This is a genomic window from Henriciella mobilis, assembly GCF_003576285.1.
Classification (GTDB): Bacteria; Pseudomonadota; Alphaproteobacteria; order Caulobacterales; family Hyphomonadaceae; genus Henriciella; species Henriciella mobilis.
Window position 1 is genome coordinate 331135 of sequence record NZ_QWFX01000006.1, and the last position, 220351, is coordinate 551485.

Below are 220351 nucleotides of genomic sequence, written 5' to 3' on the forward strand. Positions count from 1 at the left end.
GTCGAAGATCGCCCACATCCCGCAGCCCAAGCGCAAGGGTGCCCGTTACACCCCGGTGGCGCGCCGCCAGGACAAGCCCGATGCGATCGCCTGGTTCATCCGCAACCACCCGGAAGTGACCGATGCGCAGATCTCCAAGCTGATCGGCACCACCAAGGCGACGATCACCAATGTGCGCGACAAGACGCACTGGAACTCGCAGAACATCAAACCGGTCGACCCGGTGACGCTGGGCCTGTGCTCGCAGATCGAACTCGACGAAGTGATCGCCAAGGCCGCCGACAAGCGCCGCAAGATGGACGCTCAGAAGCAGTCGGAAGTTTCGGGCCCGGGCCTCGCGCCCGCCGAGGATACCGACGCGCAGGCGGCCTCAGAGGACCGGAACAAGGAAGAGCCGAACGCCGACGATATCTTCTCGGCCTTCAAGAACTAGCCGCGTTCCGCATCCGGACGTTAAAGAGCCCGCCGCGACTCTCGTGGCGGGCTTTTTCTTTGCTTGTCGGGCTGAGGGGGCCAGGAACAGACGGCAGCCATACCGGAATCAGACTGAAAATGTACTGGAATCGTACTGTTTTAAGACCGTCCGTCCCACAATCGCTCCTCAATCCTTCCGCGGGAAGTTCTTGACCGCATCCGCCAGGCTATGGCGCGCGCTTCCCGGGCGCAGGGGCTTGGGCTGGCCCTCATGCGGGGCCCAGCCGGACAGCCAGACAATGTTGAAGGTCGCCCTCAGGCGGCCATCCGGATCGCTGTAGCGCTCGGCATAGAGCTCGCTCATCCGCATCAGCACGGCCGGTGACAGCGGCCGCCGCGGCCCCTTTTCGCCGGTCAGGAAGGCGGCCTGCTCACCCATTCCCTTGATATCACGCATCAATTTGAGCGGGTCGTCATAGCGTACCGTCACCGTGTCAATGTCCGCGACGGGCAGGGCAAAGCCAGCCCGCTGCATCAGGGCTGCCATGTCCTGCAGGCCCGGCAGCGGCGAAAGCCGCGCCGACGCGCCGCCATGGATCTCCGACTCAGCTTCGATCAGGCAGGCCCTGAGCTCGGCCAGCGTCCCGCCTGCGAACAGGCAGCCAAGGAACAGCCCGTCCGGCTTCAGCCCCTGCCGTATCCGCACCAGCATCCCCGGCAGGTCATTCACCCAGTGCAGGCTGAGCACCGACGTCACAAGGTCATACCGCCCTGTTTCAAAAGCATCTTCTTCCTCGTCGAGCTGGAACGCCTCAAGGCCGTCGGCTTTCATCCTGGCGACAAATTCCGCCGAAGCATCCGCCGCGTCCACGGCTCCGACCCGGCCGGAGGCCCGCAGCTTCTGCGCGGCCCGGCCATCATGGGCGCCAAGGTCCAACGCGCGCTCGAACGTCTTGGTCGTGTCCATCAGCCGTTCGACAAGCTGACTCGACTCCCGCTCCTTCAGGAAGGCATAGTCATCATAACGGGCAGCCGCCCGGTCGCGGTGCAGACGCACCAGGTTTCGGTCGAATAGCTTGGGTGGGGCAGTGGCCATGGGGCTCGATATGGACCGGCTGAGCCGTTCAGCAAAGGCCGGATTGCGCTCACTCGGTGATTTCATCTGGCCACCGCGCTCGCTGCTGACCGGCCAGAGCCATGTCGGGCCGGGCCTGATCCCGCCGGAAGACTTCGCGAAGCTCAGCTTCCTGAATGGCAGCGGCTGCCGCCTCTGCGCGATGCCAGCCGAGAGCGATCTCGGTGATGCGACACTGTGCGGCGCCTGCGCGGCCAAGCCGCCACCGTGGCAGGCGGCCCGCGCGGCCCTCGAATATGACGATGCCTCACGCAAGGCCGTGCTGGACCTGAAGCGCGCGGGCCGGCGTGACGGCCTGCCTGTCTATGCCGCCTGGATGGCACTTTCGGCCGCCGACATCCTCCCGGCGGCCGACCTGATTGTGCCGGTACCGCTACACTACAGGCGCCTGGCCAGCCGCGGTTTCAACCAGTCCGGCTGGCTGGCGGCCGCCCTCTCACAGCGCACCGGCAAGCCCTTCGCAGCCGATGCGCTTGTCCGGCGCAGGCCAACCCCGACCCAAGGCGGTCTCACCGCCCGTGAGCGGCGCCGGAACGTGCGGGGCGCCTTCGCGGTCCGCCCGTCGCGCGCCGACCGGATCGAAGGAGCGCATGTGCTGCTGGTGGACGATGTCTACACAACCGGCGCGACCCTTTCGGCATGCACGCGTGCCCTGAAAAAGGGCAAGGCGGCCTCAGTCAGCGTGCTGGTGCTGGCGCGCGTTGTCAGGCCGACGGATGTCACCATATAGAAGGCTCAACAGGATATTTTCCGGAGCAGACATGCAAAAGGTCACCATCTACACACGCGCCTTCTGCCCCTTTTGCACAAGGGCCGTCAGCCTACTGAAGCAGAAGGGCGTTGATTTTAAAGAGATTGATGCCGGTATGGACCCCGACAAGAAGCAGGAAATGGTTTCGCGGGCGAATGGCGCGCGGACCTTCCCGCAGATCTTCGTCGGTGACACCCATATTGGCGGCTGCGACGAGATGATGGCCCTCGAACGCGCTGGCAAGCTCGATCCGATGATCGAGGCCGTCTGACGGGGAGCATAATCGATGATCCGCTATGCACTGGAATGCAGGGATTGCGAGGCCGGTTTCGAGGGCTGGTTTGCGTCTTCTGATGCCTTCGAGACACAGCGTGACAGGCATCTTATCACATGCCCGAACTGCGGCGGCGCCGACGTGCGCAAGCAGATCATGGCACCATCGGTGCGCCCTTCGGAAAAGTCTGGCGCCTCCGACCCGGAACGGGTGTTCGGCAAGCTCGCGGCAAAGGCGCGCCAGCACATCGCCGAAAATTATGACTATGTGGGCGACGGCTTCGCCGAGGAAGCACGCAGCATGTATTATGGCGAGCGCGACCACCGGCCGATCTGGGGCGAGACGACCGCGGAAGAACGCGAGGCGCTGCAGGAAGAAGGCGTGCCGGCCGCGCCCCTACCGCCTGCTTTCGTGCCGCCGCGCCAGGACGACAAGTCAAAACTCAACTAGGAACTGTCCAAACCGGACAGATGCGACGGCTTGGCCGCTTGACGGCGCGCGCATGCTCAATAAAAACGGCTTCGATTCAGGTACGGAGAGCGCCAGATGGCTTCGAGCGAATACACGCACGGCGAAATGAAGATCGACGCCCAGTCGAAAATGTATGACGGCTTCATGAAGGCCAGCGCCTGGGGCGCGCTGATCCTGCTGATTTCCGTCGGCTACATGGTCTTTACCCTGTCGATGGGCATCAACTGGCTGGTCTCGCTGGTTCTCTGCGCCGGCGCAGGTATCGCGATTGGCATGATCATGGGGATGGGCGGCGCCTGGATCGCAACCGTGGTTGCGCTGGCCGGCCTTGCCATCTTCATCCAGCTGCTGATCTTCCTGATCGGGCTGGTCGTCTAGCAAGCCCCCTCAAAGTGGCCGCGCCCACTTTCTGAGATCATCGACAAACAGGTCTGGCACTTCCATCGCTGCGAAGTGACCGCCTTTTGGCATGTCCGCCCAATGCTGGACATTGTAGGCCCGCTCGCACCAGCTGCGCGGCGGCATCAGCATGTAAGTGTCGCCGGGATAATTGGCGAAACCGGTCGGCACCTCGATGCGCTGGCCCTCAGGCAGTGTCCCGCCGCCCTCCAGGAAGAACGCCGCGTAGTACCAGACCGATGTCGCGATCGCATCATTCACCAGGTAGATCATCGCATTGGTGATGAGCTGGTCTTTCGAATAGACGCTGAAGAGATTGCCGTCGGGCACGTCCGACCAGCCGTGGAACTTCTCGATGATCCAGGCGGCGGTGCCGAGCGGTGAATCCATCAGCGCCATCGCCAGTGTCTGGGGCTTGGTCGCCTGCTCCATGAGGTAAGCGCCCTCGGCCTGCATGCTGGCCTGGCTTTTGGCGATCCATTCCTTCTCTGCGTCCGATTGCGGTGAGGCAGCGGCCGGGCGCAGGCCCATCATGTTGAGATGGATTGCCCGGCAGCCGCCTTGCGGCGCACTCGCCGGATGCTCGAATCCGAGCCATGAGGTGACCAGGCTGCCCCAGTCGCCGCCCTGCGCGAGATAGGTCTCGTAGCCCAGCACCTCACGCATCAGCGTGTTGAACAGGTTCGCCGTCTTTCGCTGGCCGATGGGTGCTGTGGGCTTTCCGGAAAAGCCGTAGCCCGGCAATGAAGGGATGACGAGGTCGAAAGCATCGGCGACGGAGCCGCCATGCTGCGAGGGGAAAGCGAGCGGGCCGATGGCGTCATAGAATTCGAAGAAGGAACCCGGCCAGCCATGGGTCATCAGGAGCGGCCGCTTGCCTTCAGCTTCGCCCACAATATGCAGGAAGTGGATGTCGAGGCCGTCAATCTCGGCCTTGAAATGTGGGTAGCGGTTAAGTTCGGCTTCGGCCGCCCGCCAGTCGTAGCGGTCCAGCCAGTGCGCCTGGATATCCTTCATCACATCGGCTGACATACCGAATTGCCATGGACCGCCCGCCGCCGGCGCGGGAAACCAGCGATAGGTAGCAATCCGCTCGCGGATGCGCTTGAGCGTCTCGTCTGCAATGTCGATTTTGAAAGGCCGTGCTTCGCCCATCCTGTCCTCCCGGTGTCTTGCTACCGGCAGAAAGGCAGGCCCGTCTCAGGGCGTCAATGTCGCGTTGGGGAAAGTCCCGACCGAATCCTAGGCGTCAGGGAAACCTTCATTCACAGAATTGAAGTGTCCGGAAGTCGTGTCACCAATGGCCGCAATGCCGCCGACAACCGCGAGCGCGAGAAGGCCGATCAGCAGCGTGTACTCAACGGCGCTTGCGCCGCTGTCGCTCCGCCGGAACTTGCTGATGAGACGCTGGACCATGCCGCCCCCTAAAAACGCTCTGACAAAGCCTCGAAAAGCGGGATGTCCGCTGGCGGGGCCGGATAAGTCTTCAGGTCGGTGGGCTTGACCCACTCAATGGCCTGGCCTTCGAGCGGAACAGGTTCGCCTTTCCAAACCCTGAGTATATACAATGGCATGAACAGGTGAAATTTCGGATAATCGAAACTGGCAAAGTTGAAGGATTGCAGATCACCCGGCGCTGCCTCAACCTGTAGCTCTTCCTTCAGTTCGCGGCAGAGCGCCGCTTCCGGCGTTTCGCCGGATTCCACCTTTCCACCAGGAAACTCCCAAAGACCGGCCATCGACTTACCCTCGGGGCGACGGGCCAGCAGGACCCGGTCCTGCGCATCCATGAGCGCTGCAGCCACGACGAAAACCAGAGGTTTTGTCATGTCCGGTAGGCGCCGTTTATGTCGACATAGGCGTGTGTGAGATCGCACGTCCAGACCGTCCAGGCGGCATCCCCGGCGGCGACATCGACGCGGACCGATATGTGGTCTCCGGCAAAGTGCGCGCTGGCCCTGGCCTCGTCATAGCCGGGCGAGCGCATGCCGCCCTCGGCGACCAGATGGTCCCCGAACCAGATACGCATCTCATCCTTGGAGATCGGCTCCAGCGACTTGCCGACCGCCATGACGATCCGGCCCCAATTGGCATCGCCCGCTGCCATCGCGGTCTTGATCAGCGGCGAGTTCGCGATGTGCATCCCGATCGTCTTTGCGGACGCCTCGCTGACAGCACCTTCGATACGGATCTCGACGAATTTCGAGGCCCCCTCCCCGTCCTTCACCAGTTGGTGGGCAAGGTCGCGGAACGTCTCGTCGATCAGCGCGCGAAAGGCTTCCAGCCGCGGATCGTCGGCCGATTCGATGAGCGGCGCGCCGGACCCGCCTGTCGCAAATAGCATGCAGCTGTCCGATGTCGATGTATCGCCATCGACCGTGACCGAATTGAGCGACCGGTCCACAGAGCCGCGCAACAGCGTATCTAGCACTTCGGGCGTCAAGGCGGCGTCGGTGAAGACGTAGCAGAGCATCGTCGCCATGTTCGGCATGATCATGCCCGAGCCCTTGAGAATGCCGGCAACAGACACCTCGACCCCGTCGATCTCGCAACTGCCGCCGGAGGCTTTCGGGAATGTGTCGGTGGTCATGAAGGCGCGGGTGCACGCTTCCCAGTCCGGCGGCGCCAGCCGGCCCGACAGGTCCGGCAGCATCTGGCCCACATAGTTCGGGTCCGGCAGCGGCTCGCCGATCACGCCCGTCGCTGCCAGGAAGCACTCCTCGCGCGGAACACCCAGGGTCTCGACCATCGCCTTCAGCGTCGCATCGTTCTTGAGCACGCCGGCCTTGCCAGTGAAGGCGTTGGAATTGCCGGCATTCACGACGAGCGCCCTCGCCTTCCCCTTTCCCGCCTTGAGCGCCATACGGCACCAGTCAACGTCCGCCGAAGCCGTGTGCGAGCGCGTGAATACCCCGGCCGTGCTTGTGCCGTCCGGCAGGACGAACAGGAAGACATCGTCGCGCTCGACACCGCGCCTGGCGTAAAATCCCCGGGACGCGGTCGCCGCGAGCACGCCTTTGACGGCCGGCAGCGTGGGAAACGCCGCCGGGGCGAAGGGAGACGGTTTCAGCTTCATTGAATCGGTTCGTCCTCGGCACTTTCAGATGGGGCTGGGTCTTCGCTGCTGGCGTCCGGCTCGTCCAGCAGCTCGGTTGGGTCCGGCTCTTCCAGATAGGACAGGTCCGGCGGGCCGCCATCACGCTGCTGGATCGATGCGTCCGCGCGCAGCTGGCGCAGGATCTTGCTGATCTCCGTGAAGGTCAGATAGGTCACGATTTCCGGGCGCATCTCGTCCTTCGTCTTGGGCGGGCGCGTGCGCCGCTCCTCGACTTTCAGGATGTGCCAGCCCTGTTCGGACTCGAAAGGTTCGGAAATCTCGCCGACGGGCGTGTCGGCGATCACCGATGGAAACGGATCGATCATCTCGTTCGGGGCGACCCAGCCAAAAGAGCCGCCATCGAGGCGCGTGCGGGTGTCCTTGGAGTTTTCGAACGCGAGCGTCGTGAAATCGGCGCCGCCACGGGCCTTGCGAAGCACCTCTTCGGCCGCTTCCTGCGTCTCGACGAGGATATGGCGGATGCGCACCTCGTCATCGAGCTGCTGCAGCTTCACCTGCTCGTCATACATCTTGTCGATGGCCGCCTCGGTGACTTCGGTCGAAACGAGGTTCTCCATCAGGAAATTGCCCAGCAGGCGCTCGCGGGCCGTCTCCAGCCGGCGCTGGGCCTGTGGGGACCGGTCGAGACCGCGGCGCACGGCTTCCTGGGCCAGCAGGCGCTGGTCGATCAGTTGCTCAAGCACGGTCTGGTATTCGGTATGGTCAGGGCCGAAGGACTCGCCGGCTTCGATGCGCCCCTGGGCGACGGCTTCAAGCTCAACGTCCGAGATATAGATCGGCTCTCCGTTCACGACAGCTGCCGTTGAGGCGTCGAAACCGACCTGCCTGTCGCGGACTGGCGTGCCGACAGGATCGCATCCGGTCAGAGCCAGCATGCCGCTGAGCGCGGCGCCCAGAATGAAGTAACGGGAGGATTTCATGCAAATTCCCAATGTTGATGCTGCAGCCGCCTGCATTGACACCCCCTGAGCGGCTTCTTAAGTCTCCGACGGCGACTGGTCGAGAGGTTAGTTTGCCCGGCGCGCACGCGAAGCTAGTGTGCACCTTCTGTCAATCACTTGAAGGCAGGAGGGCCTAACCAAGTCAACAGCGCAGTTTGGTACCCGGTTCAATGCTTTCAGTTGCCCGTAAACTCTTCGGTTCTTCCAATGACAGGAAAATCAAGCCGATGCGCAAGCGTGTTGAGAAGATCAACGCGCTTGAGCCACAAATGGAGGCGCTTTCCGACGAGGAATTAAGGGCCAAAACCACAGAATTTCGAGAGCGTCTCGAGCAGGGCGCGAAGCTCGACGACTTGCTTGAGGAAGCCTTTGCAGTGGTCCGCGAGGGCTCAAAACGCTCGCTCGGCATGCGACATTTCGACGTCCAGCTGATCGGCGGCATGGTCTTGCACGAGGGCGCGATTGCGGAAATGCGCACCGGTGAGGGCAAGACGCTGGTGGCCACGCTCGCTGTTTACCTCAATGCGCTCGCCGGCAAGGGCGTCCACGTCATCACCGTCAACGATTACCTCGCCAGCCGCGACGCGGAATGGATGGGCAAGCTGTACGGTTTCCTTGGCCTGACGACCGGTACGATCGTGCACGGCCTCGACGACCAGCAGCGCAAGGCGGCCTATGCCTGCGATATCACCTACGGCACGAATAACGAGTTCGGCTTCGACTATCTGCGCGACAATATGAAATATTCGATCGAGCAGATGGCGCAGCGCGGCCATGCTTATGCGATTGTCGACGAGGTCGACTCGATCCTGATCGATGAAGCGCGCACCCCTCTGATCATTTCCGGTCCGACCGACGACCGCTCCGACCTCTACCGGACCATCGACAAGTTGATCCCGCAGCTCGACGACGAGACTGATATCGAACTCGACGAAAAGCAGCGCTCGGTGATGTACACCGAGGACGGCATGGAGAAGATGGAGCGGATGCTCGAGGAAGCGGGCCTGCTGGAAGGCTCGCTCTGGGATCCGCACAACATCACCATCGTTCACCACGCCAACCAGGCGCTCCGGGCCCACAAGCTCTTCTTCAAGGACAAGCACTACCTGATGAAGGATGACCAGGTGATGCTGGTCGACGAGTTTACAGGCCGCATGATGGAAGGCCGCCGCCTGTCGGAAGGTCTTCACCAGGCGATCGAGGCCAAGGAAGGCGTCGATATCAAGCCCGAAAACCAGACGCTCGCCTCGATTACGTTCCAGAACTATTTCCGCCTCTATGAAAAGCTGGCCGGAATGACCGGTACGGCCATTACAGAGGCTGACGAATTTGCCGACATCTACAAACTGGAAGTCTTCCAGCTGCCGACCAACAAGCCGGTCCAGCGGATCGACGAGGACGATGTCGTCTACCGGATCGCCAAGGCGAAGTACCAGGAAATCATCAAGGAAGTCCGCGATGCGCGCGCCAAGGGCCAGCCGGTCCTGCTCGGCACCGCCTCGATCGAGAAATCCGAGATCATCTCGACGCTGCTGACCCAGGCCAAGATTCCGCACAATGTGCTGAACGCCCGCCACCACGAGCACGAAGCCGAGATCATCGCAGAAGCTGGCCTGCCCGGCGCTGTCACGGTGGCCACCAACATGGCTGGCCGCGGCACCGACATCCAGCTTGGCGGCAACTTCGAAATGCGCATGTGGAAGGCCGAGGACGAATTCCAGTCCAAGCACGGCCGCGAGCCGACCGAGGAAGAGCGCGCGCAGATGGAAGCCGAGATCAAGGCGTCCATTGAAATCGGCAAGAAGGAAGCGCTCGCCGCAGGCGGCCTCTTCGTCATCGGCACCGAGCGCCACGAAAGCCGGCGCATCGACAACCAGCTTCGTGGCCGGACAGGCCGTCAAGGGGACCCGGGCAAGTCGAAATTCTTCATCTCCGTTGAAGACGACCTTATGCGGGTTTTCGCTGCTGACCGCCTGAACTCGATCATGAAGAGTCTCGGCATCAAGGAAGACGAGGGCATCACGCACCCCTGGATGAACAAGGCGATCGAGACGTCCCAGAAGAAGATCGAGCAGCGCAACTTCGAAATCCGCAAGAACGTCCTTAAGTATGACGATGTCATCAATGACCAGCGCAAGGCGATGTTCGAGCAGCGCCGCGACTTCATGGTGGCCGAGAACGTCACCGACGTTGTCACCGACATGCGCCACGATGTGATTGATGGCTGGGTCGCCCGCGCCATGCCGCCCAAGGCCTTTGCCGAGCAATGGGACGTCGACGGGCTCACCGAGACGCTGAAGAACGAACTCGACCTCGACCTGCCGATCGCGAAATGGGCCGCCGAGGAAGGCGTTGCCAATGAAGAGATCGCCGAGCGTATCCGCGTCGCCTCCGACCAGCATTTCGAACAGAAGGTCGAACAGGCCGGCGCCAAGCAGATCAAGATGGTGGAAAAGCAGGTCCTGCTCCAGGTCCTCGACCAGCGCTGGCGCCAGCACCTGCAACAGATCGACCAGCTGCGGTCTGTCATCCACCTGCGCTCCTACGGCCAGCGCGACCCGCTGAACGAGTTCAAGGAAGAAGCCTTCAAGCTGTTCAACGACCTGCTCGACACGATGCGTGTCGAAGTGTCCCGCATCCTGATGAATATCCGCATTGCTCCGCCGCCGACTGACGAGCAGCGCGCGCAGCTGGCTGCCGCCCGAGAGCAGCTCCTGAATCGCGAAGGCGTGCGGGAAACCCACCTCGATCCCGACACCGGCGACAATGAGATGACCCCGGATGTCGTGGAAGGGCCGAACGACCCGCATGCTGGCCCACCGCTGCACCAGGCCGAGGCCGACTGGTCGAAAACGCCGCGCAATGCGCCCTGTCCTTGCGGTTCAGGCAAAAAGTACAAGCATTGCCATGGCTCGCTTACAGGCGCCGACCAGCAGCGCCTCTAGGCTGGCGGTACGGCTGTCGCAGCCGGGCGCGTGGGCATAAAGTCCAGGTCTGGCGTCTCCCCCAGCGCATAAGCGACGTGCTCCTGCAGAAGTTCCGTCACGATGGTGGCATCACCGGATAGACGCTCGGGCGGGATGATGGGGCCGAACGCCATGTCGAATTCGGCGCGTTTCTTGTTCAGCAATTCATGGAAGAGCGTAATGTCGCGCAGCTCGCCATTGATCTGGCTGAGCTTGTAGAACAGCCAGGAATTGGCCGCCTCGATATGCAGCGGCAGAATCGGCGCCTTCTGCTTGCGCGCCAAGCTCACCACGGTCGGGAACCATTCCTGCTCGGTCAGCTCTCCATCAATCTTCTTGGCGAGCTTGCCCGAAGGAAAGATGACGATGCATTTTTCCTGCTCGAAGGCTTCGGCCGCCATGCGCAGCGTCTCGCGCGTCTTGGCCGGTGTGCGCTTGCTCGCAACCCATTCGATCGGGATCATGACGTCGGTGAAAGCCGGATTGACGCGCAGCGCATCGGCATTGGCGAAGAACACGACGTCCTCGCGCTTGCGCACAATCGCATCCCAGACAGCGACCCCGTCGGCCAGGCCCGTGGGGTGATTCGCTGCAATGACGACGCGGCCTTTTTCCGGGAGCCGGTCGAGATGGCGCAGATCGAGGCTGACATTCAGCTGCTGCGACAGGTATTCAAACGATTGGCGCCCGGACAGCGTCATCAGCGTATCGGCCATGCGCCGCGCTTTTCGGTAGCCGAGCGCCGAATACAGGACCGGCCGCACGATGGGCCAGCTCCAGTGGCCGGCAAAGCTCGGGCAGCGCTCCTCGATCAGCGTATCGACAATATGCTGATCAGGCTCGTCCAGGTCTTTCAGGAAAGCCGACGCGGTGGAATTTTTTTTGAGAATTTCTTCCGTCATCTCACGTGCTCAGCGGGCTGCAAAACCACGCCACATCTCCCTCAAACCCTTACTCTAACACAGTTTCCGGGCCCTGCACCGTCCCTCTGGCGGTCATGCAAGACTTTGAATTGTAAACATTTCAGCAAGTTTCGCTTTACCAACCCGTAATGCGTAGCTGCCAGTCTGTTCACAACTGAGGGGGAGCGCTGATGGTGCTCCGGAGTTGCTTGAACAGGGTAGAGTCAATGAAAGTTCTTTGGATTGAAGATCAGGAGCCGGTCCGGGACATGCTGAACATCGCGGCTGACAAGGCTGCGCGGGCGCGTGTCCAGATCGACCTGGTCCTGGCTCACACCCTGATGGAGGCCGAGCGCCGCCTGAGGCTTGAGCGATTCGATCTGGTGATCACCGAATTGACGCTGCCGGACAGCTATGATGGCGACATGACCATTGCGCGTATCGCGAATATGGGCGGTCACCGGATCGCTGTCTCCACAGCCAACCCCGACCGCGACAAGATTGTCGAGACGGCTGTGCGCTGCGGCTGCAATATCGCCCCGCAACCGGTCTTCAAGGCGGGTCTGCCCTATAACCGGTTCATCCAGCGCCCGGAAGCGATGCTCGATTTCATGTTCGACCTGATGGAGAATGCAGGCGCGCAATCCTCGCGCACGGCCGCCTGAGACAGCGCACCACACAAAAACTCCATGCGTTTCAGGACTGCTTGAGCTAGGCAGAAGACATGGAGTCCTTATCGCTATTTCCGGCAACGCTGACGCTTGTCGCGGCGAATGTGCTGGCCAGCCTCTATGCGTGGCTGAACCCGGCCTTCCTGATGTCGAATGTGTTCGATATCGCGGCGATCCGTGAGAAGCGCGAATGGCACCGGCTTGTGACATCCGGCTTCCTGCACCTGAACACATTCCACCTCTTCATCAACATGTTCGTGCTGTTCCAGTTCGGCGCTGTTGTTGAAACCACGATCGGGACGGCGGGCTTCCTCATCGTCTACGCCGCCTCGCTGCTGGGCGGGAATCTCTGGGCGCTGCTGGAGAATTTCCGGACGCCCACCTATCGGGCCCTCGGCGCCTCGGGCGCGGTATCAGGTGTCGTTTTCTCTTTCTGCCTGTTTGCGCCGCTGACCCTGCTCTGGATCTTTTTCATCCTGCCTCTTCCGGCATTCGTCTTCGCCGTCCTGTTCATCGTGATCAGCACCATACTGGCGCAGCGCGAGAACCGCATGTTCGGGCATGAAGCGCATATTGGCGGCGCGCTGGCCGGCGTCCTCGCAACCATCGCCGTCGAGCCGGCATCGCTGTCCTATTTCGCCAGCCAGGTCTCGTCTTTCTTCGGAGGGGGCTGAGCCATGAGTGTTGAAGACGCCTATCGCCAGCGCGTGAAGGCCGGGCAGCTCAGCGAAGACCCGGCCCAGCTCGCCGCTGCCCGCCAGCTGGACGGCGTGCTCGACCGCATCCGCAATGCGCCATCCGGCGGCCTTTTCCGCAAGCCGCCGCACATTCGCGGCCTTTACCTCTGGGGTGGTGTGGGCCGCGGAAAATCAATGCTGATGGACCTGTTCCATGAACTGGCCCCCGTTGCATCCAAGCGCGTCCACTTCCACGAATTCATGGGCCGGGTGCATGACGAGATGAACGCCTGGCGGGAAATGGACGAGGGTGAGCGCCGCCGAGCCGCTCACCGGGTGAAAGGTGCCGGCAGCGACCCGATCCCGCCAGTGGCGAAATTGATCGCGTCCGAGGCGAAACTGCTCTGCTTCGACGAGTTCCAGGTCACCCAGATTGCCGATGCCATGATCCTCGGGCGCCTGTTCGAGCACCTGTTCGAGGACCGCGTCACCGTCGTCGCGACCTCGAACCGCCATCCGGACGATCTCTACAAGGATGGGCTCAACCGCCAGCTCTTCCTGCCCTTCATCGAGATGATCAAGGCACAGTGCGAAGTCTTCGAGCTGTCGTCGGAACGCGACTACCGACTTGAACGCCTCACCGAGGCGCCTGTCTGGCACGTCCTGACGGGTGCCGATGGCGAAGCCCGGCTCGATGAGGCCTTTGACCGGCTGACGCTGGGCGCGCATCCAAACCAGTGCTTCCTGCATGTGAAGGGGCGCAAGATCCTGGTGCCCAAGGAAGCGGCCGGCGTCGCGCGCTTCACCTTCTCAGAGCTGTGCGAGAAGCCACTCGGCGCGCGTGACTATCTCGCCATCGCGGCCAATTTCCACACTGTCCTGCTGGGCGGCGTGCCCACGCTGTCACCGGACAAGCGCAATGAGGCCGCCCGCTTCGTCGCCCTGATCGATGCGCTTTATGAGGCCCGCGTCAAACTTGTTGCCACGGCAGCGGCAGAGCCCGACGATCTCTACCCATCCGGCGATGGCAGTTTCGAATTCCAGCGCACGGCCAGCCGCCTGCATGAAATGCGCTCGGAGGAATATCTGGCGCTCGAACATCGCGTGCCCCCGCGCGCGGAAGACCTGGAGCGAGACGCCAAATAAAAACCCCCGCCGGCTGGCAGGGGTTTTCAGAAACACAGTGTGTTCAGCAGGCGCGCGACTAGACGCCGAAGCCCTTGAACTTGTCCTTGAAGCGCGACACGCGGCCACCGCGGTCGATGTTCTGCTGGCCGCCGGTCCAGGCCGGGTGGACCTTCGGGTCGATGTCCAGCACGAGGCGGTCACCTTCCTTGCCGTAGGTCGAACGGGTCTGGTACTCGGTTCCATCAGTCATGACGACAGTGATGAAGTGATAGTCGGGATGGCCTTCGGCTTTCATCGTCTCTAGTCCTTCGCGTCAGCGGCCAATCGCGTTACCTGCGCGCATTGGCCTCTGTGAAATTCGGAAAGCGGCGTCATAAGGGAAAGTCGCCACGCCTGCAAGGGGCTGACGGCAAGCAAGGTGCAATGGAATGAGCGAGACGAGCGACAGCGTAACCGAAGACCGCCGGGAAACGGCGTCCGATGACGCGATCAAGAACCGCCCGAAGGCCCGCAGCATCAAGCCGCTGGCCCTGCTCTGGCCATATGTAAAGCGCCATATCGGACTGGTCCTCATTGCCCTGGTCTTCCTGGTCGTGGCGACCATGGCATCGCTCGCCATCCCCTTCCTGTTCGGTGAAGCTGTCGATGCAGGCCAGGGCGGCGCAAGCGGCGCAGAACTGCTGGCGACGATCGACCGCTATTTTCTCTATGTCCTCGCCGCGGCGGTAGCGATGGGCGTGCTGAGCGCGCTGCGCTTCTACTTCGTTTCCCGTTTCGGCGAACGGGTTGCCGCCGACCTGCGGACCGATCTCTATGCCAAGTTGCTCAGCCTGTCGCCGCGCTTTCATTCATCGATCCGCTCGGGCGAGGCAGTCTCGCGGCTGACGGCGGACGTCTCCCTGATCGAGACCTTCCTTGGCTCATCGGCCTCGCTGGCCTCGCGCACGCTGCTGTCGACGACCGGTGCCATCATCATGATGCTGGTCACCAACTGGCAGCTCGGTGGCACGCTGCTCCTGATGATCCCGCTGGCCATGCTGCCTGTCCTCGTGATCGGGCGCATCATCCGGGGCGCCTCGAGCAAGGCGCAGTCGCGGCTGGCCGAAGCCGGGGCCGATGCGAGCGAAGCGCTGGATGCGATCGAACTGGTTCAGGCCTATGGGCAGGAAGAACGCCGGCGGCTGTCCTTCACGGCCGCCGCAGAAGCCGTCTTCAAGGCCGGGCTGAAGCGCATCACCGCGCGCGCCTTCATGATCCTGGCGGTCTCGATCATGCTGCTGGGCGGTATGGTGGGCATCCTCTGGCTCGGCGCCCGCGCTGTGGCGAATGAGACCATGACACCGGGTGAGCTGACGCAGATGATCCTCTACGCCTTCTATGCCGGTTCGGGTTTCGGCATGCTGGCCGAGGTCTGGGGCGAGGTGATGCGCGCAGCCGGCGCCTCGGACAGGGCAAGCGAAATCCTGAAGGAAACGCCCGACATCCGCGCCCCGGAACAGTCTGCCCCGCTCGCCAGCCCGTCCACAGGCCATCTCGTCTTCGACCAGGTCGGCTTTGCCTATGACACGGGCGACCTGCCGGCGCTGAAAGACTTCTCGCTAGACATTGAGCCCGGTGAATTCGTGGCGCTGGTCGGCCCGTCGGGCGCTGGCAAGTCGACGGTCTTCCGGCTGGCCCTGCGCCTGTTCGACCCGCAGTCGGGGCGTATCCTTGTCGATGGCGTCGCCGCTGCCAGCATCGACCCCGCCCTCTGGCGGAGCCTCTTTGCCTACGCCCCACAGGAATCGGCCCTCTTCACCGGTACGGCGCGTGAGAACATCGCCTTCGGGTCGGTCGGCCCGGTCAGCGACGAAAAGCTGGTCAAGGCTGCGAAGATGGCTGAGGCGTGGAGCTTCCTGGAGGAGAAAGGCGGCCTCGACGCACATATCGGCCAGAAAGGGCGCTCCTTGTCGGGCGGCCAGCGCCAGCGCATCGCGCTTGCCCGCGCGCTGGTCCGCGAAGCGCCGATCCTGCTGCTGGATGAGGCCACCTCCGCCCTCGACAGCGAAAGCGAACGGCTGGTGCAGAAGGCCATCTCCACGGCAGCCGAAGGGCGCACGACGCTCGTCATCGCGCACCGCCTGTCGACTATCCGCCGGGCCGACCGGATCGTTGTCATGGACAAGGGCGCGATCGTCGAACAGGGCACACACGATGCGCTCGTCGCACAAGGCGGGCTCTATGCGCGGCTGGCCGAGATGCAGTTCGCCGCTCAGGCGGCGGAGTAGGCCTTAGTCCTCACCGAAAGCCTTGGCCTTGCGCAGGCGCTCCTTGAGCTTCGGCAGGATCGCTTCGTTCGCGGCGATGATATTGCCCGTCGTCTGGACGTCGCCGCCATCGATTTCCTCGACCTGGCCATAGGCCTCGCGCACCAGCACGATGCCAGCGGCGATATCCCACGGCTTCAGGCCGCGCTCCCAGAAGCCGTCGAACCGTCCGGCCGCGACATAGGCAAGATCCAGCGCCGCCGACCCATAGCGGCGAATGCCGGCCGTGACGGGGGTGACAGACGCGATTTCCTGGGAAAATAGGCGGTGGGCATGCTCGCCCTTGCCGACCCAGGGCGTCCCTGTCGCAAAGACGCCTTCCTCAAGGCGCTTGCGGCCCGCAACGATCAGCTTGCGCTGGTCGAGCCAGGCGCCGCGGCCCGTCTCGGCCCAGAAGATCTCATTCTTGGCGACATCATAGACGACACCGCAGAACAGATTGCCCTCGCGTTCCAGCGCGATGGAGACCGCATAGTGCGGCTGGCCGTGCAGGAAGTTCAGCGTACCATCGAGCGGATCGACGATGAAGCGGTTGGACTTGTCCGTACCCTCGACCACGCCACGCTCTTCCATGACGAAGCCATAGCCGGGGCGCGCCTTGGAGAGGCTGTCATAGATGATGTCCTCGGCGCGATGGTCCGCGTTCGAGACAAAGTCCGCCGGTCCTTTCTTGGAGATCTGCAAATTCTCCACCTCGCCAAAGTCGCGCGCAAGCGAGCGACCGGCCAGGCGGGCAGCATTGATCATCACGGTTCCGACGGGTGAGGGTTTGGACATATCAGACCTTAGTCAGCGCGTTTGAGATAGGTCGTGTCGGAGGTCTGCACGACAATGCGCTCGCCCACGCCCACGAATGGCGGGACCATCACACGGATGCCGTTCTCGCAGACCGCCGGCTTGAAGCTGTTGGCCGCTGTCTGGCCTTTCACGACCGGCTCGGTTTCCTCGATGGTCAGGATCACCTGGTCGGGCAGGGAAATGCCGATCGGCTTTTCCTCGTAGAATTCGATGACCACAGTCATGCCATCCTGCAGGAAGTCGCCCTGGTCGCCGATGAAATCCTTCTGGATCTCGATCTGCTCGAAGGTCTCCTGATCCATGAAGGCATAAGCCTCACCGGCATCGAACAGGAACTGGTAGTCGCGCTGCTCGAGGCGGACCTTCTCCACGGTCTCGGAGGAACGAAACCGCTCATTGAGCTTCGATCCGTTGATCAGGTTGCGCAGCTCGACCTGGTTGAACGCGCCGCCCTTGCCGGGCTTCACAGAGTTCGTTTTCACGGCGCGCCAGACGCTGCCCTGATGCTCGATCACGTTCCCCGGCTTGATTTCATTGCCATTGATCTTGGCCATCTTCGTAGAGACTCCTGCTGGTCCTAGTGGGCGCGAGGTAGCCGCGTGGCCCGCACTGGTCAAGAAGCGGTTGGCTGCTTGTATGGACACTCACTGAATTTTCAGCTTTCTTCTGAATGACTTGCAGCAGGCCAGCGCAACGGGGAAACACATGGATATGCTGTCGAATTTCCTGAGCTTCGAGAAACCAATGGGCGAGGTGCTGACCAAGTTCCTCTTCTATGTCGGGATCATATTCATCGTGCTCTGGGGCCTGCGCACCGAGTGGCATTGGATCATGTATTTCGACAATGACTGGGACCGCGCGCTCTGGGGCGTCATCTGGACACCGATTGCCACCATCCTGCGTCTGCTGGCCCTGCGGGTCGGTGCAGAGCTCGTCCTGTCGGTCCTGCGGCTAGACAAGACGAAGGCCTAGAACGCGGCCTCGGCCTCATCCAGCGCGGCATTGAAAGCGGCCACGGCGGCGGCCGGACCATCGGCGTGCGACCAGACGGCTGCGCTCACCGCCACGAAATCAGCCCCCGCCAGCGATATCTTTTTTGCGGTGTCCGGCGTGATCCCGCCGATGGCGACGCACGGAATTTCCATCACGGCCTGCCACCAGGAGAGCAGCTCCGGCTCGGCGGGCACGGTGTCGGCCTTGGTCTGGCTTGGGAAGAACGCCCCGAAGGCAACATAGTCGGCGCCCTGCTCACCAGCTTCCATGGCCACATGACGTGAGTTCTTCGCCGTTGCACCAATGATCGGTGCCTTACCGAGGCGCTTGCGTGCATCCTTCACCCGCATGTCGAGATGGCCGAGGTGAACACCGTCCGCCCCGATTTCGGCGCAGACACCGACGCTGTCATTGATGATGAGCGCGATGTCGCGGTCCCGGCAAAGCGGCAGCAGCGCCTCAGCCACGGCCTTCGTCTTCGCCTCGTCCACCTGCCCGTCCGGCTTGATGCGCACCTGCAGGCAGGCCACGTCGCCGCCTTCCAGCGCAGTCTCGAACAGGCGCACGAACCCCGCCACATCCTCGATGTCCGGCGGGGTGATCAGGTAAAGGCGCGTGCGCTGGCGTTTCGGCTCTGTCATGGCGCCCTGACTAGACCGCCGGGCGCGAAGAGGAAAGCCCGCTCAGCTGAAGTCCGGCGTGAAGCGGATATTGTCTTTCTCCAGCCCTTTCAGGACGACGTCGAGCCCGCCTGACTTGATCATCCCTTCGAGGCGATGGTCGCGGTATTCGCGCTTGAACAGGCCCGCTTCGACAGCGCCGCTGACATCCTGCATGCCGGAGATGGAGTCCAGGGCTTCCTGCGCGGCCGTCGAAACGCTTGGGCGGGCCATGGCCCGGGCCTGCCAGGCGGCCAGCGCGCTGCCTTCAGGCGGGGTGAGGCCGAACCCAGCCGAACCGTTCACATAAGGAATAACCGAGAGATCGCCCCAGCCGAAGGTCTCACCATTGAACCAGTCGCGCCGGCCCAGTTCGCGCTCCAGCCAGGCATGCAGCCCGGCCACCTGCTGGGCGGCGCGGGCCTCGATCTTTTCCTTCAGCGCACCTGTTGCACGCTTGAAGTGGTTGAGCTCGCCCAGCCCCCAATTGATCGGCTCGTAATGGCAGTCCATCACATCCTCGATGATGCGCACCCGCGCACGGTCGGCAGGGGCGGCCGGCAGCATGGGCGGGGTCGGCCATTTGTCTTCGATATATTCAAGGATCACCGTCGAATCGAAGATCGCGGTATCGCCATCGCGCAGCAACGGGACCTCGCCGCGCGGATTGCCGTTCATGAACTCGTCCGGCGTATCACCTGTCCCGATACCGCTGGGCAGGCGGGTTTCGAAATCGATGCCTTTCTCCCGGAGCGAGATCTTCACTTTCTGGGCATAGGGCGAAAGTGGGTGTTCGTAGACGATCAGCATAAGGTGTCCTTCCTTTTCGCGAAGGACTGGGCCTCTCGTCGCCTTGCGGAAAGCAAGCCTATTTCGGTTTGTGAATCCGTTTTGTGCTGGCGGGGTATTTCTCCAGCGCTTCGCCCTTACGGCGCGGCCGGGGCGAGAACCCGCCGCCGCAATTGGGGCATTCGCCCTTGTGGACGTCGCGCACGCACGCCTGGCAGAAGGTGCATTCGAACGAGCAGATCATCGCGCCGGTCTGGTCGGCCGGCAGGTCCTTGTCGCACGTCTCACAGGAAGGGCGCATTTCGAGCATGCCGACAGCCTAAGCGAGACACGAAAAAAGGCAGCCCCGAAAGACTGCCTTTTCGCTTAAACATTTGTCAGGCTTGGATCAGCCCGCTTTCGAGGCCTGGTAGATGCTGTCGATCGATTCGCCGAGTGTCTTGTTGAAGTCTTCATCGCTTTGCTGGGCCGAGAGGCCTTCGGTCAGGGCGCGCGAGAAGCTGGCAATCATGCCAGTATTCTTCGACAGGCGCTCGCACGCCTCTTCGCGCGAATAGCCGCCGGACAGGGCCACGACGCGCATCACGCGCGGATGGTCGACCAGCGGCTTGTAGAGGTTTGCCTTTTCCGGAAGCGTCAGCTTCAGCATGACCTGCTGGTCGGCGCCCAGGGCATCGAGCTGCTGCTTGATCTCGGCAAGCAGGATCTCTTCGGCTTCGGCCTTGTCTGCGATGGAGATCGTTACTTCCGGCTCGATGATCGGGACCAGGCCGTGCTGCAGGATCTGGCGGCCGATATCGAATTGCTGGTGGACGACGGCTGCAATGCCGTCCTTGTTCGCCGCGTCGATGACGGAGCGCATCTTGGTGCCGAAAATGCCCTTGGCGACGGCCCGCTCAAGCAGCGCGTCGAGATCCGGCATCGGCTTCATGACCTTCACGCCGTTCTTTTCATCCGCCAGGCCCTTGTCGACCTTCAGGAACGGCACGACGCTGCAGGTTTCCCAGAGATACTTCGCGGTCGGCACACCATCGATATCGCCGTCCATGGTACGCTCGAACAGGATCGCTCCCATGACCTTGTCGCCATTAAAGGCCGGCGACTTGATGATCCGCGCGCGCATCTCGTGGATCAGGCCGAACATCTCCTCATCATTCGAATAGGCGTCTTCCTCGATGCCATAGAGGCGAAGCGCCTTCGGCGTCGAACCGCCCGACTGGTCGAGCGCGGCAATAAAGCCGTCTTTTTCCGCTGCCTGCTTTGTCATTTTTTCGTTTTGCATGGGTCCGTCTCTTGTTGTCCCGGGAGTTAAGTCATTGAGTTGCGCCAAAACGAAACGCCCCGCGATTCCAACGGGAATCGCGGGGCATCTGACCTGGCTTGTCTGAAATTGGTTGGTAGCGCTACCAGCATGTTGGCTCCGGCCCCCGCTTCAAGATCTACCTGAAACGGCGGCTTTCGAACCGTCATGTCTATCCCTTTAGCGCCTCAACACCTGGCAGTGCCTTGCCTTCCATCCATTCAAGAAATGCGCCACCGGCGGTGGAGACAAAAGTGAAATCGTCGGCCACACCGGCATGGTTGAGGGCCGCGACCGTATCGCCGCCACCAGCGACCGCGACCAGCTTGCCCGCCTTGGCGCGCTCGCCAGCGGCACGGGCAGCTGCGACCGTCGCCTTGTCGAAGGGCTCGATCTCGAATGCCCCGAGCGGGCCATTCCAGACCAGCGTCTTGGCCGCATCCATGGCGATCGTGATGATGCCTACCGTCTGCTGGCCGGCGTCGAGGATCATTTCGTCGTCCGCCACGTCGCCGACCGGGCAGGTGCGATGCGGGGCGTTGGCAGCAAATTCCTTCGCCACGACGACATCCTGCGGCAGGATGATGTCACAGCCCGCTGCCTTGGCATTGGCTTCGATCTCGCGGCACGTACCGGCAAGGTCATGCTCGCACAGCGACTTGCCAACGGGCTGGCCGCGCGCAGCGAGGAAGGTGTTGGCCATGCCGCCGCCAATCGCCAGAGCGTCGACCTTGCTGACAAGGTTCTTCAGGAGGTCGATCTTGGTCGACACCTTGGCGCCGCCAACAACGGCCAGCACGGGACGCTCAGGATTGCCGAGTGCGGCTTCCAGCGCGTCGAGCTCCCGCTCCATCGCCCGTCCGGCATAGGCCGGAAGCTTGCGGGCCAGCGCCTCTGTCGTGACGTGGGCGCGGTGGGCCGCCGAGAAGGCATCATTGACGTAGAGGTCGCCCAGCTTCGCCATTTCCGTGGCGAGCGCCTCGTCATTCTTCTCTTCGCCCGGCTTGAAGCGCGTATTCTCCAGCAGGACGACGCCGCCGCCCTGGATGGAGTCGATCGCGTGCTGGGCCACTTCGCCGACACAGTCAGCAGCAAACGCGACCGGCGCCCCGAGCACGCCCGCAAACGCTTCGGCAACCGGCTTGAGGCTGAGCTCCGGCTTCACTTCACCCTTCGGCCGCCCGAAATGGGCGAGCAAAGCGACTTTCGCGCCCTTGCCTGACAGGGCATTCACCGTGTCCAGCGCGGCGCGGAGCCGGGTGTCGTCGGTCACCTTGCCATTGGCGACCGGCACGTTGAAGTCCACGCGGACCAGCGCCGTCTTGCCGGCCAGATGGTCCGCGTCGTCGATGCGTTTGAAGTCAGTCATTAAGACGCTCCGGGGTGTCAGCTAGATGAGTTTCGCCATGGCGATGGCGGTGTCGCTCATCCGGGTCGAGAAGCCCCACTCATTGTCGTACCAGGACAGGACCGAGACGAGCGTGCCGTCCATCACCTTGGTCTGGTCGGTATGGAAGACCGAGGAATGCGGGTTGTGATTGAAGTCGATGGAGACGTTCTTCACATCCGTATAACCGAGGATGCCCTTGAGCGGTCCATCGGCGGCGGCGCGGATCGCGTCGTTGATTTCCTCGACCGTCGTGGCGCGCTTGGCGATGAACTTCAGGTCGACCACCGAAACGTTCGGGGTCGGTACGCGGATGGCAAAGCCGTCCAGCTTGCCATTCAGCTCCGGCAGGACGAGGCCGACAGCCTTTGCGGCGCCGGTCGAAGTCGGGATCATCGAGGTCGCTGCCGCGCGGCCGCGATAAAGATCCTTGTGCATCGTGTCGAGCGTCGGCTGGTCACCCGTATAGGAGTGAATGGTCGTCATCATCCCCTTCTCGATACCGATGACGTCATTCAGCACCTTGGCGACCGGCGAGAGGCAGTTCGTCGTGCACGATGCGTTGGAGACGACCATGTCATCCTTGGTCAGCACGTCATGGTTCACGCCATAGACGATCGTCTTGTCAGCGCCCGAGGCGGGGGCCGAGACGAGAACGCGCTTGGCGCCCGCCTCAAGGTGCATCGACGCTTTCTCCTTGTCGGTGAAGATGCCGGTGCATTCCATCGCGATATCGACATTGTTGGCTGCGTGCGGCAGCTCTTTCGGGTCGCGGATCGCCGTCACCTTGAAGGACTGGCCACCGACCTTGATCGTGTCGCCATCGACCGTGACGTCCATTGGCAGCGTGCCGTGGACGGAGTCGTATTTCAGCAGGTGCGCATTGGTTTCGACAGGGCCGAGATCGTTGATCGAAACGACCTCGATATCCGTGCGCCCATGCTCGAGGATCGACCGCAATACATTCCGGCCAATCCGGCCAAATCCGTTGATGGCTACACGAACCGCCATGTTTTCCTCTCCATTCAAGATAAATGTCGCGTCCGCAGAATTGCGGCTTTGCGCCGGGGTTTAGACGCCTCGCGCGCGCACGTCCAGCATTGCCCTAGAGAAGGGGGCCTTGTGTCGCGCTTTCTGCCGCATTTTTTGACGCTCGGCGGATGCATCCGGACAATCTGTAGCTAACCTGCGCCTCTGGATTCCCGGCGGCCGGTCAACATTTCCGGGCAAATACTGTCAGCTCACCTCTGCAGTTCAAGCTACAGAATAGACCACCTTTCGACAGTAAAGTTAAACCTAAATTTCAGAAATTCTTGCCAGGGTAACAGACAATCGGATTCGCAGTTCCGGAAGATCGTTGGGAGGGGCGTCCCGAATTGTTGAAGTTCATATCAGAACGGGTCGGCAGTCTCCTGGCTGTTCCGAAGAACAAACCGGAACTCGTCAAGGCACAGTTCCAGGTCTTCTCGCGTCAGGTCCCGATGATGTACGGCGTCGTCCTCGTAAATGCCTGGGCGCTGACCGTGGTCTCCTGGGGCTCCGCGCCCCGATGGCTCACGCTTTATGTACCCGCGGCCTTTTCGCTGATTTGCGTGATCCGTCTGCTGAGCTGGTGGAAATCCAGACATGAATGCCCGCCAGCCGAGGTTGCCCGCAGAGCGCTGGTTCGGACCAATATTCTCGCTGCGGTGATGGCACTGTCAATCACGGCTTGGGCGCTGACCCTGTCGCAATTTTCGTCGCGGGAAATCGACAGTATCATCGCCTTCTTTCTCGGCATCACCGGCGTCAGCGTCGTCATTTGCCTCCTGCATATGAGATCGGCCGCCTTCATCGTGGCGATTGGCGCGAACATTCCCTTCGTCGCAATGTATAGCCTGTCCGATTCACCATCTCATGTTGCCATGGCGTTCATCATGCTTGTCGTGGTGATCTCTCTGGTAGTGGTTGTATTCGTGCAGTCCGGACACTTCGCCAGTTCGGTCGAGGCACAAACCAAGCTTGAGGCTGCAAACCGGGAGAATTTCCGGCTGGCCAATCTCGACAGCCTGACAGACCTCAGCAATCGCCGGCAGTTCTTTGCCCACCTGGAGGAAAAGTTTGCAGAAGCGCAGGCCAATGGAACGCGCCTTGCCGTGGGCGTGCTCGACCTGGATGGGTTCAAGCCGGTCAACGATGTCTACGGTCACGCTGTCGGCGATACCTTGCTGACCGATGTCGGCAAGCGCCTTGAGGCCTTTTCTGGCGAAAGAATGCTGGTCGCCCGGCTGGGCGGGGACGAATTTGCGCTGATCTTTCCCGATTGCGGCAGCAATCAAGACGTCCTGGCCCAGGGCGAGCGTATCTGCGCGCAGTTACGCGCCCCCTTCGTGATGCCCGAAGCGACGATCCGCATCACGGGGTCGCTTGGTCTCGCGATTTTTCCGGACACCGGGACGAGCGCGCAGGATCTGTACGAAAAGGCCGATTACGCGCTCTACAGCAGCAAGCGCGAGAGCAGGAGCCGCGCGATGCTGTTCTCATCCAGGCATGTCCTGCAGATCGAACAGAGCACCCGCATCGAACGGGTCCTGCGCGAGGCGGACCTTACCAGGGAACTGGCGGTCTACTTCCAGCCTATCGTCGACAGCCGTACAGGAAAGGCGGTGGCCTTCGAAGCGCTGGCACGATGGACCAGTCCCGTTCTCGGCCGTGTATCGCCGGCACTGTTCATACCCGTCGCTGAACGCGCCGGCCTTGTCCAGAAACTGACGCGGGTCCTGCTGGAGAAGGCGCTCGCCGCCGCAGAACAGTGGCCCGACGAGATGCGCCTGTCCTTCAACCTTTCGACGCATGATATCAGTTCGTCCGAGGGGATCGTGAGGATTCTGGGGATCATCAGCGCCAGCGCGATCGACCCCAAACGCATTGATCTTGAAATCACTGAAACTGCGATGATGTACGATTTCGATCAGGCCAAGGCCGCCGTCGAGCTTTTGCGGCAACTTGGATGCGGCATTGCACTCGATGATTTCGGCACCGGCTTTTCCAGTCTCAGCCAGCTGCACGCTCTGCCGCTGACCAAGATCAAGATCGACCGCAGTTTCGTTTCCTGCATCGACAAGACCCCGGCAAGCCACAAGATCGTGAAGTCGCTGCTCACCCTTAGCCGCGACATGGGCCTGGACTGTGTGATTGAGGGCGTCGAGAAGAAGGAAGAGCTGGCGGTTCTGGAAAAACTGGGCGGCCGGCTGATCCAGGGCTATTTCTACGCGCCACCTGTCCCGGAAGCCGAGGTCGCCCGCTTCTTTCCAGAGCCTCGCCTCAAACAATCAGCGGTCTGACCAGGCGTCGAATCGCGGTGCTCAGTCAGCCTTGACCTTGACTGCCCCGGCTGCTTTCCGCGCCCGCTCGCGGGCCGTTTCGACACTGTCAGCACCCGCAACTGCCACGCCCATGCGCCGGCGCACGAAACTCTCCGGCTTTCCGAAGAGGCGCAGCTGCGACTGCGGGACCGAAAGCGCCGTGTCGAGGCCCTCGAACGTCACGCCTTCTGCATCAACGCCGCCATAGATAACCGCGCTGGCACCGGGCGTTGAAAGGCTCGCATCAACCGGCAAGCCGAGGATCGCACGCGCATGCAGGGCAAACTCGCTCTGGGCTTGCGTAGCCAATGTGACAAGACCGGTATCGTGGGGCCGGGGGCTGACCTCCGAGAACCACACCTCGTCTTCCTTCACGAACATCTCCACCCCGAACAGGCCGAGCCCGCCCAGCGCGTCGGTGACCTTGCTGGCCATGTCCTTTGCGGCCCTCAGCGCCGCCTCGCTCATCGGCTGAGGCTGCCAGCTCTCGACATAATCGCCGCTTTCCTGGCGGTGGCCGATGGGCTCGCAGAAGACCGTGCCATTGGCGGCGCGCACCGTCAGCAGCGTGATCTCGAAGTCGAAATCGACCTCGCCTTCCACGATGACGCGCGTTTCGCGCTTGCGCCCGGCCTCCAGAGCATAGACCCAGGCATGGTCGATCTCCGCCGGGTGCTTCACATGCGACTGGCCCTTGCCGGAGGACGACATGACCGGCTTCACGAACACCGGATAGCCGATCTTGTCTGCCGCTTCGGCAAGCTCATCGCCGGATGATGCAAAGGCGTACGGGCTGGTCGGCAGGCCAAGCTCCTCGGCTGCCAGGCGGCGGATGCCTTCGCGGTTCATGGTCAGCTGCGTTGCCCGGGCCGTCGGCACGACCGTCGCGACGGCCTCCATCTCGATCTTTGCCAGCTCATTTGTGGCAATGGCCTCGATCTCGGGCACGATCAGGTGAGGGCGCTCCTGTTCGACCAGGGCGCGCAGGGCCGCCGGATCGGTCATGTCGATGACATGCGAGCGATGGGCGACCTGCATGGCGGGCGCGTTCGGATAGCGGTCGACCGCGATCACTTCGGCGCCATAGCGCTGCAGTTCGATGACGACTTCCTTGCCAAGCTCGCCCGACCCCAGCAGCATGACCCGCGTGGCGGACGCGGTTAGCGGCGTACCGATCGAAATCATGTCAGCGCTCGTCCTGGCCGGTTTCAAACAGGCTGATGCCCTGCCCACGGCTGAAGCGTACGAGCATGTAGGCCAGCAGGCCGACCGGCCCGAAGATGAAGGTGGCGATCAGGCAGGGCGCCACAGCCAGGTGCGGCAGGCCGCGGCGCATGGCATCCCGGCCGATCCACGCGCCGACGAAGAGGTCAAAGACGAGGTAATGGGACCAGCCGATGATCACACCGTTCGGGTGGTCGAACAGGGCCGAAACACCGGCGATCGAGGTGAAACCAACGCCGTCTGAGGACACGCCGAAAAAGAGCGACGCGATCAGGCAGATGGCGTAGATTGAGCCGAGTGCGAGCGGATAGATGCCGGAATGCACGACGATCTGCGTCGTGCGCCAAGTCGGCCCCAGAAAAAGCAGCAGCCATGCGGGCACCACCACGGCATTGATCAGTGTGAACAGTAATTCCCAGGTCATCAGCGAGCTCGCCCCTTCCTTCAGCCTGATGCGGGCCAAGAGCCACAAATCACGCCCGGATGGAAGGGGCGAAAGCAAATGACGCGTCAGGCGTATTCCGGGACCGGGCCGCGATACACAGATTTGGGGCGGACAATCCGCTTTTCGCCAATCTGCTCGCTCGCATGAGCGATCCAGCCGAGTACACGCCCGGTCGCGAAGATGGCGGTGAAAGCTTCACGCGGAATGTCGAGCGCTTCGAGCAGGACGGCAGTGTAGAACTCGACATTCGTTTCCAGCCGTCGGTTGGGATACTTCCGCGCCAGGCGTTGCAGCACGACTGTCTCGATATGCTCGGCGAAGGCGATCCGCCCGGCCGTGCCCGGCAGTTTCGAGACGGCTGCCTTGAGGGCGTCGGCTCGCGGGTCACGGACCCGGTAGACGCGGTGGCCAAACCCCATCAGGCGCTCGCCGCGCGCCAGCGCTGCATCGATCCATCTCTCGGCCGCATCCGGCGTTCCGATATCGTCCACCATGTCGAGAACCGGGCCGGGCGCACCGCCATGCAGCGGGCCTTTCAGGGCCGAGATACCGCCAAGCACCGCTGAGCCAAGCCCGGCGCGTGTCGAGGCGATCACCCGGGCCGCAAAGGTCGAGGCGTTGAGGCCGTGGTCGCTGACCGTCGCGAGATAGGCATCCAGCGCCCTCGCCTCCGCATCGCTGGCGGGTGTGCCCCGCATCATCCGGAGCAGGTCCTGCGCCTGCGACAGGGCGGGGTCAGGCGCGATGAGCGGCAGGCCCTGGCCATGACGCACAGCCGCCGCCGTGAAGACCGCCGCCGCAGCCGGAAAAGCGATGGCGTCATCAAAAGCCTCGCTATCGTTCAGCAGCGACCATCCGGTGCGCAGCGCCTCGACCACGCCGCTCTCCATCGGAAAGGTGCCGACAAGCGCGAAGGCTGCCGCGCGCGCTCGGCCAAGCTGCGCCTGGATCTCTGCATCGTCACCGAGTTCGGGAAAGAATCCGTCCCAGAGCAGGCCGAGGACGGCCGCATACGGCTTGTCTGCTGCGAGTGTTTCCACGGGCCAGCCCCGGATGATCAGGCGTCCAGCCTGCCCGTCGACATCCGACAGGACGGTTTCGGCGGCGACGATGTTCTCAAGTCCACTATCCATGACTTTTCTCCTTCTCTGCGGCGAGAAATGGCTATGGAGTCTGGTCAACGTCAATCTTGATCAATATAATCAATGTATGAGCTGGCTGACCCGCGATGCTGCCCTTGCCCGTCTCGGCGTGAAGCCGCAGACGCTCTACGCCTATGTCAGCCGCGGGCTGATCAGGTCGCAGCCCGCTGAAGACGATCCGCGATCGAGCGTCTATTCCGGGTCCGATATCGACGCCTTCCTGAAACGGCGGCGCACAGGCCGGGCGCGTAGCGCGATTGCAGAGGGCACCATCGCCTGGGGCGATCCGGTCATGCAGACCGCGATTACGACCGTGCGCGACGGCCAGCTCATCTATCGCGGAACGGACGCGGTAACGCTCGCTGAAACTGCCACGCTGGAAGAAGCCGCCGCCCTGCTCTGGCAAGCCGATAGCCTTGATACGACCTCGACGCTGCAATCACCGGCGCGCGGCGAGACGGGCAAGGCGCGCTTACTGTCATGGCTGGCGACCCGGGCCGCAAGGGATCTGCCGGGTCATGGCCGCAGCCCGGCCGCACTCACACGGGACGGCGCGGTCATTCTCAATGGCGCCGCCGAAGCGATCACCCGGTCATCCGGCCCGGACGCCTTTCACAGCCGGCTTGCAAGCTACTGGCTGGTCCGGGACGAAGCGGGCGACCTCATCCGCAGGGCGCTCGTACTGGTTGCCGATCACGAACTCAACCCGTCCACCTTTGCCGCGCGCGTGGCTGCCTCGACGGGCAGCTCGCTGGCCGCGGCCGCGCTGGCTGGATGCGCCACACTGACCGGCCCAAGACATGGTGAAGCGTCGGCCCGTGCGCTCGCCTATCTGAAAGCCGCGTGCCGCGACGGCCCTGAGGCGGCGCTCGGCGCAATCGCGGCGCGGGGAGAATATATGGCTGCTGTCGGGCACGCGCTTTATCCCGATGGCGACCCCAGGGCGCGAGCACTGCTCGACTGGATGGGTCTAGGGGACCCGCTCAAGGCCGCCATCGAGGCCGCGCAAGATGCCTCAGGCAAGCTGGCCAATGTCGACATGGCGCTCGCGGCGCTCACCCTGAAGCTTGGCCTTCCAGATGATGCGCCTTTCCTGCTGTTCGCGAGCGGCCGGATTGTCGGCTGGCTGGCGCACGCCATGGAACAGCTGACCTCGGGCCAGCTGATCCGTCCGCGCGCAACCTATACCGGTGACTAGACGAGTGCCTCGGCGGCGGCCACGACACCGTCGGTGGTGATGCCGAACTTGTTGTAGAGGTCCTTGTAAGGGGCGCTGGCACCGAAGCTGTCCATGCCGACAAAGCCGCCATCATGCCCGATCCAGCGGTCCCAGCCGAAGCGGACACCGGCCTCGACGGCCACCTTGGGCAGCTCACCACCCAGCGTCCGGCTTTGATAGGCAGCATCCTGGGCTTCGAACAGCTCCATGCAGGGCATGGAGACGACGCGCGCACCGATCCCCTTGGCTTCAAGCGCGGCTTGCGCTTCGACGGCAATGCCGACTTCCGATCCGGTTGCGATCAGCACGACTTTCTCGTCGCCCTTCGCCGGTGAGAGGACATAGCCGCCACGGGCCGAGAGGTTCTCTTCGACATGCTCGGTCCGCACGCTGGCAACACCTTGGCGCGTCAGCGCGATGGTCGACGGGCCGGTCTGGTTCTTCAGCGCCAATTCCCAGCATTCCGCCGTCTCGACACCGTCCGCCGGGCGGAAGACCAGCATGTTCGGCATCGCGCGCAGGCTTGCGACCTGCTCGACCGGCTGGTGGGTCGGGCCGTCTTCGCCGAGGCCGATGGAGTCATGGGTCATGACATGCACGACCTGCGCGCCCATCAGCGCGCCGAGCCGGATGGCCGCGCGGGAATAGTCCGCGAAGACAAGGAAGGTGCCGGAATAGGGGATGATCCCCTTGTGCAGCGACATGCCGTTCATCGCGGCCGCCATGCCATGTTCGCGAACGCCATAATGGATGTAGCGGCCGCCCCAGTTCGCCGGTGTCATCGGCTCAGTGGCTTTTGTCTTGGTGTTGTTCGAACCGGTGAGGTCCGCCGAACCGCCGACCATTTCCGGGACAGCCTTGGTCAGCTCTTCCAGCACAGCGCCGGACCATTGCCGGGTCGCCTTGCTCTCGCCGCCTTCGACAACCGCTTTCTTGTGCGCGCTCACGACGGCGGAGATGTCACCGATCTCGCCGGCAATCGCCTTCTCAAACGCGGCCTTGTCCTTGGACGCGGCAAGCCGGGACGACCACTCGGCATGCAGCGGCTGGGCGTGCGCCCCTTCGCGCTTCCAGGCATGCTCGATGTCTTCCGGAATCTCGAAGGGCGGATGGTCCCAGCCGATATTCTTGCGAATACCAGCCACTTCGTCGGCGCCGTACGGGCCGCCATGCGCCTTGCCCGTGCCGGCAAGGGTCGGCGCGCCATAGCCGATGATCGTCTTGCACGCGACCATGACGGGCTTGTCCTGCTTCTGCGCCCATTCCAGCGCTTCGTAGATCTCTTCGGTGTTGTGGCCGTCAATCTTCTTCGTCGCCCAGCCAGCCGCTTCGAAGCGCTTGCACTGGTCGGTATTGTCGGAAAGGTCGGTCGAGCCGTCGATGGTGACCGCGTTGTCGTCGAACAGCACGATCAGCTTGTTGAGCTTCATATGCCCGGCGAGCGTGATCGCTTCCTGGCTGACGCCCTCCATGAGACAGCCATCGCCCGCGACGACCCAGGTCTTGTGATCAACGAGATCGTCCCCGAAGCGCGCATTCAGGTGGCGTTCGGCAATCGCCATGCCGACGGCCGTCGCTATGCCTTGCCCGAGCGGTCCGGTCGTCGTCTCGACACCGGGAGTCACGAAGTTCTCAGGGTGGCCGGGCGTCTTGCTCCCGAGCTGGCGGAAATTGCGGATGTCTTCCCGGCTGACGCTGTCATAGCCTGTCAGGTGAAGCAGCGAATAGATCAGCATCGAGCCATGGCCAGCCGACAGGACGAACCGGTCGCGGTCTGGCCAGGCTGGATCGGCCGGGTCATGCTTCAGGTAATGCGTCCATAGGATGGTAGCGATATCAGCCATGCCCAGCGGTAGACCGACATGTCCTGATTTGGCCTGTTCGACCGCGTCCATGGAAAGAGCTCGGATGGCGTTCGCCATGTCCTTGTGTTCGACTGACATGATCATTCCCCGTTGTTTGTTTCGCTTTGGACGGGTGCAGGCTTTGCTGTCAACCTGCTTGGCGATTTGGCCTGCATCCTGCTATCGGAAAATGTCATGGACAAAGTCAACGCTGCTGCAGATCGCCTCGATTCCGCGCTGTCCCGTTTGGAGGGCGCACTCGAAAGCCTTTTCGAGAGGGCTGGCGACCCCGGCGTTGTGCGCCGGGAGCTTGAAGCCATGGTCGCCGATCGTGCACGTCTGGCCGACGAACTGGATGCTTCGCTCGCCCGCGAACGCCAGCTGCAGGCTCTCGCCGACGAAGCCTCCGAAGCGCTCGGCGCGGCCATTGAGGAAGTGCGTGCGGCCCTGAACCGGGAAGGATCAAGCTGATGGCCAAGGCGGACATCACGATTCGCGGACGCGACTACTCGGTCGCCTGTGCGCCGGGACAGGAACAACGCCTGGTCGCCCTGTCGAAAAATCTCGACAAGCGTGTGCGCCAGATTGCCGAAGCGGTCGGAGACATAGGCGAAGCGCGCCTGCTTCTGGTTGCAGCGCTGTCGCTGCTCGATGAGCTGGAAGCGGCCCATCGTGGCACACCGGCAGACCTGTCGCAGCAAAAAGCGGCTTCGGCGCTGGCCGACGCGGCCGCCCGGATCGAGGCGCTCGCCGAACGCATCGAGGCCGGCCAGTGACGCGCCAGCGCGATCTCAGCGTCCTCATCCCCTTCTACAATGAAGCCGGAAACGTCCTTCCCCTGATCGACGAGGTTCACGCAGCCCTCGACGGGCTCGACTATGAAATCGTCTGCGTCAATGACTGTTCGGATGATTCGACTGGCGACGAACTCGCCGAAGCGCAGGCCGCCGCGCCTGAGCGAATTATCGTGCGCACCCATGTCCAGCGGGCGGGCAAGTCCGCTGCCCTGATGACAGGCCTAAGGGCTGTCAGCGGCCGCTGGACGCAGCTGCTCGACGGCGACGGACAGAATGACATCGCCGATACGCGCCGCCTCTGGGACGAGATCGTCGCGCCTGGCGGGACCGGCAAGCTCGGCCTGATCGCGGGCAAGCGAAAGAGCCGCAACGATTCCGGCTTCAAGTGGCTGCAGTCTCGCGTCGCCAATGGCATTCGCCGGTTCATGCTGCGTGACGATGCGACCGATACCGGCTGCGGCTGGAAGCTGATGCGCACCGATGCCTTCCGGGAGCTGCCCTATTTCGCCTCCATGCACCGCTTCCTGCCGGCGCTGATGAAACGTGCAGGCTGGGAGGTCCGGGAGGAGCTGGTAAATGACCGCCGGCGCTGGCATGGCGCGTCAAAATACGGCTTCCTGGGCCGGCTCGGCGCCGGAATTTTCGACCTGTTCGGAGTCTTCTGGCTGGTGCGGCGCGGCCAACCCGGCATTGCCGCCGAATGGGATGATCCGCGCGCAGGCGATCAGGCAAGCGAGGCGAAGAAGTCCTCATAAAGAGCGGCCGCTTCGGCTTCGCAAAGGCCCGTCTCGACGCTGATTCCGGCCGCCTCGATCGCGGCCTTGCCGCCGGAGCCCTTGGGGTGCTTGTCCATCACCGCAATCACGACGCGCGACACGCCTGCCTCGATCAGGCGCTTCGAGCAGGCCGATTCGCCATTGGTGCGTTCACGGCAGGGCTCGAGCGTGACATAGGCGATCGCGCCCTTGGCACCGCGGCCCTGCAGCGGGCCGAGCGCCATCTCTTCGGCATGCGGGCGCCCGCCATCAGCGGTCGCGCCTTCCGATATCCTGCGGCCATCGGGCCCGACAATGACACAGCCGACGGAAGGGTTCTGGCCGGTCCGGCCATGTTGTGCACGCGCCAGCTCGATCGCCCGTCGCATATGCCCTTCATCCTGTGTCTTCATTCGAACACCACCGTTCTTATGCCATTCAGAAACACTCGGCCTTCCGCGTGTGCCGTAACAGCACGCGAAAGGACACGCGCCTCGATGTCGCGGCCAATCTCCGCCATGCGCTGCGGCGTGAGACGATGATCCACGGGCGAGACATCCTGCGCAATGATCGGACCTTCATCGAGGTCGGCTGTGACGTAATGTGCTGAAGCGCCGATCAGCTTGACCCCGCGCTTGTGCGCCTGGTGGTAGGGTTTGGCGCCCTTGAAGCTCGGAAGGAAGGAATGGTGAATATTGATGCACCGGCCTTCCAGCTCCCGGCACAGGCCATCCGAAAGCACCTGCATGTAGCGCGCAAGCACAACGAAATCGCTTTGCGTCTCTCTGATCAGCTGGCGCAGCCTGTCCTCGGCCTCCAGCTTTGTGTCCCGCGTGACCGGAACATAATGAAAGGGCAGCTCATGGCGCTCAGCCAGCCAGCGGCCATCCTCATGATTGGATACGATCGCCGTGATCTCCGCGCCGAGCTGGCCGCGCCGGTGGCGATAGAGCAGGTCGTTCAGGCAGTGATCGCCCTTCGACACCATGATCAGTGCACGCGGCCGGTCCGCCTTGCGGCGCAGCGACCAGGTCATGGAGCGCTTCTCGGCCAGCGCATTGAATCCGGCCTCGAAGGTCGCGCGGTCGAAGCCATCCGGCGATTCGAACTCCACCCAGATAAAGAAGCGGGCGGTGTCGCTGTCGCCGAAATCCTGGCTCTCGATCACGTTCAGGCCGGCGCGTGCGATATAGCCCGCCACATCGGCGAGAATGCCGATCGCGTCGGGCGCAGCCGCGCGCAGGATGTAGCGTGAATTCGGCAAGGCCTGTTCGTCCTCAGCCCGGAATGGCTGGCAGCTCGGTCGCCCGCGAGGCATCAAGGTAGCGCGCGCTGATCGGCTTCAGATTGTCATCGAGCTCGATCAGGAGCGGGTTGCCGGTCGGGATCTCAACGCCGGTGATCGTCTCATCAGGGACCTCGAACAGATGTTTGACCAGCGCGCGCAGCGAATTGCCGTGGGCCGCGATCACCGTATCGGTGCCCGATTTAAGGACGGGTGCGATCGATTCGTGCCAGAATGGCAGGACGCGCTCGAGGGTGAGCTTAAGGCTTTCAGTGTCCGGCACATCGACCCCGTCATAACGCGGGTCACCGGACAGATCATACTTCGAGCCCTTCTCCAGCGGCGGCGGCGGGGTGTCATAGGAGCGGCGCCAGATATGGACCTGTTCATCGCCATGCTTCTCGGCGGTCTCTTTCTTGTCGAGGCCCGTCAGCCCGCCATAGTGACGCTCATTCAGGCGCCAGTTCTTTTCGACCGGAAGCCAGACCAGGCCCATTTCCGTCAGTGCCAGCCAGAGCGTGCGGATCGCGCGGGTCTGGACACTGGAAAAGGCCTGACGCGGCGCAAATCCGGCCTCGCGCAGCAGCTCTCCCGCATGCCGGGCTTCGGCTTCGCCCTTCTCGGTCAGGTCTGCATCCCACCAGCCGGTGAAGCGGTTCTCAAGGTTCCACTGGCTCTGGCCATGGCGGATCAAGGCAAGCGTTGGCATCGGTCTTCCTGTCTCAAATTCTGCAAGTTGCCGCCGTTTAGAGCATGATCATGCCGAATCCAAGCGACTGGCGCCCATGCAAAGCAAGAAACGTGCGGCTTGCTCGCCAGATACCCGGCGCATCCATTAGGCTGCACTCGCCTCGACAAACTGGCGATACATGCTCTCATGCACGCTCGACGGGCCTTGCTGGGCAAGGATAAGATCGGGCGCCTCGTCGAGCTTGATCAGGAAATCGAGCAGGTGCTGGGCCGCCTCTGTCGGATCGCCATGCCGGCGGGAGGCTTCGATGCTGGTCTCAACCGACCGGATGAGGTTCACCGGCTCGTCGGGGCTGGCTGGCACGCCCCCGAAGTCCGGCATATGCGACTGGAACTCCGCGCCGCGCGCCCGCAGGAGCATCATGTCCATAATGAAGGGATAACCGGCTTCCGTGAGCTGATCGGCAAGCTTGTCAATGTCTCGCGGCGTGATGTTCTGAAGGTCGTAATTCTCGAGGATTTCGCCAAATTTTCCGGTCGCGGCCTTGCCGAAATCCTGCTCGCTGATCCCGGCTGTGTGCACGGGCTGATTTGGTTGCGCCGCGATCGAGGCGACAATCGAGGAGGTATTTGTAACTTGCATGGCAATCCTAGCACTGCAGTTGATGTCCGCCGAATCTTGCCGCCTGAACTTAAAAAACCGTAAGCCGGAAGGCGTACCGCGCTTCCCTGGCAGTCCCGCGCCACGGGAAACTGTGCAGCCCTTCACCAGAATCCGGCAACCGCAGTATTCACTACAGCTTTGCGAAATCTAGACGCCGGTGATCCTGATCAGCTCATCAAAGGCAAGGACGACGTGATAGCCGGTCGAGGCAGGCATGGATTCAGTTGCGACATGGCCGTCTTCATCGAATTTGTCGATCCACCCGCCTTCGGGCGTCAGATACTCGTCCATCAGCACGTCGAAACACTGGACGGCCCGGCGGTCATGCGCCTCATCATCGCGGTCGAGTTCCAGCATGGCGAGGTGAGCTTTCAGCGCCTCGGTCTGCATCCATGTCCGTCGTGAATGGTCACAGACAGAACCGTCACGCTTCGCACCCGTGAAGGCGCGTCCTTCCTCATCGAGGGTCCGGAGCCCGAAATCGTAGAGGTGGACCATGGCCGGGTTGAGGTCCTCCCCCGTCAACGCCGCATGCCGCTGCAACAGCCAGACCCATTCGAACTGGTGCCCGGGCTCAACGACATCATGCGCCTCACCCGTTTCAGCAGACCAGTCCGGGCGGAAATATTCGCCCAGCGTGTGGGTGTCCGTATCGAGCATTTTCGAGGCAAACAGGTCGACGATCGCACTGGCGCGCTTCAGGTGGGCGCCCTCCGGCTCGGCGGCGTGCAGCGCATGGCAGGCCTCCAGCAGGTGCATGTGCGGGTTCTGCAGGCGCTGGCTGCCGCGCGGCAGCATCTCGGCGTAGCCGCCATGCGCCGTATCAGCCAGCATCGTATCGACCGATTTCAGGATGGCGTGCGCCGCTGGCAGGGCTGCCTCCTGTCCGCGGCGCGCGGCGTTGGCGAGCGCATACAGTACGAAAGCGGTGTCGTAGAGGTCGGCGCGCGCATCGGTCAGGCCCGACCCGTCCGTCGCCAGGATGCGCCCGGCCAGGCCATCGGAGCGCAGGCACGCACCCTTCAGCGCATTCACGCCCATCTGCACCAGCCGGTCGGCGCGGTCGCGGTCCCAGCCATAATCCTGGGCCAGGCAGAAGAGATAGGTCTGGCGTGCCTGGACGCGTACCCGGGTCGAGTCGGCCTCGACAGGTCGGTGCGTCATGTCCAGGGCTTCGCGGAAGAGGCCGTGGCCGGCCGAGCCTTCCTTGCCCCAGAGCGGAAAGCAGGACTCGATCATCCAGTCACGGGCTTCTCTGGCCCGGCGCTTCAGCGCAGATGATGTCATTCGCGATTCCCCTCACATTTCATGGGTTTTCGGCTCGCCTCTTGGTGCCGCCATTGCTATCAAGCCGTCAACATTGTTTCACCCACGACCGCCCTCGCAAAGCCGGGACCACACCGAACGCATGTCTGACAGGGTCTTTTTCATCGCAGCCTTCATGGTCGCCGTCTTCATGGTTGTCCTTGGCCTGGCGCCCGGGCTTGGCGAGGATCCGAGCGGCCCGGTCAGCGGTGGCGGGACGGACTATTCACGCATTGAAGTGTCTGGGCCGCAGCTCAGCCGCATTGTCGCCGGCGGCGATGTCGACATCGACCTGATGCGCGCAGACGGACGCGATGTCGTCAGGATCGGTGCGCTGGCCGATACGCTGAGCGAAGATCCGCTGCAGGGTCCGCATTTCGTCCTCGCGCCGGATCTCGAAGTCGCCTTCGCCGGCCGTCCCGTCCGCGTGACCGTGACCGCCCGGGCCGCAGACAAGTATGGCGCCTCGGAGATGCGCCTGCATTACTGGGCCGGCAGCGGCGAAGGCTCCGGTTGGCAGACCTTCAACCTGACCCGTACCCTGCAGGACTATTCCTTCGTCTACGAACCACCCGCCCGCAATCAGGGCACCGACCCGGGCTACGATTATATCGCCATTCGTCCGGTCGTGCCCGAAAAGGAGCGCGCCCTCTTCGTGTCGGCTGTCACGCTGCAGCCGCTTGAGCCAGGCGCGAATTCAGAATGATGAAACCTGTCACCAGCCTCTTCCTGCTTACCGGCCTGGCACTCCTGCCCGGCTGCATCAATCGGACCGTGACAATTGTCCCCGCCACCACGGGTAAGGTTGTCTACCTGGCATCAGGCGAGCCGGCGACAGGCGCCCGCGTTTCAGCGCCGGGCACCGATATTTCCGCCGAAACCGGCCCGCTGGGCGAATTCCAGCTTGCCGCCCTTACCCGGAAACGGAGCGAGGTGGTGCTGCCCGCGAGCGGGGTCTATGTCGACGGGGCCGCGCTCATGGCCGAAGCTGGCGAGGCGCGCGCCTATGGCTGGGCGCAATTTATCTCCACGTCAGACATGGCCATGACGGATGTGACGCTGTTTCTCATTCCGCGCGGAGCAGCCTTCGATGGCAGCGGCATACCGGAAGACTGCACACTCGAAGACGATGAAACCTATGCGCTGCAGATGCTTGCCGCGGCGCCCTCCGGTGCGCTTCAGGCCTGGCTTGATAGCGGCATTGAACATGGCGACCAGCTCGACCAGCTGCTTGGCGTAGCCCTTGTCGGGAACCTCTCCAGACGCTGCGACGTCCCGACGGTGCAGACGCGGGACTGGTCCGCGCAGATCGATGCGTTGACCGGCGAGGAATAGACCGCCCGGCAAACCACAGGATACTGCTGATTGCGCCGCCCTGATTAATGTTGCGGTCATTCACTTTGTGGCATTCTCAACGGAATGTCATTCAGACTGCGCCTTCTCATGCTGTCGATGGCCGGCCTGCTGCTGGCGGCGACCCCGCGCGAATTCACGCGTGAGGAGCTGAAGGCGCTTGAGGCCGAACGCGATGCGGCCCTGCGGCAGCTGAAAGCGCTGGAAGAGGCCGAGAACACCGCCGTTCGCAGTGTCGCCGACCTCGAATCCAGCCTGATCGCTGCCGCCATGGAGAGCCGCCGCCGGGAGGAACAGGCCGCCGCATCCGAACGCAAGCTGATCGACCTTTCCGTGCGCATGCGGGCCGCGCGCGAGGAACTGATCGCCAGCGATGAGCATCTCGAAGACATCATGGCCAGCCTTGCCATCTCCGGACGCCACCATCCCCCTGCCCTCATCGCCTCACCGCATGAAGCCAATGACGCCATCCGGGCAGCCATTGTCATGGGTGCCACAGCCCCCGTGCTGAAAGAGCGCACTGACAGACTGACCACCGAGATCACCGAGCTGAAGGTTCTCGAATCGCAGGTCCGGCGGGAAAAAGCCCGGCTTGAGACCAATGAAGCCCGCCTGTCATTGAAGAAGGCGGAGATCGAACAACTCGTCGCAACCAAGCGCGCCCAGTTCGAAAGCGTCAGCAACGAGGCTGAACTGCTGCGCATGCGGGTCGACAAGATCGGCGCCGAAGCCAAGACGCTGCGCCAGCTGCTGGTCGCCCTCGAAGACAGCGCACCAAGCGCCCCCGGCATGAAACCGGACGGACGGATCATGCTCGCGGCCAACCGGACGAGTTCCGGCATCCGGTCCGATGCCCCGCGTGCGTCAACGGCGGCCGCAAACCTCGCGCCGCTTGGCCAGGACAAGATTGGCGGACTGCTGCGCCCCGTCAGCGGGCTGGTCTCGCGAAGCTGGGGCCAGAAATTGCCGGACGGGGAGTCCTCGAAAGGGCTCTACATACAGCCGCGTCCGGATTCGGGCGTTGTCGCCCCCGTGGACGGGACGATCGAGTATGCTGGCATGTTCCGCACTTACGGCCAGCTCTTGATCATTTCCACAAGTGATGGCTACCATATTCTACTGAGCGGGATGAGCCGTATTTACGGCACGCCCGGACAGACGGTGAAGGCCGGTGAGCCGGTTGGTCGCATGCCAAACCGTGAAATTCCGCCGCCTGAACTCTATCTAGAAGTCAGGAAGGCGGGCGAACCAATGAATCCAGCGCGCTGGATGAAGGGCGGCTAGAGCCGCTGAAAGGGAGAAACAGACAATGCGGGCAATGCTTACAGGTGCAGCCATTGGGGTGGTGCTGGGTGGATTGGCCGTCGGTGTTTCAGCCTTCGCCTGGCCGGAATCGAAACCGGCAGACAGCCGTGCGGAAACCTACAGACAGCTCGACCTCTTTGCCGAAGTCCTGGCGCGCGCCCGCGCCGACTATGTTACCGAGATCGACGAAGCAGAAGCCATGGAAGCGGCCATCAATGGCATGCTCGGCTCGCTCGACCCGCACTCCTCCTACATGTCCGCTGACGATTTCGAGGCGATGCAGGTGCAGACCTCCGGCGAATATGGCGGCCTCGGCATCGAGGTCACCATGGAAGACGGCTTCGTGAAGGTCGTCACCCCGATGGACGACACGCCCGCCAGCCGCGCCGGACTGGAAAGCGGTGACCTGCTCACCGCGATTAACGGCCAGCCAATCGTCGGCCTCAACATCGACGATGCGGTGCGCGACATGCGCGGCCCGCCCGGCTCTGAAATCATCGTCACAGTGCTGCGCGAAGGCGAGGACGCGTTCGATGTCACGCTGAAACGCGAAGTGATCCGTCCGAAATCCGTGACCTGGGAAGTCAAGGATGGCGATATCGCCTATTTCCGCATCTCGACCTTCAATGAGCGCACAACCGACCTGCTCGAGGACGCCATAGAGGAATCGAGCCGCGCGATCGACGGACGCCCGAAAGGCATCATTCTCGACCTTCGCAACAATGGCGGCGGCCTGCTCGACCAGGCCATCTCGATCAGCGACAAGTTCCTGTCGGGCGGCGAAGTCGTCTCCACGATCGGCCGCCGGCCGGGCGACATCGCCCGCTACAATGCCCGCAGCGGCGAAGTGTTCAAGAACGTGCCCATGGTCGTCCTGATCAATAACGGCTCCGCCTCGGCCTCCGAAATCGTCGCCGGCGCCCTGCAGGATCGTGGTCGCGCCACCATTCTCGGCACGACCAGCTTCGGCAAGGGCTCGGTCCAGACCGTCATTCCGCTTGGCTCGGACCGCGGTGCCATCCGGCTGACGACATCGCGCTATTACACGCCGTCCGGGCGCTCCATCCAGGCGACCGGCATCGAGCCGGACCTGGAAGTCGCCCAGTCGCGCATCTCCGAAGACCAGCTGGACAAGATCCGCCGGTATTCCGAGGCCGACCTTCCCAACGCCCTCTCCAATGAGGAAGGCGCCCAGCGTCGTATTCCGCATCTGCCGGACGACCAGCCGCCGGAAGACTATGACGGCAAGGATTACCAGCTCGACCGAGCGCTCGAAGTCCTGCATGGTGGACAGCTGACAGCCGCGCGCAATCCTAACGCCGGTTAAGAAGTCTTTGCGACTTCTTAACCAATCGGCTGCAATCTGAACGTTCGCTGTCAGATTTCTGTCGAGTTGCAAGAGGCGTTTCATGAGTAATCGTGCGGCCAGGGACCCGTCGCCGTTTCGCAGCGGAGTCGCCCACACAGCTTTGAGTTTCCTGGCGTTTTCAGCGCTTGCCCTGTCTGTTGGCGGCATCATCCATGTCACTGGCGACGCCAGCGAGGCGAGCCCGGCCCGCCAGATCGCCCTGTTCGAACCGGCCGGCCCAGACCGGCCACGGCTGAAGACACGCTTTGCATCGAGCGACGGCGATATGCGCCCGATCGTGACGGCCAGCGCGAGCGAGACCGACGGTACGTCGGATGATTCTGGCGACGAATCAGGGCCGAGTCTCGGCGTTTCCTATTCCGGTGACAGCGCCCCTGTGGTGAAGGCTTCGGCCAGCGCCGGCGATGCCGAAACCGTCCGCATCAACGGCGTGTCGGTTTCCGCCGGGCGGTCCTGGCAGGAAACCCGCGAACTGAAGTCTTTGTCCCGCGCACCGATCTCAGCGGTGACGGAACGCACCTCGCTCGGCTACCTGCCGAAAATCGCAGACGATGGCCGCACGCCGGCCGGCGCCTACGCCCGTCCATTCGCCAATCCTGAAAACCGCCCCACGGTTTCAATCGTGGTCGGCGGCCTCGGCATCAACTGGCGCCACACCCAGTCGGCGATCGAGGAATTGCCGCCCGAGGTCACCCTGTCCTTCGCACCGACCGCCCGCAACCTGCAGGGCTGGATCGACCAGGCCCGGGCCGCTGGCCATGAAGTGCTACTCGAAGTGCCGATGGAGCCTTACGAGTTTGGACGCGAACGCCCGCACCCGCAGACGCTTTACGGCAGCCACAGCGAGAGCCAGCTGACCAGCAATCTGAATTATCTGATGTCCCGCGCGACCGGCTATTTCGGCGTCATCAACTATCAGGGCAGCAAGTTTGCGACGGAAGCGGAAGCGACCGCCCAACTCGCCGGCCTGCTCAAAGCGCGTGGCATTGCCTTCGTCGAGGATGGCAGCCTGTCGCGCTCAACCTTCCCGGACGCCGCGAGCGAAACCGGCCTGCGCTTTCGCACTGCCAATACGCCCATCGATGCCCGCCCAGATGGCGAGGACATCGAGACCAAGCTGCTGGAACTCGAAGCGTTGGCCATGGAAGACGGCAGCGCACTCGGCACCGGCTTTGCCTATCCCATCACCATCGACATCCTGAAAGCCTGGACGGCACGTCTTGACGAAAAGGGTATCGCCCTCGCCCCGGTCTCGGCGGCCACACGGACGATCAAGAGCGAAACCCCGGTCATCGACACTGCTGGAATTGATACAGCGCAGGGTGGGCAAACCGGCGGATAAGGGCTACCTAATCTAAGGTGACACAGACCGCTCTCGACCCGAAACTCTACCGCCCGAATGTCGGACTCGCGCTGTTCTCGGCAGCCGGTCATGTTTTCCTTGGGCGCCGTATCAACGGACGCGGGGCTTTCCAGTGGCAGATGCCGCAAGGCGGTATCGACGAAGGTGAAGACCCGGCCGACGCCGCGCTGCGCGAGCTGGAAGAAGAAATCGGCGTTTCGGAAAAACTCGTCGATGTTCTCGAAGAGACCGAGGACTGGCTGCATTATGAGTTTCCGGCCGAAATCCGCCGGCGGATGCCGGGGCCTTTTATCGGCCAGCGCCAGAAATGGTTCGCCCTGCGATTCAAGGGCTCCGACAGCGACATCCGCCTCGACAAGCACACGCCGGAATTCGACGCCTGGCGCTGGGCCCGGTTGAACGAAGCTCCCGGCCTGATCGTCCCGTTCAAGCGGCCGGTCTATGAAGCCGTTGCCGAGCGGTTCCGCCAGTGGACGGATGTTGCCTAGCGCAGCCGCGCCAGCCTAGCCGCGCCGCACGCCCATCTCCCAGGCCGCTTCATCATCATCGCCCTTCCAGGCCGCATAGGCGACCGAACCGTCCAGTTCGGCGGTCTTCAGGAGGGTGACGGGCCAGTCGCCCGCCTCGATGTTTGCGACATGGATCGGATGCACGCCCCAGAGCAGCTGCGCCTTGCGCAGGCGTGCCTCATCGGCAGACCCGTAAAGGATCATGTACCGCCCGCGATGCTTGGAGAACTGGGCAAGACGGAGCGCCGAGCCGGTCCGTAGCGCGAGGGCTGTTGCCTTTTCCGCATAGGCGAGCGACTGGGCGGCCCGTGCGATGACGTCCACCGTCAGTTCCACACTCCGGTCGCCCATGAACTGTTTAAGCGAGTCGCGATAGTCCTCGGCATGCTCGGTCGCCTGGATGATCTTGCCCATGATGGCGACGGCGGTGGCCGGATGACGCCCAACCGCTGTTTCCGCCGACAGCATCACAGCATCGACGCCCTGATAAACGGCGGTAGCCACGTCGCCGGTCTCCGCGCGCGTCGGGGCGGCATTGTCGATCATGGATTCCAGCATCTGGGTCGCGACGATGACGGGCTTCCCCTTGGAGCGCGCGGTTCGCACGATACGGCGCTGGATGATCGGCACTTCTTCGGCGGGGAACTCGACGCCGAGATCGCCGCGCGCAACCATCACGCCATCGGCCGCCGCGACGACGGCATCAAGATCGGCAATAGCGGCCGGCTTTTCCAGCTTGGCGATGAGCGGTGCGCGCCCCTGTATGATCGCATGGGCCTCGTTGAGGTCGGCCACGGACTGCACGAAGCTGAGCGCGATCAGGTCGGCGCCAATCTCCAGCGCATAGTCGAGATCCTCACGGTCCTTTTCCGTCAGCGCGGAGACAGGCAGTGCCTTGCCCTGGACGGTGAACCCCTTGCGATTGCCAAGTTCTCCCGGCAGGTCGGATTTCACGACCGGATGCTTCCCCGCCTTGATGACCTCAAGGATGATCATGCCGTCATTGCAGAGAATCCGGTCGCCGACGTCCAGCGCGCCGAGAATTTCCGGGTGGGGAACCGGAATGGTTTCCGGCTGGTCTGTCTCGCTCGCAGCAATGAGCGCGTAGGTGCCGCCAAATGTCAGCTTCAGCTTGCCGTCAGGAAAGTCCCCGACGCGGACCTTCGGGCCCTGCAGGTCCGCCAGCACCGCAAGCGGGCGGCCGATGGCCTTTTCCGCCATGCGCACCGCCTCAAGCGAGCGGCGATGGTCTTCATGGCTGCCATGGCTGAAGTTCAGCCGGAAAATATCCGCACCCGCTTCAGCCAGGAGCTGTACGGTTCGCGCGCCCCGGCTGCCGGGTCCGAGCGTGGCGACGATCTTCGCATTTCGTCCACGAAGACGCGGCAATCCTGACGCCATGGGAGCCTCCTCCAGCTGTTCCGAAAGACCTAACCGCATTCTCGGCGTTTAAAAAGGGAGCGCTACCATAAATTCTGTCAGTCCGGATAGCCCAGCCATGGCGGGCTATCTGGCAGCGCAGTCCCGAAACCCGTGTTGGCGACCGGAACACCGGCGGCGAGCTCTCCGTTAATCAAGTGAGCAGAAAGCTATAAGGAGACATGCCATGAAACGGACATTGCTGAGCGCAACAACCGCCCTCGCCTTTGCCATGACACCGGCTGCCGCGCAGGTTGTCGGCGGAGAGGCGGAAATCGATACCGACACCAGTATCGAAACCGATTTTGCCAATGATGGCGCCGAAACCCGCACGGGTGTTAGTGCGGACATCAAGGTCGATCCGGGCCAGTACAACATGCCAGACAGCAAGACCGGTGCTGATACTCGCGCACAAAATCAGGCTGGCGTGACCGTAGAGGACCGCACCGGCCAGAGCGCCGCGCTCGACGGCAAAGCCAGAATGGATGCCAGGTCATCGGCAAGGATCGAAGGCGATATCCCTGACGCACTGACCAAATATGAGATCGGGCAGATCCGGAAGGCTGGGCCTGAGGCCGTCGCCGATATCGATACAATCTCAAAAGGTGACCTGACCTACGAATAATACCGGCCAGACAGACGAAAGCCCCGCGCCTTCCCGGCGGCGGGGCTTTTTTTCGACGACCCAGGGCGGCTTACGGCTCCAGCTCGACGTCCCAATAGAGATAATCCATCCAGGTCTCATGCAGGTGGTTGGGCGGGAAGCGCCGGCCGATCTCCTGCAGCTGGTAATTCGACGGCCGGACCGGTTTGCGCGTGATGTGCATGCCCGATTCCGACAGCATCCGCCCGCCCTTCTTCAGGTTACAGGGCGAACAGGCCGTCGCGATATTGGTCCAGCTCGTACGCCCGCCCTTGGAGCGCGGGACGACGTGATCGAAGGTCAGCTCCTCGCGTGAGCCGCAATAGACGCACTGGAAGCCGTCGCGCAGGAAGACGTTGAACCGTGTGAAGGCTGGCGAACGGTCCTGGCGCACAAATTCGCGCAGAGCGATGACCGATGGCAGGCGCATCTCGAAACTGGGGGAGCGCACGACCGTATCGTATTCAGCGATGATATCGACCCGGTCGAGGAAGACGGCCTTTACGACGTCCTGCCAGGGCCAGAGCGATAGCGGATAATAGGAGAGTGGGCGGTAGTCCGCGTTCAATACAAGGGCTGGCCGGCCCTGGGGCGGGCTCGTCAGGACCTCAGGCATGTCTCAGCCCTCCAATTGTCCTGCTCAATGGTTTTCGCACCTGGCTAGTGAACACGCACCTCCATTGATTTGAAAGGATCAATAATGATTCCTGACGAAGAGTTTATGACAGTTTCGGACTTTGGCTAGAGCTGGAGGGCATAAATCCCCGAACCTGTTGCCACTGCTGGGATCAGCCACCACCGTCAGCAGCATAATTCTTCGCCCGCTCGGCATTGATCCACGCCCAGAGCAGGTGCGCCGCGACACCGCGATAGGGCCGCCACGAATCAGCCAGCGTAGTGAAGGCCTTCGACTCCATGCGCTCATCGTGGTCACGCAACAGGCGATAGGCCTCCATCAGGCCGACATCGCCCGCCGGAAAAGCATCCAGCCGTCCGCACGCCATCAGGAACAAGTCCGCCGTCCACGGTCCGATCCCTTTCACCGCAACGAGTTCAGCACGCGCCTCGTCCATTTCGGCGGCGTGGACCCGTTCAAGGTCGAGGGCGCCGCTTTCGACGGCCTCTGCAATCGAGCGCAAATGCCGGATTTTCGGGCGTGACAGGCCGCAGGCGCGCAGGGCGTCTTCATCCTCGCCGAGCACAGCCTCGGTGCAGACCGTGCCAAGCTGCGCTTCGACCCGGTCCCAGATGGTCCGCGCGGCCTTGGTCGTGATCTGCTGGAAGGCAATCATGCGGGCAATGGTGGCGTAGGCAGGCTCTGCCGTACGCCATGCAGGCACGCCATAGTCAGCAAAAGCACGCGCCAGCGCCGCATCGCGGGCAGACAGGTGTTCGCAGGCTTCAATCAGGGTCTCGCTGCTGGGTCCGGTCATGTCGAAGGGCAGATCCCGTGTCATGGAGATTGAACAAGTTGCCAGAGACGGTATCCTGCCCGGCAGAACAGATAAACCGGAGGAAACCATGGCTGACGGACACGCAGCAGGCGGGCGCGCCCAGTTTCGCGAAATGCTGGAAGGCACGAAGGAAGACTGGGAAATTATCGCGGAGCACTCGCGCATCTTCAACAAGGGGCTCGCCAAGCGCGTCCTCGACCACCTGCGCCTGCTCGATGGCGACTTTGGCGGCTTTCCGGTCGATCGGCTGGAGCATTCGCTGCAGACCGCAACCCGCGCCCATCGCGACGGCCGGGATGAAGAATATGTCGTCTGCGCCCTGCTGCACGATATCGGCGACACGCTCGGCAGCATGAACCATCCCGACGTCGCCGCCGCGATCCTGAAGCCCTTCGTTTCGGAGGAAAACCTCTGGATGGTCGCCAATCATGGCGTGTTCCAGGGCTATTACTTCTTCGAATATCTCGGCCTCGACAAGAATATGCGCGAGCAGTTCAAGGACCACCCCTATTACCAGCGCTGCGCCGAGTTCTGCCACAAATACGACCAGGCCGCCTTTGACCCGGAATATGAAAGCGAACCGCTGGAATTCTTCGAACCGATGGTGGAGCGCGTCTTTTCCAAGCCGAAGAACTCGATCTACCTGCGCAACAAGGACTGAACGGCGGGCTTATCCAGCCAGGTCGTCCCGGGTGCGCCCCTGAACGGCCAGCCCCTCATCGATCAGCGTGTTAGACGCCACCTCAAGCTCATCCTGCAAACGGGCGAACATGGTCTTGCGGTCGAGACCGGCTTCGAGCGGCGGCAGGGCTTCATAGACGATGAGGCCCGGGCGCCGGGTCAGGCCGCGCGCCTTCCAGCAGAGGCCTGAATTGGTTGCAAGCGGCAGGACGGGCACATTCATACGGTTGTAGAGCGCGGTGAGGCCAGCCGACTTGTAGTCCGGCGCATCGCCCGGCTTCGTGCGCGTACCTTCCGGATAGATGAGCAGCTGGCGGCCGGCTTTGGCGCAGGCCTCGCCCTGTTTCAGCATCATTTTCAGCGTCTTCGACGTACCCGCCCGGTCAATTGCGACCATCCGTGTCTTCAGCGCATACCAGCCGAGCGCCGGGTACCAGAGCAGTTCGCGCTTCATGATCACGGCCGGGTCACAGAACAGGATGAAGGGAATGAAGACGTCCAGCATGGACTGGTGCTTGCCGGCGACGAGGAGCGGCCCGTCCGGAATGTTCTCCCGCCCGCGCAGCTCGACACGGATGCCGCAGATGATCCGCAGGCCGACGCGAATATATTGCGCGTACAAGGCGATCGCACCCAGGGCGAACCGGCGCGGCAGCAGCATGGTCGGCAGCGCGCCGATGCCGATTACGGCCATACCGGCATACAGCCAGACAACGAAAACAATAGACCGGAGCGTGTTCACAACACCGCCTTTAGCGCGTGATTGACCGTTCCGCCAGCCGCCAGCCGCGCCGCGAGTCCCGCAGCAATCGGTGTGACGGCGAGAATGACGAGATCCCAGAAATCGAGCGATAATTGCGGCAGGAGCTGGTTCTGCGAAGCGCTGCTCTGGGCTGAGAAGATGATCAAGGCCGTCGCCGCGAGCGCCGCCACCGATCCGGCCGCGCCGGCCTTGAGGCCGAGCGTCCAGAACCGCCGCTCGAAGAGCTGGGCGATGAACCGGTCTTCCGCGCCCGCCAGGTGCAGCACGTCGACAATATCCTTACGCGCCAGCAGGGCGGCATGGGTTGCAAAGGCAATGACTGCAATGGCGGTGGCGGTAAGCAGGACGACGATGCCGATGGCCGCGACCCGGAGTGTGCCCAAGGCACTCCTTGCTTCAGCGGCGTAGTCGGCGTGCGATTCGGCGACGGCGTTGAAGCCCTGCGCCGTCAGCGCATTGGTGATGGCGAGCGCGGTCGTGACGCTGTTGGGCGCGGTCTCGACGGCGATCAGCAAGGGCATCGGCACGCCGGCCGGGATGCCGCCCGGCCCGAAGCTCGGCTCCAGCAGCCGCTCCAGATCCTCCTGCGAGAGCACGTCGGCCGAGCGGACCCCGCTCATCCCGCGAATGATAGTCGCCGCTTCTTCGGCCCCGCGCCGGTCAGTGTCGCTCAGGCGCACCGTCATCTCGCCCTCGACCTGCGCCGACCAGGCCCGCGCGGCCGTATAGGTCCCACGAGCCGTCAGCGTGGCGAGCACCGCCAGGAAGCAAAGCGCGGCCACGACAAAAAACAGCGCCGCTTCCCGGGCATCGCTTTCCGGCAGGAGGGGTGTGGGCTTGGGCATCAGGCTGGCTGGTGTTCCACGTCTTGAACGATAAGGCCATGCTGCAGGCGAAGGACCGGGGCTTCAAACTCCCGGATCAGTCCGAGATCATGGGTCGCAATGATGACCGTCGTGTTGAGACGCCGGTTAAGTTCGACGAACAGGCGGAAGATGCGTTTGCCCATTTCCGGGTCGACATTGCCGGTCGGCTCGTCGGCGACCAGCAGGTTGGGCTTGTTGATCAGGGCCCGCGCAATCGACAGGCGCTGCTGCTCCCCGCCAGAGAGGGACTGCGGCAGCGCATGCATCCGTTCCCCGAGGCCGACCCAGCGCAACAGGTCGGCGACCTCGTCGCGGTACTGCTCCGGCTTCTGGCCGAGCACGCGCAGCGGCAGGGCGACATTCTCGAAACTCGTCAGGTGCTCCAGCAGGCGGAAGTCCTGAAAGACAACGCCGATCCGGCGCCGCAGCGCGGACAGCTGTCGGCGCTTCAGCATGCCGGTGGACTGGCCGAACAGGCGTACTTCCCCGCGCGTCGGCGCATGCGCAAGGTAGATCAGCTTCAGCAGAGAGGACTTGCCGGCCCCCGATGCACCGGTCAGGAAGGTGAATGAGCCTGGCCGCAAGCGGATATTCACGTCACTGAGCACTTCGTCCGCCGTGTCGTAGCGAAGCGACACCGCATTGAGTTCGACCGCCGGCTCTCCGGTCATATCCGGGTTGAAACGGTTCATTAACGACCTTTCAATCCTGCAAGGTTGTAATCGACTATTCCAGCGAATTGCGCGAATGTCCAAGCCATGATCCTCACCTGCCCGAACTGCGAGACACAGTATTTCGCCGATGAATCGACAATTGGTGAATCGGGCCGCACGGTGAAGTGCGCTGCCTGCGATCACTCATGGTTTGTCGGGCCGGAAGGACAGGCCGAGGGCGAAAAGGGCCCGATTGCCGGGGCGCATGAGGCGTATCGTGAGAAAGTCCGCCAGCGGCGCCTTCGTGCCAGCCGCTCGGCCGCGGTCATGGCCTGGCTGATTGTTGGCAGCCTGTTCGGTGCAACGCTGGCCGGCGGTATCGTCTTCCGCGACCGGGTCGTGGAGGCTTGGCCGCAATCGGCGGCGACCTTCAAGGCCATTGGCCTCGACGTGAACCGGTTCGGACTGGAATTCCTCGAAACCGAAGCCGAGCGCTATTTCGACGGCACGACGCCGATCCTCGAAATCACCGGCCAGGTCGAGAACACGTCGGGCCGCGAGCGCCGGGCGCCCTTTGTGCGCGTGCTGCTTCTGGACGAGAACGGCGCGATGATCGGCGAATCCTTTGCTCCGATCACGCCGGGCCAGATCCCCGCCGGACGCACCGCCAGCTTCTCGACCCGGGTCGAAAACCCGCCTTTCGAGGCATTCGAACTTGAATTGCAGTTCGCAACAGAGGATGAAGCGAGCGGCGGCCCGCAGTCTGTGGCGGACGCCGGGACTTCAGACGACGAGTTGCAAGCCGGAGTGGACGATTGACTGCCAAGACCCTGCCGAAAATCGACGTTGTCCTGCCCGAAGACGAATTGATGGCGCGGGTGGACGACCTGGCCGAGCGGCTTGCGCCGCGCCTTCAGGGTGACTGGACGGCGATCAACATCCTGGTCGGGGCCACCCCGTTCACCAGCGACCTGATGAAGGCGCTCGCCCGGCGCGATATCCATCCGATGCTCGACGCGCTGTGGCTGGAAAGCTATCGGGACGAGCGGGAAAGCTCCGGCCGGGTGCTGGTGCGCGCTGATATTGTCCGGCCCGTCAAGGATCGCGGCGTCCTCCTGATCGACGATGTCTTCGATACCGGCCGCACACTCGCCTTTGCCCGCTCGCACCTCATGACGAAGGGCGCGCGCGAGGTGATCACGGTTGCCCTGGCGCGCAAGCCATGGGCCCCCAAAGGCGAGGACGATGTCGACTTCCACGCCTTCGATGCGCCGGGCCGGTTCCTTGTCGGCTATGGTATGGACGATGCCGGGCTATATCGCGGCCTGCCCTATGTCGGCGCGCTGGACTAGGCGCCCCGGCAAACTTTCGATACCGGCAAAGAAAACGTCCCCACGGCCGGGCCGAGGGGACGCATTTCAAAGACGTTGGTCTGACAGCGCCTAGACGTCGAGCACCATACGCTCGGGATCTTCAAGCGCTTCCTTGACGCGGACCAGGAAGGTCACCGCTTCCTTGCCGTCCACGATCCGGTGGTCATAGGAGAGCGCGAGATACATCATCGGGCGGATCTCGACCTTGCCATTGATCGCTACCGGACGCTGCTCGATGCGGTGCATCCCGAGCACACCCGATTGCGGCGGGTTGAGGATCGGCGTCGACATCAGCGAGCCATAGACGCCGCCATTGGTGATGGTGAAGGTGCCGCCCTGCATGTCGCCAATCGAGAGCGAGCCGTCGCGGGCCTTCTTGCCAAGCTCGCCGATCGCCTTCTCGACACCGGCCAGCGAGAGCTCGTCACAGTCGCGCACGACGGGCACAACAAGGCCTTTGTCGGTGCCGACCGCGATGCCCATGTCGTAGAAGTTCTTGTAGATGATGTCAGAGCCGTCGATCTCGGCATTGACCGCCGGGATTTCCTTCAGCGCATTGACGCAGGCCTTCACGAAAAAGCCCATGAAGCCGAGCTTCACACCGTGCTTTTCGAGGAAGACATCCTTGTAGCGCGAGCGCAGGTCCATCACGGCAGACATGTCCACATCGTTGAATGTGGTCAGCATGGCGGCGGTGTCCTGCGCCTCTTTCAGGCGCCGGGCGATGGTCTGGCGAAGGCGCGTCATCTTCACGCGCTCCTCGCGCGGTCCAATCTCGCGCGGGGCTTTCGACTGCTGCGGCTGGGACCCGCCCGACTGGGCCGCCTTGTTCACGAATTCCAGCGCATCGGCCTTGGTCGCGCGGCCGTCGCGGCCGGAGCCGGGGATGTTCTGCGGATCGACACCGGCTTCGGATGAAATCCGGCGCACGGACGGGGAAACCGGGCGGTCATCGGCGGTCGACTGTGCCGGCTTTGCCGATTCGGCAGCCGCGGCGGGCTTCGACCCGGAGGATGCGGCAGCTGCACCGCCCGCCCCGGCGCTGATCCGCGCAATGACGGAGCCCGGCGACACGGTGTCGCCTGCGCTGACGAGGATTTCGGCAATCGTGCCATCGGCGCTGGCCGGGACTTCAAGCGCGACCTTGTCGGTCTCGATCTCGGCGATGGTCTCATCCTTGGAGACGCTGTCGCCGACCTTCTTCAGGAACTCGCCGATCGTGCCTTCGGTCACGCTTTCGCCCATGGCCGGCACGGCCACGTCGACCAGGTCACCACCGCCAGAGGCCTTGGCCGGTTCGGCTTTCGGCTTGGCCGCTTCTTCCTTGGTCTCTTCGCTTTTCTTGTCGTCGCTCTTGGCGGACTTTGCGGCGCCATTGCCGCTGCCAAGGCGGCCGAGGACAGCGCCAATCTCGACCGTGTCGCCTTCCTTGGCGACGATTTCCGACAGGGTGCCGTCTGCCGTTGCGGCAACCTCTACAGACACCTTGTCGGTTTCAAGCTCGACCAGGACTTCGTCCTTGGATACCGAATCGCCTGCCTTTTTGAGCCACTGGCCGACGGTCGCCTCGGTGACGCTTTCGCCGAGCTGCGGCACGATAATGTCAGTCATGTCTAGTCCGTTTCGTATCTTGTTCTGGTCAGGCGGAGACGATGCTGTCTTCCACCGGCTGGTCACCCAGCGCAGCAGCGATGAGAGCATCTTTTTCCTTGTTATGTTGGGCGAGCAGGCCGGTCGCTGTTGCCGCCGATGGCGGGCGGCCCGCATATTTCGGGCGCGGATGCTTGCAGCCGGCCTGATTGCTGGTCCACTCGATCTCATCGCGCATGAACGTCCAGCCGCCCATATTGCGCGGCTCTTCCTGGCACCAGACCATCTCGGCGCCCTTGAACCGCTTCAGCTCCTGGATCAGCGACTTGCGCGGCACGGGGTAGAATTGCTCGACGCGTAGCAGGTAGATGTCGTCGGTGCCCTTTTCCTCGCGCGCCTCGAACAGGTCGTAATAGACCTTGCCCGAACACAGCACGACGCGGCGGATCTTCTCATCCTTGACGAGTTTCACCTTGCCCTCGCGGCCCGGCGTCTCGGCATCGTCCCAGAGAACGCGGTGGAAGGAGGATTTGGTGTTCAGGTCGTCCAGCGAGGACACTGCCAGCTTGTGACGCAAAAGCGATTTCGGCGTCATGATGATCAGCGGCTTGCGGAAATCGCGGTGGATCTGGCGGCGCAGGGCGTGGAAATAGTTCGCCGGCGTCGTGAGATTGACCACCTGCATATTGTCTTCGGCACACATCTGCAGGAACCGCTCGAGCCGGGCAGACGAGTGCTCCGGACCCTGGCCCTCATAGCCATGCGGCAGCAGGCAGACCAGGCCGCTCATCCGCAGCCATTTGCGCTCGGCCGAGGAGATGAACTGGTCGAAGAAGACCTGCGCGCCATTCGCGAAGTCGCCGAACTGCGCCTCCCAGAGGACAAGGCAGTTCGGATCGGCCAGCGAATACCCATACTCATAGCCCAGCACCGCCTCCTCGGAGAGGAGCGAGTCGATCACTTCATAGTGCGCGGCGTCCGGTCCGAGATTGTTCAACGGCGTGTAGCGGTCGCCGCTATGCTGGTCGACGAAGTGGCTGTGGCGCTGGGAGAAGGTGCCGCGGCCGGAATCCTGGCCCGACAGGCGAACCGGGAAACCCTCATCGAGCAGCGTGGCGAAGGCCAGGTGCTCGGCCGTGGCCCAGTCGAGGCCATTGCCGGAGGTGATCGCCTCGCGGCGCGCATCGATCACCCGGCGCAGCGTCTTGTGGACATCGACATTGTCCGGGATCGTGGTGATCTTTTCACCGACTTCCTGGAGCTTCTTCTTCGCAACGCCGGTCTTGCCACGGCGCTCGTCATCCTCAGGCAGGCCGAGGCCGGACCATTCACCGTCCAGCCAGTCGGCCTTCTCGGTCTTCAGTCCCTTGCCTTCCTCGAACGCCTTGTCGAGGAAATCCTCGAAATCCTTGATCTGCTGTTCGACTTCGTCAGCCGTGACCAGGCCCTCTTCAACAAGGCGCTTGGCATAGATCTCGCGGGTCGATTCATGGCCCTTGATCTTGGTGTACATGACCGGCTGGGTGAACATCGGTTCGTCACCCTCATTGTGGCCGAACCGGCGGTAGCAGAACATGTCGATGACGACGTCCTTGCCGAATTTCTGCCGGTACTCGGTCGCAACCTTGGCGACATAGGTCACCGCTTCGGGATCATCGCCATTCACGTGGAAGATCGGCGCCTGCACCATCAGCGCAACGTCCGAGGGATAGGGCGAGGAGCGCGAATACATCGGGCTCGTCGTGAAGCCGATCTGGTTGTTGACGATAAAGTGGATCGTCCCGCCGGTGCGATAGCCTGCCAGGCCCGACAGCGCGAAGCATTCCGACACGACGCCCTGCCCGGCAAAGGCCGCATCGCCGTGCAGCAGCAATGGCAGCTTGTGCGAACGGTCCAGCGTGCCGGTCTCTTCGGCTTCCATCGCCTGCTTGGCGCGCGCGCGTCCGAGAACGACCGGATTCACCGCCTCGAGGTGCGAGGGGTTGGCGTTCATGGTCAGGTGGACGTCATTGCCGTCGAAGGCGCGGTCGGAGGACGCGCCGAGGTGGTATTTCACATCACCCGAGCCGAAGCCTTCAGCGCCCTGCGTTGAGCCGCCCTGGAATTCGTGGAAGATCTTCTCATACGGCTTGCCCATCACGGCGGCCAGCATGTTGAGGCGTCCGCGGTGCGGCATGCCGATGACGATCTCGTTCACACCGAGCGCACCGCCGCGCTTGATGATCTGCTCCAGCGCCGGGACGGCTGCTTCGCCGCCATCAAGGCCGAAGCGCTTGGTGCCGGGATAGCGCCGGTGGAGGAAGCGCTCGAAGGTTTCCGCCTCGATCAGCTTGGCGAGGATCGCCTTCTTGCCTTCCGGCGTGAACGCGACGCCCTTGTCCGGGCCCTCGATCCGCTCCTGCAGCCAGGCCTTCTCGACCGGGTTGGAGATGTGCTGGAACTCGACACCGATGGTCGAGCAATAGGTCCGCTTCAGGATGTCGACCATTTCCGGGATGGTCGCATAGTCGAGGCCGAGATAGCCGTCGATGAAGATGCGCCGGTCCATATCGGCCGCAGTGAAGCCATAGCTTGCCGGATCCAGCTCGGGCTGGGTGTCCTTGTTCTCCATGGCCAGCGGGTCGAGCTGGGCAGCCAGATGGCCGCGCACACGGTAGGCGCGAATCATCTGCACGGCACGGATCGAATCCTTCACCGCGATCTCGAGATCGGCCTCCGTGGCGCCCGGCTTGTCAGCCTTGATCTTGTCGCGAAGCTTCGGCTCAAGCGCGGCCCAGTTGCCGTCAAAGGCTGCGACCTGGTCGGCATCGGCCGGGGCCGGCCAGCGCTCACGCTTCCAGCTTGCGCCATCGGCATTGCGCTCGGCTGCATCGCCGCCATCGCCGAGCTCGCGGAAGAAATCCCGCCAGCTTTCCGGCACCGAACCGGGATCACGGGCATAAGCGGCCTGCATCTTCTCGATCCAGACCGCGCTGCCGCCATAAAGGAATGCCGTATCAAGCATGGCGCTGTTACGCGCGCTGCGCTTTCCGGTTACCGGTGATCCGTCATCTGCCATCTCAACACCGTCCTGTTACTTGTGTGGACGGCCCGGCGGGGTCTTTTGGGCCTCGTCTGGCCGCCATCCGAACCTGATATAGTCCGGGACTAACCTTTAAGAACCTCTACCATGGTATCGCCGAGGCGCGCAGGGCTCGGTGACACCTTGATACCGGCTTCTTCCATTGCTGCGATCTTGGACGGGGCATCGCCCTTGCCGCCCGAAACAATGGCACCGGCATGGCCCATGGTGCGGCCCGGAGGCGCCGTGCGGCCAGCGATGAAGCCGACCATCGGCTTCTTGCGGCCCTTCTTCGCCTCGTCCTTCAGGAATTGTGCAGCTTCCTCTTCAGCCGAGCCGCCAATCTCACCGATCATGATGATCGATTCGGTGGCGTCATCGGCGAGGAACAGTTCCAGCACGTCGATGAAGTTTGTGCCGTTGACCGGGTCACCGCCAATGCCGACCGCCGTCGTCTGGCCGAGGCCGACATTCGAGGTTTGGAAGACGGCTTCATAGGTCAGCGTGCCGGAACGCGAGACGACGCCCACAGAGCCTTTCTGGAAGATCTTGCCCGGCATGATGCCGATCTTGCACTCTTCCGGGGTGAGCACACCCGGGCAGTTCGGGCCGATGAGGCGCGACTTCGACTTTTCGAGTTTGGCCTTCACGCGCACCATGTCGAGAACCGGGACGCCTTCGGTGATGCAGACGATCAGCGGGATTTCCGCGTCAATGGCTTCCTCGATGGCGGCGGCTGCGCCGACCGGCGGCACATAGATGACCGACGCCGTGGCGCCGGTGGCTTCCTTGGCCTCGCCGGCATTGGCGTAGATCGGCAGCTCGACGCCTTTGTCGGACACCCATTTCTGTCCGGCCTTCTTGGGGTGCGTACCGGCGACCATCTTGGTGCCGTAATACTCAAGTGCCTGGTTGGTGTGGAACGAGCCGGTATTGCCGGTCAGGCCCTGCACGATGACTTTAGTGGATGAGTCGATAAGGATGGACATTGAATTTCCTGACTATTCCTCGGCGCTAAGCGCCGCTTGTTTCGTTGAAACGATAAGCTGCTGAATATCGGCCGAGCCGAGCTGTTTGAGTTCCTCAAAAGCTGCCTCGGTATAGGTCTTGTCGCCATTGCCCTCGCCATGCAGGCGGTACTTCCCGTCCTTCGGAAAGAACATGAAGTAGAAGGGCATTGCCGGGTTTCCCTCGGCTGAAATGATCACGAGCGACACCTCATCCTGACAGCTATAGACAATCCAGTCGGTGTTTCCGAATTGCCGCTCCAGCGGGCCAGTTTCGCAACTCATTGGCGAACGGCCCTCCTCCGCTGAGCTTTCAGCAGCGACCAAAGCACCGAGCAAACACGCACTTAAGATGAGGGCGTCTCGTAGCAAAAACTCTACCCTTTGATCGCTTCGGTGATCTTCTTCGCCGCATCGTCGAGGTCGTCGGCGGGGATCACGTTGAGGCCGGAATTGGCGATGATGGCCTTGCCCTCATCGACATTCGTGCCTTCGAGGCGAACAACCAGCGGCACGGCGAGGTTGGTTTCCTTCACCGCGGCGATCACACCCTCGGCAATGACGTCACACTTCATGATGCCGCCGAAGATGTTGACCAGGATGCCCTTCACATTCGGGTCCTTCATGATGATCTTGAAGGCCGCTGCGACCTTCTCCTTGCCGGCGCCGCCGCCGACATCGCAGAAGTTCGCCGGCTCTTCGCCGTAGAGCTTGATGATGTCCATGGTCGCCATGGCCAGGCCCGCACCGTTGACCATGCAGCCAATCGTGCCGTCGAGGGCGATGTAGGCGAGGTCCCATTCGGAGGCCTCGATTTCCTTCTCGTCTTCCTCGGTCTTGTCGCGCAGCTCCTGGATGTCCGGGTGGCGGAACAGGGCATTGCCGTCGAACGATACCTTGGCGTCGAGGACGCGCAGATGGCCGTCCTCCATGACGATGAGCGGATTGATCTCCAGCATCGACATGTCCTTCTCGGTGAAGGCCTTGTAGAGGATCGGGAAGAGCTTCATGCCGTCTTCGCGCGCCGAGCCTTCAAGCTTCAGCGCATCGCAGAGCTGGGCGCTGTCCTTGTCGGTGACGCCCGCCATCGGGTCGATCGGCAGGGTGAGGATCTTTTCCGGCGTGTCGTGCGCGACTTCCTCGATGTCCATGCCACCCTCGGTCGAGGCGACGAAGGCCGGCTTGCCGGTCGCGCGGTCGATCAGCAGGGAGAGATAAAGCTCGCGGTCGATGTCGGCGCCGTCTTCAATATAGAGGCGGTTGACCTGCTTGCCGTCCTGGCCGGTCTGCGCGGTGACGAGGTGCTTGCCCAGCATCTGCTCGGCGAACTTGAAGACGTCTTCCTTGTTGAAGGCGAGGCGGACACCGCCCTTTTCGCCGGCTTCAGCCTCCACGAACTTGCCCTTGCCGCGTCCGCCTGCATGGATCTGGCTTTTGACGACCCAGAGCGGCCCCGGCAGCGTATCGACTGCCTTCTGGACATCGTCGAGCGAAAGGACCGGCACACCGGCAGCAACGGGCGCGCCATAGGATTTCAGGACGGCTTTGGCCTGATATTCGTGAATGTTCATGAGTGGAAATCGCCTCTTGGATCAATGGGCATTGCGGGCCCGGATGGCCCTGTAAAACTCGTCGCCTTATATCACCGCAAACTGCTGGTGCAACCGAATGGGTCCGTTAGATGAACCCAGCCTCCGTTTATTCCGTACGCGGGTCGATTTCGGCGACTTCTGCGGTGGACGGAAGCGCAATATTCCACGGTTCCTGATCTTCCTGGGGCACATCCTTGCGTGAGGCCCGTCGCCACAGCATTGAAAAGCTCAGCAGGGCGGACAGAATTGCGGCCAGCAGGAAGAGGCCTCCCTGCGTAAAGGGCAGGTTGAAGGCGAAACCGGACAGCGGCGGACCGATCACCGAGCCGAAGGCCCAGACAAAGAGCAGTCCCGCCATCACGCGCGCAATCTGCGGCGCCTCGGCCCGGTCGATCGCATGCGCGACACCGATGCCGTAGAAGGACAGCGACCCGGCGCCCCAGACCGCCAGTGCGACGAGAATGATGTTCGAGGGCAGGCCCGGCATCAGGCCCAGCACCAGGGCGGCGAGGCTTGCAATAGCGCCCATGGCAGCGATGACGACCCTACGGTCGAAATGGTCCGATATACGTCCGGCCGGCCACTGACTGATCAGGCCGCCGATCCACGCCGCAGCGGCTGCCAGGGCGGCTGCCCCGGTCGCGCCGCCCGCCACATCCGGCAACGCGACGCCAGCATAGATAGGCAGGAGGGCCATGGTGCCGCTATTGATGACACCCGCCAGGAACACCGAAATCACGGCAGCCGGCGCGAGCTTGAACAGGCGCGTCAGCCGGAAGGCTTCGGTGCCAGGCGGCGGCGGTTCGCCCCGGCGCGTCAGGCAGACCGGCAGCAGCGACAGGACCAGGAAGATCGCACACCACAGGTATGGCCGGAAATCGATGGGCGCGAGACCGGCGACGAAGAACGGGCCGAGCACGAGCGAGACCTTGGCGATCAGGTGGTAGAACCCGCTGACACTGCCCCGGCTCTTGGCCGACACCGTCGCGCCAAGCCAGGACTCGATGGAGGAAAACATCCAGGCAAACGCAGCGCCCTGGATAATGCGGACAATGGTCCAGCCGATCGGGTCGAGCGCCAGCTGCATTGCGAGGACACTGGCCCCGCAGACGGCAGCCGCCGCCGAGAAGACGCGGATATTGCCGAACAGGATAATGGCCGTGGAGGAGTACCAGGCCCCGACCATGAAGCCGACCGCATGACCCGCCGCGATCGCGCCGATCAGCCCCGGCGAGACGCCCAGCGTCTCCAGGCCAAGCGGGGTCACCACGCCAAGGATGCCGCCGCCCAGCTGCAGGAACGCCGCTGCCGCGATCAGCGCCCAGACATTGCGATAGTCAGCCATGGCCGTTCCTCAACGCTACGCGGCGCGAATCGGCGCCGGTTTTCCTGCGGTCTAGTCTACCCCAATGTCCGAAAAGGCAATGTCGTTGCGCCGTGCCGTTTCACCGTCGCCGTCCTTGAGGATGAGCGAGACGGTCTTGCCGGCCCAGTCGATCTCGACGGCGCCATAATTCTCCGGCGGGAAGGCCGCGCCGATCTGGCGCGCATCGCGCTCATCGCTTTCGGTTGCAAAGGAAAGGTTCAGCGAGGAGGCTGTCAGCTCATTGGCCGAATAGGGCAGCGCGCCGCGCTCTTCATAGACGAAGCCGCTATGTCGGTCACCGGACAGGAAAACGACGCCGCCGGCCTCGGTGGACTTCACCAGGTCGAACAAGCGCTGGCGCTCGACCGGCATGGTCGACCAGGCCTCCCAGCCGTGCACGGTCGGCATCACCTGGATGGATGAGACGATGAAGCGGATATCAGCCGGGTCCTGCAGCCGGTTTTCCAGCCAGGTCCACTGCTCGGTGCCGAGCATGTCCTGCGGCTCATCGGCTGGGGTGGGGATGTAGCGCTCCTTGCCGGGCGCACCGTACTCGTCGGTCGGCGTCAGGTCGGAGCGGAAGAAGCGCGTGTCGAGCACGATGACCTGCACGCGCTGACCCTCGGGGCCGAAGCTGCGCGCATAATAGGTGCCGGGCCACTGACCGACATCCTCGCCGTCGAGGCCCCAGAAGGTCTCGTGAATGCGTTCGGCGAAAGCCTTGAAAGGAAAGTTCTTGCCGGAATCATTGGCGCCATAGTCATGGTCGTCCCAGGCCACCATCATCGGGAATTTCTCGCGTGCGGCGATGAATTCCTTGCGGGTGGCCAGCTCCGCGAAGCTTTCGCGCAATTCGTCCAGCTCCGGCTCATTGACCGAATAGGCGCGCCCGTCGCGGTCGCCATAGACGTTGTCGCCAATCATCAGGAAAAGGTCGGCCTCTTCGCTGGCGAGCTGCGCCAGGGTCGGGCTTTCCAGCTCCTCATCATTGCAGGAGGCCACGAGAATGCGGCTGATGACGGCATCCTCGCCCGGCAGCGCCACGCCCTCCGGCGCGCGCGGCAGGCTTGAGGCGGGGACATCATCATAATAGCGGTTCAGCGCCTCGACGGCGGATTTCGGGGCCGGTTCGAAAATGTTGGGCAGGACGGACCCGCCTTCCTGCGTCACACAGGCCGACAGCATCAGTGCGCCCGCCAATAGTCCCGTTACCGCCCTGACCGCCATGAATGCCTCCCTCGAAAATGACAACGCCCGGCCTTTATGCCGGGCGTCGCCGATGTCCGAAAGGGTCCAACTGGCTCAGGTGGTAAAGAAAACCTCCCACATCAGCCGGCCGGGGAGCATCGAAAACAGGCCGGCAATCAGCATCGCGCCGACGAACATGCCCGTCATCTCCTTGCGGTGCTTGGCGACATCGCGCCGGCGGATGGCGGCGATGCCCATGGGCAGACCGATCATCGTCCAGGCCGAGAGCGCATGGATCGGGCTGAAATGGGTCTCGAAGATCATGGTGATGAAGAAGGACGAGCCGGCCGTTACGGCCATGGCGACGACCCAGGTCCAGCCGAGCGTACGGTGCAGGCGGAAGCCCTTCGGCGCGAACATCAGCACCGTGCCGACCAGCAGCGTCGTTACCGCGGCTGCCACGTGGATCTGGACCGCCGTCTCCGAGCGCAGCAGTGGCGACAGGTCGATCCGGAAGCGCGGCACCGCCTGGAAATGCATCAGGATCGCGATGCTCAGCACGGCGTAGACCACCAGCGCGATCGAGATCATCCACGTATTCTTTGATATCCGGCCAAGGCGGGATTTAAGCGTGGGTTGGGAGGAAACGTCTGTGAGGCTCATGATTTTATCTCCGCAAGAGGGTGGCGCGGCTGCGGCCTAGCGCAGCTTGATCGTGTGGGTGTTGGCGCCGTCGCCGAGCGTGAACTTCGCCTTCTTCCAGCCGGGCGGGCCGAAACGCACCGGCGCGTCATTGGAAAAGCCATAGGGCTCTGACGGTATGCCGAAGCTGCGCGTGTCGAGGTCTCCGTCGCCATCGACATCGTGATAGAGCTTGATGCCGATCTCGCCGGGCGCGAGGCCATCGATTGTCAGCGTGACGCTGCCGGTCGCGGCATCGACGACGGCACCTTCGACCGCGCTGTTGGACTTCCAGCCATTCTGGCTGTCGAACACGGCCACATGAACCGCGCCATCGGCGGTTTCGACATTGGTGACGGTCAGCTCAAGACTGGCGCCCCAAGCGGCCGGTGAGAGGCAGGCCGCAAGGCCGAGGACAGTCGCGATACGTTTCATGGGGATCTCCCTAGATCTGTTGAACAGGCGGCAGGTCGCTGCCGACAGGGAGAGACTGGCGCGGCCCTCTGGACGCTTCGAGCCGGAATGCGCCAAATGGCTGGAATCCTTCGCCAAATGACGTCAATGTCATTCGCGAAGCGTGAATGGAAAAGGGAGTTCCGCTTGCGTATCGCGATTGACTGGAAGAAGCGGCTGCGCGAACTCGCCATTCTGAGCGGCATTGCCCTGTTCCTGGCTTTCCTGCGGCCATTCGGCACCAGCCTGAACGCGCCGCTCTGGGTCATATTCGGTTTCTGGTGGTTGCTGATCATTGCCGGCTCGATCTTCGGCGAGACGACTGTCTGGGCCTATTACAAGCTGAAGCCGAATGGGCCGGCCTGGCTGATGATCATCATCACATCGCTGGTCACGGCCGCTGGCGTCACGCTGGTCATGCTGGGCATGCAATACGTGTCGGGTGGCTATATCAGCGTGACAGCCGGTCCGATCTTCATCCTCTACGGCTACGTACTGGTGATTTCCACCGCGATGACCCTGCTCGGCTATACGCTGTCAAAGGCCTTCAACATGGCCGGGCCGGACTTCGCACACCGGGTGAACGATCGCGACGCGATGGCTGCCTTCCTTGAGCGCATGCCGGTGAAGTTCCGCACAGCCGAACTCTGGGCGATCTCCTCGGAAGACCATTACCTGCGCGTCCACACCAATCTTGGCAGCGACCTCATCCTGATGCGGCTGTCAGACGCCGAACGGGAGCTTGAGAGCGTCGACGGCCTGCGTGTCCACCGGTCCTGGTGGGTGTCCCGAAGCGGGATCAAATCGGCACGCCGGGAGGGCGCAAAAGTCTTGCTTCAGTTGAAGTCGGGCGAAGATGTTCCCGTCTCACGATCCTATCAGGGCGCGGTCAAAGATGCCGGACTTGCTCCGTAAGGCATCCGGTCATTTACTTATTGTTAACTGCCCGGAAACGGCCTCATTCTCGCCTGACATGGAACCTATTCCGAACTGAGCATGTTGCTTGCAGGACAAGTTCCTATCTGAAGGGCCGCAACAAGAATGGCCCCCGGAAGGGTTCAGACACGCAGGAAGCGACAATAAAATGACAACGCACATCACACAGCTCCTCGCAAAGGGTTTCAGTCTCGCCGTCCTCGGCTTTCTCGCCGCAGTGACCATGATCATGGCCTTTGCACCGGCAGGTTCGATCTATAACGGCTAGGCCCGGCGCTCCGCTGTAGGCGGGCCGGGGAATTTTCAGGACAATCAGGTCAGGCGCAACGCCTTCGGGCGAACGCTTGGCCTGTGCCTCTATTCCAAGGCAATCACGGCATCGCGATCATCGGCTTTCAAACGGGCAAGGTGCGCCTGCACGCGCGCACCGCCGATCTCAAGGTTCGGCCCGATCTCGGCCAGCGGCACCAGGACGAAGGCCCGCTCGGTCAGGCGCGGATGCGGCAGGGAGAGGGTGGCGGTATCGCGCGTCTCGCCCGCCATCCAGAGCACGTCCACATCGATGAGGCGCGGGCCCCAGCGCGTGGCCTCCTCGCGGCCAAGCGCCTTTTCGAGATCCTTGCAGGCCGCCAGCAGCGCTTCTGGCGAGTAGCTCGTCTCGACCAGCGCGCAGGCATTGATGAAATCCGGCTGGTCGTCGACGCCCCAGGGCGGCGTTCGGTAAAAGCTGGAAACCCGCGTTACACGAACCGCCGCCATTTCGCCGAGCACGGCGATGGCCCGCTCGATCATGGCGCGGCTGTCGCCCAGATTGGAGCCGAAGGCGAGGGCGGCTTCCTTCATCCCGGTGAGGGGGCATCCCGCTCCAGCGTGATCTCGACACCGACATTGTCGAGGAAGTGCCGGATCGGCGCCTTCGGCTTGCGGATGCGTACCCGCACGCTTTTCACCAGCGGGAAGTTTTCCATCACGCCATGGCCGATGCGTTCGGCCAGCGTCTCGACCAGGTTGAACGGTCCGCTGGCGGAAATGTCATGAGCGAGGTCACACAGCTTGCCGTAATCGACCGCATCCTTCATCGCATCCGATGGCGGTTCGGTCCGCGCGATCAGGCATTCGATGTCGGCATAGAATTTCTGGCCGAGGGTCTTTTCCTCGCTGAAAAGGCCGTGAAAGCCGTGAATGCCGAGATTTTCGACAAAGACCCGCTCAGTGCGCCGCATTTTCGATTGCCTCCCACATCTGGATCGCCTGTCTGTGCTGGGCGACATCATGGACGCGCAGCATATGGGCGCCCCGGCGCACGCTGTCGAGCCCGGCGGCCAGCGAGCCGGTCAGCCGGTCGCCGACATCCGCGCCATAGAGCTTGCCGATAAAGGATTTGCGCGACACGCCGATGAGGACCGGAAGACCGGTGCGCACAAGGCCATCGACCGCGCCGAGCACCTGGAAGTTCTGCTCATAGGTCTTCGCAAAACCGACGCCCGGATCGAGGATGATATGATCGCGCGGCAGGCCGTCGGCCTCGCATTGGGCGATGGCTTTCTCGAAGAAGGTGAGCATGTCCCTGGCCGCATTGACCTCAGGATCCGTTGCTCCGCGATGATAGGTCAGCACATAGGCGGCGCCGGCCTCTGCAGCCGCATGGACGATGCCAGGATCCGAGGCGCCGGTCACATCATTGACGATGACCGCGCCCGCTTCGCAGGCTGCGCGCGCGACACCCGCCTTGTAGGTATCGATGGAGACGGGCGCGCGGTCTGCCCCGGCAATCGCTTCGATGACCCGGATCGTGCGGGCGAGCTCTTCTTCCTCGCTGACCTTTTCAGCGCCCGGCCGGGTCGATTCCCCGCCGACATCGATGATGTCAGCGCCCTCGCTCGCCATCAGGCAGGCATGGGCGAGCGCCTCCTCGAAGCCATCATGCTGCCCGCCATCGGAGAAGCTGTCCGGCGTCACATTCAGGATGCCCATGATGAGCGTCCGCCGTTTGGCTTCGGCCAATAGTTCGTCTCTCAGGCGGATGCGGTCTTCGCGTCTGATGGCGCTAGTCCTCCTTCGGCCCACCGGGCATGACGGGGCGGTCGCGGAAACTGCCCATGGACAGCGCCCGGTCATACATGACAAGCGCCCCGGCGAGGCTGACATTGATGCAGAACTTGGTCGGGATCTTCACGACATGGTCGCACCTGGCGAGCATCTCCGGGCTGAGGTCTCCCCGCTCGCGCCCCAGCACATAGGCCGCCGCCTTGGGGTGGCGGAACTCCGGCAGCTCCACCGCGTCATCGGTCAGCTCGATGCCGACCAGCTGACAGCCCTTGGGCAGCGCCATGTCGGAGATCGCATCCCACTGATAATAGGGCACGCTCTCGAACGTCTTCGATGTGTCGGCCTTGTAGGCGACTTTCAGCTTCGGCTCGGCGCCGACCGAGAAGACGAAGCTCGCCCCGAAGGCATTCGCCGTGCGCATCAGCGCACCGAGGTTCATGGGCTTCGAAATCCCCTCCGCCCCGATTGCGAAATAACCACGCATCGCCATCAGTCCGCGCCTCCCGTAAACCGCCAGGCGGCAATCACGCCGATCAGCAGCACCGCAAAGATCGCCGTGCCCTTGCGCGCCAGCCTTATATGCCGGATCGCCATCGGAAACGTCTCTCCCAGATAGCTCGCCGGCCCGTCATCGACCAGTCCGCCCACAGCGCCCGCAACGGCGAGCCGCGCGTCGCGCTCGTCCAGCCCATCAAACTTCGCCTTCGCCGCCCGCTTCAGCGCGATCCCGGCCAGCAACCGCATCTGCACACACAGCGCAAAGACGAATGCGACCAGAAGCCCTGCGATGAAGAAGATCACATCATGCCCGCTCATCGCATCGTCGCCACTTCAAACCGCCCGGCACTGGTCACCACACCGCGCTTCATCGTCTCGGCATTGAACACGACCTCGACATGGCCGAGCACGTCGATGCCGATCATGCCGCCATCCCCGCCGAGCAGGTTCAGGTCTTCCAGCGATCCGGAAATCGCCTCGCTCAGCCCCTGACGGGCATAGCGCACACGCGAGGAGACGTCAGCGGCGGCGTTGGTCCGCAGGAAGTACTCGCCCTGGCCGGTACAGCACACCGCAACGCGCTCGTCGGCCCAGAGGCCCGCGCCAATGATCGGCGTGTCGCCGACCCGGCCCGGCGTCTTGCCGAGCAGGCCGCCCGTGGAGGTGGCCGCCGCCAGCCGTCCGTGCTGGTCAAGCGCCACCGCGCCGACCGTGCCATGCGCCAGCTCGCCCTTCTTGACCGGCCGCGTGATGACGGGCGTGTAGTATTGCTTGGGGCTATGGACGCGCTCCAGCTTGTGCTCACGCGCAATGGCGGCTGCACCCTTGCCGACGATCAGCACGTGCGGGGTCTTTTCCATGACCAGTCGCGCTGCGGTGATCGGGCTCTTGTAGCCGCGCAGCGAGGCAACCGCCCCGGCATTGCGTGAGCGCCCGTCCATGATCGCGGCATCCAGCTCCCACTGGCCGATGGCATTCGGTGACGAGCCCTTGCCCGCAATGTGCAGGCCGCAGGCTTCCAGCGCCTCGACCAGCCGGTGCACCACTTCCAGCGCCGCCTCGCCGCGCGCCAGGCGCGTTTCGCCCTCGCGCAGCAGGCCGGCCATATGCCGCTCGGCGCGCGCATGGTCGAGGTTGCGAAGCGGCCCCGCCCCACCATGCAATGCCAGCGCCCAGTTCTTCGCCATTCTACATCCTTGTACTAGCGCGATTGTTTTCGCCGCGTCATGCTTCACAGCGCGCGGTGCCATGGATAGGTTTGCGCCGTCAAATACAAGTCCCACACGACAGTGCCAAGAGACACCAGCAAGAGGAACACGCTCATGAAAGCCCTTCTATCCAAGACCCCCGGCGGCCCCGATAGCCTCGTGCTTGAAGATGTGCCCAGCCCGACCCCCGGCGCGGACGATGTCGTCATCGATGTAAAGGCGATCGGCGTGAACTATCCCGACGTGCTGATCATCCAGGACAAGTACCAGTTCAAGCCCGAGCGGCCCTTCTCACCCGGTGGGGAAATCTCCGGCATCGTGAAGGCTGTCGGCGACAAGGTGACCAAGGTCAAGGTCGGCGACCGGGTGATGGGCTCGATCGGCTGGGGCGGCATGGCCGAGGAGGTCGTCACCGACCAGAACCGCGTGCGCCCCTTCCCGGAAAGCATGTCCTTCGAGGAGGGCGCGGCCCTGCTGATGACCTACGGCACCTCCTATTACGCGCTGAAGGATCGCGGTCAGTGCAAGCCCGGCGAGACGCTGCTCGTTCTCGGCGCGGCCGGCGGCGTGGGCCTTGCGGCTGTCGAACTCGGCAAGGCGATGGGCATGGAAGTCATCGCGGCCGCCTCCAGCCAGGACAAGGTCGACCTCGCCAAGGAAAAGGGCGCGGCCCATGGCATCGTCTATCCGCGCGGCCCGCTCGACCGGGACCAGCAGAAAGCCTTCTCCGACAAGATCAAGGAACTTGGCGGCGGCGGCGTAGATGTCATCTATGACGGGGTGGGCGGCGACTATGCCGAGCCGGCCCTGCGCGCAATGAACTGGGACGGCCGCTTCCTCGTCATCGGGTTCCCGGCCGGTATTCCGAAGATGCCGCTGAACCTGACGCTGCTGAAGTCCTGCAACATTGTCGGCGTTTTCTGGGGCGCGGCTGTGGCGCGCGATCCGAAGGCCAATGAAGAGAACATCAAGGAACTCTTCGCGATGTACGAGGCCGGCAAGATCAAGCCGCACGTCTCCAACACCTACCCGCTCGAAAAGGCCCCCGACGCCATCACCGAACTGATGGAACGCAAGGCCAAGGGCAAGGTGGTCGTGACGGTTTAGGTACCCACTTACCCAAATCAATTTCACTTTGTCGCGATTCCGACCGACTCGCCGTAGAGTTGGTCGGAATCGCCTAAATTGAGCATTGCACAATTTTGGAACATAGCATACACTTAAAGGGTACCTAAAGAGAACAGATTCGTGGCTTTGACAGAAGACCTAGAGATCTATCGCCAGCGTTATGAGGCATTCCGCCATTTGGACAAGCTCCGTTGGCAAATGTTCCAGATCGCAGTGGCAGGCGGACCTGCTGTTCTTGCTTTCGGACTAAGCGAGGGGGGAGCGCCCAATTCTCTTGTGATGACTGTGTCAGGAGTATTGGTCGCAACGTTCGCTGTAGTGATGCTTCGGATCGGGCAGGGTATTTTTGCAAACGGAAAAGCACTTAAGTCCGTCGGCGACCGAATAGGGGATAGAGACATTCCGAGTCCTTCGAAATGGTATTCGAGCGTTTCGTCTTGGATCGCGATCACGTTGTTTGTTGTTGGCGTTTCTCTTTTTTTTGCAGGCTGTGTGGGAGGCTCAATTTGAGAAAGGTTTTTGTCAGTTATCACCACCGGCTCGACCAGTATTACAAAAATGCTCTAGTCGAGTTGGCAACCCAGCAGGATATTTTTATCGATAGAAGCGTGGGTGTCGGCGACATTCCCGATGACTGGGAAAACCAGAAAATTCGCAGGGTTATTCGCGATAGCTATCTCCGAGACAGCACGGTAACAATTCTACTTGTTGGCTCGGAAACAAAGCATCGGAAGCACGTGGACTGGGAGCTTAAATCCAGCATGATTGATGGAGCCGTCAATAAGCGCTCCGGCATCCTGGTGATTAACCTTCCAACCGTCAGCGACACCTACTACACAGCCTGCAGTCCCGAAGAAAAAGCATTCTATCCTTTTGAAACAAAATGGATCAGCATTGATTCTCGAGCAGAATACGAGCGTAGGTATCCTAAAATGCCGGCGCGAATAATTGACAATTTGCTCGCTCCCAATGTGAAGATTTCAGTGGTCGGGTGGAACAAGATCATGCAGAATCCGAATATGCTAAGAACAGTCGTCGAATCGGCTGGGGAAAGCCGGCTGCGCAACCAATACGATCTATCCCGCACCATGCGCCGTAACGACTTCAATCCAGAGTTAAGTTTCGGATTTGGTTCAGTTGGCAATTGATCAAGTCGCGAATTGAGGGCGCCTAGAGTGATCGGGCTCTCGTGTGGGCGCCTCTCCCCCTCCCCAAAATATCCTACACCCAGCCCATAAATGTACTCTTGCGAGACCATGACGGGACTCGACAGACACCTTCAGGGCGCCATGGCGCAGGCGTGGCCGCTCTTGCGGCGGATGGTGCTGGTCATGGCCGGCATGCTGGGCATGGATGAGGACAGCGCGCCCGAGCGCGTCAGCCGCGGCGTGCGCATCGCCGTCCTTCGCATCCTGCGCCCGGCCGAAGCGTTGACCCGGCGCCTCATCGTGCTGATGGCGCGGGAGATGGACGTCACCGAAGCCCTGAACAAACCCTGTCGCGATGCTGCGCGCAGCGGCGGCCAGACCTTGGGCACAGCCCTGAACCCGATTCATCGCAAGGCCCAGCCTTGCGGGGATCATCCCAAGAACCACTTCATCCTCTTCGAGCCGCTGCGCATCCCCCGCTCCATCTTCGCTGACACCGCCCCGCCCGCGCGCGCGAAACCCAAAGGCCCCGGCCCGCGCATCCTGTCTTTCGACCGGCCCTTTCCTGTAACACCTGCGCCAGCACCGGACGTCAGTGCCGCGTCTCTGACGGGCCGCATCCGGGCGCTCGAAAAAGCGCTCGCGGCACCGGACAAGATCGCCAGGCGCCACGCCATTTTCCTTGAGCGCGATCGCCGCTCCAACCAGCTGCCCGGGCGGATCAACCCGATCCGTCCCGGCCCGGCGCCGGGGATGCGCAGCCGCCATACCCCGCCGGACCTGAAGGAACTGCTGCTGTTTATCGGCATCGAAGCCCAGCGCGGACCGCCGAGGCCCACGCCTGCCCGGTTCACACTATCCTGACGACAGGCTTGCCCGCCCCATGTGCGGGGAAGTACGGATAGGCTGTGGGGATGAAACGGTTAGAGGTGGGTGAAAAGGGCAAAGCGCATGACAGAAGTCGCCTCTTATTCAGGCCATGAAGAACATCACAACGTGCACCGCGTCGGCTGGCTGCGCGCCGCCGTGCTGGGCGCCAATGACGGGATCGTCTCGACCGCGAGCCTCGTCGTCGGTTTTGCCTCGGCCTCGGCCGGGCGGGCCGACATCATGCTCGCCGGGTTTGCCGGTCTTGCGGCGGGCGCCATGTCCATGGCTGCCGGCGAATATGTCTCCGTCAGCTCGCAGAGCGACACCGAAAAGGCCGACCTCGCCAAGGAAGCCAAGGCGCTGCGCGAAATGCCGGAAGAGGAGCTGGAAGAACTCACTAACATCTATGTCGCCCGCGGCGTGCGCCGGGACACTGCGCGCGAGGTCGCCGAACAGCTGATGGAGAAAGATCCGCTGAAGGCCCATGCGCGCGACGAACTCGGCCTGTCGGAGATCGTCGAGGCGAGACCCGTGCAAGCGGCCGTCTCGTCGGCGGCGAGCTTTTCCGTCGGCGCGGCCCTGCCGCTCGTGGCCGCCGCGTTTGCCCCGCTGGCCTATGTGGCGCCATCCGTGGTCGCTGCATCGCTGGCCAGCCTCGCCCTGCTCGGTGCTGTGTCCGCACGGGCGGGCGGGGCGAAAAAGACCCGTTCGGTGATCCGGGTTGTCGTATGGGGTGCTGCGGCCATGGCGCTGACAGCCGGTGTCGGGCGGCTCTTCGGCGGTGTCGTATGAGCGGGCCCGGCGAGACCATTACCTTCTATTTCGATTGCTCCAGCCCGTGGACCTGGCTCGGCTTTCACAACATCCAGCCGCTGGCGGAGGAGCTGGATGTGGATGTGGACTGGCGGCCCATCCTGGTTGGCGGCGTCTTCAATGCGGTGAACCAGAGCGTGTACGAGGCCCGCAAGGCCGGGCCGAACCCCAAGGCGCGCTATCACGGCAAGGATTTGCAGGACTGGGCACGCTATTCAGGCCTTGAGATCAAGATGCCGCCAAGCGTCTTCCCGGTGAACAGCGTGAAAGTGATGCGCGCCTGTATCCTGTTGAAACCACAAGGGAAACTGGTCGATTTCGCCACGGCCGCCTTCATGGCCTACTGGACCGATGATCTCGACATTTCGCAGGACGAAGTCGTCCGCGAGGTCTGCGCGCGGGCCGGCGTCGATGCTGACGCCGTGATGGCCGGGATACAGGACCCGGGGATCAAGGACGCCCTGCGCGCCAACACAGATGAACTGATCGCGCGTGGCGGCTTCGGCTCGCCGACCATGTTTGTCGGCGACGACATGTATTTCGGGAATGACCGGCTGGTCCTGGTCGCCGACGCTGTGAAGCGGGCGCGGGCCCAGTAAAAAAGCCGGGCTCTGGGGCCCGGCTTTTCTGATGTCTGGTTTGTACGGCGCCGATCAGGCGACCCGCTCGACCATCATGTGCTTGATCTTGGCGATGGCCTTGGCCGGGTTCAGCCCCTTCGGACAGACCTGGGCGCAGTTCATGATGGTGTGGCAGCGATAGAGCTTGAAGGGGTCTTCAAGATCGTCGAGCCGCTCACCGGTCGCCTCGTCGCGCGAGTCGATCAGCCAGCGATAGGCCTGCAACAGCGCGGCCGGGCCGAGATACTTGTCGCCGTTCCACCAGTAGGACGGGCAGGAGGTCGAGCAGCAGGCGCACAGGATGCACTCATAGAGGCCGTTCAGCTCGTTGCGCTGGTCCTCGGATTGCTTCCACTCCTTCTCAGGCTCCGGCGTGTCGGTCTTGAGGAAGGGCTGCACATAGGCGTGCTGGGCGTAGAAATTGGTAAGGTCCGGGATCAGGTCCTTCACCACCGGCAGGTGCGGCAGCGGGGCGATAGTGATAGTGCGTCCGGCCACCTCGTCCCAGCCCTTGGTGCAGGCGATGGAGTTCTGGCCGCCAATGTTCATCGAGCAGGACCCGCAGACGCCTTCGCGGCAGGAGCGGCGGAAGGCGAGGGTCGGGTCGACATTGTTCTTGATCCAGATGAGGACGTCGAGAACCATCGGACCGCAGCGGTCCATGTCGACATGATAGGTGTCCCAGCGCGGGTTGCCGCCCTCTTCGGGCGAGTAGCGGTAGACCTTGAACGCGCGGGTGTTCTTGGCGCCTTCGGGCTTCGGCCACTCCTTGCCCTTCTTGGGCGCGGAACCTTTCGGGAGGGTGAGCTGTACCATGATGAGTTCCTAGTAAACGCGGGCCTTGGGCTCGATGTACTCGATGTCGTTGGACATGGTGTACTCGTGCACCGGACGGTAATCGATGGTGACCTTGCCGGCCTCGTCGACCCAGGCAAGCGTGTGCTTCATCCATTCCTTGTCGTCGCGGTCGGAGAAGTCCTCGCGGGCGTGCGCGCCGCGGCTTTCCTTGCGGTTGGCCGCACTGTTCACGGTCACGGCGGCCTGGCCGATCAGGTTGTCGAACTCCAGCGCCTCGATCAGGTCGGTGTTCCAGATCATGCCGCGATCCTTCACATCGATCCCGCCAAGCTTGGAGTAGACATCCTCGATCTTCTTGACGCCTTCCTCCAGGACTTCGCCGGTGCGGAAGACGGCGCAGTTGGTCTGCATCGACCGCTGCATCTCCAGGCGAAGCTTTGCGACCGGCTGGTCGCCCGAGGCGTTGCGGATACGGTCGAAGCGGGCGAGGTGCGAATCGGTCTGCGCATCGCGAACCTCCGGCTGGCTCGCGCCGGCATCGACTGTATCGCCGCAGCGCAGGCCGGCAGCACGGCCGAAGACAACCAGGTCGATCAGCGAGTTGGACCCGAGACGGTTGGCGCCATGCACCGACACACAGGCCGCTTCGCCGACGGCCATCAGGCCCGGCACGACGCTGTCCGGATCGGCGCCCTTCTTGGTCAGCACCTCGCCATGATAATTGGTCGGGATGCCGCCCATATTGTAGTGGACGGTCGGCAGCACCGGGATCGGCTCCTTGGTAACGTCGACGCCCGAGAAGACGCGTGCGGTCTCGGAGATGCCCGGCAGGCGCTCGGCAAGCGTCTCTGGCGGCAGGTGTTCGAGGTGAAGGTGAATATGGTCGCTCTCCTCGCCGACGCCGCGGCCTTCGCGGATCTCCACAGTCATGGCGCGGGAGACCACGTCGCGCGATGCGAGGTCCTTGGCCGATGGCGCATAGCGCTCCATGAAGCGCTCGCCTTCGGAATTGGTGAGATAGCCGCCTTCCCCGCGTGCGCCCTCGGTGATCAGGCAGCCCGCGCCATAGATGCCGGTCGGGTGGAACTGGACGAACTCCATGTCCTGCAGCGGCAGGCCGGCGCGCAGCACCATGGCGTTGCCATCGCCCGTACAGGTGTGGGCGGACGTACAGGAGAAGAAGGCCCGGCCATAGCCGCCGGTCGCCAGGATGGTGCGCTGGGCGCGGAACCGGTGAAGCGTGCCGTCATCGAGCTTCCACGCGGTCACGCCGCGGCAGGCGCCTTCCTCATCCATGATGAGATCGAGCGCGAAATACTCGATGAAGAACTCGGTATCGTTCTTGAGCGCCTGACCATACAGCGTGTGCAGCATGGCGTGGCCGGTCCGGTCGGCCGCGGCACAGGTCCGCTGGACCGGACCTTCGCCGAAATTCTTGGTCATGCCGCCAAAGGCGCGCTGATAGATCTTGCCCTCCTCGGTGCGCGAGAAAGGCATGCCCCAGTGCTCAAGCTCGTAAACGGCCTGAGGGGCGTTGCGGCAGAGATATTCGATGGAGTCCTGGTCGCCGAGCCAGTCAGAGCCCTTCACCGTGTCGTACATGTGCCAGCGCCAGTCGTCCTGGGACATGTTGCCGAGCGAGGCGGCGATACCCCCCTGGGCGGCAACTGTGTGCGAGCGGGTCGGGAAAACCTTGGTGATGCAAGCGGTCCGAAGGCCGGCCTGGGCCGCGCCGAGCGCCGCACGAAGGCCGGAGCCGCCGGCGCCGACAACGACAACGTCATAAGTGTGATCGACGAATTTGTAGTCAGACATGATGCCTTACCTTTCGGGGGCCGCGCCTCAAACGCTGGCCGTAATCCAGATCTTCAGGACCGAGAGCGCCGTAGCGGCGAACAGCCCGACACAGACAAATGTGTTCAGGATGAGCAGGCCCTGCTTCATCCCTGCCTTACCGATATAGTCCTCGACGACGACCTGCATACCGAGGCGCATATGATAGAACGCCGCACCCAGTGTCAGGATCATCAGGATGGCGTTCCATGGTTGTGCGAAAAAGGCCGTTGCGCCGTCGAAACCGGACCGGCTGGCCGCGATGACAGCGTAAAGGAACCAGGGAACCAGCAAGGCAAGCGCGATAGCGGAGACGCGCTGGCGGATATGATGCTCCGTACCAGACTTGGCCGATCCGAGGCCCCGGGCGGCGGCGGTGGGTGTCTTGAAGTCAGTGCTCATCCTCGCCCCCTAGAAAAGATTGGTCGCGAGCGACCAGATCGTTGCGGCCGCCACAATGGCAAAGGCGAAGTTGAAAACCGACCAGGCACTCGCCGTCTTGGGGTTGAACCCGGCCTTCGGGCCGTCCCAGATCATGTGCCGTATGCCATTTGCAAAATGAAAGAGAAGCGAGGTCAGCCAGAAGAAGAGGAGAATTTGCCCGACCGGCGAGAGCATGATGCCCTCGACGACACCGTAGGCTTCCGGGCCTGCGGCGATCGATATGACCCACACGCTGATAAGGAAGGCGCCAAGATAATTGCCGACGCCCGTCACCCGATGAAAAATCGATGCGGCCATCGTCCAGTGCCACTTCCAGATCTGGAGGTGGGGTGACATTGGACGGGGATCCGTCCACTCTGAGCCTGACATTAAGCCTCTCCCGAATCCTGCTGGTTTGCTATGCGGGTTCTAGAATTGTGCGCCGCCGTGTCAACGCGACAAGAAGGGCCTTCATGCGATGAAGCCAGTCATTTCAGCGCTTCTGGGCATATTTGCCCTTACGTCAGCTGCGTCCGCACAGGATTTCCGTCCTTCGTCCGCCGGAGAACAGGCCAATGCCGAGGAGGCCGCGCCGCTCGCCTCCATCATTGCTGAATACGAAGCCATGGTCTCGGCCGTCAGCCCGGGCGAGCGCGCCGAGATGGAAGATCGCGCGCCGAGGCGCTGGCCTGATGTCTCGCGCACGCGAGTAGCTCAGCTTGCCAATCACGCCCGCCTCCTCAAGGGGCGGCTTGCGGCGCTGGGGCAACCGGATTCCATCGACACGAAAATCCTCGACGCCCTGCTCGACGAACTGATCATGCAGGATACTTTCGATACCGCCCGCATCCCGTTCACCGGAGATTGGGGCTTCCATGCTGAGCCCTTCTTTGCGGCCAGCAGTCTGCGGCTGAATACTGTCGAAGATGCGGAGGCGTGGATTGCCAGGCTCAATGACCTGCCGCGCTATTTCGACCAGAACATCCATAATATGCGCCGCGGCCTTCGGACGGGATGGGTATCGCATACTGACCCACTTGAAACCGTGATGGAGCAAGTCGCTGCGCAGATTGTCGACAACCCCGAGGACAGCGGCCTCTGGGCGCCATTCGAGACGCTGCCTCCCGGACTGGACGGATCGACCAAGGAAGGGCTGCGCGCGGCTGGCCGCACGGCCGTGACCCGCGCCGTCGAGGCGACCCGGAGGCTTCAAAGCTTCTTGGAAGACGAATACGCCGGGCAGGCTCGTCCCGAACCCGGTATCGGCAGCCTGCCGAATGGCAAGGCCTACTACGTCGCCGCCATCGCCCATCACACGGCCGGGGCCGGGTATACACCAGAAGCGATCCATGCGCTCGGCGAGGCCGAAGTCGCCCGCATCCGGGCGGAGATGCACGACGTCATGGAAGCTGTGAATTATCCGGGAACGTTCGAGGAGTTCCTGGTCTTCCTGCGTAGCGATCCTCAGTTCTACGCGAAGTCGCCGGAAGACCTGCTAGAGAAGGCGGCCCTCATTGCAAAACGGCTGGACGCGATCCTGCCTGCCTATTTTGGAAAGCTGCCCCGCCTGACCTATGGCGTCGAACCCGTGCCGGCATCGATAGCGCCGGGCTATACCACAGGGCGTTATTCAGGCGGTGATCCGGCGCGGGGAATTCCGGGCACTTATCTCGTCAACACCTATGCTCTGGACCAGCGGCCGCTCTACGAGCTTCCAGCGCTGTCAGCCCATGAGGCCGTGCCCGGCCATCACCTGCAGATCGCGCTTGCTCAGGAGATGGAGGACATGCCCCGGTTCCGCCGTAGCTATTACGCAACAGCCTTCGGGGAGGGCTGGGGGCTGTATGCCGAGACGCTGGCTGGAGAAGCTGGCATCTATCGCACGCCCTACGAAAAATTCGGGGCGCTCTCCTACGAGATGTGGCGCGCCTGCCGGCTCGTCGCAGATACCGGCATGCACTGGTATGGATGGTCGCGCGAGGAGGCCGAAGCCTGCTTCAAGGAAAACTCAGCGCTCGCGCCGCTGAACATCCAGACGGAAGTCACCCGGTATATCGGCTGGCCCGGCCAGGCGACGGCCTACAAGGTGGGCGAGCTGAAGATTTTAGAGCTGCGCGCCCGCGCGAAAGACGCGCTAGGTGAGGACTTCGACATTCGCGCCTTTCACGACGTGCTCCTTGGAGCCGGCTCCATGCCGCTCGATGCGCTTGAGGACAGGATCGATACGTGGATCGAGCAAACGCCGGATGGCCAGTCACCGCTGGCAGGAAATAGCGCCCCCTGACCGGCGACAATCTTCGCCGCTTTTACAGCTTCCGGAATTCGGCTAACGCAAGCGCCATGAAGCTAACCATCATTGAAACAGGCCTTCCGCCGCAGGCGATCCGGGCTGACTGGCCTCGTTATCCGGCCATGTTCGAGAGCCTGATTGGCCCGCACTTGCCGGACATCACCTTTGAGAGCGCCCCGGTTGTCGAAGGCGCGCCCTTTCCGTCGCTCGACACCGTCGAAGCCGTGCTCGTCACCGGGTCCGCGGCGGGGGTCTATGAAGACCATGAGTGGATGGCGCCGCTCTTCGACTTCATTCGCCGGGCGGGCGATGCGAAGATCCCGCAGATTGGCGTCTGCTTCGGACACCAGGCCATCGCCGCCGCCATGGGTGCGCGGGTTGAGAAATCTGACAAGGGCTGGGGCCTTGGACGGCACATCTATGATGTTTGCCACCAGCCGGACTGGATGACCGGTCTTAATGGCAAGACTTTCTCGCTCGGGGTCAGCCACCAGGACCAGGTGCTGAGCCTGCCTGACGGTGCGAAAGTCGTCGCACGCTCTGAATTTACCCCCTTCGCCGCGCTCGACTATGGTGACACGCCCGCGATCAGCTTTCAGGGCCACCCGGAATTCTCTTCAGGCTTTTGCTGCGCGCTCTACAATGTCCGCCGGGGCACCGCGTTCAGCGCTGAGCGCGTCGATGAGGCGTGTGACAGTTTGGAAGTGCCGGTGGACAATGCCCTGGTCGGCCGTTGGATGGCACAATTCCTGTCGCAATCGGCTCGCTGACGGAAATAAGTCCCGCCGGGGCTGGAAATTGTTCACGCTTCCGTGCAAATCCACACGCACAGGATTAAAGGAGCTGACCGCCCATGATGCCGAAACCGCGCGCCGACATCGCCCCGAACACAATCGAGTTCGAGACCTTGCCGCTCGTCAAACCGACCGGTTTTCGCGAATATGATGCGCGCTGGTGGTTCGGCATCCCCGATAACCCCAAGGCACCTGATCTGAACCTGCTTGGCGCCGAAGCGCTCGGCCTGGGCATGGCAACGCTGTTTCACGAGCTGGGCGTCACGCCGAAAGTGGTGACCGGCCACGACTTCCGGTCCATTTCCCTGCCAATCAAGAACGCGCTGAAGCTCGGCCTCGTCGCGGGCGGGTGTGAGGTCCTGGATGTTGGCCTTGCGCTTAGCCCGATGGTCTACTGGTCGCAATTTGAGCTCGACGCCGACTGCTGCGCGATGGTCACCGCAAGCCACAATGAGAATGGCTGGACCGGCGTGAAGATGGGGGCCAACAAACCGCTTACATTCGGGCCGGACGAGATGGGCCGCCTCAAGGAAATCGTCCTGAACGGTGACTTCCAGCCCCGCGCAGGCGGCGGTACGTTTCGCGTGGACGGACTGCGAGAGAAGTACATCGCCTCGGTGGCCGAAGGCATCAGCCTGAAGCGGAAGATCAAGGTCATCGCGGCCTGCGGCAACGGGACGGCCGGGGCGTTTGCGCCGGACGCGCTGCGGGCCATGGGCGCCGAAGTGATCGAGATGGATTGCGACCTCGACAATACCTTCCCGAAGTACAACCCCAACCCCGAAGACAGCGAGATGCTGCACGCCATGGCAAAGGCCGTGAAGGAACACGGCGCGGACGTTGCGCTCGGCTTCGATGGCGATGGCGACCGCTGCGGCGTGGTCGACAATACGGGCGAGGAAATCTTCGCCGACAAGATTGGCCTGATGCTCGCGCGTGACCTCTCACGCGTTCATCCCGGCGCGAACTTCGTCGTCGACGTGAAGTCGACAGGCCTCTACAAGACCGATCCCGTTCTCAAAGAAAACGGATCGACGGTCGACTATTACAAGACCGGCCACTCCTATATCAAACGCCGCACGACCGATCTTGGCGCCCTGGCCGGCTTCGAGAAATCGGGCCACTTCTTCTTCCGCCCCCCGATCGGGCTAGGCTACGATGATGGCCTGGTCGCGGCGGGTGCGATCCTGCAGATGCTCGACCGCAATCCGGACAAGACGATGGCTGACCTGCGCGACGAACTCGGAACAGCCTATACCTCGCTCACCATGTCGCCGCATTGCGATGACGAGCTCAAGTATGGCGTGATCGACAAGATGGTTGCCGAATATGAAGGCATGGCCGGCGGCGAAATTCTTGGCCGCAAGGTTGTCGATGTGAACACGGTCAACGGTGCCCGTGTAACGCTGGATGACGGCTCATGGGTGCTGGTGCGCGCGTCTTCGAACAAGCCGGAGCTGGTCGTGGTCGTAGAAAGCCTGCAGTCGGCCGATGACATGCGTGACCTCTTCCACAAGGAGGTCAAACCGCGCCTAGGCAAGCACAAGGAAGTCGGCGCCTACAATCAGGAAATCTGATCGCGCCCGGCGTCCGCATCGCCTGACGTAGGGCGACTGCAGTAATCACAGGAAGGAAGCGTCGATGCGCCTGAAAGTCCTCGCCCTCTCCAGCTTTGCCGGCCTTGCAACCGCCTGTGGCGGTGGAGGCGAAACCGAAACTTCCGTCTGCCAGCGTACCGAACAGGAACCGCGATCAACGCTTCAGGAAGTGGAGATTTCGCAGTCCTGTGCCACAACGCCCGGTGACGGCCTGACGATCAGGTTTGCCGCTCTTCCAGGCGACGACAGCGCGCGCTGCACTGTCGCAGCGGTATTCGTCGCACCCCTTGGCTTCGAGAGGCCGCGCATAACCTTTGGCGCCGTGACGGATGACGGCCGTCTTGTCAGTTCCAGCGCGTCTGTCCGGGATTTCCTGTTCGTCGACCGCCTGACCAATGCCACAGAGCTTCGCCTCTCTCCGGATACCAATTGCGCGGAGGTTTCACTGCGCGTTCAGGACCTGCGCTGCCAAGCTTCGGCCGAGACCGGTGCGGAGGACCAGGATTGCGGCAGTGTCGCCTTTGAAGGTACTGGCCTGTTTGCCAGTTTCGAGCCACTTGCCAACTGAGCAGGAAACCGCTCCGGCCTAGCGGCGGCGCCGGCATCTTGATATGACCCGCCACTGAAATTTCGAGGAGCCTGACATGAAATTCTTCGTCGACACCGCCGACACCAGTGAAATCAAGGAGCTGGCTGAAGCCGGTCTGATCGATGGTGTGACCACAAACCCGTCACTGGTGGCCAAGTCGGGCCGCAAATTTTCCGACGTCATTGCCGAAATCTGTGAGCTGACACCCGGGCATGTCAGCGCCGAAGTTGTTGCGACAGAGTATGACGCCATGGTCAACGAGGGCCGGACGCTGCAGAAGATCGCGCCCAATGTCGCGGTCAAGCTGCCCCTCACCATGGATGGGCTGAAAGCCTGCCGGACGCTGACGAATGAAGGCACTGCCGTGAATGTCACCTTGTGCTTTTCAGCCAACCAGGCGCTGCTCGCTGCCAAGGCCGGCGCTACCTACATCTCGCCGTTCATTGGCCGGCTCGACGATCTCAACATCGATGGCATGGAGCTGATAGAGGATATTCGAACCATCTACGATAATTACATGTTCGAAACACAGATCCTCGCCGCCTCGATCCGCAATGCCAACCACGTGAAAGACTCCGCGCTCGCGGGCGCAGACGTCGCAACCGTGCCGCCTAGCGTACTTCGCGGGCTGATCAACCACCCGCTGACGGACAAGGGGCTTGCCGCCTTCCTGGCCGACGCGGAAAAGGCCGGCATTTCGGTCTAGAGTCGCTTCATCAGGGCGTCGGCGATCATTCGCCCGACGCCCGGGCCCTCCTGCGGATAGAGATAAGGCTCGATGAGTTCGAGCTCCATCAGCAGGAGTTTCCCGTCATTGCCGCGGAGCATGTCGACCCGTGCGTAAAGCGGCAACTGATCCAGGGTTTCGAGTATTCCGCGGGCTGCGTTCACATCGGCATTGTTGGCTTCGATCGCCGTCTCCGTGCCGCCATAGAGCGACTGGATTCGATAATCGCCCGGTGCAGCCCGCTTGAGAAGCGCATGGGAGAGCTGCCCATCTATGAAAATGAAGCTGAGCTCGCCCTCGCGTTCAATGGTCTGCAGATAGGGCTGGACCATCATGGGTTGGGTCATTTGGGGAAGCGCCTCGCCGCGCCTCAGCCTGAATTGGCCATGTGCACCGCCTCCGGTCTGCCGCTTGAAAACCAGCCTGTCGGTGTCGAGCGCATCAAACAGTCCTGCCGCATCAACGCCGGACGGGTCGTCCAGCCAAACCGTCGGTATCAGATCCGCCCCGCGCTCTTCCAGTGTCCTCAGATAAGTCTTTCGGCAGTTCCAGCGAATAATTTCAGCTGAATTGAAAAGCGGGATTGCTGCCCCGATCCAGTCGAGCGCGTTGAGAAATTCGTTGACCCGGTCCCAGTAATCCCAGGCCGTCCCGACAAGCGCGGCATCGTAAGCCTTCCATTGGGAAATCGGCCCATCCCAAGCAACCGCTGTGATCTCAGCACCATGGCCGCCAAACCCCTCCCTCATTCGCGCCACGATCAGGTCATGCTCGAACGCATCAGCCCGTCGGTCGGGAGAGCCGGGTAAAGTGTCCCGGGAGCAAAGATAGGCGATCTTCATCGCGAAGGGCGATATATGACGACTTGGCTTGCGTCCATGGTCTATGTTTGCGAAGCCAGCGAGGGTTTAAACTAGCGAAGCGAGGCATGTGTGTCTGATACCGAGTTCGACGTTGTTGGTCTGGGAAATGCGATCGTTGATGTCATCGCCCCCGTGGAAGAGACATTTCTGACGGAGTATGAGATTCGCAAGGAAGGTATGACCCTGGTCGATGAACCGCGTGCCGACGAGCTGACTCGCGCGGTTTCCAATGCCCATCAAACGTCGGGCGGGTCCGGCGCGAACACGATTGCCGGGCTCGCAAGCTTCGGCGCACGCGCTGGCTATATTGGCAAGGTCGCTGATGACGCCCTTGGACAGGTATTCCGCAAGGACATGAGCGATAGCGGCATTCCGTTCACCACGTCACCGCTTGTCGACGGTCCAGCCACCGCTCGGTCGATCATCTTCGTGACGCCTGATGGCGCTCGCAGCATGAACACTTTTCTCGGAGCGTCAGTCATGTTCTCGCCTGAAGACGTTCAGGAAGACATGGTCCGCAAGGCGTCGATCCTTTACCTGGAAGGCTACCTTTTCGATCAGGAGCCGGCCAAGGCGGCCTTTGTCCACGCCTCGGAGATCTCGAAGGCTGCGGGGAGGCGTGTTGCGCTGACCCTGTCAGACAGTTTCTGCGTTGAACGTCACCGCGACAGCTTTCTCCACCTCATCCGCAATCACGTGGATATCCTGTTCGCCAACGAAGACGAGCTCCTCTTCCTGTACGAGACAGAAGACTTTGACGACGCGGTGTCCCGGCTTCGCGGCGATATCGCGCTCGCGGCGGTGACTCGGTCCGAGAAAGGATCTGTGGTGATTGGCGACGGCGATCCAGTATCCGTCGCCGCCGAGCCCGTCGACAAAGTCGTCGATACGACGGGTGCTGGTGACCAGTACGCGGCTGGCTTCCTGTTCGGACTGTCAAAGGGCCTTCCGCTGACCATATGCGCAAAGCTGGGTCACATCGCCGCCGCCGAGGTTATCTCCCACTACGGACCAAGACCTGAAACGCCATATGCTGAGCTTGCCCGGAAAGCGGCGATTTCGGTTTGAGCCCGTGCCTGGCCCGATAGGCCGCGACGGCAGATGATTTCGCGGTCCAGCTGCAATTTCATGACCACACACTGCGTACAAAACGCAGACTTTGCTGGCGACTGAGCCTATATCTTTTTCGGTTCCCTCGCCTCCGGCAAAGTAGACAAGAGAAGTGTTGTGAAACACGCAGACTACATCGATTCAGAGCTTCCCGGTCTGAGGCGCTACGCCAGGGCCGCCACGGGGTGCCAAGAAACCGGCGATGCAATCGTCAAGGAAGCACTGAAACCGTTCGAAGCCGACGATGCCCCCTCTTCTCTTGAACGACTCGATCTGTTTCGATCCATCGAGCAAGTGCTGGCTCGTTCGGGAAACAGCGGACCGTTCGAAGGGGTGGCGCCGCTACCCAGCCGCGCGCAACTCCTGACGAGTATTGCCGGACTTTCAGCCTCGGACGCCGCCAGCCTTTCCGGTATGACAGAAAGCGAAATCCGGAATTTGCTGGAAACCTCTCGCTCTGGCGATGCAAGCTCCGATCCCGCGGACATTTTCATTATTGAAGACGAACCGATGATCGCTGCTCATTTAGCGGAAATTGCGCGGGAGATGGGCCACAATGTGATAGGGACGACAGGTATTGCCAGCGACGCGATACGCGCATGCCGGGAGCGCCGGCCAGACCTACTTCTGTCGGATGTTATGCTCGGCGACGAAAGGCGGGGCGCTGACGCTGCCCATGACATTGCCAGCATGTACGGTATTCCTGTGATTTTCATCACGGCCTTTCCCCAGTCACTGCTTCGGGGCGAGAAGGGTGAACCGGCTTACCTTATTGAAAAGCCGTTCCGGGCAGATTCGGTGCGCGTCATGATCTCCAGGGCGCTGGGCAAAAGCCGAAGCCGGCCCGGGGCCTAGGCGGAAACCGCAGCCTCGACCGCATAGTCCAGCCGGTCGTGACCAAAGAACAGCTCGTCACCAACGAACATGCTCGGCGCCCCGAAAGCGCCGCGCGCGATCGCTTGATCGGTATTTTGTACCAGTAGCGCCTTCGCCTCAGCGCCATCAGCAAGCGAAACCAATCTCTCAGCATCCAGTCCGGCCGCGCGGCAGGCAGCACCAATCTGCTCGAGATCGTCGGTTTCGAGCGGTTCGGGCGCCGCCCACACACCGTGGAACACAGCCCGGATGAAGTCTGACTGATCCGACGGAGAGCCGGCCAGAGCGCAGGCTATGCGTAACGCCGGTCGGGTATTCATCATGGGAAAGCTGGGATGCATACGAAATCCAATTCCATAGCGCCGGCAGCTCCGCTGAATATCTGTCTGCATGTACGCATTCTTCGCTGGCACGAAACCGGGAGGACGGTTGTCTGTGCCCCTCATGATCGCGCCTAGAAAGACGGGTTTGTATACCACGTCGATGTCTTTTCCTTCGACAAAGCGCGGAAGTGCATGCAACGCGATGTAGGAGTATGGGCTTATGAAGTCGAAGCAGAATTCGAGCGGTCGTGACATGATGCAGACCCTTTCAGTTTCGTTTTAGAACTTTTCTATCCACGGGCGCAGGTCAAGCTCATGGGTCCAGGCGGACCGGGGTTGATTGTGTAGAACCCAGTAATTCTCGGCGATGGCTTCGGGATCAAGAATGCCGTCTTTTTCCTTGAGGGCATAGCGGTCAGGAAAATTGTCCCTGATGAAGGCTGTATCAATCGCGCCATCAATGACGGTATGCGCCACATGGATGCCCTGAGGCCCAAGCTCCCGGGCCATGGACTGGGCAAGCGCACGCAGGGCAAACTTAGCGCCAGCAAACGCCGAGAAGCCCGCCCCGCCGCGCAGCGACGCCGTCGCACCGGTAAAAATTATCGTTCCCGCCTGGCGTGGTAGCATCACTCGTGCAGCTTCCCGACCCGTCAGAAAGCCCGCAAACGCCGCCATCTCCCAGACCTTCCGATAAGTCCTGCTTGTCATTTCAGAGATCGGGTAGTTCACATTGGCGCCAATATTGAAGACAACCGCCTGAACCGCTCCGATGTCAGCCTCTACCTTGTCGAACAGGGCGATCACCTCTTCTTCGGAGCGGGCATCGCACCCAAATCCTTCGGCCTCACGGCCTGCGTTTCGGATCTCTTCGACCAGAGGCTGGACCATCTCTTTGGTCCGGCGAACGCAAACTGCGGTCAATCCGCCGCGCGCAAACCGCCTTGCAATTGCCCCGCCTGTCGCGTCTCCTGCGCCAATGATAACTGCTGCCTGCTTCATGCCAATTTCCATTCCATTTTGGAACTTTACCAAATCAGTATATGGTTTGTCATCATGAAATGGTCCGAGCTTGACGAAAACTGGTGCCCTGTCGCCCGCACGCTGACCCTGGTCGGCGATCGGTGGACACTGCTTATCCTGAGGGACTGCTTCCTTGGCAGTTCCAAGTTTGAAGAGTTTGCCGCCAGCACCGGTGCAACCCGGCACATCATCTCAAGCCGGCTCAAGCGGCTGGTGGACGCCGGAATCCTCGAGCGCAAGCTCTATGTCGAACGCCCCAAGCGCTATGAGTATCTTCTGACCGAGAAGGGCAGAGAGTTTGCGCCGGCCCTGGTCACCTTCCGGGACTGGGGAAAGAAGCACCTGCCGGTTCGCCGTTCTGTCATCGCCGCTAAAGGATGAATTTCGAGAGATCCGTATTGCCGGCAAGATCGGAAAGCTGGGCTTCGACATAATCCTGTGTGATCGTCACCGTCTCGCCTGAACGATCGGGCGCGGTGAAACTGATCTCGTCAAGCAACCGCTCAAGGACGGTCTGCAGACGCCGCGCGCCGATATTCTCAACCGTATCATTCACGCGCACGGCAATATCGGCCAGCGCATCGATCGCAGCATCCTCGAATTTCAGTTCGATGCCCTCGGAACTCATCAACGCCTCATGCTGGCGAATGAGCGAGGCCTCGGGTTCGACCAGGATCCGCCGCATGTCGTCGCGCGTCAGGGCCTTCAGTTCGACACGAATTGGCAAGCGACCCTGCAACTCCGGCAGCAGGTCCGATGGCTTGGCAACATGGAAGGCCCCGGACGCGATAAACAGGATGTGGTCGGTCCGGACCGGTCCGCGCCGTGTCGACACGGTCGTTCCTTCGATCAGGGGCAACAGGTCGCGCTGGACACCCTCGCGGCTAACATCTGCGCCACTTCTCTGGTTCGCGCCGGCGACCTTGTCGATCTCATCAAGGAAAACAATGCCATCGGATTCGACAAGCCGTATCGCCTCACGCGTGACACTCTCCTCATCGATCAGCTTGTCAGCCTCCTCGCCGATAAGTGGCTTGTAGGCGTCGCGGACAGTTGTCCGTACCCTTTTGGTACGTCCGCCCATGGCCTTTCCAAGGAGGTCGCCGAGATTGACCATGCCCATCGAACCGTTGCCGCCAGGAAGGTCCATCATCGGCATCGACCCGCCTGTATCAGCGAGTTCGATGTCAATATCCTTGTCGTCCAGCTCCCCGTCGCGGAGTTTGCGTCGGAAAACTTCACGGGTGGAGCTCTGGGCCGTTTCCCCAACGAGAGAGTCCAGTAGCCGGTCCTCGGCTGCTTCGCGGGCCTGGTCTTCAACCGCCTTTCGGCGCTGCGACTTGACCATGCTCACAGCTGACTCAACGAGGTCACGAACGATTTGCTCGACATCGCGCCCAACATAACCAACCTCAGTGAACTTCGTCGCTTCAACTTTCAGGAAAGGTGCGTTGGCAAGTTTTGCCAGACGGCGCGAGACCTCCGTCTTCCCGACGCCCGTAGGGCCGATCATCAAGATGTTCTTCGGCGTTATCTCATCGCGCAGCTCTTCCGGCGCCTGCTTGCGCCGCCAGCGATTGCGCAGCGCCAGAGCCACGGCCCGTTTGGCATCGGCCTGACCGACAATGTGGCGATCCAGCTCGGCAACGATTTCCTTTGGGGTCAGCATGTCCATCAGGCTTTCAGGTCCAATGTCTCAATCGTGAAATTCGAGTTTGTGTAGACGCAGATGTCGGCAGCTATTTCCATTGCCTGCCGACCAAGCGTCTCAGCATCCTTTTCATAAGGATAAAGGGCTCGCGCTGCCGCCAAGGCATAATTTCCGCCCGATCCGACCGCGACGACATTATGCTCCGGTTCTAGCACATCGCCTGCGCCTGTAATGACGAGTGTCACGTCCTTGTCGGCAACAATCAGAAGCGCCTCTAGCTTTTGCAGGTACTTCTCGGTGCGCCAGTCCTTGGCCAGCTCAACGGCGGCACGCTGGAGTTGGCCAGGGTGACGCTCGAGCTTCTGTTCGAGGCGTTCGAACAAGGTGAAAGCATCGGCGGTTGCACCTGCAAAGCCGGCCAGGATTGCGTTGTCGCTGCCAAGGCGGCGCACCTTGCGGGCATTTCCTTTCATGACGGTCTGGCCCATGGAGACCTGACCATCACTCAGGATGACAACTTTATCTTCGGTGCGCACGGCGAGAATCGTCGTGCCATGCCAAAGCGGGGAGCGGGAAGTTTCGTTATCTGTCACGGCAGGTGATGTGGCGCACGCGGCGCCAAATCGCAAGGGCCGTGCGGCCTTTAGCCAGCCTGGCTTGCAGCACCTGCCCGGTCTGCCGCCAGCATCTGGATGAATTTTTCAAGCGAGACCGGAGGACTGTAATAAAAGCCCTGATACTGGTCGCAGCCCCTCTGGCGCAGGAAGGATTCCTGCGCTTCGGTCTCAACGCCTTCGGCAACCGTCTCCATGCCCAGGGTTTCAGCCATGCCGAGAATCATCTCGACAATGGCGGGTGCCTGCTTGTCTGTATACAGACTGGAAATGAAGGCACGGTCGATCTTGAAGACGTCGAATGGCAAACGGCCCAGCATGGACAGGTTGGAATGACCCGTGCCGAAATCGTCGATGGCCAGTCGAACACCCATCGTCTTTAGAGGTCCGATGACGTCCTTGAGACGTTCCGGGTCGGACACTGCAACGCTTTCCGTGATCTCGAGCTGCAGCAGACGAGGCGGAAGGCCCGCTTCGCTCATCGCACGAATGAGCATTGCACCGAGATCATCATCCTCGAACTGCAGGGGCGAGACGTTCACCGCAACCGATACGTCGCGAAAACCGCGGCTGTGCCACATGGCGGCCGCTCGACAAGCTTGTTCGGTAATCTGCATACCGATTTCACCGATCAGACCCGTTGACTCGGCGACCGGGATGAACACGCCCGGAGAGACAATGCGGCCGCTTTCGAGTTTCCAGCGCGCCAGGGCTTCAGCGCCCGCAATGCGACCTGTTCGCAGGTCGACCTTGGGCTGGAAGACCGGGATGAACCGGCGCTGCTCAACGGCGGCGCGCACTTCAGACTCGAGGCGCTTTCGCGCAGCCGTCTGGCGATCAAGCTTGGGAGAGTAGAACTGAATATCGAGGTCATCCGCGCGCCTTGACTGGTAAAGCGCCGACTCGGCCCGCTTCCTGATCTCTTGCGGCGCCTGACCATCCTCGGGGATGATCACGATCCCGGCGCGCGCCGGAAGCCGGATGCTCTGTCCTGCGATCTCGTATGGCTGACGGAGCGCATCGAGAACGGCGCGCACAAAACGCATGACTTCGGCACGCCCACCGATACGATCGACCAGAATTGCGAATTCATCAGACTGGAGCGAAAACACCGGCCAGCTGCCGAGCGGCATGGAGTAGTCTTTTTCCTGTGCTGACACGAAATGGGTCAGCCGCTTGGCGATGGCGGTATGGACCTCGTTAGGAAGCAGGGTACCATGGCCCTCGGAAAACTGTTGAAGCCCCTCGGCTTCAAGCAAGACATAGGCTGCCGGTTCCTCGAAGGAGCTCGCGGCGATCGTTTCCGTCAATTCCTGCGTCAGTCTCGCGGAATTGCCGAGCCCGGTGCGCTCATCGGTGAAAGCGGCCTGCAGCAAACGCTCATTGTCTGCCCGCAGCTTGCGGATAGTTCGGACGATCACGACCTGGAGCCTACGGAACTCCTCGAAAACAATATTCGGGGAACTCGTCCGCGAGAGGCGCCCATCCGCCGTCTGGCGCAGCGTCTCTGCCAGACCTTCCACTTGCCCACTCGTGGTGCGTGAAAAATAACTGGCCAACCAATAGGCGATTCCCACAACAATCAGTGTTGTACTGAGCATGATTGGCAGCGGTATGAGCAGACCGCGCGGTACAATGTTGCCCGCATACAAGGTCGCGATGCGTTCACCATTCGGGCCGAGCACAGGAAATGCATCTCCGCGCCGGATCAACTTTTCGGGGGCACTTCCTGCAAGAACATTACCGCCAGCATCAGCAACGAGCGCCGCGTCCGGCGCCATTTGCGCCATGATCCGGGTCGCTTCTTCCATATCGCCCGTGGCGATTTCCGGCCCTACCAGCTTCGCAAGCCGCTCTGCAACCTGCGCATTCTGTGCATCCATCCGCGAACCGGATGCAGACAGATAGGCAAGGTCGAACAGCATCGACAACCCCAAAGCCGCAATGGCGGCGCTGGCGGGCAAAAGGATTGCAAATCGGGCCTTGGAAAGCAGGCGGGAGAGATTTACGAGTCCTCGCAGGGTCGGCCTCAATGGTTCTGAAACTAAAACTAAAGTATCTCGACCTCATCCGTCCCACTGAAACTTTAGAATTCCGTGAATGAATCTGTTGTAGCTGAATACTTCTCGACACCTTATTTGGGACGACATGACTGATCATCGAACCGCCACCGTTACGCGCACAACGCGCGAAACAGACATCGCTGTGACCGTCGATCTCGACGGAACCGGAAAGTCCGACATCGAAACTGGTGTGGGCTTTTTCGATCACATGCTGGACTCGCTGTCGCGCCACAGCTTCATCGACCTAACCGTCAAGGCCAAAGGCGACCTGCACATCGACTTCCACCACACCGTCGAGGATACGGGGATTGTGATTGGCCAGGCGATCAAGAAGGCGCTTGGCGATTTTGCCGGCATCAATCGGTTCGGGCACGCCTACATTCCTATGGATGAGACTCTTAGCCGGGCCTCGATCGACCTCTGCAAGCGTCCGTACTTGATCTGGAAGGTAGATTTCCTGCGCGACAAGATCGGTGAAATGGATACCGAACTCTTCAAGGAGTTCTTCCATGCCCTGGCCGGCAATGGCGGCATGTGCCTTCACGTTGAAAATCTTTACGGTGAGAACAATCACCACATCGCCGAAAGCTGCTTCAAGGCGACGGCCCGTGCCCTCCGGATGGCAGTCGCCCCCGACCCGCGCCTCCAGGGTAAGCCCGCCAGCACCAAAGGAAGCCTTTAAATTCGGCACAAGAACCATCGTCGACTGGCCGATCATCGGACATCTCGGCGCCGAAGCCTCTTTGTCGTGCACGCGGCAGTCTACTGGCGGACCGGTGACGCCTGTCTGACGTGGTCCTGGCAGGGTTTTCGAGCCACTCTCGGCCCGCACAATAGATTAATGCCGAGGAGAAGCAGGGCATGCGACTGAACCCGGATGCAGCGAAAATAAGAAGGTGGCGGGATGAACGCCACTGGTCCCAGGAACATCTGGCGGACCTGGCCGGGATTGGCGTGAGGACAATCCAGCGCATCGAGAATGGAGAGGCCGCCTCGAGGGAATCGCTGATGGCTTTGGCTGCCGCTTTTAATGTCGATGTGTATGTGCTGACGGCAGACACGAAGGCCGACGCCGCCCGGAAACGAAAAGAAAAACAGAGGAAGGGGCTCGCCGCGCTCCGGCTTTCTTTCTGGATCAGTCTCGCGAGTTACGTGTTCGGCATGATCCTGTTTGCCGGGATCAGCATAGGTGCTGGCGGCGGGACGTATCTAATGCTTTGGCCCTCGATCTGGTGGACCGTGGGCGTGGCGGGCCACGCCCTCACCCTTGTCATTGTCGAGCTTGTGACACGCTACCAGCAGACCGAAAGCGTGTGACAAAGCTTCGTTGCAAAGCCCGCAATCGCCAGGCTTATTTTCGATAATCAAGGGGTGGGTCGCGATCACCCAGGAGGGACTTGTACTCATAGTCCGGTCCGCGCTTGTCTTCGAACTCCGTCCAGGCAGATTCGATAAGGTCCTCGTTTTGGTAAAGCTCGATCGCTGCTGCTGTCAGGGTTTCGGCGGCGAGCTGAGCACCCTTGTGGCCAATGGACATCCCACTCGCGGCCACCGCCTGCCAGCTGTGGGCCGATGTTCCGGGTACCCAGGTTGCGGTCCTCAGGCCCACCGTCGGCACTGCCCAGGAAACATCACCAACATCAGTCGAGCCATAACCAAGCGAGATCTCGAATGGTTGGATTTCTTCCTGTGAGCCAAGGCTGAGGTCAGGCTTGTCAAAGCTCGCTGCGATCTGTTCGGCATAGGCCTGTTCTTCGGCAGTGTAGGATATCCCGCCCATTTCGCGCAGTTTTCTGTCCATCATGCGGGCCAGCGTCTCGTTCACGAGAAGCGGGTTGTTGCCATGGATGACCTCCCAGTCGACGGTCGTGCCCGTGCCCATCGCTGCGCCTTCAGCGGCCTTTTCGAGGCGGGCCCAGATTTCGTCCACGCCATCTGCCTCGGGGTGACGCACATAGTAAAACACTTCGGCAAAATCCGGCACCACATTGGGGGCATTGCCGCCGGCCGTGATGACATAATGCATCCGCGCATCCTGCGGCATGTGCTCATGCATCATGTTGGCCATCATGTTGAACGCCTCGACGCCATCCAGTGCTGAGCGGCCACGCTCTGGCGCGCCGGCTGCATGAGCCGAAATGCCGTTAAACCGGAATTTGGCAGAGCGGTTGGCAAGCGATGTGTTCGCCGCAGCGGAGTTCTGATCGTCCGGATGCCAGTGCATCGCGATATCGACATCGTCGAAAAGACCGGCGCGCGTCATATAGACCTTGCCGCTTCCGCCTTCCTCTGCCGGTGTACCGTAGACGCGGATCGTGCCCTCGGTGCCCGTGCTCTCCAACCAGTGGCGGACTGCGATGGCGGCAGAAACAGATCCGGCGCCAAAGAGATTATGGCCACAGGCTTGCCCGGCATGTTTTCCTTCAACGGGGTCACGCGTAGGCGCGCTACTCTGATTGATACCGGGCAGGGCATCAAATTCTGCGAGTATGGCGATAACGGGTTCGCCCGATCCGTATTCAGCCACGAATGCTGTCGGAATTCCGGCTACGCCGGCTTCCACGTCAAAACCCTCACCCGCAAGCGTATCTTGAAGCAATCCAGAGGATTTCGTTTCCTGGTAGCCAACTTCCGCCCAGTCCCAGAGTTTGCTCGCGACATTGGCTGTGAGGCCTGAACGTTGTTCGACCAGACTTGTCGCCTGGTTCGTGGATGGGTCGGCCGTTGCACAAGCGGGCAAAAGGGCAACGCACGTAGCTAGGCATACTGAGGGAAAGGCACGCATGAGGGGGCTCCTGAGGGTCTTTTATTGCGGCAGCTTGCTGCAGTGAAATCATCTGATCAAGGTAGCAGCCTCTTTCCACGCGTCGCCGCCGCCGCTATGAGCGCGCGTGATGACCACGCTTGCCCTTATCGATTACGGCTCCGGTAACTTGCACTCTGCCGAACGTGCACTGCGCGCAGCCGCGTCGCTTGCCGGTTCAGATATCGTGATTGATGTGACCAGCAATGCCGGCCGGGTCGCACGAGCAGACCGCATCGTCCTTCCCGGCGTCGGACACTTTGCCGATTGCGCTGCAGGTTTGCGGGCTGTCGATGGCATGACGGATACCTTGGAAGCTGCTGTAATATCGGGGGGCAAACCGTTTCTCGGGATTTGTGTCGGCATGCAGCTCATGGCCGAGTGGGGCCTAGAGGACGGCAAAACGCCCGGGCTTGGCTGGATTGCGGGCGACGTTCGACGAATAGAGCCAGACAAAGGCCTTGCGGTTCCGCATATGGGATGGAACGGCCTTGTGCTGCAACAGGATCATCCGGTTTTGAAGAATCTTGGCGATGACCCTCACGTCTATTTCACGCATTCCTATGCGATGGTCCCTGCCAATCAGGCAGACATTGCTGCCACGGCAGACTACGGCGGACCCATCACGGCAGCCGTTGCGCGAGATAATCTTTTTGGCACTCAGTTTCACCCGGAAAAGAGCCAGCGGGTCGGCTTGCGGCTGCTTGCAAATTTCCTGAACTGGGACCCGTCATGAATACCGCGTTTAATCTCTATCCTGCGATCGACCTGAAGGACGGCCAGTGTGTCCGCTTGCTGCGAGGCGAGATGGATAAAGCGACGGCGTTCAATCCGGACCCGGCAGACCAGGCGTCCCGCTTCAAGGAAATCGGGTTTGACCGCCTCCATGTGGTTGATCTCAATGGCGCTTTCGCGGGTAACAGCGCCAATGGAGAGGCCGTCCGCGACATCCTCAGGGCGACCGATGTCCCGGTCCAGCTGGGAGGAGGCATCCGCACGCGCGATCAGATCGACGCTTGGCTGGAAGCCGGCATCTCGCGGGTGATCCTCGGCACGGCCGCGCTGCGCGATCCGGATCTCGTGAAGTCGTCAGCGCGTGAATTGCCAGGACGCATTGTCGTCGGCATCGACGCGAAAGACGGCTATGTCGCCGTTGAGGGCTGGGCCGAAACATCGGATATGAAAGCCGTTGAGCTCGCCAGGGTCTTTGAGGGATGCGGCGTTGCCGGTCTCGTCGTCACAGATATTTCTCGGGACGGGATGAAAACCGGGGTTAACGTCGCTTTCACCAGTGAGATAGCCGACGCTGTTTCGATTCCCGTGATCGCGTCCGGCGGCGTTGCCAGCGTAAAAGATATAGAATCGTTGCGTCGCGCTGGCGGAAAACGCCCAATTGCCGGCACGATACTGGGGCGCGCACTTTATGACGGAGACATCCTGCCCGCCGAAGCCATTGCGGCGGCGAAGGCCTGACGTGCCATGCTGAAAACCCGCATCATTCCCTGCCTCGATGTGAAAGACGGACGCACCGTCAAAGGCATCAACTTTGTGGACTTGCGCGATGCGGGAGACCCGGTTGCGCTTGCAAAGGCTTACGACGCGCAGGGCGCTGACGAGCTCTGCTTTCTGGATATCACCGCCAGTCACGAAGGCCGCGGAACAATGCTGGACGTTGTGCGGCGAACCGCTGAGCAGTGCTTCATGCCGCTGACCGTGGGCGGCGGAGTGCGATCGGCGGCAGACCTTGTTCAACTGCTCCGGTCCGGCGCCGACAAGGTCGCGATCAATTCCGCGGCAGTTGCAAACCCGGCGGTTATTACCGAATGCGCCGCCAAAGGCGGCAGCCAGGCGGTTGTGGTGGCGATCGATGCCCGCAAATCCGGCGATACCTGGGAAATCTTCACGCATGGCGGTCGCCAGCCAACCGGTATCGATGCGGTAGAGTTTGCAGCAGAAGCCGAGCGGCGCGGTGCCGGCGAAATCCTGCTTACCAGCATGGACAAAGACGGGACGAAGTCGGGCTACGACATACCCTTGCTCAAGGCGATCACAGAGACAGTGTCCATTCCGGTTGTGGCCTCGGGCGGCGCTGGCTCAGCGCAGGATCTTGCACCAGCCGTGCTTGAAGGCGGCGCGAATGCTGTTCTTGCGGCCTCGATTTTCCACTTCGGAGAGGTGACACTTGCTGAAGCACGCCAAGCGCTCGCAGATGCGGGCGCTCCGGTCAGACCTTTCGAGACTTGAGGCAGACAAACATGGCTAAACAACCACTTGGCTCCGCCGACCGCCTGACAGGCCTTGTCGCCAAACTGGCTGAGACCGTCGACAGCCGTGCTGGCGGGAACCCCGAAAAGTCATATACGGCCAAACTGCTCAACAGCGGTGAACTACGTTGCGGCAAAAAAATCGCCGAAGAAGCAGCCGAAGTTGCGCTCGCAATTGCTGCAGAGGGGCGCAAGGAAACGGCGTCTGAAGCGGCCGATCTGATCTTCCACCTGCTTGTCGGATTGAGGGCGAAGGGCGTACCGCTCGACATGGTGGCCGACGCCCTGGCCGAACGGCGCGGCGTGTCGGGCCTGGCCGAGAAGGCTGCCCGGCAAACGAAAGCCTAACGTCGGCGGATGAACACGTAGAACGCTCCTTTTCCTCCATGGCGCGGATGCGCCTGCGCATAGCCAGAAACAAGGCGCCTCGCTTCTGGCATGTCCAGCCAATGCAGGAAGTTCCGGCGTAGAACGCCCTCGCCGAGCTTTCCCTTGCCCGTAATAACGATAACGCAGCGCGAACCGCGCGCTTGCTCCCGGATGAGGAATGCCGGGAGGGCAGACCAGGCCGATTCCTGAGTATGACCATGAAGGTCGAAGCTTGCTGATACTTCCATTTTGCCGCGTCGGATCTTTTTCTCTGAGCCACGGTCTTGAGGCACTGGAGCGCTTCGCTTCGGTTCAGTCGGCCCCGTGGAACCTTCCCTCGTCGATGAAAGTGCCGCTGGCGCAGAGCGGGACCGCTTCAGCAAGCCGGGATCTCCCGGGTCCTGAATGGCTTTGGCTGGCCGGCCGGGTTTTAGCGGGCGAACGGATTTTCGGACCCGGTCCCAGACCTTCTGTTCTTCCTCGGAAAGTCGCCGCTTGCTCATTCGTGCGATTTAAGGCGCGCTGGTCTTCGGACCAAGGCCGGCTTGTGCACTGGGCCCGGCCAAGCGGGCTGCGACAGCCCGTGGAAGCAAGACCCAAAGCCGGCCGGGCGCATTCATGGTACCAGCCCGGTCACCTGCAGCGGGGCCAGTACCAAAATAGATATCACCGCGAACAGCACCCTTGATCGCGCCGCCGGTGTCCTGCGCGTTCAGCAGCCCCGACCACTCGCCGCCAAGACCCGGTGCTTTCGTCTTCACAAAGACAGGGACTCCGAGCGGGTGGTGCGAGCGATCAACCGCCATGGATCCCAGCGGGGTCAAAGGAACGCTCATCGCGCCTTTCGGCCCACTGGCATTGTTGTCAGCCGGTTCCAGTTTGAAAAACACAAAGCGCGGATTGGCATTCATCGCCTGGCGGACGCGCTCCGGACTCGACCGGTCCATCCAGGCGCGTATGCCTTGCATTGAACGTTCTCCGCTCGAGATCCAGCCGCGCTCAAAAAGCCAATTGGCCGTGGACTTGAACGGCTGCCCGTTGTGGGCGGCATAGGCGGCTTTCACTGTGCGCCCATCGGGAAATACCAGTTTCCCCGACCCTTGGATCTGCAGAAAAAAGACGTCCGCCGGGTGCGCATAGGCCAGCGGGGTGACGCCGCGCTGCGTAATCTCCTTGCGCGCCGGATACGGCCTGCGCCCGCCTCTGGAAAGCTTTTGATATACGCGGTTTCCGCCCTCGGAGACGAGGTCGCCAGGAAGCGCTGGCACCGGTTCGGTAAATGGATATTGCGGGCTGTAGCGGGCCTCATAGACCGGTTCGAAGTAGCCTGTGAAACGCGACTCGCCATTCGCACTCCGAATTTCCACCGGTTGAAACAATGCCTGCATCACGGCACGGGCACTCTCCGAATCCATTGCGACATCCAAGGTCGCGCAAGCAGGCAACCAATCCTCTACGCGGCCAGCCCATTGTGCGGAATCTGATAGATAGGAAGCACTGTTTCTCCCTTCGAACTGCTCGCAGCTTTTGCGGAAAGCGGACAGGCCCGGCATCAGGTCAGCAGACTGCCAGCCGGGAAGGGCAGCAAATGCCGCCGGCACTGGCGCCCGCATGGGAGTATAGGTTTCATCCGCAGGGCCTCTTCCATTCGGTCCTGACGGCAAGGAAGATGGTTCAGGCGCGGATGCGCAAGCCGATACAAGAAGCAGCGATGCGAGAAAGACGAGGGTAGCACGCATGAGCAGAGAGTGCCCAGCTTCTGCGACGCCGACAACCGCAAATCGCGGTCCGCTTTTTCTTAGTTCAGAGGGTCAGTTCGGAACCAGTGCGTCATCGAGTTCATCGGCGCGAACCTTTGCCGGCCGGGAACTCAACCGATCCCAATAGTCGATGAAGGCCTGTCGCTTTTCGAGCGTCCCGAACTGCAGGCCCCATCCGATCTGGGATCCCGCATAAACATCGACTGCCGAGAAGTCGCTTCCTGCAAGGTACGGTGTATCCTTTACCGCCGTCTCAAGCGTATCAAGCACGGTTTCAAGACGATCATAACCGACCATCCTGCGCTGTTCATCCGCCGGAACGACACCCAGAGTCTTGTTCATTGTGGCGGCTTCGACAGGCCCCGCAGCGAAAAAGAACCAGCGATAATAAGCCGCCCTTCTATCGATCGGGGGCGCAAGCCCTGCATTGGGGAAAATGTCGGCCAGATACGCACATATAGCTGCACACTCTGTGACAATCGAACTCTTGTGCCGAATTGCGGGCACTTTGCCCATCGGGTTGATTCGTAAAAAGTCCGGCGCCTTCATCGCATCACCATACTCAACCACGATGGTTTCGTATGGTACGCCGACCTCCTCGAGCATCCATCGGACGATCCGGCCACGCGACATGGGATTGGTGTAGAATTTGAGATCCGAGCTCATCGGGCGCCTCCAAGGTAGCGCGCCGCAGAATGCGCTGATTGCGGCCCCGAGTCACCGCAATTCCGGATCAGCCCGCAATATCAACGTCGTCGAGCAACCAGTTTGGGTCATCGGAAGAAATATTGCGCATGAAGGTCCAGTACTCCTCGGACTTTCGCGTCAGGTCCCCATCACCGAGTTCAGCTTCAAAACGGACCGTGACGCGCGCAATGTCTCCATCAAGACGGGCTTCCTCGATTTCACTGTGGCGAATACGCAGGAGCTGAGGCGCTTCGGCCCCGGTTTTTTCGCGCTCCGAGATCGCTCCATCCCATGCTTCGTACACATCGGTATCAAGCCATGGCTTCAGCGTATCACGGTCCCCGCGAGCAAAGGCGCCAGCCAGCATTTCGTATGCACCGCGGGCGCCCTGGATGAATTCATTCGGGTCGAAAGAGGGGTCGGCAGCATGAATGGCCTCAAGCCCGGCGGCTGCCGGTCCCGTGAAGGCCGGGCGAAGCGGGCTATCCGCTGGGCGGCGCGGCGTTTCGTTGACCGGACGCGGCGATGGTGCCTCAGAGCGCGCACGCCCGTCGGGTGCGCCATTGTCGCTGCCAAGCGTCGTATACAGGCGCCAGCCTACAAATGCAGCAATCGCAGCCAAAAGGACCAGTTCTATGATCGAGGACGACATGCAGTCTCCGAAAGCGTTATGTTACTCTTCCCATATAGGGGACTTTTCCGCTGTGCCACCCAGTGTTGCGCAAGTATTGGGCACATGGTAGGCGCCACACCCAGATTGTAGAGGAAAATCTGCTCATGAGCGACACGTCGGACGCAGCACCACAACCGCAGCAGCCAACAGGACCCAGCCTGCGGGTTCTCAATCAGTATATCAAGGACCTGTCCTTCGAAAATCCTGGCGTCCGCGTCAACGAGCAGCCGAATGTCGACCTCGGGATCGATGTCCAGGCGATACCGCAGAATCAACAGGATGGCGTCTTCGAGGTCATCCTCAAACTGAATGCTCGCGCTGGAACGCAGGACCATGCCCTTTTCCTGATCGAGCTTCAGTATGCCGGTATGTTCCAGGTGCGCGGCGCTTCCCAGGCTGACATGGAGGCGATGCTCCTGATTGAATGCCCGCGGCTTTTGTTCCCCTTTGCGCGGCGAATTGTTGCAGACCTCACGCAAGAGGGCGGATTCCCGGCCCTTCGTATCGATCCAGTCGACTTCACTGCTCTTTATCGTCAGCAGCGTCAGCAGGGTACCGCCGCCCAGGCTGCTGGCCAGCCTCAGCCGACTGAGCCGCAGCCGCAATCAGGTCCGGCCGAGACGCTGCCGGAAAACGGCGGCGGAAACCAGTTCTGATCGGTTAGCGATTGTAGCGCGACCAGATCGCGCTTTCGCCAAGCTCGGAAACGAACGCAGCGTGCTTTTCGGCCTCTGCTGAGGTGATCAAAGAGGCGAGCGGCTGCGGACGCTGTCGTGCCGATCGGAAACGCGCACGCTCGCCGTCGGACATACCATCAGAGAAATCGAAACTGCGCGCCCTTCCTCCGCGAAGCTCAAGGTAGACTTCGGCCAGAAGTTGGCTGTCGAGCAGAGCGCCATGGAGTGAGCGCGCTTCAAGGCCAATATCAAACCGTTTGCAGAGCGCATCCAGAGAAGCAGGCGCGCCGGGATAGCGCTTCTTGGCAATATCGAGCGTGTCGACCCACTGCTCATCTGGAAAGACGGGCCTTTCGCAGCGGGTCAGCTCGGCATTGAGAAACCCGCGGTCGAAGGCCGCGTTGTGCGCGACGATGAGCGAATCTCCGATGAATTCGATCAGCGCATCAGCGATTCGGGGGTCTTCAAAGTAGGGTTTGTCCACCAGCATGTCGTCGGTGATACCGGTAATCTCAATCGTCTTCGCCGAAACGGACCGGCGCGGATTGATCCGCTCATGGAACGTCCGGCCCGTCGGGACATGGTTGATGAGTTCCACCGCACCGACCTCAATGATGCGGTCTTCACCCGCCCAGTCCAAGCCAGTTGTTTCCGTATCAAAGGCGATTTCGCGCAGAAGAGTCGTCATCGCTCGTCATGCTCCATCCGGGTCAGCAATTCTATGATCGCGTGTACATGGGTTCGCGTGAATTCGAAACCGAAGGCTGTAGAGATAACGAAATCCGCTCGGGCCCGCTTTTCAGCATCGGGTACCTGCTTGCCGACAATCTTCTCGAAATCCGACTCACTCATTTCGTTCCGCGCCATCACACGCGCCCTCTGCACTTCGGGCGGGGCGGTCACGACGGCTACATAGTCGCAACGCTGGTCGCCGCCCGTCTCAAAAAGAAGCGGGATATCCAGAACCGCCAGAGCGGCTCCCGAATGAACCGCATCCCTTCGAAAGCGCGCCTGAGTTTCGCCAACAAGAGGATGAACGATGGCTTCAAGTGCCTTCATTGCCTCCGGATCTTCCATGACGATGTCCCGCAGGCGCTGACGATTGATCGCCCCGTCGACGACGACTCCGGGAAAGCGCTCGCCGAGCGGTTCGACCGCAAGTCCGCCCTTCTGGTAAATCGAGTGGACCGCCGCGTCCGCATCATAAACAGGTATGCCGGCCTCAGCGAACATGGCCGCTGTAGCGCTTTTCCCCATGCCTATGGATCCGGTCAGACCGAGAATGATCATTCGTTCAGTTTCAGCGTTTCACGACAAGCTTCAAGGGCGATTTCGACATCTGGCAATGCGCAATCGAACCAGATAGCGAAGCTTTCTGCGGCCTGGCAAACCAGCATGCCCAGCCCATCTTCCGCAATCCAATCCATACGTCTGGCTTGCGCGAGCTGAGCTTTCGCTGGCGCGCCGTAACTCATTTCGAAAAATAGACGGCCTTTTCCTTCAGGTAGATCGAGAAACTCCCCGCCGTGACCGGCGCTCGTGGTATTGATTATGAAGTCAGCTTTGACTGCATGTAGCGCGAGGTCCTCTAATGGACCGAAACGATGGGACCGACGGCAACATGCTACAATCACCTTGCCTGCCTTTTCAACCGTCCGGTTAAGGACGATCAGGTTTGCCCCACCCCGGTCGAGCGCATAGAGCGCCGCGCGCGCAGCCCCGCCCGCGCCAAGAACAAGAACGGTCTTGTCTGACACGTCGCCAATGCCCGCGCGCCGCAGTGCCGCCATTAGTCCGGGTGCGTCGGTATTGTCAGCCCGCCAGCTTCCGTCCGTGTTCCTGGTCAAGGTATTGGCGGCGCCGATGGCCGCAACGGCCGGCGAAGTGTCGATAACGGTTTCCAGTACGGCTTCCTTGTGCGGCAAGGTGACGTTCAGACCGCGGAATTTCTTTCGGGAAAAATCCGCGAGTGCTGCCGCAGTTTCGCCCCTTGGTACACGGATGGATTCGTACGAGGCCTTGCGTCTTTGCGCGTCAATCCAGGTCATATGGATTTGCGGCGACAAGGAGTGCCCGACAGGATCTCCGATGACGGCTAAACGCTGCATCATGCTGCTATTACGCCTCGAACACGCAAATAATCCAGTAGGGGCAGCAGGGGCAGCCCAAGGATCGAAAAATAGTCACCTTCGATTCTGCTGAACAGTTGTGCTCCCACGCCTTCCAGCTGGTAGGCACCGACCGTGTTCAGGATATCCGGTCCTGCAGCCTTGAGATAGTGATTGATGAAGGTGTCATCCAGCGGGCGAACCGTCAGTTTTGGAGACGTCAGATGCCGCCAGACGGGCTCGCCGTTCTCTGCAATAACAATTGCCGTTTCCAACCGATGAACCTTGCCCGAGAACTGCCGAAGATGACGGGCCGCCTCGGCCATGTCGGCAGGCTTGTCGAGCGGCTCGCCGTCCAAGTTCAGCATCTGGTCGCCGCCAATGACGAGACCTGAATGATTGCGGGACACCTTTATGGCCTTTAGCTCGGCCAGGCGCATCGCCTGGTCAGCGACACGCATGCCCTCCGCCCGAAAAGCCGCTTTGGCGGCGTCTTCGTCGACATTGGGTTTAATGCCTGTTGCTTCGACACCCGCATTTGCGAGCAGGCTTCGTCGACTGGTGCTGCCAGACGCCAGAATCACAGAAAGTTTGTTCATCCCTGTCCCCGGCGCTCATTGAGTTTGTTCAGAATGGCGGCGGCCGTTTCTTCGACGCTTCGCCGGGAAACGTCGATCATCGTCCATTTCTTGCGCTGGAAAAGGCGGCTCGCTTCGGTCACTTCGGACCTGACGGCTTCTTCGTCCGTGTAATCGGTTGTTGAAGTCTCATTGAGGGCGATAAGCCGCTGGCTACGAATCTGGACGAGGCGCTCAACGCCAATCTTGAGACCGATCACTAGCGGTCCATTCGCTGGATCAATCTGATCGAGAACAGCAGGCGGCGGCACGCCCGGCACAAGCGGAATATTTCCGGCCTTTACACCCCGATTGGCGAGATAGACGCAGGTTGGGGTTTTTGACGTACGACTGACACCTACAAGAATCACGTCAGCATGGATGAGGCCCTGCAGGTTTTGGCCATCATCGTGTGCGAGTGCGAAGTTGATAGCCTCGATACGCTCAAAGTATTCCTGATTCAGCGCGTGTTGACCCGCCACCCGGTCGGTTGCCGCAACACCGAGATGTCGGCTCAGCAGATGGATCGAAGCGTCGAGTACGGCCAGGACTGGTACCTGCTTGGCCCGGCAGAATTGCTCCAGCTTCATTCGAAGCGCCTCGTCCGAAATGGTGAACCAGACGACCCCCGGTGCCGCTTCGATGTCACGCATGACCCTTTCCAGCTGGCGCTCGGAACGAACCAGGTAGTAATTGTGTTCAAGCGGAATAACATTTTCAAACTGCGCAGCAGCCGCACGCATGACTGCGTTCAGCGTTTCGCCAGTTGAATCCGAAACAAGGTGGACATTGAAGTATATGCTCGGGCGCATTGATTCTCCGGACCATGAGGTTCGCGCGAAACTGCCGGGAAGCGATGAAATCGACAACCCCTGTGGACACGTTGTGGGAGAATCATTTTGCCCACTATTGTTCACCGGCAATCCACATGCAGCTGATTCCAACAGGCTGGAGTCTCATCCTGTTCCAAGCGGTGGACCGCGCCTAAATGGTTAAGCAAAAATTAACGGCGATTCCAAAGGTTTAATGAAAGGTAAATTTCTAGCACCGCCGTTGGACTCGCTGTGGAATTCATGCTGACAACACCGCCTGAGACGGTTTGTCCACGATTTCCAGTGGCTAAGAATGATAAGAGCCGAATCTAATGGAAAGTTTGAAGGGAGCCAGATGGCTAACGACGTGACAAAACCTCTGCTGGACGTACTGCTTGGCAACAGACATGACCCCGTTCCCGTCTGGATGATGAGGCAGGCGGGCCGACATCTTCCAGAATATCTAGAGCTAAGATCACGCGCGAAGAATTTTCTTGATTTCTGTTACACGCCATCGCTGGCGACTGAAGCTACCCTTCAGCCGATTGAACGCTATGACATGGATGGTGCAATTCTGTTCGCGGACATTCTTTTGGTGCTCGACGCGCTCGGACAGGGCGTGCGGTTTGAAAAAGGTGTGGGACCAATCGTTGAACCTGTTGAGCCTGGCGGCCGGCTCAACAAGGTTCCTGTACAGACAGCCAAAGAAAGGTTGTCCCCTGTCTATGAAACGGTGTCGCGTGTGCGGGACAAGCTCGATCAGTCAAAGACGTTGATTGGCTTTGCCGGTGCGCCGTGGACCGTCGGGCTATATGCAATTGAAGGAAGAGGCGGGACCGACAAGAATACGGCTCGGCTCTGGGCACATGAAAACCCGGCAGGGCTCGATCTTCTACTGGACGACCTCGTCGAAGTGACCGCTCATTACATGGCTGCGCAGGCGGAAGCTGGCGTTGATGCCTTGATGATGTTCGAATCCTGGGCGGAGGGTCTAGCGAATGACGTATTCGAACAGATTGTTGTACAACCCAATCGCAAGCTTGTATCGCGCCTGCGTGAGCTTGGTGTCGACGTGCCCATCATTGGCTTTCCGCGTGGGGCAGGGACGATGTTGCCCGCCTATGTCGATGCGACCGCCGTCAATGCCGTTGGCTTGGACACGGCGATTTCTCCTGGCTTTGTAAATCGGGAACTGCCGGACAGATTTCCTGTTCAAGGTCATCTCGATCCTCTGCTGCTCCTCGCAGGCGGGGAAAAGATGGATCGGCGCGTCATTGAGTTGATCGAGGCCTATCGTGACCGGCCCCATATATTTAATCTGGGCCACGGTGTCCTGCCAGAAACCCCGATCAAGAATGTTGAAAGGGTGCTGGAGATAATCCGAAACCGGGCGAAATGAACGTCATTCAGTATACGGATTAAATTAATGACATACCTCTGGCTGAAGGCATTCCACATTATTTTTGTGATCGCTTTTATGGCGGGCATGTTGATTTATCCGCGTTACAAGTTGCATCAGCTGACAGCGAAGCCCGGAGATCCGCTTTTCGAGACGATGAAGTCTGCTTCCAACAAGTTGCGGATAATTATTCTGAATCCGTCCGTGATCCTCGTCTGGGTCCTGGGAATTGCGATGGTGGCTATGAATCACGGGTTGCTATCGCAAGGATGGTTTCACGTGAAACTCCTCCTTGTCCTGATCCTGACTGGATTGCACGGCTACTTTATCTCGATGGGAAAGAAGATCGACAACGGCGAGACGCTGCCGGCAAAGCAACTGAAATTGCTGAATGAAGTCCCGTTTCTGTTAATGATTGTCATCGTTGTTATGGTGATCGTCCGGCCGTTCTGAGGACGGGCATGCTGCTGGCGATGACGTCTTGACGCGGCGGTTGTCAGAGATCATAAGCAGGCAGATAAAGTCCCTGCCCGTCCTGGGCCCTTGCGACTTATGATTTCCCTGTTCCAGCCTATCGGCCGGTATCCCCATACAGAGTGTCCATGTCCGACATCGTCATTGAATCTGAAACCGACTCCCAACGCCACGTTTATCTTCGCGATCTCAAAGCAAAGAGCCCGACTGAGCTACTCGCTTATGCCGAGAGTCTTGAAGTGGAAAATGCGTCGTCACTGCGAACGCAAGACATGCTCTATGCGATCTTGCGCGAGCTCGCTGAGCGCGACATTGTTATCATCGGGCGGGGTGTCCTTGAGGTTCTGATTGATGGGTTTGGCTTCCTGCGGTCGCCAGAGTCCAACTATCTTCCCGGCCCGGACGACATCTATGTAAATCCGAAGCTTTTGAAGCAGGCCGGTCTAAAAACCGGTGATACGGTTGAGGGCCCGATCAAGGAGCCGGGTGATGGCGAGCGCTATTTCGCGCTGATGAGTGTTAACTCGGTGAACTTTGAGGAACCCGAAAAGGCTCGCCAGAAAGTTCACTTTGACAATCTCGTGCCTCTTTATCCAGAAGAGCGCCTTCAGATGGAGAGCCAGGATCCGACCAAGAAGGACCGGACCGGACGTGTAATCGATATCGTTGCTCCGATTGGCAAGGGTCAGCGCGCACTGATCGTTGCTCCGCCGCGTACCGGTAAGACTGTTATCCTCCAGAACGTGGCTGCGTCGATCGAGGAGAACCATCCGGAATGTTATCTCATCGTTCTTCTGATTGATGAGCGTCCGGAAGAAGTGACTGACATGAAGCGGTCGGTGAAGGGCGAGGTTATCTCGTCAACCTTCGACGAACCCGCAACACGTCACGTGGCAGTCGCGGAAATGGTGATCGAGAAAGCCAAACGTCTTGTCGAGCATGGACGTGATGTCGTCATCCTGCTCGATTCGATTACGCGTCTTGGTCGCGCCTATAACACAACGGTGCCAAGTTCAGGGAAAGTCCTGACAGGTGGTGTAGACGCCAATGCGCTCCAGCGTCCGAAACGGTTTTTCGGTGCAGCTCGGAATGTCGAACACGGTGGCTCACTAACCATCATTGCGACAGCGCTGATCGAAACCGGCTCGCGCATGGACGAGGTTATCTTCGAAGAATTCAAGGGTACGGGTAACTCTGAAATTGTTCTAGACCGGAAGATTGCCGACAAACGGACTTTCCCGGCCATGGATATCATGAAGTCGGGTACCCGGAAGGAAGAGCTCATTACGCCGAAGGAGCAGCTGCAGAAAGTCTATATCTTGCGCCGCATCCTCAATCCCATGGGGACGTCAGATGCTATGGACTTCCTGCTCGACAAGCTTCGTCAGACCAAGACGAACGACGAATTCTTCGAGGCAATGAAGAACTAGGCGATGACGGCTGCGCGCGACACGATCTGCGCGCTCGCTTCCGGGCCGCCGCCATCCGCGATCGCGATCATTCGCATCAGTGGTCCTGGCGTTCGTGTCATATGCAACCAATTACTTGTGCCTGGATGGACTGCGCCGCGAAAGGCAGTCTATGGCCGTATTCGGGACAGATCCGGTGAAGTGATCGATGAAGGACTGGCGGTCTTCATGCCCGGGCCTGCGTCGTACACCGGAGAAGATACCGCGGAACTCTATCTACATGGCGGCGCTGCGGTTATTGAACATGCGCTCGACGCTATTTGCAGTTTCGAGGATACCCGGCTTGCGGAAGCTGGCGAGTTCACCCGGCGTGCGTTTGAGAATGGAAGGCTTGACCTGGTAGAAGCTGAAGGCGTTGCGGACCTGATCGATGCGGAGACCCGCGCGCAAAAGCACTTAGCCCTCGATCAACTCGATGGCCGATTGTCCAGGCAATATGAGGTCTGGCGATCGTCGCTTCTAAACGCTCTAGCGTTGCTGGAAGTGAGCATCGATTTTCCCGACGAAGACGATGCGCCCGATGAAACCAGAGAACCAGTTGCGCGGACACTTCGCGAGATGGAGGCGAGTCTCGAGAAGGCGTTGGCCGATGACTCGGTCGGTGAACGAATTCGGGATGGCTTTCATATCGCGATCGTTGGTCCGCCGAATGCAGGAAAATCGTCATTATTGAACAAGCTCGCGCGCCGGGAGGCAGCCATTGTCTCCGATATTCCGGGGACGACTCGGGATGTGGTTGAGGTTCGGTTGAAAATCGGTGGTCAGATCGCCTGGGTTGCGGATACCGCAGGCCTAAGGGAGGCTGCCGACGTGATTGAAGCCGAGGGCGTTCGGAGAGCACAGCAAAGGGCGACCTCCGCAGATCTCCGGATCCAGGTTCGCGCCGCTGACGATCGCACGGACTTTTCCGAGTGTGGAGAAGACGATCTTCTCGTGGTCAACAAAATTGATCTGGCGGGTGAAAACGCTAAGTGGCCCGATAGTGTCATGGTGATCTCCGCGATAACAGGAGATGGGATCCGTGAATTGGAGCGCAGAATTGCAGACATAATCCGCGCAAAGGCTGGATCAGTTGGGGCGCCCCTTATTACACGGCGCCGACATAGGCTGGCTCTGGAATCCGCACTGTTTCACGTGAAACAGGCAAGCGACCTGATAACGCGCGGGGGTGGGGCAGAATTGGTGGCGGAAGATGTGCGGCTAGCATCCCGGCAGCTTTCCGGGCTTATTGGAGAAATCGGCGTAGAAGAGATTCTTGGCGCCGTATTCTCGTCTTTCTGTATTGGGAAATGAGTCGCGCCCCTGTGTTTCGACGATTAGATGTTGTATAGCGGCCCGCTCTTCGATCTTTGCAATTTAGCGGAGCCGCGAATGCCAGGCGCATTTGATTTTGATGTTATTGTAGTGGGGGGCGGGCATGCCGGGTGTGAAGCTGCGGCTGCGGCTGCGCGTACCGGGGCGAACACGGCACTCATCACTCACAAGCTTTCGACGATTGGAGAGATGTCCTGCAATCCGGCGATTGGCGGTCTTGGTAAAGGCCATCTCGTTCGCGAGATCGATGCACTCGACGGTCTCATGGGACGAATGGCGGACCAGTCGGGTATACAGTTTCGACTGCTGAATCGTTCGAAGGGCCCAGCGGTATGGGGACCAAGAGCTCAAATTGACCGGAAACTCTATCGAGAGGCCATGCAGTCAGAGCTGGCTGATTACGGGAATCTCACTCTTGTCGAAGATGGCGTGGAAGATCTGATCGTTGAGGGCGGTAAGACGGGTGGAGTGGTTGGACAGACCGGCAAGCGCTACCGGGCCTCTGCTGTTGTGATTACGACAGGAACCTTCCTTAAGGGAGTAATCCACCGGGGCGAGGAGAGAATCGAGGCCGGAAGGATTGGCGAGAAGCCCGCAATTGGTTTGTCCGACCGGCTTTACGCGATGGACCTACCCATGGGTCGCCTCAAGACCGGCACGCCTGCCCGCCTGGACGGAAAGACGATCGACTGGAGCCAGCTTGAGTTACAGCGGGCTGATGATGAGCCAACACCGTTTTCCTTCGCTAGCCAGCGTATCGGTGTTCCTCAGATTTCGTGCGGCATTACGTTTACCAACCCCGAAACGCACAAGGTCATTGCGGACAACATCCATCGTTCTGCTGTTTATTCTGGCGCTATCGCTGGTCGAGGACCGCGGTATTGCCCTTCGATTGAGGACAAGGTGCACAGGTTCGCCAATAAGGACCGTCATCAGGTTTTTCTCGAACCCGAAGGACTGGATGACGACACAGTTTATCCGAACGGAATTTCAACGTCCCTGCCGACCGAGATCCAGGAAGCTTTTATCCGTACAATTGTTGGACTCGAGAACGTGCGCATCATCCAGCCGGGTTACGCAATTGAATATGATTATGTGGATCCGCGCGCTCTGACCCCCGGCCTTCAGGTCAAATCCTTGCCGGGCTTATTTCTCGCGGGCCAGATTAACGGGACAACGGGGTATGAAGAAGCTGGTGCACAGGGTCTCGTTGCCGGACTGAATGCGGGGCGTCTTGTTCGCGGAGAGCCTGCCGCTGTATTTGATCGGGCGGAAGCATACATCGGAGTTCTTATCGACGATCTGGTTACTCATGGCGTCAGCGAGCCGTATCGTATGTTTACATCGCGTGCGGAGTACCGATTGGCTTTAAGGGCCGACAATGCGGACCAGCGACTGACGAACAAGGGAATCGACCTGGGCGTTGTGGGGGGTGCCCGCGCGAAGATGTTTCACGTGAAACACCAGAGTCTCGAAAGCGGACGGCAACTTCTGAAATCGCTCGCGCTCACGCCAAACGAGGCTTCGAAGTACGGCTGGAAGGTCAATCAGGATGGCCAGCGACGCAGCGCCTGGGATTATCTGGCCTATCCTGATATCTCTTTTGAGCAGATCATCGCCGCTTTTCCCGAGGCAGGGGGTCTTACGGAAGGGGTTCGCCGGCAGCTCGCAATAGAAGCGACGTATGCTGGTTATCTGGAGCGTCAGAATGCCGATGTCGAGCAATTGAGACGCGACGAAAATCTGCAGATTCCGGAAGACCTAAACTATTCTGCCGTCGGGGGGCTGTCGAACGAGGTTCGATCGAAACTTGAAGCGGTTCGCCCGGCCACCCTTGGACACGCCGCCCGGATTGAGGGGGTCACGCCGGGCGCACTCGTGTCACTGCTTGCCCATGTCAAGCGTCGCCAGCCAGAACGCGCGGTAGGTTAGGTATGACTGAGCTCGAGGCGAAACGAGCGTTAAACGCGCTCGGTGTTTCACGTGAAACAAAGGTCAAACTGGAGCGCTATGTGGGGCTGCTGGAGCAATGGCGGCAGCGTATGAATCTTATCGGGCCCAGGGAGATGGATCACATCTGGGCCCGCCACGTCTTCGATTGCGCCCAACTTATTCCTGTGGTGGGGCTGGATTCGCAGGTGCTGGATATCGGTTCAGGCGCAGGTTTTCCCGGTCTGGTATTGGCTTGCGCAGCAGCCGATGGCGAGGGACATGTCACCATGGTCGAATCGGTGGGGAAGAAGTGCGCTTTTCTGTCTGCGGTCATCTCGGACCTGGGCCTGTCGGCAAGTGTATCGAACAACCGTGTCGAGGCGCTCGAAGTCAAACCCGTTGATTTTGTTACAGCTCGCGCTCTGGCGCCGCTGCCTCGGCTGATTGAATACGCTTCGGCTTGGATCGGCAAAGGTGCAACAGCTCTCTTCTTTAAAGGCGAGCACTGGCGAGAAGAATTGACGCAAGCACAGGAATGCTGGAATCTCGCCTACGAGGCGATTCCGAGTCGTACAAATGAGACCGGGGTCATTTTAAAGATAATGGAGGCGACACGTGTCTGATACCGGCACCCGTATTCTGGCAATAGCCAATCAGAAAGGGGGCGTCGGCAAGACGACTACCTCCATTAATCTCGGAACGGCGCTGGCTGCTGTCGGCAGGCGGGTCCTGGTTGTGGACTTTGATGCCCAGGGCAATGCATCGACGGGGCTCGGAATTATGCGTGCCGACCGCAGGCTGACGAGCTATGATGTCGTTGTAGATCGGACTCCTCTTGAGGAGGCGATCCTGACCACGCTTGTTCCGCGTCTGGAAATTGTCCCGGGCGACGAAAACCTTTCAGGGGTTGAAACGGAGCTTGCTGAAGATCCGCGCCGGTCCTACCGCCTTCGAGAAGCCATACGGGACCACGTGGCGAAGGTCGCCCATGATCCGGACAAGCGGTATGACTTTATATTGATCGATTGCCCACCATCCCTATCGTCACTAACGATTAATGCGATGACCGCCGCGGACGCCTTGCTGGTTCCGTTGCAGTGCGAGTTTCTGGCGCTGGAGGGCCTGAGCCAGTTGCTTCGGACAGTGGAAGTGGTCCGCTCCGGTCTCAACCCCCAGCTTGATATACAGGGTGTGGTTCTGACGATGTACGACAAGCGCAACAATCTCTCTGACCAGGTCGCGGATGAGGTGCGCGAAGTCCTTGGGAACAAGGTTTACAAGACGGTGATTCCTCGCAATGTCCGGCTTTCCGAGGCGCCAAGCTTTGGCAAGCCTGCGTTGCTGTATGACTATCGTTGCCCGGGCAGCGAGGCCTATATCCGCCTGGCGTCCGAGATGTTGCAACGGGAACGGATGAGGGCGGCTGCGTAATGGCTGCAGAACCCAAACCAAAAGCCAAACGGCTTGGACGTGGCCTGTCGGCCCTGATCGGTGAGGTCGAGGGGGTTGGTTCCTACTCGGGTGAAGAGGGTGAGGCGCCGCCGATCACCGACGCGTCCACGATCGCCATCCGCGACATTCGGCCAAACCCGCAACAGCCGCGACGCTATTTTGGCGAGACAGAGCTTACGGAGTTGGCCGAATCCATCCGGGCAAAGGGTGTGCTGCAAGCAATACTTGTCCGGCCGGATCCGAAGGAGACCGGGAAATACCAGATTATCGCCGGGGAGCGCCGGTGGCGCGCTGCTAAGCAGGCGGGTCTGACCGAAATACCAGCTATGATTCGGAATCTCGATGAACTCGAATTGCTCGAGATCGGGATTATTGAAAACGTTCAACGGACCGACCTTAATCCGATTGAGGAAGCCGAAGCCTACGGCGCACTGATGAAGCGGTTTGGTCGCACGCAGGAAGGACTGGCCGAAAGCGTCGGCAAGAGCCGGGCCCATATCGCTAACACGATACGCTTGCTCAACCTGTCAGAAACAGCCCGCAATCACCTGCGAGAAGGCCGTATTACAGCCGGTCACGCGAGAGCCGCTTTGGGTGCGCCCGATCCGGATGCCGTAATCGCAATGACGGTCCAGAAGAATCTGAGCGTTCGCGACGTGGAGGGCCTGGTCAAGCGCGCGAAGGATGACGGGTCTCTGGATGCGATCGCTCGGAAGGTTGGAACAAGCGAAAAGGATGTCGATACAGAAGCGCTTGAAGCGGATTTGTCGCGCGCGCTCGGCCTGGACGTTGATATTCGCCACAAAGCGACGGGTGGTGAATTACGTATAAAATACAGGGACTTGGAGCAACTGGACGATCTTTGCCGGAAGCTTACCGCGAAGCGCTCATCTTAGCGCGTCCCGCCGCAGACTTAACGATATTCAAGAGCAGGATCCGGATTGCAGCGTCTGCCGCTGGTCCGCTTTCCTTTGCCTGGAGTTCGTGATCGTTGAGCGAGGCGAGAAGCCTTGTCAGCGCGGCTGCTGACCACCGATCCAATCTCGAACGGAAGGCGGCCCATTCCGATTGCCACACCGGGGGTTTCAGCTTCATGCCGATATTTCCTCCTGTGCCTAACAGGCTGCGGGCCTGTAGCAGGCGTTTGGCCTCCATATCAATGAGGCGCAGAATGGAAATCGCTGACGTACCCGCTTCCATGACGCGCTCGTACTCCAACAGGCAAGCCGGACCGTTTCCGTCAAAGGCGTGCTGAATCATGTCACGAAGACTTGAGTCGGCGTCGGTGAGGGAAAGGCGCCGGATGTCATCCACCGAAATCGCTCGACCAAGATTGCGACCATAGAGGGCGAGCTTTTCGGTTTCCTGGTTGGCCAGGCCGCGGTGACCCGGCAACTGTGCTGTGAACCGGTCTAGTGCATCTGTTTCAATTGCTACAGCATCCGCCTCAAGCCGGGAGGCTACCAAATCCCGCATGGATTGTTCGCTATCAGCAAAAACGTGAATAGCTGCAGCTGACTTAGCTGATTCCAGTCCTGATCGGAGTTTCGACCGTTTGTTCAGGGTGCCGTTTAGCACAATGAGCTTGTTGGTGAATGGTGCTCCGGCAGCATCGGCCTGCTCAACCAGGTCCAGGATCGGTTTGGCGACCTTTTCTCCCGAGGTCCGGATTCGAACGATGTCGACTTCCCCCAGCAAAGAGGATGTCTCGACTTTATTGAACAGTAGCGCTGGATCCCGACGAACGTCGTCGTCGTCGAGCGTCAGGACATTTGCCTGTCCGCCTGCAGATTTCGACCAGCCCGCAGCAATCTGATCTGCCGTGTCACTTACAACGCCGTCATCGTCGCCAAAAACGAGGACGCACCAGATGGCGGGATCAGGGCTTCGGATCTGGCCAGACAGCGCAGAACCCTTGATGATCATTGCTCGGACTGTACCTGGATGCGAAGGCGGTCGACAATGGTTCTCGCCAACTCTTCCATCGCGCGCTCGGCTGCGTAGCTTTGCGCTGAAACATCGGTGTATGGAGACTGGGTGGCTGCAAACGGGACCTGGGATTCGGCATTGCCGATAATCGGTCCGTCAATTGTCTGGAGCACGTAATCACCCGTAGCCGTGTAGTACGACCGTGATACCGCACCGTCTGGAAGCAGGGTTGCGCGCTCTACGCGCTCGTCAAGCGTAACGGTTAGGACCGCGCCGCTTTCAATTCCGGGCAATCCGATCGCCAGGTCGCGCAACAGGGCCTGCCGTAACATGTAGCCCGAGCGGCCGGGTATATTGTCAACGGCTATAGACTGGCCCGAAATAGAACCTCCGGAACCATGACCTGCATACAAGGGACGAAATCCGCACGCGGAGACCGCAAGAGTGGCGACGAGAAGGACGGATATGAGCCGTTTCATGCTGCTACGATATTCACGATCCGGCCCGGGACGACAATCACTTTCTTGATTACCTTTCCATCAAGGAAGTTTTCGATGTCGGGGCTCGCAAGTGCGATTCTCTCGATCTCGTCCTTGGCCGCTGACTTTTCAATCGTAATCTCGCCCCGGCGCTTGCCGTTGACCTGAATGGGAAGTGTAACGGTTGTTTCTTCCATCAGGGCCGGGTCCGACATTGGCCATGCGGCATCCGAAACGAAACCTTTCTCGCCCAGCGCTATCCAGCATTCTTCCGCCAGGTGCGGCATGAAGGGGGTCAGGCAGACGGCTAGCATCCGGGCGCTTAGTTTGCGGGTTGCGATTGTTTCTTCTGCAGCGCTCTCGGCTTTCTTGAGCGTGTTGACCCAATCATGGCAGGCCGCGATCGCGGCATTGAAACGAAACTCGAGAATTGCCTTGTCGATTGCTGCTGCCGTGCGATGGGAGTACTTGACCAATGGCGTGGCGTTTGCGGTTTCGTCTGCCGGGCCTGCCTCGCAAAGACGATCAAATATGGTCCAGACACGCTGGACGAAACGTGCCGCACCTTCCGCGCCTGACTGGGTCCACTCTACATCACGCTCCGGTGGGCTGTCGGAAAGAACGAACCAGCGGGCCGTATCGGCGCCAAAAGTCGCGATGATTTCGTCTGGATCGACGACGTTCTTCTTCGACTTGGACATCTTCTCGATGGGCCCAACGGTCACAGGTTCACCAGTGCCCGCAAGCACAAATGCTTCGCCGCGTTTCTCAACCTCGGACGGCTCCACCCATTTTCCATCGGGGCCTTTGTAGGTCTCGTGGGTCACCATGCCCTGGGTGAAGAGACCGGAAAAAGGCTCGCCGGACGGCAAGTCGAGTTCGCCGACATCCCGAAGGGCGCGCGCGATGAAGCGCGAATAAAGCAAGTGCAGCACCGCATGTTCAACGCCGCCGACATACTGGTCAACGGGGAGCCAATAGTCTCGTTCTTCACGGTTCTCGGGGCTGGCAAAGCGCGCATAGTACCAAGAAGAGTCGACAAAGGTGTCGAGTGTATCGGTCTCGCGCTCGGCTTTTTTGCCGCATTTCGGACAGGCTACGTGTTTCCAGGAGGGGTGGTGGGCCAGCGGATTGCCCGGTTTGTCGAAGCTAACATCCTTTGGCAGGACAACCGGCAATTCGGCCTCGGGCACCGGAATGATGCCGCAGTCCCCGCAATGGATGACCGGTATCGGACAGCCCCAATAGCGCTGACGAGACACGCCCCAGTCCCGAAGCCGATAGTTTACGGTGCCGTGACCCCGGCCCATGGATTCGATGCGCTTGGTCGCCTCAGACTTAGCGTCCTCAATGCTAAGACCGTTCAGGAAGTCCGAATTGAAAATTGTCCCGGGGCCGACATAAGCCTCGCTGTCGACATCGAAGCTCGTCGCATCTGCCTCGGGCGGAAGGACGACCGGTCTGACCGGCAGGTCGTACTTGCGCGCGAAATCAAGGTCGCGCTGGTCGTGTGCAGGGCATGCAAAAATTGCTCCGGTTCCGTAACCCATGAGCACGAAATTGGCGACCCACACGGGTAACGTCACAGCTGGGTCGAACGGGTGGGCCACCCGAAGACCTGTATCGATGCCGACTTTCTCCGCTTTCTCGATTGCTTCTTCGCTGGTGCCGATCCGGGCGGCATCCTTCCGGAAGCTTTCGATGCGAGAATCGTTGGTGGCGAGTTGCAGGGTCAGAGGGTGATCTGGTGACAGGGCGACAAAGCTTGCGCCGAACAGCGTGTCCGGCCGCGTCGTAAAGATTTCAATTCCCTCGTCAAAGCCATCGGGCGCGCCGCCTTCGAAAAGGAAGCGCATCTGGAGGCCTTCGGACCGGCCGATCCAGTTTGCCTGCATTGTCCGGACTTTCTCCGGCCAATTCGTAAGGGTCGAGATGCCGCTCAACAGCTCTTCCGCATAGTCCGTTATTTTGAAGAACCACTGCGTCAGCTCACGTTGCTCAACCGGCGCGCCGCTTCGCCAGCCTTTACCGTCGATAACCTGTTCGTTGGCGAGCACGGTATTGTCTATTGGATCCCAGTTGACCTTGCTGGCTTTACGATAGATCAGCCCGGCTTCAAGGAGTTTGAGAAAAATCCTCTGTTGTTCGCCATAGTAGGCTTCGTCGCACGTTGCGAACTCCCGGCTCCAGTCCAGAGTGAGGCCCAGCTTGTCGAACTGGGCCCGCATGGCGGCGATATTCTTGTAAGTCCAGTCACCGGGATGAATGCCGCGCTCTATTGCGGCATTCTCGGCAGGAAGCCCGAATGCATCCCAGCCCATTGGGTGGAGCACATTGTAGCCATGCGCCCGCTTGTGCCTGGCAACGACGTCGCCCATCGCATAATTTCGCACGTGGCCCATATGGATGCGTCCCGATGGATAAGGGAACATTTCAAGGACGTAGCACTTCGGCTTATCGCCGGCTTCGCTGGGCGATTTCGCGCGAAACAGGTCGGCTTCTTTCCAGGCCTGACGCCAATGGGCTTCTGCAGCCTGCGGATCGTAACGAGACGGCACTCTCGGCCCCTCCCGACAAATGATTTTCTTCAGTGTGGACTGGTTAGCTGAGCTCAGAAGATTTCAGAACGCGTGCGCGCGTCAAAATCGCATTCTCAAGCTGGATTCCGGTTTCCGGATCAACTTCCGCGTCGCGCCATTCGCCATTGTCATTGACCTGGCGGAAAACCGAAACCTTGACGCCGTCGGCGCGAAGCCGGGAATCTAGGATGTAGACTGTTGCCTTGATCCGCTCGCCTTCCGCACCCGGATAGGATTTCCAGTCATAGTTGATGATGCCGCCAACGGGATCGGCGCCATCGAGCGGCAATGTGCTCAGCGTATCGAGGCTGGCGCGCCAGAGATAGGGGTTCACCCCGCCGCGGAGGTCCTGGACGACGCTGGATTGCTGGTCACCGCTCCCGCCTCCGAATAGGCAGCCGGAGAGGGCAAAGGCGCTGGCGACTGCAACAAACGTCTGGATTGTACGCTTCATGACACGGATCCTGTCGGCAATATCTTTATCATTCCGGGTCTGTATAGCATTTGGGACTTCACGGACCAGAGCCGTTCTGCGGTCGGCGGCAGAAACTATTGGAGACCAAGGCATGAGGATTACGGTATTGGGCGGCGCAATGCTTGCTGGAGCGGCGCTTTCTCCATTGGCCATGGCGCAATCGGCGCCGATCGAGTTCGAGTCCGATCTTGAAGCCGTAACCGTCATTGCGGCGTTCCATGACACCAGGGCGGGGACCGATAGCGAGGACGTTCTTTATGAAGTCACGCTGGACAACCGGTTTGAAAAGGTTCTCCAGAATGGGCTTCAGATCGGCGGCAGGCTTACACTTCGTGGACAGCGTGATCATCCGGCGCGGCCCGGTTTCCTCGGTCGGTTTGGTGGAGCGCCCGGGCCTAGTGGTGCTTATTCCGGCCTTTCAGGAGAGGGATCGACGAGAGATACGGGTGCGCGCGGCCAGCTTGAGGCGGCGTATCTTGAGTTCGATGGCGGTTATGGCGAGTTGCGCATTGGCCGCGATCGTGGAGCCGCAGCGCGGTTCTTCGAGGGCGCTCCGAGCGCTCTGACTCACGCGTCGATTAGCAACGCGTATCTCGATCCAGACGGCATCAAGATTATCCGGACCAATCATGACCTGACCGGCCCATCAGCAAAAATTAGCTATGCTACGCCCCGAATTTTGGGCCTCCGCGCGGGCGCATCCTTTACCCCGGACGCAGAGGCGGCGGGGTTGGATCGGAATGTACGGGACATGTCTGCCGACCTCTCCGATGCGGTAGAATTAGCGCTGAACTTGTCGCGGCGGCTGCGTGACTCTGGCGTCCGAATCGATGCGGGATTAGCCTGGTCCAGCGCCGGAATTGACTTTGCTGGTTCCAGCGCGCGCGACCGTGTTGGAACATGGTCGGCGGGCGCCAATCTCGAATTCGACAGCTTCGAGGTCGGTGGATCCTGGATCAAAAGCGACAATGGCTTTGCTGGCGCCGACTACACGGCTTGGGAGATTGGCGTCGCAACAGAACTGGCCGATACGGAGATTTCGCTCAACTATGGTGAGGCAGAGGATGATCTTGCGGGCCTGTTGGGTGATGGCATAAGCCTTGCCGCGCGTCGTGACATTGCAAATGGTCTGGAGCTTGCAGTTGCGTACCAGGATGAGGCCCTCTCATCTGCGGGCGGAGACTTTGGGGGCCGGGGTGTTGTGGTAGAAATCACACTGAAGGGCGATTTCTTGAGGATAAACAGCAATTAATCTTCTCTTAACGCGTTTTACTGCTTAATTGGGGACGAGAAGGTGAGTCATGCGACTGAGAATAGCAACAGTTTCAGCGATTGCGCTTTGCGCTGCGGGCCATGCGGTCGCGCAGGCCGAGCCCGTTGAGCTGGGTGCTCCCACGGCTGCAGAGACTGACGAGGCTGAGCCCGACTGGTATCGCCAGTTCACTTTGAGTTCGCCGTCAAGCGAAATGCCAATCTGGCAGACGAGCCCGAGCAAGGAAGTGCGGCTTGCCTGGGTCAAGGGCGACAAGTGGCAACTTAGCGTCGACCTAACGTCTCGCCCAGACGATTCGCCGCTGGCCCGTGAGGAAATGCGCGCCGGTGCAGAGTTTCGTATTACGCCGCGCATAAGTGTTGGCGGTTCCGTCAGTGTTGGCGCGAACGAGCTCAACGGAGCTTTCGACCAGTTGCAGGATGAGGCGGTTGAAACTGGCATCCGTCTGCGGTCTGCTTTTAAGTTCTAAGCTTCCGGCCTGTAGACTTCGCCCAGTCCTGATACCGAGGCGAAGCCCGACAGTTTGCTGACACGCTCGGCATTTTCTGATGTGACCCCTCCCAGCGCGTAGACGGCCATTCCGGCGTTGCGCCCGAATGAGGCAAGCCGTGAAAGCCCGATTGGCGTTCCTGCGCTTGGGCTGTCAGATCGGAAAATCGCAGATACCAGAATCGCGTCCATCCCCAGGCATCGCGCGCGGCGCAACTCTTCGACTGAGTGGACGCTCATTGTCTGTATGCCAAGCTTCTGGGAGCGCAGGACTTTGGTGGCGGCAAGTGTAAGCCGGGCAGGCCAGTGAACACCGCCCGCACCAATACGGATAGCAAGAAGCGGATCCGCGCTCACGATAAGCTGCCGAAACTGTGCGCGACAAAGTTTGCCCAGCTGCGGCGCGAGTTTTAATTGGTCAGGCCGGCCGAAATGCCTGAACAAGACGCCAATTCCATCGGGCAGCGCCTCAATCGTTTCAAGCAGGTCAGGCGTTCGTTCGGGATCGGTGACGAAAAGCCCGGCCGGCAAAGATGGCTGCAGGTGGCCTTGCGCGATACGCACGGCATTCCTGAACTTGCGGTCGGCCGCAGCTTCATGCTTCATCGCGCTCATGCCTAGCACTGCCCTTGCCGATACGATAGCCGCCAACCGCGCCTCCATCCAGTCTTCGATCGGGGCGGTCGCCGATCATCCTGTCGAACTGATCGCCGTATCCAAGCGCCAGCCCGATGAGCGAATTGAAGCAGCGCTTGAATGCGGGCACCGGATTTTTGGTGAGAACCGTGTTCAGGAAGCTCAGGAGCATTGGGGCGGTCGTCGTGATATCGAGGGATTGACGCTCCACCTCATTGGGCCGTTGCAAAGCAACAAATCCGAGGATGCGGTCGCATTGTTCGATGTTATCCAGACAGTCGACCGGCCGAAGATTGTGCGAACACTTGCGCAGGCTGCAGAGAAGATCGGTCGCACACCGGATGTGTTTATCCAGGTCAACACCGGCCAGGAGCCGCAGAAGGCCGGCGTGTTGCCGTCCGGCCTGGCTGACCTCGTCGCCCTCACGCGAGACACCTATCCTGGGCGACTGGTTGGTTTGATGTGCATTCCGCCGGTCGATGAGCCGGCCGGGCCGCATTTTGCGTTGCTGTCGAAGCTGGCGGCGCGGCATGGACTTGAGAAGCTCTCAATGGGAATGAGCGCCGATTACGCTTTGGCAGCATCATTCGGTGCGACTCATGTTCGTGTGGGCAGCGCTTTCTTCGGCGAGCGGGAATCCGACTAGTCAGCAATTTCAAGGATGCTGCCCGGACCGCAGCGCGACAGCACTTCCAGCATGTCGGACTTTGAGACCGCAATGCAGCCCTCGGTGCTGCGATAGTCGTCATGAGCCAGATGGAAGAAGATGGCGCTGCCGGCGCCGGGGATAACGGGCGCAGAATTGTGGTCGAGTTCGACGATGACGTCGTAGACCGGATCCTCGCGCCACAGACGTTCGCAACTCGCAGGGTAAGGCAGGCGGACTGGCCTGTTGTACATGGGATCGTTCGGTGCATCGCACCACCCATCATGGGGCCGCAGCGGGACGGTCGTCAGGCCGGTTTGGGGCCGAGCCAGCCGGTCGGGCCGCCAGAACACTCGTTTCATTGCCCAGAGTCCAACGGGCGAAGCGCCGTCACCTTCAGCCTTCACGCTCGCATCGATCATGCCGCTCTTGCCATAGGCGCAATTCATGGCAAGGCCCTCGCCCACGAGATTGCCATTTCCAGATGCCCTAAAGTGTGCCGTCACGAGATCGCTCCCAAAAATGTGATATGACCGTCATCTAAAGATTTGCTGATAGCGTGCATCCGGTTTGCAACGCAGTTTCATTCACTACCCAGCCTTGGAGATGGCCAATGATGAGCAAGAAGACAATCCTGCTTGTCGATGACGACGAAGACCTGCGCGCTGCTCTCGCCGAACAGTTCGGGGTACACGACAGTTTCGAAACTGTAGAAGCGGCAACAGCATCCGAGGCTCTGTCCCGAGCGGAAAGTGACCGCCTCGACCTCATTCTCCTTGATGTCGAACTGCCTGACATGGATGGTCGCGAGGCCTGCAAATTGATGAGGGCCCGCGGTGTGCGTGCCCCGATCCTGATGCTGACGGGCCAGGATACAGACGCCGATGCCATCCTCGGCCTCGACTCTGGTGCGAATGACTATGTAACCAAACCCTTCCGCTTTTCAGTTCTGCTCGCGCGCGTGCGAGCTCACCTTCGCAGTTTCGAGCAGAGCGAAGATGCGACTTTCATGCTCGGCCCGTACGAGTTTCATCCGGCGATGAAGCTGTTGGTGCGCGAGGATGAACGCAAGATCCGGCTGACGGAGAAGGAAACCAACATCCTGAAATATCTCTATCGAGCGGGTGGAAAGTCAGTGCCGCGCGATGAGCTTCTTTCAGAGGTCTGGGGTTACAATGCTGCGGTCACCACTCACACGCTGGAAACGCATGTTTACCGGCTGCGCCAGAAGATTGAACCCGATCCCGCCAACGCCAGACTTCTTCTCACGGAAACCGGCGGCTACCGCCTGCACGCCGGTTAGGGGCGCTGAAAGCTCGAACTGACGGGCGCGTGGTCGGATGGCTTCCAGCCGCCGCGCCAAGCCAGGTGGATCGAATAGCTGTCGAGGTCGGCCAGGCCCATGGCCGCATCATTGGCCCAGATGTGATCGAGCCGGCGCCCGCGATTGGATGCTGCCCAGTCCTTGGCGCGGTAAGACCACCAAGTGTAGAGTTTCTGGCCGTCGTCATGAAGTTCCCGCGCGATGTCAAAAAAACCTCCCGCCTCGCGCGCCTTTTCAAGGGCTTCTGTTTCCGCCGGTGTATGCGAGACGATCTTCAGCAGCTGCTTGTGCGACCAGACGTCATTCTCGTGAGGCGCGACATTCAGGTCGCCAACCAGGATTCGGGGGGAGGCGTCTGACGCCAGCGCTGAGTAGTCACGCGCCATGCTGGCCAGGAAGTCCAGCTTGTGTGCAAATTTGTCGTTCTCGTCCGGATCCGGTACGTCGCCGCCAGCCGGCAGATAGATATTGTGAATCTCGAAGCCCTCAATCCGCGCTGCTTGTACCCGGGCATGTCCCTCCCGGCAAAGCGGCTGTGGTTCAAGGGTTTCGATCGGGTGGCGCGAAACGATTGCGACGCCGTGATGTCCGCCGCCCTGCCCCAGAACCTGGTGATGAGTGTATCCAACCTCATTAAAGGCCTTCGCCGGAAACTCGCCGGTCTGGCACTTGATCTCCTGAAGGCAGAGAACGTCTGGTGCTTCAGCTTTGAGGAATTGCTGGACATTCGGCGCGCGCAGGCGGACCGAATTGATGTTCCAAGTGCTTATCTTGAAGGGGTGGAGAGCCATAACAGTGCCCTTAGCCCGCGCCGCCACTTCTGGTCAACGCGGGCGCGCAGGGCCGCCGGGCGCCTCGAGACTAGTTCGACCCTGCGGCGACTTCCGTTTCCAGCGGCTCGAATTTCAGCTTCGAAACCTGCAGCGTCACGGTACCAATCTTGTCGGTGTCCGCTTGGATCTTGACGGGCATGATTGTGCCGTTCGGCAAGGGCGCCATCCACATCCGGAGCGGGCCATCGATACCGGTGAGCGTATCCTTGTTGGCTTCGCCCTTCTTGTATCCGGCGATCTTGTCCATGGAGACGTGGCACTCATAGGCCTCACCCTTGAAACCGTCCGTCTTCACCTTCTTCAGGCCGTGGTTCTCGAAGTGAAGCCAGGTCAGCTGGCGCCCGTCGAAGATTTTCATCGGTCCGCCGCATGGGTCGTCGCCCGCGGCGCGCGGAATGAAGCCATGTCCGAGAAAGGCGGTCAGCGGGTCGCGCGCATCGAGCTTTTGCTCGGGCGTCGCCGGCGGTTCGCCAAGATTGCCGAACGCTGGGGTTGCTGTCATTGCAACATCGCTTTGCCCATAGGTCATCTCGACCCGACGGTTTTTCTTGCCGTCATTGTTCTGTGAGACATAGGCGTAGGTCTGAAGTTCATCGTCACGAACGTAGCCACTTGCAGCGAGATCCATGTCGTAATTGACGAGGATGTCAGCGAGACCGGTCGTCTTCACCTTGCCCTTGATGGCGTAGGTGTTTGGCTTCATGTCCAGCCGGAAATTGGCTTTGCCCGTAATCGGTATGATCAGCGCCCATGCTGATGCCTTGACCTCGTAGGTCATGCGAATGGGCTCACCAGACTTGATGGCGGTAAGCGGGGATGCGTCTGGCACCGTGTCGGCCATGACGGCTCCGGCCGAGACAAGGGCAACGAGACTGGTTGCAGCGATCAGTTTTTTCATGGTCGCGAATGTCCTTCATTATCTCCTATCGACCGATAGACCCTATATGTGCCTTCCAGAATGAGACCTGAACAGGGGGGCCTTCCATTTGCCGCAAATAAATCACTGTTGCGCCATGCCGCTGATGCTGAGCCTGGCGGTTGACGGATGCCGCCGCGCCGCGTATGAGCGCCGCTTCAGATTTACTCCTATCACATAGATTGAGCGAGCGCCCCATGGCACGCGAATGCGAACTTTCTGGCGTCAAGCCGATTATCGGCCACAATGTCAGCCACTCGAACATCAAGACCAAACGCCGGTTCCTGCCGAATCTGGTGAGAGTTACCTTGCGCTCCGAAGCGCTGGACCGTGCCTTTCCGATGCGGATCGCGGCCAAGACCCTGCGCACCGTCGACAAGTTGGGCGGGCTGGACGCTTACCTCGCAAAAGCGAAGGACGAAAAGCTTTCCGAGAAGGCACTGAAGATCAAGCGCGATATCGCGAAGAAGGCAGAGGGTGTCGAAGCCTAATTGCCTTCGGCTCACGAAATAAAAATGCGTCCCTTGGGGCGCATTTTTTTTGGCCGATCACCAGCGCGGAGCCAGGTTGCGAGATTGTCCTGGGTCATTTTTCACTGCGAGCTGCAGATCCTGTCCTTTGATGGGGTTCCTCTTCCAGGCCCTTTAGTGACAGTCGCTCTCGCCAAAGTCGTCTGGAAATCGGGTAATTGATCTTTACGCTGCGTCGCACTAGTCGCATTCCATTCGCGTGTTAGAACCCCATCTCACAGACGAGAAGTGATGTTCGGAGAAAAGATGCTATGAGCCTGACCAGCGACACGGATGCTCTGACCGGCCTTGAGCCAACAGAAGAAATCAAGGTCCGAGACGTTTTTGGCATCGAAACGGACATGGTCGTTCATGGCTTCAAGGAGAAGACGGAGTACGTTCCGGAAATCGATGAAGCTTACCGGTTCGATCCCCAGACGACGATGGCGATCCTTGCCGGGTTCGAACACAATCGCCGAGTGATGGTTCAGGGCTATCACGGTACCGGCAAGTCGACCCATATCGAGCAGGTCGCCGCGCGGCTGAACTGGCCGATGATCCGGATCAACCTCGACAGCCATGTCAGCCGGATCGACATGGTCGGCAAGGACGCGATTGTCCTGCGCGACGGCAAGCAGGTGACCGAATTCCGTGAGGGCATCCTTCCTTGGGCGCTGCAGCGTCCGGTTGCGATCACTTTTGACGAGTATGATGCCGGCCGGCCTGATGTGATGTTCGTTATCCAGCGCGTGCTGGAGGCCTCGGGCCGCCTCACCCTACTCGACCAGAACCGCGTCATCTCGCCAAACCCCTATTTCCGGCTGTTTGCAACCACAAACACGGTCGGCCTTGGCGATACGACGGGTCTTTACCACGGTACCCAGCAGCTCAATCAGGGCCAGATGGACCGCTGGAGCATTGTGACCACCCTGAACTATCTCGAGCACGATGCCGAGGTGGAGATCGTTGCGACCAAAGCACCAGACCTCGACAAGGAACTGCTGTCAAAGATGGTGCGGCTGGCAGATCTCACACGGAACGCTTTCATGAACGGCGATATTTCGACCGTGATGAGCCCGCGGACGGTGATCACTTGGGCGGAGAACTACAAGATCTTTGGAGACCTCGGTCACTCATTCCGGATGACCTTCCTCAACAAGTGCGACGAACTTGAGCGGCCACTGGTCGCAGAGATGTACCAGCGTTGCTTCAATGAGGAGCTGCCGGAAAGCGCGTTGATGGTGCGTGTCGCCTGACGCCCGTCAGTCCTCGCCTCGTTCCTCGCGAGGTCTGAAATCCTGCCGGACCAACCTGAACGGCTGATCGTCCCAGCCCCGGTCGACCTCCTGCAGGACCGAGCAGGACTGGAATTCCATCTTCATCGGTTGCCACTCCGGATACCGTAGCGGTTCGTTTTCTACGACGAGGTTGAAAGGTATCGCTTCGCCATTGATGAAGATTTCATGCGGGCCGGTTGTTGCTTTTGGCCAGACGTTCAAATTCACCTGAATGCCGCGAACGCCGCCCTGGTTAATGCAGACGCCCCAATTGGGGTGGCTTTCATAGCCGGTTTCGCCGTCCCATTCGCAGACATAGCGCATTCCGCTCACTTCGATGTCTCGATAACGCGGCATGAAAACGCGCTGCACGCCCCACAGGTTTGGCCCGAAGAATCGGATGCTGAAGCCTGAGCGATTGCCGCGCATGTGATAGGTCGTGTTGCGCCACTGGGTGCGCACTGTGACAGGCTCGCCAACCGGCTTTCTTTCGATCTCGTCGCCATGGCGCACTTCGACCTCGTTGATCGCGCTGTTGATCCTGACCCAGTGTTCCTCACCATTATCCTCGTCGCTGTATCGCCATGAGCCACGAATCGAATTGTCTGAGGCCTGAAGCGTGGATTTGCCGCCCCAGTTCCCAAGGTGGGAATAAGACCAGTCAACAGTCATTGCGCCGCCGGCAGACATGGTAATCTCGTCAGACGAGCTGCTTGAGCCGTCGGGCTGGAAAAGGATGGCCTTCCATGCGGCATCAGGCTCGCGCTTCCAGTGGTACCAGCAGCCATCTTCGTAGTCCCAGCACTTGCGAGACCCGCCCTTGGTCAGAGCAACCAACGCGGGCGTTTCGTCAGAATTGCTCCAGGTAACGAACCAGTTGCCTTCCAGTTTGATTTGTGGATCGTCAGCTGTATCGGCGTAATTGGGCATGCGATCGAGCGGCCGAGAGTCGGGGTCGTATTCCATCGGACGGTGTTCCGGCGGAGGCCTGATAAAGCGCTCGCCGATGATCACACCATCCTCAAAGCGGCCGCGGAAGGTCTGGCCCTCTTCGCCATCTTCCTCATTAATGCACTCGTCGCCTTCCGCATCGATCTTGCGGGCGATGATATCGCGTGGCGTGTCGTCTTCCTTCAGGTCGATTTCGACACGGACATAGGGTAGTTCGCCCCCGCACTGGAACTTGTTGGAATGCCACTTGCCTTCAAGCACTGCCTTCGCGCTTGGGGCTTCGGCTTCCAGGCTCAGAATCGGATCGACGCCGGCGGCCGCGAAATCGGTCAGTTGGCTCCAGTCGAGGACATAGGCCTCGCTGGTTTCGTCGCCGTCAATTTCGCCGACCTGGGTGCGCGCCAGAACTGGCCCGGCGAGTGGATGAGCGCTGCGGTGGAATGCGTAGGCCTCAATGGAGTCGACAACCCAGTCCTCTGCGATCGACCGGCCGAGCGCATCCGTGAACTCGGAGGCCGGGCGCTGTGTTGCCTCATCCATGCCGGTGACGAATTCGGCCATGAGTGTTCGGCGGTCACCGATGGTTTCGTCATCGCTTTCGTAGACGGCGGTCGATAAAACCAGGATTCCTTCGGGCGGAATCTTGATGGTTCGACGGGTCTTGTCATTGGACGGGAACGGTTCCTCTTCATCATCGTCCATGTCTTCGAAGGGCGCAGACAAATACGTGTAAGACTGGTTCTGCAGGCCGTTCAGTGGGGCGATATGAAAAATGACGAATGGCTCGTCGGAATCCGAACCGCGGTCGACCTCAGATTCCTCGATTGTATGGAGCTTGACGAGCCTCACCTCCGCGGCGACCCAGCCATCTTCGCGTTCGTCTTCCGTCAGCGTGGATGAACGGTCACGGATGGTGAAGTGAACAGCATGGTGGCCTTCATCGCCACCATCGACATCCAGCGAGTCTGAAAACTGACCGCCACTCATGCGCTTCTTCAGTGTTTCGGCGGTATAATTTCTGTTCCGCGAACCGACGAAGTCGGGTTTGCCGCCAATCAGGCTGATCAGCGCCTGCCGTGCATCTGTCAGTGTTTCGCTGACGCCGTTCGTAAAATCAGTAGCCAAGGCATCGAGGACATCTGTGAAACCGGCTGATTCGTTGTGTAAGGCGATCGAAACCGGACGGGATTGAAAAGGGCCGATAGTGTAGACGTCATCGTCCCCGCGTTCGAAGTCATTGTAGACTAGCAACCGGTTTGTTGTCCTGCCGTCCTTGTCGTCGGTGGGCAGGTAGTCCAGCAGGACATCTTGCGTGCCGCTCTCTGTGGTGACGCGGGCATAGATATCCGCATCGGTGCCCGCGCCGATTTCGTCGGCGGTGCGAATTCGCAGGCGCAGGAACCATCCGCGAGCCGCAGATGCCGGCTGATCAAGATCCCGGCGCGGATTGCCAATCGGGTAATCGCCAGCGGCCAGGAACTGGTAGGGCAGCTTGGAGAAGTCCTCGAACTGAGCGTAACGGGCGGCATCTGCTGAGCCGCGGGTCTTGAGCTTGTTCCAGAAGGCACCCTTGCCGAGCTTGTTCATCTGGGTTTCGAGATAGTCGGCCCATTCCTGCGTTGCGCGGATCGCGACGTCCTTGCCGGCCGCGAACACAAGGTCGGCATCTTCGTGGCCACCCGCCTGGCAGACCGAGCCGCCCTCCGATGCGATGATGGTGGTGCAACGCTCCTTCGGAAAATGGATACCGTCCTTGCCATCGAGAAACTGCCCGTCTGCGCCGATCAGCCCCCGATTGGGAGCCTGTGCGCGGGTGAGGGCGGTATTATCGATGGCAATGCCCGGAGGGTTGGTCCAGATTGTCGTCTGGCCGTCTGAGACTGGGTCTTCCAGGCGGGCGATCACCTGCTCTGCACCGCTGCAGGCGCGAAACTTGTCGCAAATGCTCGTATTCTGGAGTGGGGACAGACCACCACACAGCGTGCCGAGGGCCGAATCCATGTCGTCGCCCCGCAGGATGCTGCACGAGAGCGAGTATGACCCGTGATGAGCCGGTGCGCCGGAGGACGCCTTTTCATAAGCGCCCGAGTATAGATTCAGGCGGTCGCGCTGGTCCTTGGGTGTCTGAAAGTAGGTCAGGCATCGATAACGCGTGTCGGATTCCCAACTTGAATGGGAATAGAAGTCCTGCACGGAATGAAATGAGACACCGAGAATGTTGTGGCCGGCCGCGATCCCTTCATTCTCCGGAAGCTCCGATGCCCAGACCAGGCCAATGAGCGTGCCCATCGCATAGCGCTCCCAATTGGCCTGCAAACCGCTATTGGTAAACGTGTCGTCGAAGTGGAGCTTCGCGAGATCCTTAAATCCAACCAGGGCCGCTTTGGTGCGCTGGATCGCAGCGCTTTGATACGCGCCTTGGGCCCAAAAGACTGGATTATAGAGATAGGAATCGATGAAATCCGCGTGCCAGGCAATCGATGCGGCGGCGCTTGCCGTAAACTCGACGGGCGGATCAGCGTACAATGCGTCTGCCCCGGTCAGGGCACGTTCGGTGATATCTTCATGATGCCAAGGGTGTCCCTGAGCGACATCCTCACCCCCAAACCCCCAGCTGGCCATAGAAAAAACGGTCGCGCCCGCCGCCAGCGGAATCCACTTTCTTGCTCTCATTTTTGCGTCCCCTCCTGACACGCGAAGTTTTTATCATAATTCCCCTGAAGGGCATAACGCTGCGGAGGGCGGATTCCTGTCTGCTTTTCCCAGCGTTGCGTCTTCGCAACGGCGTCATGGCACGCTATGTGATTGCTATGGCCAAGACCGACGATACGCCGTTCGAACTCTTCAAGCAGGCGCTTGCTGCAACAGCCAAGGCGATGAGCCAGACGCGTGACGTCGAGGCATCGTTCAGTGCGGAGGCCGGACGAGCCGAAGGCGATCGGCTGGTCCTTCAAACCCCGCCTCGTGAACTGACTGAACAGCAGGCTGCCCGCGCGCGCGGCGAGGCCGACGCGTTGTCGCTTCGCATGGCGCACCATGACCCCGTTGCCCATAATGCTGATCGGCCTCAAGGTGAGATGGCGCGCCAGGTTTATGATGCGGCAGAACGCGCCCGGATCGAGTCGATCGGCTCTCGGGCCATGGACGGCACGGCCCGCAACCTCGATGCGGCGCTCGCTGCACGGTGCGAGAAGGCTGGCTACACGCGTATGGAAGACCGCACCGAAGCGCCCATCGCGCCGGCTGTCGAATTCCTGTTGCGCGAAAAACTAACAGGTCGCCCGCTACCGCCTGAAGCTGAGGGCATTGCCTCGATCTGGCGCGACGAGATCAATGAGCGCGGTGGCGAGTCGCTCGAAACGCTGGTCAATCAGCTCGATGACCAGCGAGCTTTTGCGAAAACCATTCAGAAGCTCATCAAGGATCTGACCGAGGGCGACGAGTCCGGTGAAGACTCTGAAGACGAAAGCGAGACGGAAGACGAGGCCGAAACCGAAGAGCAGAACACCTCAAGCGACGAACCCGATTCCGGCGAAGACACCGAGGGCACCTCCACCGAGGAAATGGAGGCTGGCGACAGCGACGAAGTCGAAGGCGAAGAAAGCAATGTCGAAGTTGATGCTGACGCCGAGGCCGAAGGTGACGAGGACGTCGACGAAACCGATGACGGGTCGAAGCCGCTGCGGCCGAATTTCCGCGACGGCGATGAAAAGCAGTCCTTCGTCTACCGGGTTTATACGAAGGCCCACGATGAAGTCGCCAATGCGCCGGATCTTTGCGATGCAGAGGAGCTGACGCGCCTGCGCGCCTATTTGGACCATCAGTTGCAGTCGCTTCAGGGCGCCGTTTCGAAGTTGGCAAACCGGCTGCAACGCCGGCTGATGGCGCAGCAGAACCGGTCCTGGTCCTTCGACCTTGAGGAAGGTGTTCTGGATACAGCGCGCCTGACCCGGGTGATCACCGATCCAACTGTCCCGCTTTCGTTCAAACAGGAAGATGATAGCGAGTTCCGCGATACCGTTGTCACGCTATTGCTGGACAATTCCGGTTCCATGCGCGGCCGCCCGATCATGGTTGCGGCACTCTGCGCCGACATATTGGCCCGCACGCTGGAGCGTTGCGGCGTCAAGGTGGAGATTCTGGGCTTTACAACCAAGGCCTGGAAAGGCGGCCTGTCCCGGGAGGACTGGGTCAAGGCGAACAAGCCGGCTGGCCCGGGGCGCCTGAATGACCTGCGCCACATCATTTACAAGTCGGCGGATGCTCCATGGCGCCGGGCGCGGAAGAATCTCGGCCTGATGATGCGTGAGGGGCTTCTGAAGGAAAATATCGACGGCGAAGCGCTGCTCTGGGCACATGACCGACTGCTCGGCCGCCCGGAACAGCGCAAGATACTGATGGTGATTTCGGACGGGGCGCCAGTCGACGATTCCACGCTGAGCGTGAATGTCGGAAACTATCTTGAGCGCCATCTCAGACAGGTCATTGCCGAGATAGAAAACCGCAGTCCGGTCGAGCTCATCGCGATCGGTATCGGCCATGATGTGACAAGGTACTATCGCCGGGCCGTGACCATCGTTGACGCCGAACAGCTCGGTGGCGCGATGACGGAGCAGCTCGCCAGCCTCTTCGATGAGAAAGGTAACGCGCCAGACCCGACGGCGATGTCCGTGCCGCCTCTGCGTGGTGAGACGCGAAGCTTTTCAAGCGGCGTGTCCGGTTCAGGTGCGGGCGGACCGCGCTATGGCTCGAAAGTCGGGTCCGGACGCGATGTGCGTACGACAAGTTTCCAGGAGATTGCCCGGAAGGCATCCAAGTCCTAGGCCGCTTAGCCCGGCCGTCGCTTGCAGGGAGCGTGAGCCATGAGGGTGTCGGCGTGTATGGGTCTGGCTCTGTCGGCGTTGATGGCATGCAGCTGCCGAGGAGCTGCGCCTGAACAGTTCGCGCCGCTTCCTGATGAAAATGTGTGGCGTCTTGCCGATCATCGCCAGGACATCATTCGCCAGTCATGCCCCAATGGTCCGGACGACGGCTTTGAACTGTCGTTTCTTTTGTCGGCTGAGCCCGTTTCGTTGGGCGAGCCGGACGCGGTAGCCAAGGCCTTTCCCGGTATGGACTTTCTTGGCGGCTGGACCTTGTCGGCCTCGCCCAGCTCGTTCGGCGGCTTGTCGGGACTGAAAGTCATGACGAGCGGCAACCTGCTGGCAATTTCTGATGGGGGCGCGTTCGTCGAAATCGGCTTTGATCAGGATGCGCTTGCTCCCACAGAGCGGGCTGACCTCGCTTTTCTGCGGGATGAGAGCGGCGAAATCCTGACGGGAAAGCTGGCGGCCGATGCCGAGGGCCTCGAACTCTCGGGTGATATCGCGCTTGTCAGTTTTGAGCGGCATCACCGCGTCATCGCCTTTGCACGCGATATCTGCGGGAGCAATGCGCGGGCCGTCCCTGTCGCCGAGATCCCCGACGCGCCACCCTCGCTTGGATCGTCAATCCGTAACAATTCCGGCGCCGAGGCGCTTTCCATGCAATCAGGCCGGCTCATGATCGGACTGGAAAGCGTGATCGACCAGCTCGGACCTGTTGCAGTCGTCGATGCTGGCGGCGAGGTTCAATTTGCCGCCCGGCCCTGGCTGGACGGCGAAGGCTTGCCGCTCGTCGGCCTTGATGCGCTGGATGGCACGCTCTTCAGCCTGCACAGGGCTTATAACCCTCTGACGGGCAATTCGATTTTGGTTTCAGAGACTGCAGACGATGGCACAATGCGCGTGCTTGGGAGGCTGTCCAAACCGCTGACCGTCGATAATTTTGAGGGGATTGCTGTCGTGGATCGACCAGATGGTGAGCGCCGGCTCTTCATCATCGCTGATGACAATTTCAGCGACCGCCAGCAGACGCTTCTATTCGCATTCCGGCTTCGACCGCGCGGCAGTTAATCCGCCCACATCCTTGTGAGATTGGATATCGACTTGTCGAGCAAAAGCCGCTGGTCGGCATGGGCCGCCTTCAGGCTTGAGCGGACGGTTTCGAGGTCGAACAGGAGTTCGCGCTGATCGGCCCGCTGGATCCGGCTTTCGATCCAGCCAATGCAGGCAAGCCTCGATCCCGACGTGACAGGCCGGACCTGGTGAATGGCGCCGGAGGGGTAGAGGATCAGTGTCCCGGCTTCTGGTTTAACGTCGATGTCGCCGGCAGACATGGCAAGGTTCAGCTCTCCGCCGGAATAGGAGCCAGGATCCGATAAGAACAGTGTGAAGGACAGATCGGTCCGCAACTGGTGCCCATCCCTGCCCATGATGGCATTATCGACGTGAAAGCCGTAATGCCCGCCATTCTCCGTTCGGCTGAGTATGAGACGAGAGAATCGTTTTGGCCGGGCGAGCCGCTTGACCAGGCTGCTTCCCGAAATGGCGCGCATAAGGAAATCGTGGACGCCCAGACCCAGCTCGTTGTTCATGTCGGCTTGAAGGTTCGATTTTACCGTCTTTGCTGTGCGCCCTGCAGTCGAGCGCCCATCGGCCCAGTCGAGCTGGCCGGCTTTCTCCCCAACCCTTGCGACATCTTCCGCAGTCAGAAGGCCGGGCACTGAAAAATACATGGAACCGCCGTTGAGCTTGAGAATGAATTGCATTAAACGAACGTTACTATAGAGACATCCCAGACATTCTTGGAGCCCGCAATGACATTTACGCCCCGTGACATGGTTCGCTTCGGTCTCACGGCGGCCCTTCTCGGGTCGACGTCCCTCGCCGCCTGCGGCGGCCAGGGAGATGATGCCGCAACACAGGTCAACAGTTCCAGTGAGGCATCCAGCGATACGAGCCAGCCCGGCGATGCCGGCGAGGCGGGTTATGCCGGAGAAGGTGGCGAGAGCGGTGAGGGCGGTGAAGGCGAAGGCGGCGAGAATGGCGCGCACGGCATGGATACGCTGCCTATCGAGAATCGCCTGGCCTTCATGCGCGGCCATGTTGCGGCAGGTCTTGCGCTCTATCGTGCCGGTGCGCCCGACCAGGCCGCCAAGCATCTGCTCCATCCTGTTTCGGAAACCCATGCTGAGGAGCGCGCCGGTCTCGATGAGCGCGGGTTCAAGGCTGACCTCTTCGTAGAAATATCGAACGCCCTCGAGGCGGGAACAGCGTCCGAAGAGATCGAGGACAAACTCGCAGAAGCAGAAGACAATCTTTCCGTGCTGGCCGACGAGGTTGGCGGTTCCAGCAAGGACATCCTCAATTTTCTGCTCGACACCACGCTTGAAGAGTATCGCATCGGCGTGACAGATGGCGAGATTGTCAATGCGGGGGAATTTGCGGACGCTTACGGTTTCGTGACAGTCGCAGAGGACTATGCGGGCGATCTTGAGGGGCCCGCGGGCGACTCAGTCCGTCAGGAACTGGGCGTGCTCAAAGCGATGTGGCCGAAAGCGCCCCTGGCCAACTCTGCGCCAGCCCCTGTCGACCAGGTCGCGGCACAGATTTCCCGAGTTCAGCTTGAGCTGTCCGGCGTAAACTAGTCGGTGATGGCGTCGATCAGGGCGGCCGCTTCATAGGAATTCCAATTGGCCTCTCCGGCCAGCCGCGCAATTTCCTTGCCGTTGGCATCGTAGATTACGGTAGTTGGAAATCCTTTGGCGCCACTCTCATAGACAATGTCCCAGTTTTCGGGCGGCGCGAAATAGAAATCGAGTACGCCACTGGTAAGTTCGCCCAGGCGTTCGCGGGCATAATCCTTGTCCTCGGCGGCATCGACACTGATTGCGATAACCTGGAACTTTTCGCTGCCCTTTTCCCGTTCCAGTGCAGCAAGGGACGGCATCTCCCGTTCGCAAGGCCCACACCAGGTCGCCCAGAAATTGACCAGCGTCACCTTGCCGCCGAAATCCGCCAACGTCATCGATTCTCCGTCCGGACCCTCAAAAGTTGCGCCTGAAATCGCCCTGCCGCGGTCGCTAACATCGAGCTTCGAAAGCGTGCCTGTGGCAAGTTTTGCGACCGGATCGGAACTTCCCCCCTTGGATGTCGCGCTCAGCAGTGCAAAAGACACCGCGAGAACGAGTCCGAGGATCATGGCCGGTATGGCGTATTTCGCTATGCGGGTCATTGGTCGCTCCGAGTTTCAGGACAGAGATATGAGCAATAAGGACAGTAAAGGCCAGCAGATGTGGGGGGGACGCTTTGCCGCGCAACCGTCCGATATCATGCAGTCCATCAACGCCTCGATCGACATTGACCGCCGCATGGCCGTCCAGGACATAGCTGGCAGCCGGGCCCATGCGGACATGCTCGCAGAATGCGCGATCATCACTGAAGAAGACAATGAAGCGATCCAGGCCGGTCTCGACCAGGTTCTGGAAGAAGTGAAGTCGGGAGCCTTCCCCTATCGCGTCGAACTGGAAGACATTCACATGAATGTCGAGGCGCGGCTGAAGGAGATCATTGGCGAGCCCGCAGGCAGGCTGCACACAGCCCGCTCGCGCAACGACCAGGTGGTCACGGATTTCCGACTTTGGACGCGGGGTGCGCTAACCGAAGCGCAATCAGGCCTGCTGGAGCTGCAGAAGACCCTTATCAGCCGAGCAGGTGAGCACACCGACACCGTCATGCCAGGCTTCACGCACCTGCAGACCGCCCAGCCTGTTACGCTGGGCCACCATTTGCTGGCCTATGTCGAGATGGCCGAGCGCGACAGAGGACGGATGCGCGACGCGGCCGTTCGGCTCAATGAATCCCCGCTTGGCGCAGCGGCGCTTGCAGGTACAGGCTTCCCGGTCGATCGAGACATGACAGCCGAGGCGCTTGGCTTCGACCGGCCGATGGCGAATTCGCTCGACGCAGTCTCGGCGCGTGACTTTGCGCTTGAAGCGCTGGCGGCGCTGTCGATTGCGGCGACCCATTTGTCGCGGCTGGCTGAAGAGCTGGTTCTCTGGACCAGCGCCCAGTTTGGCTTTGCGACCCTGTCTGATGCCTGGTCCACAGGATCTTCGATCATGCCGCAGAAACGCAATCCGGATGCGGCCGAGCTTATAAGGGCAAAGGCAGCCCTGATCGCCGGACAGTTTGCTAGCCTTCAGGGCGCGGTGAAGGCGCTGCCGCTTGCCTACGCGAAGGACCTCCAGGACGACAAACGGCTGACGTTTGAAGCCTTCGACACGTTTGGACTCTGCGTGAAGGCCATGGCGGGGATGATCGACACCGTTGCCTTCAACAAGGACCGGATGCGCGACGCCGCTGCCAAGGGTTTTTCTACTGCGACCGACCTTGCCGACTATCTCGTCCGCGAGCTTAAAATGCCTTTTCGTGACGCCCACCATGTTACCGGCAGAATCGTTGCCATGGCAGAATCCGAAGGCAAGGACCTGTCAGAGTTGCCATTACAATCAATGCAGACAGTCGAACCACGCCTTACGGAAGACGTATTCTCCGTGCTAAGCGTTGAAGCCTCGGCCGCCAGCCGTCAGAGCTATGGCGGTACTTCACCTGTCCGCGTCAGCGAGCAGGTGCAATCGTGGAAGACCAGACTGGGCCTGGAGGCCGGAACACCCGAATGAAACGAACACCTATCAAGCTGACCCTCGCACTGGGCGCGGCAGCCCTTCTGACAGCCTGCGGCATTCGCGGTGACCTTCAGCGGCCACCACCAATCTTTTCCGACCCGCCGACTGAAGAGGCCCAGACGCCGGTCGCGGCACCTGTCGAATTCGCGCTCGCGCCGGAAAAGCCGCAGGATGAAGCGTATTACAATTCTATAGGCGGCGAGACGCCCAAGCCGGATCCGACAGTGGATGTGGACGAAGGCGGCCTCGGCGAGATCGAACCCGGCTGAGCCAGAACGTACGTGCACCATTTTCATTACAGGAACGGACGCCTCCATTGTGAAGACGTCTCGCTCGATGCGATTGCCGACGAGGTCGGAACGCCGGTCTATGTCTATTCATCTGCGACGCTAAGGCGGCATGCCCGGGTGATTGGTGAGGCGTTTGATGGAATGTCCTGCCTGATTGCCTATTCGGTCAAGGCCAATGGCAATCTCGGCGTCCTGAAGACGCTGGCCGCGGAAGGCTGCGGAGCGGATGTTGTTAGCGGCGGAGAGCTGAAGCGCGCGCGGGCCGCCGGCATACCTCCTTCACGGATTGTCTTTTCAGGTGTTGGCAAGACACGGGAGGAAATGCGGCTCGGTCTCGAAGAAGGAATCCATCAGTTCAATGTTGAAAGTGCAGCCGAAGTGGAAGTGCTATCGGATGTTGCTTCGTTACTAGGCAAGACTGCCAAGATTGCCGTTCGCGTCAATCCGGACGTGGCTGCTGGCGGTCACCCGAATATCTCCACGGGCAAGGCGGGCGACAAGTTTGGTGTGCCATGGGAAGCGGCCGACGCGCTGTATGCCAGGATTGCAGAGCTCGACGGCGTCGAGGCAGTGGGGGTCGACGTGCATATCGGCTCCCAGATCGATGCCATCGCGCCCATGCGGGCAGCCTTTGAGCGTGTTGTTACGCTGGTTCGCCGCCTGCGCGAGGCCGGGCACGCCATCACGCGGCTCGACCTTGGGGGCGGCCTGGGAATCCCTTACAAGCCTGGCGACGACCTTCCACCGCCGTCCGAATATGCAAACATGATCCGCCAAGTAACCGAGGGGCTTGGCGTTGAGGTCATTTTGGAGCCTGGCCGCGTTATTGCGGGGAATGCAGGCGTCCTGATCGCGGAAGCCCTGTTCACAAAGCCAGCGCCCAAGCGCACCTTCCTGATTGTCGATGCTGGTATGAACGACCTTATGCGGCCCGCGCTTTATCAGGCGCATCACGATATTCTGCCATTGGAAGAGCGTCCAGACAGCACGGAGCAGATCAACTATGATGTTGTCGGCCCGATATGCGAGTCGACTGACAAGTTTGCGACCGAGCGGCCCTTGCCAGTCATCCGTCCGGGCGAGCGCCTCGCTTTCATGTCTGCGGGTGCATACGGCGCCGTTCTTTCGTCGCAATACAATGCGAGACCATTGGTCGCTGAGGTGCTTGTGGATGGCGACAAGTATGCCATTGTCCGCAGGCGGCCTACCTTTGACGAGATGATTGCCCTGGAGACGACACCTGATTGGCTGACCTGAAGCGTATCCCCGGCGTTGAACCAAAGATCGCGCGAACACGCGGCAATCTCTGGCGTCTGGCCGCCGCGCGCGCATTCTGGCCATTCGCGATTCTGGTCGGCCTTTTCCTGATCTTTGCGCTGACCGGCGTCTTCGACGCGGCAAGCGAGAAATTCGCTTCGCTTTCGTTGATCGTCTTCGTGACAGGCCTGGTCGTACTCGGCGGACTTGGCTGGGCACGTTATGCCGGTCCGACGCGTAAGCAGGCCGTTGATGCGCTGGATCGTCAGTCAGACTTGCGACCACTCACAACGCTGTCAGACCGGCCCTCGCGGCCGGATGCGGACGGGGTGTCACTATGGCGGGCGCACGAGACGCGCCTCACGGATGCGGCGCGACGCCTGAACGTTCCGAGCTTTGCTGCCGAATGGAAGGCCTTTGACCCACTTTACCTCCGCTACATTGTGCCGGGCCTCGTCGCCGTCGCCCTTCTGATGGCATGGAATTCCGCCGGTGAACGCATGCAGCGCGCTTTTTCACCGGATATCGGCAGCCTCTTTGGCGCGGATTCGATACGCATCGAAGCCTGGATAACTCCGCCGCGGCATACCGGGCGTCCGCCAATCTTCCTTCGCGATGCCCAGGAGCCGGTTCGTGTCCCTGCCGGATCGGAAATTACGGTCCGGGCCCAGGCTCCGTCTGCGCCTAAGCTGCTTGTCGATTCAGCCGGCAACGACCAGCGTATGCGTTTCGATGTTACGCCTGAAGGCGCTTATGAGGCCCGAGCCACCATCGACGCGGATAGCGAGATTCGCGTCACCTGGTGGGGCAAGCGGGCGTCCTGGGTGATCAGGGCGTCACCCGATGCGCCGCCGAGCGTCGAATGGGTGTCCGCGCCCGAGTTGTTGCCAAACGACAAGACAGAGTTCGGTTGGAAGGTTTCCGACGATTACGGGGTTGAGCGCCTTGAGCTTGTTTTTTCCCGAACAGATGCCGGCGGGAACGGAGAGCCCGATTCCGTCGCGGTCCAGATGCCGGCGATTTCGCCGAAGGAGGCCGAAGATACAACCGCAATCGACCTGACCCGTCACCGCTGGGCGGGTCTTGAGACCGAAATGCGCCTTCGTGCAACCGATGGCGCTGGCCAGGTAGGTCTTAGTGAACCGGTCGATTTCGTCATCCCGGAGAAGCTGCTCCTGCAACCACTCGCTCGCGCGATCCAGGATATCCGCGTAACCATCCTGCGCGAAGACGCACCCTATGATGCGATTCCGGTAAATGACGAGGCGCTGACTGCGGGCGCCGTCTACACCGCGGCCACGCAGCGTATCGGTTATGCGCCTCACGGTATCCAGCGCGCGGCCCGCATGATCGAGGCGGTGACCTATAAGCCGGCTTATTATTTCGAGGATGTGAGCATTTATCTCGGTCTGCGGCATGTGGAGTCGATGCTTCAGGTCGCGGACTCCACTGATGAAGCGGACACGACCGAGCCCATTCTCTGGTCGCTGGCCCTCCGCGCGGAATACGGCAGTGCCGCCGATGCGCTTCGCGCTCTGCAGGCGGCGCGCGAGGCGCTGGAAGAAGCGCTCCGGGACGGCGCCTCTGAAGCCGAGATCAATCGCCGGCTCGAGGCCTTCAAGCAGGCGGCGCAGAATTATCTGGCCGCCCGGATGGCTGAGGCCCTCGCCAATGGACTCGAGGCGCCGCCCAATGACACTGACAGTGCCCAGCAAGGTGGGGGACAAGGCCTTGGCGGGTCTGACTTTGCCGACATGCTTGATGCCTTGTCCGATTTGACGGAAACAGGCGCGACGGATCAGGCGCGACAATTGCTCGCCGACATCACCAACATGCTGGAGAACCTTCAATTCCAGCAGGGTAGCGGCAGTGGCGACGGCCTACCTGGCATGCCGGGCCAGCAGCAGGGCGAAAACCAGGAAGACGTTCCGCAGGAAGAACAGGACCTGTCGGAAACGCTGCGGGAGTTGTCGGATCTGCTGCGCGAACAGCGCGAATTGAACGACGACACTCTGGCCGAACAGCGTGGCGAAGGTCCAAGATCCGGAAACCAGCCCGGTCAATCACCGTTCGGTGAGGGAGGCGAGGATCCCGGCTCGGAAGGAAGCAATCTGGCCAATCGCCAGGATGGGCTCGGTGACCGGGTCGAAGAATTTGCTGAACGTCTCGGGCGCGGCAGCGCCGAGGATGAAGATGGCGAAGGCCTCGGCGGTCTTGCTGGCGAGCTGGATGAGGAGACGATTGAAGCCATTGAACGCGCCCAGCGCCGTGCGGCCGACGCGCTTCGGGACGGCAATACGATGCGTGCTCAGCGCAACCAGGATGAAGCTACCGAATCGCTGCTCGATCTCGCCCAGGGGCTGGCCGGTCAGCTAGACGACTTGCGCCGTGAGCGCCTTGGTGACGAGTATGGTGGCGGGTCAAACGAAACCGATCCCTTCGGGCGACCGCTTGGTGGCGTGTCTGACGGGCGCGATGTGAACATCCCCGACGAGGCAGAACGCCAGCGCGCCAAGGACATCCTTGAAGAGCTTCGCCGGCGCTATGGCGAGACACCCGATGAGGAAGAGCGCGACTATCTGGAGCGTCTGCTCGACCGGTTCTAGCGGCGTCTGGATCAGGCGGCGCTGGGGCCGTTTCCGCCGGTGCCGCCACTATCGTCGTTGTTGCCGAAATTGCGCATCATGAAGATTGGGACGGATCCGCGCTCAGTTACAGCCCAGTCGAGCGGTTGGTCATGCGGTTCGGCTGGCAGTTCGTCCATCATCTGGCCGTGAAAGCCGAGGCCGCATGCGAAGATCCGCCCATCGGCCCGGAGTGATGCAAGCGCGCGGTCATAGTGACCTTTTCCGTAGCCGATCCGGTTGCCGACCTTGTCGAAGGCAAGAAGCGGCATGAGGATGAGCGTGGGCTGGACGCGGGGGGCTGAATGCGGCGGCTCATTCAGTCCAAATGCCCCCGGTTCCAACGGATCCTTCTCGTGCCAGAGACGGAAGGACATGGTGCCATCCTCATCGATGCGCGGCAGCGCCAGTTTCGCTCCAGCCTGTGCAAGCTTCTGCATAAGCGGGCGCGGGTCGATCTCGCTGCTGATTGGCCAGTAGCCGGACACGATCGGCCCATACCGCTCCAGCAATTTCAGGGGAAACTTCGCCGCAAGCGTCTCTCCAGCATCCGGATCGCGGGCATGAAGCTCTTCGCGCAGCGTTTTCAGGTCTGCGCGGAGCGTGGATTTGCCGTCCGCGGTCACGCCGGCTCCTTTTCGTCCATTCCGACAAGGGCTTTCGCAAATGCGGCTGCACTGAAAGGCTGCAGGTCTTCGGCTTTTTCTCCAACCCCGACGAAATGGATAGGCAGGTCGTGTGCTTCTGCGATCGCGACGAGCACGCCGCCTTTCGCCGTGCCGTCGAGCTTGGTCATGACGATCCCGGAAACCTCTGCTGTGTGCCGGAAAGCCTCCACCTGCGAGAGGGCGTTCTGGCCGACAGTTGCGTCCAGAACGAGGATCACATCGTGCGGGGCTTCAGGGTCGAGCTTGCGCGCTACGCGCACAATCTTCGCCAGTTCCGACATCAGCTCCGCCTTGTTCTGCAGGCGGCCTGCCGTGTCGACAAGGACCAAGTCCAGGTTGTCGGCCTTTGCCTTTTCAATGGCCTCGTAGACCAGTCCGGCGGCATCCGCGCCGGTTGGCTTTGACATGACAGGGATTCCGGCCCGCTCACCCCAGACCGTAAGTTGTTCGATAGCGGCCGCCCGGAACGTGTCGCCGGCGACGAGAACGGCTTTGGCGCCCTGCTCTTTGAGTTTCGACGCAATCTTGCCGATTGTGGTGGTCTTGCCCGAACCGTTCACGCCGACGAACAGAACGACGCGAGGTGTTGGGCCATCCGAGAAGTCGACGACTTGCTCGCGTGGCGCCATGATGGCCTCGATTTCTTCAGCGAGCGCTTCCTTGATTTCCTGATCAGTGACGTCCTTGTCGAAACGGGTCTTCGCAAGGTTGGACGTGATTTTTGCCGCCACCCGCGCACCCATATCGGATGTGATCAGAAGGTCTTCCAGCTCCTCCAGGGCGTCATCGTCCAGCTTGCGCTTGTTAAACGCGCCCGTCAGGCTGGCACCAAGCTTGGATGAGGATTTCGAAAGCCCGGTGGTAAGCTTGCTGAAGAAGCCGGGTGATTTGACCTCGGTATATGGGTCTGGTTCGGCAGCCGCAGCTGCCGCCTTGCGGCGCGCTTCCTCTTCGCGTGCTGCTTCGGCGCGGCGGCGTTCTTCCAGGAGTTTGAGTTCAGCTTCGGCCTTCTGCTGGGCTGCGACACGCTCGGCTTCCTCTTGGCGAACCTTTTCGGCTTCTTCCTCAAGCCGCCGGGCCTCCGCTTCAGCTTCTTCGGCCGCTTGGCGGGCTGCCTCATCAGCCTCAGCTTTCTGGCGGGCCTCTTCCGCAGCTTTTCGGGCCGCTTCGCGCGCCTCTTCAGTTTTTCGGGCCTCGTCGGCAAGTCGCCGGCGTTCAGCTTCTGCGGCCTCTCGCTCGCGCTGCTGACGCTCTTCCCATGCACGATTGGCTTCGGCGACCTTTCGTTCAATCTCGGCCTGTTCGGCGGCCTTTCGTTCAGCCTCTTCCTTCTCAGCAGCTTCGCGAGCTGCGAGTTCGTCGGCCGACAGTTCCGGCGCCTGCATCTCTGTGCCGGCTTCTTCCAGTTCCTTCTTTTTCTTCTTTTTTCCGAACCAGAGGATCATGCGGGCTCACCGATCAGTTTTTGTCCATCGTGCTCGACTATCCTTGCCTCAACCGGACGTCCAGCTTCAAGCGGGTCGAAGCCCTGCAGCCAGACCTGAGAAAAATCACCCAGCCGGCCACTGGCTTCCTGCTCCACCAGGACGCTGCGAAGCTGACCGACATGACGATCGAGATGGCGGTGAAGCGCTGCTGCGCCCGCCGCTCGAAGCCGGGATGCGCGCGCTTTTATCACGGCCTTTTCCAGCTGAGGCATCCGGGCGGCCGGTGTGCCGGGCCGCGGGCTGTATGGAAAGACATGAAGGAAGGCGAGACCGCACTCATCAACAAGCTTGAGGGAGTTCTCGAACGCAGTTTCGGTCTCGGTCGGAAATCCGGCAATGATATCCGCACCGAGGGCGATGTCGGGCCGAATTCCCCGTAGCTTCTGGGCCAGCTCAATCGCCTGCTCGCGCGAGTGCCGGCGCTTCATTCGCTTCAGTATGAGATTGTCGCCATGCTGAAGGGAAAGGTGCATGAAAGGCGCCATGCGCGGATCGGCCATCGCTTCGAACAGGGCGTCATCCATCTCGATCGCGTCGATTGACGAAATCCGCAGCTGCTTGAGGTCCGGAACCAGTTTCAGGACGCGGCGCACCAGGTTTCCAAGCTGGGGCTTTCCGGGCAGGTCGCCTCCCCAACTGGTCAGGTCGACCCCGGTCAGCACGACTTCATAGTGGCCAGTGTCGACAAGACGCTGGATCATCTGGACGACGTCTCCGGCCGGGACTGAGCGCGAATTCCCCCGGCCGAACGGGATGATGCAGAAAGTGCAGCGATGGTCGCAGCCGTTCTGGACCTGGACATAGGCCCGGGCGCGCCCCTCCATGCCGTCGATCAGGTGGCCCGCGGTTTCTTTGACCGACATGATGTCGTTGACGAGCACTTTCGTATCGCCATGGCGCAGTGCTGGCGAGGACCAGGTCCCGGCCTGCATTTTCTCCTGGTTGCCGATCACGCGGCTGACCTCTGGCATGTTGGCAAATTCATCCGGATTGATCTGCGCGGCGCAGCCGGTCACGATGATCTGCGCATCCGGATTGTCCTTCCGGGCCCGCCGGATCGTCTGGCGCGCCGAACGGACGGCTTCGGCGGTCACGGCGCACGTATTGACGATGATCGCGTCTTCGAGCCCGGCTTTTTCGGCATGCCCCTTCATCACCTCGGACTCATAGGAGTTCAGGCGGCAGCCCAGTGTGATTACCTGGGGCTGGGCAAGGGAGGGGGTCTTCGTCGTCATGGCCAAGCCGCTCAGATCGCGCGTCTGGCCCGCTTATTCAAGACTTATCAGCTGCGGGCGGAGGATCGGGGGTCAGCGAATTCGGTCTTCAGGGCCCGCCGTCAGACCTCGAACGTCATCTCCAGCTCGACCGGGCCGGTCATGAAGACATGATCGTCGCTTTCCCGCCAGTCGATGGTCAACTCTCCGCCATCAAGGATGAGCTTGGCCTTGCGGTCAGTCTTGCCAGCGCGTGCGGCGCAGACCAACGCCGCACAGGCCCCGGTCCCACAAGCCTTGGTGAGGCCTGCCCCGCGTTCCCAGACGCGCAGGCGGATGGTCTGCCGGTCGATCACCTGTGCAAAGCCGACATTCGTGCCTTCTGGAAAAAGCGGATGCCACTCGACGAGTGGTCCGATCTGGGGGATGTCATAGGCATCGACATCGTCGACGAAGAACACCGCGTGCGGATTTCCCATGGAAACAACGGCGGGCTTGGAAAGATAGGGCTTGTCCATCGGGCCGATGCGGACGTCCACGCCGCGTACATCCATCTTTTCTGACAACGGGATGTCTTCCCACGCCATGAGTGGAGAGCCCATGTCGATGGTGACGAGGTTTTCGCCCGCGCGCCGACCTTTCAGTACATCGGCCTGGGTGCGAATTTTCACTTCCGGTTTTCCGGACTCTTCCAGAAGCAGGTGCGCGACAGCACGCGTGCCGTTCCCGCAGGCGCTCACTTCTTCGCCCGAAGAATTCCAGATGCGCAGAAAGGCATCGACGGTCGCGTCACGCTCGATCGACATGACCTGGTCGGCCTTCATTTGTTCCGCTATAGCGCGGATGCGATTTTCATCGGGCGCGAATTTCCTGTCCCGCGCGTCAAAGACCGCGAAAGCATTGCCTGCGCCATTCATTTTCCAGACCTTCATGGATAGGTCATGTAGGGTGCGAATGAGAACAGAGAAAGCCGGAATCTACTTCGGCAGCTTCGATGCGATCACCCAGCCGGCAATCTGTGACACCGCAGCAACGATCAGCAACAGGTCCGCAACGGGGTGCCGCCAGAAAAGAGCGAGGAACGCTACGCCGATCGAGATCCAGTCAACGCGGTCGTCACTGACGAGATAGCCGGCTGGCCGGCGCTCACGTTCGATATCGGCCAGTGTCAGCCCATGCCAGACGCGGTTCATGGTCGGTGGGCCAAAGACATCCTGCAATTCGCGCGGATCGGTGATGCCTGTCAGGTTGCAAAGAATGCGTGCATCGACATGGCCCAGCTCGACGACCTGCTTCAGGGTCATTGTGCCAAGCAGGCTGGCAATGGCCATCAGCATGGTGGCGATCGCCACGCCAAACAGGGAAAGGCCTTCGAGGAGATTGATCATTCTGTGCGACTAGATAGGGATGGCAGCCCAGTAATCGAAGTCGAGAATGACATTGCCCGCATACTTTCCGTCTTCGCCGCGTAGCGGGAAATCGGTGCACGGGTGGTTCTTCGCCGCCACCAGGCGCAGGCGAAGGGCGCCGGTCGTGTCATTCAGCGTGGCCTTGTCGAGGACTTCCGACCAGGCGTAGATCGTGTCGCCTGAGAAGAGCGGTCCGGCATGGGTGCCCGCATTGATGGCCAGCATCTGTGCAGCGCTTTCCAGTCCGTTGAATGACAGGGCGCGGGCGATCGAGATGACGACGCCGCCGTAGATCAATCTCTTGCCGAACCGGCTTTCTTTCTGCGCGTGGGCGTCAAAGTGAACCTTCGCTGTATTCTGGTAGAGGCGCGTGGCGATCTGGTGCTCTGCTTCCTCTACGGTCATGCCGTCGACATGGTCGATTTTCTCGCCGATTTCATAGTCGCCATAACGCCATTTCGATCCCGCCAGTGCATCGTCCCAATCGTCATAGGCCGGGACGGTGAGCGCGGACGCGTGAACGGCATCCGGTAGATCCGGCACGACAGGGTCGAGCGCCGGACTGGAAGGATCCTTCTTGTTCACCATCACCCAGCGGACATAGGAGAGTACCGTTTCGCCTTTCTGGTTCTCGCCGCGCGTGCGGACCCAGACGACACCGGTCTTGCCGTTGGAGTTCTCCTTGATTCCGATCACCTCGGAGATCGCCGTCAGCGTATCACCCGGATAAACGTCCTTCAGGAATTGCCCGTCCGCATAACCGAGATTGGCAACCGCATTCAGCGAGATGTCCGGTACCGTCTTGCCGAAGACCACGTGGAAGGCGAGCAGCGGGTCGACCGGCAGGGCAGGAAAGCCGTTGGCGGCGGCGAACGTTTCGGCTGAGTACAGCGCATGGCGCGCACCGGTCAGGGCGCGATACAACGAAATGTCGCCCGCCGACACTGTGAGCGGCGTTGCATGGACAAGCTCCATGCCTGGCTTGAAGTCTTCGAAATAATGGCCCGGATTGGATTTTGTCATGGCTTGCCCTCGGAAGATTTTCTGGGGCGAGCGTCGGCAATCAGCCAAGCAATAGCCCCGTCAGAGTTGTTGCGACCACCTGCCCTGTCTCTCCGTCTGAAATCAAGCCGGAACCAACGAGCGGGGCAAAAAGCAGCAGGGCCATGGCCGTGACGAGACCGCTGGCAATGATCTTCGCTTCGGACCGGTCAAGCGCATCGCGCAAGCCGGCCTTGCCATAGGCGACGATTTGCGGCCCAAAAAAGAGCAGCAGCGACAAGCCAAACAGAGCGGCGGCGATGAACAGGGCGATTGTCATGCGTGCCTTATGGCAAACAGACTTTTCCGCCGCTCTTACGAGATGTGTTGAATTTTACGGATCGGTGCGGAGTCAGGCAATTTCCAGCAGCTTGTCGATGGGGCGGCCGAGAACCGCCTTGCCGTCCTTTATGCCGATCGGACGCTGAATGAGCCGAGGGTTTTGGACCATAGCCTCAAAGAGCTCTTCATCGCCCAGCGTGTCGGAGATCTCGAATTTCTTCGCATCCTTTTCCCTCAGGAAGGCGCGCGGCGACACATCGCCCATCTTCTTTGCGATGTCCTTGAGGTCGTCGACCGTAAGGGCATCACCAGCGTTCATGTACTTGCGAATTTCGGGCTTGATGCCGTTCTCCTCCAGCAGGGCGAGGCCATTGCGCGAAGTGCTGCAGCCTGTGTGGTGAAGCAGGGTGTAGGTCATCTATGCGGACTCCATTGCCTTTATAGCCTCATCAACCGCGACGATGCGTTTTGCTTCTTCGAGGTGGAGGAGCTCGGTCATTTTTCCGTTTACTTTCAGAACACCCTTGCCCTTGTTGACCGGATCCGCAAAGGCAGCGATGACGTCGCGGGCCTGCTGAACATCGGCTTCTTCGGGGGCGAAAATGCGGTTGGTGGTTTCGATCTGTGAAGGGTGGATCAGGGTCTTGCCATCAAAACCCAGCATGCGGCCCTGACGGACTTCGTTTTCCAGGCCTTCGGCGTTCGAGATATCGTTGTAGACGCCGTCGATTGCGACAATGTCAAAGGCCCGGGCGGCCGCCATAGTCAGGCCGAGCGATGTCTGGAAGGCGCTGCGGGCAGGATCGTTGACGGCGCGCAGTTCCTTGGCGAGGTCGTTCGTACCCATGACGAAGGCTGAAAGGCGCGTACGGCCGGCGGCTTCGGCGATATCCATGATGTTGAGGATGGCCTTGGGCATCTCGATCATGACCCAGAGACCCATCTCTTTCGGCGCGCCTGCGCGGCTCATGGCATCATCGAGCCGGTCGATGTCTCCCCCGTCGATCACTTTTGGGGCAAGGATCGCGTCTGGGCCAGCCGCAACGGCAGCTTTCATGTCGTCGAGGCCCCATTCCGTGTCGAGTCCATTAACGCGGATGACCACTTCGCGCTTGCCGTATCCGCCCGCTTTTACTGCAGAACACACCGTCTCGCGCGCTTCTTCCTTGGCGTCTGGTGCAACCGCGTCTTCCAGGTCGAGGATAACGGTGTCGGCGGGGAGTGATTTTGCCTTCTCCAGGGCGCGTGGATTGGCGCCGGGCATGTAGAGGCAGGATCGGCGGGGGCGGTGGGTGGTCTGTGTGGTCATTCGGTTTTCATCCCTCGAACGCTTTGGCGCTTTCGATGCCTTTTCCGCCGCAATCTGTCCAGTGCGGCGGAATGTGCAGGGGTTTTCTTCCCGGCGTGCTCGTGTATCGCTCCCGGGAACGTTTTAAGGAGTTGGTTCATGAGCGAGATCCGCGGAACCGTGGCCCCGGGCTTCGAGCCTGTGCGGGAAGTCTTCGAGGAAAATTTCGCCGCCGGCGAAGAGCTCGGCGCCGGATTTGCGGCCATACTCGATGGGGAGATCGTGGTGGACCTCATGGGCGGATATGCCGACCGCAAGAAGGATGCGCCGTGGGATGAAAACACAATCGTCCCGGTCTATTCCACGACAAAAGGTATCGCTGCGCTGGTCATCGCCTCTGCTATCGGCGCGCTGGAGGACGGGTATGAGACAAGGGTCAGCGCCATCTGGCCAGAGTTTTCCGCCGGAGGGAAAGGCGATGTCACCATTGCGGAGATGCTCTCTCACCAGGCTGGCCTCTGCGGGTTCAAGGACCCGATCGATCCGGCGCTCTGGCTCGATCCGCCCGCCCTTGCTGCAGCGCTGGCCGAACTGGAGCCGCTCTGGGAGCCGGGGACGGCGCACGGGTACCACCCGCTGAGCTGGGGCTACCTTGCCGGGGAAACTGTCCAGCGCATCAGCGGCCGCAGCCTTGGCACCATCCTCCGCGAGGATTTCTGTGCGCCGAACGGAATCGATTTTCAGATCGGCCTGCCGACTGAGGATCATGAGCGGGTCGCTGAGATCATGCGGCCGAGAGAGATGCCGCAGCTCGGTGACATCAATGAATTCAAGAAAGTAGCCTTCCTCACCAAGTGGGCCTCGCCGGACCGTGGCGGCGCGATCTGGCGTGAGATCGAGATTCCGTCCGCCAATGGACATGGTAGCGCGAAGTCGGTCGCCCAGCTCTACGGCATTTATGCCAATCAGGGGAAGCTCGGCGGCAAGACGTTGATTCCAGAGGAGTCGTTCTCTGCCTTGACCCGGCGCCGTGTGATGGGCGAGGATCTCGTCCTGCCCTTCGTGACTGAATTTGCCGCCGGCGTCATGCGGAACAATCTGGGTATTTACGGCCCCAATCCCGAGACGCTGGCTCATTCTGGCTGGGGAGGATCGCTTGCCCTCGGCGATCCCGACCGGCACCTGTCGGCGGCGTATGTGATGAATCGACAGTCGAGTTTCCTGCAGGGTGACCCCCGCGCCCGGCGGCTGGTCGATGCGCTTTACGGTTGTCTCTGACCCGGTACCAAAACAGTCCAGAAACGGTCTGAATCCAGTATAATTCCAGTCTGATTCCGGAGACCAACGTGCCTTGCAACATTGACTGGCTTGCATTCCTTGTCGCGATGGCTGTCGTTGAGCTGACGCCCGGCCCGAACATGGGTTGGCTGACCGCGCTCTCGGCTCAGAAGGGCCGGCGGACGGGGTTCATGGCCGTGCTGGGGATCACGCTCGGTCTCGCGGTACAGCTGGTCGCAGCGGCCACGGGGATTTCCGCCATCGTATCGGCCAATCCGGCCATCTACCACACGCTGCGCTGGGGTGGGGTGGCCTTCATGCTCTACCTCGCCTGGGAGGCGTTTGCCGATGGTGGCGAGAAAGCCGTCGGCGAGGCCGATCACATGGCCGGATTCCGGCGCGGTTTCATTGCCAACCTCCTCAATCCCAAGGCGCTCGTTTTCTACGTTGCTGTGGTGGGTCAATTCGCAACATGCGAGCAGTGGCCTGTTGCGGGACAGGTTCTCATTCTGGGAAGCCTGCACATCGCCGTGGCGATTGCCGTTCACGTTTTGCTGGTCCTGCTCGGCTCAGGCCTCGGCGAGAAAATTTCGCAGTGGAGACAGGCGCTTGGCGTTCGGATCGGCTTTGCCGCCGCGCTGGCATCCATCGCCCTATGGATAGCGATTTCTACACACCCGGGATGAAATTTTTCCGAAAATTGAAATTCCCCTGTGGGGAGAATTTGGCACGGGACTTGCTTCTTTTCGGGGGAATTTGGACTTCCCATCTTCACCATCATACACTGCCCCGGCTTCGTGTCCCCCATGGAGCCGGGGTTTCCCTTTTTTGGCCCCCCTACTCCGCCAGCCGCGCTGCCCGCGCGAGGCGCCGTGCCTTGCGTTCACCGATTACGCTGTCGGTGGTGAAAACAATCAGCGCCGTCCAGATCAGACCGAAAGCGATAGCCTCCACGCTGCTGAAAGGCTCGCGGAAGACGAGCACGGCGATGAGAAACTGCAAGGAGGGCGTCATGTATTGCATCATGCCGATCGTCGCAAGTTTCAGCCGCTTGGCGGCGAGGGCAAACAGGATCAGCGGGACGGCGGTGATCGGCCCGGCCAGCGGCAGGGTGAGCCAGTCCCAGCCATAATCACCGACCCAGCCGCCCTGCCCCGTTGTCTGGAACCAGGTCAGCCAGGCGAAGGCCAGCGGTGCGAGAATGGCCGTTTCGATAGTGAAACCGGCCCGGCTGTCGATCGCGACCTTCTTGCGGACCGCGCCATAGGAGGCGAAGCTGAAGCAGAGGCAGAGCGAGACCCAGGGCAGGCGGCCGAGTTCCCATGTCATCACGCTGACGCCGGCAACGGCAATGGCAATGGCGACCCACTGGGCCCGGCGCAGGCTCTCGGAGAAGAACACCATTCCCATCAGGACGCTGACCAGCGGATTGATGAAATAGCCCAGACTGGCCTCGGTCACCCGCTCGGCGGAAACGGCCCAGATATAAATCAGCCAGTTCGTCGCAATGAGTATGGCCGATAGGGCAAGCCAGGTCAGGTTTGACCGCGTGAGCGCGCCGCGAAACGCTTTCCAGCGATGCGCAATGATGATGAAGACCAGCCCGGTCGGCAGGCCCCACAGGATGCGGTGGGCCAGCATTTCCTGCGGCCCGATGTGGTCGAGCGCGCGAAAATAGAGCGGCAACCCGCCCCAGAGCAGGTACGCGCCCAGGGCGCATAGAAAACCAAGGCGAAGCTCGCGCGTCATGCGCTGGCAAGTAGTACCACGCCAAGCTGATGGCTACCTGTTTCTTGCGGCCAATGCTGCTCTTCGAAAGTGCCGGCCGCCAAAAGAAAAAGCGCTGCCCGGACAGGCAGCGCTTTCAGTCTTTTGAGGTTTGGCGGGTGCGCCCGCCCCTGCCCTTTTTCTAGGCGTTCACGCTCTCAGGCTTCAGCACGCCGCGCTTGATCAGCTCCTCGGCGATCTGGACAGCGTTCAGCGCTGCGCCCTTGCGAAGATTGTCGGCCACGACCCAGAGCGACAGGCCGTGCTCGACCGTGTCATCCTTGCGGATGCGCGAAACGAAGGTTGCCCATTCACCGGCGCATTCGACCGGGGTGATGTACTGGTCTTCTTCCGGATTATCGATCACTTGCACGCCATCGAAATTGCGCAGGGCCTCACGCGCCTCTTCCGGCGTGATCGCCTTGTTGAATTCGATGTTCACCGATTCCGAGTGCCCGACGAAGACCGGAACACGCACACAGGTGACCGTCAGCTTGATGGCCGGGTCGATCATCTTGTGGGTCTCGTTCCACATCTTGGCCTCCTCGTCTGTGAAGCCATTGTCGAGGAAGGAACCGATCATCGGGATCGCATTGAAGGCGATCTGGCGCGGATACTCCTGCGGTTCGGGCTGGTCGTTGACGAAGATGCCCTTGGTCTGGTTCCAGAGCTCGTCCATGCCCGCCTTGCCTGAGCCGGACACCGACTGGTAGGTCGAGACAACGACGCGCTTGATGCTGGCGGCATCGTGCAGGGGCTTCAGCGCCATGACGAGCTGCGCTGTCGAGCAGTTCGGATTGGCGATGATATTCTTCTTGGAATAGCCGAGCACATCCTCGCCATTCACCTCCGGCACGACCAGCGGGACGTCCGGGTCCATGCGCCAGGCTGAGGAATTGTCGATGACGATAGCGCCGGTCTTGCCGATTTTCTCTGCCCACTGGCGCGATGTGCTGCCGCCAGCTGACATGAGGACGACATCGACCTTTGAGAAGTCGAAGTCATCGAGGACCTGGCATTTCAGCTTGCGGTCACCATAGCTGACTTCACGGCCGACCGAACGGCGTGAGGCGACAGCGAAGACGTCATCTGCGGGAAAATCGCGCTCTTCCATGATATTGAGGAGCTCGCGACCCACATTTCCGGTTGCGCCGACGATTGCGACTTTGAGTGCCATATTGTCTGTCCTTTTCCGAAGCGCCCCCAATAGCCGAGAAAAGGCCGCTTCTCAATCAATTGTCAGTCTTTTGCGTCAGCGGCCCGAATGGCCGCGCCGCAGTCTCAGGCTTGATTTCACCTGCATGTAATGCACTTTCGGCAAATGTTGAGTGCGCCACCTGTAACGCATCACCGATGGAGACGATCCTGATCGAAGACGTGATCTCGAAATATATCAAATCCTACAACTCCCGCGATATCGAGGGCATGCTCGATTGCGTGACCGAGGATGTCGTCTTCGAGAACATCTCGAACTCCGGCCAGACCATGACGCTTGAGGGGCGGGACAAGATGGGCGAGGTCGCCGAATTATCCGGAAACGCCTTCTCATACCGGCGCCAGAAGCTGGTCAGCCTGGTGATCGGCCAGGGCAAGGCCGCCGCCGAGATCGAGTTCGAGGGCAAGGCAGCTGTCGACCTGCCGAATGGCGTGAAGGCTGGCGAGACGATCAAGGTGCGCGGGGCGAGCTTCTTCGAATTCCGCGGCCAGCTGATGAGCCGGATTGCCGATTACAGCTAGGATCAGGTCGCCTTTTCGCGTTTCTACAGACAGTCGATAATCGCGTCCGTCATGGCGGTGGTGGACATGTCGCCGCCAAGGTCACGTGTCTTCGCGCCGGATTTCAGCGCGTCGGCGACGGCTTTCATCACCCGGTCGGCGGCGTCCGGGCGACCGAGCGACCAGCGTAGCGCCATCTCCAGCGACAGGATCGCCGCGCACGGATTGGCAAGGCCCTGCCCTGCAATGTCCGGCGCCGAGCCGTGAACCGGCTCGAACAGGCCGGGCGTGCCTTCAATGCCGAGGCTCGCTGATGGCAGCATGCCGATCGACCCCGTCAGCATGGCCGCCTCGTCCGACAGGAGATCCCCGAACAAATTGTCGGCGAGGATCACGTCGAACTGCTTGGGGTTGCGCACCAGCTCCATCGCGCAGGCATCGGCCAGCATGTGGCTGAGCTCGACACCCTCGCCGAAAGTCTTGTGGAGCGCGGTCACTTCCTGGCGCCAGAATAGGCCGCTTTCCATGACGTTTGATTTCTCGACCGAGCAGACCCGGCCATCGCGGCCACGGGCGATTTCGAAGGCGACACGGGTGACGCGCTCGATTTCCGGCGCGGTGTAGACCGATGTGTCATAGCCGCGGCGCACGCCGTTCTCGTCAGTGTCGATGCCGCGCGGCTGACCGAAATAGACCCCCGATGTCAGCTCGCGCACGATCATCAGGTCGAGCCCCTCAATGCGCTCGCGCTTCAGGCTGGAGGCGTCGACCAGCGCTTCGAAACAATAGGCAGGGCGCAGGTTTGCAAAGACATCGAGTCCTTTGCGAAGGCCCAGCAGGCCCATTTCCGGGCGCTTGTCGCGGTCAACGTCGGCCCATTTGGGTCCGCCAACCGCACCCAGAAGGACCGCGTCAGCCCGCTTAGCCCTGTCCAGCGTCTCATCGGTGAGCGGCACGTCCGAGGCGTCGATGGCCGCGCCGCCCACAAGGGCACTTTCAATCGTGACGTCCGGAGCAACAAGTTCGGCGATGCGCTGAGCAGCCGCGGTCACTTCAGGACCAATGCCGTCACCGGGGAGGAGGAGGAGTGTCTGTGTCATGTCGGATGTCGCTTTAGGCGGGGATGGTGCGCAATGTCCAGACCGGACTTGCGATCAGATATCTTCCGGGTCGGCTTCATAGAGGCGCAGGGACCGGTCGGTCAGTCCGAGACCGGCTATCACACTGCGCCAGTGGGCCATATGGGGGCTGGCGAAATGCGCCTTGAGCGCATCACGGCTTTCCCACCGTTCAGCGACCCGCACCAAGCCTGGGTCCAGCATGTCGATGGCGTAGGCATAGTCGATACAGCCAGGCTCGGCGCGGCTCGCCTTGACCATCGCTTCCATTTCGGGACGGGCATCCTCGATGCGGGCGGGATCGATGCGCACGGTGCCCTCGATGACGATCATTCCGGTTCCTCGGGCGGATAAGTCGGGTTGCCGACCTTGTCAGGGTCGATATCGACCTCCGGCTCGGTCGACAGAACATCCGTCGCGCAGGCTGCTGTGAAGAGCAGGCTGGCGATCAGGGCAAGAACGGTCTGGCGTTTCATGGCGGTCGAACGGCCCTAGCTGGCCTCGGCAGAAAGCCAGGGCATGGCCGACTTCCGGCGGGTTTCGAAATCCTCAATGGCGCTCGCGGCATTCAGCGTGTGGCCGATCTCGTCCAGGCCCTCCAGCAGGTTTGCCTTGCGCCCGGGGTCGACTTCGAAGCTGATCTCCTGGCCATCCGGTGTCGTGATGAGCTGGTGCTCCAGGTCGACCGTGAATTTATGGTTCGCTCCGCCGGCCTGACCAGCGAGCTGCTCGCAGATCTCGAAGGGCAGCTGGATCGGCAGGATGCCGTTCTTGTAGCAGTTATTGTGAAAGATATCGGCGAAGGAGGGGGCGATCACGCAAGTGATGCCCTGGTCCAGCAACGCCCATGGCGCATGTTCGCGCGAGGAGCCGCAGCCGAAATTCTCCCCCGCAATCAGGATGCCCGCCTTGGCATAGGCCTGCTTGTTCAGCACGAAGTCCGGGTCCGGGCTGCCATCAGCCTTGGTCTTCAGCTCATAGAACAGACCCTCCGACAGGCCCTCGCGCTCCGTCGTCTTCAGGAACTGCTTGGGGATGATCATGTCGGTATCGACATTGGCCATAAGCCGGCCATGATGGGTCAGCGCGGCGGCGGTGGAGGTCAGGGTCGTGAAGGCTTTCATGCAGGCTCTTTATCGCGGCGAATGTGAAATGAACAGGGTCGGCACACCAAGCGTGCCATTCCGGACGGTGAAGACCGAGGTACCGGGCTTCCGGCCGGTCCGGATGTCCGATATGTCGAGACCGGTTTCACTGAGGCGGGCATGGGCAGCGGCGAGATCATCAACCGCCCAGGTCAGGCCCCAGATCGTGTCTGGCCCGGCCGGATCGTGCGCCTCGCCAAGCCGGTGAATAACCTCGAAGGTCAGCCCGCCGGTCCTGAAAAAGAGGAAGCGCGTTTTCCACTGTTCGGCCGTCCGATCCAGTCTCAGATCAAGACCCAGCTTGGCGCCATAGAGGCCGAGTGCCCGGTCAGGATTCGGCGTGTTGATCACGATATGGTCGAGTGACTGCACCGCGCCAGACGCTGGCCCGGCGACCTTGGGTGCGGATTCCGGCTGCAGGATGAAGGTCTTGATTCCGGCCATGGCTTCATCGCTGCAACGGAAGCGCTTCCAGCGTCGGACGGAGGAATCGCCGAGATTCGTGCTTTCGCCATCCGTAATATCGCCGGGTATAAGGCCCCGGCGGGCGAGTTTGTGGTGCGTTTCGGCAATATCGCCGGTCCGAAAGGCAAGACTGGTCAGCCCGGGACCGCGCTCCGCGATGATTTCGCGCAATCTGTCAGCAACCGGCCCCGTCCCGTCCGGCGCCATCAGTTCTAAGGCTGTATTCTGGACGCTGAACAGCGCTGTGGCGGCGCCGTCAGCCTTGGCCCGCCAGCTGGGTTCCCGTCCAAGAAGTGAACTGTAGACGGCCGCACCGGCCTCGATCTCCGGGCAGACAAGGACGATATGGTCGAGTGCGTCTATCATTCGGGCGTCGCCTCAGATGCCCTCGAACAAGGCCGTCGAAACATAGCGCTCAGCAAAGCTCGGCAGGATCGCGACGAACGTCTTGCCCGCAAATTCCTCACGCGCCCCCACCTTTGCCGCGACTGCAGCGGCCGCACCGGACGATATACCGCCCGGAATCCCTTCGAGGCGCGCAAGCTCCCTTGCCGTGGCGAAGGCTTCCTCATTGGTCACAGTGACGACTTCATCAATGAGGCTGGTGTCGGCGTTTTCAGGAATGAAGCCGGCGCCTATACCCTGGATCATGTGCGGCCCGGGCTCATGGCCAGACAGGACGGCGCTGTCTTCCGGTTCGATGGCGATCATTTGCAGCGATGGCTTCCTTGCTTTCAGGACACGGCCGCAACCGGTCAACGTGCCGCCGGTTCCGATCCCGGCAATAACGGCATCGACCGCCCCGCCTGTATCTTCCCAGATTTCCAGCGCGGTTGTTTTCTCATGTATCGCCGGATTGGCCGGGTTGTCGAACTGGCTCGGCATGGCGGCGCCGGGCGTTGTCTCGATAATCTCCTGAGCCTTGGCGATAGCGCCCTTCATGCCCTTTTCCTTGGGCGTCAAGACAAGCTCCGCGCCGAGATAGGCGAGCATCTTGCGCCGCTCGATGGACATGGATTCCGGCATGGTCAGGATCAGCCTGTAGCCACGGCGGGCCGCGACGAAGGCGAGGCCGATACCGGTATTGCCGGACGTCGGCTCGACCAGGGTCGACTTGCCGGGGTTGATCGTGCCCGCCGCTTCCATCTCGAGGATCATGTTGAGACCGATCCGGTCCTTCACGCTGGCGAGCGGATTGAAGAACTCGCACTTGAAGTAAAGATCGGCCTTTATCGTCTTTGCGGCAGCGAATTTCGGCGCAGCGACCAGCGGCGTTGCGCCAATGGTTTCAAGAATGGAGCCATAGGTGCGCCCGCGCGGTCCATCCAGCTTCACCCCTCCAGTCAGGTCGATTGTCTTGGTCATGTCGTCTCTCCCTCTGAGACCTATATGTCAGGCGGGAGCGAAATAGGCCAGCTGAACCGGACCGGATGGACGCGGCCCTCACGTCTGACTGGCCTGCCGGTCCTAGCCGATCACCCCATTGATTGCCGCGCGGGCTGCCAGAGTCGGGCTCATCAAATGCGTGCGTCCGCCCCGGCCCTGCCGGCCTTCGAAATTGCGGTTGGATGTCGAGGCGCAGCGCTCGCCTGGTGCAAGGATATCGGGATTCATGCCGAGACACATGGAGCAGCCCGGCTCGCGCCATTCGAACCCGGCCTCGATGAAGACCTTGTCGAGCCCTTCGGCTTCGGCCTGCGCGCGCACAAGGCCCGAGCCCGGCACGACCATGGCGCGAACGCCGTCAGCGACCCTTGAATTTTCGGCAACTTTTGCCGCCGCGCGCAAATCCTCGATACGGGAATTGGTGCAGGATCCAATAAACACACGCTGCACCGGCGTGCCTGTAATCGGGGCGCCGGGCTCAAGGCCCATATAGTCGAGCGCGCGCTCGGCAGCGGCTTTCTTGACGGGGTCGCGCATGGTCGCCGGGTCTGGCACCTTGGCTGAAAGTGGGATCGCCTGTTCCGGACTCGTCCCCCAGGTGACGGTGGGCTCGACCTCTTCGCCGCGGATTTCGATGACGCGGTCCCACGCGGCGTCCGGATCGGATTTCAGCGTGCGCCAGTGATTGAGCGCCATGTCCCAGGCCGCACCCTTCGGCGCCGAAGGCCGGCCTTTCATGTATTCGAAGGTCTTTTCGTCCGGCGCCACGATCCCGGCGCGGGCGCCGCCCTCGATGGAGAGGTTGCAGAGGGTCATCCGCCCTTCCATGGACAGCGCTTCGACGGCGCTGCCGCGGTATTCCATGACATGACCGGTGCCGCCAGCGGTGCCGATGACGGAAATCAGGTGCAGGGCGAGGTCCTTGGCGGTCACGCCCTCGCGCAGCTCGCCGCTGACCTCGATCGCCATGTTCTTCGACTTGCGGGCCCGCAGCGTCTGCGTTGCAAGGACGTGCTCGACCTCGGAGGTGCCGATGCCGTGGGCCAGTGCGCCGAACGCGCCATGGGTGGAGGTGTGACTGTCGCCGCAGACAATGGTCATGCCGGGCTGGGTACGGCCCTGTTCGGGGCCGACGACGTGGACAATGCCATTGTTGATGTCGCCCATCGGGAAGAATTCGATGCCGTACTCAGCGACATTGCGGGTGAGGGCTGCCAGCTGGTTGCGGGCGGCTTCGTCCTTGACGCCGGCGAGGCCAGCCGCCTGGTTTTCGGTTGGCGTATTATGGTCGGCAACGGCGAGTGTGAGTTCGGGGCGGCGCACACCGCGCGCATTGGCCTTCAGGCCTGCAAAGGCCTGCGGCGTCGTCACCTCATGGATGAGGTGCAGGTCGATATAGATGATCGCTTCGCCGGTGTCCGGATCGGTCCGCACCACGTGCGCGTCCCAGATCTTGTCGTAGAGTGTCTTGCCTGCCATGGGGGTCCGTTTCTTGTTGCGGCGCAAAACATCATGTCTCATCCAAATAGGCAAGATATGCCTCGCGGTGCGTTACACCAGACGCTAAAAAGGGCCAGCCTTGCGGGCTGGCCCTTGTTTCAAGGATGAGTCTTGCGATGGCGGTCTAGTTGCAGCCGCAGCTCTCGCCGACCTGCAGTACAACCAGTGAAGCGCGGCGTGTTTCATAGCGCGTCGGGGCCGTGACTGTCTCTGTCACCGGGTTCGGATAGCGGTACTCGACCGGCTGGATGATGCGGCGCGTGACCGGCTGAATCACGTGGCGTTCGGTCACCGCGTCGAAATAGGTCTCGCTGACCTCTTCGCGGTATTCCTCGGTCACCTGCTCATGATAGTTTTCGCGGGTTTCGGGGATAGGCTGCATTTCCATGCGGACCGCGCGGCGCTCTTCCTCATAGCGGGTCGGGGCCGTGATGGTCTCGGTCTGCGGACGCAGGATGCGGCGCTCGACCGGCTGGACATTGGTGATGACAACCGGCTGGATCACGGTGCGGCGGATCTGGTCGACATATTCGTCCTGCACTTCAAGGACGGTGCGCTCGGTGACTTTCGGGATGATCTTTTCCTGGACAGGCGCGGCCTGTTTGGTCTCCACGCGCTTGGCCAGACGCTCTTCCTCGTAGCGGACCGGATTGGTCACCGTTTCCGATTGCGGGCGCAGGATGTGGCGCTCGATTGGTTGCACCTGCGTGCGAATGACTGGCTGGTAGATGTTACGCTCGGAGACGGCGTCGACAACGGTTTCGTTGACGTCCTCACGATAGGTTTCATTGACCTGCTCGGTAATTGTTTCCTTCACCGGCGGGACATCGTCGGCTTCGATGATGAGCGGCGCGCGGCGGGTCTCGTAGCGGGTGTCGTTGACGATTGTTTCGGTGACGGGGCGCAGGATGCGGCGCTTGACCGGCACGATGGTGGTGCGCTCGATCGGCTGGATCACGTCACGGCGGGTGACGACATCGTAATAGGACTCGGTGACGTCCTCGACTTCCTCAACGGTCACGTCCTCGGTAACGGTTTCGCGGACAGGCGGGACCGGGTCCTTCTCATAGCGGACCGGCAGGCGCTCTTCCTCATAGCGGGTCGGCTCGGTGATATCCTCGACGCGTTCATTGACGATGCGGCGCTCGACCGGCTGGATGATGGTGCGTTCGACCGGCTGAATGATGTCGCGCCGGGTGACGGCGTCGAAATAGGTGGTCGTTTCCTCGATTTCAGTTTCTTCGGTGACCTGCTCCTCGACGGTCTCGCAGCAAAGCTCGCTGTCGACGGCCTTTTCCGGTCCGCCGAGATATCGCACGTCGGCGGGGCCCTCATTGCCGCTGCGCCTGACAATGTCGCGGACCTGTTCTTCTGTCAGGATGCGCTCGTCGGTGTCGGAGCCGGCAGGCACATAGCGCTGTCCGACCGCTTCCTTGTCCCAGGCGCCCTTTTCGCCATCGGCCTGGGCGGTCAACGGAAGCGCTGCAATCAGGGCGGCACTCAACAGAAGTTTCGAGTTCAACGTCATTCTACTTTCCCCGTTGCGAGAGGGCCGGCTCTGCGGCCATCGCGTTCAACTCTTTGTTTCGTATACGAAACGAATGCCCAGAATCGAAGGCAATTCGCGTCGCAGGCGAGCTGGCAAACCTGCCGGGCCTGTCCGATTCCGGGAAAAGCCTGCCGTAATGCCTGTTCTGAGGACCGGACTGCAAGCGCTGTGCCGAGGTAAACTCGGCGTTAAGCATGCCGGGCTGCTGCTCGGGAACTGGCCAAGAAAAAACCCCGCCGGTTGAGGGCGGGGTTCGATCTTTCTTGCGAAGAGAGGTGCAGCCTATTCCTCGGCGCCGCCTTCTTCTTCAGCGGCCTTGGCTTCGGCCTCAGCAGCGGCTGCGGCGGCTGCTTCTTCCTTGCGCTTGGCTTCCTCGCGCTCGGCGCGGTCCTTGGCAGCCTGCTCCTTGCGGGCGGCTTTCTGCTCGGCGCGCTGGCGCTGACGCTCGGTCTTGGAAACGGTGATTTCCTGGGTCTCAACGCCATGGCCGGTGGTCCGCTCTGCGATACGGGCCGACTTGCCGCGCAGGTTGCGCAGGTAATAGAGCTTGGCGCGGCGGACATGGCCCTTGCGCTTGACTTCGATGCTTTCGATCATCGGCGAGACGACCGGGAAGACACGCTCGACGCCTTCGCCGAACGAAATCTTGCGAACCGTGAAGTTCTCGTTGATGCCGGCACCGGCGCGGGCAATGCAGACGCCTTCAAAACGCTGCACGCGCTCACGGTCGCCTTCGCGAATACGCACGTTCACGGAGACCGTGTCGCCGGGTGAAAACTCCGGAATATTCTTGCCGGAAGTGACGCGGGCCACTTCTTCAGCTTCGAGCTGCTCAATCATGTTCATCGTCCGTCTCCGACGCTCGCAAATCTTGCCCGTTGAGGTAAGCGGCCCATAAATCGACACGGCGGGCTTCTGTCAACAGTTTACTGCGGTTGAGCCGCCATTCGGCGATCTTCCCATGGTCTCCGGAGAGCAGCACCTCCGGCGTGCCCTCATTTTCCCATACGCGGGGCAGGGTATATTGCGGGTATTCGAGCAGCCCGTTCGAGAAGCTTTCATCCTCGAGCGAGGCCTTGTTGCCCGCCACGCCCGGAAGAAGCCGCACCGTGCTTTCGATCACCGCCTGCGCAGCGGCCTCGCCCCCCGCGAGCACAAAATCGCCGAGCGAGACCTCGATCATGTCCCGTTTTTCGATCACGCGCTCGTCGAGGCCCTCGAACCGCCCGCAAAAGCAGATCAGGCCCGGCCCGGCGGCGAATTCGCGCGCCATGGCCTGGTCGAACCGCTTTCCGCGCGGGCTGAGATAGATGAGGGGGCGGTCATTGCGCTCCAGGCTGTCGATTGCGGCGGCAGCCACATCCGGGCGAAGCACCAGGCCGGCCCCGCCGCCTGCGGGGGCTTCATCGACCTGGCGATGCTTGCCGAGGCCGAACGTCCTGAGATCGGTCACATCCAGCGACCAGATGCCCTCGGCCCGGGCGCGCCCAAGGATGGACACGTCCAGCAAGCCGGGAAAGGCCTCCGGAAAGAGGCTGATGATCGAGACGTCGAAGGACATGGGCGCTTTGTGCAGGAAAAAGCCGGCTTGAAAAGCCTAGCCCTTCATCATCCCCGCCGCCTTGAGCGTTTTGCCGGCGCGCAGGACACGGGCCAGCATATGCTCGGTCGAGCGGTCCCCGCCATTCGAGTCCGGGTGGAACTTGCGGATATATTCGCTGTAGCGCGTGCGGATTTCGACGGCTGTTGCCCCCGGTTCGAGGTCGAGCTCCTGCAGGGCGCGGCTGGTAACGCCGGCCGACTGCTGTTCCTTGCGCCGCGCCTTGCGGGCGGCGGAATTCTCTTCGAAGAATTCCCGGCCCCGCCAGTGGCGAGGGTCGTGCGCTTGGGCGGCCTTGTCCTTGCCCATCGGACCGGTGCCGAACTTCCAGGTCTTGCGGAAGCCGTGGCGCGCCATTTCATTGAATTGCGCGAGTTCAGCCTCTGACATGCCGGCAAAGAAGTCGTAATTGCGATTGTATTCACCGGCATGGGCCTGGCAGAACCAGTAGACACCTTCGAGCCCGCGCGGCTTGGGCGCCGGATGCGAGCCGGCGAGGTCGCAGCCTTCCCGGTGACACTCGCGTGTCTCGGCTGCTTTCTGCCGCTCGGTATCCTCCTTGGGCGGTTTGACCCTTATATCGGTGAACTTCACACGGTATGAGAATGCGTCAGCCATGGCGCAGGAACATAGTGCGTAGTCGTTAATGAGGCTAGAATTGACAAGCAGATCAGAACGGATTCGGACCCGGTTAATGCAGGTTTTTTCCCCGTCATCGCTGGAAGTGATCGATGACAGTGCGAAACATGCAGGCCATGCCGGTGCCAGCCCGGAAGGCGAAACCCACTATACAGTGAAGATCGTTTCCAGCCAGTTTGACGGCATGAACCGCGTCGCCATCCAGCGTGCGGTGAACAAGGCGCTGGCCGAGGAATTCGAAACCGGGCTGCATGCGCTATCGATAAAGGCGCGGTCGGAAACGGCTTAAACGAAGCTTACCGGGCAATTGGAAAATTCCATTTGTTTCGCCGAACAAGCGTTAAGGGCTTTGGGTTACAGTGGGATCCAAGAAGAGGTCCTGTCCCATGTTCCTGAGAACAGCTCCGAATCCCCATGACCAGGGCCGCCCGGCCCGGGTGGTCCGCTTCCAGCAGGAAGAGGACCGCGTATTTGCGATCGACGCCGACGAGCTGCACCGCAATCCGAAACTTCTGAACACGTTCAGCCGGCACCACGAATTCACCGCCCGGGCGCTCGATGCGGTGGCCTATGCGATCCTGATTGCGTCAGTCATTGCAGCCTTCGCGATAGCCTGGTGGATCGTCATTCCAGGCCTGGTGGCCTGCGTCCTGATGATTGCGGTCAATCGCAAGCGTGCCGGTGAAGTCGCGATGCGCGCCGCCCGCCGCTCGACCGAGGCATTCCTCTACCTGCATACAATCGGTGTGCTCTGGCTGGTCCAGCAGTAGCTAGATCCGGGCGATGGCCAGTGCCGTCGCGATCACGGCCACCAGCGTAAAGATAAGCGTCAGCGAGACGGCGACGACGCGCTTTGTCTTGTCGCGGGCGCGAATGCCCTTTGGCGCCTTCTCGGCCTTGGTGCGCGGGGCGAGCGTCCAGCGGTTGGAGAAGAAGCCGCCAGCGGCCAGCGCGCCAACAATGCCCGCACCGACGGCTCCAGACAGAAAAGCCAGCGCAGACGCGGCCAGCAGAACAAAGGCAACATGTCCGGACGCATTGACCAGAAGCAGCCGGACATGGCCGTCGGCGCGGCTGTAGTCCAGCCGGTCATATGAAGTGTTCGGCGCCACGATGGCGGCAATCCAGGCACAGCCGCTGGAAAATCCGAACAGCGCGATCGACAGCGCCTGAGCCAAATCCCGCAATCCGTCCAGCATCCTCGATGTGTCCCTTACTTCTCGGTGAAGAGCCCTGGCTGGCTCTTGATGTCTGGTGCGGAGAGGCCCATTCGCTCATAGGCGAGCGGGGCGGCAATCCGTCCGCGCGGCGTTCGTGCGACATAGCCCTTCTGCATCAGGAAGGGTTCTATCACGTCTTCCACAGCGTCGCGCGCTTCAGACAGCGCGGCCGCCAGGGTGTCGGCGCCGACAGGCCCGCCGGCATAGGTCATTACCAGGGCGGCGAGGTAGCGCCGGTCCAGTGCGTCGAGGCCGTCTTCGTCGATCTCAAGGCGTGAAAGGGCCCGGCCAGCCGCCGCCTTGTCGATCCGGGCGCCTTCGGCCTCGGCAAAATCGCGGACCCGGCGCAGGAGGCGGATCGCGATCCGGGGTGTGCCACGGGCCCGGCCTGCGATTTCCAGCGCTCCGTCCTCCGACAGGTCTGCGCCCATCTTGCGGCCTGCGGCCATAAGGATGCGGGCAAGCTCCTTCGGCTCATAGAAGTTCAGCCGCATCGGAATGCCGAACCGGTCGCGCAGCGGATTGGCGAGGAGGCCCGCGCGGGTTGTCGCGCCGACAAGGGTAAAGGGGGCAAGGTCCAGCCGGACCGACCGCGCCGACGGCCCTTCGCCGATCACGATGTCGAGCGCATAGTCCTCCATGGCGGGATAGAGGATCTCCTCAACGGCGGGCGGAAGGCGGTGGATCTCGTCAATGAAGAGGACGTCGTTTTCCTCAAGATTGGTAAGGATCGCGGCCAGGTCCCCGGCTTTCGCGATCACTGGCCCGGAGGTCGAGCGGAAGCCGACACCGAGCTCCTTCGACACGATCTGCGCGAGCGTCGTCTTGCCAAGGCCGGGCGGGCCGAAGAGCAGGACATGGTCGAGCGCCTCACCGCGCCCACGCGCGGCCTCGACATAAACCTTCAGGTTCGACTTGATCGATTCCTGACCGACATAATCGGCGAAGCTCTGTGGGCGCAGCGCGCGGTCGAGCGCATCGCCGGACTGGCGTTCGGGGTCATTGAGGCTGCCTTCACGGCTCACGGCGCCAGCTCCTTGAGGCTCGCCTTGATGAGGGTGCCTGTATCGGCGTCAGGCTTTTCGCGGATGGCGGTGGCGACGGCGCGGGCGGCATCGGATTGGGAATAGCCGAGATTGACCAGGGCCGAGATCGTTTCGCTGCGCGTGCCGGTCGCTATGGCGGCTTCGGGGGCGGCGCCATTGGCCTCGGTATGCGGACGGAAGGCTCCGAAGCGGCCCATGGGCGGGGCCTTTCCGGCCAATTCGCCGACAATACGCTCGGCCAGCTTCTTGCCCACACCCTTGGCGCGCGTGATCGAGGCGGCGTCTCCCAGCGCGAGGGCGTCCTGCAGTTCGGCAGGCGACAGCGCGTCCATGATCGCCATGGCGGACTTGCCTGCCACGCCCGGCACATCCTGCAGGCGGACAAACCAGGCGCGCGCTTCGTCGGATTCAAAGGCGAAGAGGGTTATGGAGTTTTCGGTAACACGCGTTTCGATATGCAGCGTCGCTTCCTTGCCGGGCTGCAGCTTGCCAAGCAGCCGCCCGCCCGCCAGCGCGACATAGCCGACGCCGTTGACATCGATCATCACACTGTCGGTGCCGACGGTCGCGATCTCACCTCTCAACCGCCCGATGATCATGCCGCCCCCCGGGTTCGGGTCGTGACATGGTGGGCGGTGCAGATGGCGCAGGCGAGCGCATCGGAGGCGTCGGAAGCCAGCTTTCCGGCGGTTGGCAGCAGCCGCGAAACCATGAAGGCAACCTGCGTCTTGTCCGCCCCACCCGTGCCGACCACGGCGAGCTTGATGGTGCGCGGGGAAAACTCGTGAACGGCAAGCCCGGCACTGTGAAGGGCTGCCATTGCCGCGCCGCGGGCTTGGCCGAGCTTCAGCGCCGAGCGGGGGTTGGCATTGACCAGCGTTTCCTCAACGCCTGCGCAGGTTGGCCAGTAGGCATTGGCGAGGTCCGAGATTTCGCGATGAATGCCGCCCAGCCGCGCCGCCAGTGACAGGTTCGGATCGATCCGGATCACGCCATTGGCGATGTGGGAAAGCCGCGAGCCGGCCTGTTCGATCACGCCCCAGCCCGTATTGCGCAGGCCGGGGTCGATTCCGAGTATGCGAATGGCGTCTGTCATCGGCGAAGCTGAAACCCGGTTCGGTTAACACCGCCCAAATTTTCCGCATTTGTTCTCTGTGGCAAGAGCTGAGCGTCAGACGCAGAGGAACTCCACAGGTTCGCCGGGCGCAAAGATGCCAGCGCTCAGCTTGCCGCCATAGACCGCGCCCGTGTCGAGATTGAACCGGCGCGCCGGCTCGCCAGCGGCCTGCGGCTCGAAATCCTGGGTGGGCGTGTGACCGTGCACCACGCGCCAGCCATCAAGGCCGCCTATGTCCCAGCGGCTCGGGTCCATGAAGCGCGGTGAACGGGTCCACATGTGGATGCGCGCCTCGCAATCGGGGAAGGTGCGCGGGTCGACGCCGGCATGGACGAAGGCGATCTTCGAATCCTCTTCCAAGTGTAGAGTCGGCAGATTGCGCAGCCAGTCGAGGTCAGCCTCGGGCGGATCCGAAAGGCCGCGGCGCGCATAGCTCTCAATCGTCGCGTCACCGCCATTCATCAGCCAGTGCAGGCGTTCATCGGAGCCCATGTCATAGGCGTCGATCATCATCTGCTCATGATTGCCGCGCAGATTGACGATTCCGGCATCTGCGCGCTTCTCGAGATCACGCAGTATCTCGATGACGCCAGCACTGTCGGGGCCCCGGTCGACATAGTCGCCGAGGTGGATGATTTTTATCGGACGGTCATCGCTGCGCGATGTGTGGCGGGTAAAGATCGCTTCATGCAGCGCCGATAGGCGTTCAGCCTCACCATGCACATCGCCGATGGCATAAATGATGGCTTCAGTCATGATCACTCCTTCCGGCACAAAACATGTGGCGCCAACCTTAAAGGCGCAAGACAGGCGCATGTCGGCCGGTCGCATGTGCAGAAAATCTGGAGCGGGCGATGCGCTCCACAGAAATATAAATACATATATTATTCAACGAGTTAATTCGCTGTCGTGAGAAAATTGTAGGCCCAAATGTAGGTACATTTGTAGGGATAAATTGATGCCGTAGAGGTGTTCACACTAACGCGACGCATTCCAAACGCAAGGCGCGGTTCGAGACGACTCCGGTCCTCATGGCACCATGCTCCACTTCAAGCGAATTGTTGAATGCTTTGGAGGTTTCTTTTGCTGGCAGTGGAACGCCAGAGAACCCGCGTTAGAGCGACAGCGACTTGACCCGAACTCAGTTCCCGCCTATATCTCACTTCACACACGTGAGGATAATGATTCGCATGATTATATATATGAAAGATTTGGTTGGCGCAGACATCCTCGCTGGCGCAGTCAACGGCAAGGCGGTTTTCGCAAACAGTGTTTCGAAAACCAGTGCCGAACCAAAGGAGCCTACAGCGCTATTTTTGGATTTTTCCGGAATTGAGGTCGCGACTGCGAGTGCGTTGCGCGAATCCGTTATCGCGCTGAAGGCTTACAAGCGCTCAATCGGCTCGAATTTGTATCCAGTCCTCGCCAATATCAACGACAATATTGAAGACGAAATCCGGGTTCTCATGGATGCGCGCAACGACGCCATCATCGCCTGCACTCTTGACGGTGATGGGCGGGTCTCTGGAGCTCGTTTGATTGGAGATCTCGACCCTAAGCAGGCAATGACGTTCAGGTTGGTCGTCAGACTTAATGGCGCCGACGCCGGCAGCCTTATGAAGAAGTTCGGCGAGGAAGAGAAAACAACCAGCACAACGGCATGGAACAATAGACTTGCGGGTCTCGTGCAACGCGGCCTGCTTCGCGAGTTCACGAATGGAAGATCGAAGTTCTATCGTCCCCTTCTTGAGGAGGCGTCCTGATGGGTTCGGAGTTTCTAAAGAAAACTAGGGCGACGCACGTCAAATCTATCGACGCAGGAAGGGTACGGCTTGGAACGCCCGACCTCTTTACTCAGGCGCCAACAAACCAACCGCGTTGCGCAGTCGCTTCTATAAACAGAGAGGCAACACTTGTTGCCGGTGAAATGCTCATAGTCGAACCGAAAGGCTCCGAGCTTGTCGTCTCTCGTGGCAACAACGAAGTTGCGCGGATCAAAAGTCCTCCAGCCGACGTAATGCAGGCGATTTGTGGAAAAGGCGCGGTTGCGAAGGGCGAAGTCCAGAAAATCAATCGACTATCGAAAACTGCGGATATTTCCCTGTGCTGAACCCTCAACGTCCAGATCCACGCAGCAATGAACTTGTGATCCGGCAACTCACCGATGATCCAAACGCAAACCCTATGGCGCTGGGCTGCGCGGCTTGCCTCCTGAAGGAGACGTGCGGTGGGCTCCGTGTTCGGGAGAATATCATGGATTGCCTTGATCTTTGTTGTGGCAATCCAAGCGGCTGCACCCGTGTCTGCCGCAACAAAACAGCAGCCTACGTAGATCAAGTCCGCGAAATCGGCGACTTCTATTTGCGAAATGTTCCGCGTGCGCCGACCATGCCAGTGCGCTTGGACCACCAGATTGTGCCGCTAGTATACCACGGTAGTAGCCGGGTCGACGCCCTTCGAAACGACATTTTCGCACTTCGTCTACCGGACCTTATCAACTATTCGACCGGCGAGTTGCGATTTAATACTCGCAGTGAACTTTGCACCGCGTTTCACATTTCACCCGATGCTGAGATTATGTTGACCGGCGTCAATCAAGATACGCGTATCGAGCCCTGGTGGGGACTTGCCGAACAACGCATCGCTATCATTCGGGCACTGGTCGAACTTGGCATAAAGCTCGTCACCGTTCCGAACTTCAGCCTCGTTCTCGATCATCCGCGGCATGACGACATGCACGCAATGAAGCGCATCGGATTAGTCTTTTCCGAGTTTTTGAACTCCGGGATGCCCTGCGCACTGCACCCCAACGGTCGCACCGAACAAGATTTTGAGCGCTGGCGTCGGTTCATAGCGTCACGCGACGAAGTGCAAGTCCTAGCCTATGAATTTACAACAGGGCCCGCCCGCAAGGCACGGACTACTTTTCACCTCGAACAACTGGCAAAGCTCGCCGACGGCGCCGGACGCGACCTCGACATCATCATTTATGGCAAACCGGATGTCATTCCCATTTTGCGCAAATCGTTCCGTAAAGTTGTCTATATCGAAACGACGAGTTTCATGAAGTCGGTCAAACGCCAGAAGGCTACGCGGGAAAACAATGCTGAGTTGGGATGGACTTCAGCACCCACAGAGATTGGGGAGGAAATCGACCCTATATTTGCTCACAATCTATATGAGCGCGAGCTTTACCTGAAAGCCAAATACTACGGCGGGCTCGAAGCCCTCTCGAAAGCGGCGTGAGGTGACCCATCGAAACGCTGACTTTCGATCTCGTAGACGACATTTGCCTGGCCGTTCAGGGCGGCCAGATTGCGCTAGGTGATCTGCCACCAACAGAGACTTCTTCGCTTTGTGCTTTTCTTGAGCTTGCCCATACTCTGCCGATCGAAAACAGCGCTCATAAGTGGCTTCATGACCAACGGTTTGGGCATATCCTGAGCGTGAAGTCAAATGGCGGGAGCCACTATCAGGAGGGAGGAGTCCACTTGGGGTTTGTGCGCGTTGGCGACTTCTTGACCGATGAAACGGTCGAAACAGACTTTTTCATTCGCGCGCGTCGGGCCGCTGAATTCTCTGGATTTCAGAAGGCGGAGGCAGCGCAATTCGTCGCCGCCATTGTGGAACTCTACAGCAACGTCGTCGAGCACAGCGGCGCTATCACGAGCGCTTATGTCGCGTTCGCTGCCTATGAGAACTGCTTCGAATTCGTCGTCGCTGACGCCGGGGTCGGCATTCTTCAAAGCCTTAAGTCAAGCGCTGAGTACAAGCATCTAAACGATAGTGGGAGCGCGCTCGATTTGGCTCTTACCGAAGGCGTCTCCCGCCACAGCAGCGAGGCAGATCGAGGCCGAGGGTTTCGACCGATCTTCGTTGGTCTAGCGAACGTAAGCGAGCATCTGCGCTTTCGATCCGGCGATCATGCGCGAGAATTCAAACGAAAAGAAGATGGCTCCATCCCCGCTATGACGCTTCAGAAATCAGAACTCAGAGGATTTTTCTGTTCTGTCAGATGTGTTGCTTCGCCGCTTCAGGAGATCCGATGAGAATACGCCGACTGAAACTGAAAAACTTCCGCAGCGTGGAACGAGGGAAGATCCTGTTTCCCGAACACACGGTGATGATCGGCGGCAACAGCGTAGGTAAATCAACGATATGCGAAGCGCTCGATCTCCTCTTGGGGCCGGATCGTCTGTCTCGCGCCGGCGCCATCAACGAGCATGATTTCCATGGCCGCGCCTATCTCGACAATGATGGCGAGCCGATCAAGATCCAACTTGAGGCCGTTTTGACTGACCTCTCGACGGACTTGGAAACCAAATTCCGCGCTCACCGAGAATATTGGGATACGGAAAAACAACGGCTCCTCGACGAGACCGCCAAGCCGGAGGACACTGAGCAGGAACACGTCCTCCCGGCGCTGCGAATCGTTTTCGAAGGACTATACGACAAAGAGGAAGACGAATTCACGGCTGAGACCTATTTCGCCTCCCCTCCGCCGGAAGAGGGCGAGATCCGCGCTCGCGTCACCCGCCCGATGAAGCGCGAATTCGGCTTCATCTATTTACGCGCGCTGCGCACCGGCGCGCGAGCCCTCAGCCTTGAACGCGGCTCGCTCCTCGACATTATTTTGCGGCTGAAGGACGATGATCGATCTGCCATGTGGGAGCAAACCCTGAAGCAACTTGAGAATCTCGATCCTCCAATCGACCAGATCAAGCAGCTCAAGGATATTCTGGAAGACATTGACGAACGAGCGCGGCGCTTCATTCCGCTCTCCGAGGATGAAAAGGCATTTCGTCTTTATCCGTCGGCGCTTACACGTGAGGATCTGCGGCGCTCCATTACTCTCTTCGGTTCTTCGGAACGCTCCAACACGCCGGTTCCTTATTGGCGTCTTGGGTCCGGCGTGATCAACGCGCTTGTTTTCTCGCTCCTCACTTTCATCGCGCAACTAAAGAAGAACGTCATATTTGCGATGGAAGAGCCGGAGATTGCCATTCCTCCGCACACCCAAAGACGCATCGTCAAATTCCTCCGTGGCCGGATGCAACAAGTTATCCTGACGACGCATTCTCCGTTTGTCCTAGAACAGTTCGAGCCCGAAAGCGTGGTGATCCTCGAACGCGAGAAGGACTGTAAACTCAAGGGGCGTCATGTCGAGATCGCAGGCATCAAGGCCAAAACATATCGCGGGAATCTAAGGCGAATCCTCGCCGAGGCGATGCTCGGCAGTGGCGTCATCTGCGTCGAAGGCGTCTCGGATGCCGAAGTCCTGATGGCCGCGTCTGACGTCCTCGAAAAAGACAGTGTACCAGGAACCTATACCCCGCTCGATCTTTCCGGCGTCACAATCGTCGAGTGCGAAGGCGACGGCGGCATCCTTCGCTATGGCGAATTTTTCAAGGGCCTCGGCCTCGAAATCTACGCCTTTTATGACAGCCAAAAGAACGAGGATATTGCCGATGATATCGACAAATTGTTCGATGGCGACTGGCAGCTCGACCATACCGGCATCGAATATCTTCTCGCCGAAGAAGTCTCGGTCGGCGTATTGCGTGCATTTCTCGAAGAGGCGTCGGAATGGGACGACTACCCGCATAACTCGAAATCGCCAGACCTGTACGAATATGACGAAAATCTTGACGAAGACAACGTCCGAAAGCTCGTCAAGAAAGTGCTGAAGGTCCGCAAGGGATCGGGCTACGCTGGACATCTAGTCGAACTGTGTAAACCGGGTGATCTCCCCAAGATCATCGTCACTGCGCTGGAAGACATCAGCGACGCATTGCCCGACAATCTTGGGCCGGACGAAGATGCCGATGAAGGTGATGACGATGATGCCGGGGGCGAAGCGCCGGAGGAAGCATGACCGGCGACAATCCGGAAAACGCTTTCAAGCTCTGCGATCAACGCAAGAGCATCCTTGCAAAGGATGGACATATGTTGATCGTCGGCGGGCCAGGCGCAGGCAAGACCACTATCGCTCTTCTGAAAGCGCGTCGCCGCGTACTCCACAATCTCGCGCCTGAGCAGCGCGTTCTGTTCCTGAGTTTTTCAAACTCCGCGATCCGCCGTATCGTCGAAAGCGCCGCTGGCATTCTCTCGGACGACGTCGCAGGCCGAGTGGATATTAAAACATACCACTCTTTCGCTTGGGAAATTCTCAACTCCCATGGCTATCTCACGTCAAACCAGCGCCGTTTGAAAATTGTCGCCTCACAGGACGCCGCCGTACGCGCTGCAGGGCTGAAGGCCAATGATTGGACCGCAGAACAAGACCGGCTTTATCTCGACGACGGTCTGGTCACTTACGACCAGTTCGCGCCGCGCGCCGCAGAACTGCTCGCCCGCTCCACGGCCGCTCTTGAGTGTTTCTGTTCAGCCTATCCGCTCATTCTCGTCGACGAATTTCAGGATACAGATGAAGATCAATGGGCACTTGTCCAGCAATTGAGCAAAAAATCCGAAATCATCGCGCTCGGCGATTCCGACCAGCGGATCTACGACTGGCGTCCGGGCGTTTCAGAAACACGGCTTCAAGAGTTTGCAGACACTCTGGATTGCGAGCGCTTCGACTTCGCCAATGAGAATAATCGCAGCCCGGCAACCGGCATCGCGGGGTTCGCACGTTCGCTTCTGACGCCCGGCGCAAAGCAGGATTTTCCGGATGCAATATCCTGGAACGTCTTCAAGCCCGGGTTCCTCGGCGTTGGCCTTCACCTATCAGTTCGGGAAGCCTTCCGCGAGGCCAAAGCCCGTTCCGGCAAGAATCATCCGAAAATTGCAGTCGCCGCGCGCAGCAAGAATCTGGTGCGGAGGATTTCTGATGCGTTGTCGACGGAAATGACCATCCAGGGCAAGCTTCGTAAAGCTGTCGCTCATGACGTCCTGATCGATCAGAACCAGATCCTCCTCTCCGCGCGCGCGATCGCTAATATCCTCTCGACAGCAGGAGCCGACAGGCAGACCCGTCTTGGAGAGGCCCTTGAACGCATCGCCGACATGCACCGCGCGGCCGCCAATCCGACGAATATCAAAGAATCAGATAGGTTGAGGAAATGGGCGGCAAAATGCAAGGACGGCAAGGCTCCAAACGTCAAATGCGTCAACGCGCTCGCCGGCGTGATGGATCAGCTTGACAAGGACGGTCTCGCAGGTTCCCCAACAGCAGATTGGCGCAAGGTTCGCTCGCTCCTCGAAAAAGCAGATGCGCCTCAGCTTCGGAAAACCGCTGAGCAGGCCCGATTTCTACGCCTGTTGCGCCGTGGATCTGCAATCGAGCAGACGCTGATCGGCCTTTGGACCGGTCAAGGCGATTACCTGGGTGCGGAAGCAGCGCTCGAACTGGCGATGCTGCAAGAACAATTGATGGACGCCCATCGCGAAACCGCGACTGTCACCGTAATGAACCTACACCAACTCAAAGGTCGCGAGTATGACGCCGTTGTTTTGGTCGAAGATCAGTACAACACCTTCCGCGCCAAAGACCAGTCACCTCACTATGCGGACACAAGACGTCTCCTCCAAGTGTCTCTCACTCGCGCGCGCGAATATGTGGTTTTGCTGACGCACAAGGATGAACCTACACTTGAGATTCTTCTTGGGGGATAGCGCAGCGCGTAGTTCTTACAGCGCTTGCCCAGATGCGCTGGGCTCCAATTGAGCTTTCGGACATCTACTCTGCGAGTATGCCAAGATGTGATCTGTATGAAATCCAAACCTCTTTTCATTTTCGGTTGTTCTTGGCGAACCACAGCGCTGTGAATTATTTCACATTCTAACCATGACTAAGGTGAACTATGACGTTGAATGCGCTTCAAACACGATTTGACGCGCCATGACCTTGATCTCCGGTCCTCAAGCTCCCTTTCCAGCCGTTCAAATACGGGCCAGTAAACATCGCCATATCTGTCGATAAGCCGCGCGACGACGTTCAGGCCATCTTCGATCTCCTCTTCCGATATGACGCGACGCGAAGGCATGATTGGCCGTCTCGATTGACTAACTCGCTGTCGGTCGCGGACGCGACCAGACGAGTTCCGCCTTGCCGTCCTGCTCGAACAGGGCTGCCCAGATCGGTTCGACAAAGCTTGGATCGTCCAGAAAGACTTTGAGATAGGGGCGCGGGCTCTGGCCTTCGGACATCTTCCTATGTGCGAAACCGAGGTCGCATTGTCCGGTCTTCACAAAGAAGTCCGGGGAGTTTTCATTCTTCTTGTTGCCGTTCGGAACGATGCGAACCTTGCGCGCCATGCTCAAGGTCGAGATGGTGCCTTCATATCCTTCGCGGGTGAGACGAAACTGACCGATGGTCGCCATGAGTGTGTACTCCTCTGCTACTTTGATGAGTTGGGATGAGAGCCGCACGCCTTGCGAGCTTTTTTGAAGCCGCTGTCGCTCGCAAGGAACGCTGCGAGCATGGACGGGATCAGCACTGCCACGGATGCTTTTTCGTTGTACGTCTCTTCATAAATCTGCGCGTACAGCTCCAGGTCCGCGTTGACGTCAGGATCGACGGCAATGGTCAGCTTGACGGGCGTCGTGTCGGGCAAGGGTCCGATCTTGAGAGTGGTGGCGCTCATACGTTCAATCTCCGTAGGGCTTCAATACGATGTCCTTGTTGACGATCACCCGCAGCCGGTAGCCGGGCCGCACCGTGATTGTTGGTTGGACGTTCAATTGCTTGGTGATGATTTGCTGGCCCGCCTGATTGATCGTGCGCTGGCCGCCGTCGCGGAGGGCTTCGAGAATTTCATCGTCATTGCTGTCGCGGCCGAGTTCGGCGCTGACGGAAAGAACCGACGACAGGATAGCGGCCTGGAACAAGCGCCATGTGTGATAGTCGATCCGGTCTTCGAGACCTGCGTAACCCGCCATGTCGACGCCCGGCAGGTTGTCGATCACGATGGAAGAACCGTCCGGCATGATGATGCGCGACCAGACGACGAGCGCGCGTGACTGGCCATAGGCGATGACGCTGTCATACCGGCCTATCAGTCGCGAGCCTTGGGGGATGAGCAGGTGTGCGCCCGTCGGCGTGTCGTAAACATTCTCCGTGACCTGCGCGATGACCTGACCGGGAAGATCGGAATTGAGCCCCGTCACCAGGCTCGCGGGAATGATCGTTCCGGCCATAACCTGATAGGGCGAGATGGGCGATTGCAGGCGATGCAGGTTGTAGATCCCGTCATCGACCTCGGCGCCGAGAAAGTCTTCCTTGCGCTGCTGGAAATTCGGATCGAGCGCGTCTGCGAATCCTGTCGAAATCGTTCTGCCTTCGTCGCCCGGACTGATGACGGACGCAAGCTGGTCGAGCCTTGTGGGCGCGCCGCCGTCTCTTGCGGCCAAGACCCGTCCGCCCTGTGCGCTGTTGTTGATGAAGAAGAGGTCAGACGTCCGCGCGTCATCTGCGGCGCTGGGGCCCCTGCTTGCTGGTCCCGTGCTCGCCACGCGCGCCGGCTGGAATCTGAAGGGGTTTTCCGGCGCATCTTCGATCCGCAGCGCGCCGATCATGGCGGCGCCAAGATCACCTGGCAGCGGCGGGCCGAGCCTTGACGGCATGTCGCCATAACTCTCGGGCAAAGACGCAAAGGCGTCGGGCATGGGTTTGTGCCGCGTATTGTAGAGTTCCGTGTGCGCCTCTTGCGCGCGATTCGGCGTGCGCAACGCCATGGCGGCGGCGCCAAGGATCAGGAGGGCGGCGACCGACGACGCCCCGATTAGGACACGCTTGTTAAAACGCTTGACCGGCCGGGGCTTGGCGCGGATCGCCAGGCTGTCGTCTTGTTCGACCGCGCTCATAGACCCGCCTTCCAATTTCTGGGAGCGGCGGTGCGTTCGATCCGAACCACCTCTTGATCGTCTTCACCGAGGCGCAGTTCGGCGACCGCAAACAAGCGGTCGACGATATAGTAAGAACCATTGATCCTGTAATTGACGAGCTGGCTGTCGCCATTGCGCCCGACGACAAAGAGCGGCGGCGCTTCGCCCTGATCGAGACGGGACGGAAACTGAATATAGACTTTCCGGCCGTCATCGAAAGCGCGCAATGGACGCCAGTGGGGTTCGTCACCTTTGATCTCATAACGGAAATTGATGCGATCAAGGCTGAGGCCGCGATCAATGACAGTACGCCCCTGCGCCTGCCGGCGGGCAGCATCGCCGCGCGCCGCGACCAGTTCTTCATGCGGATAACGCCAGGACACCGCCGCCATATAGGTTTCGCGGAAGGACGTCATTTCGATATGGTATGTCCGTTTGGACGTGGTGATGATGAGGTTGGTCTTGAGACCGGAGGCGATTGGTTTCACCAGAATGTGCGTCTGACTGGCGTCGCCAGAGCCAGAGACCGTGTCGCCCAGGACCCAGCGCACGGTGTCGCCGGCGGAAACCGACATCAGCTCTTCGCCGGGTTGGAGCGCTATGTCTGTCACCTGCTCCGGGGCAGTGTAGACCTGATAAAGCGCGCCAATCGTATAGGGGTAAATCTGGATGGCGTTGATGAAGCTTGTCGCGTCGGGTTCAACGGCGGCGCTCCGGTTCGCCTCGTCGATGGCTTCATAGGGTTTCAACTCCGGGACCGCCGCTATTGGCAATTCCGTCAGCGGTTTGAGTTGTCCGGCCATCGCGAGCGGCTCGATCCTCTCGATGATGAGGGGGGTCCTGTTCGGATCGTCCGCCAGATAGACGGCCTCCATGAATTCGGCGTCATCAAGAACGAAGTTGTCGTGGGGATTGGTGGAAGCGCAGGCGCCCAATGAGACGAGCGCGCCGATTATTACGAGAGTGCGGATCATTGATTGCCTCCTTGAGCGAGATCTTTTGACCAGTTGATGCCGTGGACGTAGAGCCCGAGCGGATTGCGATGCAGGGTTTCTTCGTCACGAGGCGGATCGAAGACGATGGCGAGAACGCCGGTATAGGTCGCCGATGACACCTGAACGCCCGACCGAAATGTTGTTTCGCGCCAGCGCAGATCGAAACTGTCTTGAGAAGACCGCACGATGCTTTGGATTTCGACGGACACTGAGCGTTTGCCGACCTCCGCGAAAGGATCGTTCTCGCGGGCGTAGTCGTTCAGGGTGAGCGCCGCCTGATCGGTCGTGAAGGCGTAGGCTTTCAACCAGTTTTCGCGCACGACAATGGGGTCGATCGACACCGACCGCACCTGTTTGACAAATTCCGCGAGCTGGTAAGCGATCTGAGCGTCAGTCGGCTTATAATCGGCGACCGCCGATTGCACGGTGCGGACGCGGCCGTCTGTTTCGAGTTCGACGACATAGGGCGTGATGATGCTTTGTGTGGACCGCCAGATGAATGCGGCTGACATGACAAAGGCGAGCGCTAAAGCGACGAGCGCAGTCAGGCGCCAGTTCTCCGCCTGCACGCGCGCCGATCCGATCCGGTCGTCCCAGACCTGCGCGGCGCGCTGGTAAGGCGTGACGGCTTCCGGCGTGGTTCCATATTTTTGCTGTTGTCTTTTCCAGAACATCGATCAGTCCTCATCCTGTTTGAGACGCGGACCGTCGCCCGACCCGCCGCGATCGCCGTCACGCAAGGCCGATGCGGCTGCGAGGCTTGCGTCTCTCTGCAATTGCTGTCGTTGAACCTGCCGCGCCCAATTCGGCGCTCCGCCCGTGGCGGCCGGGGCGGCGGCGACTTCGCCCAACGTTCCGCCTGTGGCGCCGAAAGCTGTGCGGCCTCCGCTTTCGAAGCTCCGCTTCACAGGCGCAACGGCCCGCGACGCCGCCGAGCGAGCGCCGCTCGCGAAGCTCCTCGCGCCAGCCTCCGCCATCGCGCCGACGCCGGCGGCGGTTGCACGCCATCCGTTTGCGCCGGAGGCGGCCTTGCCGAGGGAAAAGGAAGTCGCGGCGCCGCCGCTAAGAGATGCGCCCGCTTTGATGGCGCCGCCTGTTGCCGCTGCGCTTGCGCGCATAGCGCCGCCCGCGAGCGCGCCGCCGGCAATAGCGCCCGCTCCAACGCCTGCCGCGGTTCCGACGACTGCGCCAGCGCCGAGTTGCGGTGCGCCTGAAACAAGGCCGGCGGCGATGCCAGGACCGAAGATTCCAAGCGCGACGAGTGCGAGCGACGCCAGAATGACGGTCGCGGCGTCTTCCAGGGTCACGTCTCCGGGCGTGATTTCCGCCGTGACAGATCCAAAGAGAGTGGAGCCGATGCCGACAATCACCGCCAGCACCATGAGTTTGATCCCGGATGAGATGACATTCCCGAGAACGCGCTCAGCCAGGAACGACGTCTTATTCCAAAGTGCAAAGGGAATGAGAACGAAACCTGCAAGCGTCGTCAGCTTGAACTCAATGACCGTGACGAAAAGCTGGATCGCCAAAAAGAAGAACGCGAAGAGCGTGATGAGCCAGGCGAGAAACAGAATGGCGATGGTGACGAAGTTGACGAAGAAACCGACCGGGCCTGTCAGATCGCCGATCTCTTCAAGCAAGGGATGTCCGGCAGTGAATCCGGTGTCGGCGACGAAACCGGGGCGCAGCAGATCGGCGGCCGTGATGGTCGAACCGGACGCATTCAGACCAAGCTGCGCGAAGCTCTCGAAGATGACATTGGCGAGAAATGCGAAATTGTTGAGGATGAGGGCGAAGAACCCGACATAGAGAACCTTCTTGACGAAGGTTCCGATGATGTTGTTTTCCGGCCCCATCGCCCAGAAGACCCCGGCGAGGACGACATCGATGCCGATCAGGAACGCCGTCAGATAGGCGACGTCGGGACCAAGCAACCCGAAACCTGAATCGATATAGGTCGAAAAGGTCGCCAGAAACCGATCGATGATGCCGAGGTCTTCCATCGCTCTCCCCTGTCAGCGCGTGTAGGCGCTGGCTCCCCCAACAAAACGGGCGAGCTTTTCGCGGCCCTCTCGCTCGATCTGAAGATCGCGGGCGCGCGCCAGCGCGTCGGCGCGATATTGCACCGCCATCATTTCCTGCATCTGCATGGTCTGTTTGACGCCGAGCGCGGCGATCTGATTACCGGTCTGCGAAACCGAAAGATTGCCTTCAGCGATCGCCGTTTCCGCCAGCATTGCGTCGAGGGATGACGTGTCCGCCTTAAGCGTTTGAACGATCTGGGACTGAACCAGGAGCGTGTCGTTAAACGCCGAACGGGCGGACACCCATTGCATTTCCGCAGCGGTCGCCATCTGTGTGCGCGACCATGTGGAATAGTCTTCGGGGAAGTTTTCCTGAAAGAGCCGGTCGGTTTCGCTGACGACGTAGGAGATCGATCGCGCCCGGTCCATCAGGACCGAAATCTCGTTGAGGAGTCGATTGATCTCCGCTTGCGGATTGTATCCGGTACGGACGAGATTGGTCGCCTGGTTGATGAGCATGTCAGCTTCGTTCTGAAGCTGCTTCACCTGATTGTTGATCTGCTCCAGCGTGTTCGCTGCTGTGAGGATGTTCTGAGCGAGATTGGAGGGATCGATCACGATGTCTCCGATCCCGAAAATAGCGTGGGCGGGTGGCGCAATGGTCATTGGCGCGGCCGCCAGTAAGAGAGCGGCAATCATTCTGCGGCGCATGGAACATCTCCTTTTGTTGCGGGGGTGGCGGTTATGAGGTCAGCCGCCCAGGCCAGGTCGCGGGCGTGCAGCCAGTGGACGGCGAACTCTTCGGGGTGTGCGCTTTGGACTTCGTCGATGAGCTTGTGATCGGCTTTCGATGACGCGGCGCAGAAAGCGAGACTGACGGGCCCGAGATCGAGATCGAACAGACGGTTTCCCGAACGCGACTGGAAATAATAGTCCTGCCGCGGACTTGCCTCCGCGATGATTTCGATCTGACGGTCGTTTAATCCGAACGCGCGATAGGTGTCCTGCTGCTGGGGTTCGAGTGCACGGTCATTCGGCAGGAAGATGCGCGAGGGACAGCTTTCGATAATCGCGGGCGCGATGGTGCTGCCGGAGATGTCCGATAAAGACTGCGTTGCGAAAATGACCGAGACATTCCGTTTCCGGAGCACTTTAAGCCATTCGCGAATGCGCTCGGAGAAGAGCGGGTTGTCGAGAAACACCCAGGCTTCATCCAGAATGAGTAAGGTCGGTCTGCCGTCGAAGCGTGCCTCCAGCCGTTGAAAGAGGTAGGTCAGCGCGGGCGGCACGAGCGAGGGCTGGTGCATCAGCTCCTCCATCTCGAAGCATTGCCAATCGTTTTGCCCCAGTGTTTCGTTATCGGCATCGAGCAAGGCGCCATGGGCGCCTGCGAGCGTGTAGGGCGCGAGCGCCTGTTTGAGCCGGTTGGATTGCAGGAGCACCGACAGGCCGGTCATCGTCCGCTCTGCTTTCGGCGCCGCGCTCAACGATGTCAGCGCCGTCCAGACGGCGTCTTTGACATCGGGGTCGATGGCGACGCCTTCATGGGCGAGAAGGCCGGAAACCCATTCCAGCGCCCAGGACCGCTCTACATCTGCATCGATACGGGCGAGCGGCTGAAAACAAAGCCCCCTGTCTTCACCGAGCGCATAATGTTCGCCTCCCATGCCGGCGGTGATGGCGCGGGCCGATCCGCCTTTGTCAAACAGGAAGACTTGAGCCCCGGCGTAGCGCCGGAACTGAGCTGCAATCAACGCGAGCAGCACCGACTTGCCGGCGCCGGTCGGGCCGACAACCAGCATGTGTCCGACATCGTTCTGGTGGGGCACGAGCCGAAATGGGGTGTTCGAGTTCGCAGTTGCGTAGAGAAGCGGCGGGCCGTTCAAATGAGCATTCTCGACTGGGCCTGCCCAGACCGCCGAAAGCGGCATCATGTGAACGAGATTGAGTGTGTGGATGATCGGCTGACGCACATTCGCGTAGGCGTGACCGGGCAAGCCGCCGAGCCATGCATCGACGGCGTTGACCGTTTCGTTCATCGCAACGAAACCCCGTCCATTGATGATCCGCTCCACCTCACGGATCATCTCGTCAGCTGCGGCCGCATCCCCATCCATGATCGCGACCGATGTCGTCACATAGCCATAGCTGACATGATCTTCTCCGAGCGCCTGAAGCGCCGCATCGGCGTCTGCCGCCTTATTGTCCGCATCCGTATCGACGAGTGCAGAAGCTTCATTCGTCATGACCTCTTTGACGATCGCCGTCAGGGATTTTCGTTTGGCGAACCACTGACGCCGGTATCGGCCGAGAACCTTTGTCGCCTCCGATTTGTCCATCGGCAGGAAACGGGTCATCCAGCGATACGGAAATCCCAGACGATTCAGATCGTCGAAAAGGCCCGGCTCGGTTGCGTTCGGAAAGCCCTGCAGGGAGAGGACGCGCAGATGGTCGCCGCCGAGCATCGGTTCCAAGCCGCCAACAAGATCGACGCCTCCCAGAACCGCATCGAGATAGGCGGGCGTTTCAGGAGCGCAAACCGGATGGCGTTTGGAAGATAGGCTCGACTGGAGGTAAGTCAGCGTCTCGTTGTCTGTCAGAAAACGCGCTTCGGGTACCACAGAGGCGATAAGATCGAGACTGCGGTCGGTTTCAGCGATGAACCGGGCGAGATGATCGAAAGCGGCGAGCCCGGCTTCTTCCGCCGGCTTTTCAACAAACGCATCCTCGATGCGATTGACGCTGTCGGCAGGCGGCAGAAAGGCGAAGGTCAGCGTGTAGCGGCTTTCGAACAGAGCGCCGGCTTCAGTGAAGCGTCCCCTGCGTTCCTCGTCGATTAACCAGCCCACCGGGTCGCGCCACTGACTTTCCGGATAGTCCGTCGCCGGTTCGCGAGCCGCCTCGAAATAGAGCGCCCAACCGGAACCGAAACGCTTCAAGGCGTTGTTGATGCGTGAACAGACGGAAACGAGGCTCGCCGCCGTCGCGCTCTCCAGATCCGGCCCGCGAAACATCGCGGATCGCTGGAAGCTCCCATCCTTGTTCAGGACGACGCCAGGCGCAATCAGACAGGCCCAGGGCAGAAAGTCTGCAAGCCTCTTATTTGACTGCCGGTATTCCTTGAGATTCATCATGCGAGATACCCCTCATGGCGGATGTGGCGTAGAACCACGTCCATGAATTTCGGATCGCGTTTCGCCATGAAGACGCAGGCGCCGTGGGCGATGATCCAGTAGAGGATGCCGGCGACCCAGACCTGAAGCCCCAGGCCCAGCGCAGCCGCGATCGTGCCGTTGAGAATGGCGGCGTTGCGGGGGGCGCCGCCCATCAGGATCGGCTCGGTCAAAGAGCGGTGCACGGGTATGGCGAAACCTTCGGTCATCAGATCGTCGCGCCGCCGCCGAACGAGAAGAAGGACAAGAAGAAACTCGTCGCCGTGAAGGCGATGGAGAGCCCGAACACGATCTGGATCAGTTTGCGGAAGCCGCCGCCCGTATCGCCGAACGCCAGCGTCAGGCCGGTAATGATAATGGCGAGCGTGCCGACGATCTTGGCGACCGGTCCCTCGATCGACTGGAGGATGGAATCAAGAGGCGCTTCCCAGGGCATGCCGGACCCGGCCGCATGGGCGGGACCAACAAGGACGATGAGACCGAGCGTGATTGCAAGCGCGCGGCAGGTGTGTTTCGTCAGGATCATGATGAGCTTCCTTTCAGTTTGACGATTTGGCTGACGGGTGAGGAAAATGGCTCCAGGCGATAGTCATCGGCCTCGCGGCCAAGCACCCGGCTGATTGTCCGTATCCGGCGTTCCGGTCCGCGCCCTGCGATGAACACGATGAGATCGATGGCTTCGGCGATCAGGGCGTGCGGCGTCTGCGCCGTCACTTCCGACACAAGCTGTTCAAGGCGCCGGAGTCCGCCGCCTGCGGAGTTGGCGTGAATGGTGGCGATTCCGCCCGGATGGCCCGTGTTCCAGGCTTTGAGCATGTCGAGGGCTTCGCCGCCGCGAACTTCGCCGACGATAATCCGGTCGGGTCGCAGCCGCAGGGTCGAGCGAACGAGATCGGCCATGGCGACAGCGCCGGCCTGCGTCCGCAGATTGACCTTGTCCCTGGCCTCGCATTGCAGTTCGCGCGTGTCTTCGAGGATCACCACGCGATCGCCGCTCATTGCGACTTCGGCGAGCAAGGCGTTTGCAAGGGTGGTTTTGCCCGACCCGGTGCCGCCGACGATCAGGATGTTCATGGCGTCTCGGACGGCGGCCCTGAGCGCGTTGGCGTCTTCTGCACTTGTCACACCAGTCTCGACATAGTCTTCGAGCGTGAAGACGCGGGCGGCGGGCTTCCGAATGGAAAAGCACGGCGCCGTGGTCACTGGCGGGATGACGCCCTCGAAGCGTTCTCCCCCGCCCGGCAACTCGGCGCTGACAATGGGGTGGAGTCTGTCCACTTCCTGACCGATATGACTGCCGACGACGCGAATGACCCGTTCGGCTTCCGCAGCGGGCATGACTGTCCCGGTCTCCATGCGGCCGTCGCCATGGGCGTCGATCCAGATCTTGCCATCGGGATTGACCATCACTTCAACAATGGCGGGGTCATCCAACGCCTCGACGACAGCCGGTCCCATGGCGGTTTTCAGCATGGTCTCGGTTCGAAGGTAGGTTTGGGAGCGCGCGTCAGGCATCGGCATGCTCCCTTTCCGAGTCCGGGGCCGGCGGCGTCTCGTGAAGACGCATCAACTCGTCCTTGGTGAAGAAGGCGCTCTCGTCGGACATGACATCCTGGAGCGCGGCGAAGATGACGGTCTCGCCGTCCGCGAGGACGGTTTGCAGGCTCTCAATGAAGCGCTCGAAACGCGCAGCGCCCTGCGCCTGGGCGGCGCGCTTGTCTGCATCCGGCACGGGAGGAATGACGGTCAGGAAATAGCGGACGAACAGCGCGAAGGCTTCAGCCGTTATGACCTGACTGCGATTGAGGCTTTCGGCCTGCCGGGTCATGCGGTCCAGACGCCGGATCAGCGCGGCGTCCCGTTTGACTTCATGTTCGCCCATGAAAAACGCGGTGAGCGCGTCGTTGACAATCTGGGATTCATTCGATCCCGGACGTTTCGCCAGCGCCTTCAATCGGGCGTGATTGAGGGGGTCGATATAGGACCAGATGCGGGGTTTGGTGGAGGGCATCGTTCAAAAATCCATCAGGTCAATCTTGGGGGTTCCCTTGTCGACGCCGTAAGCGCGGCGCGCGGTGTCGGTCGCACGGGCGAGGTCCGCCGCGCGTTTGATCGCAACCTCATCGCTATCGCTGGCAGGCGTATCGGCGCGATCCTGTTCGGCGGCGTCGATGTCCGGTTGCGCAGGCGCGTCGATTTCCGGCTTGAGGTCCTTGCCGCCATCATCCGCATCATGACCGTTCCCGAATGAGGACCGGACGAGGCGTTCATCGACCGCGCGGCGCCGGTCTCCCCAGTCTTCTGTGCGAGATGGCGGCCGGTCCGCATAAGGCGTTCCGCGATCACCGATCGACGCCGGTGCACCCACGCGATCGGAGAAATTGGCGTCCTCGAAATATCTAAGTTTTTTCGCCCGGATCGGCGGCAAGCCGGAAACAAGGACGACCTCATCATCGGCGGGAAGCTGCATCACTTCGCCGGGCGTGAGGAGCTGGCGCGCCGTCTCCTGCCGCGAAACCATGACATGGGCGAGCCAGGGCGCCAGGCGGTGTCCGGCATAGTTGCGCATAGCGCGCATCTCGGTCTTGGTGCCGAGGGCGTCGGAAATTCTCTTCGCCGTGCGTTCGTCATTGGTCGCGAAGGCGACGCGCACATGGCAATTGTCGAGGATCGAATTGTTTGGCCCATAGGCTTTTTCGATCTGATTGAGGGACTGAGCGATCAGGAAGGCGCGCAACCCGTAACCCGCCATGAAGGCCAAGGCGCTCTCAAAGAAGTCGAGCCGGCCGAGCGCGGGAAACTCGTCGAGCATCAACAAGACCTGTCGGCGGCGATCGCCATCGATCTGGCCGTCCAGCTTCTCGGTCAGCCGGCGGCCTATCTGGTTGAGAATGAGCCGGACGAGCGGCTTGGTGCGTGAAATATCTGAGGGCGGAACAACGAGGTAAAGTGAGACCGGCTTGTCTGCATCTATGAGATCCGCGATGCGCCAGTCGCAAGCAGATGTCACCTCCGCCACGGTTGGGTCGCGATAAAGCCCTAAGAAGCTCATTGCCGTGGACAGGACGCCGGACCGCTCATTCTCTGACTTGTTCAGAAGCTCTCGGGCGGCTTGCGCGACCACGGGATGCGGCCGCGCTTCGCCATCGTCGCCCAGATGGTTCGTGGACATCATGACCCAGAGGGTTTTCTCGAAGGGGCGGTCGGGATCAGACAGAAAGCGCGCGACCTGCGCGAGCGTCTTTTCTTTCTCGGCGTAGAGAACATGCAGGATGGCGCCGACCAACAGAGCGTGGCCGGTCTTCTCCCAATGGGTGCGCCGCTCCAGAGCGCCTTCAGGATCGACCAGAATGTCCGCAATGTTCTGAACGTCGCGAACTTCGTTCGCGCCTTTGCGGACTTCCAGAAGCGGGTTGTATTTGGCGCTGCTGGCATTGGTGGGGTCGAACAGAAGGCAATGAGAGAATTTCGAGCGCCACCCCGATGTGAGCTGCCAGTTCTCACCCTTGATGTCGTGAATGACGGCGCTTTGCGTCCAACTCAGTAGGGTTGGAACAACGAGACCAACGCCCTTGCCGGATCGCGTCGGCGCGAACGCCATGACATGTTCAGGGCCGTCATGACGAAGATAGTCGTCATCGAAGCGCCCAAGAAAAACGCCGGAGGGCTTGAGCATGCCGCAAGTCTGCAAGTCCTTGCGGGCGGCCCAGCGTGACGATCCGTATGTCGTCAGATTCTTGGCTTGCCGTCCGCGCCAGACCGAGCCGATGGCGGCGACGAACGCACCGAGGAATCCGCTGCCGGCTGCAATGGCGCCGCCTCTGGCGAAAACACCCGGCGCGTAGGCGTCGAAGGCGTACCACCATTCAAACAGACGCCATGGATAGTAGACAGGGGCTTCGCCGACGTGAAACCAGGCCGGTCCGAGATAGGCGTCATAGGAAAACTGCGCGGCCACCCATTGCGTCGACAGCCAGACACCGCAAACAATCGTGCAAAGTACGATAATAATCTGTCCAACGAGTATTGATTGCGGCGACACGGGGCATCCTCATAAATTCTGATGAAGACAGCTTCGTGCTTGGAGCAAGGACTCGTCTACTCCGGAAAGAGTATAGAAATTTGAACAAGATCAGGGCGTTCAGTGGGATATTCCGCTGCAATCCGCTTAGAGTTAGGGTCGGTAGAAGTATAGTCGGTCTGTAGTCCGACAGATAACGCCTTGTTCGACGTTCAATGAGGTTTTTTAAGGAAAACTGAGAGCGGAGACGTCAGGCGCTGCTATTCGAACAAGTCGCCTTCGGGCTTGATGCAGTCCGGTCCCTGATTGCGTGCGTCATTCACATAGGCGTTGACCTTATGCGCCGCCATCCATTCCGACGGACACGGCTTGAGCATCTCAACGGCAATCTCCGGCGGTGCATTGAACCAGGCGTCGAGCTGATCCGCACCGAGTATGACTGGCATCCGATCATGCAGCTCGGCCATGAAATCGTTTGGCTCGCAAGTGATCGTGGTGCAGGTCAAATGGATCTCTCCCGTTTCCGGGTCTTTCCATTCGTCCCAAAGCCCTGCCATTCTGAATGCTGGCTCCTTCGCAGGATAGATGTAGTGCGGCGGATCGCCTTTCTTGCGCGGCCGTTTCCACTCGAAGAAGTTCATCGGGATAATGCAACGCTGACTTTTCTTCCATGCCGACCGGAACGTCGCTTTTTCCTGCAATGTCTCGGCGCGTGCATTGTGGGTACGAAATTTCTTCTCCGAAAGCGGTTGCTTCCACCAACTTGGCACGAGGTCCCATGTTGCTTTCTCAATGACGCGCTCGCCGTCTCTCAACCGGACAATATGGACCGTTGTCGTCGGCGCGATGTTGTAGCAAGGCTCAAGATTGGTCGTCGGGGCGCCAATTGCGCCTGAGAGTTCGCATATCTCTGAAAAGGTAAGGCTCTGATCGCCGCGTCCGCACATCTTCCTAGGTTAGCAAATGATGGTGCGTTGCGCTATTTTCCAACGTCACTACCGCCAAATGTTCTGCCGAATTGGGTTGTTTGGCCCCTTGGTCCTGAATTCGGACGTCACCCAGCGGCGCCTATTTTGCGAATGCCGGTCCGTTGAAATCCCCATCGTTGTTAAACAGGCAGGTAAAATCTCCTGCCTTGATGGACGCTTCGATCTCGTCGCGGGTCGCGCGTTCCGCCTTAATGTTGTCGATAGCGTAGCCAATTGTCCGTTCGAGCAACGCTCCGCGCACAGTGCGGTCGAACGGCGCCATCTCAGGCGCAGGCGAGCGCGTCGCGCGGATATTCGAGGTCTGCTGGAAAAGATTGGTTTCCGTGTGAAATATTGGCCGCGGATCGAGATGGAGGTTCAGATAGGCGAGTTCCGCCGCGATCTCCCGCGCTTGCAGTTCCGAGACCGGGCCGGAGATCAGCTTCGCTTTCTCGTGAAACCAGTTCATTGCGCCGCCGCTATCGTTGAACACCGCAAAAACGGCGAAACCGTCGAGCCGCAGCATCAAGGTCTGTCCTTCAGAGAGGTCGACAAAATCGAATCTCTCCGCCGACAGCTCAGTGCGCGTCGGTAGGGTGAGGAATGAACCGGTCGCCGCCTGATCGACATGCGCCCCATTGTAGAAGCAACGCACAAGGCAATGCAGGTGGTGTAGCTCTTCCCAAGTGTGAAAATCCGAAATGCGCTCATCGCCGAGCCTTGCATCACGATGCCATCGGAACGAACGGTCCTTCAAGTGGGTCTTGAGAAAGATCAGACCCAGCCAGACGATAATGTTGAGAAGTCCGCCATTGGCGGCGTAGTCGTTGAAAGCAGTATGGCCTGCTCGCACAAGCTCACTCATGGGCGTTTCTATCTCGCGCCCCATCAGCGAGTTACATTCCGCGCAACATGGAATCTTGAGCCGGTCATATCGAAATTGCTGACCATTTGAGAGCGTCATCGCGCATGTGTGGAGGTCGTAACGGCGTAACATCCAATCGGGAATGACATGCTCATCGTTGAACGGTTTCGTTCCAGGCCGCGCACCACAGATGAAACAACAATCGCCGAGGCAGATGTCATCGACGAACCGCCGGGTGCTGAAGAAAATTACTTTCCCGTCGTCGTCAATGATCGATCCGTCGTTTGTCTTCGTCCACATCGTTTCGCGCTCTCTGCGTCGGTTTCCTGCTTATGACCGCAGCCACCGCCACAAGGTCGCAAATTGTCGTCCTGCTTCGATGGCATAGCGCCGATTATAGCTCCGGCCGGCTGTTTTCAGGTTAACAACAGCTTGGCTGCGTTGGGTCCGCTATGTCGCCGCCAATAAAAGCGTGTCGTGTCTTCTCCCCACGTGGATCAGTGAAAGTCTCGGCTATAGAATAGTTTCTTCGCCTGCTCGCGCGGATGGCGAGCGCCGGCGCCATATCGGGCGTGCTGGGCTCTCTGGAGTTCCAGCGAGATCAGTTCAGAAACCCGGTGCGGGGAGGTATTGCCTGCGCCATGTCGATTGTCCGGAGCGGGCCGTTTGGCCTCATCGGCGTTGTCATGGGTGGGATCGATCACGCCAGCGCCGGCCGCCGGATCGCCCAGCGCGTCGAGCAGGATCGAGTAATCCTCTATCCGCGAGGCGATGATATGGGTCACGACGCCTTCGCGCTGTAGTCGGCCCTGAATGCGCAAGAGGCGGCCGGTCATCACCTCCTTGCGAAATTTCTTAAAGACCTTCGGCCAGACAATGACGTTGGCGGTCGCGCCATCGTCTTCAAGCGTGATGAAGATGACCCCGCTCGCCGTTCCGGGTCTCTGCCGCGTGATGACAAGGCCGGCGATGCTGACCCAGCCGCCATTCGGTTGGGCGCGCAGCGCGCGGGTCGGAAGAAATGACGGAAGGTCTGGCCGCAGAAGCGCGACCGGATGGGCCCGCAGCGTGAGGCGGGCTGAGACATAGTCTTCGAACACTTCCTCAGCTTCGCTCATCACGGGCAGCAGGGTCTCGATGGCCGGCAAGCCTTCGCCATGTTGCTCGAACAAAGGCAGCGGTTTGTCGCCGCCAAGTCCGGCCACCTCCCACAGGGCCTGGCGGCGTGAGAGACCGTAGTCGGCAAATGCGTCCGCGCCGGCCAGTTTGGAAAGGGCCGAGCGGGAGAGGCCAGCGCGCCGCCAGACGGCGTCGATGGCGCGATAGCCATTGCCGCGCGCCGAAGCGAGCCAGTGACCGTCCTCTTCCGAAAACCCCTTGATCTGACGAAAGCCCAGCCGGACGGCGAGCGATCCGTCTGCGTCATATTCGAGAACATTGTCCCAATAGCTGCGCTCCGCGCAGACAGGCAGAACCGAGACGCCATGCTGGCGGGCGTCGCGGACAATCTGCGCCGGAGCGTAGAACCCCATCGGCTGCGAGTTCAAAAGCGCGCAGCAGAAGACTTCCGGATGATGGCGTTTGATCCAGGACGAGGCGTAAACCAGCAAGGCAAAACTGGCGGCGTGGCTTTCCGGAAAGCCATAGCTCGAAAACCCTTCAAGCTGACGGAAGCAGTTCTCGGCGAAAGTCTTGTCATAGCCGCGCGCGAGACAGCCTTCGAGAAAGCGTTCCTTGAAATCTTCTACGGCGCCCTGACGCCGGAAGCCATTGAGTGCGCGGCGCAGCGCGTCGGCCTCGGTCGGTGTAAACCCGGCGGCGACGATGGCGATCTGCATGGCCTGTTCCTGAAAGAGCGGGACGCCATAGGTTCGCTCAAGAACCTCTTTCAGCTCTTCGGAAGGATAGACCACTTCTTCCTCGCCGTTTCGGCGTCGCAGATAGGGATGAACCATGTTGCCCTGAATGGGACCCGGACGGATGATTGCGACTTCAGCGATCAGGTCCTGAAAATTGCGCGGACGCATGCGCGGAAGGAAATTCATCTGCGCGCGCGACTCGATCTGGAAGACGCCGATCGTGTCGGCTTTGCAGATCATATCATAGACGGCGGGATCGGCCTGCGGAGTGGTGGCCAGCGTGTAGCGCTCCCCTTTCCAGAGCTTGATGAGATCATAGCTCTTGCGGATGCAGGTCAGCATGCCAAGCGAGAGCACGTCGATCTTCAGCATGCCGAGCGCGTCGATATCGTCTTTATCCCATTCAATGACGGTGCGATCGTCCATCGCGGCGTTCTCGATCGGCACCAGCTCGTCGAGGCGACCGCGGGTAATGACAAAGCCGCCGACATGCTGGGACAAATGCCGCGGAAAGCCGATGATCTCCTTTGTCAGCTCAAGGGCGAGCCGGAGCCGACAGTCGCGGATATCAAGTCCTGCGGATCGCGCGCGGTCATTGGTGACGCCTTCTTCCGACCAGCCCCAGACTTGCGACGACAGAGCCGCAACGGCGTCCTCGGAAAGCCCCATCGCCTTGCCCACCTCGCGAATGGCGCGGCGCGAGCGGAAATGCACGACGGTCGAACACAGCCCCGCGCGGTCACGGCCGTATTTCTCGTAAATATGCTGAATGACTTCTTCACGCCGCTCGTGCTCGAAATCGACATCGATGTCGGGCGGCTCATTGCGCGCTTCGGAGATGAAGCGCTCGAACACCATCGTAATCATGTCGGGCGAAGCTTCGGTGACGCCCAACGCATAGCAGACGACGGAATTGGCCGCACTGCCGCGTCCCTGACAGAGAATCCCCTTGGACCGTGCGAAGACGACGACATCATGCACGGTCAGAAAGTAGCGCGCATAGTCGAGGTCAGCGATGACCGTCAGCTCCCTTTCGACCATTGCCCGGACCTTGAGCGGCACGCCATCCGGATAGCGTCGCGCAAGCCCGTCTTCGGTGAGCTGGCGAAGGCGTTCATCCGGCGCCATGCCGCCCGTGATTTCGTCGGGATACTCGTATTTCAGTTCATCGAGCGAGAAGGCGCAGGCCGTCGCAATCTCCCAGGTGTTCGTAATCGCTGAAGGGTGGGCCTGAAACAGCCTGCGCATTTCGAATTCGGATTTAAGGCGGCGTTCTGCGTTTGGCTGCGCGATACGGCCGAGCCGGTCGATGGTGGTCTTCTCGCGGATACAGGACAGGACATCCGCGAGCCGGATGCGCCGGCCTTCGTGCATGATGACATCGCCAAGGGCGACGATCCGCACGCCGATTTCGTCAGCGAGCGCTGCGCGCATGACAAAGTGCGAAGCGTCCTCACCATCATAACGCGGCGCCAGCCCGATAAAGACATCGCGATCAAAGGCGGCTTTCAGCGATTTCACCATCTCTGAAAAACCGGGTCCGCATAGCGCGACCAGAATGCTGCCGTCGCCCCATTCGAGAAGGTCGGCCAGCTCCAGCCGGCAATCGCCTTTGACCGTGCGCCGCTTGCCGAGCGTCAGCAGGCGTGTAAGGCGGCCGAACGCTTCGCGTGTTTTCGGATAAGCGAGGATTTCACTGTTGTCGGTGAGGACCAGGCGCACGCCGACAATGAATTTCACGCCGAGCGCCTTGGCGACCGTGTGTCCGCGCACGATCCCGCCAAATGTGTTCCTGTCTGCGATGGCGATGGCGTCAAGCTCCAGCTTGGCGGCGCGCTCGACCAGTTCCTCGGCGTGCGAGGCGCCGGTGAGGAAGGTGAAGTTGCTCATCGTGCAGAGTTCCGCATAGCTCATGGGAACCTCCCGGCGACGAACCAGCTCTGTTCGTCCTGGCCCGGATAGGTCAGGAGCCAGAACCGCGCGCCATCCGCCGTATCGACGGTCCAATAGTCCCGCGTTCTCAAATCCTCCGTTCGCCACCATTCTGGCGTCAGCCTTTCGGGACCTTTCGCCGAGGAGAGGGCGTAGATGGCGCCGCGCCACTGAAAACGGCGTGGCGGCCGGCCGCCATCAAGAAGATGCAAAGGCTCAGGCGGCCGGAACAGCCGGAGCGGCCGTTTGCGCGGCGCGGGGGCCCAGGCGAGCGCGCTCCGCCGGTCGACAGCCTCGACGAGGTCGAATTCACGGTCTGGCTGGTGGCTGTCGCGCGCAGCAAATGCGCGCACATGATCGAAGCCGATCCGGTTGCCAAGGGTTGTCAGAAGCTGCGCAACGCCGGCGTTCTCCCTTACGCGGTCGTCAATTTCGGCCTGCCGGTGCCGCACGGGCTCGACATGACTTGCCGCAAGCCGGAAGCCATCGGCGCCGAATTCAATTCTGAGCTTCGAGAGCGGATGCGCGAATTGCTGCAAGACGGCCTTGGCGTCGAAACAAGGCCGGGCAAAACCGGCGCTCAGATGATGGTCGCCGGTATCGACGCAACGCACGGTGAGCGTGAAAGCCCGCGCGCCCTTGCGGTCCTGTTCCAACCGTCCGCATACGGACGATGCCAGTCTTTGCAGCACCGCCTCGATGTCGGAGAGGAGCCCGACAGGATCGGGCAAGGTCATGCGCGCGGCGTAGATGGGATCGGCGCTTGCGGGCGTTACGGGATCTGCGGTCTGGCCGAGTGCGGCGGCAAGGGCGCCGGTGAGGCTGAGGCCGAACCGGCGGGCGAGTTCGCTCGTTTTTACCTCATAGAGCTGGCCGATGGTTTTGAGACCGGCGCGGGCCAACGCACTGGCCGTCTCGTCTTGAACGCCGAGCGCGCCCACGGGAAGTGGGGCAAGCGCCGCGCCGGTCCGGCCCGGCTCCGCAATCGCGACGGGCGCGGAGGAGAACCGCGCCAGCGCACGGGCGGCGCCCTTCGAATCGGCGATCCCTGTTCGCGCCGCGACAGACACCGCTTCCAGCCGGTCGATGGCGTCGACCGCAAGCGCCTCTTCGCCGCCGAAAAGATGCGCGCAGCCGGCGATATCGAGGAGAAGTCCGTCAGGCGCGTCGAGGGCGACACGCGGGCTCAGCACGTCGGCCCAGCGCCAGAGCGCGCGCAACAGCGCATCTTCGCGCGCTGCATCGGCGGGCTCGGTCAGAAGGTCCGGACAGATCGCCCGCGCATCGGGCAGGGTCAGCCCCATGCGGACGCCGGCCCTGATCGCCTCGTCGGAGGGATGGGTGACGCGCCATGAATTGTTGACCTCGTCTATGATCGCAAAAGCGCCTGCGAGGCGGCCATCGCCCTTGCGCCTCCAGCGGTCAAGCGGCAGTCGCGGCAGCCAAATGGATAGCACCCGTTTGCCGGCCACCGTTCGCATCGCCTTCCCCTTCCCAACTCACCCGCCACGCGCCGCCGCCTCCGCGCTTGTCTTTCATACTTATCCACGCCCATTGGTTTTCACCGGCCTGCCGGCACTCCCATCGTGTTTCCGCGGCCGATGTCTGGGCGCGTCCGTTGATGAGCATGATCCCGACAGCGCCGCTTTCTTCCGCCGCGATCTGAAGCCGGCGGCTCTCGCGCAGATCAGGACCCTGTCCGATCTCGGCGATGATGGCGGCGGGGGTGCGAAGGGCCTGTTCGGCGGCCCACAGAATTTCGGCGCGTGAAACGCCAGCGATGAGCGTGATGCGGGCCGGATCGAGAAAATCCTGCAAGGCGGCGGGATTGAGCGTTTCGATTTCGCGCTGAAGGCCAATCCAGAAAATCGGCCCTGACATCCGCGAAGCAATGAGCACCGCGAACATGTCGGCGGCGTTTCCAAGGGCTTCGTGGACGCGGCCTCGTGCGAGGCTGAGCCCAGGCCCCAGGCCAAGCGCGTCGTGGCGTGCGGTCGATATCGTTCGAAAGGCCCCTTGCGGGAGCCTGGCGGGAGAAGATGGCGCTGTCATAGTGTTCTTATTTTGTTCTTTTGAAAAGTAAAGAGTCAAGGCGATTTTGACGCGCACGCCTTCTCGTGGAACCGCGAGGCGTTTGAAATCACAGTTTGTGATTTCAAACCGGCGACGAAAATTGAAGGTGAATCAGCGCTTTCGCGGCTTTGGCGCCGGAAGCGAGGCTTGTGAGTCCGCTGGGCCGAATGTGTGATCGAACACATCAACCCAGTCGTCCCGTTCGAGCTGCATCGCCATTTCCCGCAGGTCGCGAATGAACTCCAAGCGGGTTCGGTAATTGTCCAGCACGATCCTGTCGGTTTCGGCGTTGATCTTGCGGGTCTCCGCATAGACCTTTTCCGCTTCGGCGAGGATCTTCGAGACTTCCGCGGAAATCTTCTCATTCGACTTGGCGGGCGTATCAAGAACCGCCTTGATGCGTCCGAGCGCGCTTTGAGCAATCGACCCCATCTCCTCCCGAAGAGTCGACCCGTCCTCGGTCGGCAGTTTCGCGTCGAGCAGTTGCTCGATCTGGGAATAGAGCTTCTCCTGAAGCGACCGGCGGTGTTTCAATGCGTTGGGTCCGGCGATGACGCGCTCTGCGGGCAAAGCGCCGCGACGAAACTCGACGAATGTGTCGATAATGACCTTGGACAGACGGACGGCCACTTCCGTCTTCATGCCCATGGACATCATCGCAACGCCATGTTCGGTATAGGCCCAGGGGGCGCGCCGCGATCCGCCGCGTCCGTCGTTTGAAATCACATTTTGTGATTTCAAACCCTCCCACTCGGCATCGGAAAGCTGGAAGGCGTAGTCCGATGTGAACTTGTCCGCATTGCGCGAACGATACTGGTTCACGGCGCTGACTGTGGTTTCGTAAAAGTCAGCGAGGTCGTTGGCGAGAATGACCGGCGTTTCACGCACGATCAGGATCGCGTTCTGTACAGCCAATTCAGTACTGGCGCCTTTTTTCTTCTTATCCGACATTGATTCTCGACCCCCTGATTACCTGATAACATTCCTGACTAAAAACATCGAACTATTCACCCGATTCCCCTTCCGCGCGTCAGCGTCCAACTGATCCCGCCGTCCCGGACGAGGCCGCTCACCGACTTGCCGAGATTTCGGTCCATCACCTCCCGCCACGGGACGAGGGTAAAATCGCGCGTCCGCTCGATGACGGCGTATCTGCCGCTCGGTCGTTCGACCGCCTGCGTGTACACACCGTTCACGCGCCCAGCCGCCGGCGCTGGGGCATAGGGTTTGCCAAGCGTTTCGGCGAGGGCGTCGCCGGCGTCCTTCAGGTCATGCGCTTCGAGCCTGTCGAGCACGGACTGAGGAAGGCGACCATGCTCGCGATTGATAAGGCCCTGCTGCATCAGGAATTGCCGCCGTGCGACACGCGCGGTTTCGACCTCGCCTGCGAAACCATGAACGGCGCCAGCATCATCGAAATCCCGCAAATGCTCATCGAGCCAGGTCGCGCCCATCGCCGAGTTCATCTGCGCCAGCCGCAAAGAGGAATGCACCCTGATCTCGACGGGGCGTCTTAAGGCGGCGGCTTTCTCATAATCGCCTGCGCGGTCCAGATAGTCTTCGGGCACGCGCCAGCTTCCGTCCGATGCGCGTGTTGCATGGCCTGCGCGCCGGAGCGCTTCGAGCCGCCTGATATGGGCGGCGACAAATTCGGGCCGGGCGCTCTTATCGTGCGCCATGTGGAGCGCGCTGGAATAGCGCCCCGCATTGGCGGCGGCGATCTCGGCGATGACATGATCGGCCCGGCGCGGGTCCCGGTTCGGTGGCGCGACGGTAACGATGCGGCCTGTCTCAAGAGACGCAAGCCGATCCTCGCCGCCGACGACGATATGGACGGGCCGACCCCCAAGCCCATCGACGACGATGAAGGCGCGGTCGTTGACGTCGTCGGCGACGCCCTTGTCGAGAATGACGCCTGTCACAGGCCGCGCGCCCTCGGATGCGGGATCGAAAATCGCGCCAGCATCGAGCGTGCGCGCGACGCCTTTGTCCCGCATGGCCCGGTGCATGGCCTTGATGATGTCGCCGCGCTCGCCTATGCGTCGCAGATCCGTTTCGGCATGGTCCGCCAATCGCCAGCGTCCCTTTCCCAAGGATTCGGCAAGGGCCATCTCCTGCAATTTCGCAAGACGCATGCGTTCGATCTGCCGGCGCCATCCGTCGCCGGGACGGTGCGGTCCGGACAGATCGACGACACTTTCGCGGGCGCGCCGGATGAGGGCCCGGTCAATCTCTGTGAAACGCTGCTGTCCGACCATGCGGGCCATGCGCGCGCGGCCGTCGGTTTCCGGAACGGGTCCGAGTTCAAGCTCGACGAGCGCCTGCGCGCGTTCGCGCAAACCGCGAGAGATGTAATCGCGGGGGATGACGAGATCGCGCCCATCGTCGCGTTTGCCCGAGATGATGAGATGCGTATGGGGCTGGCCGGTGTCGTAGTGATCGACCGCCACCCAGCCGAGCCGGGTTCCAAGATCGCGCTCCATCTGCGCCGTCAGATCGCGTGTGAATTCGGTGAGGCTGGAAAGCTCGCCCGTATCCTCCGGAGACAGAATGATCCGGAACTGGTGGCGGTCCTCCGCCCCGCGCTCCAGGAATGCCTGTTTGTCGGCGTCCGGGCCATGCCGGTCATAGAGGCGCGAGGGCTCGCCATCCGGGCCGGTCCCATCCCGCTCGACATAGTTGAGGTGGAGCTTCTGCGCGAGACGGCCTTTTGGGTCCATGCGGATGACACGCACCTTGACCAGAACGCGCCGGTAAAACTGTGTGCGCGCGGCGCCGCGTTGCGAGCGGCCGCGTCCGCCGCCTCGGCCGAGTTTTCGGGCGCCCTTCGAGACCTTGCGGAAGAAGCCCTCGACCTTGCGCGCGCCTGACGGCGACCGCATGCGGCCGAGGCGCACCTCGAACCTGTCGCCGTCGCCCGTCATGACGCACACGTCCCATCAGCCGATTTCCGGGGATCACCCCCGAATACGTCAGTTATGACCGGAGTAACCGTGGAATCGGGGGTGCTCCCTACACGAATACTATCACTCCCAAAAATGATGTGCAGACAAGGGATAAGCGCCCAGGGGGCGCTCCCGTCTTTTATCTTGCCATCCGCGCCCCTCACTGACGTTCGTCCCGCGCCCGGCCGGTTTGCGCGCCGGACGCACCCGATCGATCCGGTTCCGGACCAACGAAATAGACCGTGCCGAGCACGTTTTTGACCGGGACCGGTCCGAAATACCGGCTGTCAAAAGAGGTCTGCACATCGGTGGAGACGAGAAAAATCTCATCGGAACGAAGGACAATACAGCCTGTCCAGACCGGCATCTCCCGCCCCGAACCGTCCTGCGCCAGAGCGTATATATCAGGTCGGTTCGGGGCGCGGATGACGCCTCCTTCGGAACAGATTTCCTCTCCCGCCACCGCCCAGACAGTCTTGATGAGGGGAATATGGGACGGCAGATAACCCCGTTCATGGGCGAGCAGGCGCGCCTCATCCGGCGCATATGCAGCGACCATCGCGCCGCGTTTCACGCTTCCGTCAGCGTCGATCCTGTACCATCCGACCGGCGCGCTTTCGCTCGGATTATAGAGCACAAGAGGGTTCGGCGGCGCCGCAACCTGCACCACTGCGGCGGCGCACACGACGGCTGCGGCGGTTCCTGCAATCAGGCGCGCGGCCATGATGGATCGATCCCGTCGCTCGATGTGGATTGGCGTGTTTGGAGCGCATTGTGCAGCGCGCGCCAGCGATGCGGCGCCAGGTCTTCAAGGCTTTCGCCCTCCCGCCGGATCGCATCGAGGGCGACGAAGGCGCGCTTCACTTTCGTTTTTCCGCGCGCTTCGAATAGCAGGACGGCGCCCGGCAGCACGCCCGGAATCTTCGTCAGCGAGCCCTGCGATGATGTGCGGCACACGAACAATCGCCAGTCCCGCGTGCCGTGTTCTCCCGCCTGCCAGCGCTCATAACCGAAGGTCGCGTCCGGCGCGAACGCTGCGAGTCTTCGCCGCCATCCCCGGCGCACAATGAAGCGCGCCGTCCCGAATACAAGCCGGTGATTGAGCCTGTTCTTGCGATACTGAAGGATGACGGCGGTGAGGCGGCCCTCTTCAGGATCGCGCATCGTCGCCGCTCATGTCGCCGTTGGATGCCTTGCGCACAGCCGGATCGGAATCGCGCATCCGCGACCAGCGATCCAGCGCATCTCTATGGTAAACGACTTTGCCGCCATGCTTGCGCCAGTTGGGTCCTTCCTTGCGCCAGCGCATGGCGTTGAGGGTCGATTCTTCGAGCCTCAGATAGGCAGCCGCCTCGGCGGCGGTGAGATATGGACTTTCGACAGTCGGATTTTTTGGGTGCTCCATGATGTCCCCCATTACGCAACAACCTAGTTGGAGCCGGTCGATTTTCGGCTCCTGAAGGAAATTATCGCGGATTTTGAGGCGTGCTGTAGCGGCGAATTCGCGACGTTGCGTTTTCGCCGGGACGATCTTCATCTTGCGTTAAAGAGTTTTTTTGCCGAGGAGGCTGAGATAGCCCTCATTCACCATAAATCGGGCGCGGGCGACAAGCCGTCTTGCCCAGTCTTCATAGTAGCGGGACGGTCCGCCCCAGCGTTCTGCGACTTTCTCCGCGCCGTAAATCGCATCGGCGACATCGCGATGGAACCCGCCGGCATTTACAATATCGATGGCGATAATCCCTTGTGCAAGTCGTGTCGAGTCGCGACTGCGCCCTATCAAAGAGAGTTTTCCGCCTGCTGAATGATAAAGCGACAGGAGCTGGCTCGCTGTATCTAATTTTCGCTGATAATGCTGCGTAGAATTGATCTTTACTTCAATGGCACAGCGTTCGCCCACCGAGGCCGGGTTTTCGCATAAAAGCTGCACCCAGAACCTTCTTCCGCCTAAAACAATATGGCGTGCGCCGTCTACAGTTTCGAGTATGACCCGGCGCGTTGGAATGCGGCGAAGTTCGATCTCGTCATGGCGTCTGCGTTCGCTATTTCTGGCGAGGTCCGCGAAGCGGACAAGCTGGACTGGCAAAGCACCCGCCAGCCTGTCGGGCCGCCAGAAAACATTCGCTTCGTCGCAGGATTTCTCCGGATCGGCGAAGCTTAAGAGACCCCATTGTTCAGCGTCGGACCATCGTCGTTTTTCGCGAATCAAAATGGCGCCTGTATTCAGCGGAATGGGTCGCGCCCGCCCGGTGAAGGATGCTCGATATGCGCGCCCATAGTCTTTGTTTCGCCTCAAATACTCCCACGCCCAAGCCGCATAAGGCAGACGCAGATCCCGCGCCGGGGGATCGCCGGCGCGTTCTGACTGTCTTGGACCTATCGCGCGATCATTCATCAGAACTCCTGGCTGGCCATGATCGTAACGGGCGGTTAGGATTCGTTAAAATTTCGATTGAAAATCACAAACCCGAGATTGAGCCCCGCTTAGATCGACGCGCGGGATGTCAACCCGCGCGTCGACTTGCCTGTCACGCCGCGTTCCAGAGGAGCGCGAATTCGCCGTCGCGACCACTCGAGGCGGGACCGAGATTGGCGTACACTCGGCGCGGCGAGATCATCGGATGCGCCAGCGTGAGCGACACATATTCACGTCCCGAGGTCTTTCCGGTGCGGGTCCAGCCGCCGCCGAGCTCCCCGAATTGGGGGCTGAAGATGCGGAAGTCGGGCTGTTTCGAGCCCGGCTTTTTCGCTGCGTTGCGGGCGATCCTGATGCGGGCGTTGACGCCCATGGCGAGTGTGCCTTCGTATTCGCCGTCTCCGGTTTGCGTCACATATCCAAGTGCTTGAGCCATGATTTTCGTCTCCATGTTGTCGCGCCCTGCTCGGGGCCAATCCCCTTGGCGCGCCCCCATGAAGGCCGGGGCGGCGGCGGTCCGAACCGGCTCCGAGGAGCCGGGCGGAACGCATGTGGAGCACCCGGAGCCGCGCGCTTTTTTGCTTCGCGATGAACCCGCGTAGCGGGGAGGAAAAAAGCGGGCGGCGCAGGGTTTCAGGGCCGGCGGCGTTTCGGCCCATGGGTCAGGGCTCGCTCAGGGGAAGTGGCCGAGATGAGGGTCTGGCGCTATGAGAGATGGTGATGGCGCAAGCGACTGGATGCAGGCTCGCCCGTTTCGGCGGCGCAAGACGCGCCCGCCAAGTTGCCGAGACCAGTCCGTGATGTTGGTTCCCAAAGAGGCGAGGCTGGGCTTAATTCGCCGATCCGTTCTGCCCGCCAGTCCAATCCGGGTCGACAAGGTCGCGCAGGGACACGCCCAGGACTTCGGCGATGTCTGCGAGCATGTCGATGGAAACCGATGTCTCGCTGCGCTCGATCATGCCGATATAGTTGCCGGACGATTCAGCGCGCGCGCCGACTTCGTCCTGGCTGAGGCCCAGTTCGGCGCGTCTTTTCCTGACATTCCGTGCGACGATATCCCTTGCGTTCATCCGCCCCAAGTGGACAAGGGGCGCGATTCTTCGCTACCAAATATATTTGGCTTTCGTCATTCGCGGCCCTCGGCGGGGATTTGAGAAAGGCGTTCTATGTGAAGCACCCGGTAGATATCGAGCGCCTGCGCATTTTTATGACGCAATCGGGATTCGTCGCGCTTGATTGCGAGAATTTGTCCGCCGAGGAAAATAGGCGCCTGTTCGGCGATGACGGCGTGTGCGAGCCGGTAGCCCTTCACGCATTGGTCAGCGAAATGCTCGCAATTCATTTCGCTGCACCCGGCGAAGCAGATATGGCGGCGTTGACCGGACTCGCCGACAGTCTTCGATCCTGCCTCGATGAGGTAGGCGCCGCACTGGCGAGCCAGCGCGGTGTTTGATCGTCACTCTATCGCTTTCTTCCCTTCTGCAATCGCCGAGCGCGCCTTTTCCGCGGCCGCGACAGGAGGAGAGCCATTGGTGGCGAGATAGGCTGTGGGAATGTCCGTCATCCAGCGCGGGCGCCAGTCTGGAAAAGGATCGCCTCCCTTGCCGTCAATGCGATTTCGGATGATCTGTTTCTGCGCCTTGGCGGTTTCCGTGAGGCAGGCTTTCGCCGCCGCTTCACCAGCGATGTCGGCGACCATCGCATTAATGACGCGCTTATCCCGCAAGAGATCGAAGAACGCTTCGTCCGGGGTCCAGAGCGCGCAAAGGTCAGGCTCGATCGTCTGCGCCAGCGCTTCCACAACCGGCGAACCGGCTTCCAAGCTCTCGGCCATTGCAAGAGCGAGGATGCGAAGCACATCGCTGTCGTCCATCTTCAGGAGCCGCGAGAAGACCATCGCCGCAGTCCAGCCGTCTCCGTTCTGCCGCAGCAATCCGCGTTCGGGATTCTCAAAACCCAGCATCGCGCAGACATGGCCGGCTTCTTCCCGCATGAGACGTTCGCCCTTACTGGCGGCGAGGCTGTCGGCTGTGGCATGCTTGCGGGTTCGCTGGGGGTCCGCCTCAATGCGCCAGAGCGACGAGCCGATCAGCAGATGGGCGACGGCGAGGCGGAGCGCGACGCCCGGATGACCGGGCAGGCGCGCGCGGATCGCCGCGTGGCGGTGGAGGGTTACATATTCTCCCAAGGGGCCGGACATTTCCGGTTTCTCGGAAGGCGCGCTGGCCTTCTCCCCTTTCACCGTCCCTTCAAGCCGCTTTGCTTCCTTCTGGCTGACATAGCCCTCATGGAAGGTCACGGTCCCGTCATGGCGCGTTTCCACATAGATGCGCCCGCCCTTGGCCTTGGGAAGTTTCACATACTCCCATGACGAAAAGAACGCGCCGCGCTCCAATATCTCGACCACCTGCCAGCCTGCCGCCTTGTAGGCTTCAATGCGCTCGGTGATGGCGGCGTTCTGGCAGGACCAGAACAGGTCGGGATCGGCGAAGATCGCGCTGTCGCCGAACAGGTCTGTGAGGATATGCCCGTCATAGGCTGCAAGATCGAACAGCGCCGCCTTGGTCAGGATGCGCGCGCCGCCGGTCAGCCACGCTTTCAGGCGCTCACGGCGCGGGGCGTGTTCATTCGGATCGGCGAAGAGTTTCAGCCAGCTTTCCTGCTGGTCCGGCGTGGCGAGGGTAAGCGCGCGCAACGTGCCCGCATCGATTTTATCGTCCTCGTAGAGCCGCTTGATGTCCGGCGACAGGTTCGCCAGCGCCAGCACGCGGCGCACTTTGAGTTCCGTGACGCCGAACGTGGCGGCGATGTCTTCGGCGGATTTTCCCGCCTGAACGAGCCGCGCGAAGGCGTCATATTGCTGAAATTCGCCGGGCGGAAGGCGGGCGATGTTTTCCAGAAGAGAATCCTCAATCGCCTCGGCATCGTCTCCCGGCCCAAGAACGCCGCACGGGGCTGTGAGAGATTTTCCTGTTTCCTTCGCAACTTGTTTGAGGGCGAACAGACGGCGGCGACCGGCGACGACGCCATAGTGATCACCTTCCTTACGAACCAGCAGCGTTTGACGGACGCCGCGTTCGCGGATCGACGGCAGGATGTCCGAAATATCGGGTTTCCTGCGCTCATGGCGCATATTCAGCTTGCTGACTTTCAATTGGTCGACGGGGATATGTTGGAGTTTCATCGGATAGAGTCCTTATCGGGTTGGGTTGGGAAATCGGTTCAGCGGACGGCCTTGTCCGCCAAGAGAAGCCGGTAGGCGCGCCGCGCGGCGGCTTCGGTGTCGAACAGGTGAAAACAGCCGGTGACGAGCAGCGCCCAAAGGCCGACATCTCCGGGCTCAAGCGATGATCGCTCCAGATCGTCCTGGGTGATCTGAAAGGGGGGCGGCACGCTCATGCTGCGGCCTCCTGCGCATCGGCGGTGGCAGGGTCATCGGCGTTGCAGGCGAGAATGAAATCGGCAGCTTTCGAGGCGAGCGAGGCCGCGCGAAAAATGGCGCGTTTGTCTTCGCGCAGGACTTCCAACCATGAGCCGATATAATCCGTGTGTCGCACGGTAGGCGTGATGGCGAGGCTTGCGCAGACAAAGGCGCTGGCCATTTCCGCAACCAGTTCCTCGCGGGCGTAGTCCTTTGAGCCGAACCCGCCTTTGAGGTCGCGCGCCAGACGGCTTTCATGTCCCGTCCAATGGCCGAGTTCGTGAAAGCAGGTGCGATAGTAATTGATCTGATCAAAGAAAGCCGGTTGCGGCGGAACCTGTATGAAATCCTTCGACGGGACATAAAACGCCTTGTCCCCGCCGATGCGGAAATCCGCGCCGGTTGCGGCGATCAGGTTTTCTGCACCCGGAATGACGTCCCGTTCCGGCAGCGGCGCCGTGCGCGCCGTCACGGTTTCCGGCAGACCGTCGCATTGGTCGGCATTGAAGACGGTGTAGCGTTTCAGAAACGGAACCTGCTTGGCGTCTTCTCCGCTTTCCTGCGCGCGCTGCTGCTCGTCTTTCGGCGTGAAGCGGTCGGCGTAAACGACCATGGCCCCACGCTCGCCCTTGCGCACGCATCCGCCAAGGGCCAGCGCCTGCTTGAAGGTCAGCCATGTCTGACAGCTTCGTCCGCCCTCGATGGCGGCGCCCCACAAAAGCAGAATGTTGATCCCGGAATAGCCGCGCCCTGTGGCGCCGTTCTTGGGCAGGCTGAGCGGCGTTGCGACATGCGCCGCGCCCCATGGCTGCGCCCATGGCGCGCGCCCAGCTTTCAATTCGGCGACAATCTTATCCGTCACTTCTTGATAGAGGTCCTTGCGGCCCGCCCGGTTTCTTCTCTCCCTCGCCGGGAGGGCTTGCTCGCTCTCCGGCTGCCACGTCGCTTCCTTGTTCGCGCTCATCTCTCGCCTCCTTCTCCGCCCGTCACACATTTCCCCGGAAGGCGGGGGTGGGCGGTGAGAGGCCGTCAGGCGTCGGGCATGAGGGCGCGGGCGCAAGGGTTTTGGTAGGAGAAGAAAAACGAACTGGACGAATTAAGATCCAAGGCCCTTGCGGCCGGGACCGCCCGGCGCCATACGCGCCGACCGCCCACCCCCGTCTTCAGGGGAAACACAGAAAAAGTCGGGGCGTGTCCACGCCCCGTCCGCTGGTTCAAACGATCAAGATGCGCTAGCGATCAAAGCCCGAAGGGTGGTGACGCCCGGATAGGGCGGCTCCATTCACGCGAGCGCGGTCCGGCGTAGCCGGAAGCGCCCGTTTGCATAAAACCAGACAGGCACCCGAACCGCCTGGGCCGTCAGGCTCGAATTTGGAGGCGAGGAGTTGATCCGAAGCAGCTCGTATTGACTGCTATAGAGCCGTCGCGAGAAACTATACGCCGATATAGGCTGTAAAGGGGAAATACGCAGCTTGTTTGCCTATAGCAGGCGTTAGCTTTTGGTCGCGATTCTGCACTCTTCCAGAAATCGCTCAAAGTCGACGATCTTGGCACCGATCATCTCTAATCGCATTGATGCGCTTTGCGGAGCCTTATCTAGATTATGGATAACAGCGAAAGTATCGTACCCGCTTTCAAGCGCCAGCGACGCCAGTCCGACTAAAAATGTAGAAATTTCATCGGATACAATAACGAGCTGCCGGAACGTGCACTCTTGGAAAAGCGACACAACCTCCGGGGCATTCCACGGTGCGCGGGTATTCTGCTGGACAATTTTGCTATTCAGAGTCGGCGCTAGATCAACCAATTGCTGTAATTCGCTTTGGGCGGCTTCAAATGAGCCTGACGAAGAGATCCTGACAACGCATGCATCTGTCAACTCCACCCAGGACTTGGGCGGTGGTAAGGTCTTATATTTTCTAGACGAAGCGGAATGGTTCATTTTCAACTTACACTGACGCAAACCCCCGAGCATGGCTTGACATAAGCTGTTAGATTTTCGCCGATCGAAAACCTGCCAAATATGTCGTGTTCGGCTAGTCGGCGGCCGTTGGCAGTGGAGCCTCGCAGATCGGCGTGCGCTTGGTGTTCGAGGTGTCCTGTTGATCATCGCAACACAATGCGTCGCGCTGTTCGCCTATGCGGTTTTGCAAGTCATTTGCGTCACCGTACTCGATGAAGCTGAGATAGCGCCCGTGAGGCTGCTTAACAGAGAGCGCGTGTTTAATCGGACACCAATATTGTTCCGTTCGTGCTGCGACTTCCGAGACATACGACATGACTCCATTCGCGTACCCGCAATAGGCGCAATTGAGTTTTTGAATTGCGTTAAGGTAAGGAAGGCGGTGCCTGTCGACGATCACATATTCCGAACGCCGCACTAACGGAATTCGCCATAGGCGGAAGCAAATCGCCTGATACATTGAAACAAATACATCCAACACCGCAATCGGAAAAAACACGGCATAAATGAAGGGCGCCGCAATTAAGTTGCGAACACGCGCATCAGCAAGAGTCGCAACAAGACTTTTCTTCAATTCTGCATGCCGCTTACGCGCCGCTCTCGTAAAAACGGCCTTTCCATTCACGAGGCTATACTCAAATTGACGACGTGATTTGATAAGGCGCGCCTCCAGGTCTCGTTCGACACTGCGAAGCCGCGATTTCAAGGATTCAATTGTTTGATTCATAGCATGCCCTCCATTACACAAACACTCAGCATACGTCTCCAAGCCGCTCATTCCCGAGCCAAGGGTCAGGATTGATTTGAGAGAGCGGGATATCGGCCACGGTTTTGGAAAGCTGAATTTCATGAACATGGACGTTATCGGCGCCGATCGCTTCAAGGACGTTAAGCGCTTTTTGCTCTTTCGAGTCATTGCGCACACGGACAAAGAGAAGAATTCCTCCGCTCAACAAATCGAATTTCAATTTTCGCATTTTCTCGGCGGTCAAATTATGTGCGAACGCCGCTCCAAGTCCTCCAGTGACGGCTCCGCCAGCGAGCGCTGCAAGCGCGGCAGCGGCCACTGCGCCGCCGGAAGCAACGACCGCTCCCGCCGTACTAAGCGCGCCGAGATAGAAAAGTACGCCAAAGGCGCCGGCGGCGCCTTCCGTGAGTTCTTCGCGCAGGATAAGGGCTTGCCTGGGAACGTCGGGATTGTCGGCAATCTCGCTGGGATCGTAGTAATACTTCCCAAGTTTGCGCAGAATTGTGTTTCGGTCCGCCATTAGATCGATATCAGCGCGGTCAATGCCTGCCGCCATCAACTGGTCGGTAGCGCTGATGAGTTGATCTTCAGAATGAACTACCGCGACGACTTCCCGCACAGGCATCGTTTCCAGGACATTGAGCTTCGCGTTCTTGTCTTGCATATCCGATCTCCATCTGAAATCGACTTTATACTTTTGTATGTTGGTCTTCTGATTCTCCTGGGCCACTGTTCTTCATCTTGGAGACGACAACAATAGCTGGACGAATGAGATAATCGCCCCGTCGGTAGCCGGGCTGCACAGTTTCCAGGACGGTATTCGTCGGCGCCGTGTCAACTTCTTGGACGCTCATTGCTTCGCATGTATTGGGATCGAAGGCTTCTCCGGTGGGATCAAGACGTTCAACACCGAGGGATTTCAATCCTTCGATGAACACCCGGCGCGTCGCTTCAACACCGTCGAACAAGGATGCGACGGAAACCGCATCCGTGTTAGGCCGATTTTTCAGCGCAAGTTCGATATTGTCGAGCGTCGGCAACAGCGCATTCACCGCTTCCGCAATTCCTGCGACATGGCCTTCCGTACGCGCTCTCGCAGCACGTTTTCGAGCGTTCTCGGCATCCGCTAAAGCGCGTAGGAACTTATCCTCTAAATCAGAGAGTTTCGCTTCGGCATCCGCCGGCTTTTTCGTTTTCGCGTCTTTGCTTTCGGCGGACTGAGGTCTGTCCGGCGCAGACATATCTGTCGTATGCTTTTCGTGTTCGGTCATGGCGCATCCTTTCGAACGGGCCGGGAGGTATCAATGAAGGTCGAATATGAGGCAAAGAGGCGGCGCGTTATGCGGGGGGCGCGCGCCGCCTCTTTTCGGGCGATCATTACTCGTCGTCACCCGGCATTAGACCGGTGATCTGACGACGCAAGGAGGCGAACAGATCGCCCGTATCCTTCTCATCCGCTATGCGGTCCTTTAGCTTGTCGAGATCCCGTTCAAGCTGGCGGTAGAGTGACTTGTCACCATAGCCAAAAGCCTTAGCGAGTTCGATTTGATAAGCGGCGTTTTCACGAAGGCGCTCCGCCTGCGTCATCCGATCTTCTTCGTTATCACCGCTAATGCTTTCAACCTTCGCTTCAGCTTCCGCCGTCGTTTCCTCGTCAAGCACATCCTCAGCTAATTCGAGCATTGCGTGGGCACGCAGTAACGGCAGGGGGACTACTGTTTCCGTAATCACCATAGTGGAGAGCGCCGTGTCGAGCGCAACCTTGGCCGCTTCAATTTCGCCATCGTCGATCAAGGCGGCGACATCCTTGATGGCGTCAGGATAGGTCGCAAGCGGAATGCTCGTCTCGGTTATCACGATCTCGCTGCCAAAAGTCTCAATGAGTGGCTTAGCTTTCTGAATTTCGCCGTCATCGATTAGATCTTCGATATTTTTCCGCAGGCGTTTCACGCCATCGACTGTGGCGATCAGGTCCTCGCGAATAGCTGTCACGCTAACAGGCGCTAGCGCAAGATCAGGCTCGCGGGCGACGATTATGTCGAGCTTTCCGGTCGCGGCTGCAAGCGCCTCAAGAGCGGCTTCAGCGTCGTCGTCATCCAGTGCAGTGACCGCTTTACGAGACTCTTCAATCGCCGTGACCGCATCTTTTAGTAGAGCGGCGCGCTTTTCGGCAATCTGTCTACTCGCCTCATCCGCGACAGACGGCTCGACAGATTTCGTGGTTTCCGCTTGATCGCTGGGAGCTTCCGGAGTTTTAGCTGTCTCGACAGCCTTGGTGTCGTTTGGTGTTTGATCGACTTGTGCAAGTTCTATTTTTCCGGGCGCATCTGATGCGGCCGTAGAATCAGCTTCGCTTTCGGCGCATGCTGTCGCGCTGAAGGCCATCATGGCGATAAGCGCGCCAGATGACACGCGCCCGAATAAGCCCTGTTTTGAGCTATGGTTCCGCTTACTGATCACATTCGCCTCCATAGGTTATGAGCCCCACCAGGCCGCAGAACGTCGTGGCGCCGCCGCGCTAAATTCACGCAGGCCGCGTACAAACACGTTGTCGTAACGCCCGAGCGGTGCTACGAATTTGTCAATACTTTCAAAAGACCACTTCCGTTCAGCGGCCTTCACAATTGGAGACGAACGACTAACTAAAAAGTTCAATTAGGCGCGCTGAAAACCCATGACGTCCAGAGCCATACTCGCCGAACTGCCTCGAATGCGCGAATACGCGCGCTACCTGACGAGGGACAGCTCGAATGCAGACGACCTCGTGCAGGATAGCGTTGCACGCGCCATTACAGCGCTCAATGATCAAGACGAGCCAGACAGCATGCGCGCATGGCTTTTTTCAATCATGCGCAATCGCCATATCGATATAATGAGAAGGAAAGCGGCCGCCCCAGATGGGCTGTCGGCGGACGCACTCGATTTTGAACATGCGATGCCGGACATGCGTCTTGAAGCGTCGGATTTTCTGCGCGATCTCAACAAAGCGTTCGGAAGCCTCCCAGCGGAGCTGAAGGAAACGATGTGGCTTGTAGGAGTCCAGGGTTATTCCTACGCCGAAAGCGCGACGGTAATGGATATCCCGGTCGGTACTGTGCGCTCCCGCGTCTTTCGCGCGAGGGAGCTTTTACGTGATCAAATGAGCGATTATTTTCCGAGAGTCCAAGAACAACAGGACCCAGGTAAAGGAGATGGCGATGACTGATATTCGTCCTCCGACGCCGGAGGAACTTTCCGCTTATGCCGATGGCGAACTCGACCCGCAACGTCAGGCCGAAGTCGCCCTCTATTTGTCAAGCAACGAAGTTCACGATGCCCAACTCTCCGCCGATGCCGCCATACTCGGAGGGTTGCGGACCATGCGTAGCAAGATTAGCCCCGACAGCACGCCACAACGCTTGCTTGATGCGGCGTTTCCAAAAGAAGCGCTGTCTTTCATTCGGAAACGTGCAGGAATTCTCGTCGGAACGGTTGCTGCGCTTGGGGTGCTTGCCGCCATGCTGGTTTTTGTCTCAAGGCCTGACATGAACAAGCATGATGAAGAGATGGCCGATCGAGCGGTGGCCGAAAATGCAGAATATTTCCTAGGTCCCGACGAACCGTCCATTGAATTTGGGGTCACAAATCTCGAATCTATCAAAAATACTTTACCGACTCTGGGAAACCCGGCGTTAAATGCCCGGCGGATGGATGGAACAGGGTTCATCTATCTGGGGGGACGCACGAGTTCGATTGATGGCGCCGGCGCCGTCGTGCTTTTTTACCGAGACAAAAACGGAGAGCGCTACGGCCTTACAATTTGGCCAGATCCGCGGGTTAACGCGCCGACGCCGGTTATCCTGAGGGCTAGCGAAACCCATTATTGGTCATCGAACGGACATCGGTTCGCGATTACGGGCGACAATTCCCGTGACCAGCTTAAACTCTTCGAGGCAGCTTATAGAGCTCAATCAAGTGAATAATTTTGGAGCGTCAGCCATCTTGAAAATGAAAACAACGCTCACAGATGATATTCCCGGTATAGAATCGCGAGACGCCTTTTTGATTCGCTATTGAGACGACGCTGTTCTGGCCCCAGGCGAGTCGAATGGCGCTGCTCGTTCGCAGGATGGGTAGTTAAAAATGAGAGTAGAGAATCTAATCAAACGGAAGGGGGGCTTTGTCCCAGTCATCGGCGCTGACAAATCGTTAACCGAGGCTATTGGCCAGCTTAAAATCGACGATACAGGCGCGCTCGTCGTTACCGATGATGGCGACACGATTTTGGGGATTATCTCTGAGGAAAACATCGTACGCGGCATTGAACGATTTGGCCGGGACGTAGTCGATCGACCCGTGACGGACTTCATGTCGACAAAAGTTGTTACTTGCGACATCGGCGACTCCATGGACGAGGCAATGGCGCTTATGGACCATCATCAGATTCGACATGTGCCGGTGGTTTGTGACGGGAAGCTTTGTGGAATCGTTGCGATCCACGATGTGTTGCGACATCGAATGAGCGAACTCAAGCTAGAGGCTGACGCGCTCAAGGAATATGTTGCGGGCCGCGGTTAGACGCGGCCCCGCGTTTTTCATCGTGGTTTTGGCCACGCCGCATAAACATATCATATATTGAAAGATGAATAACGCGTTCCCTCGCCGAATTCATATTCCAATAAAGGTGCAGATCTCAGGTGTTATCTTGCGCTCGAATGTTTTTCCACTGAATACGCCATAGTGGCCGACGCCGTTCTGTAGCAGATACCGCTTCCTTGACGAAGGCACGCTCTTGCAAAGGTCGAGGGCTGCCTTGGTTTGTCCAACACCGGCAATATCATCCTCAGCACCCTCAATCGCCATGATACCGACATCTTTTATCGCTCCGCAATCGACCTTTCCGTCTCTCCAGGTCATAGTTCCTTCAGGCAGCGCAAATTCCTTGAATACGCGCTTTATCGTTTGCATATAGAATTCTGCGGTAAGATCCATCACAGTAAAATATTCCGTATAGAACTCCGCGGTTTTTTCGACGTCTCCATCCGCGCCCAGCGTGATATTTCGGATCAAGGTTTGCGCTGATCGCAAGTGTCGCGGAAAGTTCATCGACAAAAACCCATGGAGCTGCAAAAATCCAGGATAGACGGTTCGCATAGCCCCCGGATATTTTTGGGGCACAATCGTCAATAGATTATCCACAAACCAATCTTCACGTTGCGTAACAGCAAGTGAATTCACTTGGGTAGGTGAGCGACGGGGATCGATAGGCCCCCCTATCAATATAAGGTTCTCAGGAAGCGGATTTGTTTGGCGAGCGGACATAAGCGCAATTGCACACAGAACAGGGACTGTTGGCTGACACACCGCCATTACATTTACGCGCTCATCAAAAGCTTGCATGAAATCGATGGCATAAGAAATATAGTCCTCGAAATCAAAGCCTCCCTCTGATAGCGGGACATCTCTCGCGTTCTTCCAATCCGTAATATACACATCAAAATGCGGAAGAAGAGCGTCAACGGTTCTGCGAAGCAATGTTGAAAAATGACCTGCCATCGGCGCAAAGATCATCATTTTCTTTTGAGGCGGCGCATTCAATTTTTGAAAATGCAAAAGATCGCAGAACGTTCTGCGTGCAGTTATCACCTCTGATACGGGAACATCTATTCCGGCGACCGTTGTAGTTCTAATGCCGAATTCAGATCGTTCTCCACGCAGAATGATGTTTTTTGCTGCATTGATGCTTTCAATGAACCCGCGGCCAAACTCAGTCGATGTTAGAGGTGCGTAATCTTTGTACGCATCTAGTCCAAGTATAGCCAGCTCATGTACTGGCGCCATTGCGCTGCGATATCGCTCGACAAGATCGTATAAGTCGCGCTGGCGATAACCCAAAAACATGTCACCCTCGTTTTATGCGGCCACAGGCGTTCCGGTGGAAACGCATTTCAGGTCTTTCGTGAGTTCTCGCAATTGCTCTTCAGTCAGGGTTTCTTTTTCCAGAAGATTGGCTGCGGTCTTTCTGAGAATGGATTCATTCTGTTCAAGCAGACTATAAGTCCGATCAAATGCGCGACTGATGATGGCGGCAACGGCTGCGTCGATCTTCTGAGCCGTTGCTTCACTAACCTCGCGATGGCGCGGGCCTTGCTGGCCAAGAAAGTTGGGTCGATCCGTTTCGTAAGTGACGTGACCCAATTCATCGTCCATAGCATAACGTTCGACCATGGAGCGCGCGATATCCGTTGCCTTCACCAAGTCATCTGAGGCGCCAGTCGAGAGGTGGGAGAACACCAGTTTCTCGGCAGCGCGTCCTCCAAGGAGAACGCAGATTTTGTTTTCCAGTTCTTCCTTCGTCATCAGGAAGCGATCTTCGGTGGGACGTTGAATAGTGTAGCCAAGCGCCCCGACCCCGCGAGGAATGATCGAAACCTTGTGCACGGGATCCGACCCCGGCAGCGCCAAGGCCGTTAAAGCATGGCCAATTTCATGATGAGCGACAATTTCACGTTCTTTTTGATTCAGCACGCGATTCCTTTTCTCTAACCCCGCCACAATCCGTTCGACGGCGTTGGAGAAGTCATCAAGCGTAACACGCTCGCCGCCTCGGCGCGTTGCAAGGAGAGCCGCCTCGTTGACGAGGTTAGCGAGGTCCGCACCGGAAAACCCGGTCGTCATCGCAGCAATTTTTTCTAGGTCAACATCCTCCGCAACCGTGATCTTTTCTAAATGCACACGAAGAATCTGTATACGGCCTATCTTATCGGGCCGGTCAACGAGAACCTGGCGGTCGAAGCGTCCCGCGCGAAGGAGCGCGGGATCCAGCACTTCCGGTCGATTCGTAGCGGCAAGGAGAACGATCCCTGATTTGGAATCGAATCCGTCAAGTTCAGTCAAGAGCTGATTTAACGTTTGCTCGCGCTCATCATGACCGGCGATTTGCGCGGCGCTTCTTGCCCGACCAAGAGCATCGAGTTCGTCGATAAAAATGATTGCAGGTGAAGAACGACGCGCCTGGTCGAAAAGGTCACGAACCCGCGCTGCGCCTACGCCGACGAACATTTCGACGAATTCCGAACCGCTGATCGAAAAAAATGAGACACCGGCTTCTCCCGCCACGGCCCGCGCCAAGAGCGTCTTTCCGGTGCCGGGCGGACCGACAAGAAGGACGCCTTTGGGCGGGCGGGCGCCGAGCCGCCCGTAAGCATCCGGATTGCGCAAATAGGCGACAATCTCTTCGAGTTCGGTTTTAGCTTCATCGACGCCGGCCACATCCTTAAACCGTACGCCAGTTTCCTCTTCAACATAGATCTTGGCCCGGCTTTTTCCAATCGACATGAAGCCGCCCATTCCCTGCTTCTCAGCGAATCGTCTGAAGAGCAGCATCCAAATGGCGAAAAAAATGAAAATCGGGATGACCCACGAAAGTATGTCGCGAAGAAAGGTGTTTTCGATTCTTCCGACAATCTCGACACCGGTTTCTTCAAGTCGCTCTGCAATAGCGGGATCTACGAGGGCCGTGACGTATCTGGACTTTCCGTCAACCGGTCCACTGAACTCGCCGGTGATGAATTGGTTACCGATTATTGCAGTAGCGATCTGTCCTTCTTGCGCATAAGTCTCAAATTCGCTGTAAGAAATTGACGCTGTCTGATGCGCCGACGAAAAGGCGTCCTGAATGAAGAGGACGGCAAGGACAGCGAGCACCACATACCAGAGATTAGCCTGAGTTTCACGGCTCATGCGACAGCTCCCTCTCTATTCAACTCGACAGTATCTGTCCGCCTGCGGCCGCCGTGAGCCAGCAGGGCGATTCCCGCTGCACCCGCGGTTAATGAGCCCAAAAGTATGCCGAGTTTAGCAGCGGAGGCTTCGCCAGGGCTGCCGGCATGATTGCTATAGTCTTGACCGGGGGCTTCAATTGCGGCGTCAAAATGGCCAGCGCCGTGACCGCCGCCATGTCCCGACCCGAAGCCGACTGACGCGATAAAAATTGACATCGTAAAGCCAATCCCGCCAAGGAAACTCAGTCCCATGATGTGACGAGGCGACAAATTTTTCGGCAATTCGAACCAGCCGGTTTTAGAAGCGATCATGGTTGCCCCAAAAATGCCGATTGGCTTGCCTAGTACCAGGCCGGCGAAAACGCCAAGGGTGACAGGATGGGAGATCAGTGTACCGATAAGTGCCGGCGAGGACGGAAGAACAACGCCCGCATTCGCTAAAGCAAACACAGGCAGAATAACGAAAGCAACCCAAGGGTGGAGCGCCGACTCAAGCCGCTGCAACGGCGTTTGCACTAGCCGCGCGGAACGTTCAACTGATGCAAAGTGGGACTCCTGAGCCTGGGATGCCTTCTCCTGATATTGAGCGATGGGGTCGACAATGGAGCGTTCGAAAGCGTCCAGAGTGCTGCGCGAGCTCTCAAGGAACGCGCGCGGCTCGATCCGTCGATAGCTGGGTATCGCAAATGCGGAGAGAAAGCCGGCGATAGTCGGGTGTACGCCAGACTTCAGAAATGCAAACCAAACGGTCAGCGAAAGCAGCGCATAAAAAGTTGTCGCGCGAAAACCGAGCCGGTTGCCCGCCAGCATAACAGCGAGTGCGGCGGCGGCCCAGCCAAGCGCGATCCAATTGACAACGCCGGAATAAAAAATCGCGATGATGAGTGTTGCGCCAATGTCGTCGGCTATGGCGAATGTGGTAAGAAAGACCTTGGCGGAGATCGGCACGCGCGTTCCAAGAATAGATAGTGCGCCAAGAGAAAACGCGATATCCGTCGCCGCCGGGACACCCCATCCGCGAATAGCGTCTTCGCCGCCGCCGGCCCATAGGACGACACCCGTGTAAACAAGAGCGGGAACGACGATGCCGCCAGCGGCAGCAATCAACGGCAATATTGCATTGCGCGGGTTGCTTAGTTCGCCGGCCAGTACCTCACGTTTGATTTCAAGTCCGATGACGAAAAAGAAAATCGCCATCAACGCGTCATTGACCCATAGGAGCAATGGTTTTGAAAATTCAAAATCGCCGACCTGAATAGCGACCGGTGTTTGCCAGATAGAAAAATACGCGCCCGCCCATGGTGAATTAGACCAAGCTAGCGCGACTATCGTCGCCAAAAGCAAGACAGCGCCGCCGGCGAAGGCAGTTTGTTGAAATTGCACGGCCGGAAGAATGAGGCGTTGAACAATCGGCGCCAGCGGTTTAGCTGCGCCGAACTCGCTCTTCGCATTTGCAACCGTTTCGCCCGTCATGCGTCGCCCCCGACATAATTATCGCAGGGCTGCGCCCGTCCATGCGGGCGGGTCGCTCGCCGGAAAGGTTTCGATTAGCGCTTCATCAACCGGGTCGTAATTCTGGCGAGTTGGCTCAACGGACTGAATCGCCGTTCTGTCTTTGCGATCCTGTTTCGAGTTATTTCGACGCTCGCCATAGCGAAGGCGATTTGTAAGCTCCGTCTGATAGTTTCGCTGTTGTCGACGGGCCGGAGCTTCACTGATCGTATATCGCCACCCACGTGATTCCGCGAACTCTACGGCGCTTTCAAGGTTCGGAAATTCCAGTCGGACCGATGCGTATGGGTCGTTCGACGAGGTCCATCCCATTAGTGGTTCGATTTCGCGTCGTCCCCACATTTCGAACTCAAGAATCCAACTATTGAGGAAGCGTCGTCCTCCGCGGCTGGGATCGCGCGGACGCCGACGAATTAGCGCACGCGGGATATCGTATCCCGGCGCATCCGAACCGGGGAGTTTCGGTTGCTTCCGCATGGAATTGCGCCGCATCGTAGAAAATTCAGAATATTCGTCCATCTCCTTCACCGCCGCATTATGTAAGTTTAGCAGGTCCCTTCATTCAGTTACTCTGTTCAGCGTTTAGACGAATCAGGCTGGTGAAAAGTTCAGGCTGGTTTTCATGAACTTTTCAGGCTCACTGAGGCCTGCTTCGATCAGGCGTAGCGCTGTAAGTAAACGACTTTATCAAGGAGCCATATCTCCTCATGCGCTCATCATCTCGCTGCTACCGACTAGTTGCAGTGATGCAGGAGTGTTTTTAACCGTTCTTCGGTTACTCAGCGTGCATCGGTGTTGATTGTCTTTTCGAGCATCACATTGATTGTCCGAACGCAGAAGGATCGGCACGGGTCCACTACCGAATGGATTAAACCCATCCCGAGCGCACTCATTCATTAGCCTTTCGAGTTCTCTCGCGCTTATCCACATGACTCTGCTCCCGATGACTCTTAATTCTTGCGGTCTCGAAGCGCCACGCAGCCGGAGGATAGCCGCGCGGGCTTCGGAGACCACTGAGGACGTCAGGTGACATCCTCCCCTCGCTTCTGTTTGAGATCGGCGAGCCATGCGCATTCCTTCTCGACGATCCCGCCCGTGAAGACGCCGTCTTCATCAACGACGCCTTCAAAGCCCGCTCTTTTGCCGCTCGGCAATTCGAATTCGCCAGTGAAAAAACCGTCTTCGGTTACCCAGCCTCGGGCAACACGGGTCCCGTCACTATCATAGCCCCACATATTTCCTTCGGAGATCTCGACTCTTGTAAGCGACAAGGTCGAACAATCGCCTGTCGAGATCGCGCGGTTGAGTCGAATTTCCCCGGCGTAAACACCGTCAAATCGATCTGATATCGGGTCCGCCGATGCGGGCGCCGAATAGGATAACCCGATCGCCAGCAGCGCGGCGGCTAAGGTTCTTGTGCTGTGTAGGCAGGTGTTTTCCATTGTTTTCCTCCACTCGTCCGCTAACGAATAACGAGGAACAAGCGAGTCGATCCACGCACAACCGATAGCGCGATGGGTCCGTTCGCTCGGTCGAGAGCCGCAGTGACATCACCCACACTGTCCACTGGGTTTTGATTGATCGCGACGATCACGTCCCCTGGCCGAAGGCCGGCGCGGGCTGCGGGAGAGCCTGCCGCGATATCTTCAACAAAAACCCCTTTTGCGATGCCCGGAATTTGATCCGCGGATGTGAGCGCGCGCAATTTGGCGCCGGCGAGTTTTGGTGCGGAGGTCGAGCTTAATGAGCCCTCGTCGCTATCCCCTTTGGCGAGGCGAGCGCGCAAGGTTCGCTCGTCGCCATCTCGCAGTAATTTCAACGATACGGTTGAACCGGGGCGTTTAAGGCCGATCTGATTGCGCAAGTCAGACGAGCCGTCGATCGGTTGGCCGTCGACGCTCAAAATGACGTCGCCCGCCTCGACGCCCGCCTTGTCAGCAGGCGAGCCCTCTTCAACCTGGCTGACGACCGCGCCGTGTGTTGCGTCAATATCAAGCGCCAATGCGAGGTCTGGCGTCAGGTCTTGGATGACGACGCCAAGCCGTCCGCGTCGCACCTCGCCAAATTCGATTAGCTGTTCCATTACGCCTCGCGCCATATTGCTGGGCACGGCGAAACCGATGCCGACATTGCCACCTGCCGGCGCGACGATAGCAGTGTTAATCCCAATAAGCTCGCCGTCGAGAGAGATCAGCGCGCCGCCCGAATTTCCTGGATTGATCGGCGCATCTGTTTGAATAAAGTCTTCATACCCCTCAAGGTTTAGCCCGGTGCGCCCTAGAGCACTGACAATTCCCGAAGTTACGGTTTGACCAAGCCCGAACGGATTACCGATAGCGATGACAAAATCTCCCACTTCAAGATCATCAGAATCCCCAAGCCGGAGGGCAGACAAATTGTTCGCATCGATTTTAAGCAGCGCTATGTCGGTGCCGCGATCACTGCCGACAAGTTCGGCTTTAAATTGACGGCGGTCCTTGAGAGTGACCAAAATCTCATCGCCGCCATCGACGACATGGGCGTTTGTCAAAATATACCCTTTGGCCGCATCGACAATGACGCCCGAGCCGGCGCTAAGGCGGGGCCGGGTGCGCGGCTGTACGTCGGGAAATTCAAAAAAGCGGCGGAAAAACGGATCAGCGTAGAGCGGGTTGCGCTCAAGCGAGACCTGCGACTCGACGGCAATGTTAACAACTGCCGGCGTCGCCTCCTTCAGCACCGGCGCGAGCGTCGGTTGCTCCTGGTTTTGACTGTTGAGAAAAGGGATTGAGACCTGCGCGTTCGCCGCGCTGGTCGGTATAATAACCGAAATCAGAATGATGATGAAAGCTAAAATAGCGCCGCGTGTCATGATCGTTCACCCCGCAATTCTTCTGTTTTCGTACCTTTCGCTTAGTGCCGAGGAAAAAGCGGCGGAGGCATCTATCGCCTCCGCTAAGTTGTCATGCTCAAGACCTTCCCCTCTACAGACAAAACAGACTATGCTGCCTTCACCTCGATTCGCTTAGTGAGACGTTTAGCGTCCGCCGACTTCGGCAGAGTGACAGTGAGGACTCCTTTTTTGAACTCTGCCTTTGCCTTGTCCGTTTCAACGCCTGGCGGCAGCGGTATAGTGCGATAGAATGCGCCATACGACCGCTCATGGAGGAAGTAGCCTTTCTTATTTTCCTCGCGCTCTGCCTTGCGTTCGCCACGCACTGTCAAGACATCGCCTGTCAGCGTCACATCGATATCATCTTCATCCATTCCAGGCAGATCAACGCTGACCTTGATGGCCTTGTCGCTTTCCGACACGTCCACGCTCGGTTGCGAGAAGACGTTCATGGCTCCGGCGCGGTCGAAGAACGGGCGCTCGAAACGTTCGAAAAACCGGTCAAACACATCGTTCAATTCATGTTGCAGCGATATGACTGAACCTTGGGTTTCGTCGCGAGATTTTACGAGGCTGCGGCCCGACGAGCGGGTCTCCGACCCGTCGTCGGTTTTCTTGCGGCCCCAGGGAACAAGATCGCGAATACGCATTGTTTATGCTCCTTTGGTTATCGGGGCTTTACTGACTAGGCGGCATTGACGCTGATTTTTCGCGCCTTCGCCGTTTCCGCTTTCGGCAATTCGATCCGCAATACGCCGTTCTTAAAGGATGCGTCGATCTTGTCCTGATCAATTTCTTCAGAGACGGAGAAGCTGCGTTCGTAATCGCCTTCGCCGTATTCGGCATAGACAGGGCGCCAGCCCTGGCGCGGACGTTCTTTCAGCTCGCCACGAATGGTCAACACACGGTTTTCAAGGGTAATATCGATTGTGTCGCGATTGACTCCCGGCATCTCGGTTTCGAGCACAACCTTGTCATCGATTTCGAAGATGTCGGTCGCTGGCCGGTAAATGCGACGTGGACGGCGTTCATCAATCCGCGTCACATTTGTATCTTCGTTACGAGTGCTAACATCACTGCTCATTTCAGAATCTCCTTATGACCCAGATTTTGAAAATGGTCGCCGTCGCCTCAGGCGTTGATGGCGATGCGCTGTGGCTTGTCGGCCTCTGGGCGTTGCATTTCGATTTCCAGAACCCCGTCTTCAAAGCTCGCCTTCACGTGATCTGGATCAACGCGGAACGGCAATTCAACACCGCGCGTGAAGCGGCCTCTACCACGCTCTCGACGATGCCATCCTGCGTTGTCGTTTTCGACCGTCAATTCGCCTTCGATTGTCAACGTGTCGTCACGTACGGTGATGTCTATGGCGTCGTCTGTAAGGCCCGGGAGTTCCGCGGTCACCAGCAGTGCGTCGTCTTTTGCGTAAACATTAACGGCGGGGAAACCGGCTCCTGAGGTTGTGGCGTAGCCATCGAAAAGTCGGTTCATATCCGTTTGCATGCGCCGCAAGTCAGCGAATGGATCCCATCCGAAGCGGCCATTGTATGTGCTCAACATTTGGTTCAACCTCCTTCGCAAGTTCTCAATTTTCTCGACGAACGACGCAGGCGGAAAGTTCACCTGAGCGCGCTCAAAGACATTAGTTTTGCAGGGAGGCCAACGCCGGAAAAAGTCTGGGGTAAGAACAGTCTTGCCAGACCATTTTATCGCTGGCGGTTAAAGTCTGGGCCAACGACTATACAAATAATCCGGCGACCGTCATGCCCTCAAACTTCGAGCGACATGGAGGCTGGCACGCGTCTAAAATTCTGTTCTGGACGACCACGTGCGCCAAATCATTGCTCGGGTCCCGGCGTCGGCGACCCGCAATTTCGATCTAGAATGGGTCGTGAACTTTTCAAGGGCCTTCCGCGTCTCTAAATACGCCCAGGTAATAATTTTTTGCGCAAACTAGTTGCTTGCTGTCTGTGTAATGACCGAAGATCTTTACAAGGTATTGGGCGTATCGAACTCGGCGTCGGACGACGACATTCGCAAGGCCTATCGAAAGCTCGCCAAGAAGCTGCACCCGGATCTAAACCCCGGAAATGAAGCGTCTGCGGATGAGTTCAAGAGAGTTTCAGCCGCCTATGCGATACTCGGCGATAGGGAGCAACGCGCTAAATATGACGCCGGTGAGATCGACGCCTCTGGGCAGGAGCGCTCGGAGCCGCGCTATTATCGCGAACATGCAGGCGCTGACGGCGGCGAGCGCTACTACTATCGTAGCGGCAGGACCAGTGGTGAAAACGCGTTCGGCGGATTCGAAGATTTATCTGACATTTTTGGCGATTTTTTCGGGCGCAGGCGCGGTCCCGAAAGAGGTCCCATGGGCGGCGCTGGACGCATGGCGGGCCGCGACGCCCGCTACAGATTGGAACTCGACTTTCTGGAAGCCGCCAAGGGCGGCAAGAAGCGCATCACGTTACCTGAGGGCGCCTCACTTGATGTTTCTGTGCCTGCCGGCGTCGCTGACGGCCAAACTATCCGTCTTAAAGGAAAGGGCGAAGAAGGCTTTAGTGGCGGACCAAATGGCGATGCGCTGATCGAGATTTCCGTCCGCCCCCATTCCCTCTTTGCGCGGGACGGAAACGACATTCGCCTGACTTTGCCGATCAGTCTTGATGAAGCCATTCTGGGCGCAAAGGTTGAAGTTCCGACCATTCACGGACCTGTAACGATGAAAATTCCGGCCGGAGCGTCAAGCGGGCAGTCCCTTCGCCTCAAAGGCCGGGGCATTCGCAAATCTAAAGGCCCGCCCGGCGATCAATATGTGGAATTGAAAGTCGTTCTGCCAAGCGAGATAGACGACGATCTCAGAGACGCTGTGAAAGCTTGGCGTGAGCGAACGAATTTCGATCCTCGCGCGGGTTGGGCGAGCGACTGGAGGCGGCGGTGAGCAGTAAATCGACTATCACTTACACTGAAGACGATCTTATTGCGGAATTGCGTACGCTAACGAGAAAGCGCCTCCGTGCATGGCTCCGCGAGGGACTTGTGCGTCCTCGGCGTGAGGCTGGCGCTGCACTCTATGACGAGATCGATCGGGCGCGACTTGAACTCATCTTAACCCTCAGCGACGATTTCGATATTGGCGACGACGCGCTGTCGATTTGTTTTGGGTATATCGATCAGTTTCATAGTTTGCGCCGCGAGTTGACGCACCTTATCAGCGTCATCGACAACCAGCCCGAAACGGTGCGCCAGGCTATACTGAAAGCCTGGCGGGGTGAAGCGTAACGCGCTAAGGCGCAAGGCTGCTCACTTCAAAATAGAGTACCGATGACGCAAGTTCATCGGACCGTCGCCCGTCGACGGGTCGCGGCTCCAGTGCGAAAAGATTGCGTTCCCCACCTACCAACGTATTCGGCTTCAGCTCATATTCGTCGATGATTTCCGGCCAGGCGCGCGCATATCGCCCAACAATTGATGCATCGGGATCAGCGACGTCGTTCTTGCTTTTGAGATAAAGGACGGTCCATGAAAGATACTGCTCGTTTATAAATAACGAATCGGTATCTCGTTTTGAAACGACGCCGGAGAACTTGCGCAATACATCACCATGCTTTCCGGTTTTGTATTCACAACTCAGCCTACGTTTTTCGGAAACCGTGATTGTCATGCCCGCGTCAGCCTTACAAAGCAGAGTCCCATGAACATCAAGATTTTCATAGAGTTCAGCAGGCTGAGCCCAGACAGTCTGGTTGCACAGGACTCCGACGAAAATTGCACAGACGATGGCGGATTTTCTTATCATTAGCATTTTCAAGCTCCCGACGGTTACGGTTTTATCCTTTTGCGCGCTGCGAGCGCGGCGGCCGTAAAGTGGACGCCGATGAAAATTGCGTGGACGCCCCAGAGGATGCCAACGGTGTAAAGCGCGGTTCTTGGGAGACCGAAAAGAATGATGAGCCCAAGGAACAGGCTCAGGACGCCGCCGGCGATCATCCAGCCGCGCCTGTCTTTCGTTTTTCGGCGAGACGCCAAGAAAAACCTCATTGTGGCGTCAATGATGAAATAGACAGCGAAGACGAGTGTGAGCGAAAACACGCCGGCCCCGGGAGCGAAAAGAAATATCGCGCCGGTCACAAGCGCAAGCACGCCAAGGCCCAATTCAAACCAAAACTCGCCGGTGCGGCGCCGACGGAATGCATCCCAGAGCTGAAGGCAGCCTCCAACAGCCAAAATCGCTCCGAAAAACAGGCTGTAGGCGACAGAAGCAATGAGTGGAAACAGGATGGCGAAAAAGCCAGCGGCGATGGAAAGGCACCCGATTGTCAAGGCCCAGCCCCAACCCGCCTGGCGAATTTCGATTTGTTCCTCAACTGAATCAATGAACGTCTCCGACATGGATGTCGCCTCCTGTCATCGTCCGGCTTCTACACTGTGCGACGAATAGCGGTTCGCAAAAGTTCAATTAGTGTGGAAAAGCGTTCTAAGCCGCGATCAGCCGGTTGGTTGTGAGGTTGTCGTTGGCGTGAGTATTGTCAGTTCTCGTCGCATTTTTCGCGAGCGCGGTTGAGCGCGCAGCGCTTTTCGTATTTCGAGCTATGCGCGGCCACGACAGAGCAATTGTCCAAAAAGGAGGGTTCCAATAGAAAGGGATAGGCATGGTCAATGCACCTACGAGGGCGGCTTTTGACCCATATGAGGCGATATCAAGCGCATTCTCCAATGCGCGTACGGCGCGAAATGGCGTGTCCCATGTTTGACTGAATAAGGTCCTGTTCATGCGTTTTCTGCCTTCCGAGTCGCTCAGCGCGAAATGCATTTGGCTTAAACATCGAGTTCCGTCAGCATTCCCGCGAGATCATCTGCATGTTCTTCTTCCATCGCTAGAATGCCCTCAAGCATCCGGCGAGTTGTGGGGTCTTTATCGCCGATATAACGGATCATCTCCGAATAACTGTCGATGGCGATGCGTTCTGCGATGAGGTCTTCCTTAATCATGTCGATTAAGTTCTCGCCCTCGACATATTCGGCGTGGCTGCGTGTTGCCAAACCATCGGGATTGAAGTCAGGCTCGCCCTTGAGCTGCACAATACGCGCGGCGATCTGGTCAGCGTGCATTTGCTCTTCATTGGCGTGCTGCAAAAACTCCTGGGCCACCGCATCAGCATAAATGCCGCTCGCCATAAAATAGTGACGTTTGTAACGCAAAATACAAACCAACTCAGTGGCCAAGGCCGCATTGAGTAAATTGACTACAACTTCGCGGTCCGCCTGATAGCCTGGCGTTACCGCGCCGTCTTCAATGTGTTTGCGTGCGCGATCTCGCAGTGTCTTGATGTCGGTTAAAAATGGTTTTTCAGCTTTTTTGCTCGCCATCATTCAGCGCTCCAGCTTTTTCATTGTTTCCATCGCGTTCGGACAGCTATGGTTTTTGACAGGGCCTCTCACTCAGTTTGAGGCGCCTCCTTCTCCATAGCTTCAATTGCGCGCAACATTGCGTTCTCATCGATGCGTTCGAACTCAGGGGAGTCACCGTCGTCGTCAGGTCGAACACGCTGCAAAGTTTCGATAAGGCGGCCCTTGATATCGCATGGGTTCACTTCGCCGACGGAGATCTCTTTCAACGCGAGAACCGGCGCGCTGTGACCGTTTTTCGGAAGGGACGATAGAGCGCCATTGTGAAGTTCGCGCGCGCGATGCGCTGCTAGGAGCGCCAGATCAAATCTGTTCGGCACCGCTTCAAGACAATCAACGGCGAATACGCGCGCCATCGCTCTAATCCTCCCTCTGGTGTCGCCGAGTAAGACGATTGAGAAGGCGAAAAGTTCATTGGAACCGCGAAAGCGGACGGACATCGGAGGCGATCAAATTGCATTGACAGAGCAATTGTGCCGCGCGCTGCCCGACGGGGATCATTGGCCGCAAAAGCAAATCGACATAAGCAACGAGAACGCAAGACTTGGTTTGGGTGGGGCGATATTTCAGCTTATGAAGTCAATTTTATGAATGAATTCATACTCATAGTTGGGTTTGCGGTCTTGCCTGCGCTTGGTAATTTTATCGGCGCTGTCATTGCCGAAAAGGTGGATACGCCGCGATGGACAATTGGCGCCGCGTTGCACGGCGCCGCCGGCATTGCGATCGCGCTCGTGAGTCTTGAAATGCTGCCATTCATCCTGGCTTCATTACCAGTTTCGATTTTTGCAATTGGGTTCGTTATCGGTGCCGGTGCGTCCCTTTTGGTGGCAAAGGGCATTGTGCTTTGGCAGAACGGCGGCCAAATCCGAGCGACCCAAGCCTTCATGGTCTATACGGTCATTGGCGCTGATCTCTTTAGTGACGGCCTGATGACCGGCGCGGGAGGCGCAGTCGCCTTGGAGGTAGGTCTATTGCTCGCAGGCGCGCAGCTTTTCGCCAATGTGCCTGGCGGCTTCGCAGCAGCAGGAAATCTAAAGCACTATCGCATCCCCGTGGGACGCCGCCTCGCCGCCGCCGCTCTTGCTGGGACGCCTGCACTGCTTAGTGCTATAGTTGGCTATGCCGTGTTTCGGCATGCTGCGCCCGAGACGCAAGCATTCGCATTAAGCGTTATCGCCGGAATACTTCTCCTCGCGACCATTGAAGACATGGTGCCAGAAGGCGATGCGCCGCGGCCGCCCAGATGGAGTTCAACACTTGCCTTCGCGATCGGTTTTGCCGCGATGGCTGTGACCGTGAGCAGCGTCTAGCGTGGCCTTATAGACCGGCGTCACCTTTTGCGAAAAAAACTTTTCAGCTCATCTGAAACCGGGTGAGCAATCTTCAATAGTTGGTCGCGCCTGTAAGCCATCGAACCACCGTCGCCATAGGCTGGGCGCGAGTTGCGGTGGCCCA

General features: G+C 60.3%; 239 protein-coding genes (2 of these 239 running past the window's edge). 87 read left to right on the forward strand and 152 right to left on the reverse strand.

Going from position 1 to position 220351, the window contains the following annotated elements; all coding sequences use genetic code 11:
* Positions 1-433, forward strand: the 3' portion of a protein-coding gene (locus D1223_RS06350; protein WP_119375585.1) for a DUF1013 domain-containing protein. It extends 236 nt beyond the left edge of the window; 433 of the gene's 669 nt are visible here — the last part of the coding sequence; the start codon falls outside the window, past its left edge; the stop codon is at positions 431-433.
* A 168-nt stretch (positions 434-601) separates the two neighbouring features.
* Here D1223_RS06350 and D1223_RS06355 read toward each other — a convergent pair whose 3' ends face one another.
* Complete coding sequence (locus D1223_RS06355; protein WP_119375586.1) at positions 602-1510, reverse strand: methyltransferase domain-containing protein; 909 nt, start codon at positions 1508-1510, stop codon at positions 602-604.
* Here D1223_RS06355 and D1223_RS06360 point away from each other — a divergent pair.
* From D1223_RS06360 to D1223_RS06375, 4 genes are all read left to right on the forward strand, one after another.
* Complete coding sequence (locus D1223_RS06360; protein ID WP_119375587.1) at positions 1509-2279, forward strand: ComF family protein; 771 nt, start codon at positions 1509-1511, stop codon at positions 2277-2279. The genes D1223_RS06355 and D1223_RS06360 overlap by 2 nt on opposite strands.
* A gap of 31 nt (positions 2280-2310) precedes the next feature.
* Entirely contained in the window at positions 2311-2571 is a 261-nt protein-coding gene (gene grxC / locus D1223_RS06365) for a glutaredoxin 3 (RefSeq protein WP_119375588.1), read from the forward strand.
* 15 nt (positions 2572-2586) lie between these two features.
* Positions 2587-3024: a DUF1178 family protein gene (locus D1223_RS06370; RefSeq protein ID WP_119375589.1), complete on the forward strand. Its 438-nt coding sequence runs from the start codon at positions 2587-2589 to the stop codon at positions 3022-3024.
* 96 nt (positions 3025-3120) lie between these two features.
* Entirely contained in the window at positions 3121-3423 is a 303-nt protein-coding gene (locus D1223_RS06375; protein WP_119375590.1) for an aa3-type cytochrome c oxidase subunit IV, read from the forward strand.
* 9 nt (positions 3424-3432) lie between these two features.
* Here D1223_RS06375 and D1223_RS06380 read toward each other — a convergent pair whose 3' ends face one another.
* The 5 genes from D1223_RS06380 to D1223_RS06400 form a co-directional block, all read right to left on the reverse strand.
* The gene (locus D1223_RS06380; protein WP_119375591.1) at positions 3433-4599 is read right to left on the reverse strand and encodes an epoxide hydrolase family protein; all 1167 of its coding nucleotides are present in this window, start codon (positions 4597-4599) and stop codon (positions 3433-3435) included.
* Between the two features lie 87 nt (positions 4600-4686).
* Positions 4687-4860 (reverse strand): Flp family type IVb pilin, encoded by a 174-nt coding sequence (locus D1223_RS06385; RefSeq protein WP_119375592.1) that lies wholly within the window; start codon positions 4858-4860, stop codon positions 4687-4689.
* 8 nt (positions 4861-4868) lie between these two features.
* A complete protein-coding gene (gene mutT, locus D1223_RS06390) occupies positions 4869-5273 on the reverse strand; it encodes an 8-oxo-dGTP diphosphatase MutT (protein WP_119375593.1) in 405 nt (134 codons plus the stop codon).
* A complete protein-coding gene (argJ, locus tag D1223_RS06395; protein ID WP_119375594.1) occupies positions 5270-6520 on the reverse strand; it encodes a bifunctional glutamate N-acetyltransferase/amino-acid acetyltransferase ArgJ in 1251 nt (416 codons plus the stop codon). The genes mutT and argJ overlap by 4 nt, the downstream gene beginning before the upstream one ends.
* Complete coding sequence (locus D1223_RS06400; protein WP_119375595.1) at positions 6517-7482, reverse strand: peptidylprolyl isomerase; 966 nt, start codon at positions 7480-7482, stop codon at positions 6517-6519. The genes argJ and D1223_RS06400 overlap by 4 nt, the downstream gene beginning before the upstream one ends.
* A 191-nt stretch (positions 7483-7673) precedes the next feature.
* Between D1223_RS06400 and secA the strand changes: the two genes are divergently transcribed.
* Positions 7674-10448, forward strand: a complete 2775-nt coding sequence (gene secA, locus D1223_RS06405; protein ID WP_119375596.1) for a preprotein translocase subunit SecA — start codon at positions 7674-7676, stop codon at positions 10446-10448.
* On the opposite strand, the gene D1223_RS06410 is transcribed toward secA, so the two are convergent.
* Entirely contained in the window at positions 10445-11371 is a 927-nt protein-coding gene (locus tag D1223_RS06410; protein WP_119375597.1) for a GNAT family N-acetyltransferase, read from the reverse strand. The genes secA and D1223_RS06410 overlap by 4 nt on opposite strands.
* Before the next feature lie 227 nt (positions 11372-11598).
* Here D1223_RS06410 and D1223_RS06415 point away from each other — a divergent pair, with 227 nt between their 5' ends.
* From D1223_RS06415 to zapE, 3 genes are read left to right on the forward strand one after another with little or no spacing between them, the layout of a single operon-like run.
* Positions 11599-12036: a DNA-binding transcriptional response regulator gene (locus tag D1223_RS06415; RefSeq protein WP_119375598.1), complete on the forward strand. Its 438-nt coding sequence runs from the start codon at positions 11599-11601 to the stop codon at positions 12034-12036.
* 59 nt (positions 12037-12095) lie between these two features.
* The gene (locus tag D1223_RS06420) at positions 12096-12716 is read left to right on the forward strand and encodes a rhomboid family intramembrane serine protease (RefSeq protein WP_119375599.1); all 621 of its coding nucleotides are present in this window, start codon (positions 12096-12098) and stop codon (positions 12714-12716) included.
* Between the two features lie 3 nt (positions 12717-12719).
* Positions 12720-13865 (forward strand): cell division protein ZapE, encoded by a 1146-nt coding sequence (gene zapE / locus D1223_RS06425; protein ID WP_119375600.1) that lies wholly within the window; start codon positions 12720-12722, stop codon positions 13863-13865.
* A 58-nt stretch (positions 13866-13923) separates the two neighbouring features.
* Here the strand turns inward: zapE and rpmE are convergent, their stop codons facing one another.
* Entirely contained in the window at positions 13924-14142 is a 219-nt protein-coding gene (gene rpmE, locus D1223_RS06430) for a 50S ribosomal protein L31 (RefSeq protein WP_119375601.1), read from the reverse strand.
* A gap of 133 nt (positions 14143-14275) precedes the next feature.
* On the opposite strand from rpmE, the gene D1223_RS06435 reads away from it, so the two are divergent.
* Entirely contained in the window at positions 14276-16114 is a 1839-nt protein-coding gene (locus D1223_RS06435) for an ABC transporter transmembrane domain-containing protein (protein ID WP_119375602.1), read from the forward strand.
* A 3-nt stretch (positions 16115-16117) separates the two neighbouring features.
* On the opposite strand, the gene D1223_RS06440 is transcribed toward D1223_RS06435, so the two are convergent.
* Both D1223_RS06440 and efp read right to left on the reverse strand, forming a co-directional pair.
* On the reverse strand, positions 16118-16930 hold the full coding sequence (locus tag D1223_RS06440) for an inositol monophosphatase family protein (RefSeq protein WP_119375603.1): 813 nt from the start codon (positions 16928-16930) through the stop codon (positions 16118-16120).
* Between the two features lie 8 nt (positions 16931-16938).
* Positions 16939-17505 (reverse strand): elongation factor P, encoded by a 567-nt coding sequence (efp, locus tag D1223_RS06445; protein ID WP_119375604.1) that lies wholly within the window; start codon positions 17503-17505, stop codon positions 16939-16941.
* A 151-nt stretch (positions 17506-17656) separates the two neighbouring features.
* On the opposite strand from efp, the gene D1223_RS06450 reads away from it, so the two are divergent.
* The gene (locus D1223_RS06450) at positions 17657-17923 is read left to right on the forward strand and encodes a DUF4282 domain-containing protein (RefSeq protein ID WP_119375605.1); all 267 of its coding nucleotides are present in this window, start codon (positions 17657-17659) and stop codon (positions 17921-17923) included.
* Here the strand turns inward: D1223_RS06450 and thiE are convergent.
* The 6 genes from thiE to gap form a co-directional block, all read right to left on the reverse strand.
* Positions 17920-18585 carry a thiamine phosphate synthase gene (thiE, locus tag D1223_RS06455; RefSeq protein WP_119375606.1) on the reverse strand — a complete coding sequence of 222 codons (666 nt, stop codon included), beginning with the start codon at positions 18583-18585 and terminating at the stop codon, positions 17920-17922. The two genes, D1223_RS06450 and thiE, sit on opposite strands and share 4 nt — an antisense overlap.
* Positions 18586-18627: 42 nt before the next feature.
* Positions 18628-19413 carry a glutathione S-transferase family protein gene (locus D1223_RS06460; protein ID WP_119375607.1) on the reverse strand — a complete coding sequence of 262 codons (786 nt, stop codon included), beginning with the start codon at positions 19411-19413 and terminating at the stop codon, positions 18628-18630.
* 58 nt (positions 19414-19471) lie between these two features.
* On the reverse strand, positions 19472-19702 hold the full coding sequence (locus D1223_RS06465; protein WP_119375608.1) for a DUF1272 domain-containing protein: 231 nt from the start codon (positions 19700-19702) through the stop codon (positions 19472-19474).
* A 78-nt stretch (positions 19703-19780) separates the two neighbouring features.
* Positions 19781-20674 (reverse strand): fructose bisphosphate aldolase, encoded by an 894-nt coding sequence (locus tag D1223_RS06470; RefSeq protein ID WP_119375609.1) that lies wholly within the window; start codon positions 20672-20674, stop codon positions 19781-19783.
* Between the two features lie 190 nt (positions 20675-20864).
* A complete protein-coding gene (locus D1223_RS06475) occupies positions 20865-22061 on the reverse strand; it encodes a phosphoglycerate kinase (protein WP_119375610.1) in 1197 nt (398 codons plus the stop codon).
* A 21-nt stretch (positions 22062-22082) separates the two neighbouring features.
* Positions 22083-23090 carry a type I glyceraldehyde-3-phosphate dehydrogenase gene (gap, locus tag D1223_RS06480; protein ID WP_119375611.1) on the reverse strand — a complete coding sequence of 336 codons (1008 nt, stop codon included), beginning with the start codon at positions 23088-23090 and terminating at the stop codon, positions 22083-22085.
* 368 nt (positions 23091-23458) lie between these two features.
* Here gap and D1223_RS06485 point away from each other — a divergent pair, with 368 nt between their 5' ends.
* Complete coding sequence (locus tag D1223_RS06485; protein ID WP_233353061.1) at positions 23459-25402, forward strand: putative bifunctional diguanylate cyclase/phosphodiesterase; 1944 nt, start codon at positions 23459-23461, stop codon at positions 25400-25402.
* A gap of 21 nt (positions 25403-25423) precedes the next feature.
* On the opposite strand, the gene purT is transcribed toward D1223_RS06485, so the two are convergent.
* The 3 genes from purT to D1223_RS06500 are packed head-to-tail and all read right to left on the reverse strand — an operon-like array spanning position 25424 to position 28225.
* Positions 25424-26608 carry a formate-dependent phosphoribosylglycinamide formyltransferase gene (purT, locus tag D1223_RS06490; RefSeq protein WP_119375612.1) on the reverse strand — a complete coding sequence of 395 codons (1185 nt, stop codon included), beginning with the start codon at positions 26606-26608 and terminating at the stop codon, positions 25424-25426.
* Position 26609: 1 nt separating this feature from the next.
* Positions 26610-27110: an ABA4-like family protein gene (locus D1223_RS06495; protein WP_233353062.1), complete on the reverse strand. Its 501-nt coding sequence runs from the start codon at positions 27108-27110 to the stop codon at positions 26610-26612.
* 47 nt (positions 27111-27157) lie between these two features.
* Positions 27158-28225, reverse strand: a complete 1068-nt coding sequence (locus D1223_RS06500; protein WP_119375613.1) for a citrate synthase/methylcitrate synthase — start codon at positions 28223-28225, stop codon at positions 27158-27160.
* A 76-nt stretch (positions 28226-28301) separates the two neighbouring features.
* Here D1223_RS06500 and D1223_RS06505 point away from each other — a divergent pair, with 76 nt between their 5' ends.
* Positions 28302-29432 carry a citrate synthase family protein gene (locus D1223_RS06505; protein WP_119376058.1) on the forward strand — a complete coding sequence of 377 codons (1131 nt, stop codon included), beginning with the start codon at positions 28302-28304 and terminating at the stop codon, positions 29430-29432.
* Here the strand turns inward: D1223_RS06505 and tkt are convergent.
* Complete coding sequence (gene tkt, locus D1223_RS06510; RefSeq protein ID WP_199288196.1) at positions 29429-31402, reverse strand: transketolase; 1974 nt, start codon at positions 31400-31402, stop codon at positions 29429-29431. The two genes, D1223_RS06505 and tkt, sit on opposite strands and share 4 nt — an antisense overlap.
* Positions 31403-31492: 90 nt before the next feature.
* On the opposite strand from tkt, the gene D1223_RS06515 reads away from it, so the two are divergent.
* From D1223_RS06515 to D1223_RS06525, 3 genes are read left to right on the forward strand one after another with little or no spacing between them, the layout of a single operon-like run.
* Positions 31493-31768: a DUF4164 family protein gene (locus D1223_RS06515; protein ID WP_119376060.1), complete on the forward strand. Its 276-nt coding sequence runs from the start codon at positions 31493-31495 to the stop codon at positions 31766-31768.
* Positions 31768-32073 (forward strand): cell division protein ZapA, encoded by a 306-nt coding sequence (locus D1223_RS06520; protein WP_119375614.1) that lies wholly within the window; start codon positions 31768-31770, stop codon positions 32071-32073. The genes D1223_RS06515 and D1223_RS06520 overlap by 1 nt, the downstream gene beginning before the upstream one ends.
* Complete coding sequence (locus D1223_RS06525) at positions 32070-32849, forward strand: glycosyltransferase family 2 protein (protein WP_119375615.1); 780 nt, start codon at positions 32070-32072, stop codon at positions 32847-32849. Before D1223_RS06520 ends, D1223_RS06525 begins: the two co-directional genes overlap by 4 nt.
* On the opposite strand, the gene D1223_RS06530 is transcribed toward D1223_RS06525, so the two are convergent.
* The 5 genes from D1223_RS06530 to D1223_RS06550 form a co-directional block, all read right to left on the reverse strand.
* Positions 32819-33262 carry a bifunctional diaminohydroxyphosphoribosylaminopyrimidine deaminase/5-amino-6-(5-phosphoribosylamino)uracil reductase RibD gene (locus D1223_RS06530; RefSeq protein ID WP_119375616.1) on the reverse strand — a complete coding sequence of 148 codons (444 nt, stop codon included), beginning with the start codon at positions 33260-33262 and terminating at the stop codon, positions 32819-32821. The two genes, D1223_RS06525 and D1223_RS06530, sit on opposite strands and share 31 nt — an antisense overlap.
* A complete protein-coding gene (gene purU / locus D1223_RS06535; RefSeq protein WP_119375617.1) occupies positions 33259-34167 on the reverse strand; it encodes a formyltetrahydrofolate deformylase in 909 nt (302 codons plus the stop codon). Before purU ends, D1223_RS06530 begins: the two co-directional genes overlap by 4 nt.
* Complete coding sequence (gpmA, locus tag D1223_RS06540; RefSeq protein WP_119375618.1) at positions 34127-34843, reverse strand: 2,3-diphosphoglycerate-dependent phosphoglycerate mutase; 717 nt, start codon at positions 34841-34843, stop codon at positions 34127-34129. Before gpmA ends, purU begins: the two co-directional genes overlap by 41 nt.
* Positions 34844-34969: 126 nt before the next feature.
* Positions 34970-35467 carry a hypothetical protein gene (locus D1223_RS06545; RefSeq protein WP_119375619.1) on the reverse strand — a complete coding sequence of 166 codons (498 nt, stop codon included), beginning with the start codon at positions 35465-35467 and terminating at the stop codon, positions 34970-34972.
* 168 nt (positions 35468-35635) lie between these two features.
* Positions 35636-36775, reverse strand: a complete 1140-nt coding sequence (locus D1223_RS06550; protein WP_119375620.1) for an AGE family epimerase/isomerase — start codon at positions 36773-36775, stop codon at positions 35636-35638.
* A 121-nt stretch (positions 36776-36896) separates the two neighbouring features.
* On the opposite strand from D1223_RS06550, the gene D1223_RS06555 reads away from it, so the two are divergent.
* The 6 genes from D1223_RS06555 (at position 36897) to D1223_RS06580 (ending at position 42671) form a co-directional block, all read left to right on the forward strand.
* Positions 36897-37499 (forward strand): hypothetical protein, encoded by a 603-nt coding sequence (locus D1223_RS06555; protein ID WP_119375621.1) that lies wholly within the window; start codon positions 36897-36899, stop codon positions 37497-37499.
* Positions 37496-38128 carry a hypothetical protein gene (locus tag D1223_RS06560; RefSeq protein WP_147372702.1) on the forward strand — a complete coding sequence of 211 codons (633 nt, stop codon included), beginning with the start codon at positions 37496-37498 and terminating at the stop codon, positions 38126-38128. Before D1223_RS06555 ends, D1223_RS06560 begins: the two co-directional genes overlap by 4 nt.
* Positions 38129-38212: 84 nt before the next feature.
* The gene (locus D1223_RS06565) at positions 38213-39430 is read left to right on the forward strand and encodes a murein hydrolase activator EnvC family protein (protein ID WP_119375623.1); all 1218 of its coding nucleotides are present in this window, start codon (positions 38213-38215) and stop codon (positions 39428-39430) included.
* 25 nt (positions 39431-39455) lie between these two features.
* On the forward strand, positions 39456-40778 hold the full coding sequence (locus D1223_RS06570; protein WP_233349467.1) for a S41 family peptidase: 1323 nt from the start codon (positions 39456-39458) through the stop codon (positions 40776-40778).
* Between the two features lie 82 nt (positions 40779-40860).
* The gene (locus tag D1223_RS06575) at positions 40861-42162 is read left to right on the forward strand and encodes a divergent polysaccharide deacetylase family protein (protein WP_119375624.1); all 1302 of its coding nucleotides are present in this window, start codon (positions 40861-40863) and stop codon (positions 42160-42162) included.
* A gap of 17 nt (positions 42163-42179) precedes the next feature.
* Entirely contained in the window at positions 42180-42671 is a 492-nt protein-coding gene (locus tag D1223_RS06580) for an RNA pyrophosphohydrolase (protein ID WP_119375625.1), read from the forward strand.
* Positions 42672-42686: 15 nt separating this feature from the next.
* On the opposite strand, the gene pyk is transcribed toward D1223_RS06580, so the two are convergent.
* Positions 42687-44093 carry a pyruvate kinase gene (gene pyk / locus D1223_RS06585; protein WP_233349465.1) on the reverse strand — a complete coding sequence of 469 codons (1407 nt, stop codon included), beginning with the start codon at positions 44091-44093 and terminating at the stop codon, positions 42687-42689.
* Positions 44094-44298: 205 nt separating this feature from the next.
* Between pyk and D1223_RS06590 the strand changes: the two genes are divergently transcribed.
* Complete coding sequence (locus tag D1223_RS06590; protein ID WP_119375627.1) at positions 44299-44736, forward strand: hypothetical protein; 438 nt, start codon at positions 44299-44301, stop codon at positions 44734-44736.
* A gap of 70 nt (positions 44737-44806) precedes the next feature.
* Here the strand turns inward: D1223_RS06590 and D1223_RS06595 are convergent, their stop codons facing one another.
* Together D1223_RS06595 and D1223_RS06600 are read right to left on the reverse strand one after the other, a co-directional pair.
* A complete protein-coding gene (locus tag D1223_RS06595) occupies positions 44807-45370 on the reverse strand; it encodes an HNH endonuclease (RefSeq protein WP_119375628.1) in 564 nt (187 codons plus the stop codon).
* 172 nt (positions 45371-45542) lie between these two features.
* Positions 45543-46187 carry a DNA-3-methyladenine glycosylase family protein gene (locus D1223_RS06600; RefSeq protein ID WP_119376062.1) on the reverse strand — a complete coding sequence of 215 codons (645 nt, stop codon included), beginning with the start codon at positions 46185-46187 and terminating at the stop codon, positions 45543-45545.
* Positions 46188-46275: 88 nt separating this feature from the next.
* Here D1223_RS06600 and D1223_RS06605 point away from each other — a divergent pair, with 88 nt between their 5' ends.
* Entirely contained in the window at positions 46276-46869 is a 594-nt protein-coding gene (locus D1223_RS06605; protein ID WP_119376063.1) for an HD domain-containing protein, read from the forward strand.
* A gap of 9 nt (positions 46870-46878) precedes the next feature.
* Here the strand turns inward: D1223_RS06605 and D1223_RS06610 are convergent, their stop codons facing one another.
* The 3 genes from D1223_RS06610 to ftsE are packed head-to-tail and all read right to left on the reverse strand — an operon-like array spanning position 46879 to position 49210.
* Positions 46879-47631, reverse strand: coding sequence for a lysophospholipid acyltransferase family protein (locus tag D1223_RS06610; RefSeq protein WP_119375629.1), 753 nt, complete (start codon positions 47629-47631; stop codon positions 46879-46881).
* Positions 47628-48497 (reverse strand): cell division protein FtsX, encoded by an 870-nt coding sequence (locus D1223_RS06615; protein WP_119375630.1) that lies wholly within the window; start codon positions 48495-48497, stop codon positions 47628-47630. Before D1223_RS06615 ends, D1223_RS06610 begins: the two co-directional genes overlap by 4 nt.
* Positions 48497-49210: a cell division ATP-binding protein FtsE gene (gene ftsE / locus D1223_RS06620; protein WP_119375631.1), complete on the reverse strand. Its 714-nt coding sequence runs from the start codon at positions 49208-49210 to the stop codon at positions 48497-48499. Before ftsE ends, D1223_RS06615 begins: the two co-directional genes overlap by 1 nt.
* A gap of 66 nt (positions 49211-49276) precedes the next feature.
* On the opposite strand from ftsE, the gene D1223_RS06625 reads away from it, so the two are divergent.
* Both D1223_RS06625 and D1223_RS06630 read left to right on the forward strand, forming a co-directional pair.
* Positions 49277-49990 (forward strand): MJ0042-type zinc finger domain-containing protein, encoded by a 714-nt coding sequence (locus D1223_RS06625; protein WP_119375632.1) that lies wholly within the window; start codon positions 49277-49279, stop codon positions 49988-49990.
* On the forward strand, positions 49987-50523 hold the full coding sequence (locus D1223_RS06630) for a phosphoribosyltransferase (RefSeq protein WP_233349464.1): 537 nt from the start codon (positions 49987-49989) through the stop codon (positions 50521-50523). The genes D1223_RS06625 and D1223_RS06630 overlap by 4 nt, the downstream gene beginning before the upstream one ends.
* A gap of 90 nt (positions 50524-50613) precedes the next feature.
* Here D1223_RS06630 and odhB read toward each other — a convergent pair whose 3' ends face one another.
* The 9 genes from odhB to D1223_RS06675 all read right to left on the reverse strand — a co-directional run bounded on the left by odhB (position 50614) and on the right by D1223_RS06675 (position 61464).
* On the reverse strand, positions 50614-52155 hold the full coding sequence (gene odhB / locus D1223_RS06635) for a 2-oxoglutarate dehydrogenase complex dihydrolipoyllysine-residue succinyltransferase (protein WP_119376065.1): 1542 nt from the start codon (positions 52153-52155) through the stop codon (positions 50614-50616).
* 28 nt (positions 52156-52183) lie between these two features.
* The gene (locus D1223_RS06640; RefSeq protein WP_119375633.1) at positions 52184-55192 is read right to left on the reverse strand and encodes a 2-oxoglutarate dehydrogenase E1 component; all 3009 of its coding nucleotides are present in this window, start codon (positions 55190-55192) and stop codon (positions 52184-52186) included.
* Positions 55193-55281: 89 nt separating this feature from the next.
* Positions 55282-56184 carry a succinate--CoA ligase subunit alpha gene (gene sucD / locus D1223_RS06645; RefSeq protein ID WP_119375634.1) on the reverse strand — a complete coding sequence of 301 codons (903 nt, stop codon included), beginning with the start codon at positions 56182-56184 and terminating at the stop codon, positions 55282-55284.
* A 12-nt stretch (positions 56185-56196) separates the two neighbouring features.
* Positions 56197-56487, reverse strand: coding sequence for a hypothetical protein (locus D1223_RS06650; protein ID WP_119375635.1), 291 nt, complete (start codon positions 56485-56487; stop codon positions 56197-56199).
* A 92-nt stretch (positions 56488-56579) separates the two neighbouring features.
* Positions 56580-57773 (reverse strand): ADP-forming succinate--CoA ligase subunit beta, encoded by a 1194-nt coding sequence (sucC, locus tag D1223_RS06655; protein ID WP_119375636.1) that lies wholly within the window; start codon positions 57771-57773, stop codon positions 56580-56582.
* Between the two features lie 127 nt (positions 57774-57900).
* Positions 57901-59139, reverse strand: coding sequence for an MFS transporter (locus D1223_RS06660; RefSeq protein WP_119375637.1), 1239 nt, complete (start codon positions 59137-59139; stop codon positions 57901-57903).
* Positions 59140-59190: 51 nt separating this feature from the next.
* Positions 59191-60387, reverse strand: coding sequence for an alkaline phosphatase D family protein (locus D1223_RS06665; protein ID WP_119375638.1), 1197 nt, complete (start codon positions 60385-60387; stop codon positions 59191-59193).
* 75 nt (positions 60388-60462) lie between these two features.
* On the reverse strand, positions 60463-61011 hold the full coding sequence (locus D1223_RS06670; protein ID WP_233353064.1) for a DUF2306 domain-containing protein: 549 nt from the start codon (positions 61009-61011) through the stop codon (positions 60463-60465).
* A gap of 36 nt (positions 61012-61047) precedes the next feature.
* Positions 61048-61464, reverse strand: coding sequence for a DUF2141 domain-containing protein (locus D1223_RS06675; RefSeq protein ID WP_119375639.1), 417 nt, complete (start codon positions 61462-61464; stop codon positions 61048-61050).
* Between the two features lie 165 nt (positions 61465-61629).
* Here D1223_RS06675 and D1223_RS06680 point away from each other — a divergent pair, with 165 nt between their 5' ends.
* The gene (locus tag D1223_RS06680) at positions 61630-62397 is read left to right on the forward strand and encodes a LytTR family DNA-binding domain-containing protein (protein WP_158588424.1); all 768 of its coding nucleotides are present in this window, start codon (positions 61630-61632) and stop codon (positions 62395-62397) included.
* A gap of 378 nt (positions 62398-62775) precedes the next feature.
* Here D1223_RS06680 and folK read toward each other — a convergent pair whose 3' ends face one another.
* The 6 genes from folK to D1223_RS06710 are packed head-to-tail and all read right to left on the reverse strand — an operon-like array spanning position 62776 to position 66152.
* Positions 62776-63261: a 2-amino-4-hydroxy-6-hydroxymethyldihydropteridine diphosphokinase gene (gene folK, locus D1223_RS06685; RefSeq protein ID WP_119375641.1), complete on the reverse strand. Its 486-nt coding sequence runs from the start codon at positions 63259-63261 to the stop codon at positions 62776-62778.
* On the reverse strand, positions 63258-63641 hold the full coding sequence (gene folB, locus D1223_RS06690) for a dihydroneopterin aldolase (protein WP_119375642.1): 384 nt from the start codon (positions 63639-63641) through the stop codon (positions 63258-63260). Before folB ends, folK begins: the two co-directional genes overlap by 4 nt.
* A complete protein-coding gene (gene folP / locus D1223_RS06695; RefSeq protein WP_233353065.1) occupies positions 63628-64422 on the reverse strand; it encodes a dihydropteroate synthase in 795 nt (264 codons plus the stop codon). The genes folB and folP overlap by 14 nt, the downstream gene beginning before the upstream one ends.
* 43 nt (positions 64423-64465) lie before the next feature.
* Positions 64466-64951, reverse strand: a complete 486-nt coding sequence (locus D1223_RS06700; protein WP_119376067.1) for an RNA methyltransferase — start codon at positions 64949-64951, stop codon at positions 64466-64468.
* A 5-nt stretch (positions 64952-64956) separates the two neighbouring features.
* Positions 64957-65283 (reverse strand): hypothetical protein, encoded by a 327-nt coding sequence (locus D1223_RS06705; RefSeq protein ID WP_119375644.1) that lies wholly within the window; start codon positions 65281-65283, stop codon positions 64957-64959.
* Positions 65280-66152, reverse strand: a complete 873-nt coding sequence (locus D1223_RS06710; RefSeq protein ID WP_119375645.1) for an isoaspartyl peptidase/L-asparaginase family protein — start codon at positions 66150-66152, stop codon at positions 65280-65282. The genes D1223_RS06705 and D1223_RS06710 overlap by 4 nt, the downstream gene beginning before the upstream one ends.
* Before the next feature lie 135 nt (positions 66153-66287).
* Between D1223_RS06710 and D1223_RS06715 the strand changes: the two genes are divergently transcribed.
* From D1223_RS06715 to D1223_RS06735, 6 genes are all read left to right on the forward strand, one after another.
* Entirely contained in the window at positions 66288-67280 is a 993-nt protein-coding gene (locus tag D1223_RS06715; RefSeq protein ID WP_119375646.1) for an NADPH:quinone oxidoreductase family protein, read from the forward strand.
* A 141-nt stretch (positions 67281-67421) separates the two neighbouring features.
* A complete protein-coding gene (locus D1223_RS18725; protein WP_147372704.1) occupies positions 67422-67811 on the forward strand; it encodes a hypothetical protein in 390 nt (129 codons plus the stop codon).
* On the forward strand, positions 67808-68449 hold the full coding sequence (locus tag D1223_RS06720; RefSeq protein WP_119375647.1) for a TIR domain-containing protein: 642 nt from the start codon (positions 67808-67810) through the stop codon (positions 68447-68449). The genes D1223_RS18725 and D1223_RS06720 overlap by 4 nt, the downstream gene beginning before the upstream one ends.
* 108 nt (positions 68450-68557) lie before the next feature.
* A complete protein-coding gene (locus D1223_RS06725) occupies positions 68558-69313 on the forward strand; it encodes a hypothetical protein (RefSeq protein WP_147372706.1) in 756 nt (251 codons plus the stop codon).
* Between the two features lie 87 nt (positions 69314-69400).
* The gene (locus D1223_RS06730; RefSeq protein ID WP_119375649.1) at positions 69401-70111 is read left to right on the forward strand and encodes a VIT1/CCC1 transporter family protein; all 711 of its coding nucleotides are present in this window, start codon (positions 69401-69403) and stop codon (positions 70109-70111) included.
* Positions 70108-70731 carry a 2-hydroxychromene-2-carboxylate isomerase gene (locus D1223_RS06735; protein ID WP_119375650.1) on the forward strand — a complete coding sequence of 208 codons (624 nt, stop codon included), beginning with the start codon at positions 70108-70110 and terminating at the stop codon, positions 70729-70731. Before D1223_RS06730 ends, D1223_RS06735 begins: the two co-directional genes overlap by 4 nt.
* A gap of 54 nt (positions 70732-70785) precedes the next feature.
* On the opposite strand, the gene D1223_RS06740 is transcribed toward D1223_RS06735, so the two are convergent.
* Genes D1223_RS06740 through sdhC form a run of 4 tightly spaced genes read right to left on the reverse strand, consistent with a single transcriptional unit; the run spans position 70786 to position 74163 of the window.
* On the reverse strand, positions 70786-71568 hold the full coding sequence (locus D1223_RS06740) for a succinate dehydrogenase iron-sulfur subunit (RefSeq protein ID WP_119375651.1): 783 nt from the start codon (positions 71566-71568) through the stop codon (positions 70786-70788).
* 9 nt (positions 71569-71577) lie between these two features.
* On the reverse strand, positions 71578-73365 hold the full coding sequence (sdhA, locus tag D1223_RS06745; RefSeq protein WP_119375652.1) for a succinate dehydrogenase flavoprotein subunit: 1788 nt from the start codon (positions 73363-73365) through the stop codon (positions 71578-71580).
* 27 nt (positions 73366-73392) lie between these two features.
* Positions 73393-73785 (reverse strand): succinate dehydrogenase, hydrophobic membrane anchor protein, encoded by a 393-nt coding sequence (sdhD, locus tag D1223_RS06750; protein ID WP_119375653.1) that lies wholly within the window; start codon positions 73783-73785, stop codon positions 73393-73395.
* A 9-nt stretch (positions 73786-73794) separates the two neighbouring features.
* Positions 73795-74163, reverse strand: coding sequence for a succinate dehydrogenase, cytochrome b556 subunit (gene sdhC / locus D1223_RS06755; protein ID WP_233349452.1), 369 nt, complete (start codon positions 74161-74163; stop codon positions 73795-73797).
* A gap of 121 nt (positions 74164-74284) precedes the next feature.
* Between sdhC and D1223_RS06760 the strand changes: the two genes are divergently transcribed.
* The 5 genes from D1223_RS06760 to fsa all read left to right on the forward strand — a co-directional run bounded on the left by D1223_RS06760 (position 74285) and on the right by fsa (position 79783).
* A complete protein-coding gene (locus tag D1223_RS06760) occupies positions 74285-76090 on the forward strand; it encodes a DUF885 domain-containing protein (RefSeq protein WP_119375655.1) in 1806 nt (601 codons plus the stop codon).
* A gap of 56 nt (positions 76091-76146) precedes the next feature.
* Entirely contained in the window at positions 76147-76866 is a 720-nt protein-coding gene (locus D1223_RS06765; protein ID WP_119375656.1) for a type 1 glutamine amidotransferase, read from the forward strand.
* An 86-nt stretch (positions 76867-76952) separates the two neighbouring features.
* Entirely contained in the window at positions 76953-78467 is a 1515-nt protein-coding gene (locus tag D1223_RS06770) for a phosphomannomutase/phosphoglucomutase (RefSeq protein ID WP_119376068.1), read from the forward strand.
* A 64-nt stretch (positions 78468-78531) separates the two neighbouring features.
* Positions 78532-79056, forward strand: a complete 525-nt coding sequence (locus tag D1223_RS06775; RefSeq protein WP_119375657.1) for a hypothetical protein — start codon at positions 78532-78534, stop codon at positions 79054-79056.
* Between the two features lie 76 nt (positions 79057-79132).
* The gene (gene fsa, locus D1223_RS06780; RefSeq protein ID WP_119375658.1) at positions 79133-79783 is read left to right on the forward strand and encodes a fructose-6-phosphate aldolase; all 651 of its coding nucleotides are present in this window, start codon (positions 79133-79135) and stop codon (positions 79781-79783) included.
* Here the strand turns inward: fsa and D1223_RS06785 are convergent.
* Positions 79780-80553 carry an ATP-grasp domain-containing protein gene (locus D1223_RS06785; protein ID WP_233353103.1) on the reverse strand — a complete coding sequence of 258 codons (774 nt, stop codon included), beginning with the start codon at positions 80551-80553 and terminating at the stop codon, positions 79780-79782. The genes fsa and D1223_RS06785 overlap by 4 nt on opposite strands.
* A 183-nt stretch (positions 80554-80736) precedes the next feature.
* Between D1223_RS06785 and D1223_RS06790 the strand changes: the two genes are divergently transcribed.
* Positions 80737-81735 (forward strand): adenosine kinase, encoded by a 999-nt coding sequence (locus D1223_RS06790; protein ID WP_119375660.1) that lies wholly within the window; start codon positions 80737-80739, stop codon positions 81733-81735.
* A 159-nt stretch (positions 81736-81894) separates the two neighbouring features.
* Entirely contained in the window at positions 81895-82632 is a 738-nt protein-coding gene (locus D1223_RS06795; protein ID WP_158588425.1) for a response regulator, read from the forward strand.
* Here D1223_RS06795 and D1223_RS06800 read toward each other — a convergent pair.
* Positions 82629-83231, reverse strand: coding sequence for a 2-hydroxychromene-2-carboxylate isomerase (locus tag D1223_RS06800; protein ID WP_119375662.1), 603 nt, complete (start codon positions 83229-83231; stop codon positions 82629-82631). The two genes, D1223_RS06795 and D1223_RS06800, sit on opposite strands and share 4 nt — an antisense overlap.
* A gap of 24 nt (positions 83232-83255) precedes the next feature.
* A complete protein-coding gene (locus tag D1223_RS06805) occupies positions 83256-83984 on the reverse strand; it encodes an SDR family oxidoreductase (protein WP_407646970.1) in 729 nt (242 codons plus the stop codon).
* 48 nt (positions 83985-84032) lie between these two features.
* On the opposite strand from D1223_RS06805, the gene D1223_RS06810 reads away from it, so the two are divergent.
* The gene (locus D1223_RS06810) at positions 84033-84380 is read left to right on the forward strand and encodes a winged helix-turn-helix transcriptional regulator (RefSeq protein ID WP_119375663.1); all 348 of its coding nucleotides are present in this window, start codon (positions 84033-84035) and stop codon (positions 84378-84380) included.
* Here the strand turns inward: D1223_RS06810 and hslU are convergent.
* The 3 genes from hslU to D1223_RS06825 are packed head-to-tail and all read right to left on the reverse strand — an operon-like array spanning position 84370 to position 88189.
* A complete protein-coding gene (hslU, locus tag D1223_RS06815; protein ID WP_119375664.1) occupies positions 84370-85674 on the reverse strand; it encodes an ATP-dependent protease ATPase subunit HslU in 1305 nt (434 codons plus the stop codon). The genes D1223_RS06810 and hslU overlap by 11 nt on opposite strands.
* The gene (hslV, locus tag D1223_RS06820) at positions 85674-86243 is read right to left on the reverse strand and encodes an ATP-dependent protease subunit HslV (RefSeq protein WP_119375665.1); all 570 of its coding nucleotides are present in this window, start codon (positions 86241-86243) and stop codon (positions 85674-85676) included. The genes hslU and hslV overlap by 1 nt, the downstream gene beginning before the upstream one ends.
* Positions 86244-86293: 50 nt before the next feature.
* On the reverse strand, positions 86294-88189 hold the full coding sequence (locus D1223_RS06825; protein WP_119375666.1) for a putative bifunctional diguanylate cyclase/phosphodiesterase: 1896 nt from the start codon (positions 88187-88189) through the stop codon (positions 86294-86296).
* Between the two features lie 223 nt (positions 88190-88412).
* Here D1223_RS06825 and hisB point away from each other — a divergent pair, with 223 nt between their 5' ends.
* Positions 88413-89009, forward strand: a complete 597-nt coding sequence (hisB, locus tag D1223_RS06830) for an imidazoleglycerol-phosphate dehydratase HisB (RefSeq protein WP_119375667.1) — start codon at positions 88413-88415, stop codon at positions 89007-89009.
* A gap of 179 nt (positions 89010-89188) precedes the next feature.
* Positions 89189-89644 carry a helix-turn-helix domain-containing protein gene (locus D1223_RS06835; protein ID WP_119375668.1) on the forward strand — a complete coding sequence of 152 codons (456 nt, stop codon included), beginning with the start codon at positions 89189-89191 and terminating at the stop codon, positions 89642-89644.
* Between the two features lie 34 nt (positions 89645-89678).
* On the opposite strand, the gene D1223_RS06840 is transcribed toward D1223_RS06835, so the two are convergent.
* Positions 89679-91112: an amidohydrolase gene (locus D1223_RS06840; protein ID WP_119375669.1), complete on the reverse strand. Its 1434-nt coding sequence runs from the start codon at positions 91110-91112 to the stop codon at positions 89679-89681.
* Between the two features lie 109 nt (positions 91113-91221).
* On the opposite strand from D1223_RS06840, the gene hisH reads away from it, so the two are divergent.
* From hisH to hisE, 4 genes are read left to right on the forward strand one after another with little or no spacing between them, the layout of a single operon-like run.
* Positions 91222-91866 (forward strand): imidazole glycerol phosphate synthase subunit HisH, encoded by a 645-nt coding sequence (hisH, locus tag D1223_RS06845; protein WP_119375670.1) that lies wholly within the window; start codon positions 91222-91224, stop codon positions 91864-91866.
* Entirely contained in the window at positions 91863-92603 is a 741-nt protein-coding gene (hisA, locus tag D1223_RS06850) for a 1-(5-phosphoribosyl)-5-[(5-phosphoribosylamino)methylideneamino]imidazole-4-carboxamide isomerase (RefSeq protein WP_119375671.1), read from the forward strand. Before hisH ends, hisA begins: the two co-directional genes overlap by 4 nt.
* Positions 92604-92609: 6 nt before the next feature.
* Positions 92610-93374 carry an imidazole glycerol phosphate synthase subunit HisF gene (gene hisF, locus D1223_RS06855; protein ID WP_119375672.1) on the forward strand — a complete coding sequence of 255 codons (765 nt, stop codon included), beginning with the start codon at positions 92610-92612 and terminating at the stop codon, positions 93372-93374.
* 11 nt (positions 93375-93385) lie between these two features.
* Positions 93386-93742 (forward strand): phosphoribosyl-ATP diphosphatase, encoded by a 357-nt coding sequence (gene hisE, locus D1223_RS06860; protein ID WP_119375673.1) that lies wholly within the window; start codon positions 93386-93388, stop codon positions 93740-93742.
* Here hisE and D1223_RS18810 read toward each other — a convergent pair.
* The 4 genes from D1223_RS18810 to D1223_RS06880 form a co-directional block, all read right to left on the reverse strand.
* Entirely contained in the window at positions 93739-94011 is a 273-nt protein-coding gene (locus tag D1223_RS18810) for a Smr/MutS family protein (RefSeq protein WP_158586549.1), read from the reverse strand. The two genes, hisE and D1223_RS18810, sit on opposite strands and share 4 nt — an antisense overlap.
* Positions 94012-94275: 264 nt before the next feature.
* On the reverse strand, positions 94276-95316 hold the full coding sequence (gene mltA, locus D1223_RS06870; RefSeq protein ID WP_233349549.1) for a murein transglycosylase A: 1041 nt from the start codon (positions 95314-95316) through the stop codon (positions 94276-94278).
* A 258-nt stretch (positions 95317-95574) separates the two neighbouring features.
* Complete coding sequence (locus D1223_RS06875) at positions 95575-96189, reverse strand: glutathione S-transferase family protein (RefSeq protein ID WP_119375676.1); 615 nt, start codon at positions 96187-96189, stop codon at positions 95575-95577.
* Between the two features lie 67 nt (positions 96190-96256).
* Entirely contained in the window at positions 96257-96862 is a 606-nt protein-coding gene (locus D1223_RS06880) for a Tim44/TimA family putative adaptor protein (RefSeq protein WP_119375677.1), read from the reverse strand.
* A 125-nt stretch (positions 96863-96987) separates the two neighbouring features.
* Here D1223_RS06880 and secB point away from each other — a divergent pair, with 125 nt between their 5' ends.
* Positions 96988-97539: a protein-export chaperone SecB gene (gene secB, locus D1223_RS06885; protein WP_119375678.1), complete on the forward strand. Its 552-nt coding sequence runs from the start codon at positions 96988-96990 to the stop codon at positions 97537-97539.
* Between the two features lie 4 nt (positions 97540-97543).
* Here the strand turns inward: secB and dnaQ are convergent, their stop codons facing one another.
* Genes dnaQ through D1223_RS06910 form a run of 5 tightly spaced genes read right to left on the reverse strand, consistent with a single transcriptional unit; the run spans position 97544 to position 101097 of the window.
* Entirely contained in the window at positions 97544-98248 is a 705-nt protein-coding gene (gene dnaQ, locus D1223_RS06890; RefSeq protein ID WP_119375679.1) for a DNA polymerase III subunit epsilon, read from the reverse strand.
* On the reverse strand, positions 98245-98850 hold the full coding sequence (coaE, locus tag D1223_RS06895) for a dephospho-CoA kinase (RefSeq protein ID WP_119375680.1): 606 nt from the start codon (positions 98848-98850) through the stop codon (positions 98245-98247). The genes dnaQ and coaE overlap by 4 nt, the downstream gene beginning before the upstream one ends.
* Positions 98847-99671, reverse strand: coding sequence for a shikimate dehydrogenase family protein (locus tag D1223_RS06900; RefSeq protein WP_119375681.1), 825 nt, complete (start codon positions 99669-99671; stop codon positions 98847-98849). Before D1223_RS06900 ends, coaE begins: the two co-directional genes overlap by 4 nt.
* On the reverse strand, positions 99668-100267 hold the full coding sequence (locus D1223_RS06905; RefSeq protein ID WP_119375682.1) for a Maf family protein: 600 nt from the start codon (positions 100265-100267) through the stop codon (positions 99668-99670). The genes D1223_RS06900 and D1223_RS06905 overlap by 4 nt, the downstream gene beginning before the upstream one ends.
* Entirely contained in the window at positions 100264-101097 is an 834-nt protein-coding gene (locus tag D1223_RS06910) for a pyruvate, water dikinase regulatory protein (protein ID WP_119375683.1), read from the reverse strand. The genes D1223_RS06905 and D1223_RS06910 overlap by 4 nt, the downstream gene beginning before the upstream one ends.
* Before the next feature lie 355 nt (positions 101098-101452).
* Here D1223_RS06910 and hemE point away from each other — a divergent pair, with 355 nt between their 5' ends.
* The 8 genes from hemE (at position 101453) to D1223_RS06950 (ending at position 110033) form a co-directional block, all read left to right on the forward strand.
* Positions 101453-102496 carry a uroporphyrinogen decarboxylase gene (hemE, locus tag D1223_RS06915; protein WP_119375684.1) on the forward strand — a complete coding sequence of 348 codons (1044 nt, stop codon included), beginning with the start codon at positions 101453-101455 and terminating at the stop codon, positions 102494-102496.
* 27 nt (positions 102497-102523) lie between these two features.
* On the forward strand, positions 102524-102949 hold the full coding sequence (locus D1223_RS06920) for a CopD family protein (RefSeq protein ID WP_119375685.1): 426 nt from the start codon (positions 102524-102526) through the stop codon (positions 102947-102949).
* 149 nt (positions 102950-103098) lie between these two features.
* Positions 103099-104400 (forward strand): transcription termination factor Rho, encoded by a 1302-nt coding sequence (gene rho, locus D1223_RS06925; RefSeq protein WP_119375686.1) that lies wholly within the window; start codon positions 103099-103101, stop codon positions 104398-104400.
* A 3-nt stretch (positions 104401-104403) separates the two neighbouring features.
* Positions 104404-105732, forward strand: coding sequence for a tRNA uridine-5-carboxymethylaminomethyl(34) synthesis GTPase MnmE (mnmE, locus tag D1223_RS06930; protein WP_119375687.1), 1329 nt, complete (start codon positions 104404-104406; stop codon positions 105730-105732).
* Between the two features lie 78 nt (positions 105733-105810).
* Positions 105811-107685 carry a tRNA uridine-5-carboxymethylaminomethyl(34) synthesis enzyme MnmG gene (mnmG, locus tag D1223_RS06935; protein ID WP_119376070.1) on the forward strand — a complete coding sequence of 625 codons (1875 nt, stop codon included), beginning with the start codon at positions 105811-105813 and terminating at the stop codon, positions 107683-107685.
* Positions 107686-107687: 2 nt separating this feature from the next.
* Positions 107688-108308 carry a 16S rRNA (guanine(527)-N(7))-methyltransferase RsmG gene (gene rsmG / locus D1223_RS06940; RefSeq protein ID WP_119375688.1) on the forward strand — a complete coding sequence of 207 codons (621 nt, stop codon included), beginning with the start codon at positions 107688-107690 and terminating at the stop codon, positions 108306-108308.
* A complete protein-coding gene (locus D1223_RS06945; protein WP_119375689.1) occupies positions 108301-109116 on the forward strand; it encodes a ParA family protein in 816 nt (271 codons plus the stop codon). The genes rsmG and D1223_RS06945 overlap by 8 nt, the downstream gene beginning before the upstream one ends.
* Entirely contained in the window at positions 109116-110033 is a 918-nt protein-coding gene (locus D1223_RS06950; protein WP_119375690.1) for a ParB/RepB/Spo0J family partition protein, read from the forward strand. The genes D1223_RS06945 and D1223_RS06950 overlap by 1 nt, the downstream gene beginning before the upstream one ends.
* Here D1223_RS06950 and holA read toward each other — a convergent pair.
* The 4 genes from holA to D1223_RS06970 are packed head-to-tail and all read right to left on the reverse strand — an operon-like array spanning position 110011 to position 114578.
* The gene (gene holA / locus D1223_RS06955) at positions 110011-111063 is read right to left on the reverse strand and encodes a DNA polymerase III subunit delta (protein WP_119375691.1); all 1053 of its coding nucleotides are present in this window, start codon (positions 111061-111063) and stop codon (positions 110011-110013) included. The genes D1223_RS06950 and holA overlap by 23 nt on opposite strands.
* A complete protein-coding gene (gene lptE, locus D1223_RS06960; protein WP_119375692.1) occupies positions 111060-111545 on the reverse strand; it encodes an LPS assembly lipoprotein LptE in 486 nt (161 codons plus the stop codon). Before lptE ends, holA begins: the two co-directional genes overlap by 4 nt.
* Positions 111542-114103: a leucine--tRNA ligase gene (gene leuS, locus D1223_RS06965; RefSeq protein WP_119375693.1), complete on the reverse strand. Its 2562-nt coding sequence runs from the start codon at positions 114101-114103 to the stop codon at positions 111542-111544. Before leuS ends, lptE begins: the two co-directional genes overlap by 4 nt.
* 43 nt (positions 114104-114146) lie before the next feature.
* Positions 114147-114578 carry a DUF3576 domain-containing protein gene (locus D1223_RS06970; protein ID WP_119375694.1) on the reverse strand — a complete coding sequence of 144 codons (432 nt, stop codon included), beginning with the start codon at positions 114576-114578 and terminating at the stop codon, positions 114147-114149.
* Between the two features lie 112 nt (positions 114579-114690).
* Here D1223_RS06970 and D1223_RS06975 point away from each other — a divergent pair, with 112 nt between their 5' ends.
* Both D1223_RS06975 and D1223_RS06980 read left to right on the forward strand, forming a co-directional pair.
* Positions 114691-115851, forward strand: coding sequence for a porin (locus tag D1223_RS06975; RefSeq protein WP_158588426.1), 1161 nt, complete (start codon positions 114691-114693; stop codon positions 115849-115851).
* Positions 115852-115900: 49 nt separating this feature from the next.
* The gene (locus tag D1223_RS06980) at positions 115901-116341 is read left to right on the forward strand and encodes an NtrZ family periplasmic regulatory protein (protein WP_119375696.1); all 441 of its coding nucleotides are present in this window, start codon (positions 115901-115903) and stop codon (positions 116339-116341) included.
* Here the strand turns inward: D1223_RS06980 and D1223_RS06985 are convergent.
* Positions 116338-116976: a thiamine phosphate synthase gene (locus D1223_RS06985; protein WP_158588427.1), complete on the reverse strand. Its 639-nt coding sequence runs from the start codon at positions 116974-116976 to the stop codon at positions 116338-116340. The two genes, D1223_RS06980 and D1223_RS06985, sit on opposite strands and share 4 nt — an antisense overlap.
* Here D1223_RS06985 and D1223_RS06990 point away from each other — a divergent pair.
* A complete protein-coding gene (locus D1223_RS06990) occupies positions 116975-117643 on the forward strand; it encodes a YggS family pyridoxal phosphate-dependent enzyme (protein WP_119375697.1) in 669 nt (222 codons plus the stop codon). The two genes, D1223_RS06985 and D1223_RS06990, sit on opposite strands and share 2 nt — an antisense overlap.
* Here D1223_RS06990 and D1223_RS06995 read toward each other — a convergent pair.
* On the reverse strand, positions 117640-118149 hold the full coding sequence (locus tag D1223_RS06995) for a L,D-transpeptidase family protein (protein ID WP_233349443.1): 510 nt from the start codon (positions 118147-118149) through the stop codon (positions 117640-117642). The genes D1223_RS06990 and D1223_RS06995 overlap by 4 nt on opposite strands.
* A 107-nt stretch (positions 118150-118256) precedes the next feature.
* Here D1223_RS06995 and D1223_RS07000 point away from each other — a divergent pair, with 107 nt between their 5' ends.
* Positions 118257-118946 carry a response regulator transcription factor gene (locus D1223_RS07000; RefSeq protein ID WP_119375698.1) on the forward strand — a complete coding sequence of 230 codons (690 nt, stop codon included), beginning with the start codon at positions 118257-118259 and terminating at the stop codon, positions 118944-118946.
* Here the strand turns inward: D1223_RS07000 and D1223_RS07005 are convergent.
* On the reverse strand, positions 118943-119758 hold the full coding sequence (locus D1223_RS07005) for an exodeoxyribonuclease III (RefSeq protein ID WP_119375699.1): 816 nt from the start codon (positions 119756-119758) through the stop codon (positions 118943-118945). The two genes, D1223_RS07000 and D1223_RS07005, sit on opposite strands and share 4 nt — an antisense overlap.
* A 70-nt stretch (positions 119759-119828) precedes the next feature.
* Positions 119829-120698 (reverse strand): DUF3108 domain-containing protein, encoded by an 870-nt coding sequence (locus D1223_RS07010; RefSeq protein ID WP_119375700.1) that lies wholly within the window; start codon positions 120696-120698, stop codon positions 119829-119831.
* Between the two features lie 215 nt (positions 120699-120913).
* Here D1223_RS07010 and rpmB point away from each other — a divergent pair, with 215 nt between their 5' ends.
* Complete coding sequence (gene rpmB, locus D1223_RS07015; RefSeq protein WP_119375701.1) at positions 120914-121207, forward strand: 50S ribosomal protein L28; 294 nt, start codon at positions 120914-120916, stop codon at positions 121205-121207.
* A gap of 290 nt (positions 121208-121497) precedes the next feature.
* On the forward strand, positions 121498-122481 hold the full coding sequence (cobS, locus tag D1223_RS07020; protein ID WP_119375702.1) for a cobaltochelatase subunit CobS: 984 nt from the start codon (positions 121498-121500) through the stop codon (positions 122479-122481).
* A 6-nt stretch (positions 122482-122487) separates the two neighbouring features.
* Here the strand turns inward: cobS and D1223_RS07025 are convergent, their stop codons facing one another.
* Positions 122488-126126, reverse strand: coding sequence for a hypothetical protein (locus D1223_RS07025; protein ID WP_147372708.1), 3639 nt, complete (start codon positions 126124-126126; stop codon positions 122488-122490).
* Between the two features lie 137 nt (positions 126127-126263).
* On the opposite strand from D1223_RS07025, the gene cobT reads away from it, so the two are divergent.
* A complete protein-coding gene (gene cobT, locus D1223_RS07030; RefSeq protein ID WP_119376073.1) occupies positions 126264-128276 on the forward strand; it encodes a cobaltochelatase subunit CobT in 2013 nt (670 codons plus the stop codon).
* Positions 128277-128417: 141 nt separating this feature from the next.
* Positions 128418-129386, forward strand: coding sequence for an esterase-like activity of phytase family protein (locus D1223_RS07035; RefSeq protein ID WP_158588428.1), 969 nt, complete (start codon positions 128418-128420; stop codon positions 129384-129386).
* On the opposite strand, the gene D1223_RS07040 is transcribed toward D1223_RS07035, so the two are convergent.
* Complete coding sequence (locus tag D1223_RS07040; protein WP_233353070.1) at positions 129383-130081, reverse strand: Fe2+-dependent dioxygenase; 699 nt, start codon at positions 130079-130081, stop codon at positions 129383-129385. The genes D1223_RS07035 and D1223_RS07040 overlap by 4 nt on opposite strands.
* A gap of 48 nt (positions 130082-130129) precedes the next feature.
* Here D1223_RS07040 and D1223_RS07045 point away from each other — a divergent pair, with 48 nt between their 5' ends.
* Complete coding sequence (locus D1223_RS07045) at positions 130130-130960, forward strand: hypothetical protein (protein WP_119375705.1); 831 nt, start codon at positions 130130-130132, stop codon at positions 130958-130960.
* On the opposite strand, the gene D1223_RS07050 is transcribed toward D1223_RS07045, so the two are convergent.
* The gene (locus D1223_RS07050) at positions 130957-131547 is read right to left on the reverse strand and encodes a TlpA family protein disulfide reductase (protein ID WP_119375706.1); all 591 of its coding nucleotides are present in this window, start codon (positions 131545-131547) and stop codon (positions 130957-130959) included. The two genes, D1223_RS07045 and D1223_RS07050, sit on opposite strands and share 4 nt — an antisense overlap.
* A 28-nt stretch (positions 131548-131575) precedes the next feature.
* Between D1223_RS07050 and argH the strand changes: the two genes are divergently transcribed.
* The 4 genes from argH to D1223_RS07070 are packed head-to-tail and all read left to right on the forward strand — an operon-like array spanning position 131576 to position 137153.
* Complete coding sequence (gene argH / locus D1223_RS07055) at positions 131576-132994, forward strand: argininosuccinate lyase (RefSeq protein WP_233353071.1); 1419 nt, start codon at positions 131576-131578, stop codon at positions 132992-132994.
* Positions 132991-133269, forward strand: coding sequence for an LPS translocon maturation chaperone LptM (lptM, locus tag D1223_RS07060; RefSeq protein WP_119375707.1), 279 nt, complete (start codon positions 132991-132993; stop codon positions 133267-133269). The genes argH and lptM overlap by 4 nt, the downstream gene beginning before the upstream one ends.
* A 12-nt stretch (positions 133270-133281) precedes the next feature.
* Positions 133282-134547, forward strand: coding sequence for a diaminopimelate decarboxylase (gene lysA, locus D1223_RS07065; RefSeq protein WP_119375708.1), 1266 nt, complete (start codon positions 133282-133284; stop codon positions 134545-134547).
* Positions 134535-137153 carry a DUF4175 domain-containing protein gene (locus tag D1223_RS07070; RefSeq protein WP_119375709.1) on the forward strand — a complete coding sequence of 873 codons (2619 nt, stop codon included), beginning with the start codon at positions 134535-134537 and terminating at the stop codon, positions 137151-137153. The genes lysA and D1223_RS07070 overlap by 13 nt, the downstream gene beginning before the upstream one ends.
* An 11-nt stretch (positions 137154-137164) precedes the next feature.
* Here D1223_RS07070 and D1223_RS07075 read toward each other — a convergent pair whose 3' ends face one another.
* From D1223_RS07075 to D1223_RS07115, 9 genes are all read right to left on the reverse strand, one after another.
* Positions 137165-137797 (reverse strand): 5-formyltetrahydrofolate cyclo-ligase, encoded by a 633-nt coding sequence (locus tag D1223_RS07075; RefSeq protein WP_119375710.1) that lies wholly within the window; start codon positions 137795-137797, stop codon positions 137165-137167.
* Positions 137794-139284: a signal recognition particle-docking protein FtsY gene (gene ftsY, locus D1223_RS07080; RefSeq protein WP_233349435.1), complete on the reverse strand. Its 1491-nt coding sequence runs from the start codon at positions 139282-139284 to the stop codon at positions 137794-137796. Before ftsY ends, D1223_RS07075 begins: the two co-directional genes overlap by 4 nt.
* Positions 139281-140561 (reverse strand): tRNA (N(6)-L-threonylcarbamoyladenosine(37)-C(2))-methylthiotransferase MtaB, encoded by a 1281-nt coding sequence (gene mtaB / locus D1223_RS07085; RefSeq protein WP_119375711.1) that lies wholly within the window; start codon positions 140559-140561, stop codon positions 139281-139283. Before mtaB ends, ftsY begins: the two co-directional genes overlap by 4 nt.
* Before the next feature lie 101 nt (positions 140562-140662).
* On the reverse strand, positions 140663-141472 hold the full coding sequence (gene dapF / locus D1223_RS07090; protein ID WP_119375712.1) for a diaminopimelate epimerase: 810 nt from the start codon (positions 141470-141472) through the stop codon (positions 140663-140665).
* A gap of 45 nt (positions 141473-141517) precedes the next feature.
* Positions 141518-141928, reverse strand: coding sequence for a hypothetical protein (locus D1223_RS07095; RefSeq protein ID WP_119375713.1), 411 nt, complete (start codon positions 141926-141928; stop codon positions 141518-141520).
* Positions 141929-141937: 9 nt separating this feature from the next.
* Entirely contained in the window at positions 141938-142972 is a 1035-nt protein-coding gene (locus D1223_RS07100; protein WP_119375714.1) for a MaoC family dehydratase, read from the reverse strand.
* Between the two features lie 40 nt (positions 142973-143012).
* Positions 143013-143270 carry a hypothetical protein gene (locus D1223_RS07105; protein ID WP_119375715.1) on the reverse strand — a complete coding sequence of 86 codons (258 nt, stop codon included), beginning with the start codon at positions 143268-143270 and terminating at the stop codon, positions 143013-143015.
* Positions 143271-143342: 72 nt separating this feature from the next.
* On the reverse strand, positions 143343-143690 hold the full coding sequence (locus tag D1223_RS07110; protein WP_119375716.1) for an ArsC/Spx/MgsR family protein: 348 nt from the start codon (positions 143688-143690) through the stop codon (positions 143343-143345).
* Entirely contained in the window at positions 143691-144581 is an 891-nt protein-coding gene (locus D1223_RS07115) for an HpcH/HpaI aldolase/citrate lyase family protein (protein ID WP_119375717.1), read from the reverse strand.
* 138 nt (positions 144582-144719) lie between these two features.
* On the opposite strand from D1223_RS07115, the gene D1223_RS07120 reads away from it, so the two are divergent.
* Positions 144720-145838 carry a serine hydrolase domain-containing protein gene (locus D1223_RS07120; protein WP_119375718.1) on the forward strand — a complete coding sequence of 373 codons (1119 nt, stop codon included), beginning with the start codon at positions 144720-144722 and terminating at the stop codon, positions 145836-145838.
* A 68-nt stretch (positions 145839-145906) separates the two neighbouring features.
* Positions 145907-146524, forward strand: a complete 618-nt coding sequence (locus D1223_RS07125) for a LysE family translocator (protein ID WP_119375719.1) — start codon at positions 145907-145909, stop codon at positions 146522-146524.
* Between the two features lie 151 nt (positions 146525-146675).
* Here D1223_RS07125 and rarD read toward each other — a convergent pair whose 3' ends face one another.
* Entirely contained in the window at positions 146676-147587 is a 912-nt protein-coding gene (rarD, locus tag D1223_RS07130) for an EamA family transporter RarD (RefSeq protein WP_119375720.1), read from the reverse strand.
* Positions 147588-147747: 160 nt separating this feature from the next.
* Positions 147748-148782, reverse strand: a complete 1035-nt coding sequence (locus D1223_RS07135; RefSeq protein ID WP_119375721.1) for an aspartate-semialdehyde dehydrogenase — start codon at positions 148780-148782, stop codon at positions 147748-147750.
* A 176-nt stretch (positions 148783-148958) separates the two neighbouring features.
* Here D1223_RS07135 and D1223_RS07140 point away from each other — a divergent pair, with 176 nt between their 5' ends.
* Complete coding sequence (locus D1223_RS07140; RefSeq protein WP_233349433.1) at positions 148959-149342, forward strand: nuclear transport factor 2 family protein; 384 nt, start codon at positions 148959-148961, stop codon at positions 149340-149342.
* Positions 149343-149365: 23 nt separating this feature from the next.
* Here D1223_RS07140 and leuB read toward each other — a convergent pair whose 3' ends face one another.
* The 11 genes from leuB to D1223_RS07195 all read right to left on the reverse strand — a co-directional run bounded on the left by leuB (position 149366) and on the right by D1223_RS07195 (position 158702).
* A complete protein-coding gene (gene leuB, locus D1223_RS07145; RefSeq protein WP_119375722.1) occupies positions 149366-150421 on the reverse strand; it encodes a 3-isopropylmalate dehydrogenase in 1056 nt (351 codons plus the stop codon).
* A 54-nt stretch (positions 150422-150475) separates the two neighbouring features.
* Positions 150476-150772: a putative quinol monooxygenase gene (locus D1223_RS07150; protein ID WP_119375723.1), complete on the reverse strand. Its 297-nt coding sequence runs from the start codon at positions 150770-150772 to the stop codon at positions 150476-150478.
* A complete protein-coding gene (locus tag D1223_RS18815; protein WP_158588429.1) occupies positions 150769-150915 on the reverse strand; it encodes a YajG family lipoprotein in 147 nt (48 codons plus the stop codon). The genes D1223_RS07150 and D1223_RS18815 overlap by 4 nt, the downstream gene beginning before the upstream one ends.
* 15 nt (positions 150916-150930) lie before the next feature.
* Positions 150931-151563, reverse strand: coding sequence for a 3-isopropylmalate dehydratase small subunit (leuD, locus tag D1223_RS07155; protein ID WP_119375724.1), 633 nt, complete (start codon positions 151561-151563; stop codon positions 150931-150933).
* A gap of 9 nt (positions 151564-151572) precedes the next feature.
* Entirely contained in the window at positions 151573-152415 is an 843-nt protein-coding gene (locus D1223_RS07160) for a VOC family protein (protein ID WP_119375725.1), read from the reverse strand.
* A gap of 12 nt (positions 152416-152427) precedes the next feature.
* Positions 152428-153414 (reverse strand): cysteine synthase A, encoded by a 987-nt coding sequence (cysK, locus tag D1223_RS07165; protein ID WP_119375726.1) that lies wholly within the window; start codon positions 153412-153414, stop codon positions 152428-152430.
* A gap of 102 nt (positions 153415-153516) precedes the next feature.
* The gene (gene leuC / locus D1223_RS07170) at positions 153517-154914 is read right to left on the reverse strand and encodes a 3-isopropylmalate dehydratase large subunit (RefSeq protein ID WP_119375727.1); all 1398 of its coding nucleotides are present in this window, start codon (positions 154912-154914) and stop codon (positions 153517-153519) included.
* Positions 154915-155059: 145 nt separating this feature from the next.
* Positions 155060-156463, reverse strand: a complete 1404-nt coding sequence (locus tag D1223_RS07175) for a hypothetical protein (RefSeq protein WP_119375728.1) — start codon at positions 156461-156463, stop codon at positions 155060-155062.
* Positions 156464-156766: 303 nt separating this feature from the next.
* Entirely contained in the window at positions 156767-157330 is a 564-nt protein-coding gene (rplS, locus tag D1223_RS19255; RefSeq protein ID WP_119375730.1) for a 50S ribosomal protein L19, read from the reverse strand.
* Positions 157317-158045 carry a tRNA (guanosine(37)-N1)-methyltransferase TrmD gene (gene trmD / locus D1223_RS07190; RefSeq protein ID WP_119375731.1) on the reverse strand — a complete coding sequence of 243 codons (729 nt, stop codon included), beginning with the start codon at positions 158043-158045 and terminating at the stop codon, positions 157317-157319. The genes rplS and trmD overlap by 14 nt, the downstream gene beginning before the upstream one ends.
* 36 nt (positions 158046-158081) lie before the next feature.
* On the reverse strand, positions 158082-158702 hold the full coding sequence (locus tag D1223_RS07195; RefSeq protein ID WP_119375732.1) for a J domain-containing protein: 621 nt from the start codon (positions 158700-158702) through the stop codon (positions 158082-158084).
* Between the two features lie 76 nt (positions 158703-158778).
* Between D1223_RS07195 and D1223_RS07200 the strand changes: the two genes are divergently transcribed.
* Both D1223_RS07200 and D1223_RS07205 read left to right on the forward strand, forming a co-directional pair.
* The gene (locus D1223_RS07200; protein ID WP_233353072.1) at positions 158779-159012 is read left to right on the forward strand and encodes a BolA family protein; all 234 of its coding nucleotides are present in this window, start codon (positions 158779-158781) and stop codon (positions 159010-159012) included.
* A gap of 97 nt (positions 159013-159109) precedes the next feature.
* Entirely contained in the window at positions 159110-159493 is a 384-nt protein-coding gene (locus tag D1223_RS07205) for a hypothetical protein (protein ID WP_119375734.1), read from the forward strand.
* Here D1223_RS07205 and D1223_RS07210 read toward each other — a convergent pair whose 3' ends face one another.
* The 5 genes from D1223_RS07210 to D1223_RS07230 form a co-directional block, all read right to left on the reverse strand.
* Entirely contained in the window at positions 159494-159922 is a 429-nt protein-coding gene (locus D1223_RS07210) for a hypothetical protein (RefSeq protein WP_119375735.1), read from the reverse strand.
* Between the two features lie 14 nt (positions 159923-159936).
* Complete coding sequence (gene ruvB / locus D1223_RS07215) at positions 159937-160968, reverse strand: Holliday junction branch migration DNA helicase RuvB (protein WP_119375736.1); 1032 nt, start codon at positions 160966-160968, stop codon at positions 159937-159939.
* Positions 160965-161588: a Holliday junction branch migration protein RuvA gene (gene ruvA / locus D1223_RS07220; RefSeq protein ID WP_199288197.1), complete on the reverse strand. Its 624-nt coding sequence runs from the start codon at positions 161586-161588 to the stop codon at positions 160965-160967. Before ruvA ends, ruvB begins: the two co-directional genes overlap by 4 nt.
* On the reverse strand, positions 161585-162073 hold the full coding sequence (gene ruvC, locus D1223_RS07225) for a crossover junction endodeoxyribonuclease RuvC (RefSeq protein WP_119376079.1): 489 nt from the start codon (positions 162071-162073) through the stop codon (positions 161585-161587). The genes ruvA and ruvC overlap by 4 nt, the downstream gene beginning before the upstream one ends.
* Positions 162074-162160: 87 nt before the next feature.
* The gene (locus D1223_RS07230; protein ID WP_158588430.1) at positions 162161-162862 is read right to left on the reverse strand and encodes a metallophosphoesterase family protein; all 702 of its coding nucleotides are present in this window, start codon (positions 162860-162862) and stop codon (positions 162161-162163) included.
* A gap of 446 nt (positions 162863-163308) precedes the next feature.
* On the opposite strand from D1223_RS07230, the gene D1223_RS07235 reads away from it, so the two are divergent.
* The 6 genes from D1223_RS07235 to D1223_RS07260 all read left to right on the forward strand — a co-directional run bounded on the left by D1223_RS07235 (position 163309) and on the right by D1223_RS07260 (position 169723).
* Positions 163309-163869, forward strand: a complete 561-nt coding sequence (locus D1223_RS07235) for a hypothetical protein (RefSeq protein ID WP_233353074.1) — start codon at positions 163309-163311, stop codon at positions 163867-163869.
* Positions 163869-164216 carry a hypothetical protein gene (locus D1223_RS07240; RefSeq protein WP_119375739.1) on the forward strand — a complete coding sequence of 116 codons (348 nt, stop codon included), beginning with the start codon at positions 163869-163871 and terminating at the stop codon, positions 164214-164216. The genes D1223_RS07235 and D1223_RS07240 overlap by 1 nt, the downstream gene beginning before the upstream one ends.
* A gap of 143 nt (positions 164217-164359) precedes the next feature.
* Entirely contained in the window at positions 164360-165352 is a 993-nt protein-coding gene (locus tag D1223_RS07245; protein WP_147372712.1) for a hypothetical protein, read from the forward strand.
* A 272-nt stretch (positions 165353-165624) separates the two neighbouring features.
* Positions 165625-166155, forward strand: a complete 531-nt coding sequence (locus D1223_RS07250) for a hypothetical protein (protein ID WP_146739674.1) — start codon at positions 165625-165627, stop codon at positions 166153-166155.
* Complete coding sequence (locus D1223_RS07255; RefSeq protein WP_158535314.1) at positions 166152-167981, forward strand: ATP-dependent nuclease; 1830 nt, start codon at positions 166152-166154, stop codon at positions 167979-167981. The genes D1223_RS07250 and D1223_RS07255 overlap by 4 nt, the downstream gene beginning before the upstream one ends.
* Positions 167978-169723 (forward strand): UvrD-helicase domain-containing protein, encoded by a 1746-nt coding sequence (locus tag D1223_RS07260; RefSeq protein ID WP_112061776.1) that lies wholly within the window; start codon positions 167978-167980, stop codon positions 169721-169723. Before D1223_RS07255 ends, D1223_RS07260 begins: the two co-directional genes overlap by 4 nt.
* Positions 169724-170113: 390 nt before the next feature.
* On the opposite strand, the gene D1223_RS07265 is transcribed toward D1223_RS07260, so the two are convergent.
* The 26 genes from D1223_RS07265 to D1223_RS07390 form a co-directional block, all read right to left on the reverse strand.
* A complete protein-coding gene (locus tag D1223_RS07265) occupies positions 170114-170431 on the reverse strand; it encodes a DUF736 domain-containing protein (protein WP_119375741.1) in 318 nt (105 codons plus the stop codon).
* A 17-nt stretch (positions 170432-170448) separates the two neighbouring features.
* Entirely contained in the window at positions 170449-170694 is a 246-nt protein-coding gene (locus tag D1223_RS07270; RefSeq protein WP_119375742.1) for a DUF2274 domain-containing protein, read from the reverse strand.
* A 4-nt stretch (positions 170695-170698) separates the two neighbouring features.
* Positions 170699-171913, reverse strand: coding sequence for a TrbI/VirB10 family protein (locus D1223_RS07275; protein WP_119375743.1), 1215 nt, complete (start codon positions 171911-171913; stop codon positions 170699-170701).
* Positions 171910-172908, reverse strand: coding sequence for a P-type conjugative transfer protein TrbG (gene trbG, locus D1223_RS07280; RefSeq protein ID WP_119375744.1), 999 nt, complete (start codon positions 172906-172908; stop codon positions 171910-171912). The genes D1223_RS07275 and trbG overlap by 4 nt, the downstream gene beginning before the upstream one ends.
* A complete protein-coding gene (gene trbF, locus D1223_RS07285) occupies positions 172905-173603 on the reverse strand; it encodes a conjugal transfer protein TrbF (protein ID WP_119375745.1) in 699 nt (232 codons plus the stop codon). The genes trbG and trbF overlap by 4 nt, the downstream gene beginning before the upstream one ends.
* A gap of 3 nt (positions 173604-173606) precedes the next feature.
* Positions 173607-174932 carry a P-type conjugative transfer protein TrbL gene (gene trbL / locus D1223_RS07290; protein WP_119375746.1) on the reverse strand — a complete coding sequence of 442 codons (1326 nt, stop codon included), beginning with the start codon at positions 174930-174932 and terminating at the stop codon, positions 173607-173609.
* 12 nt (positions 174933-174944) lie between these two features.
* Positions 174945-175664 carry a P-type conjugative transfer protein TrbJ gene (gene trbJ, locus D1223_RS07295; RefSeq protein WP_119375747.1) on the reverse strand — a complete coding sequence of 240 codons (720 nt, stop codon included), beginning with the start codon at positions 175662-175664 and terminating at the stop codon, positions 174945-174947.
* Complete coding sequence (gene trbE, locus D1223_RS07300; protein ID WP_119375748.1) at positions 175649-178087, reverse strand: conjugal transfer protein TrbE; 2439 nt, start codon at positions 178085-178087, stop codon at positions 175649-175651. The genes trbJ and trbE overlap by 16 nt, the downstream gene beginning before the upstream one ends.
* Positions 178084-178335: a VirB3 family type IV secretion system protein gene (locus D1223_RS07305; protein WP_119375749.1), complete on the reverse strand. Its 252-nt coding sequence runs from the start codon at positions 178333-178335 to the stop codon at positions 178084-178086. Before D1223_RS07305 ends, trbE begins: the two co-directional genes overlap by 4 nt.
* Positions 178335-178652 (reverse strand): TrbC/VirB2 family protein, encoded by a 318-nt coding sequence (locus tag D1223_RS07310; RefSeq protein ID WP_034740707.1) that lies wholly within the window; start codon positions 178650-178652, stop codon positions 178335-178337. Before D1223_RS07310 ends, D1223_RS07305 begins: the two co-directional genes overlap by 1 nt.
* On the reverse strand, positions 178649-179647 hold the full coding sequence (gene trbB / locus D1223_RS07315; RefSeq protein ID WP_119375750.1) for a P-type conjugative transfer ATPase TrbB: 999 nt from the start codon (positions 179645-179647) through the stop codon (positions 178649-178651). Before trbB ends, D1223_RS07310 begins: the two co-directional genes overlap by 4 nt.
* Positions 179634-180137, reverse strand: a complete 504-nt coding sequence (locus D1223_RS07320) for a CopG family transcriptional regulator (protein WP_119375751.1) — start codon at positions 180135-180137, stop codon at positions 179634-179636. Before D1223_RS07320 ends, trbB begins: the two co-directional genes overlap by 14 nt.
* 3 nt (positions 180138-180140) lie before the next feature.
* Complete coding sequence (locus D1223_RS07325; protein ID WP_119375752.1) at positions 180141-182168, reverse strand: conjugal transfer protein TraG; 2028 nt, start codon at positions 182166-182168, stop codon at positions 180141-180143.
* A gap of 239 nt (positions 182169-182407) precedes the next feature.
* Complete coding sequence (locus D1223_RS07330; protein WP_119375753.1) at positions 182408-183094, reverse strand: SOS response-associated peptidase; 687 nt, start codon at positions 183092-183094, stop codon at positions 182408-182410.
* Positions 183095-183215: 121 nt separating this feature from the next.
* Positions 183216-184280, reverse strand: coding sequence for a hypothetical protein (locus D1223_RS07335; protein ID WP_119375754.1), 1065 nt, complete (start codon positions 184278-184280; stop codon positions 183216-183218).
* 197 nt (positions 184281-184477) lie between these two features.
* On the reverse strand, positions 184478-187753 hold the full coding sequence (locus D1223_RS07340) for an error-prone DNA polymerase (protein ID WP_119375755.1): 3276 nt from the start codon (positions 187751-187753) through the stop codon (positions 184478-184480).
* Complete coding sequence (locus tag D1223_RS07345) at positions 187750-189252, reverse strand: Y-family DNA polymerase (RefSeq protein ID WP_119375756.1); 1503 nt, start codon at positions 189250-189252, stop codon at positions 187750-187752. The genes D1223_RS07340 and D1223_RS07345 overlap by 4 nt, the downstream gene beginning before the upstream one ends.
* On the reverse strand, positions 189194-189880 hold the full coding sequence (locus D1223_RS07350; protein WP_147372714.1) for an ImuA family protein: 687 nt from the start codon (positions 189878-189880) through the stop codon (positions 189194-189196). The genes D1223_RS07345 and D1223_RS07350 overlap by 59 nt, the downstream gene beginning before the upstream one ends.
* Before the next feature lie 75 nt (positions 189881-189955).
* The gene (locus tag D1223_RS07355; RefSeq protein WP_119375758.1) at positions 189956-190795 is read right to left on the reverse strand and encodes an ORF6N domain-containing protein; all 840 of its coding nucleotides are present in this window, start codon (positions 190793-190795) and stop codon (positions 189956-189958) included.
* A 56-nt stretch (positions 190796-190851) separates the two neighbouring features.
* Positions 190852-192768, reverse strand: a complete 1917-nt coding sequence (locus tag D1223_RS07360) for a DUF3363 domain-containing protein (protein ID WP_119375759.1) — start codon at positions 192766-192768, stop codon at positions 190852-190854.
* A 181-nt stretch (positions 192769-192949) separates the two neighbouring features.
* The gene (locus D1223_RS07365; protein ID WP_119375760.1) at positions 192950-193513 is read right to left on the reverse strand and encodes a S26 family signal peptidase; all 564 of its coding nucleotides are present in this window, start codon (positions 193511-193513) and stop codon (positions 192950-192952) included.
* Entirely contained in the window at positions 193498-193953 is a 456-nt protein-coding gene (locus tag D1223_RS07370; RefSeq protein WP_119375761.1) for a DUF2840 domain-containing protein, read from the reverse strand. The genes D1223_RS07365 and D1223_RS07370 overlap by 16 nt, the downstream gene beginning before the upstream one ends.
* Entirely contained in the window at positions 193940-194326 is a 387-nt protein-coding gene (locus tag D1223_RS07375; protein WP_233346169.1) for a helix-turn-helix domain-containing protein, read from the reverse strand. Before D1223_RS07375 ends, D1223_RS07370 begins: the two co-directional genes overlap by 14 nt.
* A gap of 6 nt (positions 194327-194332) precedes the next feature.
* Positions 194333-195184, reverse strand: a complete 852-nt coding sequence (locus D1223_RS07380) for a DNA -binding domain-containing protein (RefSeq protein WP_119375762.1) — start codon at positions 195182-195184, stop codon at positions 194333-194335.
* A gap of 133 nt (positions 195185-195317) precedes the next feature.
* Entirely contained in the window at positions 195318-195641 is a 324-nt protein-coding gene (locus tag D1223_RS07385; RefSeq protein WP_233353076.1) for a DUF736 domain-containing protein, read from the reverse strand.
* A gap of 394 nt (positions 195642-196035) precedes the next feature.
* Complete coding sequence (locus D1223_RS07390) at positions 196036-196275, reverse strand: helix-turn-helix domain-containing protein (RefSeq protein WP_119375764.1); 240 nt, start codon at positions 196273-196275, stop codon at positions 196036-196038.
* Between the two features lie 80 nt (positions 196276-196355).
* Between D1223_RS07390 and D1223_RS07395 the strand changes: the two genes are divergently transcribed.
* A complete protein-coding gene (locus tag D1223_RS07395; RefSeq protein WP_147372716.1) occupies positions 196356-196658 on the forward strand; it encodes a hypothetical protein in 303 nt (100 codons plus the stop codon).
* A gap of 3 nt (positions 196659-196661) precedes the next feature.
* On the opposite strand, the gene D1223_RS07400 is transcribed toward D1223_RS07395, so the two are convergent.
* From D1223_RS07400 to D1223_RS07430, 8 genes are all read right to left on the reverse strand, one after another.
* Positions 196662-198389: a ParB/RepB/Spo0J family partition protein gene (locus D1223_RS07400; protein WP_119375766.1), complete on the reverse strand. Its 1728-nt coding sequence runs from the start codon at positions 198387-198389 to the stop codon at positions 196662-196664.
* Between the two features lie 38 nt (positions 198390-198427).
* Positions 198428-198604 carry a hypothetical protein gene (locus tag D1223_RS18820; protein WP_158588431.1) on the reverse strand — a complete coding sequence of 59 codons (177 nt, stop codon included), beginning with the start codon at positions 198602-198604 and terminating at the stop codon, positions 198428-198430.
* Positions 198601-199590, reverse strand: a complete 990-nt coding sequence (locus D1223_RS07405) for an ArdC family protein (protein WP_119375767.1) — start codon at positions 199588-199590, stop codon at positions 198601-198603. The genes D1223_RS18820 and D1223_RS07405 overlap by 4 nt, the downstream gene beginning before the upstream one ends.
* A 528-nt stretch (positions 199591-200118) precedes the next feature.
* Positions 200119-200568, reverse strand: a complete 450-nt coding sequence (locus D1223_RS07410) for a hypothetical protein (protein ID WP_147372718.1) — start codon at positions 200566-200568, stop codon at positions 200119-200121.
* A 94-nt stretch (positions 200569-200662) separates the two neighbouring features.
* Complete coding sequence (locus D1223_RS07415) at positions 200663-201316, reverse strand: hypothetical protein (RefSeq protein ID WP_119375769.1); 654 nt, start codon at positions 201314-201316, stop codon at positions 200663-200665.
* A gap of 25 nt (positions 201317-201341) precedes the next feature.
* Complete coding sequence (locus D1223_RS07420) at positions 201342-202001, reverse strand: hypothetical protein (RefSeq protein WP_119375770.1); 660 nt, start codon at positions 201999-202001, stop codon at positions 201342-201344.
* 25 nt (positions 202002-202026) lie between these two features.
* Positions 202027-202608 carry a nucleotide exchange factor GrpE gene (locus D1223_RS07425; RefSeq protein WP_119375771.1) on the reverse strand — a complete coding sequence of 194 codons (582 nt, stop codon included), beginning with the start codon at positions 202606-202608 and terminating at the stop codon, positions 202027-202029.
* A 106-nt stretch (positions 202609-202714) separates the two neighbouring features.
* Positions 202715-203797 carry a YfdX family protein gene (locus tag D1223_RS07430; RefSeq protein ID WP_158588432.1) on the reverse strand — a complete coding sequence of 361 codons (1083 nt, stop codon included), beginning with the start codon at positions 203795-203797 and terminating at the stop codon, positions 202715-202717.
* A 214-nt stretch (positions 203798-204011) separates the two neighbouring features.
* Between D1223_RS07430 and D1223_RS07435 the strand changes: the two genes are divergently transcribed.
* The 3 genes from D1223_RS07435 (at position 204012) to D1223_RS07445 (ending at position 205894) form a co-directional block, all read left to right on the forward strand.
* Entirely contained in the window at positions 204012-204542 is a 531-nt protein-coding gene (locus tag D1223_RS07435) for an RNA polymerase sigma factor (protein WP_119375773.1), read from the forward strand.
* Positions 204535-205299 carry an anti-sigma factor family protein gene (locus D1223_RS07440; protein ID WP_119375774.1) on the forward strand — a complete coding sequence of 255 codons (765 nt, stop codon included), beginning with the start codon at positions 204535-204537 and terminating at the stop codon, positions 205297-205299. Before D1223_RS07435 ends, D1223_RS07440 begins: the two co-directional genes overlap by 8 nt.
* Positions 205300-205459: 160 nt before the next feature.
* Entirely contained in the window at positions 205460-205894 is a 435-nt protein-coding gene (locus D1223_RS07445; RefSeq protein ID WP_119375775.1) for a CBS domain-containing protein, read from the forward strand.
* Between the two features lie 90 nt (positions 205895-205984).
* Here D1223_RS07445 and phaZ read toward each other — a convergent pair whose 3' ends face one another.
* The 9 genes from phaZ to D1223_RS07490 all read right to left on the reverse strand — a co-directional run bounded on the left by phaZ (position 205985) and on the right by D1223_RS07490 (position 215044).
* Entirely contained in the window at positions 205985-207217 is a 1233-nt protein-coding gene (gene phaZ / locus D1223_RS07450) for a polyhydroxyalkanoate depolymerase (RefSeq protein WP_119375776.1), read from the reverse strand.
* 12 nt (positions 207218-207229) lie between these two features.
* The gene (ftsH, locus tag D1223_RS07455) at positions 207230-209059 is read right to left on the reverse strand and encodes an ATP-dependent zinc metalloprotease FtsH (RefSeq protein ID WP_119375777.1); all 1830 of its coding nucleotides are present in this window, start codon (positions 209057-209059) and stop codon (positions 207230-207232) included.
* Positions 209056-210573 (reverse strand): Na+/H+ antiporter NhaA, encoded by a 1518-nt coding sequence (nhaA, locus tag D1223_RS07460; RefSeq protein WP_112061560.1) that lies wholly within the window; start codon positions 210571-210573, stop codon positions 209056-209058. Before nhaA ends, ftsH begins: the two co-directional genes overlap by 4 nt.
* Positions 210574-210591: 18 nt before the next feature.
* Entirely contained in the window at positions 210592-211131 is a 540-nt protein-coding gene (locus D1223_RS19260) for an NADH dehydrogenase ubiquinone Fe-S protein 4 (RefSeq protein WP_375204668.1), read from the reverse strand.
* 503 nt (positions 211132-211634) lie between these two features.
* Complete coding sequence (locus D1223_RS18730; protein WP_146739659.1) at positions 211635-212054, reverse strand: hypothetical protein; 420 nt, start codon at positions 212052-212054, stop codon at positions 211635-211637.
* Positions 212055-212074: 20 nt separating this feature from the next.
* A complete protein-coding gene (locus tag D1223_RS07475; protein ID WP_119375778.1) occupies positions 212075-213463 on the reverse strand; it encodes a DegQ family serine endoprotease in 1389 nt (462 codons plus the stop codon).
* A 128-nt stretch (positions 213464-213591) separates the two neighbouring features.
* Positions 213592-214134, reverse strand: coding sequence for an Hsp20/alpha crystallin family protein (locus D1223_RS07480; RefSeq protein ID WP_119375779.1), 543 nt, complete (start codon positions 214132-214134; stop codon positions 213592-213594).
* Positions 214135-214169: 35 nt separating this feature from the next.
* Entirely contained in the window at positions 214170-214568 is a 399-nt protein-coding gene (locus D1223_RS07485) for an Hsp20/alpha crystallin family protein (protein WP_112061556.1), read from the reverse strand.
* Positions 214569-214615: 47 nt separating this feature from the next.
* Positions 214616-215044: an Hsp20/alpha crystallin family protein gene (locus tag D1223_RS07490; protein WP_112061555.1), complete on the reverse strand. Its 429-nt coding sequence runs from the start codon at positions 215042-215044 to the stop codon at positions 214616-214618.
* 415 nt (positions 215045-215459) lie between these two features.
* Between D1223_RS07490 and D1223_RS07495 the strand changes: the two genes are divergently transcribed.
* Both D1223_RS07495 and D1223_RS07500 read left to right on the forward strand, forming a co-directional pair.
* Positions 215460-216425, forward strand: a complete 966-nt coding sequence (locus D1223_RS07495) for a DnaJ C-terminal domain-containing protein (RefSeq protein ID WP_119375780.1) — start codon at positions 215460-215462, stop codon at positions 216423-216425.
* Positions 216422-216766: a MerR family transcriptional regulator gene (locus D1223_RS07500; RefSeq protein ID WP_158588433.1), complete on the forward strand. Its 345-nt coding sequence runs from the start codon at positions 216422-216424 to the stop codon at positions 216764-216766. Before D1223_RS07495 ends, D1223_RS07500 begins: the two co-directional genes overlap by 4 nt.
* A gap of 4 nt (positions 216767-216770) precedes the next feature.
* Here D1223_RS07500 and D1223_RS07505 read toward each other — a convergent pair whose 3' ends face one another.
* The 4 genes from D1223_RS07505 to rpoZ form a co-directional block, all read right to left on the reverse strand.
* Positions 216771-217289, reverse strand: a complete 519-nt coding sequence (locus tag D1223_RS07505) for a DUF992 domain-containing protein (protein WP_119375782.1) — start codon at positions 217287-217289, stop codon at positions 216771-216773.
* A 17-nt stretch (positions 217290-217306) separates the two neighbouring features.
* The gene (locus D1223_RS07510; protein WP_119375783.1) at positions 217307-217876 is read right to left on the reverse strand and encodes an HdeD family acid-resistance protein; all 570 of its coding nucleotides are present in this window, start codon (positions 217874-217876) and stop codon (positions 217307-217309) included.
* Positions 217877-218302: 426 nt separating this feature from the next.
* Positions 218303-218857 (reverse strand): ferritin-like domain-containing protein, encoded by a 555-nt coding sequence (locus D1223_RS07515; protein WP_233346164.1) that lies wholly within the window; start codon positions 218855-218857, stop codon positions 218303-218305.
* A gap of 65 nt (positions 218858-218922) precedes the next feature.
* Entirely contained in the window at positions 218923-219249 is a 327-nt protein-coding gene (rpoZ, locus tag D1223_RS07520; protein WP_158588434.1) for a DNA-directed RNA polymerase subunit omega, read from the reverse strand.
* Between the two features lie 144 nt (positions 219250-219393).
* On the opposite strand from rpoZ, the gene D1223_RS07525 reads away from it, so the two are divergent.
* Positions 219394-220206 (forward strand): ZIP family metal transporter, encoded by an 813-nt coding sequence (locus tag D1223_RS07525; protein WP_233353077.1) that lies wholly within the window; start codon positions 219394-219396, stop codon positions 220204-220206.
* A gap of 20 nt (positions 220207-220226) precedes the next feature.
* On the opposite strand, the gene D1223_RS07530 is transcribed toward D1223_RS07525, so the two are convergent.
* Positions 220227-220351 carry the end of an integrase gene (locus D1223_RS07530; RefSeq protein ID WP_119375786.1) on the reverse strand. 1273 nt of this gene lie beyond the right edge of the window, so 125 of the gene's 1398 nt are visible here — the last part of the coding sequence; its start codon lies beyond the right edge, outside the window; the stop codon is at positions 220227-220229.

What these genes read in the sequence shown, in the direction of transcription:
- D1223_RS06975 (WP_158588426.1), top strand. Translation starts at nt 114,691, where the DNA reads ATGAGGATTACGGTATTGGGCGGCGCAATGCTTGCTGGAGCGGCGCTT.
- D1223_RS06465 (WP_119375608.1), bottom strand. Translation starts at nt 19,702, where the DNA reads ATGCTCGAAATGCGCCCTTCCTGTGAGACGTGCGACAAGGACCTGCCG.
- hisH (WP_119375670.1), top strand. Translation starts at nt 91,222, where the DNA reads ATGACCACGCTTGCCCTTATCGATTACGGCTCCGGTAACTTGCACTCT.
- cysK (WP_119375726.1), bottom strand. Translation starts at nt 153,414, where the DNA reads ATGACCAAGACAATCGACCTGACTGGAGGGGTGAAGCTGGATGGACCG.
- sdhC (WP_233349452.1), bottom strand. Translation starts at nt 74,163, where the DNA reads ATGTCACCCCACCTCCAGATCTGGAAGTGGCACTGGACGATGGCCGCA.
- fsa (WP_119375658.1), top strand. Translation starts at nt 79,133, where the DNA reads ATGAAATTCTTCGTCGACACCGCCGACACCAGTGAAATCAAGGAGCTG.
- mtaB (WP_119375711.1), bottom strand. Translation starts at nt 140,561, where the DNA reads ATGACGACGAAGACCCCCTCCCTTGCCCAGCCCCAGGTAATCACACTG.
- leuD (WP_119375724.1), bottom strand. Translation starts at nt 151,563, where the DNA reads ATGAAAGCCTTCACGACCCTGACCTCCACCGCCGCCGCGCTGACCCAT.
- D1223_RS06505 (WP_119376058.1), top strand. Translation starts at nt 28,302, where the DNA reads ATGAGCTGGCTGACCCGCGATGCTGCCCTTGCCCGTCTCGGCGTGAAG.
- D1223_RS07375 (WP_233346169.1), bottom strand. Translation starts at nt 194,326, where the DNA reads ATGAAGATCGTCCCGGCGAAAACGCAACGTCGCGAATTCGCCGCTACA.
- D1223_RS18815 (WP_158588429.1), bottom strand. Translation starts at nt 150,915, where the DNA reads ATGAAACGCCAGACCGTTCTTGCCCTGATCGCCAGCCTGCTCTTCACA.
- D1223_RS07355 (WP_119375758.1), bottom strand. Translation starts at nt 190,795, where the DNA reads ATGTCGGATAAGAAGAAAAAAGGCGCCAGTACTGAATTGGCTGTACAG.
- hisE (WP_119375673.1), top strand. Translation starts at nt 93,386, where the DNA reads ATGGCTAAACAACCACTTGGCTCCGCCGACCGCCTGACAGGCCTTGTC.
- sdhA (WP_119375652.1), bottom strand. Translation starts at nt 73,365, where the DNA reads ATGTCTGACTACAAATTCGTCGATCACACTTATGACGTTGTCGTTGTC.
- D1223_RS06970 (WP_119375694.1), bottom strand. Translation starts at nt 114,578, where the DNA reads ATGAAGCGTACAATCCAGACGTTTGTTGCAGTCGCCAGCGCCTTTGCC.
- D1223_RS07360 (WP_119375759.1), bottom strand. Translation starts at nt 192,768, where the DNA reads ATGACGGGCGACGGCGACAGGTTCGAGGTGCGCCTCGGCCGCATGCGG.
- D1223_RS07270 (WP_119375742.1), bottom strand. Translation starts at nt 170,694, where the DNA reads ATGAGCGCCACCACTCTCAAGATCGGACCCTTGCCCGACACGACGCCC.
- trbJ (WP_119375747.1), bottom strand. Translation starts at nt 175,664, where the DNA reads ATGCGCCGCAGAATGATTGCCGCTCTCTTACTGGCGGCCGCGCCAATG.
- D1223_RS07345 (WP_119375756.1), bottom strand. Translation starts at nt 189,252, where the DNA reads ATGCGAACGGTGGCCGGCAAACGGGTGCTATCCATTTGGCTGCCGCGA.
- rho (WP_119375686.1), top strand. Translation starts at nt 103,099, where the DNA reads ATGTCCGACATCGTCATTGAATCTGAAACCGACTCCCAACGCCACGTT.
- D1223_RS06770 (WP_119376068.1), top strand. Translation starts at nt 76,953, where the DNA reads ATGCCGAAACCGCGCGCCGACATCGCCCCGAACACAATCGAGTTCGAG.
- D1223_RS06985 (WP_158588427.1), bottom strand. Translation starts at nt 116,976, where the DNA reads ATGAGCGCGATGAAGCATGAAGCTGCGGCCGACCGCAAGTTCAGGAAT.
- D1223_RS07310 (WP_034740707.1), bottom strand. Translation starts at nt 178,652, where the DNA reads ATGATCCTGACGAAACACACCTGCCGCGCGCTTGCAATCACGCTCGGT.
- D1223_RS07210 (WP_119375735.1), bottom strand. Translation starts at nt 159,922, where the DNA reads ATGCTGGACGGATTGCGGGATTTGGCTCAGGCGCTGTCGATCGCGCTG.
- D1223_RS06990 (WP_119375697.1), top strand. Translation starts at nt 116,975, where the DNA reads ATGCCTAGCACTGCCCTTGCCGATACGATAGCCGCCAACCGCGCCTCC.
- D1223_RS06500 (WP_119375613.1), bottom strand. Translation starts at nt 28,225, where the DNA reads ATGGATAGTGGACTTGAGAACATCGTCGCCGCCGAAACCGTCCTGTCG.
- D1223_RS06875 (WP_119375676.1), bottom strand. Translation starts at nt 96,189, where the DNA reads ATGAGCTCGGATCTCAAATTCTACACCAATCCCATGTCGCGTGGCCGG.
- ftsY (WP_233349435.1), bottom strand. Translation starts at nt 139,284, where the DNA reads ATGATCCTCTGGTTCGGAAAAAAGAAGAAAAAGAAGGAACTGGAAGAA.
- D1223_RS07110 (WP_119375716.1), bottom strand. Translation starts at nt 143,690, where the DNA reads ATGACCTACACCCTGCTTCACCACACAGGCTGCAGCACTTCGCGCAAT.
- D1223_RS06715 (WP_119375646.1), top strand. Translation starts at nt 66,288, where the DNA reads ATGAAAGCCCTTCTATCCAAGACCCCCGGCGGCCCCGATAGCCTCGTG.
- D1223_RS06530 (WP_119375616.1), bottom strand. Translation starts at nt 33,262, where the DNA reads ATGAAGACACAGGATGAAGGGCATATGCGACGGGCGATCGAGCTGGCG.
- D1223_RS07230 (WP_158588430.1), bottom strand. Translation starts at nt 162,862, where the DNA reads ATGACTGAAGCCATCATTTATGCCATCGGCGATGTGCATGGTGAGGCT.
- D1223_RS07380 (WP_119375762.1), bottom strand. Translation starts at nt 195,184, where the DNA reads ATGAATGATCGCGCGATAGGTCCAAGACAGTCAGAACGCGCCGGCGAT.
- D1223_RS07445 (WP_119375775.1), top strand. Translation starts at nt 205,460, where the DNA reads ATGAGAGTAGAGAATCTAATCAAACGGAAGGGGGGCTTTGTCCCAGTC.
- D1223_RS07265 (WP_119375741.1), bottom strand. Translation starts at nt 170,431, where the DNA reads ATGGCGACCATCGGTCAGTTTCGTCTCACCCGCGAAGGATATGAAGGC.
- D1223_RS07475 (WP_119375778.1), bottom strand. Translation starts at nt 213,463, where the DNA reads ATGACACGCGGCGCTATTTTAGCTTTCATCATCATTCTGATTTCGGTT.
- D1223_RS07275 (WP_119375743.1), bottom strand. Translation starts at nt 171,913, where the DNA reads ATGAGCGCGGTCGAACAAGACGACAGCCTGGCGATCCGCGCCAAGCCC.
- D1223_RS07320 (WP_119375751.1), bottom strand. Translation starts at nt 180,137, where the DNA reads ATGCCCTCCACCAAACCCCGCATCTGGTCCTATATCGACCCCCTCAAT.
- leuC (WP_119375727.1), bottom strand. Translation starts at nt 154,914, where the DNA reads ATGGCAGGCAAGACACTCTACGACAAGATCTGGGACGCGCACGTGGTG.
- D1223_RS07140 (WP_233349433.1), top strand. Translation starts at nt 148,959, where the DNA reads ATGGAGACGATCCTGATCGAAGACGTGATCTCGAAATATATCAAATCC.
- coaE (WP_119375680.1), bottom strand. Translation starts at nt 98,850, where the DNA reads ATGATCATTCTCGGTCTGACCGGATCCATAGGCATGGGGAAAAGCGCT.
- folB (WP_119375642.1), bottom strand. Translation starts at nt 63,641, where the DNA reads ATGCGGCGCACTGAGCGGGTCTTTGTCGAAAATCTCGGCATTCACGGC.
- D1223_RS07025 (WP_147372708.1), bottom strand. Translation starts at nt 126,126, where the DNA reads ATGAGAGCAAGAAAGTGGATTCCGCTGGCGGCGGGCGCGACCGTTTTT.
- argH (WP_233353071.1), top strand. Translation starts at nt 131,576, where the DNA reads ATGAGCAATAAGGACAGTAAAGGCCAGCAGATGTGGGGGGGACGCTTT.
- D1223_RS07490 (WP_112061555.1), bottom strand. Translation starts at nt 215,044, where the DNA reads ATGTTGAGCACATACAATGGCCGCTTCGGATGGGATCCATTCGCTGAC.
- D1223_RS07420 (WP_119375770.1), bottom strand. Translation starts at nt 202,001, where the DNA reads ATGCAAGACAAGAACGCGAAGCTCAATGTCCTGGAAACGATGCCTGTG.
- D1223_RS06605 (WP_119376063.1), top strand. Translation starts at nt 46,276, where the DNA reads ATGGCTGACGGACACGCAGCAGGCGGGCGCGCCCAGTTTCGCGAAATG.
- dnaQ (WP_119375679.1), bottom strand. Translation starts at nt 98,248, where the DNA reads ATGACGACTCTTCTGCGCGAAATCGCCTTTGATACGGAAACAACTGGC.
- thiE (WP_119375606.1), bottom strand. Translation starts at nt 18,585, where the DNA reads ATGACAGAGCCGAAACGCCAGCGCACGCGCCTTTACCTGATCACCCCG.
- D1223_RS06725 (WP_147372706.1), top strand. Translation starts at nt 68,558, where the DNA reads ATGACGGGACTCGACAGACACCTTCAGGGCGCCATGGCGCAGGCGTGG.
- D1223_RS06555 (WP_119375621.1), top strand. Translation starts at nt 36,897, where the DNA reads ATGTCTGACAGGGTCTTTTTCATCGCAGCCTTCATGGTCGCCGTCTTC.
- gap (WP_119375611.1), bottom strand. Translation starts at nt 23,090, where the DNA reads ATGGCGGTTCGTGTAGCCATCAACGGATTTGGCCGGATTGGCCGGAAT.
- D1223_RS06775 (WP_119375657.1), top strand. Translation starts at nt 78,532, where the DNA reads ATGCGCCTGAAAGTCCTCGCCCTCTCCAGCTTTGCCGGCCTTGCAACC.
- sdhD (WP_119375653.1), bottom strand. Translation starts at nt 73,785, where the DNA reads ATGAGCACTGACTTCAAGACACCCACCGCCGCCGCCCGGGGCCTCGGA.
- D1223_RS06650 (WP_119375635.1), bottom strand. Translation starts at nt 56,487, where the DNA reads ATGAGTTGCGAAACTGGCCCGCTGGAGCGGCAATTCGGAAACACCGAC.
- D1223_RS07240 (WP_119375739.1), top strand. Translation starts at nt 163,869, where the DNA reads ATGGGTTCGGAGTTTCTAAAGAAAACTAGGGCGACGCACGTCAAATCT.
- D1223_RS06450 (WP_119375605.1), top strand. Translation starts at nt 17,657, where the DNA reads ATGGATATGCTGTCGAATTTCCTGAGCTTCGAGAAACCAATGGGCGAG.
- trmD (WP_119375731.1), bottom strand. Translation starts at nt 158,045, where the DNA reads ATGTCCTTCGACGTCTCGATCATCAGCCTCTTTCCGGAGGCCTTTCCC.
- folK (WP_119375641.1), bottom strand. Translation starts at nt 63,261, where the DNA reads ATGAAGGAAGCCGCCCTCGCCTTCGGCTCCAATCTGGGCGACAGCCGC.
- D1223_RS07435 (WP_119375773.1), top strand. Translation starts at nt 204,012, where the DNA reads ATGACGTCCAGAGCCATACTCGCCGAACTGCCTCGAATGCGCGAATAC.
- D1223_RS07415 (WP_119375769.1), bottom strand. Translation starts at nt 201,316, where the DNA reads ATGAATCAAACAATTGAATCCTTGAAATCGCGGCTTCGCAGTGTCGAA.
- D1223_RS06565 (WP_119375623.1), top strand. Translation starts at nt 38,213, where the DNA reads ATGTCATTCAGACTGCGCCTTCTCATGCTGTCGATGGCCGGCCTGCTG.
- rarD (WP_119375720.1), bottom strand. Translation starts at nt 147,587, where the DNA reads ATGACGCGCGAGCTTCGCCTTGGTTTTCTATGCGCCCTGGGCGCGTAC.
- hisF (WP_119375672.1), top strand. Translation starts at nt 92,610, where the DNA reads ATGCTGAAAACCCGCATCATTCCCTGCCTCGATGTGAAAGACGGACGC.
- D1223_RS07150 (WP_119375723.1), bottom strand. Translation starts at nt 150,772, where the DNA reads ATGATCGTCATCGAGGGCACCGTGCGCATCGATCCCGCCCGCATCGAG.
- D1223_RS06900 (WP_119375681.1), bottom strand. Translation starts at nt 99,671, where the DNA reads ATGATGCAGCGTTTAGCCGTCATCGGAGATCCTGTCGGGCACTCCTTG.
- D1223_RS07425 (WP_119375771.1), bottom strand. Translation starts at nt 202,608, where the DNA reads ATGACCGAACACGAAAAGCATACGACAGATATGTCTGCGCCGGACAGA.
- D1223_RS06520 (WP_119375614.1), top strand. Translation starts at nt 31,768, where the DNA reads ATGGCCAAGGCGGACATCACGATTCGCGGACGCGACTACTCGGTCGCC.
- D1223_RS07495 (WP_119375780.1), top strand. Translation starts at nt 215,460, where the DNA reads ATGACCGAAGATCTTTACAAGGTATTGGGCGTATCGAACTCGGCGTCG.
- D1223_RS06590 (WP_119375627.1), top strand. Translation starts at nt 44,299, where the DNA reads ATGAAACGGACATTGCTGAGCGCAACAACCGCCCTCGCCTTTGCCATG.
- hslU (WP_119375664.1), bottom strand. Translation starts at nt 85,674, where the DNA reads ATGGACATGCTGACCCCAAAGGAAATCGTTGCCGAGCTGGATCGCCAC.
- D1223_RS07000 (WP_119375698.1), top strand. Translation starts at nt 118,257, where the DNA reads ATGATGAGCAAGAAGACAATCCTGCTTGTCGATGACGACGAAGACCTG.
- D1223_RS07135 (WP_119375721.1), bottom strand. Translation starts at nt 148,782, where the DNA reads ATGGCACTCAAAGTCGCAATCGTCGGCGCAACCGGAAATGTGGGTCGC.
- D1223_RS06675 (WP_119375639.1), bottom strand. Translation starts at nt 61,464, where the DNA reads ATGAAACGTATCGCGACTGTCCTCGGCCTTGCGGCCTGCCTCTCACCG.
- D1223_RS06595 (WP_119375628.1), bottom strand. Translation starts at nt 45,370, where the DNA reads ATGCCTGAGGTCCTGACGAGCCCGCCCCAGGGCCGGCCAGCCCTTGTA.
- D1223_RS07510 (WP_119375783.1), bottom strand. Translation starts at nt 217,876, where the DNA reads ATGTCGGAGACGTTCATTGATTCAGTTGAGGAACAAATCGAAATTCGC.
- tkt (WP_199288196.1), bottom strand. Translation starts at nt 31,402, where the DNA reads ATGATCATGTCAGTCGAACACAAGGACATGGCGAACGCCATCCGAGCT.
- sucC (WP_119375636.1), bottom strand. Translation starts at nt 57,773, where the DNA reads ATGAACATTCACGAATATCAGGCCAAAGCCGTCCTGAAATCCTATGGC.
- D1223_RS06765 (WP_119375656.1), top strand. Translation starts at nt 76,147, where the DNA reads ATGAAGCTAACCATCATTGAAACAGGCCTTCCGCCGCAGGCGATCCGG.
- D1223_RS06625 (WP_119375632.1), top strand. Translation starts at nt 49,277, where the DNA reads ATGATCCTCACCTGCCCGAACTGCGAGACACAGTATTTCGCCGATGAA.
- D1223_RS07115 (WP_119375717.1), bottom strand. Translation starts at nt 144,581, where the DNA reads ATGACCACACAGACCACCCACCGCCCCCGCCGATCCTGCCTCTACATG.
- grxC (WP_119375588.1), top strand. Translation starts at nt 2,311, where the DNA reads ATGCAAAAGGTCACCATCTACACACGCGCCTTCTGCCCCTTTTGCACA.
- lptE (WP_119375692.1), bottom strand. Translation starts at nt 111,545, where the DNA reads ATGAAACGGCTCATATCCGTCCTTCTCGTCGCCACTCTTGCGGTCTCC.
- D1223_RS07100 (WP_119375714.1), bottom strand. Translation starts at nt 142,972, where the DNA reads ATGACAAAATCCAATCCGGGCCATTATTTCGAAGACTTCAAGCCAGGC.
- D1223_RS06740 (WP_119375651.1), bottom strand. Translation starts at nt 71,568, where the DNA reads ATGGTACAGCTCACCCTCCCGAAAGGTTCCGCGCCCAAGAAGGGCAAG.
- D1223_RS06550 (WP_119375620.1), bottom strand. Translation starts at nt 36,775, where the DNA reads ATGACATCATCTGCGCTGAAGCGCCGGGCCAGAGAAGCCCGTGACTGG.
- D1223_RS06705 (WP_119375644.1), bottom strand. Translation starts at nt 65,283, where the DNA reads ATGAGCGGGCATGATGTGATCTTCTTCATCGCAGGGCTTCTGGTCGCA.
- cobS (WP_119375702.1), top strand. Translation starts at nt 121,498, where the DNA reads ATGAGCCTGACCAGCGACACGGATGCTCTGACCGGCCTTGAGCCAACA.
- D1223_RS18810 (WP_158586549.1), bottom strand. Translation starts at nt 94,011, where the DNA reads ATGGAAGTATCAGCAAGCTTCGACCTTCATGGTCATACTCAGGAATCG.
- purU (WP_119375617.1), bottom strand. Translation starts at nt 34,167, where the DNA reads ATGCCTCGCGGGCGACCGAGCTGCCAGCCATTCCGGGCTGAGGACGAA.
- D1223_RS06470 (WP_119375609.1), bottom strand. Translation starts at nt 20,674, where the DNA reads ATGCAAAACGAAAAAATGACAAAGCAGGCAGCGGAAAAAGACGGCTTT.
- ruvA (WP_199288197.1), bottom strand. Translation starts at nt 161,588, where the DNA reads ATGATCATCGGGCGGTTGAGAGGTGAGATCGCGACCGTCGGCACCGAC.
- D1223_RS06575 (WP_119375624.1), top strand. Translation starts at nt 40,861, where the DNA reads ATGAGTAATCGTGCGGCCAGGGACCCGTCGCCGTTTCGCAGCGGAGTC.
- D1223_RS07010 (WP_119375700.1), bottom strand. Translation starts at nt 120,698, where the DNA reads ATGAAAAAACTGATCGCTGCAACCAGTCTCGTTGCCCTTGTCTCGGCC.
- D1223_RS06760 (WP_119375655.1), top strand. Translation starts at nt 74,285, where the DNA reads ATGAAGCCAGTCATTTCAGCGCTTCTGGGCATATTTGCCCTTACGTCA.
- D1223_RS07405 (WP_119375767.1), bottom strand. Translation starts at nt 199,590, where the DNA reads ATGAGCGCGAACAAGGAAGCGACGTGGCAGCCGGAGAGCGAGCAAGCC.
- D1223_RS07050 (WP_119375706.1), bottom strand. Translation starts at nt 131,547, where the DNA reads ATGACCCGCATAGCGAAATACGCCATACCGGCCATGATCCTCGGACTC.
- D1223_RS06950 (WP_119375690.1), top strand. Translation starts at nt 109,116, where the DNA reads ATGGCTGCAGAACCCAAACCAAAAGCCAAACGGCTTGGACGTGGCCTG.
- D1223_RS06420 (WP_119375599.1), top strand. Translation starts at nt 12,096, where the DNA reads ATGGAGTCCTTATCGCTATTTCCGGCAACGCTGACGCTTGTCGCGGCG.
- D1223_RS06665 (WP_119375638.1), bottom strand. Translation starts at nt 60,387, where the DNA reads ATGGCGGTCAGGGCGGTAACGGGACTATTGGCGGGCGCACTGATGCTG.
- pyk (WP_233349465.1), bottom strand. Translation starts at nt 44,093, where the DNA reads ATGGCGTCAGGATTGCCGCGTCTTCGTGGACGAAATGCGAAGATCGTC.
- D1223_RS06410 (WP_119375597.1), bottom strand. Translation starts at nt 11,371, where the DNA reads ATGACGGAAGAAATTCTCAAAAAAAATTCCACCGCGTCGGCTTTCCTG.
- D1223_RS06825 (WP_119375666.1), bottom strand. Translation starts at nt 88,189, where the DNA reads ATGCTGTTCGACCTTGCCTATCTGTCTGCATCCGGTTCGCGGATGGAT.
- D1223_RS07390 (WP_119375764.1), bottom strand. Translation starts at nt 196,275, where the DNA reads ATGAACGCAAGGGATATCGTCGCACGGAATGTCAGGAAAAGACGCGCC.
- D1223_RS06785 (WP_233353103.1), bottom strand. Translation starts at nt 80,553, where the DNA reads ATGAGGGAGGGGTTTGGCGGCCATGGTGCTGAGATCACAGCGGTTGCT.
- D1223_RS06980 (WP_119375696.1), top strand. Translation starts at nt 115,901, where the DNA reads ATGCGACTGAGAATAGCAACAGTTTCAGCGATTGCGCTTTGCGCTGCG.
- D1223_RS06370 (WP_119375589.1), top strand. Translation starts at nt 2,587, where the DNA reads ATGATCCGCTATGCACTGGAATGCAGGGATTGCGAGGCCGGTTTCGAG.
- D1223_RS07160 (WP_119375725.1), bottom strand. Translation starts at nt 152,415, where the DNA reads ATGATAGACGCACTCGACCATATCGTCCTTGTCTGCCCGGAGATCGAG.
- rsmG (WP_119375688.1), top strand. Translation starts at nt 107,688, where the DNA reads ATGACTGAGCTCGAGGCGAAACGAGCGTTAAACGCGCTCGGTGTTTCA.
- D1223_RS07245 (WP_147372712.1), top strand. Translation starts at nt 164,360, where the DNA reads ATGGATTGCCTTGATCTTTGTTGTGGCAATCCAAGCGGCTGCACCCGT.
- D1223_RS06800 (WP_119375662.1), bottom strand. Translation starts at nt 83,231, where the DNA reads ATGTCACGACCGCTCGAATTCTGCTTCGACTTCATAAGCCCATACTCC.
- D1223_RS06835 (WP_119375668.1), top strand. Translation starts at nt 89,189, where the DNA reads ATGCGACTGAACCCGGATGCAGCGAAAATAAGAAGGTGGCGGGATGAA.
- holA (WP_119375691.1), bottom strand. Translation starts at nt 111,063, where the DNA reads ATGATCATCAAGGGTTCTGCGCTGTCTGGCCAGATCCGAAGCCCTGAT.
- D1223_RS06730 (WP_119375649.1), top strand. Translation starts at nt 69,401, where the DNA reads ATGACAGAAGTCGCCTCTTATTCAGGCCATGAAGAACATCACAACGTG.
- D1223_RS06735 (WP_119375650.1), top strand. Translation starts at nt 70,108, where the DNA reads ATGAGCGGGCCCGGCGAGACCATTACCTTCTATTTCGATTGCTCCAGC.
- hisA (WP_119375671.1), top strand. Translation starts at nt 91,863, where the DNA reads ATGAATACCGCGTTTAATCTCTATCCTGCGATCGACCTGAAGGACGGC.
- D1223_RS07260 (WP_112061776.1), top strand. Translation starts at nt 167,978, where the DNA reads ATGACCGGCGACAATCCGGAAAACGCTTTCAAGCTCTGCGATCAACGC.
- D1223_RS07105 (WP_119375715.1), bottom strand. Translation starts at nt 143,270, where the DNA reads ATGACAATCGCCCTGTTCATCGCCGCCGCTCTGTTTGGCTTGTCGCTG.
- D1223_RS07340 (WP_119375755.1), bottom strand. Translation starts at nt 187,753, where the DNA reads ATGAGCTATGCGGAACTCTGCACGATGAGCAACTTCACCTTCCTCACC.
- D1223_RS07305 (WP_119375749.1), bottom strand. Translation starts at nt 178,335, where the DNA reads ATGACCGAAGGTTTCGCCATACCCGTGCACCGCTCTTTGACCGAGCCG.
- D1223_RS06880 (WP_119375677.1), bottom strand. Translation starts at nt 96,862, where the DNA reads ATGTCGTCCTCGATCATAGAACTGGTCCTTTTGGCTGCGATTGCTGCA.
- D1223_RS18730 (WP_146739659.1), bottom strand. Translation starts at nt 212,054, where the DNA reads ATGGAAAACACCTGCCTACACAGCACAAGAACCTTAGCCGCCGCGCTG.
- efp (WP_119375604.1), bottom strand. Translation starts at nt 17,505, where the DNA reads ATGGCCAAGATCAATGGCAATGAAATCAAGCCGGGGAACGTGATCGAG.
- mnmE (WP_119375687.1), top strand. Translation starts at nt 104,404, where the DNA reads ATGACGGCTGCGCGCGACACGATCTGCGCGCTCGCTTCCGGGCCGCCG.
- D1223_RS07385 (WP_233353076.1), bottom strand. Translation starts at nt 195,641, where the DNA reads ATGGCTCAAGCACTTGGATATGTGACGCAAACCGGAGACGGCGAATAC.
- rplS (WP_119375730.1), bottom strand. Translation starts at nt 157,330, where the DNA reads ATGAACATGATTGAGCAGCTCGAAGCTGAAGAAGTGGCCCGCGTCACT.
- D1223_RS06460 (WP_119375607.1), bottom strand. Translation starts at nt 19,413, where the DNA reads ATGCTGATCGTCTACGAACACCCACTTTCGCCCTATGCCCAGAAAGTG.
- D1223_RS07370 (WP_119375761.1), bottom strand. Translation starts at nt 193,953, where the DNA reads ATGCGCGATCCTGAAGAGGGCCGCCTCACCGCCGTCATCCTTCAGTAT.
- phaZ (WP_119375776.1), bottom strand. Translation starts at nt 207,217, where the DNA reads ATGTTTTTGGGTTATCGCCAGCGCGACTTATACGATCTTGTCGAGCGA.
- argJ (WP_119375594.1), bottom strand. Translation starts at nt 6,520, where the DNA reads ATGAAGCTGAAACCGTCTCCCTTCGCCCCGGCGGCGTTTCCCACGCTG.
- D1223_RS06660 (WP_119375637.1), bottom strand. Translation starts at nt 59,139, where the DNA reads ATGGCTGACTATCGCAATGTCTGGGCGCTGATCGCGGCAGCGGCGTTC.
- D1223_RS06905 (WP_119375682.1), bottom strand. Translation starts at nt 100,267, where the DNA reads ATGAACAAACTTTCTGTGATTCTGGCGTCTGGCAGCACCAGTCGACGA.
- D1223_RS06640 (WP_119375633.1), bottom strand. Translation starts at nt 55,192, where the DNA reads ATGGCAGATGACGGATCACCGGTAACCGGAAAGCGCAGCGCGCGTAAC.
- purT (WP_119375612.1), bottom strand. Translation starts at nt 26,608, where the DNA reads ATGATTTCGATCGGTACGCCGCTAACCGCGTCCGCCACGCGGGTCATG.
- rpmE (WP_119375601.1), bottom strand. Translation starts at nt 14,142, where the DNA reads ATGAAAGCCGAAGGCCATCCCGACTATCACTTCATCACTGTCGTCATG.
- D1223_RS06810 (WP_119375663.1), top strand. Translation starts at nt 84,033, where the DNA reads ATGAAATGGTCCGAGCTTGACGAAAACTGGTGCCCTGTCGCCCGCACG.
- D1223_RS07175 (WP_119375728.1), bottom strand. Translation starts at nt 156,463, where the DNA reads ATGACGTTGAACTCGAAACTTCTGTTGAGTGCCGCCCTGATTGCAGCG.
- D1223_RS07485 (WP_112061556.1), bottom strand. Translation starts at nt 214,568, where the DNA reads ATGAGCAGTGATGTTAGCACTCGTAACGAAGATACAAATGTGACGCGG.
- ftsH (WP_119375777.1), bottom strand. Translation starts at nt 209,059, where the DNA reads ATGAGCCGTGAAACTCAGGCTAATCTCTGGTATGTGGTGCTCGCTGTC.
- D1223_RS07040 (WP_233353070.1), bottom strand. Translation starts at nt 130,081, where the DNA reads ATGCAATTCATTCTCAAGCTCAACGGCGGTTCCATGTATTTTTCAGTG.
- D1223_RS06545 (WP_119375619.1), bottom strand. Translation starts at nt 35,467, where the DNA reads ATGCAAGTTACAAATACCTCCTCGATTGTCGCCTCGATCGCGGCGCAA.
- D1223_RS07195 (WP_119375732.1), bottom strand. Translation starts at nt 158,702, where the DNA reads ATGGCTGACGCATTCTCATACCGTGTGAAGTTCACCGATATAAGGGTC.
- secB (WP_119375678.1), top strand. Translation starts at nt 96,988, where the DNA reads ATGAGCGACACGTCGGACGCAGCACCACAACCGCAGCAGCCAACAGGA.
- D1223_RS07330 (WP_119375753.1), bottom strand. Translation starts at nt 183,094, where the DNA reads ATGTGCGGACGCGGCGATCAGAGCCTTACCTTTTCAGAGATATGCGAA.
- D1223_RS07120 (WP_119375718.1), top strand. Translation starts at nt 144,720, where the DNA reads ATGAGCGAGATCCGCGGAACCGTGGCCCCGGGCTTCGAGCCTGTGCGG.
- D1223_RS07045 (WP_119375705.1), top strand. Translation starts at nt 130,130, where the DNA reads ATGACATTTACGCCCCGTGACATGGTTCGCTTCGGTCTCACGGCGGCC.
- rpmB (WP_119375701.1), top strand. Translation starts at nt 120,914, where the DNA reads ATGGCACGCGAATGCGAACTTTCTGGCGTCAAGCCGATTATCGGCCAC.
- sucD (WP_119375634.1), bottom strand. Translation starts at nt 56,184, where the DNA reads ATGTCCATCCTTATCGACTCATCCACTAAAGTCATCGTGCAGGGCCTG.
- mutT (WP_119375593.1), bottom strand. Translation starts at nt 5,273, where the DNA reads ATGACAAAACCTCTGGTTTTCGTCGTGGCTGCAGCGCTCATGGATGCG.
- trbF (WP_119375745.1), bottom strand. Translation starts at nt 173,603, where the DNA reads ATGTTCTGGAAAAGACAACAGCAAAAATATGGAACCACGCCGGAAGCC.
- D1223_RS07235 (WP_233353074.1), top strand. Translation starts at nt 163,309, where the DNA reads ATGAAAGATTTGGTTGGCGCAGACATCCTCGCTGGCGCAGTCAACGGC.
- D1223_RS07255 (WP_158535314.1), top strand. Translation starts at nt 166,152, where the DNA reads ATGAGAATACGCCGACTGAAACTGAAAAACTTCCGCAGCGTGGAACGA.
- D1223_RS06710 (WP_119375645.1), bottom strand. Translation starts at nt 66,152, where the DNA reads ATGGCGAAGAACTGGGCGCTGGCATTGCATGGTGGGGCGGGGCCGCTT.
- D1223_RS06840 (WP_119375669.1), bottom strand. Translation starts at nt 91,112, where the DNA reads ATGCGTGCCTTTCCCTCAGTATGCCTAGCTACGTGCGTTGCCCTTTTG.
- D1223_RS07095 (WP_119375713.1), bottom strand. Translation starts at nt 141,928, where the DNA reads ATGATCAATCTCCTCGAAGGCCTTTCCCTGTTTGGCGTGGCGATCGCC.
- leuB (WP_119375722.1), bottom strand. Translation starts at nt 150,421, where the DNA reads ATGACACAGACACTCCTCCTCCTCCCCGGTGACGGCATTGGTCCTGAA.
- D1223_RS07365 (WP_119375760.1), bottom strand. Translation starts at nt 193,513, where the DNA reads ATGGCCGCGCGCCTGATTGCAGGAACCGCCGCAGCCGTCGTGTGCGCC.
- D1223_RS07515 (WP_233346164.1), bottom strand. Translation starts at nt 218,857, where the DNA reads ATGATGGCGAGCAAAAAAGCTGAAAAACCATTTTTAACCGACATCAAG.
- secA (WP_119375596.1), top strand. Translation starts at nt 7,674, where the DNA reads ATGCTTTCAGTTGCCCGTAAACTCTTCGGTTCTTCCAATGACAGGAAA.
- nhaA (WP_112061560.1), bottom strand. Translation starts at nt 210,573, where the DNA reads ATGACGGGCGAAACGGTTGCAAATGCGAAGAGCGAGTTCGGCGCAGCT.
- D1223_RS07205 (WP_119375734.1), top strand. Translation starts at nt 159,110, where the DNA reads ATGTTCCTGAGAACAGCTCCGAATCCCCATGACCAGGGCCGCCCGGCC.
- D1223_RS06380 (WP_119375591.1), bottom strand. Translation starts at nt 4,599, where the DNA reads ATGGGCGAAGCACGGCCTTTCAAAATCGACATTGCAGACGAGACGCTC.
- D1223_RS07335 (WP_119375754.1), bottom strand. Translation starts at nt 184,280, where the DNA reads ATGTGGACGAAGACAAACGACGGATCGATCATTGACGACGACGGGAAA.
- mnmG (WP_119376070.1), top strand. Translation starts at nt 105,811, where the DNA reads ATGCCAGGCGCATTTGATTTTGATGTTATTGTAGTGGGGGGCGGGCAT.
- D1223_RS07480 (WP_119375779.1), bottom strand. Translation starts at nt 214,134, where the DNA reads ATGCGTATTCGCGATCTTGTTCCCTGGGGCCGCAAGAAAACCGACGAC.
- D1223_RS06415 (WP_119375598.1), top strand. Translation starts at nt 11,599, where the DNA reads ATGAAAGTTCTTTGGATTGAAGATCAGGAGCCGGTCCGGGACATGCTG.
- D1223_RS06920 (WP_119375685.1), top strand. Translation starts at nt 102,524, where the DNA reads ATGACATACCTCTGGCTGAAGGCATTCCACATTATTTTTGTGATCGCT.
- D1223_RS06435 (WP_119375602.1), top strand. Translation starts at nt 14,276, where the DNA reads ATGAGCGAGACGAGCGACAGCGTAACCGAAGACCGCCGGGAAACGGCG.
- D1223_RS07200 (WP_233353072.1), top strand. Translation starts at nt 158,779, where the DNA reads ATGCAGGTTTTTTCCCCGTCATCGCTGGAAGTGATCGATGACAGTGCG.
- gpmA (WP_119375618.1), bottom strand. Translation starts at nt 34,843, where the DNA reads ATGCCAACGCTTGCCTTGATCCGCCATGGCCAGAGCCAGTGGAACCTT.
- D1223_RS06440 (WP_119375603.1), bottom strand. Translation starts at nt 16,930, where the DNA reads ATGTCCAAACCCTCACCCGTCGGAACCGTGATGATCAATGCTGCCCGC.
- D1223_RS19260 (WP_375204668.1), bottom strand. Translation starts at nt 211,131, where the DNA reads ATGGACGAATATTCTGAATTTTCTACGATGCGGCGCAATTCCATGCGG.
- D1223_RS06385 (WP_119375592.1), bottom strand. Translation starts at nt 4,860, where the DNA reads ATGGTCCAGCGTCTCATCAGCAAGTTCCGGCGGAGCGACAGCGGCGCA.
- D1223_RS06670 (WP_233353064.1), bottom strand. Translation starts at nt 61,011, where the DNA reads ATGAGCCTCACAGACGTTTCCTCCCAACCCACGCTTAAATCCCGCCTT.
- D1223_RS06475 (WP_119375610.1), bottom strand. Translation starts at nt 22,061, where the DNA reads ATGACTGACTTCAAACGCATCGACGACGCGGACCATCTGGCCGGCAAG.
- D1223_RS06515 (WP_119376060.1), top strand. Translation starts at nt 31,493, where the DNA reads ATGGACAAAGTCAACGCTGCTGCAGATCGCCTCGATTCCGCGCTGTCC.
- D1223_RS06600 (WP_119376062.1), bottom strand. Translation starts at nt 46,187, where the DNA reads ATGACCGGACCCAGCAGCGAGACCCTGATTGAAGCCTGCGAACACCTG.
- D1223_RS06360 (WP_119375587.1), top strand. Translation starts at nt 1,509, where the DNA reads ATGGGGCTCGATATGGACCGGCTGAGCCGTTCAGCAAAGGCCGGATTG.
- D1223_RS07400 (WP_119375766.1), bottom strand. Translation starts at nt 198,389, where the DNA reads ATGAAACTCCAACATATCCCCGTCGACCAATTGAAAGTCAGCAAGCTG.
- D1223_RS06615 (WP_119375630.1), bottom strand. Translation starts at nt 48,497, where the DNA reads ATGCCCAAGCCCACACCCCTCCTGCCGGAAAGCGATGCCCGGGAAGCG.
- odhB (WP_119376065.1), bottom strand. Translation starts at nt 52,155, where the DNA reads ATGACTGACATTATCGTGCCGCAGCTCGGCGAAAGCGTCACCGAGGCG.
- D1223_RS06375 (WP_119375590.1), top strand. Translation starts at nt 3,121, where the DNA reads ATGGCTTCGAGCGAATACACGCACGGCGAAATGAAGATCGACGCCCAG.
- dapF (WP_119375712.1), bottom strand. Translation starts at nt 141,472, where the DNA reads ATGAAGGTCTGGAAAATGAATGGCGCAGGCAATGCTTTCGCGGTCTTT.
- hisB (WP_119375667.1), top strand. Translation starts at nt 88,413, where the DNA reads ATGACTGATCATCGAACCGCCACCGTTACGCGCACAACGCGCGAAACA.
- D1223_RS06700 (WP_119376067.1), bottom strand. Translation starts at nt 64,951, where the DNA reads ATGCGTGGTTATTTCGCAATCGGGGCGGAGGGGATTTCGAAGCCCATG.
- trbL (WP_119375746.1), bottom strand. Translation starts at nt 174,932, where the DNA reads ATGGAAGACCTCGGCATCATCGATCGGTTTCTGGCGACCTTTTCGACC.
- D1223_RS07440 (WP_119375774.1), top strand. Translation starts at nt 204,535, where the DNA reads ATGACTGATATTCGTCCTCCGACGCCGGAGGAACTTTCCGCTTATGCC.
- D1223_RS06355 (WP_119375586.1), bottom strand. Translation starts at nt 1,510, where the DNA reads ATGGCCACTGCCCCACCCAAGCTATTCGACCGAAACCTGGTGCGTCTG.
- D1223_RS06560 (WP_147372702.1), top strand. Translation starts at nt 37,496, where the DNA reads ATGATGAAACCTGTCACCAGCCTCTTCCTGCTTACCGGCCTGGCACTC.
- trbE (WP_119375748.1), bottom strand. Translation starts at nt 178,087, where the DNA reads ATGATGAATCTCAAGGAATACCGGCAGTCAAATAAGAGGCTTGCAGAC.
- D1223_RS18820 (WP_158588431.1), bottom strand. Translation starts at nt 198,604, where the DNA reads ATGAGCGTGCCGCCCCCCTTTCAGATCACCCAGGACGATCTGGAGCGA.
- hemE (WP_119375684.1), top strand. Translation starts at nt 101,453, where the DNA reads ATGGCTAACGACGTGACAAAACCTCTGCTGGACGTACTGCTTGGCAAC.
- ftsE (WP_119375631.1), bottom strand. Translation starts at nt 49,210, where the DNA reads ATGAACCGTTTCAACCCGGATATGACCGGAGAGCCGGCGGTCGAACTC.
- lptM (WP_119375707.1), top strand. Translation starts at nt 132,991, where the DNA reads ATGAAACGAACACCTATCAAGCTGACCCTCGCACTGGGCGCGGCAGCC.
- D1223_RS06400 (WP_119375595.1), bottom strand. Translation starts at nt 7,482, where the DNA reads ATGAAATCCTCCCGTTACTTCATTCTGGGCGCCGCGCTCAGCGGCATG.
- cobT (WP_119376073.1), top strand. Translation starts at nt 126,264, where the DNA reads ATGGCCAAGACCGACGATACGCCGTTCGAACTCTTCAAGCAGGCGCTT.
- trbG (WP_119375744.1), bottom strand. Translation starts at nt 172,908, where the DNA reads ATGATCCGCACTCTCGTAATAATCGGCGCGCTCGTCTCATTGGGCGCC.
- trbB (WP_119375750.1), bottom strand. Translation starts at nt 179,647, where the DNA reads ATGCCGATGCCTGACGCGCGCTCCCAAACCTACCTTCGAACCGAGACC.
- D1223_RS06570 (WP_233349467.1), top strand. Translation starts at nt 39,456, where the DNA reads ATGCGGGCAATGCTTACAGGTGCAGCCATTGGGGTGGTGCTGGGTGGA.
- D1223_RS07410 (WP_147372718.1), bottom strand. Translation starts at nt 200,568, where the DNA reads ATGAACCATTCCGCTTCGTCTAGAAAATATAAGACCTTACCACCGCCC.
- D1223_RS07505 (WP_119375782.1), bottom strand. Translation starts at nt 217,289, where the DNA reads ATGCTAATGATAAGAAAATCCGCCATCGTCTGTGCAATTTTCGTCGGA.
- mltA (WP_233349549.1), bottom strand. Translation starts at nt 95,316, where the DNA reads ATGCCGGGCCTGTCCGCTTTCCGCAAAAGCTGCGAGCAGTTCGAAGGG.
- rpoZ (WP_158588434.1), bottom strand. Translation starts at nt 219,249, where the DNA reads ATGGCGCGCGTATTCGCCGTTGATTGTCTTGAAGCGGTGCCGAACAGA.
- D1223_RS07005 (WP_119375699.1), bottom strand. Translation starts at nt 119,758, where the DNA reads ATGGCTCTCCACCCCTTCAAGATAAGCACTTGGAACATCAATTCGGTC.
- D1223_RS06910 (WP_119375683.1), bottom strand. Translation starts at nt 101,097, where the DNA reads ATGCGCCCGAGCATATACTTCAATGTCCACCTTGTTTCGGATTCAACT.
- zapE (WP_119375600.1), top strand. Translation starts at nt 12,720, where the DNA reads ATGAGTGTTGAAGACGCCTATCGCCAGCGCGTGAAGGCCGGGCAGCTC.